This window comes from Streptomyces sp. MAI_2237 (assembly GCF_054189285.1).
This window is the reverse complement of record NZ_JAJPGQ010000003.1, coordinates 2,112,217-2,342,902: the sequence shown is the minus strand read 5'-3', so window position 1 is coordinate 2,342,902 and position 230,686 is coordinate 2,112,217. Positions and strand designations below refer to the sequence as shown.

Here is a 230,686-nt window from a genome sequence, read left to right as displayed (position 1 = left end):
GGAGGCCTGGCCGGTGGAGAGGGTGCGGCCGGTGCGGACCGTCTCGGTGCGCACGACCGCCGGGCCCGGCTGGGACGCGGTGAGGTAGTGCGCCGAGATCGTGAAGGGGTCCGCGTGCGGCAGCGTGTCCGCGAGGGCGCGGCCGAGGACGGCCAGGAGGTAGCCGCCGTTGACGGCGTTGATGATGGTCCAGCCGGCGGACAGGTCGATGTCGTAGACGCCGGGGGCGCGTGCGGTGAGCGCGGTGTCGCGGTCGAACTCGCTGTCGCCGATCGTGGCCCGCGTCGGGGTCGCGGCGGAGGCTGCTTCTGGCATGGATGAACCGTACAACAGGTAGTTACTAAGCGGTAGCTTTGAATGCGACGGTCATGTGACGGGTGAGCCCGGCACCGTCTCCTGGGTGAGATACCGGCAATTTCTTGGTAAGTGTCCGTACTCGTCCTCAACCCGGGGCTCTTCCCGGCCCTCTATGGGGACATGAGCCTCACCGGGACTCCGTTCCTCTACACCCTGATCGTGCTGTTCGCGGTCGCCCTGATACTGCCCCTCGTCCTGTGGTCGCGGGTGCGTGGGCCCAAGGCCCTGCGCGCGGTGGCCCGGATGTTCATGGTGCTGTTCGCCCAGGGCACCGCGGTCGCGCTGGTCTTCGTCCTCGTCAACAACGCCAACAGCCTGTACGACAACTGGGCCGACCTCCTCGGCACCGGCAACCACGTCCAGCAGGCCGCCAACCTCGGCGCCGACGGCACCGGCGGCATCGCGCTGAAACGGTTGCCCAAGGTGAAGCAGACCTTCACCGCGACGACCGGACCGGGCATGCGCGGAGTGCGCGTCACCCAGCTCAAGGGCCGCGTCTCCGGCGTCAACGCCGAGGTCTACGTCTGGCTGCCGCCCCAGTACGGCGAGCCGAAGTACGCCCACCACAAGTTCCCCGTCGTCGAGCTGCTGCCCGGCTACCCCGGCTCCGCGAAGGCATGGTTCGGCTCGCTGCACGCGACCGCGCAACTGGCGCCGCTGATGCGCCGCGGCGAGGTCTCGCCGTTCATCCTGGTCGCCCCGCGCACCAACCTGCTGGCCGGCGTCGACACGGGCTGCGCCAACATCCCCGGCACCGTCAACGCCGACAGCTGGCTGAGCATCGACGTGCCGAAGATGGTCACGGACAACTTCCGCGCGCAGCCCGCCCCCAGGGGCTGGGCGGTCGCCGGGTACTCGGCGGGCGCGCACTGCGCGGTGAAGCTGGCCGTCGCCCACCCGGACCGCTACATGGCCGCGGTCAGCATGTCCGGCTACAACGACCCGATCGGCGAACGCAACTCCCTCGCCGCACAGAACCTGCGCATCCGGGCGCAGAACAACCCCTATCTGCTGCTGAAGAAGGCGCTCACACCGCCTCGTATCGCGCTGTACATCTCCGGCCAGCCGCGCGACGGCTACGAGGCGGGGGTCGCCCTGGAACAGACCGCCAAGGCCCCGACGACGGTCCACGTGATCTTCATACCGAGAAGCGCGGGCGGCCACAACATGGCGCTGTGGCGGCCGCAGGTGGTCCCGGCGTTCCGCTGGCTGTCGGTGCAGATGGGCCAGCACCGGGCGCGCGGCACTACTCCTCCCGCACCGTCGAGCGGCGGTTCCACGCACGCGGCGCTCGCCAGTGGTACCGCATCGCGAGCAGGCGCAGGACGAAGGCCGTGACGACCGCGAGGCCGCTGGTGAACGGGGTGAGGGCGTCGTAGCGGATGCACAGCACGACCATGGTGGCGCCGACGATCGCGGGGACCGCGTAGAGGTCGCGGTCCCAGCGCAGCAGGGACGGCACCTCGTTGGCGAGGACGTCGCGCAGCACACCGCCGCCGACGGCGGTGGCGAGGCCGAGGGTGGCCGACGAGGTGAGGCTCAGCCCGTACTCGTACGCCTTCGTCGTGCCGGCGACGCAGAACAGGCCGAGGCCGGCCGCGTCGAAGACGTTCACCGCGACCTGGATGCGCTCCACCTGCGGATGCAGGAAGACGACCAGGAGCGCGGCGAGCAGCGGGGTGAGGAAGTAGCCGAGATCGGTGAAGGCGGCCGGCGGTACGGCGCCGATGACCAGGTCCCGGAACAGCCCTCCGCCCAGCGCGGTGACCTCGGCGAGGACGGCGATGCCGAAGACGTCGAAGTTCTTGCGGACGGCCAGCAGCGCGCCGGAGATGGCGAACACGAAGATGCCGATGAGATCGAGCGTGTGCTGGACGGAGGGGCTGAACAGTTGCTGGAGCACCCCACATTCTTACGCAGGGGTTTTCACAGGGCGGGCCTGCCCGTCGTGTAGAGCCACTTCTGGAAGAGGTCGTCCAGCTTCTGGCCGGAGACCTTCTCGGCGAGCGCGACGAACTGGGCGGTGTTCGCGTTGCCGTACCGGTGGAGCCTGGTCCAGGCCGGCAGCAGCCGGAAGAACGCCTTGTCGCCGATGCGCTCGCGCAGTGCCTGCAGGGTCATCGCGCCGCGCTGGTAGACCGCGGAGGCGAACATGGTGTCGCGCTGCGGGTCGGCGACGGTGATCTGCCAGAACGGGTTGTCGGCGGGACGGGCGTTGTAGGCGGCCAGGAAGGAGTCGTGGGCGCTGCGGGTGCCCTGGTGCTCGGCCCACAGCCACTGGGCGTAGGTGGCGAAGCCCTCGTTGAGCCAGATGTCCTTCCAGCGCTCCACCGACACCGAGTCGCCGAACCACTGGTGGGCCAGCTCGTGCACGATCGTCGTCTCGCTGCGCACGGCCGAGTAGGCCGGCTTGCTCTGCACCTCCAGGGAGAACCCGGCCGCGGGCATGTCGTCGACGATCGCGCCGGTCTCCTCGAAGGGGTAGGGGCCGAAGACCTGCGACCAGTAGTCGGTGGCGGCGGCTGTGACGGCGTACACGTCGACGGTGTTGCTGTTCGCGAGCACCGGGTCGATGGCGACGTAGATCGGGATGCCGGAGGGCGTCCGGCCCGTCCTGACGTCGAACTTGCCGATGGTGGCCGTCGCGAGATAGGTCGCCATGGGCCTGCTCTCGCGCCAGTGCGTGTACGTCGAGCCGCCCTTGTCGTACGTCGAGACCAGCCGGCCGTTGGAGACCCCGGTCAGGCCCTTGGGGGCCTTGATGCGGATGTCGTAGGTGGCCTTGTCGGAGGGGTGGTCGCTGGAGGGGAACCAGGTGGAGGCGGCGTTGGGTTCGCAGGCGACGAAGACGCCGTCGGGGGTCTTCATCCAGCCGTAGTCGGAGCCGAAGATAATGGGGCCGTTCAGGGGCTCGGGGACGCCGCCGTAGGTGACGGCCACCCGGAAGTCCTGCCCTTTGCGCACAACTGCCTTGGGCGTGATGTGCAGTTCGTCGCCGTCGCGGGTGAAGTCGGCGGGTCTGCCGTTCACCTCGACCCGGGTGACCTCCAGTTTCTGCAGGTCGAGATCGAAGGACGACAGGGTCTGGGTGGCGCGGGCGGTGAGGGTCGTACGGCCGTCGAGGCGGTCGGTGTCCGGGTTGTACGCCACGTCGAGGGCGTAGTGCCGGGCGTCGAAGCCGCCGTTGCCGAGCAGCGGGAAGTAGGAGTCGCCGATGCCGGGGGCGCCGGGAGTGGGGGCGGCGGAGGCGGCGACGACAAGGAAAGAGGCCGCCGCCGTCGCGAGGGCCCCTAAGCGTGCCGAACGGGAGAGTGCCATGGACGTCCCTTCGGTGCATGGTCCGATCAGACGGATACGGCGACTCTGCCCACCCCTCGCCCGTCATGTACACGACTTTGCCAACTTGTCATGCGCCATCCACCGGTTGACTCCTGTCCCGGGCCGGACCATTTTTTCTCCGGGGGATTGCTCATGCGCTGCCTCTCCGCCTCGCTGGAGGTCAGCGCGAGCTACCTGTTCGCCTCGGCCAAGGCCTCCGTGAGCGGCACCATCACCAAGTCCGTGGCGGTCACCACCGGCCACACCTACTCGCACGACATCAGCGCCCACAGGTACGGCTACCTGCAGTACGGCTCCAACGGCTACAGGGTCGGCCGGCAGTCGAACCGTACGACCTCCAACTGCTCCACCACGGTGCCGGCGACCGGCATGGCCAAGCTTCCGGCGACGTCGGTCGGCTGGCACTACTGGGAGACGGAGTCCTGACCTCAGAAAGCCGCACGGTGCGCGAAATGCCCCGGCAGTCCTTTCGGATTGCCGGGGCATTTCGTTCTGACGAATTCGCCGCCTACTTTTCGGCGTCGGTCTCCGGATTTTCGGAATCCGCGGCGGGCGCCTGCTCGCCCAGCTCCTCCGGGGTGGCCTCGGCATCGTGTTCCGCGACCTCCGCCGCCACCGCCGCCGACGTCTCCGCCGACTCCGCGAGGATCTCGTCGGAGACCAGCTCGGCGGCCTCCTTGGCCGCGGTCAGCAGGACGGTGTCCTGCGGCGCCTGGTCCGCGAAGTTCTCCGGGTGGTGGCAGGCGACCTGCTGGCCGGGCTTGAGCTCGACGAGCTTCGGCTCGGTCGTCCGGCAGATCTCCGTCGCCTTCCAGCACCGGGTGTGGAAGCGGCAGCCGCTCGGCGGGGAGATCGGGGAGGGCACGTCGCCCTTGAGCAGGATGCGCTCGCTCTTGGCGTTCCTGCGCCGCGGGTCCGGGATCGGCACCGCCGACATCAGGGCCTTGGTGTACGGGTGCATCGGCGCCCGGTACAGCGAGTCCCGGTCCGCCAGCTCGACGATCTTGCCCAGGTACATCACCGCGATGCGGTCCGAGACGTGCCGGACGACCGAGAGGTCGTGCGCGATGATCACGTACGTCAGGCCGAGCTCCTCCTGGAGGTCGTCCATGAGGTTCACGACCTGCGCCTGGATCGACACGTCCAGCGCGGAGACCGGCTCGTCCGCCACGACCAGCTTCGGCTTCAGGGCGAGCGCGCGGGCGATGCCGATGCGCTGGCGCTGACCGCCGGAGAACTCGTGCGGGTAGCGGTTGTAGTGCTCGGGGTTCAGACCGACCACCGACAGCAGCCGCTGGACCTCCTTCTTGACCCCGCCCTCCGGCTCGACGCCCTGGAGCCGGAACGGGGCTCCGATGATCGTGCCGATGGTGTGGCGCGGGTTCAGCGAGGAGTACGGGTCCTGGAAGATCATCTGCACGTCACGACGCATCGGGCGCATCCCGCCCACGCCGAGGTGCGTGATGTCCTTGCCCTCGAACTCGATGGAGCCGGCGGTCGGTTCGAGCAGCCGGGTGATCAGCCGGCCCATCGTCGACTTGCCGCAGCCCGACTCGCCCACGACACCGAGGGTCTCGCCGGAGCGGACCTCGAAGTCGATGCCGTCGACCGCGCGCACGGCGCCGACCTGCCGCTGCAGCAGGCCCTTCTTGATCGGGAAGTGCTTCTGGAGCCCGGTCACCTTCAGCAGGGTCTCGCCCGGCGCGACCCCGTCCTTGACGGCCGCCGCGCCCTCGCTCTTCGCGGGAGTGGTCACAGCTTTGTCCTCGCTCACAGCTTCGGCGCAATCTCTTCGGTCCAGATACGCTCCCGCTGCTCCTGCGTCAGATGACAGGCGGCCCAGTGCTGGCTGCCGACCTCGGTCAGCTCGGGGCGCACCGTGCGGGTGACGTTGTCCTTCGGGATGTCCGCGTAGGGGCAGCGCGGGTTGAAGGCGCAGCCGGACGGGATGTTGATCAGCGAGGGCGGGGAGCCCTTGACCGGGGTGAGCCGCTCCTGCTGCTCGCGGTCCAGGCGCGGCATCGAGCCGAGCAGGCCCCAGGTGTAGGGGTGGCGGGGCTCGTAGAACACCTTCTCCGCCGGGCCCCGCTCCACGCAGCGGCCGCCGTACATCACCAGGATGTCGTCGGCCAGCTCGGCGACGACGCCCAGGTCGTGGGTGATGATGATGACCGCGGAGCCGAACTCCTTCTGCAGGTCCCGGATCAGGTCCAGGATCTGCGCCTGGACGGTCACGTCCAGGGCGGTCGTCGGCTCGTCCGCGATGAGCAGCTCGGGGTTGTTCACCAGCGACATCGCGATCATCGCGCGCTGGCGCATACCGCCGGAGAACTCGTGCGGGTAGTTGTCCACCCGCTTGTCGGGCTGCGGGATCCCCACCCGGTCGAGCATCTCGACCGCGCGCCTCTTCGCGGTCTTCTTGTCGACGTCGTGGTGGATGCGGTACGCCTCCACGATCTGCTGACCGATCGTGTAGTACGGGTGCAGGGCCGACAGCGGGTCCTGGAAGATCATGGACATCTCGCGGCCGCGGAGCTTGCGCACCTCGTCCGGGTCGGCGGACAGCAGTTCGGTGCCGTCCAGCCAGATCTCGCCGGAGATCTGCGCCTTGCGCTTGCCGTACTGGCCGGCGGTGTGCAGGCCCATGATGCCGAGCGAGGTCACCGACTTGCCGGAGCCGGACTCGCCCACGATGCCGAGGGTCTTGCCCTTCTCCAGCTTGAAGGAGAGCCCGTCGACGGACTTCACCAGGCCGTCGTCGGTCGGGAAGTGCACCTTCAGGTCGCGCACTTCCAGGAAGGACGTCGGGGCGGGCGAGGTGCTCGTGGGCTCGCCCACGGCAGCTCCGCTCTTGCTCAGTTCCGTCATGCGAGCCTCACTCGGGGGTCGATCACGGCGTACAGGACGTCCACCACGAGGTTGGCGATCAGCACCGCGAGAGAAGTGATCAGGGTGACGCCCAGGATGATGGGCAGGTCCTGGGTCTTGATGGCGTTGAGCACCGCCTGGCCGAGGCCGGGCAGGCTGAACGTCGTCTCGGTCAGGATCGCGCCGCCGATGAGGGCGCCGAGGTCCATGCCGAGCATGGTGAGGATGGGCGTCATCGTGGAGCGCATGGCGTGCTTGCTGATGACGACCTGCTCCTTGAGGCCCTTCGCGCGCGCCGTGCGGATGTAGTCCTCACCGAGGATCTCCAGCATGGTGGCGCGGGTGATGCGGGCGTACATCGCCGCGTACAGGAACGCGAGGGTGACCCACGGCAGGATCATGCCGCCCAGCCAGCCGGTGAAGCTGTCGGTGATGGGCACGTACTTGCCGTCGATCCAGCCGAGGCCGTAGCTGAAGATCGCCAGCGACAGCAGACCGGTGAAGTAGATCGGCAGGGACACACCGCCGAGCGCGATGACCATCGCGCCGCGGTCCCACAGGCTGCCCCGCTTGAGCGCGGAGAGCACACCGGCCGCGACACCGAAGACCAGCCACAGCACGGCGGCACCGAGCGCCAGACCCAGGGTCACCGGGAAGCGGTCGGTGAGCACGGGCCAGACGTCCTGCTCGGTACGGAAGGAGTAGCCGAAGCAGGGCGCGGCGCAGTGGGTGATGTCGCCGCCGGCCGAGTAGGTGCGGCCGACGAAGATGCCCTTGAAGAAGTGCCAGACCTGAACGAAGATCGGGTCGCTCAGTCCCAGCTTCTCGCGCACCGCTGCCACCGACGCGGGGTCGGCCTGCTTGCCCACGAAACTTGAGGCGATGTCCACGCCCGCCCACTTGGGGACGAGGAAGAAGATGCAGAAGACCACCAGGATGATGACCACCAGCATCACTGCGGCGGCGAAGAGCCGCCTGATGAGGTAAGCGAGCACAGCTAACGGCCCGCCGCGGGACCGCGGGCCGCCGGAGGTCTTCCGGTGGCCCACGGTCCCGCCGCGCCGGCCTTCACCTGCCTTTCGTGCCGTTCGGCGGGTGTGCCGGGTTTACTTCGTGGACTTCAGACCGATGTTGACGAAGTCGTAGTAGCCGCTGAAGGCGTTCGACGTGTAGACGTTGCCGATCCGCGAGGAGCGGAAGTTCAGCAGGCGCTCGAAGGTGAAGGGCAGGTAGTACGCGCCCTCGCTCACCTTGTGGTTGATGTCCGTGGCGATCTGGGTCTTCTTCGCCTCGTCCTGCGTACCGATGTACTGGTCGAACAGGCCGTCGATCGTCTTGTCCTTGATCATGGCGAAGTTGTTGTTGCCGCTCTGCAGGATGTAGTGGCTGCTCCACAGCGGGATGCCGTAACCCTGGACGGTCGGGAAGTCAGGACCCCAACCCATGATGATGATGCCGAGCTTCTTCTTCGCCACGTTCGCCGGGGCGCCGATGATGCCGGAGCTCTGCGAACCGTCGTACTGGTAGATGTCGGCGTTGATGCCGACCTTCTTCAGCGACGCCTGCAGGGACGTGGCCGTGGCCACCTCCTGCGCCTTGTTGTTGCGGACGGCGATGGTGGTGCTGAAGCCGTTCGGCTTGCCGCAGGCCTTCAGTTCCTTCTTGGCCAGGTCGGCGTTGCCGTTCTTGTTGGCACCGGAGATGCCGTACGGGTCGTACTTCTGGCCCTCGGAGCCGGCGACCGACGGCGGGAGCATGTTGGTGCCGATGTCACCACCGGCGATCGGGCCACCGCGCGCGGTCTGGATCGAGACGTGGTCGGCGGCGTAGATCACGGCCTTGCGGCAGTGGATGTTGTCGAACGGCTTGACCGTCTGCGGGAAGACCGCGTAGCGGATGAAGCCGGAGACCGGGTTGTCCAGGTTGCCCTTGTGCTGCTTCAGGGCGATCTGGCGCGCCTGCGGGCCGAGACCCGTCTGGCTGGCGTCGATGTCGTAGTCGCCGTTGATCAGACGCTGGTCCGAGTCGTTCTGGTTCGACGAGATGTCCAGCGTGATCTTGTCCGGGTACGCCTTGCGGACCGGGTCCGAGGACGCCTTCCACTCGGTGTTGCGGACCAGCACGAGACCCTTGCCCGGGCTGTACGACTCGAACTTGTACGGGCCGGAGGAGAAGGGGTGCAGCGTGTACTTGGCCTTGGTGTCCTTGTCCTGGCGGATCGGGGACGCCGTGACCATGGCGAGGACCTCGGGGAAGTCCGAGTTCGCCTTGGGCAGGTGGAAGACGATCGTCTTGGCGTCGGGCGTGGAGATCGCCTTCAGGCCGAGCTTGTCCTTCGAGGTGTCCTTGTAGGGACCCTTGTAGGTGTTGTTCGGGTCCAGCATCTGCTGGAGGTAGATCGGACCGCCGGACAGCACGTCCTGCGCCCAGACGCGCTCGATGCCGTACTTGATGTCCTGCGAGGTGATGGGCTTGCCGTCCTCCCACGTGCTGCCGTCACGCAGGTGGAAGGTGTAGGTCTTGCCGTCGGAGGAGACCTGACCCATGTCGGTGGCGAGGTCCGGGGTGAGCTTCGCACCCTCGGCACCCGGCTGGGTCTTGTAGGTCAGCAGCTGACGGCTGTAGTAGCGCGCGAAGTCCCACATGAAGCCGTAGTAGCCACGCGTGGTGTCCCAGAAGTCGGCGTCCTGGGTGCTGACGTACTTGAGGGTGCCGCCCTTCTTGACCTGATCGGCCTGGGCGACCTTGTTGTTCGCGGCGTCGAAGCCGGCCGCGCCGGACGACGAGCCCCCCTTGTCGTTGCCGCCGCCGCACGCTGCCAAGGTCAGCAGCCCGGCGACCGCGGCAGCAGCGGCCAACGCCTGCTTGCGCCGCCCTGAGGTGCGTTGGGTAGTCACGATCTCGGATCCTCCGGTTTTGATGAGAGACCCCGTGCTGGTGCCACGGGACGCTTGCGGTGGGGCGGTCAACGGGAACCCTTCGGGTCCAGCGCGTCCCGCACGCCGTCACCGAAGAGGTTGAAGGCCAGAACGGTGATGAAGATCGCTACGCCCGGGACGATCATGTACATGGGGTCCGAGTCGTAGTAGTCGATCGCGGTCGACAGCATCTGCCCCCACGAGGAGGTGGGCGGCTTGACGCCCACACCCAGGAAGCTCAGTGCCGCCTCGGTGAGGATGTTGGTCGGGATCATCATCGTGGTGTAGACGATGATCGGCGCGACGAGGTTGGGCAGCAGTTCCTTGAACAGGATGTAGAACCGCCCGGCTCCCAGGGACCGTGCCGCCTCCACGTACTCCCGCTCACGCATCGACAGGGTCTGGCCACGCACCACGCGCCCGATGTAGGGCCAGCCGAAGAAACCGATGACCAGGATCATCACGAACACGCGGACGTTCGATCCGGTCAGCCCGAGCATGTCGTTGGGCATGACGGAGACCAGCGCGATGATGAAGAGCAGCTGGGGGAAGGCCAGGAGGCCGTCCATGACGCGGCTGATGACGGAGTCGACCCAGCCGCCGAAGAAACCGGCCAGGATGCCCAGGATCGTGCCGAGGACGACGGCGACGATCGCGGACAGGAAGCCGACGAGGAGCGAGATCCGGGCGCCGTAGAGGACGCGGGCGAAGATGTCGCGGCCGTTGACCGGCTCGACACCGAGCCAGTGCGTTCCGCTGATGCCGCCCAGCGACCCCTTGGGCGTGCTGAACAGGGGGTCGATCAGGCTCTCGTGGTAGGCGTCGGGGTCCTGGCCGTAGGCGCTGGCGATCAGGGGGGCGAACAGCGCGACCAGGATGAGGAGGAGCACGATGATGCCGCCCGACAGGGCGAGCTTGTCCCGCTTCAGGCGCTCCCAGGCGATCCGGCCCAGGGAACGACCCTGTACGGCCTTGGCGCCGGCTGTGGCAACCGCTGCTTCCTCGGCCGCGCTCGGGGCCGCTTCCGCAGTCGGCTCGTGCAATGGTGCCGTCATCTGGCAGGGACCCCTCTTCGATTCAACCGGCGGTGGCCGGCCCGCACTTGCCGCTGTGGCGGCGTGATCAGCCGTCGTACACGGGGACGAAGTCCCCTGGAGCGGGAGTCTTCAACGCTTTGGCGATCTGTTGCCAGACTTGGCGGTGAATGGATGCGTAAACGTGATGCGGGCTGGTGGGTTCCGTTATCCGGACAGTGGGTAACGGGGGCCGGACGAGACTTTTTTCGGACATTTGGTTTACAAGTGGATCAGTCGGCGGTATCTACGCGCGAAGAACGCGCCCTCCGGTCTGAACCAACAGCGGGTGTCTCAGTCTGTGTCGCCCTGGGCGGACGCTCAGTACCCACCCCGCACCGGGGGGTAGCCGTAGCCCGCCGCGGGCGCCTGGGCGGGGGCGGCCGCCGGGGCGTGGGCCTCGCGGTCGTAGAAGGGGCGGGCGCTCGCCCGCATCCATAGCGCGACCGGGTCGAAGTCGTCGGACATCGCCACCGTCGACACCGGCAGCCCGTCGGGTACGGCGCCCACGGACTGCTGCATCATCGCGCGCACCGAGTCGACGGCGCCGGGGCTGGTGTCGTACACGTCCAGGCCGATGGCGAGGTAGGGCGCGCCGAGCGCCGGCTGCACCCAGGCGCGGCGCAGGGAGCGGACTGCGGGGGTGCGGTGGGCGTTCTGCGCGAGGAGGGCGTAGAACTGCGGGATCTCGATGGCCGGCTCCGACAGCCGCAGCGGGCCGGCCGGCTGGCGCTCCAGGCCGGTGGCGATGCGGCGCAGGTCCAGCCAGGGGATGCCGACGCCGCCGCCGGGGGCGTGCGGGTTGAGCCAGAGGCCGAAGTGGTCGGGGTAGAGGGTGCGGGCCACGTCGAGGCCGTCCACCACCTCGTACGACCTGTTCCAGCCGCTGGCGCTCAGTTCCTGGGCGGAGGTCACGCAGGGGGCGTAGCCGTAGCCGTCGACCTCCATGTTCCCGTACTGGGCGTCCGGCGAACCGGCCTGGCCGTGCCACAGGAGCATCCAGACCTGGCCCGAGCCGGGCATCGCGAGGGCGCGGAGGAGTGCCTCGTAGGCGTCGTAGCGCCCGGGCGTCACCTGGCGCAGCATGTGCTCGACGCTGCCGCTGAGGCTCGCGCTCACCTGTCGTACCGCCCCTTCGAGAAGTTGCCCCGCATTGAGTGACAGCTTAAGCGCCCGGTGGCTCGGAACCGGTGGTGCGTACGGCGTCGCCGCCACGCCCGCTAGAGGTGGTCCCTGAGGAAGAAAGGCCGTACGTGGTCGCGCATCCACACCGCCACCGGGTCGTCCGTGACGTCCAGGAGGACCAGGTTGACCGGCCACTGGGTGGGGATCCGGGTCACCGCTCTCTCCAGCGCCTGCAGCGGCAGGGCCCTGAGGTCGCCCTCCCACTGGGAGAGCTCCACGCCGACGAACATGACCGGGTCGGCCGTCTCCACGGCCGCGAGGCAGCGGCGGGCCGTGACGACCACGCCCGTCTCCGCGAACTCCGCCGACGCCGCGGCCAGGAAGTCGACCGGGTCGTCCTGCCAGTCCGGCTCGTAGAGCTTGACCCGGCCGCCGGAGGCGGGGCCGTCGAGGGGGGTGCGGCCCACCCGGCACAGCTCGGCGACCCCGGCGGGCGGCAGCGGGATGCCGACCACGCCGTCGGGGTTCACGAAGAGGCCCACCTGCGGCGGCAGGCCGCGGGCGAAGTCGACCGCCGGGGCGACGGTGTACGCCATGTGGCTGCCGACGACCTGCCGGAACTGCTCCTCGGAGCTGAAGACCGGGACGAAGGCCTGGCCCTCGATCTCCATGGTGGGCAGGTCGACGGGGCCGGTCTGCGCCCCGCCGTTGGGCAGCGGGATCCACAGGTAGCTGCGGCCGAGCACCTCGATGATCCGGCCGCCGGCGGAGGGGACGCCGAGGGAGGCCGACAGCACCTCCTCCAGCTCGTTGCCGGGCCAGCCGCCGTGCGGATGGGGGTGCGCCTGCGTGGGAAAGTCCGCGGGGAGATCCGCTGGGAAGTCCATCTGTCTACGACCGCCTGCTGAGAACCACTGCTGAGGCTGGCAAGGCTAGCGGGTACCGCCGACAGCGGCCCCTTTCCGCGCACGGCCCGGCTCGCAGGGGCCGGGCCCCGGGTGAGGCACGGCCCGCGGTGCGTCGGGTCGCGAACCGGGCGCGGGCCAGGAACCGGGCCCGGGCCCCCACCGGGCGACGCGGGCTCAGGAACCGGGCGCGGGCCCCCGCCGGGCGACGCAGGCCACGAGCCGAGCCCGAGCCGCCGCGGGGCGAATCGCGCCGCAAACCGAGCCCAAGCCGCTGCCGGACGGAACGCACCCCAAGCCGGACCCGAGCCGCTGCCGGACGGAACGCGCCGCAAGCCAAGCCCAAGCAGCTGCCGGACGGAACGCACCCCAAGCCGAACCCGAGCCGCTGCCGGACGGAACGCGCCGCAAACCGAGCCCAAGCAGCTGCCGGACGGAACGCACCCCAAGCCGAACCCGAGCCGCCGCGGGACCACGCCGCAAGCCAAGCCCAAGCCGCCGCGGGACGTAACGCACCCCAAGCCGAACCCGAGCCGCCGCGGGACGGAACGCGCCGCAAACCGAGCCCGAGCCGCTGTGGGGCGGACCTCGCCGCGAGTTGGAGACAGTGTGGTGCGGGGCCGGCGCGTGCCATGAGTCGGGGCGGGGTCGGGGGCGGGTCAGGCCGTGAAGGTGATGGTGGTGAGGGCGTCCGCCGCCGGGCGGTCCACGAGGAGGGCCGAGGTGACGCCCGCGGGGAGGTCCCCGCGCTCGACGGAGCGGATGAGGCGGGCGGCCGCGGTGCGGTGGCGCAGGAAGGCGTAGCGGGAGACCCCCCGGCCGCGCTCGCGCTGGCCCTCCAGCGCGGTGCGCGGGGTGACGTCGAGCAGCAGCAGGTGCAGGGCGCCGCCCCGGCGGCGGGCCTCGCGGGCCAGCCAGTCGCGGACCCAGGCCTGGGTGCCGCAGTCGTGCACGACGACGCCTCCACCCCGGCGCAGGACCCGGCGCAGACCGGCGAAGTGGGCGAGGCGGACCAGGGGGCGGTAGACGCCGTACGGCAGCAGGCGCGGGGCGCGGGCCTCCCAGCGGTCCCGGGTGTCCTGGGAGTCGACGCGCGTCCCGCGCACCGCGCGGTGCATCAGCGTGGACTTGCCGCTGCCGGGCAGGCCGGTGACGACGACGACGTCGCGGGGGCCGAAGAGCAGGGTGTGCGGGCTGCGGCCCGAGCGGTCACGGAGGTCGCGGACGACCGGCGCCGGGACCCGGCCGCACCGCTCGCGAGCCGGGGCCGCGGACTGTTCGGGCAGTGCGAGGGCCGAGGTCGTGGCGTACACCGTGGTCCTGTTCACCGTGATCGTCCTTCCTGCGGGGTCAGGAAAGCTTCTCCCCACTGTTTGTAAAGAGAAGGTAATGCAGGATCTCTCGCGGTTCGGTTCGTTTCCCGCCACAGCCCTGTTACAGATGCGGCCTGCCACCGGCCGGGCGGGGCGTGCAATGATGTGCGCGCCAACTGCATACCGGCCGTTTGAATCCGCGCGGGAGAGTCCCCAGCACGTCTGCGTCGCTGGGGCGCCGAAGGAGCAAGTCCCTCCCTTGAATCTCTCAGGCCCCGTTACCGCGCGGGCGAGGCACATCTGAAAAGCGGGCCGCCGTCCTCGGCGGTCCCACCCACGGTGCAAGCCATGCCGTCCGCGGTCATGGCGAACCTCTCAGGTTCCGATGACAGATGGGGAGGAACGACCTCGCCCGTCATGACTCCGTCCGTCATGTCCGACGCCCTGGGAGACGACCGTCCGATGAGCAGTACCGAAATCCGCCGTACCGCGCTCGATGCCCTGCATCGCTCGCTGGGCGCGACGATGACCGACTTCGCCGGCTGGGACATGCCGCTGCGCTACGGCTCCGAGCGCGACGAGCACCTCGCCGTCCGCACGAAGGCCGGCCTCTTCGACCTCTCCCACATGGGGGAGATCACCGTGACCGGCCCGCAGGCCGCCGCCCTGCTGAACCACGCCCTGGTCGGCAACATCGCCTCGGTCGGCGTGGGCCGCGCCCGCTACACCATGATCTGCCGCGCCGACGGCGGCATCCTGGACGACCTGATCGTCTACCGGCTCGCCGAGACCGAGTACATGGTCGTCGCCAACGCCTCCAACGCCCAGGTGGTGCTGGACGCCCTCACCGAGCGGGCCGCCGGCTTCGACGCCGAGGTGCGCGACGACCGGGACGCCTACGCGCTGATCGCCGTGCAGGGCCCCGAGTCGCCCGGCATCCTCGCCTCCCTCACCGACGCCGACCTCGACGGCCTGAAGTACTACGCCGGCCTGCCGGGCACGGTCGCCGGCGTCCCCGCGCTCATCGCGCGCACCGGCTACACCGGCGAGGACGGCTTCGAGCTGTTCGTGCGGCCCGAACACGCCGTCGAGCTGTGGCAGGCGCTGACCAAGGCCGGCGAGGGCGCCGGGCTCGTCCCCTGCGGGCTGTCCTGCCGGGACACCCTGCGCCTGGAGGCGGGCATGCCGCTGTACGGGCACGAGCTGAACACCGAACTGACTCCCTTCGACGCCGGTCTCGGCCGGGTGGTGAAGTTCGACAAGGAGGGCGACTTCGTGGGCCGCGAGGCCCTGGAGGCGGCCGCCGCGCGGTCGCAGGAGAATCCCCCGCGCGTCCTGGTGGGCCTGGTCGCCGAGGGCCGCCGGGTGCCGCGCGCCGGGTACCCGGTCGTCGCCGGCGGCGAGGTGATCGGCGAGGTCACCTCCGGCGCCCCCTCCCCCACGCTGGGCAAGCCGATCGCCATGGCCTACGTCGACGCCGCGCACGCGGCGCCGGGCACGCCCGGGGTCGGCGTGGACATCCGGGGCACCCATGAGCCGTACGAGGTCGTGGCACTGCCCTTCTACAAGCGGCAGAAGTAGACACTGGAGCCGGGCGGTCTTCCGCACGGACGTGACGCCGAGCACATCCGCCCTGCTCACTCGCGTATCCAGCAGTCCCCCATTCACCAGCACTCCCGCGCGTACAGGAGAATTCAGGCCATGAGCAACCCCCAGCAGCTGCGCTACAGCAAGGAGCACGAGTGGCTGTCGGCCGCCGAGGACGGCGTCTCGACGGTCGGCATCACCGAGTTCGCGGCCAACGCCCTCGGCGACGTCGTCTACGCCCAGCTTCCCGAGGTGGGCTCCGGCGTGACCGCGGGCGAGACCTGCGGCGAGCTGGAGTCGACCAAGTCGGTCAGCGACCTGTACTCCCCCGTCACCGGTGAGGTCACCGAGATCAACGAGGACGTGGTGAACGACCCGTCCCTGGTCAACTCGGCCCCCTTCGAAGGCGGCTGGCTGTTCAAGGTCCGCGTCACCGAGGAGCCGGGCGACCTGCTCTCCGCCGACGAGTACACCGCCCAGAACGCCGGCTGAGGAGCCGTAGACGCATGTCTGTCCTGAACACGCCCCTGCACGAGCTCGACCCGGAGATCGCGGCCGCGGTCGACGCCGAGCTCGGGCGCCAGCAGTCCACCCTCGAGATGATCGCCTCGGAGAACTTCGCTCCGCTGGCCGTCATGGAGGCCCAGGGCTCGGTCCTGACCAACAAGTACGCCGAGGGCTACCCCGGCCGGCGCTACTACGGCGGCTGCGAGCACGTCGACGTCGCCGAGCAGATCGCCATCGACCGGGTGAAGGAGCTGTTCGGCGCCGCGTACGCCAACGTCCAGCCGCACTCCGGTGCCTCCGCCAACCAGGCGGCCCTGTTCGCGCTGGCCAAGCCCGGCGACACCATCCTGGGTCTGGACCTCGCCCACGGCGGGCACCTCACCCACGGGATGCGGCTCAACTTCTCCGGCAAGCAGTTCGACGTGGTCGCCTACCACGTCGACGACGCCGGCCTGGTGGACATGGCCGAGGTGGAGCGGCTCGCCAAGGAGCACCGCCCGAAGGTCATCATCGCGGGCTGGTCGGCGTACCCGCGGCAGCTGGACTTCGCCGAGTTCCGCCGGATCGCCGACGAGGTCGAGGCGTACCTGTGGGTCGACATGGCCCACTTCGCGGGCCTGGTCGCGGCGGGGCTGCACCCCAACCCGGTGCCGTACGCGGACGTGGTCACCTCCACCACGCACAAGACGCTCGGCGGCCCGCGCGGCGGCATCATCCTCGCGCGCAGCACCGACTTCGCGAAGAAGCTGAACTCCTCGGTCTTCCCCGGCTTCCAGGGCGGTCCGCTGGAGCACGTGATCGCGGCGAAGGCGGTGTCCTTCAAGGTCGCCGCGGGCGAGGAGTTCAAGGAGCGCCAGCGGCGTACGGTGGAGGGTGCCCGCATCCTCGCCGAGCGCCTGACGGCCCCCGACGCCCGCGAGGCCGGGGTGAACGTCCTGTCCGGCGGCACGGACGTGCACCTGCTCCTGGTCGACCTGCGCGAGTCCGAGCTGGACGGTCAGCAGGCCGAGGACCGGCTGCACGAGATCGGCATCACGGTCAACCGCAACGCGGTCCCGAACGACCCGCGCCCGCCGATGGTCACGTCGGGGCTGCGGATCGGTACACCGGCACTGGCGACCCGCGGCTTCACGGCCGAGGACTTCGCCGAGGTCGCGGACGTGATCGCCGAGGCGCTGAAGCCGTCGTACGACGCGGCCGGCCTGAAGGCCCGGGTCGAGACCCTGGCCGCCAAGCACCCGCTGTACGCCGGCCTGAACAAGTAAGTCCCCGGTGGGGCACCCGTGAGCCGGGTGCCCCACCACCCCCGCACTGAGGAGTACCCGTGGCCATCTCGGTCTTCGACCTGTTCTCGATCGGCATCGGCCCGTCCAGCTCCCACACGGTCGGCCCGATGCGGGCGGCGCGCATGTTCGCCCGCCGCCTGCGCAACGAGGGCCTGCTGCCCTCCGTCGCCTCGGTGCGCTGTGAGCTGTACGGCTCGCTCGGCGCGACCGGCCACGGGCACGGCACGCCCAAGGCGGTGCTGCTCGGCCTGGAGGGCGCCTCGCCGCGCACGGTGGACGTGGAGACGGCGGACGAGCGGGTGGAGTCGATCAAGGCCGCGGGGCTGCTGAACCTGCTCGGCGAGCACGAGATCCCCTTCTCCTTCGACGACGATCTCGTGCTGCACCGCCGCAAGGCGCTGCCGTACCACGCGAACGGCATGACGGTGTGGGCGTACGACGCCTCGGGCGCCGAAGTGCTGTCGAAGACCTACTACTCGGTGGGCGGCGGCTTCGTCGTCGACGAGGACGCGGTGGGCGCGGACCGCATCAAGCTCGACGACACCGTGCTGAAGTACCCCTTCCGCACCGGTGACGAGCTGCTGCGACTGACCGAGGAGACCGGGCTGTCGATCTCCGCGCTGATGCTGGAGAACGAGAAGGCCTGGCGCACCGAGGAGGAGATACGGGCCGGGCTGCTGGAGATCTGGCGGGTCATGCAGGCCTGCGTGTCCCGCGGCCTGTCCCGGGAGGGCATCCTGCCCGGCGGCCTGCGTGTCAGGCGCCGGGCGTCGATGTCGGCGCGTCAACTGCGCGCCGAGGGTGACGCCCTGGCGCACGCGATGGAGTGGATCACGCTCTACGCGATGGCGGTGAACGAGGAGAACGCGGCGGGCGGCCGCGTGGTCACCGCGCCCACGAACGGCGCGGCCGGCATCATCCCCGCCGTCCTGCACTACTACATCAACTTCGTGCCCGGCGCGGACGAGGACGGCGTGGTCCGCTTCCTGCTGGCCGCCGGCGCCATCGGCATGCTCTTCAAGGAGAACGCCTCCATCTCCGGCGCCGAGGTCGGCTGCCAGGGCGAGGTCGGCTCGGCCTGCTCGATGGCGGCGGGCGCCCTCGCCGAGGTCCTCGGCGGCTCCCCCGAGCAGGTCGAGAACGCGGCCGAGATCGGCATGGAGCACAACCTGGGCCTGACCTGCGACCCGGTCGGCGGCCTGGTCCAGATCCCGTGCATCGAGCGCAACGGCATGGCCGCGGTGAAGGCGGTCACGGCCGCGAAGATGGCCATGCGCGGCGACGGCTCCCACAAGGTCTCCCTCGACAAGGTCATCAAGACCATGAAGGACACCGGCGCCGACATGAGCGTCAAGTACAAGGAAACGGCCCGCGGCGGCCTCGCCGTGAACATCATCGAGTGCTGAACTCCCGCGTGCCGAAAGGCGAATGACGTTCCCCCCGGGTCTACCCATCAGTAACCGTCTGCCCCTACGCTGCCGCCAACTCGGTGATGGCGAAGGGGATTTGACGTATGCGCGTGGTGAGACGGCTGGCGGCGCTGGTGGGCGCGGCCGCGATGCTGATGGCGGTACCGGGCAACGCTCATGCGGCGTCGCCGAAGTTCTCGGAGACGACGGCGATCGGGACGCACAACGCGTACGAGAAGGCCAAGTACACCTACTGGGCACAGGCGTTGGACTCCGGTGCCTCGCTGCTGGAGCTGGACGTGTACGCGGACAGCCTGAGCAGGCGGTGGCGGGTGAGCCACAGCAATCCGCTCGGCAACGACAACAACTGCGAGAAGGCGGCCACGCCGGCCGATCTGTACAGCAAGAGCCGCAACCAGGACCTCGGCAGCTGCCTGGACAACATGGCGGCCTGGCAGCAGCTCCATCCCGACCACGCGCCGGTCGTCGTGAAGGTCGAGCTGAAGGTCGGCTTCAACAACAACGTCGGCCTCGGTCCTGACGAGTTCGACACCCTGGTCCGGAACAAGCTGGGCGGCAGCGTCTTCAAGCCGGCCGACCTGCTCGGTTCCTCCTACTCCACGCTCGACGCGGCGGCGAAGGCCAATGCGTGGCCGACGCGGGACGCGATGAGGGGCAAGTTCCTCTTCGAGCTCATCCCCGGCACGGTCGAGCAGCAGAACCCCTTCGACCACTACTGGACCGACGAGGAGTACGGCGACCATCTGCGCGACCTGTACGCGGCGGGGAACATCGCGGAGGCGCAGGCCTTCCCCGCGGTGCTCGGCGCGGAGAACGGCGACCCGCGCGTCAGCCGCTACGACAGCTCCATCCGGCCGTGGTTCGTCTTCTTCGACGGTGACGCGGCGTCGTACGTCGACAACGGCTACGACACGTCCTTCTACTCCACGAACCACTACATCCTGATCATGACGGACGCGGCCGGCGTCTCCCCGGCCATCTCCTCGACCGCCCCGACGGACGCCGAAGTGGCCGCCAGGCTGGCGCTGCTGGCCGGGGACCACGCGAGTCTCATCACCTCGGACTGGGCGGCGAAGCCGGCGTCCGTCCTGAGTTCGGTGGCCGCGAGAAGTTGACGTCCTAAAGTATGGGGTGCTGCAACTCCTCTCCCCACGACGGCACTTCAGGGAGTCCCCCATGCTGCACGGTATCGACGTCAGCGCGTTCCAGTCCGCCTCGTACGGCACGGACGGCCTCTCCTTCGCCTTCGTCAAGGCGACGGAGGGCCGTTCGTACGTCAACCCCAGACTCGCCGCGCAGACGAAGACCGCCCGCGACGCGGGCCTGGTCGTCGGCTTCTACCACTTCCTGTGGCCCGGCGACCTCCAGGCCCAGGCCGAGTACTTCGTCGGCCACGCCCCCGAGAGGGCGGGCGACATCCTCGCGGTGGACTGGGAGACGACGAGCTCCGGGACGCACGCGAGCAACGCGGAGAAGGACTCGTTCATCCGCAAGGTGAAGGCGCTCCGGCCGCACCTCCGGGTGATCCTGTACGCCAACCGCAACTTCTGGCTCGACATCGACCGCACCTCCTACGCCGGCGACGGCCTGTGGATCGCCGACTACGTCACGGCGGGCAAGCCCCGCATCACGGCCAGGTGGCGCTTCCACCAGTACTCCAGCGAGCCGCACGACAAGGACGTCGCGGACTTCGCGAGCAAGGCGGCACTGAAGGAGTGGGCCGCGGGCGCCTGAGTGAGAGATCATTCCCCGTAGGGACGAGGGGAGATTCTCATGTCGGGTGGGTCGGTCGCCGCGGTCAGCAGCAACGGCACGTATTCGTTCACCAAGCCGAACCGGGACAGCATCACGCTGCTCGAGGGGCTGGGCGTCGAGGGTGATGTGCACGCCGGGGTGACGGTGAAGCACCGGTCACGGGTGGCCCGGGACCCCTCGCAGCCGAACCTGCGGCAGGTGCACCTCATGCACGAGGAGCTGTTCGACGAGGTCCGGGAGGCCGGGTTCGAGGTCGCGGCCGGCCAGCTCGGGGAGAACGTCACCACACGCGGGATCGACCTGCTGGGCCTGCCGGTCGGCACGCTGCTGCGGCTCGGGGACGAGGCGGTCGTAAAGGTGACCGGGCTGCGCAATCCGTGTCTGCAGATCGACAACTTCCGCAGCGGGCTGCTGAAGCAGGTCGTCGGGCGGGACGCGGACGGCTCGGTCCGGCACCGGGCCGGGATCATGGGCGTCGTCGTCAACGGAGGCGTGGTGCGGCCCGGGGACCCGGTCAAGGTGGAGCTGCCGGAGGGGCCGCACCGGCCGTTGGAGATCGTCTGAGCCGGCCGGGTCAGGCCCGCCACTCCGCCGTGCGCTCGGGGCTCGCCGCGGCCAGCGCCTTGGTCACCCCGTCGACGCCCTCGCGCAGGCCGTACACCGGGGTGCCGGGCTGCTGGCGCCAGGAGTCGTCGAGGCCGCCCGCGTCCACGGTGTCGAAGCCGAGCTCGTCGATCAGCGCGCGGACCTTCCGCTTGGCCGCCTCGTCGTCGCCCGCCACCGGCAGCGCCTGCCGGTCGGGGGCGCCGGCCGGCCGCGCGCGCTCCAGGATGTCGATGGCGTACGTGCCGTTGAAGGCCTTGATCACGGGGTGCCCGATCTGCCGCTCGGCCCAGCGGCTCTCGGTGAGGCCCTCGTCCTCGATCCCGGCGATCTTCCCGTCGCGCTGCGGGTAGTAGTTGCCGGTGTCGATCACCGCGACGCCGTCGGCGGCCCCGTCGAGCAGGCCGGAGGGCAGGTCGGGGACGGCCTTCACGGGGACGGTGACGACGACGATGTCCGCGCCCCGCGCCGCCTCCTCCACCGGCACCGCGGTCGCGCCGGTCTCCTCGGCCAGCTCGGTGAGGGTGTGCGGGCCGCGTGAGTTGGCCACGGAGACGTCGTGCCCGAGGGCGGTCAGCCGCCGGGTGAGGTTGCCGCCGATGTTGCCCGCGCCGATGATGCCGATCTTCATGACTGGCCTTGCCTTTCAGTTCGATGCACACGCATACGTCTGGTCGGCGTCAACCCCGGGCCTGTCCGGGCTATTCCGGAACCCGTCCGGACGGGTGAGCCGGGTCCCGGGTACCCGTTCCGGGCGGGGTATCGGGCCGGACATGACGAAGGGGCGCCGGCGCGGAGTGCGCCGGCGCCCCTTCGGCGGGCGTCACTTGTTCAGGTACGCCCAGAACTCGTCGAACGACAGGACCTTGTCGCCGTTGAGGTCGCGGGACTTGATGATGACCTCGGCCACCGACTCGGTGACGTTCCAGTCGCCCCCCTGGGCCAGAGCGGTCTTGAACTCGGCGGCGGTGATGAACCCGTCGCCATCGGTGTCGATCCGCTGGAACTCCTTGCGTGCTGCTTCGATATCGGCCACCGATCCGCCCCTTTTATCCATGTTCCATTGCCGTGCTGGCGTACTGACGCAGGTCAGACTAACCGCCCGGATGTGCCTCCAGTGCGGCGACCACCCACCCGAACTCGTCCTCGAACGTCCGCACCGGTTCGCCCTTGAGCAGACCGAGCAGTTCGCGGTAGCGGGCGAGACGGAGGTTGTGGGTGGCCCGGACCCGTTCGAGGACGTCGGCCCGGTCGGCCCGGCCGAGCAGCTGCCGCAGGACCTCCTCGGCCTCGGGCGACTCGGGTGCGATGTCCTCCTCGCGCGCCCGGCCGACGAGTTGCACGAGCCGCTTGGCGAACCACATGGACGCCCCGGGAGGCGCCCCCTGCCCGCGGTCGGCGTGGTTGAACTCCGCCGCCCGGCGCATCTGCGCCCTGAACTCGGGGTCCTGCACCAGCTCCGCCAGCTCCACCCAGGCGTCGACCTGCTCGGGCGTCGGGTCGTCCGGCAGGTTCACCGCGGTGTTCCGCATCCGCTCGCGGACGTCCGGGTCCACGAGGTCGAGTCCGTGGAACATCTCCTCCACGAACTCCTCCATGATGCGCCGGCGCTCCGCCGCCGACAGCCGTGCCAGTCTGTTCATCAGGGTCATCTCCTCCGCGGTCGAACCGCGTCGCGCCACGGACGACAGCACCGCACGGGTCACCCTCAGCGTGGCGATCTGCGCGTCCAGCGCGACCACGTGGGCCGCCGCGACCTCCGCGACCGTCCGCTCCCCCGCGAGCACCCGGCGCACGTCCTCCAGGCCGAGGCCGAGCTCCCGCAGGGTGCGGATCAGCTCCAGGCGGGCGGCGGACCGGGCGTCGTAGAGCCGGTAGCCGCCCGGGGAGCGGGTCACCGGGGTCAGGACGCCCTCGTCGGACCAGTAGCGGATCGTGCGCACGGTCAGCCCGGTGGACCTGGCGAGCTCGCCGATGGTGAGAAGTCCGGTGCCGTCATCGATCATGTCTGCGAGTGTGGGCCTTGCAGTGGGTGGAGACTCAAGGAGCGCGGAGATGGAGACGTTGCGGGACATTCTCGACGCGGTGGCCCGCGGTGTCTTCCCGCCGGCGGACGGCGGCACGACCGTCGTACCGCAGGTCTGCGAGCGCGACGCCGGGGTCCTCGCCTTCACCGCGCACTCCGTCGTCTTCACCGACGAGGATCCGGGCTGGGTGTACGACACCCTGCGCGCCACGCACTGCGACGCGCTGGCCGCCTCCATGAACCCGCGCTTCCTGGCGGCGTTCATGGAGCGCACGGGCCGCAGGGCGGAGACGATCGACGCGCTGCTGGTCGCCGCCCCGCTGCCCGGCGACCCGCCCCTGGAGCTGCGGGAGATCGAGGACGCCGCCCACTCGCGGGTCGGCTACGCCCGCGGGCGGCGCGACGAGGTGCGGGCCCTGGACGGCGGACGGCGGAGTGCTGGTGACGGGGCGCGGCATCGGCGGCCGGCTGGAGGTGTCGGTGGAGGTCGACGCGGGGGTACGGCACCGGGGGCTGGGGCGGCTGCTGGTGAGCGCCGCCCGTCAGCTGGCCGCCGAGCCGCTGTGGGCGCAGGTCGCCCCGGGGAACGCCCGCAGCGTGCGGGCGTTCCAGGCCGCCGGCTACCGGGCCGTGGGCTCGGAGGCGCTGCTGCTGCCCGCGTAGGGCCAGGTCAGCGGAAGATGCCCGTGTGGCCGAGCGAGTAGCGGCCCGGCTGGGGGTAGACGGCGAGGCCGTGCGGGCCGCTGCCGACCTTGATGCGGGCCAGTTCGCGGCCGGAGGCGGTGTCGATGGCGTACACCTCGGCGTTGTAGCGGCCGGACAGCCACAGGACCTTGCCGTCGGCCGAGACGCCGCCCATGTCGGGGCTGCCGCCGCCGGGCAGGTGCCACTTCTTGGTGAGCTTGTTCTGCGTGAAGTCGAAGACGGAGATGCTGCCCTCGCCGCGGTTGGAGATGAACATCTCGCGTGAGTCGCGGCTGATGTAGAGCCCGTGGGCGCCCTTGCCGGTGGGCAGGAAGGACGGCTGGGCGAACGAGTCGCCGTCGAGGACCCACACGCCGTCGGCCATCATGTCGGCGATGTAGAACCGCTTGCCGTCGGGGGAGATCTTCACGTCCTGCGGCATCGAGCCGTGGAACGGCAGCTTCTGCTGTCCGACGACCTTCATTTGCTCGGTGTCGACCTTGAGCAGTTCGCCGCTGAACTCGCAGGAGACGATGAAGTACCGGCCGTCCAGGGAGAAGTCGGCGTGGTTGACGCCGTAGCAGCTGACCGGGACGGTCTTGACGCGCTTCATGGTGTGCGCGTCGCGGAAGACGAGTTCGCGGTCGAGGGAGGCCATGACGATCGCGTACTTGCCGTTCGGCGTGAAGTAGAGGTTGTAGGGGTCGTGGACGTCGACCGTCTTGCCCGCCTTGCCGGTCTTCGGGTCGATGGGGGTGAGGGTGTTGCCGCGGTCGTTGTTGACCCACAGCGTCTTCAGGTCCCAGGAGGGGACGACGTGCTGGGGCTGGGTGCCGACCGGGATGGTCTCGATCACCTTGTACGTGGCGGGGTCGATGACGGAGACGGTGTTGGAGTTGGTGTTGGGGACGTAGACGCGCGAGGGGAAGTCCTTCACGACCGGGGAGAGCTTGTTCGGGCGGTCGGCCGCGTACACGTCCTTGGGGTCGAGGACGGGCGGCATGCCGGGCAGTCCCTGGACGGCGGCCTGCTTTTGGGCGGGCGCGACGGCCGCCTTGCTGCCGAGGGCCTCGTCCTTGTGGTGGTCGGCGCCGGAGCTGCAGGCGGCCAGGGAGAGGAGGACGGCGCTCGCGAGGAGGGTGTGAGCGATTCGGGTGCGCTGCATCAGCTGAACAACTCCGTGGTGGTCACCGCGGACAGGCCGCGGTGGGCGAGTTCTTCCAGGACGGCGGGGAGCGCCTGGACGGTGTCCGGGTAGCCGAAGTGCAGGCTGACCACGGACCCGTCGCGCACCTCGGCGGCGACCTTGCGCGTGACGGCGTCGGCGCCGGGCCGGGTGTAGTCGAGGGAGTCGACGTCGTACGACAGGACGTGCGGGTATCCGGCGTCGCGGGCCAGGCGGGCGACGAGCGGGGAGGCCTGCGGGGCCCGGGAGGGGCGGAACCAGGTGCCGATCGAGCCGGTGAGGCGCCGGAGCCGGTCCGCGCAGGCGGTGATCTCGGAGCGGGCGTCGGCCTCGGACATGGCGTTGACCGCCAGGTGCCGTTGGGTGTGGTTGCCGAGGTCGTGGCCGCCGTCGAGGATCCGGCGGGCGATGTCCGGGTGTTCGTCGAGCCAGGTGCCGACGGCGAGGACGGTGAGGTGCGCGCCGTGCCTCTCTGCCTCGGTCAGCAGGGAGTGGGCGAGGACGGGGTCGCCCTGGCCGTGGAAGGTGAGGGCGACGCGGGGTCGGGTGCGGGGGCCGTGGGTGAGCTGTGCGGGGAGGCCCGGGTAGCGGCGGGGGGCTGGGGCCGCTCGCGGGGTGGCCGGCGAGGTGGCGGAGGGTTCGGTGGGCGTCGGAGGTGACGCGGAGGGCGCGGGATGTGCGACGGCGCCGTGCGTGGCACATCCGGCGGAGAGGGCGCCTGCGGCGAGGAGGCCGGCGCCCGTGCGTAGGGCCGTGCGGCGGTCGGTCGGGGTCACCCGCACCATTTAAGGGGGGCAGGGTAAGAAAACTGCCGATTGCCCCGATTGGGGAGCGTTTTCGGGTCGCGCCGATCGGCCGCGCAGGGCCGACGATCGGGGACGGCACGCGTGAAGCCAGGCCGACTCGCGCCACGGCGTGCTTGAAGCCAGGCGGACGCGCGCCACGGCGCGGGGGCGGGGGCCGAAAGGCCCTGGCGGTTCGCGCCGCCGGCCCGGAGCAACGCGGCCCGGCGTCACGGGGGCCCGAGGCCGAAAGGCTTCAGCCGGCGGCGACGGCTCGCCTGATGCCGGGTCGTCCCCCTGGCCGGACAGGCCCCTAGCGGTCGGCGACGCGCATCTCGAACCAGGTCGTCTTGCCGCGGGGCAGCAGGTCGACGCCCCAGCGGTCGGACAGCTTGTCGACCAGGAAGAGCCCGCGGCCGCTGATGTCGGTCTCCTGGACGGGCATCAGACAGGGCAGCCCCCGGGACGGGTCGCGGACCTCGATGCGGATCCAGCCCCTGCGGCGGCGCATCCGGAGGCCGAAGACCCGGGCGCCGGTGTGCCGGACGGCGTTGCCGACCAGTTCGGAGACCAGCAGGACGACGTCCTCGGTCATCTTCGGCGTCAGTCCCCACTGGCGCAGGACGACGACCTGGGCGAGACGGCGGGCGGTGGCCGCGGACTCGGGGCGGGAGGGGAGCGGGACCTCCGCCTCCGTCGGGTTGCCGAACAGTTCCAGCGCCTTCAGCGCCCGTTCGTCCTCCACCGCGGGCGACCAGCGCGCCGCCGTCGCACGGCCGTGTCCCCGCGGCTGTTCGATGCCCTCCAGCCCCGCCATGCCCCCATCATGGCCGCCGAAAGCTCACTCCGGGGCCGTTCCGGGGGAATACGCCCCCCGGAACGAACCGCTCCGGATGAGCCGTTCGGCATATGCCAAAGTCAATTCGGGGTCACTTGCAGCCCAGTTGAGCTGCGGCGCGGGCCGGGCGATCGGCAATCGACCGCGCCCCTCGACAAGCCAGACTTAAGGTTGCCTTAAGGCTCCCATAAACCGCCCCATCGAGGGATCACCGGATCGGACGGTGTGTCAATTGCAAGCGGTTCAGAGGAACTTCGCCTTGCCGGGCCCCTCCTCCACGAAGCTGCGCATCCCCCGCTCCCGGTCCTCGGTGGCGAACAGGCCCGCGAACCAGTTCCGTTCGACCGCGAGCCCCGTGTCGATGTCGGTCTCCAGGCCCGTGTCGACGGACTCCTTGGCCGCCCGCAGCGCGAGCGCCGGGCCCTGCGCGAGCTTCGCCGCCCACGCGTGCGCCGCGGTGTACACCTCGGCGGCCGGGACGACCCGGTCGACCAGGCCCAGCGTCAGCGCCTCGTCCGCCTTGACCATACGGCCGGTGAAGATCAGGTCCTTGGCCTTGGAGGGGCCGATCAGCCGGGACAGCCGCTGGGTGCCGCCGGCGCCCGGGATCAGGCCGAGGAGGATCTCCGGCTGGCCGAGCTTGGCGTTGTCCGCGGCGATGCGGAAGTCCGCGCACAGCGCGAGTTCGCAGCCGCCGCCGAGGGCGTAGCCGGTGATCGCCGCGACGACGGGCTTGGGGATGCGGGCGACCGCGGTGAACGAGTCCTGCAGGGCGCGGGCGCGCAGGACCATCGCCATGTGGTCCATGTTCTGCATCTCCTTGATGTCCGCGCCCGCCGCGAACACCTTCTCCCCGCCGTAGACGATCACGGCCCGCACGTCCTCGCGCCGGGTCGCCTCCTCGGCAAGCTCCTTGAGCCGGTCCTGGGTGGCGATGTCCAGCGCGTTCATTGGCGGACGGTCCAGACGGATGGTGCCGACGCCTTCGGCGACTTCGAGATTCACGGTCATGCAGGCAGGTTAACGGGCACTAACGGCAACGGCCCCGGTGCGGTACCTCACACCGGGGCCGTCGATCACCGTACTTCTACGACGTCCACTTCTCCCACGACATGTTCCAGCCGTTGAGCCCGTTGGCCGGGTCGACGGTGGCGTCGTGCGCGTTCTTCACCGTCACCACGTCGCCGACGATGGAGTGGTCGAAGAACCAGGCGCCCGACAGCGAGCGGTCGTAGCCGCCGCGCGTGTCGCGCAGGCCGATGCAGCCGTGGCTGGCGTTGTAGTTGCCGAAGGCGTCGCCGCCCCAGTAGTTGCCGTGGGCGAAGGTGCCCGAGTCGGTCAGCCGCATGGCGTCCGGGACGTCCTTGATGTCGTACTCGCCGCCGTAGCCGACCGTGTCGCCGTTCATCCGGGTCACCCGCAGCTTCTCGCTGATGACCATCTGGCCGTTCCAGGTGTCGTAGCCGGGCTTGCCGGTGGTGACGGGAAGGGTCTTGTACACCTTGCCGTCCCGCATGACCTTCATGGTGTGCTTCTTGGCGTCCACGATCGAGACCTGGTTGCGGCCGATGGTGAACTTCACGGTCTTGGCCTGCTTGCCGTAGACGCCGGGGCGGCCCTCGACGCCGTCCAGGTTCAGGCTGACGGTGACCTTGGTGCCGGACTTCCAGTAGTTCTCCGGGCGGAAGTCGAGGCGGTCGTTGCCGAACCAGTGGCCCTCGACGTCGACGGCCGGCTCGGTCTTGATGTTGATGGCCTTCTCGACGTCCGCGGGGTGCGTGATGCCCCGGGTGAAACGGATCGAGAACGGCATCCCGACGCCGACGGTGGAACCGGCCCTCGGGGGTGAAGCTGCCGACGAAGGTGTTCTTCGGGGTCAGCGTGGTGAAGCTGGAGTCCTCGGCCGCCTGGCGGCCCTCGGAGTCCTTGGCGACGGCGTGCACGGTGTACTTCGTGGACGCGGCCAGGTGGGTGGACGGCGTCCACGAGGCGCCGCCGTCGGTGATCTTCCCGGCTATCGTCCCCCCCTTGGCGGTCTTGACCTCGACCTGCGTCAACTTGCCCTTGGTGGCGCTGACCTTGAGCGCGCCGCTGGTGTCGACGGAGGTCGCGCCGTCCTTCGGGGCGATGGCGACGACCGCCACCGACTGCTTGCTCTGCGCGCTGTCCGCGCCCTTGCCCTTGGCATCCCCGGAACCGGACCCGGAGCCCGAGCCGCCCCCTCCGCACGCGGTGACGGTGAGGAGCAGGGCGCCGAGTATCAGCGCCGGCACCCCCTTGGCTCTCCGCCCGCGCGCGTCAACCGACGCCCCCGATATCGGCCGCACGTTCAAGTCGTTCTCCCCTCCCGGGCCTGGTCGGGCCCCACCCCAGTGCGCCAGCCCAGCGCATTCGCGCATATTAACCGGAGGGTTTTGAGAATCGTGTCAGCCGAAGGTCACCGTTTCGTCCCAACATCAACTGCCCGCTTTCCACTCCTTCCACCCCATGTTCCAGCCCCCGAGGCCGTTGTCGGGAGCGACCTTTTTGTCATTGCTGTGGACCACCTCGATCACGTCCCCGATCAGGCTGCGGTCGAAGAACCAGCCGGCGGGAGTGCCGGAGCCGCCGCCCTTGACGTCCCTGAGCCCCACGCACCCGTGGCTGACGTTGACCCGGCCCGGGGCGTCCGGCGCCCAGTAGTTGCCGTGCACGAAGGTGCCGGAGTCGGTCAGGCGCATGGCGTGCGGGACGTCCGGGATGTCGTACTCGCCGCCGAAGCCGACCGTGCGGCTGTTCATGCGGGTGACCTCGAGCATCTCCATCACCACCATCGTGCCGTTGTAGGTGGTGTGCTTGGGCGAGCCGGCCGTGACGGGCACGGTGGCCAGCAGCGCGCCGTCCCGCCGCACCTGCATGGTGTGCCGGGCCGCGTCGACCAGGGAGACCTGGCTGCGGCCGACGGTGAAGGAGAACGTCCTGTCCTGGATGCCGTAGACGCCGGGCGCCCCCTCGACGTCCCGCAGCCGCAGATCGACCGTGACCTGCGTGCCGGGCTTCCAGTAGTGCTCGGGACGGAAGTCCAGGCGCCCCCTGCCGAACCAGTGCGGGCGGATCTCCACGGCAGGGCGGGCGGTGACCCGGATCGCGCGCTCCACGGCCGCGCGGTTCTCGATCTCCCGGTTGAACTCCAGGGAGACGATCATGCCGGTGCCGACGGTGGCGCGGTTCTCGGGGGTGACGTAGCCGACGAACCGCTCGTCGGGGACGTAGGTGGTGAAGGTCGTGTGGCGGGCCGACCTGCGGCCGTGTCCGTCCAGGGCGACCGCGTCGACGGTGTACTTGGCGGCGAGCGCGAGCCGGCGCTCGTCCGGCTCCCAGCGCAGGCCGTCATCGGAGACGTGGCCGGGCACCTCGGTCTCCTGCGCGTCCTGCGCCTTGACGACCTTCACGGACTCCAGGCGCCCGCTGGGCACCCGCACCACCAGCCGCTGGTCGGGCCGGATGCTCTTGCTTCCGTCGTCCGGTGAGACCCGGATGACGTCCTCGGGGGCGGGAGGCTTGCCCAGGGCCTCGTCGATCCGGGGCGGGGAGGTACAGCCGGCGAGAAGCCCGGCCCATGTCAGTACGGCGGCCAGTGCGGCCCCCGCGCGCCGCGCGCGCCTGTGTGCGTCCTTCACATGGGGCCCAACGAGCGGCCCCGCCCTGGGGAAACGTGAGTGCGAGCCACGCTCTGGGCAGAACAGTGGGGAGGACGGCGTGAGGGACACCGCGGCCGGGACGCCGCACACCCTTTCCATTCCGTTCCACGAGCCGTGGGAGGCCGACAGGTGTCCAGCGCAGCCGAGCAGAAGGCGGTGGCCGAGGAGGGCGTGCGCCCCGCCGTCGTGGTCGACGGCGGGGTCCGCAGGGTGCCGGGCGTGCCCGTGCGGCCGGGTGCGCCGACGCCGCTGGGCGCCCGGTTCCGTACCGGGCCGGACGGGGTGGCGGGCACCAACTTCGCGCTGTGGGCGGGCGGCGCGGAGGCGGTGGAGCTGTGCCTGTTCGAGGAGCGGGGCAAGGAGACGCGGGTCCGCCTGACCGAGCTGACCCACGAGATCTGGCACGGCTTCGTGCCTGGGGTCGGGCCCGGGCAGCGGTACGGCTACCGGGTGCACGGCCGCTGGGACCCGTGGACGGGTGGCCGCTGGAACCCGGCCAAGCTGCTGCTCGACCCTTACGCGCGCGCGGTGGACGGCGACTTCGGCCTGCCGCCGGAGGTGTACGGCCATGTGCGCGACTGGCCGCAGCAGCACGTCGCGGACACCGTGCGCGACGAGCGGGACTCGGCGCCGTTCGTCCCCAAGGGCGTCGTCGTCCACGACGACGACGACTGGTCCGACGACCGCCGCCCGAAGACCCCGTGGGCGGACTCGGTCATCTACGAACTGCACGTGAAGGGCTTCACGCAGCTGCACCCGGGCATCCCGGAGGAGCTGCGCGGCACGTACGCGGGCCTCGCGCACCCGGCGGCGATCGAGCACCTGGTGAAGCTGGGCGTCACGGCCGTCGAACTGCTGCCCGTGCACCAGTTCGCCCACGAGGACCACCTGCTGCGCCGCGGCCTGAGGAACTACTGGGGCTACAACTCCATCGGCTACTTCGCCCCGCACGCCGGGTACGCCGCCTCCGGTACGACCGGACAGCAGGTCGGCGAGTTCAAGCGGATGGTACGGGCGCTGCACGCGGCCGGCATCGAGGTGATCCTGGACGTCGTCTACAACCACACGGCCGAGGCGGGTGAGCTGGGCCCCACTCTCTCTCTGAAGGGCATCGACAACCGCGGCTACTACCGGCTTCAGTCGGACGCGCGCCGCTACGCCGACTACACCGGCTGCGGCAACACCCTGCACGTGGTGCAGCCGCACGTGCTGCGCCTCATCACCGACTCGCTGCGCTACTGGGTGACGGAGATGGGCGTCGACGGCTTCCGCTTCGACCTGGCCGCCGCGCTGGCCCGTTCGATGCACGACGTCGACATGCTCTCGCCGTTCCTCGCGGTCATCGCCCAGGACCCGGTGCTCAGGCGCGTGAAGCTGATCGCCGAGCCGTGGGACGTGGGCTCCGGCGGCTACCAGGTGGGCGCCTTCCCGCCGCTGTGGACGGAGTGGAACGACCGGTACCGCAACGCCGTACGGGACTTCTGGCGCGGCGCGCTGCCCGATGTGCGCGACCTCGGCTACCGCCTGTCGGGCTCCAGCGACCTGTACGCCTGGGGCGGCCGGCGGCCCTACGCCTCCGTCAACTTCATCACCGCGCACGACGGTTTCACCCTGCGCGACCTGGTGTCGTACGAACGCAAGCACAACGAGGCCAACGGCGAGGGCAACCGCGACGGCACGGACGACAACCGGTCCTGGAACTGCGGGGCGGAGGGCGAGACCGACGACGAGCGCGTACGGGCCCTGCGGCGGCGGCAGCTGCGGAACCTGCTGACCACGCTGCTGCTGTCGACGGGCGTGCCGATGCTCGTCGCCGGTGACGAGCTGGGCCGCACCCAGCGCGGCAACAACAACGCCTACTGCCAGGACAACGAGATCGGCTGGCTGGACTGGGGACTGCTGGCGGAGCCCGGCTGGAAGGCGCTGTTCGACCTCACCTCCCGGCTGATCGCGCTGCGCCACCGCCACCCGGTGCTGCGCCGCCGCGCCTTCTTCTCGGGCCGCGCGCACTCGGCGGACGGCCTGCGCGACCTGGCCTGGTTCACCGCGCGCGGTGCGGAGATGACGGAACGGGACTGGTACGCGCCCGCCGCCACGCTCGGCATGTACCTCTCCGGACGGGACATCCCGGGCCGCGACGAGCGCGGCGAGGCGATCCTCGACGACAGCTTCCTCGCCGTCCTGCACGCCGGTGACCGCCCGTCGGGCTTCGTGCTGCCGGGGCCGCCCTGGGCCGAGCGGTACGAGGTGGTCGTCGACACCTCACGCGAGACACAGGCGGAGGAACCGGGGACGACGCACCGGGCAGGAGCGGCGATCACGGTCCCGGCCCGCTCGGTCCTGCTGCTGCGGGTGGCCGGATGAGCCAGGGCCTGTCGTTTGGATCGGGTCGGTTGCAGGGGACGGTGCGTCGTGGCCGAGCCGAGCGGGGTCTGGTGCGTGCGGCTGCAAGGCGGAGGAGGGAGTCGACGCGATGGGGGTCCCCCCGCTCGAGCGAAGCCGAGGGTGGGGGAGTCGGCGAGTGACGACAACGCGGTTGGGAGTGCCCCCTCCGGGGGAGTGCGTGGCAGGCTCCGCGACGCCGAGCTGATCCAAACGGCAGGCCCTAACCGAGGATGCCCCGCTGGTAGGCGGTGGCCACCGCGGCCGCGCGGTCGTTCACGCCCAGCTTGGCGTACAGGTGGGTGAGGTGGGTCTTCACCGTCGCCTCGCTGATGAACAGTTCGCGGGCGATCTCACGGTTGGAGGTGCCCCGGGCGACCAGGGCCAGCACCTCGCGCTCGCGGGCCGAGAGGGGCTCGTTGCCGGGGGCACGCACCGCGGAGACCAGGCGGGAGGCGACGGCCGGGGAGAGGACGGTGCGGCCCTCGGCGGCGGCGCGCACGGCGGTGAACAGCTCGTCGCGCGGGGCGTCCTTGAGGAGGTAGCCCGTGGCGCCGGCCTCGATCGCCGGAAGGGTGTCGGTGTCGGTGTCGTACGTCGTCAACACGAGCACCTTGGCGCGGGCGCCGCGCCGGGTGAGCTCGGCGATGGCGTCGACCCCGCCGCCGCCCGGCATGCGCAGGTCCATCAGCACCACGTCGGGATCGAGCGCGGCGGCCCGCTCGACCGCCTCGACGCCGTTCGCGGCCTCGCCGAGGACGCGGAAGCCGGGCGCGGACTCGAACATGCCGCGCAGACCGTCCCGTACGACGGGATGGTCGTCGACGATCAGCACGGAGATGTCAGCGGTCATGGCGGACCAACGGTACGCGAGCCGACAGCGCCGTGCCGTGCCCAGGCTCGGACTCGACGGTCAGGGAGCCGGCGATGCGCTCGGCGCGGGCCCGCATGCCGTCCAGGCCGAAGCCTCCGGAGGCGGTGCGGGCCGGTACGGCGGCCGGATCGAAGCCGGTGCCGTCGTCGCGGATGTCGAGGACGACCTCGTCGCCCATGAAGGACAGGGTGACCCCGACGCGGGTGGCCCGGGCGTGGCGGGCGGCGTTGGACAGGGCCTCCTGGACGATGCGCAGCAGGGTGGCCGCCACTTCGCCGTGCAGTTGCTCGGCGGTGCCGGTGACGGTGAAGTCGGCCCGTACGCCGGTGCGTTCGCCCCATGCGAAGACCGTCTTCTTCAACGCCTGGGGCAACCCGTCGTTGTCCAGGGCGGCCGGGGCGAGGTTGTGGACGGAGCGGCGGGCCTCCCCCAGGCTGTGGCGGGCCAGCTCCACGGCACGGCCCACGTGTTCGCGGGCCGCCGCCTCGTCGGGGGTGTTCGCCACGACCTGGAGCTGGGCGATGATGCCGGTCAGGCCCTGGGCGATGGTGTCGTGGATCTCGGCGGCCAGCCGCCGCCGCTCGTCGGCGACACCCGCCTCCCGTGCCTGGACCAGGAGTTGGGCGTGAAGGGCGGCGTTCTCGTCGAGCGCCTGCTGCAACGCGGCGTTGGTGCGCTCCAGTTCGGTGATGGTCTCGGTCCGCTCGCGGGCCCGCCGTGTCTCCTGCTCGGTGAGATGGGCGACCACCATCTGCAGACCGGAGTTGGCGGCCAGCAGCGCGAGGAAGACCAGCCACTGGACCGCGCCGTGGAACGGCATCCCGCCGGCCTGCGCGCCGGCCACGGTGACAGCACTCGCGAACAGCCCGAGCCGCTGCCACCGGCTGCCCGGGATCGTCTCGTCGGCGTCCATGTAGCCGGTCGCGGCGTAGAACGCGAAGAACGGGTTGAGCCAGGTGAGGGCAAAGGCCAGCGCCCAGCGGACGGCGTAGTACACGGTCCCGGCCCCGGAGGGGACGCGGCGGCGGTCGGGGCCCTGGGGGCGGGTGCTGTGCCACCACAGCTGCAGGACGACCGCCGCGCCGATCAGGGCCCAGCCGGTGTACCACTTGGCCGGGCCGGCGTGCGGGTCGGCGGTGGCGAGGGCGGGGACGAGACCGATGAACAGCAGCCCGTACGGCCCCCAGGTGTGGAACTGCTCCCAGCGCCGCTCGATCTGCGTGTCCACCCCGGTCATGTCCTCAGTCTGCACGGCCCCGTCCCTACTCCCAGCGGAACCAGCGCACGGCCGCGCCGGTCAGCAGCAGGATCCACACGGCCAGCACGCCGAGGTGGCCCCAGCCGGGCCAGTGCCCGGCCGCCGCCTGGTTCAGGGCCTGCGCGGCGGCGCCGAAGGGCGTGCAGTCGACGATCCTCGCCATCAGGTGCGGCATGGACTGCACCGGCAGCCACACGCCCGCGCAGAACATCGACGGGAAGAACACGGCCGATCCGATCGCGCCCGCGATCTTCGTCGTACGGGACAGCGCCGACACCACCGATCCGAGAGCGAGGGCGACCAGGACGGCCAGGAGCAGCGCGAGGAGGTAGCCGAGGGGCTGCTCGGGCAGCCGTACGCCGAAGGCCAGCCGCCCGGTCACGAGGGCGAGCAGCGCCGAGGCCAGGGCCGCGCCGCCGTACACCGCCATCTGCGCGGACAGCAGGGCGGAGGGGCGGACGGGTGTGGTGGCCATCCGGCGCAGGATGCCGCGCTCGCGGTAGCCGGTGAGGGTCTGCGGCATGGACTGCAGGCCGCCGACGATCAGGCCGAGCAGTACGGCGACCGGGACGTAGACGTCGATGGTGCGCAGTCCGCCGAGGTCGCTCTGGTGCTCCCGGAAGCCGGGGATCGAGCCGAGGATCACCAGCAGCAGGGTCGGGAAGAGCAGGATCCAGAAGATCGCGCCGGGTTCGCGGCGGAAGAGCCGGACCTCGGTCCGCAGGACGGCGGTGCTCATGACGCGGTCTCCTTCGTGTCGGCCGTGTCGGCCGTGTCGGCCTTCGTGTCGGCCTTCGTCAGGTCCAGGAAGGCGTCGTCGAGCGTGGCGTCCACGACGCGCAGCTGGTGGGCGGTGACGCGGTGGCGGGCGAGCAGGGTGATGACGGCGTTGACGGTCTCGTCGGTGCCGGCCAGCGTGATCCGGCCGTCCTTGCGGTCGACGGAGGCGAGCGCGGGCAGGGCGGCCAGGTCACCGTCGTCCAGCGGGGCGGACGGGGTGAAGCTGATGACCGTGGCGCCCGCCGAGCGCCGGATCAGGCCGGCCGGGGTGTCCAGGGCGGCCACCCGCCCCTTGTCGATGACGGCGATCCGATCGCACAGCCGCTGGGCCTCCTCCATGAAGTGGGTGACCAGCAGCACCGTCACCCCGCTCGCCCGGACGTCCTCGATGAGCTGCCAGGTGTCCCGGCGGGCCCGCGGGTCGAGGCCGGTGGTGAGTTCGTCGAGGACGACGACACGGGGGTTGCCGATCAACGCCAGGGCGATGAACAGGCGTTGCTTCTGACCGCCCGACAGCTTGGCGAACCGGGTGGTGAGCTGTGCGGTGAGGCCGAGGCGTTCGGCGAGCGGCGCCCAGTCGAGCGGGCTGGGGTAGAAGGAGGCGTACAGCTCCAGCGCCTCGCGGACGGTGAGCTTGGGCTGCAACTCGCTCTGCTGGAGCTGGGCGCCCAGGACGCGGGCCACGCGTGCGTGGTCGGCGACGGGGTCGAGGCCGGTGACGCGGACGCGGCCGGCGTCGGGGACGCGCAACCCCTCGACGCACTCGACGGTGGTGGTCTTGCCGGCGCCGTTCGGGCCGAGGATCCCGAAGATCTCGCCCTCCTCGACGGCGAGGGAGACCCCGTCGACGGCGGGCCGGCCGCCGTAACTCTTGCGCAGGTCGGTGACTTCGATGACGGACATGGCACCAGCGTCGCCAAAGGCGGGGTCCGGCCACATCGGCCGTCGCGCTCGAAGCCGCATCAGCCGATCGGTGGATGCGGCCCTACGACCCCGCCGCCGCTCCCGTGCGGCCGCTCGAACGCGCAGGTCGTAGGACCATGGGCCGATTCCGGTCCGGCCAAAACTCGGTGGGCGTTGTCAGTGCCGATCCGTAGGCTCACCCCTGATGCCCACGACACGTGCAACCACCAAGGACCGGTCGGCGGTACGCACCCTGCTCCGCCTGTGGCCCCATGTCCGGCCCGTGCGGGCGCGGCTGGTGACGGCCGCGTGCGTGGCGATCGTCGCCTCCTGCGCGGGTCTCGTCATCCCGCTGGTGCTGAAGTGGATGGTCGACGGCCCCGTGGCCGACCGCGACCCGGCGGGCGTGTGGCTCGGCGCGCTGTACCTGCTGCTCCTCGGGGTGGCCGAGGCGCTGCTGTTCGGGCTGCGGCGCTGGCTGGTGGCGCGGCCGCTGTCCGGCGTCGAGGCGGGCATGCGGGCCACGCTGTACGGGCACCTGCAGCGGCTGCCGGTCGCCTTCCACGACCGGTGGGCTTCGGGACAGTTGCTCTCGCGCGGCACGACGGACCTGATGCTGCTGCGCCAGTTCCTCGCCTTTCCGCTGACGTTCCTGCTGGTCAACGGCGTGACGATCCTGGTCGGTGTGACCATCATGCTGCTCCAGGACTGGACGCTGGGCCTGGTGATCCTGGTGCCGGCCGTGCCCGTCGTGGTCACCTGCGTGATCTTCGAGAAGCGGTACGCGCGCGTGGCACGGCTCGCGCAGGACCAGGTCGGCGATCTGACGACGGTCGTCGAGGAGAGCGTGCTCGGCATCCGCATCATCAAGGGCTTCGGGCGCCACCGCAGCCAGGAACGGGCCTTCCGGGAGCTGTCGCGGACGCTGCGCGGGACGGAGCTGCGCAAGGCGGGGCTGCTGGCCACGATCTTCGGCGTCATCGTGACGCTGCCGGAACTGGCCATCGGGGCGGCGCTGGTGCTGGGGACCGTGCGGGTGGCGGACGGTTCGCTGTCGGCGGGGACGCTGGTGGCGTTCTTGTCGACGGCGCTCGCGCTGCGGTGGCCGGTGGACTCCATCGGCTTCCTGCTGGCGATGAGCCAGGAGGCGGCGACGGCCACCGAACGGTACTTCGAGGTACTGGACGAGGAGCAGGAGGACTCCGGGCGATCCGCCGTGCGGCCGTCGCTGGACAGCGGCCTGCGCTTCCACGACGTCCGCTTCCGCTACCCCGACGCCCCGGACGGCTCACCCCCCGTCCTGGACCGGATCGACCTTCACATCCGTCCCGGCGAGTCCATGGCGCTGGTCGGTGCCACCGGAAGCGGCAAGACCACCCTCACCGCGCTCGTCCCGCGCCTGCACGAGATCACCTCGGGTCGCATCACCCTGGACGGCGAGGACATCACCGCCATGTCCCGCGAGGAGCTGCGCGCCAAGGTGGCCGTGGCCTTCGAGGAACCGACCCTGTTCTCCGCGAGCGTCGGGGAGAACGTGCTCATGGGCGCCGGCGACCGGGCCGGGGCCGCCGAGCTGAACCGCGCCCTGTCGGTGGCGCAGGCCGAGTTCGCGCACGCGCTGCCACAGGGCACGGACACGCAGGTCGGCGAGCAGGGCCTGAGCCTGTCCGGCGGCCAGCGCCAACGCCTCGCGCTCGCCCGGGCCGTCGTCGGCCGGCCCCGGTTCCTCGTCCTGGACGACCCCCTGTCGGCGCTGGACGTGCACACGGAGGCCGCCGTGGAGGCCGCCCTGCGGGACGTGCTGGCCGAGACCACGGCGCTCATCGTGGCGCACCGCCCGTCCACCGTGCTGCTCGCCGACCGGGTCGCCCTGCTGTCCGGGGGCCGTATCGCGGCCGTGGGCACCCACCACGAACTGCTGCGCGGCAACGCCGAGTACGCCCACCTGATGTCGGGCGCCCAGGAAGCGGAGGACGAGCGATGACGGCACCCTCGACGTCCGTGTCCACGGCCGACGACGAACCGGACCTCCCGCGCCCCGCGGGCCCCTCCGACCCCTTCGACCGGGACGTGCTGCCCACTCCCGCGGGCGCCACCGCCGGGCTGCTGCGCTCACTGCTCGCCCCGCGCAGGTCAGGTGTCGCCCTGGCCGGGTTCCTGCTGCTGCTCCAGCAGGCGGCGGTGCAGGCGGGCCCGCTGCTGGTGGCGTACGCGATCGACAACGCCGTACCGGCGTTCCGGCGCGACGACCACGGGCCGCTGGTGCTGGTGGCCGTCGCCTATCTGCTGTGCGCGCTGGCCTCGGGGGTGCTGCAGTCGGCGTTCATCCTGACCTCGGCCCGGGTCAGCCAGGACGTGCTGCTGGACCTGCGGGGCCGGATCTTCCGGCACGCGCAGGCGTTGAGCATCGACTTCCACGAGCGGTACACGAGCGGCCGACTGATCTCGCGCTCCACCACGGACGTGGAGTCGCTGCGCGAGCTGCTGAACGAGGGCCTGCAGGAGCTCGTGACGGTCGTCCTGTCCTTCGTGTCCATCTCGGCGATGCTGCTGTGGCTGGATCCGGGCATCGGGGCACTGGCGGTGGCGTCGTTCGTGCCGCTGTATCTGCTGGTTCGGCTCTACCAGCGGCGTGCGGGACGGGTGTACCGGGTGCGGTCGACGGCCATCGCGGCCGTGATCGTGAAGTTCGTCGAGACGATGAACGGCATCCGCCCGGTGCGTGCCTTTCGCCGGGAGGCCGCCAACGACGCCGAGTTCGGGGTGCTCAACCGGCGCCACGAGCGGACCAACGGCGACGCGATGCTGGAGATGGCCCGCTATGTCGTGGGCTCCCGGCTGGTCGCCAACACCGCCGTCGCGGCGATCGTGCTGTGGGGCGCCTACCGGGTGGCGGACGGCTCACTGGAGCTCGGCGTGCTGGCGGCCGCGGTGCTGTACCTGCGCCGGCTGTACGACCCCATCGACCGGCTCGGCATGTTCCTGAACGCCTACCAGTCGGCGGCGGCCTCGCTGGAGAAGATCGCCGGCCTGCTCGCGCAGACGCCCTCCGTCCCGGAGCCCTCGGCGCCCGTGCGGCTTCCCGCCCTCGCCGACGGCCGGGGCCCGGGCCGCGAGGTCGTCTTCGACGGCGTGCGCTTCGGCTACCGCACCGGCGGCGAGGTCCTGCCCCGCTTCGACCTCACGCTGCCGGCCGGGCAGACGGTCGCGGTCGTCGGCACCACCGGCGCGGGCAAGTCGACGCTGGCGAAGCTGCTCGCCCGCTTCTACGACCCGTCCGAGGGGCGGGTCCTGCTCGACGGCGTCGACCTGCGCGAGCTGTCCGTGCCCGAACTGCGGCGCGGGGTGGTGATGGTGACGCAGGAGGCGTTCCTGTTCTCCGGCACGGTCGCCGAGAACATCGCCGTCGGGCGGCCGGAGGCGAGCCGTGAGGAGATCGAGCGGGCCGCGAAGGCGATCGGCGCGCACGACTTCATCGAGGCGCTGCCCGACGGGTACGACACCGACGTACGCAAGCGGGGCGGCCGCATCTCCGCCGGTCAGCGTCAACTCGTGGCGTTCGCGAGGGCGTTGCTGGCGGACCCGGCCGTGCTGATCCTCGACGAGGCGACCAGCTCGCTGGACGTCCCCGGTGAGCGGGCCGTGCAGCGCGCCATGTCGACGGTCCTGCGCGGCCGTACGGCGGTCGTCATCGCCCACCGGCTGTCGACGGTGGAGATCGCCGACCGGGTCCTGGTGATGGAGCACGGCCGGATCGTCGAGGACGGCACACCGGCCGAACTCGTCGCGGGCACCGGCCGGTTCGCGGATCTGCACCGGGCGTGGCGGGACAGTCTGGCGTGACCTCGCGCCGGGACGAGTGATCTGTGGTGCGACCTTCCAGGGGGACAGGTGATCGACGCGTACGAGGAGCCCGGGGAGCCCGACCGTCGTGGCGGCGCCCGCTATCTGCTGTGGCTGGTGCGCTGCCAGCCCGGCAGATGCGCCACCGGGGCGGTGCTGGGCAGCGTGTGGATGGTCCTGCTGGCGGCGACCCCCTATCTGCTGTCCCGGGCGATCGACGACGGGCTGGTGCCGGGTAACTTCCCGGCGCTGGCGGGCTGGACGGCGGTGCTGTTCGCGGTCGGGGCGTTCAACGCCTGGCTGAGCATCATGCGGCACCGCACCATGACCCGGGTGCGCATGGACGCCAACTTCCGCACGGTGAAGGTGGTCGTGGACCAGGCGGTGCGGCTGGGGGCCGCGCTGCGGGGCCGGGTGGGGGCCGGGGAGGTCGTCACGATCGGCGTGGGCGACGTGCAGACGATCAGCCAGTCGCTGACGGTGGTGGGGCCCGGCGTCGGGGCGGTGGTCGCCTACCTCGTGGTCGCCGGTCTGCTGCTGTCCGTCTCTGCGCTGGTGGCGGCCGTGGTCCTGCTCGGCATGCCCGTGATCGTCGTCCTCGTGGGCCCGCTGCTGGCCCGGCTGCAGGGCGCGGAGAGCGAGTACCGGGAGCGGCAGGGCGTGCTGACCGCCCGGATCGCCGACCTCGCGGGCGGGCTGCGGGTCCTCAACGGCCTCGGCGGCAAGGGGCTGTTCGCGCAGGCATTCCGGCGCGACTCGCAGCGCCTGCGCCGGCAGGGCTACCGGGTCGGCGCGGTCACCAGCTGGGTCCAGGCGCTCGGGGTGGGCCTGCCGACGCTGTTCCTGGCCCTGGTGACCTGGCTGGCGGCCCGGCTGGCCGCCCAAGGACTCATCACCGTCGGCCAGTTGGTGTCCGTCTACGGCTATGTGGCGGTGCTGGTGGGCCCGGTCGCCTTCTGGGTGGAGTGCGGCTACCAGATCAGCCGGGGGCTGGTGGCGGCCCGCCGTGTCGTGCGGTTCCTGCGGCTCGAGCCCCTCGCCGACACCGGCACCCGTGACGCGCCGGAGGGGCCCGCGGAACTGTGCGACCCCGAGTCGGGGGTGCGGGTCCGGCCGGGCGGGCTGACCGCGCTGGCCGCCGCCCGCCCGTCCGACGCGGCGGCCGTCGTCGACCGGCTGGGGGGATACACGCCCTCGGCGGCGACCTGGGGCGAGGTTCCGCTGGCCGACATCCCGGTGGCGCGGATCAGGGAGCGCGTCCTGGTCGCCGACCACGAGGCGGACCTGTTCGCGCAGACGCTGCGCTCCCTGGTCTGCGGGCGGCGGGAGCGGGCGCGGGAGGACATCGAGCGGGCGTTGCGCACGGCGGTCGCCGAGGACGTCGTGCACGGGCTGCCGGACGGGCTCGACTCGGTGATCGAGGCCCAGGGCCGCAACCTCTCCGGCGGCCAGCGCCAGCGGGTGCGGCTGGTGCGCGCCCTGCTCGCCGACCCCGAGGTGCTGCTCGCCGTGGAGCCGACGTCGGCCCTGGACGCCCACACCGAGGCGCGGGTCGCCGAGCGGCTGCGCGCGGCGCGGCAGGGCCGTACGACGCTGGTCACGACGACGTCCCCGCTCGTGCTGGACCGGGCGGACACCGTGTACTTCCTGGTGGACGGAGCGGCCGTGGCGGCCGGGAGCCACCGCGAACTGCTCGACACGGAACCCGCCTACCGGGCGCTGGTGGCCCGGGACGTGGACGCCGAGGAGGTCGTCCGGTGACATCGCCTTCCCCTCGTACGGTGACACCGGACCCCACCGGGCGCCTTCCCGTCGCCGAACGCGCCGACGTGCGGCGCGCGATGGTGCGGCTCGTGCGCGCCGACGTCCGGGCCTTCGCCGCCGTACTGGCGCTCAACGCGTGCGCCGCCGGCGCCGGGCTGGCCGGGCCCTGGCTGGTGGGGCGGATCGTGGACGAGGTGCGGGCCGGCGGGGGCGTGGGCGCCGTCGACCGGCTGGCCCTGTGGATCCTGCTCTGCTCGCTCGCGCAGCTGCTGCTGGCCCGCTGGGCGCGCTATGTCGGCCATCGCTTCGGCGAGCGGACGCTGGCCCGGGTGCGGGAGGAGTTCGTCGACCGCGCGCTCGCGCTGCCCGCGTCGGTCGTGGAGCGGGCCGGCACCGGTGATCTGACCGCGCGCGGCACGGGAGACGTGGCGCTGGTCGGCACCACCCTGCGCGACGCGGGCCCGGACCTGCTCATCAACGGCGTGCAGGCGCTGTTCCTGCTCGCCGCCGTGTTCGCGCTGCACCCGCTGCTGGGCGCGTGCGGTCTGCTCGGTCTGGTGCCCATCGGGTGGGGCGTGCGCTGGTATCTGCGGCGCGCCCGGGACGGCTATCTCGCCGAGGGAGCCGCCACCTCGGAGGTGGCGGAGATCGTCGCGGCGACGGCGGCCGGTGCCCGCACGGTCGAGGCGCTGCGACTTCAGGAGCGGCGTGTGAGGGCGGCCCGGGACGCGCTGGAGACGTCCCGGCGCACCCGGCTGTACACGCTGTTCCTGCGGAGCGTGTTCTTCCCCGTGGTGGAGGTGTCCTACCTCCTCCCGGTGGCCGCGGTCCTGCTGACCGGCGGGCTGCTGCACGGACGGGGCACGCTGAGCCTGGGCGCGGTGGTGGCGGCCGCCCTTTATCTGCAGCGGCTGAGCGGGCCACTCGACGAGATCCTGATGCGGATCGAGCAACTGCAGAACAGCGGGGCCTCGTTCGCCCGCGTCGAGGGCCTGGCCCGGGCGCCGCGGGCGGTGCGGGACGGCTCGCCGACACCGGCCGGCGACCGGATCGACGTGTCGGGGGTCCGGTACGCCTACGACCGCGGCGGCGAGGTGCTGCACGGGGTCGACCTGACCGTACGGCCCGGGGAACGGCTGGCGGTCGTGGGCCCCTCGGGGGCCGGGAAGACGACCCTGAGCCGGCTCCTGGCGGGGGTCGAGGCGCCGACCGAGGGATCGGTGACCGTCGGCGGTGTGCCCGTCGTCGACCTCGGTCCCGAGCAGCTGCGCCGGCAGGTCGTCCTGGTCACCCAGGAGCACCACGTGTTCCTCGGCACGGTCCGCGACAACCTGCTCGTGGCCGAACCGGACGCCACGGACGAGGAGTTGTGGGCGGCGCTCGCTGCGGTGGGCGCCGGGGAGTGGGTGCGCGAGCTGCCGGACGGCCTGGACACCCCGCTCGGCGACGGGGGCCGGCACACCGACGGTTCGCAGGCGCAGCAACTGGCCCTGGCGCGCGTGGTGCTGGCCGACCCGCACACCCTGATCCTCGACGAGGCGACGGCGCTGCTGGACCCGGCGACCGCCCGTCACACCGAGCGCGCCCTGGCCGCCGTGCTGGAGGGCCGCACGGTCATCGCGATCGCGCACCGGCTGCACACCGCGCACGACGCGGACCGCGTGGCCGTGATGGAGAACGGCCGGCTCACCGAACTGGGCACCCATGAGCAGCTGGTGGCGGCGGGCGGCGCGTACGCGGCGCTGTGGGGGACGTGGCACGGGGAGGGATCGCACCCCGCGTGATCGCGTCACGGGCCGGGTGATCGGCTCATAGGCCAGCGGCATGTTCGTATAGCGAACACGGATATCCGGTCAACGAACTATTTCTGGCCAAGTTCCTGACGCGCTCCTGACAGGCGGTCAATCTCCTGCCACCCTTCCCACAGCTTCAACACAGCAACCCCACAGCTCCACCCCAGTTCTGCCCGGGCGGTCGACCCACCGTCCGGATCTCCCCTGGTCGCGCGATCCGCGACCACGCAGAAGGAGTCAGTGTTGAGAAGCAGTTCCTCTCGCAGACGCACCTCCCACACCCTCGCCATAGCCGGCGTCACCGCCCTGCTCGCCGCGGCCGTCCAGTCGGGCGCCGCCTCCGCCGCCCCGGCGCAGGCCTCCGCCGCCAAGGGCAACCCGGCCCACGCGGCCGTCAAGCTCTCCCCCTCGCAGCGCGCCGAGTTGCTGCGCGACGCCGACACGGCCCGCGGCCAGACGGCTCGTGACATCGGCCTCGGGGCGAAGGAGAAGCTCGTCGCCCGCGACGTCGTCAAGGACGCCGACGGCACCCTGCACACCCGCTACGAGCGCACCTACGCGGGCCTGCCGGTCCTCGGCGGCGACCTCGTCGTCGACACCGCCAAGTCGGGCGCCACCGAGCGCGTCATCAAGGCGACGAACGCGGCCATCAAGGTCTCCGACGTCACCCCGGACATCACGAAGGCGGCCGCCAAGAAGCAGGCGGTGAGCCGCGCGAAGGCCCTGGGCGGGACCAAGGCCACCGCGGACAGCGCCCGCAAGGTGATCTGGGCGGCGAGCGGCAAGCCGGTCCTCGCCTACGAGACCGTCATCGGCGGCTTCCAGGACGACGGCACGCCGAACCAGCTGCACGTCATCACCGACGCCGCCACCGGCAAGAAGCTCTTCGAGTACCAGGGCATCGAGAACGCCACCGGCACCGGCAACACGCAGTACAGCGGCACGGTCTCGCTGACCACGACGCAGTCGGGCTCGAACTACAACCTGACCGACGGCGACCGCGGCAACCACAAGACGTACAACCTCAACCACGGCACCTCGGGCACTGGCACGCTGTTCTCGCAGACCAGCAACACCTGGGGCAACGGCACCACGTCGAACGCGGCCACCGCCGGCGCGGACGCCCACTACGGCGCCGCGGTCACCTGGGACTTCTACAAGAACACGTTCGGCCGCTCCGGCATCAAGAACAACGGCGTCGGCGCCTACTCCCGCGTCCACTACGGCAACTCGTACGTGAACGCGTTCTGGGACGACAGCTGCTTCTGCATGACCTACGGCGACGGCTCCGGCAACGCGGACCCGCTGACCTCGCTCGACGTCGCCGGGCACGAGATGAGCCACGGCGTCACGTCGAACACGGCCGGGCTCAACTACAGCGGCGAGTCGGGCGGCCTGAACGAGGCGACCTCCGACATCTTCGGCACCGGCGTGGAGTTCTACGCCGCGAACTCCTCCGACGTCGGCGACTACCTCATCGGCGAGAAGATCGACATCAACGGCGACGGCACCCCGCTGCGCTACATGGACAAGCCCAGCAAGGACGGCGCGTCCAAGGACAGCTGGTACTCGGGCCTCGGCGGTCTGGACGTGCACTACTCGTCCGGCCCCGCCAACCACTTCTTCTACCTGCTGAGCGAGGGCAGCGGCGCCAAGGTGATCAACGGCGTCAGCTACAACTCGCCCACCGCCGACGGCCTGCCGGTCACCGGGATCGGCCGCGCCAAGGCACTGCAGATCTGGTACCGGGCGCTGACCACCAAGTTCACGTCCACCACCAACTACGCCTCGGCGCGCACCGGCACCCTCGCGGCGGCCGGCGAGCTCTACGGCACCACCTCCGCCGAGTACAAGGCGGTGCAGGACGCCTGGGCGGGCGTGGCGGTCGGCTCGCGCTCCGGCGGCGGGGGCGGCACCGGGACGTCGTACGAGAGCACGACCGCGGTGTCGATTCCGGACAACGGCCCCGCCGTCACCTCGTCGATCACGGTCTCCGGGCGGACCGGAAACGCACCGTCCAACTTGCAGGTCACGCCGAACATCACTCACACCTGGCGCGGCGACCTGGTGATCGATCTGATCGGCCCGTCGGGCACCGCCTACCGGCTGAAGAACTTCAGCTCCTCCGACTCTGCGGACAACGTGACGGACACCTACACGGTGAACGCCTCCACCGAATCAGCCAATGGCACCTGGAAGTTGAGGGTCCAGGACCAGGCCGCGCAGGACGTCGGCACGATCAACAGCTGGAAGCTCACCTTCCCGTAGGCCGCGGGCCCCTAAGGCCTCAAGCCCCGAATTCAGGGCGCCGCCCCGGTGGTTCGACTCCCCGGGGCGGCGCCCCTTTTTGCCGTCGCCTTACGTCCCGAAGGTTGGCCCTTTACCGGCGCCAACTCGGTTTACACGCCTGCAATGTTCACCTGGACGACGTTTTTCGGCCAACATCACTTGAGGGGACTGACATGTACGCGCCTGGATGTCACTCTTCCTCACAACCGCCGCACAACCTCAAGCAACCCGCGACCCGGCATCCCCACGCCGGGCGAGGACTCCCCCACCACAAGGAGCTTGTGTGACCCCCCTCTACGCGCGTCACAAGCGCTCGACTCTGGCCATCGCCACCGCCGTCGCGGCCGGAGCCCTGCTCACCACCGGTCTGACCACCGGTACCGCGGCCGCCGCCCCCACCAGGGCGGACGCCGCGACCGCGGCCCGCCCGGCGGCCGCCCCCACCGCGCTCTCGGCCGCCACCCGCGTCTCCCTGATCAAGAAGGCGCAGGCGGACGTCGCCGAGACGGCGCAGAAGATAGGCCTGGGCGCCAAGGAGAAGCTGGTCGTCAAGGACGTCGTCAAGGACGCCGACGGCACCACGCACACCCGCTACGAGCGCACCTACGCGGGCCTGCCGGTCCTCGGCGGCGACCTCGTCGTCCACACCTCCAAGGCCGGCAGGACCGAGGGCGTGACCAGAGCCGTCAAGGCGGCCATCAAGGTCGCCTCCCTCAAGGCGCAGCTCACCCCGGCCAAGGCCGAGAAGCAGGCGGTCAGCGCCGCCAAGACGCTGGGCTCCACCAAGTCCGCGGCCGACGGCGCCCGCAAGGTGATCTGGGCCGGCTCGGGCAAGCCCGTCCTCGCCTACGAGACGGTCGTCGGCGGCCTGCAGGACGACGGCACCCCGAACCAGCTGCACGTCATCACCGACGCCGCCACCGGCAAGAAGCTCTTCGAGTACCAGGGCGTCGAGAACGCCACCGGCACCGGCAAGACGCTGTACTCGGGCAGCGTCAGCCTGACCACGAACCTGTCGGGCTCGACGTACCAGCTGTACGACACCTCGCGCGGCGGCCACAAGACGTACAACCTGGCCCACAAGACCTCGGGCACCGGCACGCTGTTCACCGACGCGGACAACGTGTGGGGCACCGGCGCCGCCTCCAGCTCCACCACCGACCAGACGGCTGCCGCGGACGCCGCCTACGGCGCGCAGGAGACCTGGGACTTCTACAAGTCCACGTTCGGCCGCTCCGGCATCAAGAACAACGGCGTCGGCGCCTACTCCCGCGTCCACTACGGCAACTCGTACGTGAACGCGTTCTGGGACGACAGCTGCTTCTGCATGACCTACGGCGACGGCTCCGGCAACACCCACCCGCTGACGTCCCTGGACGTCGCCGGGCACGAGATGAGCCACGGCGTCACCTCCAACACCGCGGGCCTGAACTACTCGGGCGAGTCCGGCGGCCTGAACGAGGCGACCTCCGACATCTTCGGCACCGGCGTGGAGTTCTACGCCGCGAACTCCTCCGACGTCGGCGACTACCTCATCGGCGAGAAGATCGACATCAACGGCGACGGCACCCCGCTGCGCTACATGGACAAGCCCAGCAAGGACGGCGGCTCGGCGGACTACTGGTCCTCCTCCGTCGGCAACCTGGACGTCCACTACTCCTCGGGTGTGGCGAACCACTTCTTCTACCTGCTCTCCGAGGGCAGCGGCAGCAAGACGATCAACGGCGTCAGCTACAACTCGCCGACGTCCAACGGCTCCACGGTCACCGGCATCGGCCGCGCCAAGGCGCTGCAGATCTGGTACAAGGCGCTGACGACGTACTTCACGTCGACGACGAACTACAAGTCGGCCCGCACCGGCACGCTGAGCGCGGCGGCGGCGCTCTACGGCTCCGGCAGCACGGAGTACAACGCGGTGGCGGCGGCCTGGTCCGCGGTCAACGTCAGCTGACCCGAGGGGGGTTGGCGGGCGGCACCCGGGGAGAGGGTTTCCCCGGGTGCCGCCCTACTCTTGTGTCCCATGCCCCCGAGCGACTTCACGTACGACGACATCGGCGCGACCCGGCGCGGCGGGTTCTGCCCGCCGGGCTTTCACCAGATGCAGGTGCGTACGCGCATCGGCGAGGGCGAGAAGGTCTTCCGCCGGGCCTCCGAGGCGGTGCTGACCTGGGAGATGCACCGCGAGATGGGCGTCGGCATCGAGGCGGGCGCGGACCGCGCCGCCGCCGACGTCGACGTCACGGTCACCCTCGCCGGGATGATCAAGGCGCCCTGCCGGATCGTCTACACGGTCGAGGAACCGCGCCGCGCCGGCTGGGCGTACGGCACGCTGGCCGGGCATCCGGAGTGCGGCGAGGAGGCGTTCGTCGTGGAGCGGACCGGCGACGGCACGGTGTGGCTGACGGTGTCGGCGTTCAGCCGCCCGGCCAAGTGGTACGCGCGAGCGGGCGGGGCGGCCACCCGGGGCCTGCAGAACGCCTACGCGCGGCGCTGCGGGAAGGTGCTGCGCCGGATGTGCGCCGACCTCGCGGAGTGGTGAGGGCCCCCGCGGCCGGAGCCGGGCGGGGCGGCCGCAGGACCGCCCCGCCCGGCAGGCCGGAGCGCTAGCGCATCAGCACGCCCGCCCCCTCGCCGGTCTCCTCGCTCGGCACGGCCAACAGTCCCAACTCCGCGCCGGATGCCAGCAGTCGGTGCGCGGGCAGGATACGGACGGTGTAGCCGTAGGGGCCGGTGCGGTCCAGGGAGAGGGGGCCCTCGTAGACCCAGCGGCCGTCGGAGTCCGGGGCGCCCGCCGGTTTCAGCGGGACCGCGGCGGCGTCCGCGATGCGGTCCTGGGTGTCGACCCGGCCGGAGACGGCCTGCACCTCCACGTCGTCCGGGCCGAGGTCGCCCAGGGCGACCCGGACCCGCAGCGCGAGCGTCGTGCCCAGTTCCGCGGTCGCCGTGGTCGCCGAGGTCTCCACGTGGTCGACCTTCACCTCGTGCCAGGCGGCCCGCACCCGCCCCTTCCAGGCGGCGAGTTCGCGCGCGGAGTCGGGGTCCATCGCGCGGTGCGCCTGCGCGGCCGGGGCGTAGAGGCGCTCCACGTACTCGCGCACCATGCGGCCGGCCAGCACCTTCGGACCGAGCAGGGTCAGGGTCTGGCGGACCATCTCGATCCAGCGGTCGGGCAGGCCGTGCTGCCCGCGTTCGTAGAAGCGGGGGGCCACCCGCTGCTCCAGCAGGTCGTACAGCGCCTCCGCCTCTATGTCGTCGCGCCGGTCCGGGTCCGTTCCCACCCCGTCCGCCGTCGGGATCGCCCAGCCGAAGTCGGGCTGGAACCACTCGTCCCACCAGCCGTCCAGGACGGAGAGGTTGAGGCAGCCGTTGAGGGCCGCCTTCATGCCGGACGTGCCGCAGGCCTCCAGCGGGCGCAGCGGGTTGTTCAGCCAGATGTCGCAGCCCGGGTAGAGCTTCTGCGCCATCGCCATGCCGTAGTCGGGGAGGAAGACGATGCGGTGCCGGACCCGGGGGTCGTCGGCGAACCGGACCAGTTCCTGGACCAGGCGCTTGCCGCCGTCGTCCGCCGGGTGCGCCTTGCCCGCCACCACGATCTGCACGGGCCGCTCCGGGTGGAGCAGCAGGTCCATCAGGCGGTCGCGGTCGCGGAGCATCAGGGTCAGGCGCTTGTACGAGGGGACCCGGCGGGCGAAGCCGATGGTGAGGACGTCGGGGTCCAGGACCCCGTCGATCCAGCCCAGCTCGGCCGTACCGGCGCCGCGCTGCCGCCACGACGCGCGCAGCCGCGCGCGCACCTCGTCGACCAGCTGCTCGCGCAGGTTGCGGCGCAGCTCCCAGATGTCCTGGTCGGGGATGTCGGCGACGGCGTCCCAGCGCTCGGAGGCGCCGACGGTCAGCGCGTCCTCGGTGCGCTGGGCGCCGATCTGCCGGGCGCCGAGCCGGAACACCTCGGGGGCGACCCAGGTGGGGGCGTGGACGCCGTTGGTGACGGAGGTGATCGGCACCTCGTCGGGGTCGAATCCCGGCCACAGTCCGGAGAACATCTCCCGGCTGACGTGGCCGTGCAGCAGCGAGACGCCGTTGGCGCGCTGGCCCAGGCGCAGGCCCATCACGGCCATGTTGAACAGGTTGGGCTCGCCGCCGGGGTAGGTCTCCATGCCGAGCCGCAGGACGCGCTCGACGTCGATGCTCGGCAGCTCGGCGTCGGGGCCGAAGTGGTGGGCGACGAGCTCGCGGTCGAAGCGGTCGATGCCGGCCGGGACAGGGGTGTGGGTGGTGAAGACGGTCCCGGCGCGCACCGCCTCCAGCGCGGAGTCGAAGTCCAGCCCCCGGGCGCACAGTTCGGCGATGCGCTCCAGGCCGAGGAAGCCCGCGTGCCCCTCGTTGGTGTGGAACACCTCCGGCTCCGGGTGCCCGGTCAGCCGGCAGTACGCCCGCACCGCCCGCACTCCTCCTATGCCCAGCAGCATCTCCTGCAGCAGCCGGTGCTCGCTGCCGCCGCCGTAGAGCCGGTCGGTCACCCCGCGCTCGCCGAGGTCGTTCTCCTCGACGTCCGAGTCGAGCATGAGCAGCGGGACGCGGCCGACCTGGGCGAGCCAGATCCGGGCGTGCAGCCGCCGGCCGCCGGGCAGGGCCAGGGAGACCTGGGCGGGGCTGCCGTCGGGCTCGTTCAGCAGGGCCACCGGCAGCTCGTTGGGGTCGAGGACGGGGTAGTGCTCCTGCTGCCAGCCGTCACGGGACAGGGACTGCCGGAAGTAGCCGTGTCGGTAGAGCAGGCCCACGCCGATCAGCGGGACACCGAGGTCGCTGGCGGCCTTGAGGTGGTCGCCGGCCAGGATGCCGAGCCCACCCGAGTACTGGGGCAGGGCGGCCGTGATGCCGAACTCGGGCGAGAAGTAGGCGACGGCGGCCGGGAGATCGCCGGACTGCGCCTGGTACCAGCGCTCGCCCGACACGTAGTCGTTGAGGTCGTCCACGACCGCCGTCAGCCGGCGCAGGAACCGGCGGTCCTCGGCCAGTTCCGCGAGCCGCGCCGGCGACACGCTGCCGAGCAGCCGTACGGGATCGCCCTCGGAGGCGGCCCAGCGTTCGGGGTCGACGGACTGGAAGAGGTCGCGGGTCTCCGCATGCCAGGACCAGCGCAGATTGCGCGCGAGATCGCTGAGCGGCCGCAGGGGGTCGGGGAGAACGGGCCGGACGGTGAAACGACGGATAGCCTTCACTTTCCCACCTCGACGCGTGTGCTGTGCGGACGCACAACACTGTGCGCCTCGTCGTCAATGACGACGTTATCGGTGCCGGGGCCCTGAGAACCACGGCGCGTCCAAGAGGGCGGCACTCTCGTACACAGTCCGAAAACCACCGCAACCTTCGCTCGTCCCCCATGGCCGACATGGCCGATTCACCCCCTGGGCCCTCTTGTGGGGCCTCACACCGCACGAGAGGCTGCCGAGGGGGAGACACAGGGAGGGGAGTACGACCATGGCACGGACGCGAAGCAGACGTCTGCGCCGGGCAGCGGGCCTGACCGCGGTGGCCTGTGCCGCCGCGCTCTCGGCCGCCACCCTGCCCGCGCAGGCGGCACCCGAGGGACGGATACTCGGCGCCGGCCGGCCCGGCTCCGTCAGCGGCAGTTACCTGGTGACGCTCGGGGGAGGGACGAGGGCCACGACGCCGGCCGGCAAGGGCATCGCCGAGACGTACGGGGCCCGTATCAGCCAGACCTACGGCTCCGTCCTCAACGGTTACGCGATCAGGGCCGACGCGCGACAGGCCGCCCGCCTCGCGGCCGACCCGCGCGTCGCCTCGGTGGCCCAGGACACCCGCGTCGCCCTCGACCGCACCCAGCGCAACCCGCCGTCCTGGGGCCTGGACCGGATCGACCAGCCGGTCAGGCCGCTGGACAGGCACTACACCTGGCCCTCCGCCGGCGGCGCGGGGGTGACCGCCTACGTGATCGACACCGGTGTCCGGATCACCCACAAGGACTTCGGCGGGCGCGCGAGCTACGGCTGGGACTTCGTCGGCGACGACGGGACCGCCTCGGACGGCAACGGCCACGGTACGCATGTCGCCGGGATCATCGCCGGCACGACGTACGGCGTGGCCAAGAAGGCGAAGGTGGTCGCCGTACGCGTGCTCGACAACTCGGGCTCCGGTACGACGTCGCAGGTCATCGCCGGTATCGACTGGGTGACCCGGCACGCCAGGAAGCCGGCGGTGGCCAACCTGAGCCTGGGCGGCCGGCACAGCGCCCAGCTGGACGCGGCCGTCCGCAACTCCATCGCCTCCGGTGTCACCTACGCCGTCGCGGCCGGGAACGACGGCCTGCCGGCCGCCCTGTACTCCCCCGCGGACGTCAGGCAGGCCATCACGGTCGGCGCGACCGACCGGACGGACGCCCGGGCGGCCTTCTCCGGCTACGGCTCCGCCGTGGATCTCTTCGCTCCCGGGGTGTCGATCACCTCGGACTGGGGTACCAGCGACACCGCGAAGGCGACCATCTCGGGCACGTCGACGGCGACACCGCACGCGACGGGCGCCGCCGCGCTGTACCTGGCCGGCCGTCCGAGGGCCACGCCGGCACAGGTCGCCCGCGCCCTGTTCCGACTGGCGGTCTCCGGGGTAGGCGGACGGGGACCCGGTTCGCCGGACGAACTGCTGCAGGTGCCGTCTTCTTAGGAACTACGTAGGAAATTCGTGGGAACTTGGCCCAGAGACGGCCCCGTTCGTTCACGAACGGGGCCAGTCTTGTGTGAAGACAAACGCGTGAGTAGTTAACAAAGTGCCGGAATGCTCACCCGAACAGGGTGGGAAGGCTCCTCCGGTACCTTTCACGACAGAAGCCACGCAGGACCCCCTCCCCACAGCCAACCGGCCACCCACGTTGACGCGGACAGGAGCGGTCATGCCCGCCACGCACCACTCGTCGGCACCCCCGACGCCCAGCGCCGAGCCGGCCACCGCCGGCGTCGGACGCATCCCCGTCCTCGACGTCCGCCCGGTCGTCCAGCACGGCCGCCTCCCCGCGAAGGCGGTCGCCGGAGAGTCGTTCGAGATCTCGGCCACCGTTTTCCGCGAGGGCCACGACGCCGTCGCCGCCAATGTCGTCCTCACCGACCCCGAGGGCCGACCGGGCCCGTGGACGCCGATGCGCGAGCTGGCGCCCGGCACCGACCGCTGGGGCGCCACCGTCACCGCCGGAGAACCCGGTCACTGGACGTACACGGTGGAGGCGTGGGGCGACCCGATCACCACCTGGCGCCACCACGCGCAGATCAAGATCCCGGCCGGCCTGGACACGGAGCTGGTCCTGGAGGAAGGGGCACGGCTGTACGAACGGGCGGCCGACGACGCGCCCGAAGAGAAACGCGAAACCGTGCTGGCCGCGGCCGCCGCCCTGCGTGACGAGTCCCGCCCGGCCGCCTCCCGTCTGGCGGCGGCGTTGACGCCGGAGGTGGACGCGGTGCTGGCGGCGCATCCGTTGCGGGAGCTGGTGACGGCTTCGGAGACGCTGCCGTTGCTGGTGGAGCGGGAGCGGGCGCTGTACGGCGCCTGGTACGAGTTCTTTCCGCGTTCGGAGGGCACCGCGGAGGAGCCGCACGGCAGTTTCCGCACTGCGGCGCGGCGGTTGCCGGCGATCGCGGCGATGGGTTTCGACGTGGTGTATCTGCCGCCGATCCATCCGATCGGCACCACGTTCCGCAAGGGCCGCAACAACACCCTGACGCCGGGGCCGGCGGATGTGGGGGTGCCGTGGGCGATCGGTTCGCCGGAGGGCGGGCACGACAGTGTGCATCCGCGGCTGGGCACGATGGAGGACTTCACCTGGTTCGTGGAGCAGGCCCCGGGCCCAGGGGCTGGAGATCGCCCTGGACTTCGCCCTGCAGTGCTCTCCGGATCATCCGTGGGTGCACAAGCACCCGGAGTGGTTCCATCACCGCAGCGACGGCACCATCGCCTACGCCGAGAACCCGCCGAAGAAGTACCAGGACATCTACCCCATCGCCTTCGACGCCGACATGGACGGTCTGGTCGCCGAGACGCTGCGGGTGCTGCGGGTGTGGATGGCGGCCGGGGTGCGGATCTTCCGGGTCGACAACCCGCACACCAAGCCGGTGGTGTTCTGGCAGCGGGTGATCGCCGAGATCAACGCCGCCGACCCGGACGTGATCTTCCTGGCCGAGGCGTTCACCCGGCCGGCGATGATGCGCACCCTGGCCCAGGTCGGCTTCCAGCAGTCGTACACGTATTTCACCTGGCGCACCTCCAAGCAGGAGCTGACCGACTACCTCACCGAGCTGTCCAAGGAGACGGCCGCCTATATGCGGCCGAACTTCTTCGTGAACACCCCCGACATCCTGCACGAGTACCTGCAGCGCGGCGGCCGGCCCGCCTTCGAGGTCCGCGCCGTCCTGGCCGCGACCCTCTCGCCGACCTGGGGGGTGTACTCCGGCTACGAACTGTGCGAGAACGTCCCGCTGCGCGAGGGCAGCGAGGAGTACCTCGACTCGGAGAAGTACCAGCTCAAACCCCGCGACTGGGAAGCCGCCGAACGCCAGGGCCGCACCATCACCCCCCTGATCACAAAACTCAACACCGTCCGGCGGGCCAACCCCGCCCTCCACCAGTTGCGCGACCTCCACTTCCACCACGCGGACCAGGACGCGGTCATCGCGTACTCGAAGCGGAGCGGGTCGAACACCGTTCTGGTGGTCGCCAACCTCGACCCCCACCACACCCAGGAGGCCACGGTCTCGTTGGACATGCCGCAACTCGGCCTGGACTGGCACGAGTCGGTGCCGGTGCGCGACGAGCTCACCGGCGAGACCTATCACTGGGGCAGGGCGAATTACGTACGCCTCGAACCGGGCACTCGTCCCGCGCACGTGTTCACCGTCCTGCGACCGTCCACCCCGCAGATCGGAGGGTCACCCACCATATGATCGTCAACGAGCCCGTTCAGGACACCTTCGAGGACACCCCCGCCAAGGACAGAGACCCGGAGTGGTTCAAGCGCGCGGTCTTCTACGAGGTCCTCGTCCGCTCCTTCCAGGACAGCGACGGCGACGGCGTCGGCGACCTCAAGGGCCTCACGGCCAAACTCGACTACCTTCAGTGGCTGGGCGTCGACTGTCTGTGGCTGCCGCCCTTCTTCCAGTCCCCACTGCGTGACGGCGGATACGACGTCTCGGACTACACGGCCGTCCTGCCGGAGTTCGGCGACCTCGCCGACTTCGTCGAGTTCGTCGACGCCGCCCACCAGCGCGGCATGCGGGTCATCATCGACTTCGTCATGAACCACACCAGCGACCAGCACCCGTGGTTCCAGGAGTCGCGCCGGGATCCCGACGGCCCCTACGGCGACTACTACATGTGGGCCGACGACGACAAGCAGTACGGGGACGCCCGGATCATCTTCGTCGACACCGAGGCGTCCAACTGGACCTTCGACCCGGTGCGCAAGCAGTACTTCTTCCACCGGTTCTTCTCCCACCAGCCGGACCTCAACTACGAGAACCCGGCCGTGCAGGAGGAGATGATCTCGGCGCTGCGGTTCTGGCTGGACCTGGGCATCGACGGCTTCCGCCTCGACGCCGTGCCCTACCTCTACGCCGAGGAGGGCACGAACTGCGAGAACCTTCCGGCGACCCATGACTTCCTCAAACGGGTCCGCAAGGAGATCGACGCCCAGTATCCGGACACGGTGATCCTCGCGGAGGCCAACCAGTGGCCCGAGGACGTCGTCGACTACTTCGGCGACTACGAGTCCGGCGGCGACGAGTGCCACATGGCGTTCCACTTCCCCGTCATGCCGCGCATCTTCATGGCCGTGCGGCGGGAGTCGCGCTACCCGGTCTCGGAGATCCTCGCCAAGACGCCCGCGATCCCCTCCGGCTGCCAGTGGGGCATCTTCCTGCGCAACCACGACGAGCTGACCCTGGAGATGGTCACCGACGAGGAACGCGACTACATGTGGGCCGAGTACGCCAAGGACCCGCGGATGCGCGCCAACATCGGCATCCGCCGCCGCCTCGCCCCGCTGCTGGACAACGACCGCAACCAGATCGAGCTGTTCACCGCCCTGCTGCTGTCCCTGCCCGGCTCGCCGATCCTGTACTACGGTGACGAGATCGGCATGGGCGACAACATCTGGCTCGGCGACCGCGACGCCGTCCGCACCCCGATGCAGTGGACACCGGACCGTAACGCGGGTTTTTCCTCCAGTGACCCCGGGCGGCTGTTCCTGCCGACCATCATGGACCCGGTCTACGGCTACCAGGTCACCAACGTCGAGGCGTCGATGTCGTCGCCCTCCTCGCTGCTGCACTGGACCCGCCGCATGATCGAGATCCGCAAGCAGAACCTGGCCTTCGGCCTCGGGTCCTACACGGAGCTGCAGTCGTCCAACCCGGCCGTGCTGGCGTTCCTGCGGGAGTACGAGGACGATCTGGTGCTGTGCGTGCACAACTTCTCACGGTTCGCGCAGCCCACCGAGCTCGATCTGCGGATCTTCAACGGCCGGCATCCGGTGGAGCTGTTCGGCGGGGTGCGTTTTCCCGCCATCGGTGATCTGCCGTACTTGCTGACCCTGGCAGGCCACGGCTTCTACTGGTTCCGGCTGCGCAAGGAGCCGTCGTAGGGCCACGCAGAACCCCGGGTGGAGCGTTTCCTCTGCCCCACCCGGGGCACGCATACGTAACACCCCGCCCACCCCGGGGAAAGGAATGTGACGTTATGGCGGAAACGGTCACACTTTCCGGCAAGACCAGCCCTGGCCTGCTGGAATCCCTGGACCCATTGCTCAGGGAGTGGCTGCCACGGCAGCGCTGGTTCGCGGGCAAGGGACGCCCGGTCACCGGATTCACGCTGGTCGAGGCCACCGAGCTGTTGCCGACCGGCGGCAAGCTGGGCCTGTACCACCTGCTGGTACGCGCCCATCAGCCGCTCACCCTGGGCGCCGAGACGCACCCCGGTGACTGCTACCAGCTCCTGATAGGCGTGCGCGAGGCGCTGCCACCCCGGCTGGCGCCCGCGCTGATCGGACATGTGGAGGACGGCCCGCTCGCCGGCCGGACGGTCTACGAGGCCCTGTACGACGGCCGGGCCGCCGAGGTGCTCCTGGAGGCCCTGCGCTCCGGGGCCCGGATCGGCGGGCTGCGCTTCGAGCGGGAGAGCGGCCGCGAGATCCGCTCCGGGCTCGTCCCGCGCGTGGTGACCGCCGAACAGTCGAACTCCTCCGTCATCTATGGAGATACGTTCATTCTGAAGTTGTTGCGCCGGGTGCTGCCCGGCGTGAACCCCGATCTGGAGCTCCCGCTGGCGCTGGCCCGGGAGGGCTGCCCGCGGGTACCGGCGCCGACGGCGTGGGTGCGGGCGGACCTGGGCGGCGAGCCGTACGTGCTCGGCGTGCTGCAGCCCTTCCTGCAGGGCGCCTCGGACGGCTGGGAGCTGGCCCTGCGGCAGCTCGCCAAGGGCGAGGACTTCGGCAGCGAGGCCCGCGAGCTGGGCCGCGCCACCGCCGAGGTGCACACGGCACTGGCCCGCGCGCTGCCGACGGTCACCCTCGGGCACCAGCAGATGCGCCTGCTGGCCGACGGCATGATCGAACGCCTCGACGCGGCCGCGCAGGCGGTGCCCGCGCTGCGGCCGTACGCGCCCGCCCTGAACACGGCGTTCACCGCGCTGGCCGACCTGGCCGCCGAGGGCCGCACCTGGACCGCGCAGCGCATCCACGGGGACCTGCACCTCGGGCAGTGCCTGCGCTCGCCGGGCGGTCAGTGGTGGCTGATCGACTTCGAGGGCGAGCCGTCGAAACCGCTGGCCGAGCGGCGGATGCCGCAGCCGACGGAGCGGGACGTGGCGGGCATGCTGCGGTCCTTCGACTACGCCGCCCATTCCGCCGAACGGCCCGACGAGGACTGGGCCGAGACCTGCCGTGCCGCCTTCTGCACCGGATACGCGGAGGTCAGCGGCCAGGATCCACGCACCGACCCGGTGCTGCTGCGAGCTTACGAGACGGACAAGGCGATATACGAGGTGCTCTACGAGGCCCGCCACCGCCCCGAGTGGCTGTCCGTCCCGATGGCGGCGATCGAGCATTACGCCACGTCCGACCTGTACTGAACGACCGACCCTCGCCGAGGAGGCGCCGCCCGTGACCCCCCGCCCCACGTCCAGCGGTTCGGATCCGAAGACTCCGAAGAAGACGGCCGAGGAGATGGCCGAGAAGGCCGCGAAAACTGTGAAGAAGGTGGCGGAGAAGGCCGTCGCGCCGAAGAAGGCGCCGGCCGCCAGGAAGACGGCCGAGAAGGCCACGCCCGAGAAGGCGGCAGCCGGGAAGGCGGTCACCGAGAAGGCCGTGGCCGAGAAGGCGGTCGCCAAGAAGGCCGCCACGAAGAAGGCGACGCCCGTTGAGGCGGCGGCGCGTCAGACCGCGGCGGGCGAGGGCACGGCGGCGAAGAAGGCCGCCGCGAAGAAGAGCCCGGCGAAGAAGGCCGTCGCGGCCAAGACCCCGGCCGAGAAGGCCCTCGCGAAGAAGGCGGTGGCGAAGAAGGCCGCCGCGAAGAAGGCGGTGGCCGAGGAGACGGTCGCCGAGCAGGCCGTCGCCGCGAAGGCCGTCACGACGAAGGCGGCCGCCAAGAAGGCGACCACCGCGGGGAAGACCACGGCGGCACCGGCCGCCGTGAAGAAGGCGGCCACGAAGAAGGCCGCCCCGGCGAAGACGGCCGCCAAGAAGGCCCCGGCCAGGAAGGCCGCGACGAAGAAGGTCGCGTCTGGGGCGACCACCGTCGGTACCACGGCCGGTTCGTCCACCCCCGCTCCCGTGCCGGAGGCCTCCGCCGCCCTGGACGCCGGGGACCGCGAGCGGCTGCTTGCCGGGACGCATCACGACCCGCACACCGTCCTCGGCGCCCACCTGGTCCCCGGCGGCGTCGCCCTGCGCGTCTTCCGGCCGTACGCCCTGGCCGTGACCGTCGTCGCCGGGGAGGAGCGGACGGAGCTGCGCGACGACGGGGACGGGTTCTTCTCCGGGCTGCTGCCGCTGGCCGAGGTGCCGCCCTACCGGCTCCTGGTGACGTACGAGGGGACCGTCCAGGACACCGAGGACGCCTACGCGTTCCTGCCGACGCTGGGCGAGCTGGACCTGCACCTGATCGGGGAGGGCCGGCACGAGCAGCTGTGGACCGTGCTGGGCGCTCACCCGATGACCCACCAGGGCGTGGCCGGCACCCGCTTCTCGGTGTGGGCGCCGAACGCGCGCGGGGTGCACGTGGCCGGCACCTTCAACTTCTGGGACGGCACCGGCCATCCGATGCGCTCGCTGGGTTCCTCCGGTGTCTGGGAGCTGTTCCTGCCCGGGGTCGGCGAGGGCGAGCTGTACAAGTTCCAGATCACCCGTCCCGACGGCTCGAAGACGCTGCGCGCCGACCCGCTGGCCCGCCGCACCGAGACCCCGCCGAACACGTCGTCGGTGGTGACCGCCTCCCACCACGAGTGGCGGGACGAGGAGTGGATCTCGCGGCGCGCGGAACTGACCGCCCACCAGGCGCCCTTCTCGGTCTACGAGGTCCATCTGCCGTCCTGGCGACCCGGCCTGACCTACCGTCAGCTGGCCGAGCAGCTGCCCGAGTACGTCAAGGACCTCGGCTTCACACACGTGGAGCTGATGCCGATCGCCGAGCACCCCTTCGGCGGCTCCTGGGGCTACCAGGTCACCGGCTTCTACGCGCCCACGGCCCGGCTCGGCACCCCGGACGACTTCCGGTACCTGGTCGACGCCCTGCACCGGGCCGGCATCGGCGTGCTGATGGACTGGGTCCCGGCGCACTTCCCGCGCGACGACTGGGCGCTGGCCGAGTTCGACGGGCGGCCGCTGTACGAGCACGAGGACCCGTTGCGGTCCGCGCACCCCGACTGGGGCACCCTGGAGTTCGACTACGGCCGCCGCGAGGTGCGCAACTTCCTGGTGGCGAACGCCGTCTACTGGTGCGAGGAGTTCCACATCGACGGCCTGCGGGTCGACGCGGTGGCCTCCATGCTGTACCTGGACTACTCGCGCGAGCCGGGGCAGTGGGTGCCGAACGAGCACGGCGGCCGAGAGAACCTGGACGCGGTGGCGTTCCTGCAGGAGATGAACGCGACCGTGTACCGGCGGGTGCCGGGCGTGGTGACCATCGCCGAGGAGTCCACCGCCTGGGACGGCGTCACGCGGGCCACGCACCACCGCGGCCCGGGCGGCTTCGGGGGCCTCGGCTTCGGCCTGAAGTGGAACATGGGCTGGATGCACGACTCGCTCGACTACATGAGCCACGAGCCGGTCTACCGCAAGTACCACCACAACGAGATGACGTTCTCGATGGTGTACGCCTACAGCGAGAACTACGTGCTGCCGATCTCGCACGACGAGGTCGTCCACGGCAAGGGGTCGCTGGTGTCGAAGATGCCCGGCGACTGGTGGCAGCAGCGCGCCAACCTGCGTGCCTACCTGGCCTTCATGTGGGCCCACCCGGGCAAGCAACTCCTCTTCATGGGGCAGGAGTTCGCGCAGGGAGCGGAGTGGTCCGAGACGCGCGGGCCCGACTGGTGGCTGCTCGACGCCGGCTACGGCGCCGCGGCCGACCACCGCGGGGTGCAGGACCTGGTCCGTGACCTGAACATCGTCTACCGGCACACGCCGGCGCTGTGGCGGCAGGACACCGACCCGGCGGGGTTCGAGTGGATCGTGGGCGACGCGGCCGAGGACAACGTCTTCGCGTTCCTGCGGTTCGACGCCGACGGCAGCCCCCTGCTGGCCGTCTCCAACCTCTCCCCCGTCGTGCGGCAGGACTACCGGCTGGGCGCCCCCGACGACGTCCCGGCCTGGCACGAGACCCTCAACACGGACATCGGCAAGTACGGCGGCGGCGACGTCACCAACCCGGACGTCATCAAGCCGGAGCCGCAGGGCTGGCACGGCCGCCCGGCGAGCATCCGGCTGACCCTCCCGCCGCTCGCCACGATCTGGCTGCGGCCGGCCTGATCGAAGGACATCGGCGCCCCGCGCCCGGGTGGGCGTACGCGCACCCGGGCGCGGGGCGTCGCTCACGCCGTGCGCAGCGCCCCGGGCAGGCGTCCGGTGTGCAGGACGCCCAGGCGCTGGGTGGCCCGGGTCAGCGCCACGTACAGGTCGCTCGTGCCGTACAGGCCCGGCTCCACCACCAGTACGGAGTCGAACTCCAGCCCCTTGGCCTGCCGCGGGTCGAGAAGGACGACGCTCCGCGTCAGGTCGGGCTCGGCGCCGGCGGTCACCCCGTCGAGCCGGGCGGCGAGCCTGCGGTGCAGGTGGCGCGGGGCGATGACGGCGAGCCGGCCCTCCTCGGGGGTCAGCTCCTTCACCGCCTCCGCGACCGCGGTGGGCAGGTCGTCGGTGGCGCGGACCCAGGGCCGTACACCGGTGGAGCGGATCGAGCTGGGCGGCTCGAAGCCGGGGTTCTCGGCGCGCACCACGGCCGCCGCGAGCTCCATGATCTCGGCGGGGGTGCGGTAGTTGACGCCCAGGCGGGTGTGTTCCCAGCGGTCCTCCACGTACGGCTGGAGGATCTGCCGCCAGGAGCCGACGCCCGCCGCCTCCGCGGTCTGCGCGGGGTCGCCGACCAGGGTCATCGAGCGGGTGGGGTTGCGGCGCATCAGCAGCCGCCAGGCCATCGGGGACAGCTCCTGCGCCTCGTCGACGATGATGTGCCCGAACGCCCAGGTCCGGTCGGCGGCCGCGCGTTCGGCGGCGCTGCGGTGGTCGTCCTCCTCCTGGCGCTCGGCGAACCGCTCGGCGTCGATGATGTCGTGCGCGGACAGGACCTCGGAGTCCTCCGCGTCCTTGTCCTCGAACTCGTAGGTGCGGGAGGCGTAGGAGACGTCCAGCACGCCCTGGGCGTAGGCGACCTGGGTCTCGCGTTCGCGTTCCGCGCGCGCCCGCGCGAGCCGTTCGTCCACGCCGAGCAGTTCGGCGGCCTCGTCCAGCAGCGGCACGTCCGCGACGGTCCACTCGCGGGTCACCGGACGGCGGACGGCGGCGGCGTCCTCGTCGGGGAGGTAGCCGACCGGGTCGGCGAGGAAGTCGGCGACCAGGCGCTGCGGGGTCAGCCGCGGCCAGAGCTGGTCGACGGCGGCCCAGACCTCGGGGTTCTCGGCGAGTTCGTCGCGGATCTGGGTGATGTCGGCCTCGTCCAGGAGGCTGCCGCCGTCATAGGGGTCGGTGCCGACGCGTTCGGCGTACAGCTCGGTGAGGGTGTTGAGGATGTGGCCCTCGAAGTGCTCGCGGGCCACGTTGTGCGGCAGCCGCGCGGCCCGGGTCTTCTCCCGGGCGACCTTCACCAGGCCGTCGTCGAGCATCAGCACCTCCCGGTCGTGCTCGATGGCGATCACCGGGTCGGGCAGCGACTGCCAGTCGCGTACGACCTCGGCGAGGACGTCCGCCATGTCGGCGCGGCCCTTCACCGCGGCCGCCTCGCGGGAGTCGGCGGCCGTCGCCTTCACCCCGGGGAACAGCTCCCCGACCGTGGCGAGCAGCACGCCCGTCTCGCCGAGGGAGGGCAGCACCTCGCCGATGTAGCCGAGGAAGGCGGGGTTGGGGCCGACGATGAGGACGGCCCGCTTGGCGAGGAGTTCCCGGTGCTCGTAGAGGAGGTAGGCGGCCCGGTGCAGGGCGACGGCCGTCTTGCCGGTGCCGGGGCCGCCCTCGACCACCAGCACTCCGCGGTGCGGCGCCCGGATGATCTCGTCCTGCTCGGCCTGGATGGTCTGCACGATGTCGTGCATGCGGCCGGTGCGGGCGGCGTCGAGGGCGGCCAGCAGTACGGCGTCGCCGGTCGGGTCCTCGTGGCCGGTGCGCTCCCGGTCGCCGAGGTCGAGGATCTCGTCGTGCAGGGCGGTGACCGTGCGGCCGTCGGTGGTGATGTGCCGGCGTCGGCGCAGGCCCATCGGGGTGTGGCCGGTGGCCAGGTAGAAGGGGCGGGCGACCTCGGCCCGCCAGTCGATGAGGATCGGGGTGCGCTCGGCGTCGTCGGTGCGCAGGCCGATCCGGCCGATGTGGTGTTTCGTGCCCGAGGTGAGGTCGATCCGGCCGAAGCAGAGCGAGCCGTCGACGGCGTTCAGCGCGGCGAGCAGCCCCGACCGCTCGGCGACCAGGATGTCCCGCTCGAGCCGGGCCTGCATGGGCGTGTTGCCCTGCGCGAGCGCGTCGGTGACACCGGCCTCGGTGCCTGCGCGCAGGGCGTCCACGCGGGCGTACAGGGTGTCGATGAATTCCTGCTCACCGCGAATTTCATCGCTGTTTGACAATTCCACTCCCGCGCCGATATACTGTGCCTACTGAACTCCTTCGCGACCGAAATCCCAGGAAGTCGCGAACCATTGAATATACGCAAAGAAATCCCCCGGGCGCAATTGCCCGGGGGATTTCTTCTTATGTCCTTCGCGTGTCCCTCGCGTCAGAGGGCTTCCTCGATCTCCGCCAGGAGCCGCCGCTTGGGCCGCGCTCCCACCATCGACCGCACCGGCTCACCGTCCCGGAACACCATGAAGGTCGGCATGGACAGCACCTTGTAGGCGTTCGTCGTCTCCGGGTTGGTGTCGACGTCCAGCTGGACCACCTTCAGCCGCTCGCCCTCCTCCGCGGCGAGGGCGCTGAGCACCGGCCCCATCTGCCGGCACGGCGGGCACCAGTCGGCGGTGAACTCCACCAGTACCGGCAATGACGAACCGATGACCTCCGTCGTGAAATCCGCGTCGGTCACCTCGGAAACACCCGCAGCCCTGATCACAATCCCTGCCCTCCCAGTTCGCACAACGGTGGCTCTTCGTCGAACGAGGCCAGCCGCACCCCGATCTGCGCCCGGACCGCCTGCAGCTCGCCGATCAGCTCGTCGAGTTCGGCCAGCTTGCGCCGGTAGACCGCGAGCGAGGCCGGGCAGGAGTCGCCCTCGGGGTGCCCCGCGCGCAGGCACTCCACGAAGGGCCGGGTCTCCTCCAGGTCGAAGCCGAAGTCCTGGAGCGTCCTGATCTGCCGCAGCAGCCTCAGGTCGTTCTCGTCGTACGTCCGGTGTCCCAGCTCGTCACGCCGCGCGGACAGCAGCCCGCGCGACTCGTAGTACCTGAGCGCTCGCGTCGTGGTCCCGGCCCGTGCGGCCAGCTCGCCGATTCGCATGAGGACGACGGTATGCGTTGACCCCGACGTCAAGGCAAGGTCGGACCGGGCGGCGGCGGCAGGACGAGGCCGGGCGTCGGCCCGAAGGGCGCCGGCGCCGGTCCGCTCCGTGCGCCCGTCCCCCGTGGGCGGCCCTCCCCCGCCCCTTCCTCGTCGCCGGCGTCCTCGCCGTCGGGTACGCCGAGCAGCCTGCGGGTCAGCCGGTCGCGGTCCGAGAGCAGTTCGTCCAGGGCCTCGCGGACGTCCGCCGCCTCCGTGCGCGGCGCCTCCCGCTCGGCCGCCACGAGCACCGAGCGCCGCACCAGCTCCTTGGTGAAGGACGCCGTCGTGCCCTCCGTGCGGGCCACCACCTCGTCCGCGACGTCCTGGCCGAGGCCGAGCGCGCCGCCGTAGAGCGCGAGCAGGGCGGCACGGCCCTCCGCGTCCGGGAGGGGGATCTCCACGGCGAGGTCGACACGCCCCGGGCGCTGGACGAGGGCCGGCTCCAGGAGGTCGGCGCGGTTGGTGGTGAGCAGGAAGGCGACGTCGGCGTCGTCGCCGAGGCCGTCCATCTCGTTCAGCACCTGGAAGAGCAGGGGCTGCTCGCCGCCGCCGTGGTCGCGGGCCTCGGCGATCAGGTCGCAGTCCTCCAGGACGACGAGGGCGGGCTGCAGCATCCGGGCGAGCGCGCAGGCGGGGCCGATCGCCTGGATGCTCTCGCCGGAGAGGACGACGACCGTGAAGTCGGGCAGGTGGGACAGCAGATAGCGGATCGTGTGGGTCTTGCCGGTACCGGGAGGGCCGTAGAGGAGCAGGCCGCGGCGCAGGTGCTGGCCGGCCGCGCGGAGCTGCTCGCGGCGCCGGGCCACCCCGACGACCTGCCGCTCCACCCGCTCCAGGAGGCCGGCCGGCAGCACGATGTCCGCGCGGGTCAGTTCGGGGCGGCGGTGGAAGCGGAACGGGCCGAGGCCGTGGCCGAACTGCGAGCCCTCGAAGGACAGGACCTGGCCGCGGAAGATGTTGTGCTCGCGCACGAGGGCGTCGATCTCGGCGAGCAGCCGGTCCGCGAACTCCTTGTGTTCGGCGAGGACTTCGAGCTCCACCTTGTCGCGGCCGTACTCGTCCTGCGGGCCGCGCAGCAGGACGGCGAAGCGCTCCTCGCCCTCGGAGCCGAGGTAGAAGCCGCAGGAGACGCAGGCCAGCTCCTCGTCCGGGGAGACCGGCAGGTGCGCGTAGTCCACCGCGCCGACCACGAAGCGGTCGTAGCGGTCGGCGGCCTCGATGATGTCGCCGAGGGTGAGTTCGCCGTGGTGCTGGGCGCCGCGCATGCCGATCAGCTCGTGCGCGCGTCCCTCGGCGGCGAACCAGCGCTCCAGGGCGAGGTGGACGTTGGGCAGGTCGTACGGCGCGTACGCGGTCTTGACCACGGGCCTGTCGGTCGGTGCCGAGCCGAGGTGGTCGCGCAGCCGCGCGGCGAGGTCCCGGCGGCCGTCGGGGTCCTTGCGCCGGGGGTGGGCGACGGCCGAGAGGAACTCCCAGAACAGTTCGCCGACCCGGTCCAGCGGGAGCGGTGAGGGCTCGCGCTCCGGCCCGTACTTCGCCGCGTACTCGTCCGTGCCGAGGATCTCCACGTTGCCCGGTTCCCCCATGTGGTCCGCCTCCGTGCGTCGGTCGCCAGCCCCCGAGGCTCTCCACCCTGGGGGCGCCGGACCCCGCGGGTCAAAGGGTTTGCGGCGGCGCCTCCTCCACGGCGGGGACGGCTAGACCGGGACCCCGGCCGCCTCCTCGACCTCCAGCAGGGAGGCGCTGCGCCGCTCCTCGTCGAAGGCCCTGCGGCCGCCCCGCAGCCCGAACAGCCGCTTGGCGAGGGCGATGTAGAGCACAGCGAGGATGTTGAGGACGAGGGTGGTGATCTTCAGCCAGCTGACGTGCTCGGTGAGCTCGTAGATCTCCAGCGGCAGGAAGGCGGCGGTCGCGACGACCGTCAGGTACTCCGCCCAGCGCTTGGCGTACCAGAGGCCGACCGCCTCGACCAGCTCGACGAGCGCGTACGCCAGCAGCAGACCGGCCACCAGCAGCAGCGTGGAGTGCTTGTAGCCGAACGTCTTCTGGATGGTGCCGACGACCGGCGAGTGGTCGAGGTCGTAGTGGAAGTGCCTGAAGACGGGCCGGAAGACGTTCAGGTACTCGTCGAAGAGCCGGCGCACCGCGTCCTGGCTGTTGCTGAACCTCCACACCGCCGTGGCCACCAGGACGATGAACACCCCGCGCACCGCCCGCTCGATCGCCAGGAAGCGCAGGATGAACAGATCGCGCAGCACCTTGCCGCGCGGCACGAGCGGCGCCTCGGACGCCGGACCCGAGCCGTGCGGCTCACCGAGCACGAAGTCGCCGCAGCGCAGACAGCGCCAGACCTCGCCGAGCGCGGTGTCGGCGTGCAGCCGGATGCGCAGGCGGGGGTCGTCCGGCGCGTAGGTGACGTGCCCCTTGCGCGCGCAGGTCCGCCGATCCCAGTCGATCTTCATCCCCCGTGCCTCCAGACGTGCATACGGCCGTGCCGTACCGGACGGTCCGGCACGGCACGGTAGTGCATCGACGTAAGAGACGACGGTCCGGGCGGGTCAGTTCGCCGCGCTGCCGACGAGTTCCGCTTGCTCCCGCTCCCGGACCTCTTCGGCGGCGCCCTTCCCCCTGCCGGGCAGCAGCAGGGCGACCGCGACGGTGCCGATCGCCAGGACCACCGCTCCGATCAGGCTGGTGTGGGCGACCGCGGAGGAGAAGGACGAGCCGACCGCGTCGGCCATCTGCCGGGCACCCGCGGCCAGTTCCCGCGCCTGTCCCTTGAGCTGCGCCGCCTGCTGCGGGTCGGTCGCCCGCGCGGCCTGCGCGGCCGCCTGCCGGGCCTTGTCGGAGATGCCCTGCGCGACGGCGTATCCGGAGCCGACCGAGTCCTGGGCGGTGGCGAGCGTGCCGGCGGGGAGCCTGCTGCCGGCGGTGGCGTCCCCGAGGTGGCCGGAGTACGAGGTCGCCAGCAGCGAGCCGAGGATCGCGATGCCGAGCGAGCCGCCGAGCTCGATCGAGGTGTCGTTCACCGCACCGCCGACGCCCAGCTGGGACTCGGGGAAGACGCCCATGATCGCGTCCGTGCAGGGCGAGAGGGCCAGGCCGATGGCGAGGCCCAGGATGATCAGCGGGGCGAGGAAGTCGCCGTAGGAGGACGTCGCGTCGATCCGGGTGAGCAGGGCGAGGGCGGTGGTGCCGCCGACCATGCCCGCGGTGACCGTCCACTTCATGCCGACCCGCGGGGTCAGCCGGCCGGTCAGGGCCGAGCCGACGAAGACGGCACCGGCGAGCGGCAGCATGCGCAGGCCGGTCTGCAGGGCGTCGTAGCCGAGGACGAACTGCAGGTGCTGGGTGAGGTAGTAGAAGGCGCCGAAGACGGCGAGGAAGAACAGGGCGACGGCGAGGTTGGCGCCGGCGAAGCCGCGGTGGGCGAACCGGCGGACGTCGAGGACCGGGCGCGGGTGGCGCAGCTCCCAGGCGACGAAGGCCAGCAGGCCGGCGCCCGCGACCACCGCGGCGGTGACCGCCTTGACGCCCCAGCCGAAGTGCGGGCCCTCGATGATCATGTAGACCAGCGAGCCGATCCAGACCACCGACAGCAGCCCGCCGACGTGGTCGACGCGGTCGCTGTGGCCGGCCTTGGACGGCGGGACGAGGAAGAGGGAGGCGACCAGGGCGACGGCGGCGACGGGCACGTTGATCAGGAACGTCGAGGCCCAGCCGTGGTTCTTCAGCAGCGCGCCGGCGACGACGGGACCGGCGGCGATGGCGAGGCCCGCCGTGGCGGTCCACAGGGTGATCGCCCTGGCGCGTTCGGCCCGCGGGAAGGTCGCCGCGAGCAGGGAGAGCGTGGCGGGCATGATCAGCGCGGCCCCGGTGCCCATCACGGCGCGGGCCGCGACGACCGTCGCGGCGCTGTCGGCGAGGGAGCCGAAGACCGCGCCGCCGGCGAAGACCGCGAGGCCCAGCAGGAGGGCGCCGCGGCGGCTGTACTTGTCGCCGATCGCGCCGAACAGCAGCATCAGCGCGGCGTAGGGGACGGTGTACCCGTCGATGACCCACTGCAGGTCGGCGCTGGACAGACCCAGGTCGCGGGTCATGTCGGGGGCCGCGACCGTGAGGGCGGTGTTCGCCATCACGATGATCAGCAGGCTCAGGCAGAGGACCAGGAGCGCCCACCAACGCCGGGCGTAGGGGCGCTCCGTCTGGTCGACCGGTTCGGTCAGGAAGAGTCGCATGGCAGGGGTGGCCTTCCTCGGCAACAGCGTGTCTGCACGGTGGTCTGGCACTGCGGGTTGCACAGCACTGTGCACTTGCACAACGATGTGTAATGTACGCCGATTGCACAGCACTGTGCAAGTCACTGGAGGAGGAGTGGGGAGAGGCACAATGTCAGCCATGACCACGGGTAGCAGCAGCCGCGCCGACGCCAACCGCCGCCGCATCCTGGACGTCGCGCTCGCCGAGCTGCTGCGCGACCCGGACGCGTCCATGGACCAGATCGCGCGCGCGGCAGGTGTCGTACGACGGACGGTCTACGGCCATTTCCCCAACCGCGACGCGCTGATCGGCACGCTCGTCGACGGGGCCGTGCAGGCGGTGGCGGCCGCGCACTCGGTGGGGCGCGAGGGGGCCGGGGATCCGGCACAGGCCCTGGCGGGCTCGGTGCTCGCGGTCTGGGAGGTCGCCGACCGCTACCGCATCCTGGTGTCCCTGGCCCAGCGCAGTGTCACCATGCAGGGCATCCGCGAGCGGCTCGCCCCGGTGCGCGAGGCCTCCGTCGCGCTGCTGCGGGAGGGCCTGGACCGGGGCGTCTTCAGCTCCCCGCTGCCGGCGCCGGCGCTGGCGTACGTGCACGAGCAGCTGCTGTTCGCGCTCATGGAGGCCGTGAACGACGGCCTGCTGCCGCCCGAGGAGGCGGGCCGCTCGGCCGCGGTCACCGCGCTGACGGCCGCGGGGGTACCGGCGTCACTGGCCGCCTCCCTGGTGACGAAGCTGGCCGACGCCTGACAGCGCGCTCAGAGGGTCGGACGCGCGGAAGCCGAGCGGCCGGTCCACGGGGGTGGGACTCGGCCGCTCGGCTTCCGCCGTCGGGCGACTGATCGACGGGGAGTGTTCAGTCGCCCCGGGGGGAGGAGGAGCTGCTCGGGGTCAGGCCTTCGCCAGCTCCTTCTCGCCGCCCTGCTCGGGGATCTCGGCGTGCGGCTGGACGCCCTCGTCCAGCAAGGTCGTCTCGTCGAAGGGCAGCTCGCCGGCGAGCACCTGGCGGACCCGCACCTTGTCGATCTCCTTGGTCCAGGTGCCGATCAGCACGGTGGCGACGGCGTTGCCCGCGAAGTTGGTCAGGGCGCGGGCCTCGCTCATGAAGCGGTCGATGCCGACGATCAGGCCGACGCCGTCCACCAGGGCGGGCTTGTGCGACTGCAGGCCACCGGCCAGCGTGGCGAGACCGGCGCCGCTGACGCCCGCCGCGCCCTTGGAGGCCAGCAGCAGGAAGAGCAGCAGCGGGATCTGCTCGCCGATCGACATCGGGGTGCCCAGGGCGTCGGCGATGTAGAGGGACGCCATGGTCATGTAGATCATGGTGCCGTCGAGGTTGAAGGAGTAGCCGGTCGGCACGGTGATGCCGACGACGGGCTTGCTGACACCCAGGTGCTCCATCTTCGCGATGAGCCGCGGCAGCGCGGACTCGGAGGAGGAGGTGGACAGGATCAGCAGGAACTCGCGGGCCAGGTACTTGAACAGGGTGAAGATGTTCAGCCCCGCGACGGCCCGCAGCATGACGCCGAGCACGATGAACACGAACAGCACGCAGGTGACGTAGAAACCGAGCATCAGCACGGCGAGGCTCTTCAGCGCGTCGACACCGGCGGAGCCGACCACCGCGGCGATGGCGCCGAAGGCGCCGATCGGGGCGGCCCACATGACCATGGCGAGGATGCGGAAGACGAGCCGCTGGATGTGCTCGATGCCGCGCAGGATCGGCCGGCCCGTCGAGCCCATCGCCTGCAGCGCGAAGCCGGCGAGCAGCGCGATCAGCAGGGTCTGCAGCACCTGGCCCTCGGTGAAGGCCGAGACGAAGGTGAGCGGGATGATCGACAGGACGAAGTCGACCGGCGGCAGCGCGTCGGCGGACACCTGGTCGTGCCCGGAGGCCTTGATGGCGTTGGTGATGTGCAGCCCGTCGCCCGGGTGCAGGATGTTGCCGACGACGAGGCCGATGGTCAGCGCGACCAGGGACATCACCAGGAAGTAGCCGAGCGCGATGCCGCCGACGGCACCGACCTTCGCGGCCTTGCGGACCGAACCGATGCCGAGCACGATCGTGCAGAAGATGATCGGCGAGATCATCATCTTGATCAGGTTCACGAAGCCGGTGCCGAGCGGCTTGAGCTCCACACCGGCGTCCGGCCAGATGAGTCCCACGGCGATGCCGAGTGCCACCGCCACGATGACGGCGATGTACAGGTAATGGGTGCGGTCCCGCTTGCGTGCGGGTGCGGCAGGTGCCGTATCGGGGGTGCTGGCGGCCACGGCTGCCCTCCTTGACGTCTTCGTCGGCATCACCGGCGTGCGGCTCACGTCCGGGGGATGGGGATGGGGGTGCGGTTCTCGACGGCGGCCGCGATGGCCGGATCCGGATGTCCCGTCTCCGCTCGCTTCCGCATTGCGGTGACTATCCCGTGCGGCTGTGAGGGCGGTCACCCTTCCGTTCATTTAGTTCACCATCGGCCCGCGAGGCACACTGACGGCATGCGCATCCCCCTCCCCCACCCCCGCAGCCTGGCCGGCCAGCTGTTCGCCATGCAGGCCGTGCTGATAGCGGTGGTGGTGGCCGGATACGCACTGTTCACGTACGTCACCGACCAGCGGCAGGCGCAGGACGCGGCCGCCCGCGAGGCCATGGCGGTCTCCCGCTCCATCGCCGACGCCCCGTCCGTGGTGGCCGCGATCCACACCCCGAACCCGACGGCCGAGCTCCAGCCGTACGCGCTGCGGGTGATGCGCGGCACCGACATCGACTTCGTGACGATCATGGATACGCGGGGCATCCGCTGGACCCACCCCAGCGAGAAGCAGATCGGCCGGCACTTCCGCGGCACCATCGAACCCGCCCTGCACGGCACGTCCTTCACCGAGACCTACACCGGTACGCTCGGCGCCTCGGTCCGCGCGGTCACCCCCATCTACGACCACGGGCGGATCATCGGGCTGGTCAGCGCGGGCATCGAGGTGAAGGTGATCAGCAAGCAGGTGCGGGCCCAGGTCTGGGCCCTGCTCGGGGTCGCGGCCGGCGCCCTCGCCCTCGGCGCCGTCGGCACGTACGTCGTCAACGCCCGCCTGCGCCGGCACACCCACGGCATGAACGCGGCCGAGCTCAGCCGGATGCACGACTACCACGAGGCCGCGCTGCACGCGGTGCGGGAGGGGCTGCTGATGCTGGACGGACAGTACCGGGTGGCGCTGATCAATGACGGCGGCCGGGAGCTGCTGGGCCTGCCGCCGGACGAGTCCGAGGAGGACGTGGTCGGCAGGTCGGTCGCGGACCTCGGGCTGCCGGCGCCGCTGACCGGCGCGCTCCTCGCCTCCGAGCCGCGTGTGGACGAGGTACACCTGACCAGCGACCGGGTGCTGGTGGTGAACACCTCACCGGTGTCGGGCGGCGAGCGCCGGGGCACCGTCGTCACCCTGCGCGACGTGACCGAACTGCAGTCACTGATGGGCGAGTTGGACTCCGAGCGGGGCTTCACGCAGGCGCTGCGCTCGCAGGCGCACGAGGCGGCGAACCGGCTCCACACCGTCGTGTCCCTGATCGAACTGGGCCGCGCGGAGGAGGCCGTGGACTTCGCCACGGCCGAACTGGAACTGGCCCAGGCGCTCACCGACCAGGTGGTCGCGGCGGTGAGCGAGCCGGTCCTGGCGGCGCTGCTGCTGGGCAAGACGGCACAGGCGAACGAGCGGGGCGTGGAACTGGTGGTGTCGCAGGACAGCCGCCTCGACGACGGGCTGCTGCCGCCTTCGCTGCCGGCGCGGGACCTGGTGACGATCCTCGGCAACCTGATCGACAACGCGGTCGACGCGGCGCAGGGCAGCCTCAGGGCGCGGGTGACGGTGACGGCGTACGCGGAGGACGCCGAACTCGTCCTGTGCGTCGCGGACACGGGCGACGGGGTGGACCCCGCCCACGCGGACCTGGTCTTCCAGCGGGGCTTCACGACGAAGCCCGCCGGGCCGGGGGGCCGCGGCCTGGGGCTGGCCCTGGTCCGGCAGGCCGTGCAGCGGCACGAGGGCTCGCTGTCCGTGGCGGAGGCGGACGGCGGCGGAGCGGAGTTCGTGGTGCGGTTGCCGTTGGCCCAGGAGGGCGCCGTGGTCCCGGGGGGTGGCATATGACGGGCGAAGAACGGCCCATCCGGGTGCTGGTGGTCGAGGACGACCCGGTGGCCGCGGACGCGCATGTGATGTACGTCGGCCGGGTGCCGGGGTTCGTGGCGGTCGGCAAGGCGCACAGCGGGGTGGAGGCGCGGCGGCTGCTCGACCGTACGGCGGTGGACCTGCTGTTGCTCGACCTGCATCTGCCGGACGTGCACGGGCTGCAGTTCGCCCGGTCGTTGCGGGCGGCGGGGCATCACGCGGACGTGATCGCGGTGACCTCGGCGCGGGATCTGACCGTGGTGCGGGAGGGGGTCTCGCTGGGGGTCGTGCAGTACGTGCTGAAGCCGTTCACCTTCGCGACCCTGCGCGACCGGCTCGTGCGCTACGCCGAGTTCCGGGGGGCCGCGGGCGAGGCCAGCGGCCAGGACGAGGTGGACCGTGCCCTGGCCGCACTGCGGGCACCCGGCCCGGCGGCACTGCCGAAGGGGCTCAGCGGGCCGACGCTGGAGCGGGTGACGGTCGCGCTGCGCGACAGCGGCGAGGGCATGACCGCGGCCGGGGTGGCGGAGGCGGTGGGGATCTCCCGGATCACCGCGAGACGGTACCTGGAGCATCTGGTGGAGGCGGGAAGGGCGGCCAGGGCCCCGCAGTACGGGACCGTAGGGCGGCCGGAGTTGCAGTACCGGTGGGTGAGCGGCCCGTAGCGCTCCTGCCGAAAGACCGGGCGGTGAAAGGGAGTTCGGGACGGCGAGCGGCAGGATGCGCCGGTCGCGGCGTTCTCGCGCACACGCATTGACCTGACTAGACCACTCCACTTACGTTCACCGGGCAGTCATCCCGCGCCACGACGCAGTGCAGCCGCAGGAGGTCATGCCCGTGCGCCCCACCGCCGCCCTCCCCCTCCTCCCCGTCCTCCTCACCACCGCCCTCGCCGCGACCGCCCTCACGGCCTGCGGCAGCGGCTCCGGCAGCAGCCCGGACACCGTGAAGGTCTCCTTCAAGCAGTCCACCGACAACTCCATCAAGGTGATGGACGGCTATCTCGCCGACATCAAGCAGCAGTTCGAGAAGAAGTACCCGGGCAAGAAGGTCGAGCTCATCCCGATCAAGGCCCCGGACTCGGAGTACTACACCAAGGTCCAGCAGATGCTCCGCTCCCCCAAGACCGCCCCGGACCTGGTCTACGAGGACACCTTCCTCATCAACTCCGACATCACCAGCGGGTACTTGAAGCCGCTCGACCCCTATCTCGCCAAGTGGCCCGACTGGCGGCAGTTCATCGACACCGCGAAGAACGCCGCCAGGGGCGAGGACGGCAAGACGTACGGCGTCCCGGACGGCACCGACACCCGCGGTCTGTGGTTCGACAAGGCGATCTTCAAGAAGGCGGGGCTGCCGGCCGCCTGGCAGCCGAAGAACTGGGACGACGTCCTGTCCGCCGCCCGCGCCATCAAGAAGAACGTCCCCGGTGTCACCCCGATCAACGTCTACACCGGCAAGCCCGCCGGTGAGGCGGCGACGATGCAGACCTTCGAGATGCTGCTCTACGGCACCGGCGACGGCACGTCCGACCCGCTGTACGACCGGACGTCGAAGAAGTGGATCGCCGGGAGCCAGGGGTTCAAGGACGCGCTGTCGTTCGTGCACACCGTGTACCGGGAGAAGCTCGGGCCCGACGTCTCCACCGCCCTCGACCCCAACATCCAGACCATCGTGGCCGGGGACCTGCTGCCCAAGGGCAAGCTGGGCATCGCTCTCGACGGATCGTGGCTGCCGCAGGCCTGGCTGAAGGGCAGCGGGCACGAATGGCCCCAGTGGTCCCGCGAGTTGGGCCTGGCGCCGATGCCGACCCAGCACGGCCAGGCACCCGGCAAGGTGAGCATGTCCGGCGGCTGGACCTGGGCGGTCCCCGCCAAGGCCGGCAACCCCGACCTGGCCTTCGACTTCATCAGGACGATGCAGACCAAGGCGAACGCCGAGAAGTGGTACGTCGCCAACTCCGGCATCGCGGTCCGCAAGGACGTCGCGAGCGACCCCGCCTACGCCGCGGCGCAGCCCGGCATCAAGTTCTTCACCGACCTGGTGGCCAGCACCCACTACCGGCCCGCCTACCCGGCGTATCCGAAGGTCTCCACCGCCGTCCAGGAGGCGATGGAGGGCGTCACGACGGGCGACATGTCCGTGGACAAGGCGGCGAGCGGCTACGACGACGCGCTCAAGGACGCCACGGACGACCAGGTCGTGCGGAAGTGAACGGCGGCACCCGCCGATGACCTCCGCCCTCCCGCACACGAAGACGGCCGGCGGCGGCCCGGGGACCACCGGGCCCGTCCCGGCGGGTCCGCCGCCCGGCCGCCGCACGCCCGGCGCGAGCGTCCGCCGCGCCCTGGTCCGGGCCCTGCCCGTCTCCCCCGCGCTGGTCCTGCTGCTGCTCTTCCTCGCCGGGCCGATCGCCTACTGCGCCTGGATCGCCTTCACCGACCTCCAGCTCACCGGCCAGGCCCACTCCTCCTTCGTGGGCCTGGCGAACTTCCGCAAGGCCTTCGCCGACGAGGAGTTCCTCAACGCCGTATGGCTGACCCTCGTCTTCACCGTCGTGTCGTCCCTGCTCGGCCAGAACACGCTGGGCCTGGCCCTGGCCGCCCTGATGCAGCGCGCGTCGAAACCGGTCCGCACGCTCACCGGCGGCGTCGTCATCACGGCGTGGGTTCTGCCGGAGGTGGTGGCGGGGTTCCTGCTGTACGCGTTCTTCCGCCGCGAGGGGACCCTGGACGCCATCCTGCGCTGGCTCCATCTGCCCACCCAGAACTGGCTGTTCACGCTGCCGATCCTGGCGGTGTCGTTCGCGAACGTCTGGCGGGGCACCGCCTTCTCGATGCTGGTCTACTCGGGCCGCGCTGAACGAGATCCCCAGCGAGATCACGGAGGCGGCGCAGGTCGACGGGGCGGGCGGCTGGCGCCGGATGTGGCACATCACGCTGCCCATGATCCGCCGCTCCATCGGCACGAACCTCATGCTCAACACCCTGCAGACACTGTCGGTCTTCGGGCTGATCTGGGTGATGACGCGCGGCGGGCCCGGCAACAAGAGCCAGACCCTCCCCCTGTACATGTACGAACAGGCCTTCCAGAACAGCATGATCGGCTACGCCACCGCGGTCGCCCTGCTCCTGCTCGTGGTCGGCTCCCTCTTCTCCCTGGTCTACCTGCGCCTGCTGCGAACGGAGGTCTGACCCATGGCCCCCACCGTCACCCTCGCCGCCCGCCGCCGCAGCCGCCGGCTGGCCGCCGACGCGGGCCTGCTGGCGGTCGCCGCCGCCTTCTCGCTCCCGCTGGCCTGGGTCCTGCTGTCCTCGGTGGACCCGCACGCGGACCTCAGGGTGAAGGCACCCGACGGTCTCACCCTCGCCCACTTCGACGCGATCCTGAAGCAGGACATCACCTTCACCCCGCTGCTCAACAGCCTGATCCTGTGCGGCGGGGGGACCCTGCTGACGGTGGTGTGCGCGGCGCTCGCCGCCTACCCGCTGTCGCGCTTCCGCTCCCGCCTGAACCGGCCCTTCATGCTGACCATCCTGTTCGCGACGAGCCTGCCGATCACCGCGGTCATGGTCCCCGTCTACGCCCTGTTCGTGCAGGTGAACCTGATCGACACCATGCAGGGCACGATCCTTTTCTTCGCCGCCTCCCAACTCCCGTTCGCCATCTGGCTGATGAAGAACTTCATGGACGGGGTGCCGAAGGAGCTGGAGGAGGCGGCGTGGACGGACGGGGCGTCGTCGCTGCAGTCCCTCGTCCGCATCGTCCTGCCGCTGATGGGGCCCGGAGTGGCGGTGGTGACGGTGTTCTCCTTCGTGATGATGTGGGGCAACTTCTTCGTCCCGTTCATGCTGCTGCTGACCCCCGATCAGATCCCGGCGAGCGTGAGCATCAACGAGTTCTTCGGCAACCGCGGGATGGTGGCGTACGGGCAGCTCGCGGCGTTCTCGATCGTCTACTCGACACCGGTGATCCTGCTGTACGTGCTCATCGCCCGGCGGCTGGGCGGGGGGTTCGCGCTGGGCGGGGCGGTGAAGGGGTGACTTCGCGCCACCCGCCGACGGGGCTACCGTGCGAACCCCTCTTCGAGGCCCGCCCGCACGGACGGCACCCGGGGGATGCCGTCCGTGCGGGCCGTCGCGTCGCGCTCGGGACCCGGCGCGCGCGGTCTTGCGCGAATATGCCCCTCTACCTTGCCATTCGCCTCGTGCGCGAAGATCGATCTCACCGTCCGTGACCCGCACCGCCGGGCCGCCGTCCTCGCCGCCGCGTCCCGTCCGGTGCCGGATGATCTCCGGAACACTCCCGGACGCCCCCGAGCCGTACGTTCCTACAATCCGTGATCCTGGCCGAACAGACCGTAGTCAGTGCACTCCGGCAGCCCTACGTTGTGCCCGTGCGCCATCCCTCACACCACCCGGACCCCCACCCCAACCGCCCGATCCACCCCACCCGGCCGCCCCAGCCGGCCCCGCCCTTCGACTCCGCCGCCGCCCGCCGGCTGCGCACGGCGCTCAACATGGGCCCCGAGCACGTCGCCTACGGACTGTGCTCCTCGTACGGACTCCCCTACGTCACCCCGGACCTCGTGATCGCCTGGGAGCGCGGCGTCGTCTCCCCCACCAGCCCCGAACTGGCCGCGCTCGCAGGCGTGCTGTGGTGCTCCCCCGCCGAACTCATCGGCAGACCGCGGACCCTGCGCGAGCACCGGCTCGCCCGCGGGCCTCGCCCCCGAGGACGTCGCCCGCGGCGTCGGTCTGGAACTCCTCGCCTATCTGCACATGGAGGAACACAACACCTGGCGCGGCAGCGACCGGCAGTCGGCCGTCCTCGCCGACCTGCTCGACCTGTCGCTGCCGGACTTCGTCACCGTCACGGGACGCGAGCCGAAGCTCGCCGACGCCCTGCGCGGTGCCGTGACCACGCGCTGGCAGGCCTACGTCCGTCCGGTCGCCAGGATGGTGCCGCTGGACCGGCGGCTCCTGGAGGACACCCTCCAGGAGCTGCACCAGGACTACCAGGGACAGATGGTCGCCTCACTGAGCTGGGGCGACGGAAGAGCGGCGAGCGACGCAGGCGAGGCGGGCCGGGACTTCCTGGACCGCATCGTCGACCACTTCTGGGCCGCCGTGCAGGACAACACCCGCTGAGCGCTCCGCTGGATGAGCGGGACCGGGCCGTCCGGCGGCCGCGGGTCCGTCGTGGCTGGTCGCGCAGTTCCCCGCGCCCCTTCAGGGCGCGAACGAACCGCAGCGGACCGCACCAAGTCCGCCGGCGGGACCTAGAAGACCGACTCCGCCTCGTCCATGCGGTCCTTCGGCACCGTCTTCAGCTCGGTGACCGCCTGCGCCAGCGGCACCATCACGATGTCCGTGCCCTTCAGCGAGGTCATGTTGCCGAACTCGCCCCGGTGCGCGGCCTCCACCGCGTGCCAGCCGAAGCGCGTGGCGAGGACGCGGTCGTACGCCGTCGGCACACCGCCGCGCTGGACGTGGCCCAGGATGACCGGCTTGGCCTCCTTGCCGAGGCGGCGCTCCAGGTCGTACGCGAGCGCCGTACCGATGCCCTGGAAGCGCTCGTGGCCGAACTTGTCGATCTCGCCCTTGCCGTAGTCCATGCTGCCCTCGACGGGGTGGGCGCCCTCGGCCACGCACACGACGGCGAACTTCTTGCCGCGCGAGAAGCGCTCCTCGACCATCTCGGCCAGGTCCGCCGGGTCGAAGGCGCGCTCGGGCAGGCAGATGCCGTGGGCGCCGGCGGCCATGCCGGACTCCAGGGCGATCCAGCCCGCGTGGCGGCCCATGACCTCGACGACCATCACGCGCTGGTGCGACTCGGCGGTGGTCTTCAGCCGGTCCATGGCCTCGGTGGCGACGCCGACCGCGGTGTCGAAGCCGAAGGTGCGGTCCGTGGAGGAGATGTCGTTGTCGATGGTCTTCGGTACGCCGACCACCGGCAGACCCGCGTCGGACAGCATCCGGGCCGCCGTCAGCGTGCCCTCGCCGCCGATCGGGACGAGCGCGTCGATGCCGAAGTCCTCGACCATGTCACCGGCCCGCTCGCAGGCCTCGCGCAGCCGGTCGCGCTCCAGCCGCGACGAGCCCAGGATGGTGCCGCCGCGGGCCAGGATGCCGCTGACGGCGTTGAGGTCGAGTCTGCGGTAGCGGCCGTCGAGGAGACCGGCGTAGCCGTCCTCGAACCCGATGACCTCGTCGCCGTAGTGGTCGACCGCTCGGTGCACGACCGACCGGATCACGGCGTTCAGGCCTGGGCAGTCGCCGCCTGCGGTGAGAACCCCGATGCGCATCGTGCTGTGTCTCCTGCTCGCTGTTGATACCGGTGAGCCAGTCCGATTGTTTCATGTCCGGAGAGGGTCACCGATCCCCCCGTGTCCGGCACAGGGCCATCGGTCCCGGTCCGACCCCCGCCACAGGTCCTGACATGGGGGACGAATGCTGACGGGCGCCTTATCCAGCGCCGGGGGTATTGTCAAGTAGGTTCCGCTCACCTCGGTGGGCGATTTTCACGAGCCCTCGTACGGGCCGTGGGGACCCGTGCCGACCCCGACGGACGAGCGACGAAACGGAGAGCACGCGTGACGCGCAGCGTGTACGTGACCGGTATCGACCGCGGCGACGGCCGCCAGGTCGTCGAGCTGGGGGTCATGGAGCTCCTGACCCGGCAGGTCGACCGGGTGGGGGTGTTCCGGCCCCTGGTCCACCACAGCCCCGACCGGCTGTTCGAGCTGCTGCGCGCCCGCTACCGGCTCTCCCAGGACCCGGCCACCGTCTACGGCATGGACTACCACGAGGCGTCCGCGCTCCAGGCCGAGCGGGGCGCGGACGAGCTGGTGTCCGTCCTCGTCGACCGGTTCCACGCCGTGGCCCGCGACTTCGACGTCGTCCTGGTCCTCGGCACCGACTTCGCCGACACCCAGCTGCCCGACGAGCTGTCCCTCAACGCCCGTCTCGCCAACGAGTTCGGCGCCTCGGTGATCCCGGTGGTGGGCGGCCGCAAGCAGACCTGCGAGTCCGTGCTCGCCGAGACCCGCAACGCCTACCGGGCCTACGACGGCCTGGGCTGCGACGTGCTGGCCATGGTGACCAACCGGGTGGCCCGGGAGGACCGGGACGAGATCGCGGGGAAGCTGGACTCCCGGCTTCCGGTGCCCTGTTACGTCCTGCCCGACGAGCCCGCCCTGTCCGCGCCGACCGTCGCCCAGATCGCCCAGGCGCTGGGCGCGAAGGTCGTGCTGGGCGACGACTCGGGGCTGGCCCGGGACGCGCTCGACTTCGTCTTCGGCGGCGCGATGCTGCCGAAGTTCCTCAGCGCCCTGACCCCGGGCTGCCTGGTCGTCACCCCGGGCGACCGCGCCGACCTGGTCGTCGGCTCGCTGGCCGCGCACAGCTCCGGCACCCCGCCGATAGCCGGCGTGCTGCTCACCCTGGGCGAGGCGCCCGACGACAACGTCCTCACCCTGGCCGCCCGGCTGGCGCCCGGCACCCCGGTGCTGTCCGTGCCCGGCATGAGCTTCCCGACGGCCGAGCAGCTCTTCGCGCTGGAGGGCAAGCTGAACGCGGCCACGCCGCGCAAGGCGGAGACCGCGCTCGGGCTCTTCGAGCGGCACGTGGACACCGCCGACCTCATCCGGCGCGTCTCCGCCCCCAGCAGCGACCGCCTCACCCCGATGATGTTCGAGCACAAGCTGCTCGAACAGGCCCGCACCGACAAGCGCCGCGTCGTGCTGCCCGAGGGCACCGAGGAGCGCATCCTGCACGCCGCCGAGGTGCTGCTGCGCCGCGGCATCTGCGACCTCACCCTGCTCGGCCCGGTCGACCAGATCCGCAAGAAGGCCGCCGACCTCGGCATCGACCTGGGCGACTCCCAGCTGATCGACCCGGCCCGCAGCGAGCTGCGGGACGCCTTCGCCGAGAAGTACGCCGGCTTCCGCGCGCACAAGGGCGTCACGGTCGAGCTGGCCTACGACGTGGTCAGCGACGCGAACTACTTCGGCACGCTGATGGTTCAGGAGGGGCTGGCGGACGGGATGGTCTCCGGGTCCGTGCACTCCACGGCGGCGACCATCCGCCCGGCCTTCGAGATCATCAAGACCAAGCCGGGCGCCGACATCGTCTCGTCGGTGTTCTTCATGTGCCTCGCCGACAAGGTCCTCGTCTACGGCGACTGCGCGGTCAACCCCGACCCGGACGCCCGGCAGCTCGCCGACATCGCCATCCAGTCGGCCACCACCGCCGAGCAGTTCGGGGTGGAGCCGCGGATCGCGATGCTGTCGTACTCGACCGGCACCTCCGGCTACGGGGCCGACGTCGACAAGGTGCGCGAGGCGACGGAGCTGGTGCGGCAGCGGCGGCCCGACCTGAGGATCGAGGGGCCGATCCAGTACGACGCCGCCGTGGAACCGACCGTCGCGGCGACCAAGCTGCCGGAGTCGGAGGTGGCCGGGCAGGCGACGGTGCTGATCTTCCCCGACCTCAACACGGGCAACAACACCTACAAGGCGGTGCAGCGTTCGGCCGGCGCGATCGCGGTCGGCCCGGTGCTGCAGGGACTGAACAAGCCGGTCAACGACCTGTCCCGGGGCGCGCTGGTCTCGGACATCGTCAACACCGTCGCCATCACCGCGATCCAGGCCCAGACCCCGACACAGAAGGCGACCGTCCAGTGAGCGCGTCCCGCGTCCTCGTCCTCAACTCCGGCTCCTCGTCGGTGAAGTACCAGCTCCTCGACATGCGGGACAGCACCCGGCTGGCCATGGGGCTCGTCGAGCGCATCGGCGAGCAGACCTCGCGGATCCGGCACACGCACGTCGGCGACGACGACACCCGTGAGCGGAGCGGTCCGATCGCCGACCACGACGCCGCCCTGAAGGCGGTGGCGGAGGAACTGGCCAAGGACGGGCTCGGGCTGGACTCCCCCGAACTCGCCGCCATCGGCCACCGGGTGGTGCACGGCGGGAAGACGTTCACGGAGCCGACGGTCATCGACGAGAGAGTGCTCGCCGAGATCGAGCGGCTGATCCCGGTGGCCCCGCTGCACAACCCGGCCAACCTCACCGGCATCCGCACCGCGCGGGCCATGCGGCCCGACCTGCCCCAGGTCGCCGTCTTCGACACCGCCTTCCACACGACGATGCCCGAGTCGGCCGCCCGCTACGCGATCGACCTGCGCACCGCCGACGAGCACCGCGTGCGCCGCTACGGCTTCCACGGCACCTCGCACGCGTACGTCTCGCGGGCGACGGCGAAGCTGCTGGGCAGGGCGCCCGAGGACGTGAACGTGATCGTGCTGCACCTGGGCAACGGCGCCTCCGCGTCCGCGGTGCGCGGCGGCCGGTGCGTGGACACCTCCATGGGGCTGACGCCTTTGGAGGGGCTCGTGATGGGTACGCGCTCGGGAGACATGGATCCGGCCGTCATCTTCCATTTGGCGCGTGTTGGCGGAATGTCCATCGACGAAATCGACACTCTTCTCAACAAGAAGAGCGGCCTGGTCGGCCTGTGCGGCGACAACGACATGCGGGAGATACGGCGCCGGGTCGACGAGGGCGACGAGGAGGCGAAGCTCGCCTTCGACATCTACATTCACCGCCTGAAGAAGTACATCGGCGCCTATTACGCCGTGCTGGGTACGGTGGACGCGATCGCGTTCACCGCCGGTGTCGGCGAGAACGCGGCAGCGGTGCGCGAGGCGGCCGTCGCGGGCCTGGAGACCCTGGGCCTGGCGGTGGACGGCACACTGAACGCCGTGCGCGGCGACGAGCCGCGGCTGATCTCGCCCGCCGGCGCGCGGGTGAAGGTCGCGGTGGTGCCCACCGACGAAGAACTGGAAATCGCGACGCAGACCTACGCCCTGGTCGGTCGGTATTGATATGCGCTCCGCCGTGTGAGAACTGAGCGGTAACAAAGCAACTGAGCGCCGGTCCGCCCATTTGTCTCTTCCGCCAGACGGAATATTCCGCGGCGAAACAAACCGATAGGATCCACCCCATGCGCCGTTCGAAAATCGTCTGTACTCTCGGCCCCGCGGTCGACTCCCACGAAATGCTGGTCTCGATGATCGAGGCCGGAATGAACGTGGCCCGGTTCAACTTCAGCCACGGCAGCCACGCCGAGCACCAGGCGCGGTACGACCGCGTCCGTGCCGCGTCGAAGGAGACCGGCCGGCCCGTCGGTGTCCTCGCCGACCTGCAGGGCCCGAAGATCCGCCTGGAGACCTTCGCCGAGGGTCCGGTCGAGCTGGAGCGGGGTGACGAGTTCGTCATCACCGTCGAGGACGTCCCGGGTGACAAGACCATCTGCGGGACGACCTACAAGGGCCTGCCCGGTGACGTCGACCGCGGCGACCAGATCCTGATCAACGACGGCAACGTCGAGCTGAAGGTCCTGGACGTCGACGGTCCGCGGGTGAAGACGATCGTCATCGAGGGCGGTGTCGTCTCCGACCACAAGGGCATCAACCTGCCCGGCACGGCCGTCAACGTGCCCGCGCTGTCCGAGAAGGACGTCGAGGACCTGCGCTTCGCGCTCCGCATGGGCTGCGACATGGTCGCGCTGTCCTTCGTCCGGGACGCCCGGGACGTGCACGACGTCCACAAGGTGATGGACGAGGAGGGCCGCCGGGTCCCGGTCATCGCCAAGGTGGAGAAGCCGCAGGCGGTGGACAACATGGAGGACGTCGTGATGGCGTTCGACGCCGTCATGGTGGCCCGTGGCGACCTGGCCGTCGAGTACCCGCTCGAGAAGGTCCCCATGGTGCAGAAGCGCCTCATCGAGCTGTGCCGCCGCAACGCCAAGCCGGTGATCGTGGCGACCCAGATGATGGAGTCGATGATCACCAACTCCCGTCCCACGCGCGCCGAGGCGTCCGACGTCGCCAACGCGATCCTGGACGGCGCGGACGCGGTCATGCTCTCCGCCGAGTCCTCCGTCGGCGCCTACCCGGTCGAGACCGTCAAGACGATGTCGAAGATCGTCACGGCGGCCGAGGAGGAGCTGCTGAGCAAGGGCCTGCAGCCGCTGGTGCCGGGCAAGAAGCCGCGTACGCAGGGCGGTTCGGTCGCGCGCGCCGCGTGCGAGATCGCCGACTTCCTCGGTGGCAAGGGCCTGGTGGCCTTCACCCAGTCCGGCGACACCGCCCGCCGTCTGTCGCGCTACCGCGCGCAGCAGCCGATCATCGCGTTCACCACGGACGAGGACACCCGCAACCAGCTCACGCTCAGCTGGGGCGTGGAGTCGCACGTGGTGCCGTTCGTGGGCACCACGGACGAGATGGTCGACATGGTGGATCAGGAGATCGCCAAGATCAACCGCTTCTCCGCGGGCGACACCGTCATCATCACCGCCGGCTCGCCCCCCGGCGTCCCCGGCACCACCAACATGCTCCGTGTCCACCACATCGGCAGCAACTGACAGCCCCGCAAGACCCGTTGTACGGCGCTGAGGGCGCCCCCCGTGATGGGGGGGCGCCCTCAGCCTTTGCGGCTCCCGAACGGGTCCGTGGCGGGCGTCAGCCGGTTCCGTCGGTCGTGTACACGTGCATGCCCGGTACGTGCAGGCTGCCGCCGAACTGGGCGGCCTGGACGACCTTGACGTTGGTGAAGTAGATCAGCGGGATGTTCAGCGGGGGCGGGTTGTCCGGGCTGAACGTGATCGGGATCAGGCCGAACAGGTTCCCGGAGATGGACTCCGTGTACATCGTGGTGTCGCCGTCACGGATCGTGGACGTCGTGCCCGAGCCGGCCTGCACGTGGTAGGTCTTGCCCTGCTGCTTGTCCTTGACCGTCTGGTGCAGGTCACCGATGTCGGTTCCGCCCGAGATGACGTACTTCAGCACCTTCTTGGTGGTGCCGCCCGCCGTCTTCACCTCGACCACACCCTGGTAGTCGGCGCCCTTCAGCAGCAGCGAGCTGGCGTTGAGGTACCAGGGGTCGTCCGCCACCGGCACCTTGTTGTCGACACCGCTGACGTCCTCCGTGGCGGCCGGGCAGTTCTGCGCGTCGGTGCTGGAGCTCGCCGAGGGGCTCGGCGAGGACGTGGCCGCGTCGGCGGCCTTCTCGACCGACTTGGTGACGTCCTTGGCCGCGTCGGTGGCCGTGTCGGTCGTCTTCTTGACCGTGTCGGTGACCTTCTTCGTCGTGTCCTTCACGGTGCCGGACGCGCTCGACGTCGAGGAGTCCTTCGTCGACGTGTCGCTCGACGAGGACGACGCGGAGGCGGACGGCGACGGGCTCGCGCTCGACGAGGAGCCGGAGTCGGAGCCGCTGCCGCCGGTGAAGATGCCGGTGATCGCGTCGCCGAGGTCCCCCAGCAGGCCGCCGCCGCTGCTCGCGGACGCCGAGGGGCTCGGCGTGGCCGTGTCGCCGGACGTGTCCTTGCTCGAACCGTCCGTCGCGGACGGGCTGGGCGTCGCCTTGTCGTCGGAACCTGAATCCGACGAAGAGGTCGTACCCGAGCCGGTGCCCGTGGCGGAGGAGTCCTTCGACGTGCCGGTGGAGGCCGACGGCGAGGGCGTGGCCTGGTCCGCGGAGGCGCTGGTGCTCGCCGAGGCGGACGGCGACGGCGAGGCCGAGGAACCGTCCAGCGCGGCAACGCAGTTCTTGTACTCGTCGGCGGTCAGGCTCTTCGCCGTCGGCGTCGAGCCACCGCTGTCGGCGAGGGCGAGCGAGGACGTGAAGCCCATGCCCATGAGGACGGCGGTCGGCATGGCCGCCATGGCTATCGCCTTGCCGGCCGGCATGTGGAACCGGGTGAACAGCGGCTTCTTGGGTGCCGCGTGACGCGGCCCGGTTCTCACACGGGACTCGTCCACATCAGCCCCGTGGGTCACCTCGTCAGCCGGCACTGTGCCTCCCGTTCGCCCCGTTGGCCGGGCTCGTTCCTGACAGATCGTTCGGCTCGCCCACCACGGGCTTGAGGATGGTGGTGTCGGAGTCGGTGGCCTGCGGCGCACCGCCCGTACCGGTGGTGTCCTCCTGGGCCGGCTGCTCACCGGGCTCCGCGCCCGGAGCCCAGGCGACGGCCATGGCCCCGCCCACCAGCGAGAGCAGGAATCCCATGAGGAACCCGCCGAGGTTGGACACCGGGATGGACACCAGGCCCAGCAGGATCGCGGCGACGCCGGCGAAGACCCGTACGTGCTTCTGGAACCAGAGACTGACGCCCAGGACGACGAGCAGCACGCCGATGATCAGGGAACCGGCTCCACCGGTGGTGGCCATCGCCAACGTCAGGTGACCGACCTGGAGATGCGCGTACGGGAAGTACATGATCGGAAAGCCGGCGAGCAGGACGAACAGTCCGGCCCAGAACGGCCGCGTACCCCGCCAGGCGCGGAACTGCAGCCTCCGGCGGCTGAACTGGCCGACGGGTGCGGCAGGAGTCTCGGCGCTCATGGAAAACAGCTCCCTGGTGCGGCGTTGCTGTGGTGATCGTGCTGTGTGGTGACGCTGTGGTGGTGAGTGTGGTGCGTGTGAAGAAGGTGCGGGAAGGTGGACGGGCGGGGGCGCCATCGGCTCCCCCGCCCGTCACCGAGTGCTCAGTAGCACTCGTGCGTACCCGCCTGCACGGACATCTTCAGGCCGCTGAGCTTGAAGGTTCCGGCGGTGGTCGCCCACGCCGTCTGCTTCACGCCGGTCAGCGAGGCGTGCTCGGCCTGCTGCGCGAAGCCGTACGGGTTCGCGCTGTCCCCGCTGTGGATGCCGGGGCCCTTGTTCGCGTCCTTGGCCGCAACACCGATGTCGATGTTGGTGAACGTCGCGTCGGCCGACAGGTCGTCGAGGTCGATGTAGAGGTTGTTGGCCTCGACCGGCTTGTCACCGCCGCCCGCCTTCAGGATGAGGCTGACGCTGCCGAGGATCGGCACGTCCGGGGTGACCACGGACTGGCACAGACCCTTGATGGACGCGGACTTGAACGCCGAGACCGCGACCGGGTGGAGGGTCTTCTTGCCGTCGAGGGTGTACCCCTGGTCGAGGGCTCCGTACTGCGAGAAGCCATCGCCTTCCAGCTGGTCTGCCGAGACCTTGAACTGCTGGCCGGAGACGCTGAACGACGCGGCGAGAGCGCCCTGCGCGAGGGCGACACCTATCGCGGCCGTAGCGGCGACGCTGGGCACCATGACCACAGCGAACCGCTTCCATCTGGTCCCGCCACGCACCTGGGACTCCATATTTCCTCCTTCTCGGACGTACATCTCCTGGTCCCGGCTGCCTCCAGTCGGCGGCTCGTCCGGGCAGGGATGGGAGAAGTGCTACGTCCTCGGGAAGGAGAGCGCCTGTCTCGGAGGCGCGAACCGCGCACCGATCACCGGCGATCACCCCCGAGCGACAACCACTGGTCGCGCCTGACACGCATCACGCACAACCTTGCTGGACAGGCTTCACCGACAGGTGAAGACCCCCCTGCCCAAGAGCCGGCGCCGTCGGGCGCTGACTCTGCTCGGTGGGGACCCAGGAACTCCCGCGACCCGACCGGCTGTCGGGGTACGGGAACGGACCGAGCGTGGCCGATCGTGGTGCATTCTCGCCGCCCGCACAAGGGCCTTCGTTACTCGGTAGTAACGGCCGGATAACCGAAGGACGACCCACAGGTCTCGGGCGGCGACGCAGGGTGCACTCGGGGGCGGGGACAAAGCTATTGATCGTTGGACAGAAACCGACAGATCAACGCCCGTAACTTACTCCCAGTAACAGCGGCCGCGATTACCAAGATTTGGTAAAGCGCGGCCGCAGTGGAGCTACGTCGGCAAATCTTTCACTCGGGCATCACATGCGGTGACGTTTAGCGACTGGTCAGAACAGCGCCCGCGCCAGCGCCCGCCGGGCCGTCGCCACACGGGGATCGTCCGCCCCTACGACCTCGAAGAGCTCCAGCAGTCGCAGGCGTACCGCGTCCCGGTCGTCACCGGCCGTGCGCCGCACGGTCTCGATGAGCCGCCCGAAGGCGTCCTCCACATGACCGCCGACGAGATCCAGGTCCGCCGCGGCGATCTGCGCCCGCACGTCGGCCGGCTTCTCGGCCGCGTCCCGGCGCACCGCCTGCGGGTCGAGCCCCTGCACCCGCTGCAGCAACTCCGCCTGCGCGAGGCCGAGTTTGGCCTCCGGGTTGGCCGGGTCGTCGCTCAGCACGTTCTTGTACGCCTGGACGGCACCGCTGAAGTCCCCCGAGTCCAGGGCCTGTACGGCGGCCTCGAGCAGGGCGTCGTAGGGCCCCGCCGGCATCTCCTCGGGCTCGGGACGGGCGCCGCCCGGCTCCGCGTCGGGGTCGACGACCAGACCGGTCAGGCCGAACCGCTGCTCGGCGACCTGCACCAACTGGTCGAGGGTCTGGCGGATCTGCGCCTCGCCGGCGGCCCCCTGGAAGAGCGGCAGGGCCTGCCCCGCGACGACCGCGAAGACGGCCGGAATCCCCTGGATGCCGAACTGCTGCATCAGCATCTGGTTGGCGTCGACGTCGATCTTGGCGAGCAGGAAACGGCCGTTGTACTCGACGGCGAGCCGTTCCAGGACCGGGCTCAGCTGCTTGCAGGGCTCGCACCACTCGGCCCAGAAGTCGATGACGACGGGCACCTCGGTGGAGCGCTGCAGGACATCGCGCTCGAAGCCGGCCTCGTCGACGTCGATCACCAGGTCCGCCGGGGAGACGGCTCCCGGGCCGCCACCCTGCCGGGCGGCCTCGGCCCGTGCCTGCTCCGCCTTCTCCTTGGCCTCTTGGGCCGCCTTCACCGCGGCGAGGTCGACGACTCCGCTCATGGACATGTTCCGTGGCTGCATGCGTCTATCCTCCCCCGTCCTGTGCGCGCGCGTGAAAAACGTCGTGAAAGCCGGTCATCATGCGTGGTCGTGGTGCGTGGTCGTCGCGTCGTTCGGCGCCGGGTCCCCACCCCACGCCAGTGGTCGTCACTCCTGAGCGTCACCCGCGCGAGCCGCGCGCGAGCTTTCGCTACGAGTCGTAGCGTAATGGCACTGGGTGCCTCCCGAACACCACCCCCCGGTGATCTCCCTCACTGCCTCACGGGACCCGGCGGTTATGGTCGTGGAATGCAGAGCCGCACCCGCGTCCCCCGCGCCACCGGGCGCCCGCGCAGCGCCGCCGCGGACGCCGCGATCCTGGCGGCCACGCGAGAGGCGCTGGTGGAGCTGGGCTGGTCCAAGCTCACCCTGGGAGACGTGGCGACGCGGGCCGGGGTTGCGAAGACGACCCTCTACCGGCGCTGGGCGGGCAAGAACGAACTGGTCGTCGACGCGGTGGCCGAGCTCTTCGACGAGCTGCGCCTGCCCGACCGCGGCAGCCTCGCCGCCGACATCGAGGGCGTGGTCCTGCAGTTCGCGGCGATCCTCGCCCGTCCGGAGGCGGCGTGCGGACTGATGGCGGTGGTCGCGGAGTCGACCCGCGACGACGCCCTGCGCGCCCGCATCCGCACGTCGATCGTGGAGCCGCAGAAGCGGCTGGTCCTGCAGGGCCGCGAGCGCGCCCAGCAGCGCGGCGAACTGCCGGCGGAGTCGGACCCCGCGGAGGCGGCCCGCACGGTCGACCTCATCTTCGACGTGGTGGCGGGCGCGGTGGTCCACCGGACGCTGGTGAGCGCCGAGGCGGCGGACGAGGAGTGGGTGCGCGGCTTCACCCGGATCCTGCTGCTGGGGCTGACCTCCACATGACGTCGCGGGTGCCGAGGGGCCGCGCTCCCGGGCACCCGCACGGCGGGGCCTAGAAGCCGGCCGGCTCGGTGTACACCCCCCACTCGTCCCGCAGCACCCCGCAGATCTCGCCCAGGGTCGCCTCGGCGCGTACGGCGTCCAGCATCGGCTCGATCATGTTGGCGCCGGAGCGGGCGGCGGCGAGCATGGCGTCCAGGGCCGCGCGGACGCCGGCCTCGTCCCGGGCGGCCTTGCGGTCGCCCAGCACCCGTACCTGCTCGCGCTCGACCTCGTGGCTGACCCGCAGGATCTCCAGGTCGCCGGTGACGGACCCGTGGTGGACGTTGACGCCGACGACCCTCTTGTCCCCCTTCTCCAGGGACTGTTGGTAGCGGAACGCGGACTCCGCGATCTCGCCCGTGAACCAGCCGTCCTCGATCCCGCGCAGGATGCCGGACGTGATGGGCCCGATGGGGTGCCGCCCGTCCGGATGGGCCCGCAGGCCCCGCTCCTTGATCTGCTCGAAGATCTTCTCCGCGTCCGCCTCGATCCGGTCCGTCAGCTGCTCCACGAACCACGAACCGCCCAGCGGGTCGGCCACGTTGGCGACGCCGGTCTCCTCCATGAGTACCTGCTGGGTGCGCAGCGCGATCTCCGCGGCCTGCTCGCTGGGCAGGGCGAGGGTCTCGTCGAGGGCGTTGGTGTGCAGCGAGTTGGTCCCGCCGAGCACCGCCGCGAGCGCCTCGACGGCCGTACGCACCACGTTGTTGTACGGCTGCTGGGCGGTGAGGGAGACGCCGGCGGTCTGGGTGTGGAAGCGCAGCCACTGGGCCTTCTCGGACCGGGCTCCGTACACGTCGCGCATCCAGCGGGCCCAGATCCTGCGGGCCGCGCGGAACTTGGCGATCTCCTCGAAGAAATCGACGTGCGCGTCGAAGAAAAAGGACAGGCCGGGCGCGAAGACGTCGACGTCCAGGCCGCGGGAGAGCCCCAGTTCGACGTAGCCGAAGCCGTCGGCGAGCGTGTAGGCCAGCTCCTGGGCGGCCGTGGAGCCCGCCTCACGGATGTGGTAGCCGGACACCGACAGCGGCTTGTAGGCGGGGATGCCGGCGGCGCAGTACTCCATCAGGTCGCCGATCAGGCGCAGATGCGGCTCGGGCTGGAAGAGCCACTCCTTCTGCGCGATGTACTCCTTGAAGATGTCCGTCTGCAGGGTGCCGTTGAGCACGGCGGGGTCGACGCCCTGCCGCTCGGCGGCGACGAGGTACATGCAGAAGACGGGCACGGCGGGCCCACTGATCGTCATGGACGTCGTGACGTCGCCGAGCGGGATGTCCTTGAAGAGGACCTCCATGTCGGCGGCCGAGTCGATGGCGACCCCGCAGTGGCCGACCTCGCCGAGCGAGCGCGGGTCGTCGGAGTCCCGTCCCATGAGGGTCGGCATGTCGAAGGCCACGGAGAGACCTCCGCCGCCGTTGGCGAGGATCATCTTGTAGCGCTCGTTGGTCTGCTCGGCGTTGCCGAAGCCCGCGAACTGGCGGATGGTCCAGGTCCGGCCGCGGTAGCCGGTCGGGTACAGCCCGCGCGTGAAGGGGTACTCCCCGGGCCACCCGATCCGCTCGAATCCCCCGTAGGTGTCCCCTGGGCGGGGCCCGTACACCGGCTCCACGGAGTCCCCGGAGAGCGTGGTGAAGTCGGCGTCCCGCTTGCGGGAGGCGTCGTAACGGGCCTGCCAGCGTCGGCGGCCTTCCTCGATGGCGTCAGCGTCCATACCCTCAAATTTACTAGGACGTCCAAGTAAATGTCGATGGCAGACCGCCGTACGAACCCGTACGGCGGTGTGGTCACACCTTCGCGGCGACCGGTGCCCCGTCCGTGACCTGGGACTCCAGCTCGTGGGTGACCTTGCGCTCGACGAAGAAGGCCGCCGTCGGGATGGTCCCGGCGAGCAGCACCCACAGCTGCTTGCCGACCGGCCACTTCGCCTTCGAGCCCAGGTCGAAGGCGAAGACCAGGTAGACGACGTACAGCCAGCCGTGAGCGATCCCCACGAAGGTGGTGAACTTGTCCGCCCCGTCGAGGTGGAGCCCGTACTTGGCGATCACGCCCAGGGTCAGCAGGACCAGCAGCACACCGGTGACGTAGGCCATGACGCGGTAGCGGGTCAGCACGCTCTTCTTCATGGCGTCGAGCGTAACCGCCCGTTCCGGGAGATCTTGGGCGGGGTCGGTGCCGGGTGGGTCCTCGTCGAAGCGCCGGGGCGGTCCCCGTCGAACTGCCGGGGCGGTCCCCGTCGAAGCGCCGGGTCAGTCCTCGTCGAAGTCGTGCGCCGCCACCCGCAGGGGCCGCAGCATCGCGAAGATCTCCGCGCACTCCTCGGCGTCGTAGACCCCGAGGCCGAAGTCCATGGCCATCAGGTCGCGGGTGGCCGCCTCGACGACCTCGCGGCCCTTGTCGGTGATGGTGGCCAGGGTGCCGCGGCCGTCGTTGGGATTGGGGCGCTTGGCCACCAGACCCGACCTGACCAGACGGTCGACCGTGTTGGTCACCGAGGTCGGGTGGACCATCAGGCGCTCACCGATCTTGGACATCGTCAGCTCGCCCTCCTTGGAGAAGGTGAGCAGCACCAGCGCCTCGTACCGCGCGAACGTGAGCCCGTACGGCTTCACCACCGCGTCGACCTCGGCGAGCAGGATCTGGTGCGCGCGCATGATCGACGTGATGGCCGCCATCGACGGCACATTGCCCCAGCGCTGCTTCCACAGTTCGTCGGCGCGGGCGATCGGATCGAAGGCAAGACTGAGCGGCTTCGGCACGCCCCTGACCTTACCGGCCGGTCACATGGTGGTCAGCCCCGTCTCGCCCATCGGTCGGGAGGGTTCGGGAGGGTTCGGGAGGGCACGGGCGCGAAGCGGGAGCGGCCTCCGAGCGCCGGGCCTCGCGGGCCAGCAGGGAGCAGACGAGCGCGCCCAGCACTCCCGCCCCCGCGACCGTCGCCCTGACCCCGGCGAACTCCGCGACCAACCCCGCCAGGGCCATCCCCACCCCCTGGATCGTCATCAGCCCCGCCTGCAGCAGCGTCATCGCCCGCCCCCGCAGCTCCTGCGGCACCGCCCGCACGAACCACTGGTCCAGGCCCAGCGTGTACGCCGACGTGGCGCCCGCGGCCAGCAGCAGGACCAGCGAGAGGGCGAGGCCCGGGTGCAGGACGTACCCGGCGTACGGCAGGACCGTCACGCAGACCAGGGGCAGCGCGATGCGTTCCCGGGTCGCGGGGCGCAGCCGGGAGCCCGCGTACAGCTCGCCCGCGATCGTGCCGACCGGCAGGGCGGACATCAGCAGGCCCAGGGCCGCCGAGCCCGCCGACAGCTCGTCGGCGTACGGGGCCGCCAGGGCCTCCGGCGCCACCGCGAACATCGACGGGATCCAGAACAGTAGCAGCAGCGCGCGGACCCGGCGGTCGGCGAGAACCTGGCGGGCGCCCTTGAGGGAGTCCCGCACCAGCGGCGCCGCCGTGCCCGTGCGGGCGGGCCTGCGCCGGGTGCCGAAGCGGAGCAGCAGCGCGGAGGCGCAGAAGGTGCCGACCGTGATCAGCAGCGCGTGCCGCGGCGAGACCACGATCAGCAGCAGGCCGCCCAGGCCGAACCCGACGAGCAGCGCGCTCTGCGAGACGATCCGCAGCAGCGAGCGGCCCAGGACGAACCGGTCGCCGTCGCCGAGGATGTCGGTGAGCGTGGCCAGGCGGGTCCCCTGGAACACCGGTGAGATCGCCGCGACGGCGCAGCGCATGGCCAGCAGGACGCCGAGGTGTGCGCCCGGCAGCGTCATCACCGCCACGCAGGCCGCGCACAGCAGGTCGCACGACACCAGCACCCGGCGGGCCGGGAAGCGGTCGGCGACGCCCGCGAGCAGGGTGCCGCCGATGACGTACGGCAGGAAGCCGAGCGCGAAGGTGAGGGCGCTCATCAGGGGGGAGCCGGTCAGGTCGTAGACGAGGACGGAGAGGGAGATCTCGCTGACGATCAGGCCGAGGAGGGAGAGGGCGTGGGCCGCGAAGACCGCTCGGAACTCGCGGACGGCGAAGACCGCTGTGTAGCGGGTGGGGGGCGGGGGTGTGGGTGCGGGGTTGGGTGTGGGGTTGGGTGTGGGTGTTGCTGCGGGCATGGCGAGCAGCCTGGCGGTGCGGGTTGCGGCATCCTAGAGATTCGGTCTCAGGCGAATGTTGGCGTCGACGGGAGGGTGGTGCGACGTGCCTTCGCGGTTGCGGTTCGGGGAGGACGACTTTCTGCGGTGCCGGTTCGCCGTCTCTCCGCTGTGGGAGACGCAGGAGCTGGTGCGCACGCTGAAGCGGCGCGAGCGGCACGGGTACCACGCGCGGTGGCTGCGGCGGGTCGGTGAGGTGGCCCAAGGGCTGGACCTCGGTGGTCTGTGGCTGCTGATGCCGCAGCCCGGTCACTGTCCCGACTGGCTGTGCCCGCCGCCGATCGGGCCCGCTGCCTCCTTCGAGGAGGAGATCGCGGCGGTGCGGGCGAGTGATCCGGAGGTCGCTCTCGCGGACACCTTGACGTCCCTCGCCGACACCCCGGGGGCTCTCGAGTCGCCTGCGGCCGCGCGGTGGATCGGCGATCCCGCGGGGATGGTCGAGGAGCTCTCGGACGCGATGGAGGGCGTCTGGCACGCCCTGATCGCTCCGGACTGGCCGCGGCTGCGCGCCCTGCTGGAGGCCGACATCGCCTTCCACTCGCGGCGGCTGGCCGAGGTGGGGCTCGGCGGGCTGCTGCCGGAGATCAACCGGCGGTTCGGCTGGGAGGCGGGGACGCTGACCGTCGAGTTCCGCGGTGAGCACGAGCGTGAACTGGCGGGGCAGGGGCTCGTACTGTTGCCGAGCGTCTTCATCTGGCCGGACGTGGTCAGCACCTTCGATCCGCCCTGGCAGCCGACCCTGGCCTATCCGGCGCGGGGGATCGGCGGGCTGTGGGCCGAGCCGGCGGAGCGCACTGCGGACGTTCTGGTACGGCTGCTGGGGCGGGGGCGGGCCGCCGTGCTCGACGCCCTCGACGAACCGGCCGGCACCGGGGTGCTCGCCCACCGCCTGGGGCTCGCGCCGTCCTCCGTCTCCGCGCACCTGACGCTGCTGCGGGACGCCGGGCTGCTGGTCGCGCGGCGGTACGGCCATCAAGTGCTGTACGAGCGGACGCCGTTGGGGATCGCGTTGGTGTCCGGGGACGGGTGAGGGGTCGGGGGCGGGGTGGGGGGTCGGGGGCGGGGTGGGGGGTCGGGGGCGGGGTGGGGGGTGTCCGTCCTCGGTCGGGCGGTGATGTCGGTTCGTTCGGGCTCGGCGTTGACGCCCGACACTGCGGGCGGGCACCCCCCACCCCGCCCCCTTCTCACCGTCGCCGCCTGCAGGCACCCAGGGGCGCGGGGAACTGCGCGAACGGCCACCCCCACCCCCCTCCCCTTCTCACCGTCGTCGGCGGCAGCTGTCTGGGGGCGCGGGGAACTGCGCGAACGGCCACCGCGGTGCCGCGGACGTTCTGCTGGGGGTCGTGGCACTTCCCTGGGCGGCTTCTCAGACCCTGCGACGCAGGTGGTGGCGGATCGCTCGTTGGGCCACCGGGCCCAGGTCCTCCAGCGCCGCCACCAGGACGCCCAGTTGTTCCAGGGCGTCCAGGGCCGCCTGGGCTCCCCGGCGGTCGGCGCCCTCGTAGAGCTCGATGCCCACGAAGGACGCCGCTATGGCGCGGGCCAGCCCCGTGGGGTCGGTGAACTCCCCGAAGGGGGTGTTCGGGAGGACGCGGGTGAGGGTTCTCTCGATTTCCGTGATCCAGAGGTCCAGGCCCGCGGCCGTGGCCGGGCCCAGGGTGGTGTGGGTCTGGGCACCTGCCAGGAGCTGGCCCAGGAGGGCCACGTGGCCTCCCTCGCGTTCCTCCTCGTGGATCCGGCGGCCCAGGGTGAGGAGTTCGGAGAGGGAGGTGACCGCGGCCAGGCGGGTGCGGTAGCGGGCGACCGCCTGTTCGGCGCCGTGCCGGCAGGCCGCGGCGAGGAGTTCGTCCACGGAGCCGAAGTGGTAGAAGACCAGGGCCTGGTTGACTCCGGCCGCCGAGGCGATCGTTCGGGCCGAGGTCTTCGCGATGCCCTGCTCCGTGAGGACGTTCAGGGCCCCTTCGAGCAGTTTGGTCTTCGTCTCCCGGGACTTGGCCGTCTCCGGGCTCATGCGCGGCGCTCCTCGCGGACCGGTCGCAGGCCCGGGCGGACGGCTCGGGCGTGGATGTCCGTGTACGACGCCTCGAAGGTGCCCTCGTAGCCGAAAAGGGGGCCGAAGTGTTTGTTCACCACTTCCACCTGGATGCGGAAGCGGTCTGTCGCGTCGTCGTAGGACTCGCGCACCTGTGCCGTGGCGCCGATCAGTTCGGGCACCTGGAAGTCCAACGCGCCCTCTCGGAAGCGGTGTTCGCCCGAGCGGATGAGGAGGGAGCCGTCCGGCTCGGCGTGCAGGTGGAGGTCGCTGGCCAGGTGCTGGTGGGTGCCGAGGTAGTCCAGGACGCGGTCCTTCTTGGGGCTCAGGACCATCTGGGCGTCGAAGCGGCGGGGGCGGCCGGGCAGGGCGAAGGTGCGCACGAAGCTCACCGTCTCACGGCCGAAGGTGTCCGTGTACGGGACATTCTCGATCACGAAGGGGACGTCGCGGCCGGGCCTCGGGACGAGGATGTTGCGGGTCGCGCCGAGGGCCAGGAAGGGCTTCACCCAGGCCCCGCCGTGCCAGATGCGGTGCATCACGCCGCGGCCCGTGCACGCCTCGCCGCTCGCCAGGCCGACCGAGAAGCGGCGCCGTAGCTGGGGGTGGAGCCGGTCGAAGTCGGCGCCCATGGCGGTGCGGAAGATCGACGGAGTCACCGGGGGCTCCCCAGGGTGCGCAGGAGGCGGGGAGCGCGCGTGGGGGTCGGCGGTGTGCGCAGACAGCGGCGGGACGCCGGGGTGCAGGGCAGGGGGGCCGCGAACAGGGCCAGGGAGACGGTCACGGCGAGGAGCAGGGGCCAGGCGTACGCCATCGGTGCCGCCAGGGGGCCCGACAGGCGCAGGAAGCGGTGCTCCAGGCCGAATCCGGCGCAGCCCGCGGTCACCAGGAGCGTGCGTACGAGCAGTTCGGCCAGCCAGTTGCGCAGCGCCCGCTCCGGGGTGATGCCCCGCTCCAGCCAGAGGCGGAGCCGGTCGAAGGACCAGGCCGTCGCCCAGCCCATCAGGGGGCGCAGCAGCAGGCGGTCTGCCGCCGCGCCGCAGACCCCCCAGCGCGGGCGGTAGTCGTAGCCGGTGAGGAAGCGGACCCCGTCGCCGTCGGGCACGTAGCGCCAGTAGCCGCTGCCCTCGGCCAGGAAGGAGAGGGGGTGCGGGGAGGAGAAGCGGAGGGCGGAGGTGCGGGTGCCGTCCGGGCGTTCCCGCTCCCCCGCCGAGACGCCGGTGCCGGCGACGGTGAGGAACGGCAGCACCCGGGTGGCGTACCGGAAGTGCTGCGGCTCCCCCTCGGTGCGGGGCAGGTGGGAGATCTCCGTGAAGCGCAGGTCCCAGCGCTGGTGGGCGGCCGGGTCCTGGGTGTGGGTCCAGAGGTCGTCGAGGTGGGTGCGGATGCGCGCCTCCACATAGAGCCCGGTCCGGGCCATGCGTTCCCCCAGTGTTTTCTCGTCTTTTGAGCGACTGCTCAAGGTGTGGTGGGGTGAGAGTACGCCTTTTTGAGCGAACGCTCAAAGGGGGAGATGGAAAAACCCCGGCCCTTGCGGGCCGGGGTCCGGAGGCTCTTGGGTCTACCGGGCCAGGTGCCGTTCCACCGTGTCCACCTTCGAGGTGAGGCCGTCGGTCACGCCGGGGCGGATGTCCGCCTTCAGGACCAGGGAGACGCGGGGTGCGCGCTGCTCGACCGCCGCCACGGCCCGCCTGACGACGTCCATCACCTCGTCCCACTCGCCCTCGACGCTGGTGAACATCGCGTCCGTCCGGTGGGGCAGCCCGGACTCGCGGACCACGCGGACGGCGTCGGCGACGTACTCCCCCACGTCCTCGCCGACTCCGAGCGGGGTGACGGAGAAGGCGACGATCATGCGTTCACGACCCCTTCCTGACGGGCGCGGGCCGCGATGACCGCGTCCTCGGACTCACGACGCAGGGCGCGCTCGATAATGAAGCCGCCGCCCGGGATGACCGAGTACGCGAAGTAGAGGGCCGCCTTGCCCTTGTTCCACTTGGTGCGGTTCCAGGCATCCGCCCAGAAGAGCACGTAGAGGACGAACAGGACGCCGTGGATCGGGCCGAGCACGGGGGCGACGTCGACGCCCGAGTCGACTGTGTACTTGATGACCGTGCAGGTCGCCAGGACGATCCAGGAGACGCCCTCCGGCACGGAGATCAGGCGGAGGCGGCGGATGGCGGAGGCTGTCTTGAGGTCCACGGATCACCTTCGGTGGGAGTTGCGGCGGCGGTCTGCCGGGTTGTGAACGTGCGCACAAGCGTTCCGCCATTCTGACAAACCGTGCACCTAGGGGTGCGCTCAGGGTCGGCCTCCACCCACCGGCCCTGTTCGGCGCAGCCACCCGGCGGCTACCTTCACAGCGTGGCGATGTTCCGACTTCAAGGCAGCAAGGTTCTCGCCGTCGACATGACCGGGGACGCCGTCAAGGCGAAGAACGGCTCGATGGTCGCGTACGACGGTCAGATGGCCTTCAAGAAGCTCAGTGGCGGTGGGGAGGGGCTGCGCGGCATGGTGACGCGGCGCCTCACCGGTGAGCAGATGACGGTGATGGAGGTGCGGGGGCAGGGGACGTGCTGGTTCGCCGACCGGGCGTCCGAGATCAACCTGGTCGGTCTCCAAGGGGACAAGCTGTTCGTGGAGTCGAGCAACCTGCTCGCCACGGACGCGGGCCTGCGCACCGGCACGACCTTCACCGGTCTGCGCGGGGCCTCCCAGGGCAACGGACTGTTCACGACCACCGTCGAGGGGCACGGACAGGCGGCGATCATGTCGGACGGGCCGGCGGTGGTGCTGCGGGTGAGCGCGCAGTACCCGCTGATCGTCGACCCCGGCGCGTACATCGCGCATCAGGGGAACCTGCGGCAGTCCTTCCAGTCCGGTGTGACCTTCCGCACCCTCCTCGGCGAGGGCGGCGGGGAGGCCTTCCAGATCCGGTTCGAGGGGGACGGTCTGGTGTACGTGCAGCCGAGCGAGCGGAACACGATCGCGGGTGATGTGTGAGATGGGCTTCCGCGAGATCAACTCCAAGATGATCGAGGCCACGGTGGTGCCGGGCCAGCGGCTGTTCAGTCAGCGGGGCGCGATGCTCGCCTACAAGGGCGAGGTGTCGTTCACGCCCAACGTGCAGGGCGGGCAGGGCGGGATCATGTCGATGATCGGGCGCCGGGTCGCCAACGAGGCGACGCCGCTGATGAGCGTCGAGGGCAGCGGGACCGTGCTGTTCGGGCACGGCGGCCACCACGTCCAGGTCATCGACCTCACCGGGGACACCCTGTACGTGGAGGCGGATCGGCTGCTCGCCTTCGAGGGCACGCTCCAGCAGGGCACGATGTTCATGGGCTCGCAGGGCGGCGTCATGGGCATGGTGCGCGGGCAGGTCACCGGGCAGGGGCTGTTCACCACCACCCTCAAGGGGCACGGGTCGGTGGCCGTCATGGCGCACGGCGGGGTCTTCGAGGTGCCGATCACCCCGGGGCGGGCCGTGCACGTCGACCCGCAGGCGTACGTCGCCCACTACGGGGACGTGCGCAACAAGCTGTCGACCGCCCTCGGCTGGCGCGACATGGTGGGCCGCGGCTCCGGCGAGGCCTTCCAGCTGGAGCTCAGCGGCAGCGGCACCGTCTACGTCCAGGCCTCGGAGGAGAAGCTGTGAGCATGTACGGGGCTCCGGGCGGCGGCCCGACGGTCTACGACCCCATGACCCTGCCGGTCGACGACAACGTCAACAAGTACACCTTCTGCGTGGAGCTCAAGGGGAGCCAGTGGTTCCTGCAGAAGGGGAAGATGATCGCCTACTACGGCTCGATGGAGTTCAACGGCATCGGGCACGGCCGACTCGACCGACTTGTCCGTACGTCGTTCCATTCGCCTCTGCACGCGAGCGACTGGGTCGTGGCGGAGGGCTCGGGCAAGATGCTCCTCGCCGACCGGGCCTTCGACGTGAATTCGTACGACCTCGACGACGGCAACCTGACCATTCGCTCCGGCAACTTGCTCGCTTTTCAGCCAAGTCTCGCCCTCAAGCAATCGATCGTGCCGGGTTTTCTGACACTCATCGGAACCGGAAAGTTCGTGGCCGCATCTAACGGTCCGGTGGTGTTCATGGAACCCCCGATCCGGGTGGACCCGCAGGCGCTCGTCGGCTGGGCCGACTGCCCCTCTCCGTGCCACCACTACGACCATGGCTACATGACCGGCGTCATGGGCGGTCTACGTGCGATGACGGGCCTCGGAGGGGCCTCCGGAGAGGAGCACCAGTTCGAGTTCGTCGGGGCGGGCACGGTCCTGCTCCAGTCGTCCGAGACCCTCATGGCCGAGCAGGCCACGGGGGCCGTTCCACAGGAGCCCGGAATCCCCGGTTCCGGGGGGCCTTTCACAGGGCCCTCACAGCCGGGAGGGGCACCGCGCCTTCCCGGACAGCTGGGAGACCTCCAGCGTCGCTTCGGGCTGTGAGCGGTAGTCTGCGGAGTGTGACGTCGAACGTGTGCGCACCGTCACGCGAAAACCCTCACTAGTTCGCTTTTCAACTTCTTAGGTAGACTTCATTCATGGAGACCGAGACGGCCACGCGCTGGCTGACCGATGCGGAGCAGTGCGCCTGGCGCACCCACCTGGAGGTCAACAGGCTGTTGACGTACCAGCTCGAACGGGATTTGCAGCCGTTCGGCCTGACGATGAACGACTACGAGATCCTGGTGAACCTCTCCGAGTCGGAGGACGTACGGATGCGGATGAGCGACCTCGCGTCCGCCACCCTGCAGTCCAAGAGCCGGCTCTCCCACCAGATCACCCGCATGGAGAACGCGAACCTCGTCCGCCGGGAGAACTGCGAGTCCGACCGGCGCGGCCTGTACGCGGTGCTGACCGAGCACGGCATGGAGACCATGCAGAAGGTCGCACCGCACCATGTGGCGTCCGTACGGCGCCACTTCATCGATCTGCTGTCCCCCGAGGCCCTGACGGAACTCGACAAGGCCCTCAAGCCCATCCAGGAACACCTGCGCGGGCAGCGGGGGCGTCCCTAGGCGGCCGAACGGCATGACGACGGGCGGGGTCCGAACCGGAACCCCGCCCGTCGTATTCCGGGGCCTCAGCCCTGCGTCAGGCCCGCCACCAACTCGTCCGCCGCGCGGTACGGGTCCAGGTCGCCAGCGACGATCCGCTCCGCCAGGGCGCTCAGGCGGCGGTCGCCGTGCAGGTCCCCGATGCGTTCGCGCAGGGCCGTGACGGCGATCGTCTCGACCTCGCGGGCCGCGCGGGCCAGGCGGCGCTCGGCGAGGACGCCGCGCTCCTCCATCCACGCGCGGTGCTTCTCCAGGGCCTCCACGACCTCGTCGACGCCCTCCGCGCGCGCAGCGACCGTCTTGACGATCGGGGGGCGCCAGTCGCCGGGGCCGCGGGACTCCCCGAGGCCCAGCATGTGGTTGAGCTCGCGGGCGGTGGCGTCGGCGCCGTCGCGGTCGGCCTTGTTGACGACGTAGACGTCGCCGATCTCCAGGATTCCGGCCTTGGCCGCCTGGATGCCGTCGCCCATGCCGGGCGCCAGCAGGACGACGCTGGTGTCGGCCTGGGAGGCGATCTCCACCTCCGACTGGCCGACGCCGACCGTCTCCACGAGGATCACCTCGCAGCCGGCCGCGTCCAGGACCCGGATGGCCTGCGGGGCCGCCCAGGCGAGCCCGCCGAGGTGGCCCCGGGTCGCCATCGAGCGGATGTAGACGCCCGGGTCGGACGCGTGCTCCGACATGCGCACGCGGTCGCCGAGCAGGGCGCCGCCGGAGAAGGGGGAGGACGGGTCGACGGCAAGGACGCCGACCCGTCTGCCCTGCTTGCGGTAGGCGGTCACCAGCGCCGACGTGGACGTGGACTTGCCGACGCCGGGCGAGCCCGTCAGACCGACCACGTAGGCGTTGCCCGTCAGCGGGGCGAGTGTCTCCATGACCTCCCTGAGCTGCGGGGACGCCCCCTCCACCAGGGAGATCAGCCGGGCCACGGCCCGTGGCCGGCCTTCCCTCGCCTGGGCGACGAGTGTGGAGACGTCCTGCATCACAGCTCCGTTCAGAGAGGTACGTACGACAGAGGGTTCAGGCCTTGGGTACCCGCACGATCAGCGCGTCACCCTGACCGCCGCCGCCGCACAGCGCGGCCGCGCCGACACCGCCGCCGCGGCGCTTGAGCTCCAGGGCCAGGTGCAGGACCAGACGGGCGCCGGACATGCCGATCGGGTGGCCCAGGGCGATCGCACCACCGTTGACGTTCACCTTTTCCGTGGACACGCCGAGGTCCTTCATTGACTGCACCGCGACGGCGGCGAAGGCCTCGTTGATCTCGATGAGGTCGAGGTCCTCGACGCCGAGGCCCTCCTTCTTCAGGGCGTGCAGGATCGCGTTCGACGGCTGCGACTGCAGCGAGTTGTCCGGGCCGGCCACGTTGCCGTGGGCGCCGATCTCGGCGATCCAGTCCAGGCCCAGCTCCAGCGCCTTGGCCTTGCTCATCACGACCACGGCCGCCGCACCGTCCGAGATCTGGGAGCTCGTGCCCGCGGTGATCGTGCCGTCCTTGGTGAAGGCCGGGCGCAGCTTGCCCAGGGACTCGGCGGTCGTGTCGCCGCGGATGCCCTCGTCCTTGCTGAAGACGACCGGCTCGCCCTTGCGCTGCGGGATCTCGACCGGGGTGATCTCGGCCTCGAAGATGCCGTTCTTCTGGGCGGCCGCCGCGCGCTGGTGAGACAGGGCGGCGATCTCGTCCTGTTCGGGACGCCGGATGCCGAGGCGCGTGTTGTGCTTCTCCGTGGACTCGCCCATGGCGATGTTCTCGAAGGCGTCGGTCAGGCCGTCGTACGCCATGGCGTCGAGCATCTCGATGGCCCCGTACTTGAAGCCCTCGCGGGACTTCGGCAGCAGGTGGGGGGCGTTGGTCATGGACTCCTGGCCGCCCGCGACGACCACGTCGAACTCGCCGGCGCGGATCAGCTGGTCGGCCAGCGCGATGGCGTCGAGGCCGGACAGGCAGACCTTGTTGATCGTGAGCGCCGGGACGCTCATCGGGATGCCCGCCTTGACGGCGGCCTGGCGGGCCGGGATCTGGCCCGCGCCGGCCTGGAGCACCTGGCCCATGATCACGTACTGCACCTGGTCGCCGCCGATCCCCGCACGGTCGAGGGCGGCCTTGATCGCGAAGCCGCCGAGGTCGGCTCCGGAGAAGGACTTGAGGGAGCCCAGCAGTCGTCCCATGGGCGTACGGGCCCCCGCGACGATCACCGAGGTGGTGCTGTTCGATCCAGTCATGAGCTGCGATCCCCTTCCGGCTGCACTGCCGAGGAGTGAACGAGGGTTTACTTCGAATGTACTGAGTGGCACTCCGTGCCGTCACCGGGCCGTCGGTGTGATCGCGCGCACGTTGCGTAACCATCCGAAGAGCGCTGCACTGACAAGCATGCTGACGCGAATCGACCACATCGGAATCGCCTGTTTCGATCTCGACAAGACCGTCGAGTTCTACCGGGCCACGTACGGCTTCGAGGTGTTCCACTCCGAGGTCAACGAGGAGCAGGGCGTCCGCGAGGCCATGCTGAAGATCAACGACACCTCGGACGGCGGTGCCTCCTACCTGCAGCTCCTGGAGCCGACGCGACCCGACTCGACGGTCGCCAAGTGGCTCGACAAGAACGGCGAGGGCGTCCACCACATCGCTTTCGGTACGGCGGATGTCGACGCCGACGCCGCCGACATCAAGGACAGGGGCGTACGCGTTCTGTACGAAGAGCCTCGACGCGGCTCCATGGGGTCACGGATCACGTTCCTGCACCCCAAGGATTGTCACGGCGTACTGACAGAACTGGTCACTTCGGCGCCTGTTGAGTCACCTGAGCACTGACCGCCGTACATAAGGGCCGGTAGGGTTGGGGGCGGTCGCTCCTCGAACCGGGGTGGCCGCACGCCGGGGTCCGGGTTTCGGGGGGCGAGCGCGGGGCAGCAGCCCATGCTCCGCCGTTGATCTGACACCATTCCCCGGGGGCTCCGTCCGTCCGACGGACGGAGCTCGTATGGCCAGACATGCGACCAGGGGACGGATGGGACCGCGCAGTGCGGGGCTACGAACGCCAGGAGCGAGAGCCGGCGGCTGACGTCGACCACCTCTCTCGGTTCGAGGCCGAGATGGATCGGCTGAAGACCGAGCGGGAGAAGGCGATCCAGCACGCCGAGGACCTCGGCTACCAGGTCGAGGTGCTGCGCGCCAAGCTGCACGAGGCGCGCCGCACCATCATGTCCCGGCCCGCCTTCGACGGCGGTGACCTCGGCTACCAGGCCGAGCAGCTGCTGCGCAACGCGCAGATGCAGGCCGACCAGCTGCGCCAGGACGCCGAGCGCGAGCTGAGCCAGGCCCGGGCCCAGACGCAGCGCATCCTGCAGGAGCACGCCGAGAACGCCGCCCGGCTGCAGGCCGAGCTGCACCAGGAGGCGGTCACCCGCCGCCAGCAGCTGGACCAGGAGCTCGCGGAGCGCCGGCAGACGGTCGAGTCGCACGTCAACGAGAACGTCGCCTGGGCGGAGCAGCTGCGCGCCCGTTCGGAGGCGCAGGCCCGCCGGCTGCTGGAGGAGTCCCGCGCCGAGGCCGAGCAGGCCATGGCGGCCGCCCGCGCCGAGGCCGAGCGGCTGACCGAGGAGGCCCGGCAGCGGCTGCAGAGCGAGGCCGAGTCGGCGCGCGCGGAGGCGGAGCAGCTGCTGCGCCGGGCCCGCACGGACGCCGAGCGCCTGCTGAACGCCGCGTCCACACAGGCCCAGGAGGCCACCGACCACGCCGAGCAGCTGCGCAGCTCCACGGCCACGGAGTCGGATTCGGCCCGTCGGCAGGCGCAGGAGCTCAGCCGCGCCGCCGAGCAGCGCATGACCGAGGCCGAGGAGGCGCTGCGCAAGGCGCAGGCGGAGGCCGACAAGCTCGTCACCGAGGCGACCGCGCGGGCCGAGAAGGCGCTCTCCAGCGCCGAGTCGGCGAACGAGCAGCGCACGCGCACGGCGAAGGAGCAGGTCGCCCGGCTGGTCCAGGAGGCCACCAAGGAGGCCGAGGCCACCAAGGCGGACGCCGAGCAGGCCGTGGCGGACGCCCGCGCCGAGGCCGAGCGGATCGTCGCCGAGGCCGCCGAGAAGGCCCGGACGATCACCGCCGAGGAGAGCGCCACCCAGCTGTCGAAGGCGGCCAAGACCGCCGAGGACGTCCTCAACAAGGCCTCGGAGGAGGCCCGTAGCACCACGAAGGCCGCCGCCGAGGAGGCCGAGCGGATCCGTTCCGAGGCCGAGGCCGAGGCGGACCGGCTGCGGGCCGAGGCGCACGACCTGGCCGAGCAGCTCAAGGGCGCGGCCAAGGACGACACCAAGGAGTACCGCGCCAAGACGGTCGAGCTGCAGGAGGAGGCCCGCCGGCTGCGCGGCGAGGCCGAGCAGCTGCGCTCCGATGCGGTCGCCGAGGGCGAGAAGATCCGCGCGGAGGCCCGCAAGGAGGCCGTCGCGCAGATCGAGGAGGCCGCCAAGACCGCCGAGGAGCTGCTGTCCAAGGCGAAGGCGGACGCGGACGAGCTGCGCCAGAGCGCCACCACGGACAGCGAGAAGGTCCGCACCGAGGCCATCGAGCGGGCGACCACGCTGCGCCGGCAGGCCGAGGAGACCCTCCAGCGCACCCGTCAGGAGGCCGAGCGGCACCGCGAGGAGGTCGCCGAGCAGGCCGAGGGCATCAGGGCGGAGGCCGAGCGGGCCGCGCGCGAGCTGCACGAGGAGACCGAGCGGGCCATAGAGTCCCGCCGCGCGGAGGCCGCCGCGGAGCTGACGCGGCTGCAGTCCGAGGCCGAGGAGCGGCTCGCCGCGGCCGAGCGGGCGCTGACCGAGGCCCGCGAGGAGGCTGGGCGGATCCGCCGCGAGGCCGCCGAGGAGTCCGACCGGCTGCGCGCCGAGGCCGCCGAGCGGATCCGCACGCTGCAGCAGCAGGCCGAGGCGGAGGCGCAGCGGCTGCGTGACGAGGCCGCGTCGGACGCGTCGGCCTCCCGCGCCGAGGGCGAGGCCGTCGCCGTACGCCTGCGGTCGGAGGCCGCGGCCGAGGCCGAGCGGCTGAAGTCGGAGGCGCAGGACACCGCCGACCGGGTGCGGGCCGAGGCGCAGGCCGCCGCCGAGCGGCTGGGCACCGAGGCGTCCGAGACGCTGGCCGCGGCTCAGGAGGAGGCCAACCGGCGCCGCCGCGAGGCCGAGGAACTCCTCGGTGCCGCGCGCACCGAGGCCGACCAGGAGCGCCGGCAGGCCCGGGAGCAGAGCGAGGAGCTGCTGGCCTCCGCCCGCAACCGGGTCGAGGAGGCGCAGGCCGAGGCGGTGCGGCTGGTCGAGGAGGCCGACCGGCGTGCCACGGAGATGGTGTCCGCGGCCGAGCTCCGCGCCCAGCAGGTGCGGGACTCCGTGGCCGGGCTGCACGAGCAGGCCCAGGAGGAGATCACCGGGCTGCGCAGCGCCGCCGAGCACGCGGCCGACCGCACCCGGCGCGAGGCCGAGGAGGAGGCGGACCGGGTCCGCGGCGACGCCTACGCGGAGCGCGAGCGGGCCACCGAGGACGCCAACCGCATCCGGCGCGAGGCAGCCGAGGAGACGGACGCCGCCAAGGCGCTCGCCGAGCGCACCGTCTCGGAGGCGATCGCCGAGGCCGAGCGGCTGCGTTCGGACGCGGCCGAGCACGCCCAGCGGGTGCGTACGGAGGTCTCGGACGCCCTCGCCGAGGCGGACCAGGCGGCCGCGCGCACCCGGGCGGACGCCCGTGACGACGCCAACCGCATCCGGTCGGACGCGGCGACGCAGGCCGACACGCTCATCACCGAGGCGCGCAACGAGGCCGAGCGGCTCACCACGGAGACCGTCCGGGACACCGACAAGCTGCGCACCGACACGGTCGCCGAGGCCGAGCGGACCCGGGCCGAGGCGGTCGCCAAGGCCGAGAAGCTCATCGCGGACGCCACCGGCGACGCCGAGCGGCTGCGCGCCGAGGCCGCCGAGACCGTGGGCTCCGCCCAGCAGCACGCCGAGCGGATCCGCAGCGAGTCCCAGCGCGTCAAGGCCGAGGCGGCGGCGGAGGCCGAGCGGCTGGTCAACCGTGCGCGCGAGGAGGCCGAGCGCACCCTGGACGAGGCCCGCAGGGACGCCAACAAGCGGCGTCAGGACGTGGCCGAGCAGGTCGACACGCTCATCACGGAGACCACGGCCGAGGCCGACAAGCTGCTCACCGAGGCGCAGCAGCAGGCGCACAAGACGACCGCCGAGGCGGAGGCGCGGGCCGACTCCATGGTGGGCGCGGCCCGCAAGGAGGCCGACCGGCTGGTGTCGGAGGCGACGGTCGACGGCAACTCGCTGGTGGAGAAGGCCCGTACGGACGCCGACGAGCTGCTGGTCGGCGCCCGGCGCGACGCCACGCAGATCCGGGAGCGCGCGGAGGAGCTGCGCGACCGCATCACCGGCGAGATCGAGGCCCTGCACGAGCGGGCCCGCCGCGAGGCCGCGGAGACGATGAAGTCCACCGGCGACCGCTGCGACGCGCTGATCAAGGCCGCCGAGGAGCAGCTCGCCAAGGCCCAGGCGAAGGCGAAGGAGTTGGTGTCGGAGGCCAACTCCGAGGCCGGCAAGGTCCGTATCGCCGCCGTGAAGAAGGCGGAGGGCCTGCTGAAGGAGGCCGAGCAGAAGAAGTCGACGCTCGTGCGGGAGGCCGAGGAGCTCAAGGCGGAGGCGATCCGCGAGGCCAAGGCCACGGTCGAGGAGGGCAAGCGCGAGCTGGAGATCCTGGTGCGCCGGCGCGAGGACATCCAGGCCGAGATCTCCCGGGTCCAGGACGTCCTGGAGGCGTTGGAGTCCTTCGAGGCCCCGTCGGGCAAGGACGCGGGGGTCAAGGCGGGCGCCGTGGTCGGAGCCCCTCGTTCGGGTGGCAAGCCTTCGGACAGCTGACCGACCGGTCGAAATGCGATGCGGTCAGGGGCCTTTGACCACATTTTTGGCAAGCCGTCCGGGGGTCAGCCACTCAAAAGGGGTGTCATTCTCCAGATCAAACACGTATCCGCTCGATGACACACCGCTTCGGCCCCTAGGATTCCCCCTATCACCTCACCGGTCTCATTTGACAGGAACCCCATGAGCGACACTTCCCCCTACGGCTTCGAGCTTGTGCGGCGTGGGTACGACCGCGCTCAGGTGGACGAACGCATCTCCAAGCTCGTCTCCGACCGTGACAGCGCTCTCGCCCGCATCACCGCTCTGGAAAAGCGCATCGAGGAGCTCCACCTCGAGACGCAGAACGCCCAGGCTCAGGTAAGCGACGCGGAGCCGTCGTACGCCGGTCTCGGCGCGCGTGTCGAGAAGATCCTGCGCCTCGCCGAGGAAGAGGCCAAGGATCTGCGCGAGGAGGCCCGGCGCGCGGCCGAGCAGCACCGCGAGCTGGCCGAGTCGGCGGCCCAGCAGGTCCGCAACGACGCGGAGTCGTTCGCGGCGGAGCGCAAGGCCAAGGCCGAGGACGAGGGCGTCCGGATCGTCGAGAAGGCCAAGAGCGACGCCTCCCAGCTGCGTTCCGAGGCCCAGAAGGACGCGCAGTCGAAGCGCGAGGAGGCGGACGCCCTCTTCGAGGAGACCCGTGCCAAGGCCGCCCAGGCCGCCGCGGACTTCGAGACGAACCTCGCCAAGCGCCGCGAGCAGTCGGAGCGCGACCTGGCCTCGCGCCAGGCCAAGGCGGAGAAGCGCCTCGCCGAGATCGAGCACCGCGCCGAGCAGCTGCGTCTGGAGGCGGAGAAGCTGCGCACCGACGCCGAGCGCCGCGCCCGCCAGACGGTGGAGACGGCCCAGCGTCAGGCCGAGGACATCGTGGCGGACGCCAACGCCAAGGCCGACCGGATCCGTTCGGAATCCGAGCGCGAGCTGGCCGCTCTCACCAACCGCCGCGACAGCATCAACGCCCAGCTGACGAACGTCCGCGAGATGCTCGCGACGCTCACGGGCGCCGCGGTGGCCGCCGCCGGCACGCCGGCCGACGACGAGCCGATCTCCCGTGGGGTCCCGGCTCAGCAGACCCGGTAACCAGCACTACGTCCGAAGGCCCGTACCGTCTCCCCCGGAGGTGCGGGCCTTCGCCGTGCCCGCGCGTCCTTCCGGTGGCACCGGCGCAGGAGGCGTCTTAGCGTGGCCGCATGATCGAGCTGGCGGGCCTGACGAAGCGTTACGGCGAGAAGGTGGCGGTCGACGACCTCACCTTCACCGTCAGACCGGGCATCGTCACCGGGTTCCTGGGCCCCAACGGCGCCGGCAAGTCGACGACGATGCGCATGATGCTCCGACTGGACCGGCCGACGGCGGGAGACGTCCGGATCGACGGCAAGCACTACGACCGTCTCAAGGACCCCCTGAAGTACATCGGCGCCCTGCTGGACGCGAAGGCGATGCACGGCGGGCGCAGCGCCTACAACCACCTGCTCTGCCTCGCGCAGAGCAACGGCATCCCGCGCGGCCGGGTGGCGGAGGTGCTGGACACCGTCGGCCTGACGGGCGTCGCGAGGAAGAAGGCCAAGGGGTTCTCCCTCGGTATGGGGCAGCGGCTCGGCATCGCGGGCGCGCTGCTCGGCGATCCGCGGATCCTGATGTTCGACGAGCCGGTCAACGGCCTGGACCCCGAGGGCATCCACTGGATCCGCACCCTGATGAAATCGCTGGCCGCGCAGGGACGGACGGTGTTCGTCTCCTCCCACCTGATGAGCGAGATGGCGCTCACCGCGGACCATCTGGTCGTCATCGGCCAGGGGCGGCTGCTCGCGGACACCTCCATGGCCGAGTTCATCGAGCAGAACTCGCGGTCCTACGTCCGGGTGCGCAGCCCGCAGCGCGAGCGCCTGCTCGACGTGCTGCACGAGGCCGGGGTCACCGTCGTGGAGTCCGGGAGCGGGGCGCTGGAGGTGGACGGCGGGAAGGCCGAGCACATCGGTGAGCTGGCGGCCCAGCACCAGATCGTGCTGCACGAGCTCAGCCCGCAGCAGGCTTCCCTGGAGGAGGCGTTCATGCGGCTGACCGCCGAGTCCGTGGAGTACCACGCGCACTCCGACGCGCCCGGCGAGCCGCGGCCGGCCTGGGGCGACGGCTGGGAGAGGAGCTGAGGATGGCGGCGATCCAGGTGGTGCGGTCCGAGTGGACCAAGATCCGGTCGGTGGCCTCGACCGTGTGGACCCTCTCCCTCGCGGTGGTGGTCACCATCGCCCTCGGCATGCTGATCTCGGCGCTGACGAAGAGCGAGTTCGACAACATGAGCGCGAAGGACCGGCTGTCCTTCGACCCCACCTACATCAGTTTCGCCGGCATGAGCCTCGGCCAGCTCGCGATGATCGTGTTCGGGGTGCTGGTGGTGTCCAACGAGTACAGCACCGGCATGATCCGCACCTCGCTGGCGGCCGTGCCGCAGCGCGGCACCTTCCTCGCCGGGAAGATCGGCGTGGCGACCGGCCTCGCGCTCGTCGTCTCCATGGCGACCAGCTTCGTCGCCTTCTTCCTCGGGCAGGCGATGCTCGGCTCGCACAGGACCGCCCTCGGCGACCCGCACGTGCTGCGCGCGGTCATCGGCGGCGGGCTCTACATGACCCTCATCGCCGTGTTCTCGATGGGGGTGGCCGCGATGCTGCGCTCGCCGATGCTGTCGCTGGGCATCCTGATGCCGTTCTTCTTCCTGATCTCCAACATCCTGGGGAACGTCTCCGCGACGAAGAAGATCGGCCGGTTCCTGCCGGACCAGGCGGGCAGCAGGATCATGCAGGTGGTGCCGAGGATCGACGACGACACCCCGTACGGTCCCTGGGGCGGTCTCGGGATCATGCTGCTGTGGGTGGTCGCGGCGCTGCTCGGCGGGTACGTGCTGCTGCGGAGGCGGGACGCGTGAGCAGCGGCTCAGGTTTTACCTCCTCTTGAGCGGAACCGTCAGCGCCTCGATATCCTCCTAACCCTTACGGGGGCGTGTGCCCCGCTGTCCTGAACCTTTTGATGGGTGCGGAGCATGATCGAGGCAGTCGGCCTGACCAAGCGCTACGGCGACAAGACCGCTGTGTACAACCTTTCGTTCCGGGTGCGGCCGGGGGCCGTCACCGGCTTCCTGGGTCCCAACGGCTCCGGCAAGTCGACGACGATGAGGATGATCCTCGGCCTGGACAACCCGTCCGCGGGGCAGGTGACGATCGGCGGCTACCCGTACGCGAAGCTGCCGAACGCGCCGCGGCAGGTGGGTGCGCTGCTCGACGCCAAGGCGGTGCACGGCGGCCGGTCCGCCCGCAACCACCTGCTGAGCCTCGCGCAGCTGTCCGGCATCCCCTCCCGCCGGGTCGACGAGGTGCTGGGCGTGGTGGGCCTGCAGGACGTGGCAAGGCGGCGCTCCAAGGGCTTCTCCCTCGGCATGGGGCAGCGGCTCGGCATCGCCGGCGCGCTGCTGGGCGATCCTCAGGTGCTGCTCTTCGACGAGCCGGTCAACGGCCTCGACCCCGAGGGCATCCTGTGGGTGCGCAACCTGATGAAGGCGCTCGCGGCGGAGGGGCGTACGGTCTTCGTCTCCTCGCACCTGATGAGCGAGATGGCGCTGACCGCCGACCACCTCATCGTGATCGGCCGCGGGCAACTGCTCGCCGACATGAGCGTGCCGGACTTCATCGCCGCCAACTCCGCCGGTTTCGCGCGCGTGCGCACCCCGGACACGGATCCGCAGCTGCGGGAGAAGCTGACGTCCGCGCTGACCGAGGCGGGCGGGCACGTGCTGCCCGAGCAGGACGGCGCCCTGCGGATCACCGGGCTGCCCCTCCCCCGCATCAGCGACATCGCGCACGACGCCGACGTACGCCTGTGGGAGCTGTCGCCGCATCAGGCCTCGCTGGAGGAGGCGTACATGCGGATGACCCAGGCCGCCGTCGACTACCGCTCCACGGCCGACCAGAAGGCGGGCCTGATGCAGCCGTTGCCGCCGGGTGCCCAGCCCCCGATGCCGGTGCCCGGCCAGGGCCAGCCCGGCTGGTACGCCCCGCCGCCGCCCGCACAGGGCGGCCAGCCGTTCGCGATGCCGCAGGGGCAGCCGGGACAGCCGGGCCCGTACGGCGGCGCCGGGCAGCCCCCGGCGAGCCCGTACGGCGCCCCCGCGGCGCCGTCCGCGGGTGAGGGCAACCCGTACGCCCAGCCGGCCCCCCAGGCGCCCCAGGCGCCCCTGCAGCCGCCCGTGCCCGCGGCACCGGCCGGCGAGGCCCCCGCGCCGCAGCCCGCCGCTCCGGCGCAGCCGCCGAGCCCCCCGCAGCCGGCGCCGGAAGGTTCCGCCCCCTTCGCCGCCCCCGCCGACCTGACCAAGCCCGAGGACGCCCGATGAGCACCCCGCAGCCCCCGATGCCGCAGGCCGCCGCACCCGACTGGCAGGCGCCGGCGCCCGGTTCGCCGTATCCCGGCTACACCTCGCCGATCCCCGTGGTGCGCACCCATCTCGGGCACGCGCTCGCCTCGGAGTGGACGAAGATCAGGTCCGTCCGGTCGACCATGTGGACGCTCGGCGTGTTCGTGCTGCTCGTGGTGGGCATCGGCCTGCTGGTCGCCGCGCTGGTGAGCGCCAACGAGTCGGACGGCAGCCTGTCGGGCGAGAACCCGCTGTCCTTCGGCGTCTTCGGCCTGCTGCTGGGCAGCATCTGCATCATCACGCTCGGCGTGCTGACCACGGCCTCCGAGTACGGCACCGGGATGATCCGCACCACGATGACCGCGTGCCCGTCCCGCGCCCGCGTGCTCGCGGCGAAGGCGATCGTGTTCTTCGCGGTCGCGTTCACCGTGACGTTCGTGTCGGTGCTGCTCGTCGCGCTCGCCGATGTGGCCATGCTGAGCTCGGCCAAGACCCCGTCCGGCGAGGAATGGCTGAAGGGCACCCTCGGCATCTCGTTCTACATCGCCCTGCTCGGACTGCTCTCGCTCGTCATCGGCTCGGTCATCCGGCATTCGGCGGGCGCCATCACGATCATGATCGGCGTGGTGCTGGCGCCGCTGGTGATCGCGCTGTTCATGTTCTCCCAGGCGCTGGAGGACCTCCGCCAGGCGCTGTTCGAGTACTCGATCCCGAACCAGCTGGCCGTCTTCTACTCCAACTCCCTCAGCGACACCGGCGGCCCGAGCGGCTGGGACCCGCTGTGGATCGCGCTCGGCGTCACGGCCGCCGCGTTCGCCGGCGCGGTCGCCCTGCTCAACAGCCGGGACGTGTGAGCCTCCAAGAGCCCCGTCAGAACTTCGGCGCGTTACGGGACCGCTGCACCCGCGTGGTGCGGCGGTCCTTCGCGTTCCAGCACGCCTTGTGCCAGTGCCGGCGCTCGTCGACGCCCGAGTGCTCCGGCCAGGCCACCACGTGCGGCACCCCGGAGGCGATCATCTGGTCGCAGCCGGGGCAGCGGTAGGTCTTGCCCTGCGCACTCGCGCCCGCCACGTGCCGCACGCTCCACTCCTCGCCCTGCCAGCTCTCCGTGGACTGCCAGCCGCCGTAGCGGCCGGGGCGGTCGTCCTCGGCGCTGCGGCCGGACGAGCCCGACGGATCGGAGCCCTTGGGTCGGTTGCGACGCGGGGACACGGAACACCTCACGGGGCTATACAGGAAGCACGGTTCGTGTCCAGCCTACGGTCCCGGAACCCGGGTACGCGGAGGGCACCGACCCCTCCGGGCCCCTTGGCGACGGCCCGTTCTGCAGACAATCCGCAAATCTCTTCGCCAGGCCGTGACCCCAGCACGTGTCACACGGTTATGCCGGGTGGGGGAGCTCCATGTCGGAGCCAAGGAAGCAGGAAAAGCAATGCGCGTTGGAAGTTTCGTGTTGTCCGCCCAGTTCCCGGGACAGGGTCATGGGGAGGCGCTGCACCGCGCGGTCCGGTCGGCGGAGGTCGCCGAGGAGGCCGGTCTGGACTCGGTCTGGCTGGCGGAACACCACTTCGTGCCGTACGGGACCTGCCCGTCGGCGATCACCCTGGCGGGGTTCCTGCTGGGCCGCACCCGCCGGCTGCGGGTGGGCACGGCGGTCAGTGTGCTGCCCACCGCCCACCCGGTGGCCCTCGGCGAGCAGGCCGCGCTGCTGCACCTCACCTCCGGCGGGCGGTTCTCGCTGGGCGTGGGGCGCGGCGGACCGTGGGTGGATCTGGAGGTGTTCGGTTCGGGTCTGGCCGCCTACGAGGAGGGGTTCCCGGAATCACTCGATCTGCTGGTGCGCTGGCTGCGTGAGCCGTCCGTCGGGGCGGCCGGGGACCGGTTCCGGTTCCGTGAGGTCCCCGTCGTGCCCAGGCCGTCGGAGTCGCTGTCGGGCCCGGACGGCCCCGAGGTCGTCGTCGCCTGCACCTCCGCCAAGAGCGTGCGGCTGGCCGCCGAGCGGGCGCTGCCGATGCTGCTCGGCATGCATGTGGGCGACGAGGAGAAGGCGGAAATGGTCGCCCTGTGGCGGCAGTTGGCGCGCGACGCCGGGCACCCCCCGGAGCGCGTCATGGGCGCCGGCCATGTCTCGGCAGGCGTCTGCCAGATCGCGGACCGGCGTACGGACGCGGTGGAGGCGCTGACGAAGGCGATGCCGGGCTGGCTCCGGCAGGGGCTGGACGCGCATGTCACGGTGGACGGCCGGCTCCGGCAGATGCGCGACCCGCTCGCGTACACCGAACTGCTCTGCGGACTGCACCCGGTGGGCACCCCGCGGCTGTGCGTCGACCGGCTCACGGCGACCAGCGAGCGGACGGGCATCTCCCGCTTCGCCCTGCTGGTCGAGGGCTCCGGCGACCTCGCGGCCACCGAGGAGAACGTACGGCGGCTGGGCGCCGAGGTCCTCCCCCACCTCGGCTGACCGCGTGGTCCGGCATGGGGCTTGCCGCTCCGGTACTTGATGCACCTCCCGCGTACGGAGCGGCAAGCGAGCGGCATGCCGCTCAGCAGTCCCTGAACTCCGGGGACTGGTTGAGCAGCTGACTGCGGACCGAGGTGAAGCGCGCCAGCGTCTCGTCGACGGACGAGTCCAACGGGAACACCGCCACCCGGTGGCAGTTCTGGAAAGCCAGCCGGACACCGAAGTGCCGCTGGAGCGCGCCGCGTATAGCGTCACTCGCGAGCGCACGCAGCAGCTGACCGCGTGCCCGCTCGTCCGGCGGAGGCGTCTGGTTGTCGGCGAACTGTCCGCCGTCGACCTTCAGCTGGGCCACCAGGGAGCTGATCATCTCCCACGCGTAGGGCAGGGAGGTCCGGACGCAGTCGACGAATTCTGCTTCGTCGACCTCGCCTCGCTCGGCCTTCTCGAGTAGGGCCGGTGAGACGTCGAGCGACATGGGTTCTCCTCTCGCACCCCTGTGATCGACAGGGGTTGCCGGACAGATGAGGGAGTTCGCGATACCGACACGCTGTGTACACGCCTCGCGACCTCCCGTTTATACGGTAGGCAACGGACCGTGACGGCACCAGGAGATTGCGTACATAGGGGGTCCCCTTTAGGCACACAATCGGCCACAACCGAACAGGTGCGGTCAGTCGTCTTCTGGGGCGAATCGCGTCGACACCTGCCCGTCGAGTAGCGTTGCCGACCATGCGTCTCGTCATCGCCCGATGCTCCGTCGACTACGCGGGCCGGCTCACCGCCCATCTCCCCTCCGCGCCCCGCCTGATCCTGGTGAAGGCGGACGGCAGTGTGTCGATCCACGCGGACGACCGTGCCTACAAGCCCCTGAACTGGATGTCCCCGCCCTGCACGCTGAAGGAGGGCGCGGGCGACGACGAGGGCGTCTGGACCGTCATCAACAAAACGGGCGAGAAACTCATCATCACGATGGAGGAGATCCTCCACGACTCCTCGCACGAACTCGGCGTAGACCCGGGCCTGATCAAGGACGGCGTGGAAGCACACCTTCAGGAGCTCCTCGCCGACCGCATAGAGACCCTCGGCGAGGGCTACTCCCTCATCCGGCGCGAGTACATGACCGCCATCGGGCCCGTCGACATCCTGTGCCGGGACGCCGAGGGGCAGACCGTGGCGGTGGAGATCAAGCGCCGCGGCGAGATCGACGGGGTCGAGCAACTCACCCGTTATCTGGAGCTGTTGAACCGCGACCCGCATCTGGCCCCGGTCCGTGGCATCTTCGCGGCACAGGAGATCAAGCCGCAGGCTCGGGTCCTCGCCACGGACCGCGGGATCGGCTGCGCGGTGCTGGACTACAACGCGCTGCGCGGCATCGAGGACGACAAACTGCGGCTGTTCTGAGCGGCGGCGGTACGGCGAAGGGGCCGCGTTCCACGGGGAACGCGGCCCCTTCGGTGTGCCCGGCTCAGATCACCCCGCCCGAGCCGTCGCTCGCGGGCGCGCTGACCGAAGCGGTCGTCTGGGCCGGGGCGGTGGACGTCATCGGGGCGCTGGCCGAGTCCGAGGTCGACGGGGACGTCGTCTCCGTGGGCGTCGGGGAGGTCGTCGTCGGCGGAGGACTCGAAGCCGGCGGGGTCGTCGGAGGCTTCGACGTCGGGGGTTTCGTCGTCGGAGGCTTCGTCGTCGGCGGTTTCGTGGTGGGCGACGTGGACGGCGAGCCGGACGAACCCTTCGTGCCGCTCGGCCTGTCCGACGGGGTGGCACCGTTGTCGGACGGCGGCGTCGGGTCGTCCGAGGTGCCGTAGGTGCCGTCCGGGCCCGGATCCGTCGGCCGGCTCGTGGCCGTTCCGGTGTCGCCGCCCTTGTCGGTCTTCGGCTTGTCCGCGCCGAGGGAGCCGTCGTCGAGGCCCTGGCTGGCGGACGGGTTCACCCCGACCTTGTCGGAGGGGTTGTTGGCGTCGTTGTCGGAGGTCGCGCCGAGGGTCACCACCGTGCCGAGCACGGCGACGAGCAGCGCGCCCGCGCCGGCCGCCACCAGGTTGCGGCGGGCGAGGCCGCGGATGCCCACACGGTGGGTCTTGGGCGGGTGCCCGGACGACGGGGACCGGTTGACGACGATCGTCGCGCCTTCGCCCGTGGAAGGGGCCGCAGGCCGCGCGGGCGGGAAGCCCGCGAGGACCGCCGGGACACCGCCCGGCGGCGACTGGGACTCCTCGTAGCGGGCGTCCGGCACCTCCTCGCCGGCCGTCGAGACGAGACCCGGTGCCGTGCCGGTGCGGTCGGCGACCAGGGCGAGGGCGCGCCGGGCGGCGACCGTGCCGCGCTTGTCGGATATCGCGCCGCGCAGAGCGAGGGAGGTCTCCAGCTCGGTGCGGGCCCGGTCGAACTGTCCGTCGCAAAGGGCGAGGACGCCCAGCTCGTGGTGGAAATAGGCCTGTTCGGACACCTCTTCCGCCAGCCGGGACGCCTCGGCGCCGGAGCGCAGGGCGCGTTCCCAGGCGCTGAAGTCCAGCCCCGCGGCGAAGGCGGGCGCGGCCGTGCGGGCCAGCTGGACGGTGACGGCCTCCTCGCCCTCCACGGGCGGGGTGGTGCCCGGCACCAGGGCGCCGAGGGCGGCGAGCAGGGCGTCGGCCTCGGCGCACACCCGCTCCGGGGTGACCGACGGATGCCCGGCCCACCAGGCGTAGTGCTGGGCGGCGGTCCGGGCACGGGCCTCGACGTCGTCGTTGTACCCGGCGGCCTCCAGCTGCTGGAGCACGCCGGCGGCGAGGCGGTAACGGGAGCCGACCGGGGAGACCAGCCCGCAGGAGGCCAGTTCGCCGAGGGCGGCGTCGGCGTGGGTGTCGCCGACGAGCGCCGGCAGGTGGGCCTGGTGAGGCACCTCGCCACCGAGGGCGACCGCGAAGCGCAGGGTCGCGCGGGCCGACGGGCTCAGCCGGGCGGCGAGCAGCGGGGCGGGCGCGGCGGCCTCGCCGAGCGAGGGCAGCGGTACGGCGTCGTCTTCGGCGTCGAAGGGGGCGTCGAAGGGCGCGTCCACGGGCAGGGATTCGGCGAAGACACCGAACTCGTCCACGGCGCCGGCTCCGGCCCGCTGCTGGTCCCGCTGGCGCAGCAGGGCGCCGGCCTGGACGAACCGCAGCGGCAGGCCCTCGGACTCGAACCAGAGGTCGCCGGCCCAGTTGGCCTCCTCCTCGGTGAGCACGCGGCCGACGACGCGCTCGATGATGTCGACGCCGCCGGCCCGCTCTAGGCCGCCGAGGAAGACCTCCTCGACGGCGGAGTCGGCGGAGGGCGCGGGCACGTCGGGCGTGGCGCCGATCAGGAAGGCGCACTCGGGCGTCGCGTCGAGCAGCTCGTCGAGGGCGGGGCCGCCGAACTCGATGTCGTCCAGGACGACGACCGCGCCGATCTCCCGGACCAGGGCGAGCAGTTCCTCCCGCTCCGGGCGGTACAGGGGCGCGGCGTAGACGGCGTAGAAGAGGTCGTGGAGCAGTTCCTCGGCGCTGCGGTGGAAGCCGCTGAGGCGGACGACGCCGTCGGGGGCGAGGTCCGCGCAGTCCTCCGCGACCAGGTCGAGCAGGGCGGTGCGGCCGGAGCCGGCGGGCCCGGTGAGGCGCACGGAGCGGCCGCGGGCGAGCAGGCGGACCAGTGTCTCGCGCTCGTCCTGGCGTTCCAGGAGCGGCAGGGCGGCCAGGGCCGGTCCCGGCGGGACGGGTGCCCGGGCGGCGCGGGCCGCCTCGGCGCGCTCGGCCGCGGTGAGCTTCTCGGGCCGGGCCGGTCGCTCGCCGGGCGGGCACGGCTCTATCTCGCTGCCGTCGACGGGATTGACGGTGAGCAGATGGTCGCCCGTGACGAGTTGCACCGTGCGGGCGAGCGCGGGCGTGTGCTGTCCGAAGTCGGGCGTGAGGGGGTCCCTGGGCGGGCGCTGGCGCGACGCGCCGGTGTCGCCGTCATGGCCGTAGCCCTCGGGTCCCCGGTTGTTCGGGTCCATAGGTCAAGCCCCCCAAAAGCGATCGTGTGCCGATACAGCCCCTCCCGGCCTTGTCGCACACTCCGCTGTCGCTTCTGGTCCGGTGCCCGCTCGAGGGTTTCGCTGGCGGCGGGCAGCCGAACCCTAAACCTTCGCTCAGTATCTACGACAGCCCGGGGTACGGCGCCGCCCGAGACGTCACAGTGTCGTGTGGATCGCGCTGACCTGGGCCTCCCGGCCGGAATGTCCGGCCCCGTGCGTCCCACGCGTGCCAGACGTCACACGCGGGGCAGCGACTCCGCCCCGATGCCCCCCTCGATCGCCAGGATCCGGTGCAGCCGGGTGGCCACCAGCAGGCGCTGCATCTGCGGCGGTACGTCGCGCAGCACCAGGCGCCGACCGCAACGGCCGGCCCGCCGGTGGACGCCCATGATCACCCCGAGTCCGGTGGCGTCCCAGGAGTCCAGTTCGGACAGGTCGAGCACGAGGTCGCCGACTCCGTCGTCGACGGCGGAGTGCAGGACCGTGCGGGCGTCCGCCGCGCTGCGGACGTCGAGGCGGCCCCCGACGACCAGCTCGGCGTGGTCGCCCCTGATGAACATAAGCGCTCCCCGTGAGTGCGTGGTCGTACTCCGTGACGGTGGCTGTGCATCGTCTGACTGCTCCAGCGGCGACGAGGTTGCCGTCTGTAAGCGAACCGATACCGAATTCACCCCCGCGAGTGATGCTCCCGGGGTTTGTGCGGTTTCAGTGGCTGGACGTACCGATGTGCTCAGTACGTGTAGAAGCCCTGCCCGCTCTTGCGCCCGATGTCACCGGCGTCAACCATCCGGCGCATCAGCTCCGGCGGCGCGAACTTCTCGTCCTGCGACTCGGTGTAGATGTTGCTGGTGGCGTGCAGCAGGATGTCGACGCCGGTCAGGTCCGCCGTCGCCAGCGGGCCCATCGCGTGGCCGAAGCCCAGCTTGCAGGCGAGGTCGATGTCCTCGGCGGTGGCGACGCCCGACTCGTAGAGCTTGGTGGCCTCCACGACGAGGGCGGAGATGAGCCGGGTGGTGACGAAGCCGGCCACGTCGCGGTTGACGACGATGCAGGTCTTGCCGACGGACTCGGCGAACTCCCGCGCGGTGGCGAGGGTTTCGTCGCTGGTCTTGTAGCCGCGGACCAGTTCGACGAGCTGCATCATCGGCACCGGCGAGAAGAAGTGGACGCCGACGACCCGCTCGGGGTGCTCGGTGGCCGCCGCGATCTTGGTGATCGGGATCGCGGAGGTGTTCGACGCCAGCACGGTGTCCTCGCGCACGATCTTGTCGAGGGTGCGGAAGATCTCGTGCTTGACCTCCAGCTTCTCGAACACGGCCTCGACGACGATGTCGGCGTCGGCGGCCGCGTCCAGATCGGTGGTCGCGGTGATGCGGGCGAGGGCGGCGTCGGCGTCGTGCGCCTCCATCTTCCCCTTGCTCACGAACTTGTCGTACGAGGCCTTGATGCCGTCGGTGCCGCGCTGGAGGGCCTCGTCCGTGACGTCCCGCAGGACGACGTCCCAGCCGGCCTGGGCCGAGACCTGGGCGATACCGGAACCCATCAGGCCGGCGCCGATGACGGCAAGCTTCCGTGCCACGTTTGCGACTCCCCTTTGAAACGCCTTGCACCACGTTGATGTATGTCTCTTCGGCGGACCTTAGCGTTCGTGAGGTGCCGTGTGTCCGGTAAGTAATGCGCGTCACGTCTCATCTGACGGACATCACACCGGCAGGGGTCATACGACGCCACGGACGGCGTAGTTGAGCACCTTCTCGCCCAACAGCTCCTCGATGTCGTCGAGCAGGCCCAGCACCTCTCGTGACACTTCGCGTGGATCGCGCCCCTTGACCATCTCGCGCCGAATGACCGCCATGACGGCACTGTGCGCCCAGCTCAGCTGACCGGCTATCAGCTGGGGCAGCGGGTCGTCGTCGTCCGCGCCGGCCTCCTCGCGCAGCGCCGCCTCCAGGTTGTCCTGGACCTCCTGGCCGATGGCCCACAGCCGGGAGCGCAGGGCGGGGGCCTCCTCGATGACGCGCATGAAGGTGGCGTAGCCCGGCATCAGGCCGAGCCGCGGCGAGACCGCCTCGGCCTCCTCGCGCAGTTCCCGCAGGACGGCGTCGGCGGCCGACTCCCCGTCGCGCCGGCCGCGCACCCACCGGGCCAGGCGGTCGCCGATGTCGCCGGAGCGGTCGAAGAAGAGGTCTTCCTTGGCGGGGAAGTAGTTGTAGACGGTGTTGACCGAGACGTCGGCGGCGTCGGCGATCTCGGCGACGGTCACGGCGTCGTAGCCGCGCTCGACGAACAGGCCCGTGGCGACGTCGGAGATGTACTGCCTGGTCTGCCGTTTCTTCCGCTCGCGGAGCCCCTCTGCCATGTCCGCATCCTAACCCCGCTGGGCTCACTTAAATTTTGGGGTCGTTGCAAATTTTCAGGGACTCTGTTTTTCTGTGGGGCATGGCAGAAGTCATCGGCGCCGCGGGACTGGCGCGCACCTTCCTCACCCGGCGCGGGCCCGTCGAAGCGGTCCGCGGCATCGACCTCACCGTCCACGAGGGCGAGATCCTCGGCTTCCTCGGCCCGAACGGCGCCGGCAAGACGACCACCCTGCGGATGCTCACGACCCTGCTCGCCCCGACGGGCGGCACGGCCACGGTCGCCGGCCACGACCTGGTGCGCGATCCGGCCGGGGTACGGCGGGTCTGCGGCTACGTCGCCCAGTCCGGCGGCGTCGACCCGCAGATCGGCGTGGGCGAGGAGCTGGTCACCCAGGGCCGCCTGTACCGGCTGACGCGCGGGCAGGCCGTCGACCGCGCCGCCGAGTTGGCGCGCGACCTCGGCCTCGACGGGCTGCTGGAGCGCAAGTGCGGCACGCTCTCCGGCGGCCAGCGCCGGCGCCTGGACATCGCGATGGCGCTCACCCACCGGCCGAAGGTGCTGTTCCTCGACGAACCGACGACCGGCCTGGACCCCGCCAGCCGCGCCGACCTGTGGGACCTGGTGCGCCGGCTCCGCGACGAGCACGGCACCACGGTGTTCCTGACGACCCACTACCTGGACGAGGCGGACGCCCTCGCCGACCGCCTGGTTGTCGTCGACCGGGGCGTGGTCGCCGCCGAGGGCACGCCGAGCGCCCTGAAGCTGCGCCACGCCGGCTCCATCGACGCGAGCCTGCAGGACACGTTCCTCGCCATCACCGGCCGGGGCCCGGCCAAGGCCGACCCCGCCCCCGTAGCTGTATAGGAATCCGGAAGAGATGCTGCTCCACGACACCGGCCTGATCTACGGCCGCTACCTGCGCCAGTCCCTGCGCTCCCGCTTCGCGCTGCTCTTCGGCGTGCTGATGCCGCTGCTGTACCTGCTGTTCTTCGGGCCGCTGCTGACCGGGCTGCCGCTGGCCTCCCGCGGCACCAGCTGGCAGGTCCTCGTCCCCGGGCTGCTGCTCCAACTGGGCCTGTTCGGGGCCGCGTTCGCCGGGTTCACGATCATCATGGAGAACGGCCAGGGCGTGGTGGAACGCATGCGCGTGACCCCGGTCAGCCGGCTCGCGCTGCTGCTGGGCCGCGTCCTGCGCGACGCGACCGTCTTCGTGTTCCAGGCGGTGCTGCTGGTGCTCGCCGCGGTGGTGATGGGCCTGCGCGCGCCGCTGGCCGGCGTCCTGATCGGCTTCGCCTTCGTGGCCCTGCTGACCGTCTCCCTGGGGTCGCTGTCGTACGCGCTGGCCTTCAAGGTCCGCACGCCCCAGGAGTTCGGCCCCATGGTCAACGCCCTGACCATGCCGTCCATGCTGCTGTCCGGCCTGATGCTCCCGATGAGCCTGGCACCGGGCTGGCTGGACGTGCTGTCCCACTTCGTGCCGTTCCGCTATCTGGTGGACGCGGTGCGGGACGCGTACGTCGGGTCGTATGTGACATGGCACATGGCGTACGGCGTCCTCGTGGCGCTCGGATTCGCCCTGCTCGCCGTGACAGTGGGCACACGCGTCTTCCGTACGGCCGGGGCGTAATTACGCTGGCCGCATGGTCAATCTGACACGTATCTACACCAGGACCGGCGACCAGGGCACGACCGCCCTCGGCGACATGAGCCGGGTCGCCAAGACCGACCTCAGGATCTCCGCGTACGCCGACGCCAACGAGGCGAACGCGGTGATCGGGACGGCGATCGCGCTGGGCGGTCTCGACGGGGAGGTCGTCGAGGTCCTCACCCGCGTGCAGAACGACCTGTTCGACGTGGGCGCGGACCTGTCGACACCGGTCGTGGAGAACCCGCAGTACCCGCCGCTCAGGGTCGAGCAGTTCTACGTCGACAAGCTGGAGGCGGACTGCGACCGCTTCAACGAGCGGCTGGAGAAGCTGCGCTCCTTCATCCTGCCGGGCGGCACCCCGGGCGCGGCCCTGCTGCACCAGGGCCTGCACGGTCGTACGCCGGGCCGAGCGCTCGACGTGGGCGGCGCTGGAGGTGCACGGCGAGGCGATGAACCCGCTCACCGCGACCTACCTCAACCGCCTGTCGGACCTGCTGTTCATCCTGGCCCGGACGGCCAACAAGGACGTCGGGGACGTGCTGTGGGTACCGGGCGGGGAGCGCTGAGGCCCCCCGCCGTCCTCCCCTCCTCTCAGTTGCCGTCCCGGGCCGCGTCCTCGTCCGCCTTGGCGAGCGCGGACTCGGCGTCGGCCACCTTCTTCTGCATCTCCGAGTAGCCGGACGGCGTGGCGGCGGCCTTGTCCGGCGTGGCCGCCGGACTGCCGTCGTGTGTGCAGGCCGTGGTCAGGGCGGCGAGCAGGACGACCGCGGCGGCCGCGAGTTTCGCTCGCATCAGCTCGCGCCCTCGTGGTGGTCCTTGCACCAGGTCCGGACGTCGGCCAGGTCCTTCTGCCGCTGTCCCAGCGTCGTCACCAGGGACTTGCGGAAGGTCAGCCGGTCCTGGAGGAACGTGGCGATCTCGGTGTGCCCGGCGGCCTTGGCGTTGTCCACGCGCTGCTGCAGGCGGGCGATGGAGCCGCGCTTGTCCGCGCCCGCGTTCAGGCGGGCGAGGGCGCGGTCGATACGGTGGTCGATCTTCGGCGCCCGCTTGCACAGCGCCTGCGCGCCGTCGCCCGTCGGGGCCGCCGCCGGTGACGGGCTGCTCTCGGCGACGGCCGCTCCGGTGGTGCCGGCCAGGACCGCCGCCACGGCCGCCCCCACCAGGAGGGCGCGCCGGGGTCGTCGTACGTTCATCTCTGCCTCCGTTTCCCGCGGACGGCCCCCTTCGTCCGTCCGCTCGCGAGGGAGGCTAGGAAGCGTCTTTGGGGAAACTCTGTGACCGTTTCGTCCCGGCTGTGTCGATCAGCCAGTCGCGGCGCGCGGGCAGCGGGCCGCCGGTCGACGGCAGCCGCACCTCGAAGCGGGCACCCGCCCCGGACGGGCCGTCGGTGACGGTGACGCTTCCCCGGTGCAGGGCCGCCTGCTGGGCCACCAGGGTCAGGCCGAGGCCGGAGCCGTTGCTCGCGGGCCCGCGGGCGAAGCGCGCGAAGATCCGGGCGCGGGCGTCGGCGGGCACCCCGGGCCCGGCGTCGTCGACGGTGACGACGACCTGCCCGCCCGTGCGCCGCACCCCGAGTGTCACCGTGGCCCGGCCGTCGGCGTCCCTGCCGTGCGTGAGGGCGTTGGCCATCAGGTTGTCCAGGAGCAGCCGCAGACCGGGCTCCCAGCCGGGCACCGTCGCGCCGGGCTCGGCACGCAGTGTGATCCGGGCGTCCGGCGCGCGCCGCCGGGCCTCGGCGACCGCCGCGTCCGCCGTCTCCGACACGTCCACGCTGCCCAGGGCCTCCGCCTCCACCAGGTCGCCGCGGCCCAGTTCGCGCAGCATCACCAGCAGGTTCAGCAGCCGGGCGTGTTCGGCGCGCAGGTCGGCCAGGACCTCCGTGCGATCCGGCTCGGGGAGGTCGGGGTGGGCGGCGAGGATGTCGAGGTTGGTGCCCATGCTCATCAGCGGGGTGCGCAGCTCGTGGGCGGCGGCGGAGGAGAAGGAGCGGGCGGTGTCCAGGGCCTCGGCGGTGCGGGCGGCCTGCTCGTCGTAGCGGGCGAGGACCGTGCGCAGGGTGGCCGCCAGTTCGTCGACCTCGGTGACCCCGCTGGGCTCGTCGGGCAGCCGGGTGCTGCTGGTGCGCGGGTCGAGTCCCGCGGTACGGCGGCCGAGCCGGCGCAGCGGGCCGGTGGCGCCGGTGGCCACGGCGAAGGCGAGCAGGCCGGACAGCGGCACCGCGGTCAGCGTCGTCACCGCCACCCGGCGTCTGACCAGCCGGAGTTGGGCCTGGTCGGCGGCGTTGGGCGAGAAGACCCAGAGGGTGCCGGAGCCGCGTGCGGTGGTGATCGTCCTCGACAGGGCACGCCAGCTGGTGCCGCCGTCGCGGACGGTGACCGGGGTGACCGCTTGGGCGGGCAGCGGGACGGAGGCGTCCGGCTGGGGGCCGCCGCTGAAGCCGGCGTCCGGGCCGACGACCCGGACGCCGACGTCGAGGGCCGCGCTGAAGAGACGGCGTTCACGGGTGTCGGCGGCCCTGGGGCGGTCGGCGGCGCTGGCCCGCAGCAGGGCGCGGGCGTCGGCGGTCAGGGCGGCGGCCCGGGTGCGGAGGTGGGCGTCCTCGGCGCTGTGCAGGTCGTGGTCGACGAGCCGGAGCAGCAGCCAGCCCGAGGCCAGGACGAGCAGCGGCACGGTGACGCCGACGGCGAGCCCGATCCGGGTGGAGAGCCTCACGGCTCCCGCCTCAGGACGAAGCCCACGCCGCGCACGGTGTGCACGAGCCGGGGCCGCCCGTCCGCCTCCAGCTTGCGCCGCAGATAGCTGACGAACGTGTCGACGGCGTCGGTGCGCACGTCGAAGTCGTAGCCCCACACCCGGTCGAGCAACTGGTCGCGGGTGAGCACGATCCCGGCGTTGCGGGCGAGCACCTGAAGCAGTTCGAACTCCCGCCGGGTCAGCTCCAGCGGGCGGCCGTCGCGCTCGGCGGTGCGGGCGGCGGGGTCGATGACCAGGCCCGCCACCCGCAGCACCTCGCCGGCGGGCGGGCGGCGGCGCAGCAGGGCCCGCAGCCGCAGCACCAGTTCCTGCAGGGCGAACGGCTTGACCAGGTAGTCGTCACCGCCCGCCTGGAGACCGGCGATGCGGTCGGCGGTCTCGTCCAGCGCGGAGAGCATGAGGACGGGCAGGTCCTGGCCGTCGCCGCGCAGCCGCTCGCAGACCTCGATGCCGCTCATGCCGGGCATCGACACGTCCAGGACGAGCACGTCCGGCGGGGCGTCCCGGACGGCGGCCAGCGCGTCGGACCCGCTGCCGGCCGTGCGCACCGCGAAGCCGCTCAGCCGCAGGCCGCGCTCCAGCGACCGGCGGATGGCCGCGTCGTCGTCCACGACCAGGACGGCCCCGGAACGTTCCGCCTCGCTCATGCACCCCTCCTCGCTCACCGCCCGGTCAGCGTACGGTCCTCGGTGGGGCGGGCGGCAGCGGTCGCCGGGGGCTTCTTGGGCCAGATCAGGGGAGCAGGCGGTGGCGCCGGCGCGCCGGGTGCGGCCGGACGCGATGCTGATGGACGTTCAGATGCCGCTGGTGGACGAGGTGTCGGCGACCCGGCGCATCACCGGGGAGCGGCTCGCCGACGTGCTGGTGCTGACCACGTTCGATCTGGACGAGTACGTGTTCGGGGCGCTGCGCGCGGGGGCGGCCGGGTTCCTGCTGAAGAACACGACGCGAAGGACCTGCTGGAGGCGGTGCGCACCGTCGCCCGCGGCGAGGGCCTGATCGCGCCGGCCGTCACCCGCCGCCTGATCGCCGAGTTCGCCGCCGGGCCGGTGCGGGAGCCGCGGGATCCGGCGATCCTGGACGCCCTCACCCGGCGCGAGCGGGAGCTGCTGTCCTGTCTGGGTGAGGGTCTGTCCGACGCCGGTATCGCCGACCGGCTCGACCTGGCCGAGGCGACGGTGAAGACGCACGTCAGCCGTCTGCTGGGGAAGCTGGAGCTGCGCAGCCGGGTACAAGCGGCGGTGCTCGCGCAGGAGTTGGGTGTCTGAGCGGGCCCCGAAGTCAAGTGGTCCAGACCTATTGACCCGTGGTCCAGACCTTTCTATTCTCGCGTCACCGTGGGCGTGAAGGCTCAGTCGCGCCCCCACCCCCTTGACGAAGAGGGAGGCGCAGCATGCGCTTCAGACACAGAGCCGCGGCAGGGTTCGCGACCCTGTTGCTCCCCCTGGCCGGACTGGTCGGCCTCGCGAGCCCCGCCCAGGCCGCGACGAACGCCACCGCCACGTACACCAAGACCCAGGACTGGGGAACCGGCTTCGGCGGTCAGTGGACCATCAAGAACACCGGCTCCAGCAGCATCAGTTCCTGGACCGTCGAGTGGGACTTCCCCTCCGGCACGTCCGTCACCTCCGCATGGGACGCGGACGTCACGAACTCCGGCACCCACTGGACCGCCAAGAACAAGTCGTACAACGGCACCCTGGCCCCCGGCGCCTCGGTCTCCTTCGGCTTCAACGGCGCCGGCTCCGGCTCGCCGTCCAACTGCAAGCTGAACGGCGACAGTTGCGACGGCACCACGGTTCCCGGCGACGCGGCGCCGTCCGCGCCGGGCACGCCCACCGCCTCCTCCGTCACCGACACCTCGGTGAAGCTGTCCTGGAGCGCCGCCACCGACGACAAGGGCGTCAAGAACTACGACGTCCTGCGCGACGGCAAGGTCGTCTCGACCGTCACCGGCACGAGCTACACGGACAGCGGCCTCACCGCCGGCACCGACTACTCCTACACCGTCCAGGCACGTGACACCGCCGACCAGACCGGTCCCGTCAGCGGAGCGGTGGCGGTGCACACCACCGGCGGCACCACCGACCCGCCGCCGACCACCGGCGACAAGGTCAAGCTCGGCTACTTCACCGAGTGGGGCATCTACGGCCGCAACTACAACGTCAAGAACCTGGTGACGTCCGGCTCGGCCGCGAAGATCACGCACATCAACTACGCCTTCGGCAACGTCACCAACGGCCAGTGCGCGATCGGCGACTCCTACGCCGACTACGACAAGGCGTTCACCGCCGACCAGTCGGTCAGCGGCGTAGCCGACACCTGGGACCAGCCGCTGCGCGGCAACTTCAACCAGCTGCGTGAGCTGAAGGCCAAGTACCCCAACATCAAGGTGCTGTGGTCCTTCGGCGGCTGGACCTGGTCCGGCGGCTTCGCCCAGGCCGCGGCCAACCCCGCGGCGTTCGCGCAGTCCTGCTACAACCTGGTCGAGGACCCGCGCTGGGCCGACGTGTTCGACGGCATCGACATCGACTGGGAGTACCCGAACGCCTGCGGCCTGAGCTGCGACACCAGCGGGGCGGCGGCCTTCAAGAACGTGATGTCCGCGCTGCGCGCCAAGTTCGGCTCCAGCAACCTGGTCACGGCGGCCACCACGGCCGACGGCTCGGCCGGCGGCAAGATCGAGGCCGCCGACTACGCGGGCGCCGCGCAGTACGTCAACTGGTACAACGTGATGACGTACGACTTCTTCGGCGCCTGGGACGCGAAGGGTCCCACCGCCCCGCACTCCCCGCTCACCTCGTACTCCGGCATCCCGAAGGCCGGCTTCACCACGGCCGACGCGATGGCCAAGTTCAAGGCGATCGGCGTGCCCGCGAAGAAGCTGCTCATCGGCATCGGCTTCTACGGCCGCGGCTGGACGGGCGTGACCCAGGACGCACCCGGCGGCACCGCCACGGGCCCGGCGGCCGGCACCTACGAGCAGGGCATCGAGGACTACAAGGTCCTCAAGACGTCCTGCCCGGCGACCGGCACGGTCGCGGGAACGGCGTACGCGCACTGCGGCAGCAACTGGTGGTCCTACGACACCCCGTCGACCATCGCCGGAAAGATGAGCTGGGCCAAGTCCCAGGGCCTCGGCGGCGCGTTCTTCTGGGAGTTCAGCGGCGACACGAGCAACGGAGAGCTGGTGAGCGCCATCAGCAGCGGAATGAGCTGACGGCCTGCATCCACCACCTGGGGCGCGCGGCACATGCCGCGCGCCCCAGGCGTGCGCGGCGTGGGGTCATCCGGCCCCTATGGCGGGAAGGTCGGCAGGTGCGCGGCGCCCCTGACCGGGCACATCCTGTATCTCAAGCACTAAGCGGAAGAACTCATTCATGGGGGAAGAATGAAACGCAGGTCCCACAAGTCGCATAGGAACGCACGGCCCACCGCCTCCCGGGCGGTGTCCTACGGGGGGTTCGCCGGGGCCGCGGCCGCGGCTCTGCTGGCCGCGTCGCCGGTGAACATAACGGTGACGTACGGCTCCGCGCAGCACACCGTCGTCGCCTCGCAGGCCGACGTACCGAACCGGGTATGTCAGGCCACGTTGACACGCTGACCGGGGGGCGCCGCCTCCAGCCAGGCAAGGAAACCGGTCAACGCGTCCTCGCTCATGGCGAGTTCGAGGCGCGTGCCGCGGTGCAGGCAGGTCAGGACGACGGCGTCGGAGAGGAGGGCCAGCTCCTCCTCCCCCTCGGGGAGGCGGCGGCCGGCCACCTCGATCGCGGCACGCTCCAGGACGCGGCGCGGCCGGTAGGCGTAGGAGAAGACGCGGTACCACTCGATGCGGTCGCCGTTGTAGCGGGCGACGCCATAGCTCCAGCCTTTTCCGCTGGTGTCGGCCTTCTCGGAGACGTCCCAGCGCAGGGAACAGTCGAAGGTGCCCCCGGAGCGCTGGATGAGTCTGCGGCGGAGACCGAAGACGAACAGCCCCAGCACCACGAGTGCCACGACGATTCCGCACACAGTCAGAGCGAGGACCATCGACACCGACCTCCTCGTCTCCTAGGTACCGATACAGGTAACGGAACGGAAAAAACATCCATATCTGCCTCAGCCGCGGTCGGCGCCGGATTGCTCCGGTGCCGACCGCGGCTGAGTGACGTCATGCGACTCCGCGCGGCCTCAGCGCGTGGCCGCCGCACGCAGTCGTACATCTGCGCGGCGCTCGGCGGCGGCGTCGCCCTCCGCCTTCGCCCGCTCCAGCTCGCGTTCCACGCGCTGGACGTCGATCTCGTCCGACAGCTCGGCGATCTCGGCCAGCAGCGACAGCTTGTCGTCCGCGAACGAGATGAAACCGCCGTGCACCGCGGCGACGACCGTCCCACCATCACTCGTACGGATGGTCACCGGGCCCGACTCCAGCACACCGAGCAGCGGCTGGTGACCGGGCATGACGCCGATGTCGCCGGACGTGGTGCGCGCGACGACCAGGGTGGCCTCGCCGGACCAGACCTCTCGGTCGGCCGCGACCAGCGCGACGTGCAGCTCAGCAGCCAAGGTGGCTCCTCGGGTCACCACCCGGCGGTTCGGCCGGGTGTTGGTTACAAGTCTAGTAGGCGTGAAAGAGGGGGCGGGACGCACCCGCCCCCTCAGTCGAACTCAGGGAGTTCAGGAGACGCCGAGCTCCTTGGCGTTGGCCTTGAGGTCCTCGAGGCCACCGCACATGAAGAACGCCTGCTCCGGGAAGTGGTCGTACTCGCCGTCGCAGATCGCGTTGAAGGCCGCGATCGACTCGTCCAGCGGGACGTCCGACCCGTCGACGCCGGTGAACTGCTTGGCGACGTGGGTGTTCTGGGACAGGAAGCGCTCCACGCGACGGGCACGGTGGACGACGAGCTTGTCCTCCTCGCCGAGCTCGTCGATACCGAGGATCGCGATGATGTCCTGGAGGTCCTTGTACTTCTGCAGGATCGTCTTGACGCGCATGGCGGCGTCGTAGTGGTCCTGCGCGATGTAGCGCGGGTCCAGGATGCGGGACGTGGAGTCCAGCGGGTCCACGGCCGGGTAGATGCCCTTCTCCGAGATCGGACGGGACAGCACCGTCGTCGCGTCGAGGTGGGCGAAGGTGGTGGCCGGGGCCGGGTCGGTCAGGTCGTCCGCGGGGACGTAGATCGCCTGCATCGAGGTGATCGAGTGACCACGGGTCGAGGTGATGCGCTCCTGGAGGAGACCCATCTCGTCGGCCAGGTTCGGCTGGTAACCCACCGCGGAGGGCATACGGCCGAGCAGCGTGGAGACCTCGGAACCGGCCTGCGTGAAGCGGAAGATGTTGTCGATGAAGAACAGCACGTCCTGCTTCTGGACGTCACGGAAGTACTCGGCCATGGTCAGGCCGGCCAGCGCGACGCGCAGACGGGTGCCCGGGGGCTCGTCCATCTGACCGAAGACCAGCGCGGTCTTGTCGATGACGCCCGAGTCCGACATCTCCTCGATGAGGTCGTTGCCCTCACGGGTGCGCTCACCGACACCGGCGAACACGGAGACACCGTCGTGGTTGTTGGCGACGCGGTAGATCATCTCCTGGATGAGCACCGTCTTGCCGACGCCGGCACCGCCGAACAGACCGATCTTGCCGCCCTTGACGTACGGGGTCAGCAGGTCGATGACCTTGACGCCGGTCTCGAACATCTCGGTCTTCGACTCGAGCTCGTCGAAGTTCGGCGCCTTGCGGTGGATGGACCAGCGCTCGCCGTCGTAGGACTCGTCGACGTTCAGCACCTCACCGAGGGTGTTGAACACCTTGCCCTTGGTGAAGTCGCCGACCGGGACGGTGATGCCCGTGCCCGTGTCGGTGACGGCGGCCTGGCGGACCAGACCGTCGGTCGGCTGCATGGAGATCGTGCGGACCAGGCCGTCACCCAGGTGCTGGGCGACCTCAAGGGTCAGGATCTTCTTCTCGCCGGCGTTGGCCGGGTCGGCCACCTCGACGTGCAGCGCGTTGTAGATCTCCGGCATCGCGTCGACGGGGAACTCCACGTCGACGACCGGGCCGATGACCCGGGCGACGCGGCCCGTGGCCGTCGCGGTCTCAACAGTGGTGGTCATTAGCGGTCACTCCCCGCGGTCGCGTCGGCCAGGGCGCTGGCGCCACCGACGATCTCGCTGATTTCCTGGGTGATTTCGGCCTGGCGGGCCGCGTTGGCAAGCCGGGAGAGCGTCTCGATGAGCTCACCCGCGTTGTCGGTCGCCGACTTCATCGCGCGCCGGGTGGCGGCGTGCTTGGAAGCGGCCGACTGGAGCAGCGCGTTGTAGATACGGCTCTCCACGTAGCGCGGCAGCAGGGCGTCGAGGACGTCCTCCGCCGAAGGCTCGAAGTCGTACAGAGGGAGGATCTCGCCCTTGGGCGCGGCCTCCTTGGCGACCTCTTCGAGGCTGAGCGGCAGCAGACGGTCGTCGAGGGCCGTCTGCGTCATCATCGAGACGAACTCGGTGAAGACGATGTGGAGCTCGTCCACGCCGCCCTCGGCCGTGTCCTTCTCGATGGCCTCGATCAGCGGAGCCGCGACCTTCTTGGCGTCCGCGTACGTGGGCTCGTCGGTGAAGCCGGTCCACGACTCCGCGACCGTGCGCTCACGGAAGTTGTAGTGGGCGACACCACGACGGCCGACGATGTAGGTCACGACCTCCTGGCCCTCGCGCTCCAGCCGCTCGGTGAGCTGCTCCGCCTTCTTGATGGCGTTGGAGTTGAAGGCACCGGCGAGGCCACGGTCGCTCGTCAGGAGCAGCACCGCGGACCGCGTGACCGTCTCGGCCTGCGTGGTCAGCGGGTGCTTGGTGTTCGAGCCGGTACCGACCGCCGTGACCGCGCGCGTCAGTTCCCGCGCGTACGGCGTGGAGGCCGCCACCTTGCGCTGCGCCTTGACGACGCGCGAGGCGGCGATCATCTCCATCGCCTTGGTGATCTTCTTGGTCGCGGTGACGGATCGGATGCGACGCTTGTAGACCCGGAGCTGGGCTCCCATGAGTCAGGTCCCTTCCTTACGTCACTTGGCGGCGGCCGGAGCGTCCTCGCCGAGAAGCTTTCCGTCCGAGGTCTCGAACTGCTTCTTGAACTCGGCGATCGCGTCGGCGACGGCGGTGAGGGTGTCGTCCGACATCTTGCCGCCCTCCTTGATGGAGGTCATGAGGCCCTGCTCCTTGCGGTGCAGGTACTCGAGGAGCTCGCGCTCGAAGCGGCGGATGTCGCCCACCGGGACGTCGTCCATCTTGCCGGTGGTGCCGGCCCACACCGAGACGACCTGGTCCTCGGTCGACATCGGCTGGTACTGGGCCTGCTTCAGCAGCTCGACCATGCGCTGGCCGCGCTCCAGCTGCGACTTCGACGCGGCGTCCAGGTCGGAACCGAAGGCGGCGAACGCCTCCAGCTCACGGAACTGGGCGAGGTCGACGCGCAGACGGCCGGAGACCTGCTTCATCGCCTTGTGCTGCGCGGAACCACCGACTCGGGAGACGGAGATACCGACGTTCAGCGCGGGGCGCTGACCGGCGTTGAACAGGTCCGACTCCAGGAAGCACTGGCCGTCGGTGATGGAGATGACGTTGGTCGGGATGAACGCCGAGACGTCGTTGGCCTTGGTCTCGACGATCGGCAGACCGGTCATCGAGCCGGCGCCCATGTCGTCGGAGAGCTTCGCGCAGCGCTCCAGCAGACGGGAGTGCAGGTAGAAGACGTCACCGGGGTAGGCCTCGCGGCCCGGCGGACGGCGCAGCAGCAGCGACACGGCGCGGTAGGCGTCGGCCTGCTTGGACAGGTCGTCGAAGATGATGAGGACGTGCTTGCCCTCGTACATCCACTGCTGGCCGATGGCCGAACCGGTGTACGGCGCCAGGTACTTGAAGCCGGCCGGGTCGGACGCCGGGGCGGCGACGATGGTCGTGTACTCCAGCGCGCCGTTCTCCTCCAGCGCGCGGCGGACCGACGCGATGGTGGAGCCCTTCTGGCCGATGGCGACGTAGATGCAGCGGACCTGCTTCTTCGGGTCGCCGGTGCGCCAGTTGTCACGCTGGTTGATGATCGTGTCGACGGCCAGGGCGGTCTTGCCGGTCTGGCGGTCGCCGATGATCAGCTGGCGCTGGCCGCGGCCGACCGGGGTCATGGCGTCGACGGCCTTGTAGCCGGTCTCCATCGGCTCGTGCACCGACTTGCGCTGCATGACCGTGGGGGCCTGCAGCTCGAGGGCGCGGCGACCGCTGGTCTCGATCTCGCCGAGACCGTCGATCGGGTTGCCGAGCGGGTCGACGACGCGGCCGAGGTAGCCCTCGCCGACGGCCACGGAGAGCACCTCGCCGGTACGGGTGACCGGCTGACCCTCCTCGATGCCGCTGAACTCACCGAGGACGACGCAGCCGATCTCGCGCTCCTCGAGGTTGAGGGCGAGGCCGAGGGTGCCGTCCTCGAACTTCAGCAGTTCGTTGGCCATGGCCGAGGGCAGGCCCTCGACCTTCGCGATGCCGTCGCCGGCAAGGGTGACCGTACCGACCTCCTCGCGCGAGGCCGCGTCCGGCTTGTACGACTGGACGAAGTTCTCCAGCGCGTCCCGGATCTCCTCCGGCCGGATCGTGAGCTCCGCCATCTGGGTTCCCTGCTCTCCTTGTTGGGCCCGAAGTTTCAACTTGGGGGTCTGGGGGCGACCCCCAGGAATCCTCTGCACGGCCCAACTCGGGCCGTCTTACTACGTCGTATTGAGTTGCTGCTAGCTCGCCAGTCGGCGGCCGGCGTCCTCGATGCGGTCCGCGATCGAGCCGTTGATGACCTCGTCGCCGACCTGCACCCGGATCCCGCCGAGGACCTCGGGGTCCACGTCGATGTTCAGGTGCATCTGGCGGCCGTAGAGCTTGGCCAGCGCGGCGCCCAGGCGCTGCTTCTGCCCGTCGCTCAGCGGCACCGCCGAGGTGACGACGGCGACCAGGCGCTCCCGGCGCTCGGCGGCGAGCTTGGACAGGGACTCCAGTCCCGACTCCAGGCTACGTCCCCGCGGCGCGGTCACAAGGCGCGTCACCAGACGCTCGGTCGTCGGGACGGATCGGCGGTCCAGCAGCCGGTGCAGCAGCTCGACCTTGGCCGAACCGGTGGCGGCACGGTCGGTCAGCGCGGCGCGCAGCTCGGTGTTGGAGGAGACGATCCGGCCGAACCGGAACAGCTCGTCCTCGACGTCGTCGAGCGCGCCCCTCTTCTGCGCGGCGGTGAGGTCGGCGATGTCCGCCAGTTCCTCCAGCGCGTCCACCAGGTCGCGCGACTGCGACCAGCGGGAACGCACCATGCCGGACACCAGGTCCACGGCCTGGCCACCGACCTGGCCACCGAGCAGACGCTCAGCGAGCCCGGCCTTGGCCTCACCGGCCTGCGCCGGGTCGGTCAGGACCCGACGCAAGCTGACCTCGCGGTCGAGCAGCGCGGTGACGGCGGCCAGCTCGTCGGCGAGCTTCGCCGCGTCGGCGGACGTGGAGTCCGTCAGCGCGTCGAGACGCTCGCGTGCGGCGGCCAGTGCCTCGCGGCTCGCTCCGTTCATCGGGTGGCCTCGGCCTTCTCCTCGAGCTCGTCGAGGAAGCGGTCGATGACGCGGCTCTGCCGGGCGTGGTCCTCGAGGGACTCGCCGACGAGCTTGCCTGCCAGCTCGGTCGCGAGGTGACCGACGTCCTGCCGCAGCGCGGACGCGGCGGCCTTGCGGTCGGCCTCGATCTGCGCGTGACCCGCGGCGACGATCTCCTCGCGCTGCCGCTGGCCCTCGGCGCGCATCTCGGCGATGAGCGCGGCACCCTGCTCCTGCGCCTCCTGGCGCAGACGCGCGGCCTCGTGCCGGGCCTCGGCGAGCTGGGCCTTGTACTGCTCGAGAACGCTCTGGGCCTCGACCTGAGCGGCCTCGGCCTTCTCGATGCCACCCTCGATCGCCTCGCGGCGCTCCTCCAGAACCTTGTTGATGTTCGGGAGCAGCTTCTTCCAGAAGAAGAAGAACACGATGGCGAAGGCGATGGTGCCGACGAGCAGTTCGGGGCCGGGCGGGACGAGGGGGTTCTGCTTCTCCTCGGCCGCCAGCTGAACCAGGTTGGCGATCACATCAGTGCCTTTCGTCGATACGTGTCGGTCAGTAGGTCTTACTGACCGAACACGAACGGCATAACGATGCCGATGAGGGCGAGCGCCTCACAGAACGCGAAGCCCAGGATCTGGTTGGCGCGGATCAGACCGGCCGCCTCGGGCTGACGGGCGAGGGCCTGGGTGCCGTTACCGAAGATGATGCCGATACCGATGCCGGGGCCGATGGCCGCGAGGCCGTAACCGATGGAACCGAGGGAACCCGAGACGCCGGCGGCGAGGTCGATGGCAGCGGACATGCCGTTTCTTCCTTCTCTTTTACGGACCGGTGGGGGTTGGCCACCGGACGACTGGTGGGGGTGGGGCGGACGGTGCTCAGTGGTGCTCGGCGAGAGCGCCCTGAACGTAGGAGCAGGCCAGGAGGACGAAGACGTACGCCTGAACGGCCTGCACGAAGAGCTCGAAGAGGATCATGATCACGGTCATGACGAACGAGACGCCCGCCGCCGGGATCATGTAGCTGTTCAGCAGGTACCAGCTGGCGACGGTGAACATCGCGAGCAGCAGGTGGCCGGCGAACATGTTGGCGAAGAGTCGGACCGCGTGCGTGAACGGGCGGACGAGGACGTTCGAGAAGAACTCGATGATCACGACGAGCGGGAGGACCGCGCCGAGCGACTTGTCGTAGCCGGTGAGGTTCTTGAAGCCGCCGACGAAACCGTGCTTCTTGAAGGTCAGCGACAGCCAGGTGATGTAGACGATCGCGGCGAGCACGGCCGGGAAGGCGATGATCGACGACACCGGGAACTGCGCCAGCGGGATCACGGACCAGACGTTCATGATCCAGATGAAGAAGAACAGCGAGACCATGAGCGGGACGTACTTCTCGCCCTCGCGCTTGCCCAGCGTCTCGTAGACGATGCCCCGGCGGACGAAGTCGTAGCCCGCCTCGCCGACCATCTGCAGCTTGCCCGGGACGACCTTGGCCTTGCCGAAGGCGGCCGAGAAGAAGACGGTGACGATCAGGGTGGTGATGAGCGCGAGCAGCATCACCTTGTTGAACTCGAACCCGCCGACGGTGACGATCGGCTTGAAGAGGAACGAGTGCAGGCCCGGAGCCGGGAAGCCACAGCCGTTGTCGGACAGGATGCGGCAATCCCACTCAAAGGCGAGCTGGGTCGGGTCAGCACTCACCGCGGGCTCCTTCGGCGTGACGCATGGGTTCGGCAACCTCGTTGTGTCGGCGCGGCGCACGGCCGCGGGTCGGCACCGGACTGGTGTTACGGATGTGAGAGCGGCTGGGGGGCTTCGAGCCTCGCGATCGAACAGGCGTCAGCTCAGATGCCCGCGCCCGCGATGCCGCAGTTGGCATCGGACGATAGCAGGAGATCTCGCACGCCCTTATCCCGCCCCTACCTCTCACGACGACGACCGTGTCTTCTCGGACTTGCCGCTCTTCTCGGAGTCCGGATCGACGTAGAAGATCTTGGACTTCATGTGTGCACGGGCCTGCGTGGCCATCCACACGACGGTCGCGATCACCAGGGAGAGCGCGAACGCCTTGCCGTTGAAGAGAGACGTGCCCTTGAAGACGGCCACGAAGATCATGAGCAGCAGGAGTTGGGCGACGTAGAGCATCAGCCCCATGGCCTGGAACAACTGCGGGAGCGTTTTTGCCGTCCACTGCAGGACGTAGAGACCAAGGCCCATGAACAGCATCGCCAGTACGACACCGACAGCCGCCCCGATCGCGCCCTTGCCGCCGGCGACCGCAGCGCTGACGGCGACGGCGACCACGCCGGCAGCCGCTGTGGGCACAGCGATCGGCAGTAGGTTCCGGACGTCGTTGGACGGCATGGCGGCAGCTCCGCTTTCGCAGGGGGGGCAGGGTGTCGTCATGGACGAGCGTAGTCCCGGGGTGAGAGGGGAACTCACGGCCAATGGACCGTCGCACTGCGGTCCTTCGGCTCTGTCCTGGGTTCTCGTGAACCGTATCACAAACTATTTGATGCGGTCTTTACCAAGAAGGTGTGCTCGCAGTCACACATGAGAGTGACAGCGCCCGTCTGTGCAAAAACAGGGCCAGGTTGTCTGGTATTGGGTCGCTTTGCAACCCCACGACTTGGCAATGCTCTAGTCAGATTCTTACCTTGTGAACGTCAGCGGGACGTTCCGGCCTTTCCCTTGTCCAAGAAGCGCGAACGGGCGCTGAGAGCGGTCGCTCCGTTGACTCCCGCCACACCGGCCACGACCGGGGTGCGCTCCTCCGCATCGCCCGGCTCCTCCTCCGAAGCCTCAACTGCCGCCTGTGCCAAGGCCGCTGAGGCGGCACGACGGCGGCGGTAGCGCGGCGGCACGAAGCCCTCGGCCCAGCGCGGGGTACGCGGCGTGAAGCGCGGCAGCAGGAGCAGGACGAGGCCGATCGCGCTGAGGATCACGATGCCGAGCACGATCCACATCGACGCGGAGTTGACCGAGTAGGCGAGCGCGCCGAAGGCGATCAGCGCCGACCAGAAGTACATGATCAGCACGGCCCGGCTGTGCGAGTGGCCGATCTCCAGCAGCCGGTGGTGCAGGTGGCCGCGGTCCGCGGCGAACGGCGACTGGCCGCGCCAGGTGCGGCGCACGATGGCCAGCACCAGGTCGGCGGCCGGGATCGCAATGATCGTCAGCGGCAGCAGCAACGGGATGTACACCGGCACCATCTGGTGCACCGCCTGCCGCTCGGACCCGCCGAACAGGCTGTCCGGGTCGACCTGCCCGGTGATGGAGATCGCGCCCGCGGCCAGCACCAGCCCGATCAGCATCGAGCCCGAGTCGCCCATGAAGATCCGCGCCGGGTGCATGTTGTGCGGCAGGAAGCCCAGGCACATGCCCATCAGCACGGCCGCGAACAGCGTCGCGGGGGCGGCCGACTCGATGCCGTACGAGTACCAGATGCGGTACGAGTACATGAAGAACGCGGCGGCCGCGATGCACACCATGCCGGAGGCCAGGCCGTCGAGGCCGTCCACGAAGTTCACCGCGTTGATGGTGATGACGACGAGCGCCACCGTCAGCAGCGTGCCCTGCCACTGGGTCAGCGCCACCGTGCCGACCTTGGGGATGGGCAGCCACAGGATCGTCAGACCCTGCATGACCATCACGCCGGCCGCGATCATCTGGCCGCCGAGCTTGATCAGGGCGTCGATCTCGAACTTGTCGTCCAGCACGCCGATCAGCCAGATCAGCGCAGCCCCGGACAGCAGCGCCCGCGGCTCGTTGGACTTGGTGAACACCTCGTTGAGGTTGGTCAGATGGTCCGCGACCAGCAGACCGGCGCACAGACCGAAGAACATCGCGATACCGCCGAGGCGCGGAGTGGGCTCCCGGTGCACGTCACGGGCCCTGATCTCCGGCATGGCTCCGGCCACGATCGCGAACTTCCGTACCGGCCCTGTCAGCAGATACGTCACCGCGGCCGTGATGCAGAGCGTCAGCAGGTATTCACGCACGGGCTTCCCCACAGGTCTCGCTGGCCATCTCAGCCCCACACCCTAGCGACGGACGCATATCAGTGGGGACTTCCGGGTAGCGACGATGGTTGCACGCGTGGCTGTGCGTGCCGGTGCACGCACGTCGACGCAGGTGCGCCTACCCCCGCTCAGCCGGGATACGGCTGAAATCTACCGGCCAGCTCACGGACTTGATCACGCGCCTTCTGACTCTCCACCTCACCGCGCAGCACGTGTCCGAACAATGCGGCGATGTGAGACATCTCCTTCTCCCCCATCCCCTGCGTGGTCACCGCGGCGGTACCGAGCCGCAGCCCGCGCGCGTCCGCGTGCGGCAGGGCGCAGCAGTCCAGCACCATCCCGGCCGCCGCGAGCCGCCCGCGCGCGGTGCGTCCGTCGACGCCGAGGGGCGCGGGGTCGGCGGTGATGAGGTGCGTGTCGGTGCCGCCCGTCGTCACGACCAGCCCCTCCGCGGCCAGCCGGGCCGCCAGGACCTTCGCGTTGGCGACCACCTGATGGGCGTAGGCGGCGAACGCCGGTGTTGCCGCCTCCCCGAACGCGACGGCCTTGGCGGCGATGGTGTGCATCTGCGCCCCGCCCTGGGTGAACGGGAAGACCGCCCGGTCGACCCGCTCGGCCAGCTCGCTCGCGCACAGCAGCATGCCGCCGCGCGGCCCGCGCAGTACCTTGTGGGTGGTCGCGCAGACGATGTCGGCGTACGACACCGGGCTGGGCGCCGCTCCCCCGGCCACGAGCCCGATGGGATGGGCGGCGTCGGCGATCAGATAGGCGCCCACCTCGTCGGCGACCTCGCGGAAGAGGGCGTAGTCGATGTGCCGGGGGTAGGCGATGGAGCCGCACACGATCGCCTTCGGACGGTGACTGCGGGCCAGGGTCCTGACCTGGTCGTAGTCGATGAGCCCGGTCTCCGCGTCCACCCCGTAGCCGACGAAGTCGAACCAGCGGCCGGAGAAGTTGGCGGGCGAGCCGTGGGTGAGGTGGCCGCCGTAGGGCAGGCCGAGGGCGAGGACGGTGTCGCCGGGCCGCAGCAGGGCCGCGTAGGCGGCGAGGACGGCGGAGGACCCCGAGTGCGACTGGACATTGGCGTGCTCGGCGCCGAACAGCGCCTTGGCGCGCTCTACGGCCAGCCGCTCGGCGACGTCGACGATCTCGCAGCCGCCGTGGTGCCGGGCGCCCGGATAGCCCTCCGCGTACTTGTTGGCCAGCACCGATCCGAGGGCGGCCAGCACGGCCGGCGAGGTGAAGTTCTCGGCGGCGATCAGCTGGAGCGTCGTCGACTGCCGGTCCAGCTCCCCGAGCAGGATGTCGGCCAGCTCGGGGTCCTGCCGCCGCAGGACGTCGGCGGGTGCGGGGGCATGGGTGACCGGCATGGTGGGCTCCGTACGTCGACGGTGACGTACGACCAATGTAGGCCCGGTACTGCTGGGACGCCCGGACGTGAGGTCTCTTCCGGTGACCCGGTGAGCCCCTTGACGGCCCGTCCGTCACCGCGGTCACCTGCGCGCGGGCACTCCGGTCAGCGCAGTCACCACCGGATCGAGCGCCTGGTGTATCTCGTCGCCGATGGACCGGAAGAAGGTCAGCGGTGCCCCGTACGGGTCGTACACCTCGTCCGCCTCCAGGGTGGGCGCCAGCAGCCACCCGCGTAGAGCCGCCGCCGCGCGCACCAGGGCCCGCGCGCGGACGACTATGCCCTCCTCCAGCGGGGGCAGGGTCGCCGGGTCGATCGCGCGGACCAGTCGGGTGAACTCCTTCAGCGTGAAGGTGCGCAGGCCCGCCGAGTGGCCCATGGAGATGACCTGGGCGCGGTGGTCGCGGGTGGCCGTCAGGACGAGGTCGGCCATGATGACGTGCTCGTCCAGCAGCTCCCGCCCGGTGAACCCGGAGGCGTCGGCGCCGAAGTCGGCCAGCACGGTCTCCGCGTTGGCCTCCATGGGCGCGCCCTCGTGGCCCCAGGTGCCCGCGCTCTCCACGATCAGCGCGGCGCCCAGGACGCCGAGCCGCTGTTTCACGTAATGCCGGGTCAGCCGCTCGGTGATGGGCGAGCGGCAGACGTTGCCGGTGCTGACGTGGAGGATGCGGAAGCAGTCGCGCGGAAGCCCCACGAACGTCGTCGTGATCTCCGCCATGCCTTCCCCGTTGCCTATGCCACGCCCCGCGTCAGGGGCCGTCAATTGGCCACCTCGAGGTCCGGCACGACCTTGCGCAGCTCCTCCGGCGACAGCGCGCCCTCCCGCAGCAGCACCGGCACCGGTCCGCTGACGTCGACGATGGAGGACGGCACGTTGCCGGGGGTGGGGCCGCCGTCGAGGTAGACGGACACGGAGTCGCCGAGCATCTCCTGGGCCGCGTCGCAGTCCTCCGGCGCCGGGTGGCCGCTGATGTTGGCGGAGGAGACCGCCATGGGACCGACCTCGGTCAGCAGCTCGATGGCGACGGGGTGCAGCGGCATGCGGACGGCCACCGTGCCGCGGGTGTCCCCCAGGTCCCACTGCAGGGACGGCTGGTGCTTGGCGATCAGCGTCAGCGCGCCGGGCCAGAAGGCGTCGACCAGCTCCCAGGCCATCTCGGAGAAGTCCGTGACCAGGCCGTGCAGGGTGTTCGGGGAGCCGATGAGGACGGGCGTGGGCATGGCGCGGCCCCGGCCCTTGGCCGCCAGCAGGTCGGTGACGGCCTCCGAGGAGAACGCGTCCGCGCCGATGCCGTACACCGTGTCGGTCGGCAGGACGACCAGCTCGCCACGGCGGACGGCGGACGCGGCCTCGCGCAGACCGGTGATGCGGTCGGTCGCGTCGTTGGTGTCGTATCGCCGTGCCATCTCTAGCGGGCCTCCTCGTACACGTGCTTCGGGCAAAGGATCCGTGCGGTGCTCACGGCAGCGCCTTGCGGGCCGTGGCGAACCGGGGGCGGTTGTTGAGGTCGGGGTGGTCGGCCGCGTCCGCCCAGCCGCGCTCCTCGGTGAAGATCCACGGCACCTGGCCGCCCTGGGTGTCGGCGTGCTCGATGACGACGACGCCGCCCGGCCGCAGCAGCCGGTGCGCGGTCCGCTCCAGACCGCGGATCAGGGTGAGGCCGTCCTCCCCGGAGAACAGGGCGAGTTCGGGATCGTAGTCCCGCGCCTCGGGGGCGACGTACTCCCACTCGGTGAGCGGGATGTAGGGCGGGTTGGAGATGACGAGGTCGACCTGGCCGTCGAGGTCGGGGAAGGCGTCCAGGGCGTTGCCCTGCCGCAGGTCGACCCGTGAGCCCTCGACGTTCTTACGGGTCCACACCAGGGCGTCCTCCGACAGCTCCACGGCGTGCACCTTGGAGCGCGGGACCTCCTGGGCCAGGGCGAGCGCGATGGCACCGGAGCCGGTGCACAGGTCGACGATGGTCGGCTCGACCACGTCCATGGCGCGCACGGCGTCTATGGCCCACCCGACGACGGACTCGGTCTCCGGCCGCGGCACGAACACGCCCGGCCCGACGTGGAGTTCGAGGTAGCGGAAGTAGGCGCGCCCGGTGATGTGCTGGAGCGGCTCGCGCTGTTCGCGCCGGGCGATGACCTCCCAGTAGCGGGCGTCGAAGTCCGCGTCCTTCACGGAGTGCAGCTCGCCCCGCTTCACGCCGTGCACGAACGCGGCGAGCTCCTCCGCGTCGTTGCGCGGCGAGGGCACGCCGGCGTCGGCCAGCCGCTGGGTGGCCTGTGCCACCTCTGCGAGCAGCAGGTTCACGCAAGTCCTCCGTGTCGTACTGGGTCGTGCGTACGTGCCTCTTACGCGGCCGCCAGCTTCGCCGCCGAGTCGGCGTCGACGCAGGCCTGGATCACCGCGTCGAGGTCGCCGTCCAGGACCTGGTCCAGGTTGTAGGCCTTGAAGCCGACGCGGTGGTCCGAGAGGCGGTTCTCCGGGAAGTTGTACGTGCGGATCTTCTCGGAGCGGTCGACGGTGCGGACCTGGCTGCGGCGGGCGTCGGCGGCCTCCTTCTCGGCCTCCTCCTGCGCTGCGGCGAGCAGCCTGGAGCGCAGGATACGCATCGCCTGCTCCTTGTTCTGCAGCTGGCTCTTCTCGTTCTGGCAGGAGGCGACGACTCCGGTCGGCAGGTGCGTGATGCGCACGGCGGAGTCGGTGGTGTTGACCGACTGGCCGCCCGGCCCGGAGGAGCGGTAGACGTCGATGCGCAGGTCGTTGGGGTTGATCTCGACGTCGACCTCCTCGGCCTCGGGGGTGACGAGGACACCGGCCGCGGAGGTGTGGATGCGGCCCTGGGACTCGGTCGCCGGCACGCGCTGCACGCGGTGCACGCCGCCCTCGTACTTCAGCCGCGCCCAGACGCCCTGGCCCGGTTCGGTGGCGCCCTGGCCGCCCTTGGTCTTCACGGCGACCTGGACGTCCTTGTAGCCGCCCAGCTCCGACTCGGTGGCGTCGATGATCTCGGTCTTCCAGCCGACGCGCTCGGCGTAGCGCAGGTACATGCGCAGCAGGTCGCCGGCGAAGAGGGCCGACTCGTCGCCGCCGGCGCCCGCCTTGATCTCCAGGATGACGTCCTTGTCGTCGCTGGGGTCGCGCGGGACGAGCAGCAGGCGCAGCTTCTCGGTGAGTTCCTCGCGCTGCTTCTCCAGCTCCTTGACCTCGGCCGCGAAGTCCGGGTCGGCGGCGGCGAATTCCTTCGCCGTCTCGATGTCGTCGCCGGTCTGCTTCCAGGAGCGGTACGTGGCGACGATGGGAGTCAGCTCGGCGTAGCGCTTGTTGAGCTTGCGCGCGTTGGCCTGGTCGGAGTGGACCGACGGGTCGGCGAGCTTCTTCTCCAGGTCGGCGTGCTCACCGACGAGTTCCTCGACGGCCTCGAACATCTTGGGCTCCTGTACTGCGATGCGGAAGGGAAGGCGGGCGACCAAAAACGCCGGTCCCGGCACGCCTGTGAAGGGGCGCGGCCGTGGACCGGCGGATTGGAGCTCGCTACTTCTTGGAGCCGGCCGCAGCCTTGCCGAAGCGGGCCTCGAAGCGGGCCACACGGCCACCGGTGTCGAGGATCTTCTGCTTGCCCGTGTAGAACGGGTGGCACTCGGAGCAGACCTCGGCGCGGATGGTGCCGCTGGAGATCGTGCTGCGGGTGGTGAACGACGCGCCACAGGTGCAGCTGACCTGCGTCTCGACGTACTCGGGGTGGATGTCGCGCTTCAAGGTGTCTCCTAGTTTCGGGAGGGCGCCGGGTCGCCGCCGCGGGATGCGACAGGCGTGAACCGGAGCCGACGTACCAGTCTGCCAGGACTGGGGCCATCCCCCAAAACCGGGGGCCCGGGCGATCTATTCCACGACGCCCTTGGCGTTGCCCGAGGCGGTGTCCTTGACGGCGCTCGCGGGGATGGGCCGGTCGTCCTTCAGGGCGTCCCAGACCTGCCGGGCCTTGGCCTTTTCGACGATGACGCGGTTGGGGTCGGCGGGGTCGTAGCGGACCGGCATGGTCACCATGTGCAGGTCGCCGGAGCCGATGCCCTTCAGGCCGCGTGCGAACGACATGAGCGAGTTCACGGAGCCGAGGTCGGAGTCGGTGGTGACGGTGCTGGTGGCGGTGTCGGCGAGGTCGTAGAGCTTCTTCGGGCTGGTGAAGATGCCGACGTGCTTGACCTGGTCGACCAGGGCCTTGATGAATGCCTGCTGGAGCTGGATGCGGCCGAGGTCGGAGCCGTCGCCGACGCCGTGCCGGGTGCGGACCAGGCCGAGGGCCTGCTTGCCGTCGAGCCGGTGCGTGCCGGCCTTGAGGTCGAGGTGGCTCTGCTTGTCGTCGATGTTCTTGGTCGTGGTGACCGGGACACCGCCGAGTTCGTCGATGAGCTTCTGGAAGCCGCTGAAGTCGACCTCGAGGTAGTGGTCCATGCGCAGGCCGGTGAGCGACTCGACCGTCTTCACCGCGCAGGTCGCGCCGCCGGTGGAGTAGGCGCTGTTGAACATCACGCCGGAGGCGGCGTCGTGCTTGTCGCCCTTGGAGTCCGTGCACTCGGGCCGGTCGATGAGGGTGTCGCGCGGCATGGAGACCACGCTCGCCTTCTTGTGGCCCTTGTAGACGTGCACGATCATCGCCGTGTCCGAGCGGGCGCTGCCGTCGTCGGCGCCGCCGCCGAGCTTCTTGTTGCTGCCGGAGCGGCTGTCGGAACCGAGGACCAGGATGTTCTCGGAGCCGTTGTCGGCCTTCGCCGGCCGGTCGGTGCCGAGGGCGCCGTTGATGTCGATGCTCTTGATGTTGCCGTTGAGCTTGAAGTACAGGTACCCGGCGCCGGTGCCACCCAGCACGACGATCCCCGCGGCGGTCCAGGCCATCAGGATCAAGGCCTTGCGGTGTTCGCTGCGCGGCGCGCGGCGGCGGCCCTTGGCGCGGTCGCGCCGGCCCTCGGTGCCGGTTCCGCCCGGTATGCCGGGCTCCGGCGTGCTCTCGGCAGACATGTGCTCCTCGAATCTCGTCCGGTCGGATACCCCCTGCTTCCGGGGACAGGCCTCAAGAGGCGCGGCTGGTTACCGCTCCATCGTCGCCCCGTCGGGTCAGACGGCGAAACTCGAGAAAGGGTTGCACAACGCTCTGTGCCCAATCCGAGGAGGATTGGGCACAGAGCGTGAACACGAACGCCGGGGAACCCCGGCTCACCTGCCAGGTCAGCCGAAGATGTCGTACTGCTGGAAACCGGTACCGACCGACACTCTTGTGGCAAAGATCTCGCTCGTCGCCTTACCGGTGCCCTTGTACAGGTACAGGGTGCCGCCGGACGTACGGGCCAGGAAGTCCGCCTTGCCGTCGCCGTTCACGTCGCCGATCGCGTCGAAGGCGTTGTAGCCCGTCCAGGCGCTGCGCACCTTGATCCGGGACGAGAAGGCGCCCGTGCCGGACTTGCCGGTGCCCTTGTACAGGTACAGGTCGCCGGTGGACTTGTTGCGGGCGAGCAGGTCGGCCTTGCCGTCGCCGGTGAAGTCGCCCTTGCCGCGCACCATGTTGTACTGGTTCCAGCCGGTGCCGACCTGGACGCGGGCGGCGAAGGTGCCGTTGCCCTTGCCGGGGTAGATCCACAGGGTGCCGCCGGAGTCGACCGACAGCAGGTCGGGCAGGTAGTCGCCGGTGACGTCGCCGGGGGCGATGATCCGGGTGCGGGTGGTCCAGCCGCCGAAGATCTTCGTCCTGGACCAGGAGTCACTGGACGGCACGTAGTGCAGCCAGTACATGTCGCCGGTGGAGCTCTGGCGCAGCACGAGGTCCTGGTAGCCGTCCCGGTTCAGGTCGGTCTGCAGGACCAGGTTCACTCCGCTGTACGACCCCAGCGACTGCCGGGCGGCGAACGACGAACCCGTGGAGTCCTTCTCGTACGCCTCCTTCGTCGAGGAGTTGCGCACGAACAGGTCGGCCTTGCCGTCCGTGTAGCTCAGGTTGGTGTCGTCGACGTTCGCGTAGGCGGCGCCGATGTAGGTGCTGACCTTCGAGAAGACGCTGTAGTAGCCCTTCGCGACGCAGTCCGTCACGCCCCAGGAGACGACGCCGACGATCCGGTTGTTCACGACGAGCGGTCCGCCGGAGTCGCCGTTGCAGGCGGCCTTCGTGCCGGTGTCGCTGCCGCTCTGCACGCCGGCGCAGATCATGTGCCCGGCGACGTAGTCGGAGCCGTAGACGTTCGAGCACGTCGAGTCGGCGTGGATGGTCAGCGGCGCCGACTTCAGCGTGTCGGAGATGTCCTGGCTGGTGGAGCTGGTGCGCCCCCAGCCGTAGACGGTGGCGCTGGTGCCGCCGGCGTACGAGGCGGTGTCACCGGACGTCGTCATGCGGATCGGCGTCGCCTTGACCGGGGAGGCCAGGGTGAGGACGGCGATGTCGTTGTTGATCGTCGTCGGGCTGTACGACGGGTGGTTCCACTGCCGCAGGGGCAGCGAGACGGTGCCGCCGTGCAGGTCGGTGTTGCCGTAGCTGTCGGTGGTCGGCAGCTGGCTGGTGCCGGTCAGGACGGCGCCGTAGGCCTTCCAGTTGTAGCTCTTGCCGTTCTCGTCCTTGACGCAGTGCGCGGCGGTGAGGATCTTCGTCGGCGACACGACCGTGCCGCCGCAGAAGAAGCCGATGTCGTCGCTGGTGTCGGAGGACGTGCCGTTGTCGTCGTAGTACCACAGCTGCGCCATCCAGGGCGCCGAGGTGATGGCGGTGTCGGTGCCGCCGATGACGTACGGGCTGACCGTGGAGCCGGAGGTGGTGGTGCTCGCGCTGTACGACGACTTGCTGGGAGCGGCCTCCCCGGCGGTGCCGCCGGTCGCGAGGGCGCCCGCGATCCGCTCGGTGAGCGCGGCCGTCGAGACCGAGACGGTGTCGGGCTTGCCGGTCGGCGTCGGCACGGAGGTCGCGGCGCTGGCCGAGGAGGTCAGCACGGCGGCGCCGACGGCGGCGGCGACACCGGCGGCGGCGAGGGGCAGCACGAGACGCATCCGGCGTCTGTGACGACCGCTGCCGGACAGGGATGTGGACAAGGGTGTTTCCCCCCGGGGGCACAGGTGATGGGAGGGGCGGGATAGCACGCCCGTTCCTATCAGCGCCAAAAAGGCGCCCTCCGTCACACAGGTGACGGAGGGCGCCTTTCGAGGCGGATGAGGTCAGTCGCCGTTGCCGGGGGTCGGCGTCGTCTTCTGGATCTGCATCAGGAACTCGATGTTCGACTTCGTCTGCTTCATCTTGTCCAGGAGCAGCTCGATCGCCTGCTGCTGGTCGAGCGCGTGCAGCACCCGGCGCAGCTTCCAGACGACGGACAGCTCCTCGTTGCCGAGCAGGATCTCTTCCTTACGGGTGCCGGACGCGTCGACGTCCACCGCGGGGAAGATGCGCTTGTCGGCGAGCTTCCGGTCGAGCTTGAGCTCCATGTTGCCGGTGCCCTTGAACTCCTCGAAGATCACCTCGTCCATGCGGGACCCGGTGTCCACCAGCGCGGTGGCGAGGATGGTCAGCGAGCCGCCGTCCTCGATGTTGCGGGCCGCACCGAAGAAGCGCTTCGGCGGGTACAGGGCGGTCGAGTCGACACCACCGGACAGGATGCGGCCGGAGGCCGGGGCGGCGAGGTTGTACGCACGGCCCAGACGCGTGATCGAGTCGAGCAGGACGACGACGTCGTGACCCAGCTCCACCAGACGCTTGGCGCGCTCGATGGCGAGCTCGGCGACCGTGGTGTGGTCCTCGGCCGGACGGTCGAAGGTCGAGGAGATGACCTCGCCCTTGACCGACCGCTGCATGTCGGTGACCTCTTCCGGACGCTCGTCGACCAGGACGACCATCAGGTGGCACTCGGGGTTGTTGTGCGTGATCGCGTTGGCGATCGCCTGCATGATCATGGTCTTGCCGGTCTTCGGCGGGGCCACGATCAGACCGCGCTGGCCCTTACCGATCGGCGACACGAGGTCGATGATGCGGGTGGTGAGCACGCCCGGGTCCGTCTCCAGACGGAGGCGGTCCTGCGGGTACAGCGGGGTGAGCTTGTTGAACTCCGGGCGGCCGCGGCCGTGTTCGGGCGCCATGCCGTTGACGGAGTCCAGCCGCACCAGCGCGTTGAACTTCTCGCGCCGCTCGCCTTCCTTGGGCTGACGGACCGCGCCGGTGACGTGGTCGCCCTTGCGCAGGCCGTTCTTGCGAACCTGGGCGAGGGAGACGTACACGTCGTTCGGCCCGGGGAGGTAGCCCGAGGTACGGATGAAGGCGTAGTTGTCGAGGATGTCGAGGATGCCCGCGACCGGAATCAGGACGTCGTCCTCGGCGATCTGCGGCTCGGTGGCCATCTCGTCGCGGCCGCGCCGGCCACGGCGGTCGCGGTAGCGCCCGCGACGGCCCCGGCGGCCGCCGTCGAAGTCGTCGTCGTCCTGCTGCTGGCGGTTGTCCTGACGGCCGCCGCCCTGCTGGTTCTGCTGCTGGCCACGCTGGCCGCCCTGGCCCTGCTGGTCGTCGCCCTTGCGGCGGTCCCCGCGGTCCTGACGGTCTCCGCGGTCCTGACGCTCGCCACGGTCCTGACGGTCCCCGCGGTCCTGACGCTCGCCGCGGTCACGGCCGCGGTCGCGGCGGTCGCGGCGGCCTCGGCCCTCGCCGTCACCGGCGTCGCCCCGGGCCTCGTTCTGCGCCTGCGGGGTGGAGTTGTCGTTCTTTGCCTCGCCCTTGGCCTCGGCGACGATCGTCTCGGCGCCGGAACCCGTCGGGGCACCGGCCTCGGCGGTGGCGCGGCGACGGCGGCGCTCGGTGGGGGCGTCGTCACCGGCGGCGGGCTGGCCGGGGATCTCGATCTGCTGCTGGGCCACGGCCTTGTCGGCGGGGGCCTCGGTCGCCTTCTTCTCGGCGACGGCAGCGCCGTCCTCGCCGGTACGGGACTTGGAGGTGGCCCGGCGCTTCGGCTTGGTCTCGGCGGCGGCGTCGGCCTTGGGGGCCGCTCCACCGCCACCGGCCTGCGCCTCCTTGATGACCTCGATCAGCTGGCTCTTGCGCATCCGCGCCGTGCCCCTGATACCGAGGCCCGAGGCGACCTGCTGCAGCTCGGCCAGCACCATGCCGTCGAGGCCGGTACCGCGGCGCCGCCGGGAGCCTGCACCGGTGGCAGGCGCGGAGGCGTCCGTGGCGGGCGCGGCAGCGGTCTCCTCGACACGTGCGCCCATCAGATCGGTGGTGTCGCTCACGAAGGGTCCTTCCCTGGAGCGGACGTCGGCCTTCTGGCTCGGCGACCGGTTGTGCTGTCCGGCAGTGGTCCTTGCTGTGTGGACCGTGCCGGGGCGGTGGTCCGCCAATGCAGGCGGAGGGAATTTCTGGGATGGCGCTGCCCGGAGCCTGGCCGTGACACCTGGTGTCAGTGTCACGTGGCTCGGTAGCACCGATTCCGGAGCGTGCCCGGCGAGTCGCTCAGTGCTCGTGTACGAGGTACTGCCCGCGTACGTCGTACGGAACACCGTGCGGCTTGGGAGGCTCCCGGAAGAATGTCTGTCCCGGACGGGGACACGAAGCACCTCGCCATGGTGGGGTCGGGTGCAGACTTGAGATTAACACTACCGGATCCAACAAACATTCCCCCTCTCGAAATCCGGCAACCGCGTGTCAGGGCGCAAGCGGCAACACGCTCGCTCCCTGCGCGTCGAGGTCGAGCCGGTTCGCGGCCCAGCCCTCGCCTGCCAGATGGGCCACCTTGTCGGCGCTGTCGGCGTCGACCAGCGCCAGCACGGTGGGTCCCGCTCCTGAGATGACCGCGGGCACCCCGTCGGCCCGCAGCCGCTCCACCAGCGCGGCGCTCTCCGGCATGGCCGGCGCGCGGTACTCCTGGTGGAGACGGTCCTCGGTGGCGGGCAGCAGCAGCTCGGGGCGCCTGGTCAGCGCCTCGACGAGCAGGGCCGCCCGGCCCGCGTTGGCGGCGGCGTCGACGTGCGGCACGGTGCGCGGGAGCAGTCCGCGCGCGGTCTCGGTGAGGACCGGCTTACCGGGCACGAAAACCACCGGAACGATGGAATCGGCGGGATCCAGCCGGATCGCGCGGGCGGCGCCGGCCTCCATCCAGGCGATGGTGAATCCGCCGAGCAGACACGGGGCCACGTTGTCGGGGTGGCCCTCGATCTCGGTCGCGAGCTCCAGCAGCGCCGTGTCGTCCAGGCGGGCCTCGCCGCCTATCGTCACGGCGCGCGCGGCGACGATGCCGGCGCAGATGGCGGCCGAGGAGGAGCCGAGGCCGCGGCCGTGCGGGATGCGGTTGGCGCACACGATCTCCAGGCCCCGCGGCTGTCCGCCGAGCAGGTCGAAGGCGGTGCGCAGGGACCGTACGAGAAGGTGGCTCTCGTCGCGCGGCAGCGTCTCGCCGCCCTCGCCGGCGATGTCGATGTGCAGCCCGGAGTCGGCGACCCGGACGACCACGTCGTCGTAGAGCCCCAGCGACAGGCCGAGGGCGTCGAAGCCCGGGCCGAGGTTGGCGCTGGTGGCGGGAACGCGCACCCTTACGGCGGCGGCGCGGAAGGCTGGACCGGCCATCGCTCGACGACTCTCCTTGAGCTGCGTGATTGTCGAAAACCTTCGAGGACTTTCGCTACGTGCGTGAGGACCCTGGAGGTCCTGGGAACCGCTTCCGGGCCGCGGAGACGGCGCGGCACCCGGCTGGATGCGGGGCATATGCAGCGGGCGGGTTCGGTACAGCCTATCGAAGGAAGGTTCTGTGGCGACATAGGGCGCACAGGAGGCGCACGATGCGTGTCGTAAGCCCCCTGTGCACCCCCGCCGGGGATGCCCCCGGCGTGGTGTTACGCCAGGCCGAGGCGCTCGGCCGCCGTCGCCGCGTCGACCGGGACGGTGACCGGCTGCGGGGCGCCGGCGACAGCCCAGTCCGGGTCCTTCAGGCCGTTTCCGGTGACCGTGCAGACGATGGTCTGCCCCGGGTCGACCTTGCCCTGTTCGGCGGCCTTCAGCAGACCGGCCACGGACGCGGCCGAGGCGGGCTCCACGAAGACGCCCTCCTGCGCGGCCAACAGCCGGTAGGCGCGCAGGATCTCACGGTCCGTCACCTCGTCGATGAGGCCGCCGGATTCGTCCCGGGCCGCCAGCGCATACTGCCAGGAGGCCGGGTTGCCGATGCGGATGGCCGTGGCGATGGTCGAGGGGTCCTTGACGATCTCGCCGCGCACGATGGGGGCCGAACCGGAGGCCTGGAAGCCCCACATGCGGGGAGTGCCGGTGGAGACGCCGTCGGCGGCGTACTCCTTGTAGCCCTTCCAGTAGGCCGTGATGTTGCCCGCGTTGCCCACCGGCAGGACGTGGATGTCGGGGGCGTCGCCCAGCATGTCCACGATCTCGAAGGCGGCCGTCTTCTGCCCCTCGATACGCACCGGATTGACCGAATTGACCAGCGCGACCGGGTAGTTGTCGCTCAGCGCGCGGGCCAGGGTGAGGCAGTCGTCGAAGTTGCCGTCGACCTGGAGGATCTTGGCGCCGTGCACGAGCGCCTGGCCCATCTTGCCCAGCGCGATCTTGCCCTGCGGCACGAGGACGGCCGACACCATGCCCGCGCGGACGGCGTAGGCGGCGGCCGAGGCGGAGGTGTTGCCGGTGGAGGCGCAGATGACGGCCTTCGCGCCCTCCTCCTTGGCCTTGCTGATGGCCATGGTCATGCCGCGGTCCTTGAAGGACCCGGTGGGGTTCGCGCCCTCCACCTTCAGGTGGACCTCGCAGCCCGTGCGCTCGGAGAGCACCTGCGCGGGCACGAGGGGCGTGCCGCCCTCGCGGAGCGTCACGACCGGCGTGCTGTCGGAGACGGGCAGCCGGTCCCGGTACTCCTCGATGATTCCGCGCCACTGGTGGGTCATTGCTGGTTACTCTCCTTCAACCCGCATGATGCTGGCGACACCCCGCACGGTGTCGAGCTTGCGCAGCGACTCGACGGTCCCGGACAGGGACGCGTCGGACGCGCGGTGGGTGACGACGACGAGAGAGGCCTCGCCGTCCTTGCCCTGCTGCCGAACGGTATCGATGGACACGCCGTGCTCGGCGAACACGGTGGCCACCTGGGCGAGAACGCCCGGTTTGTCCGCGACGTCGAGGCTGATGTGATAGCGGGTGACGACCTCACCCATCCCCGACACCGGCAGCGCGGCGTACGCCGACTCGCCGGGCCCCGTCGCCCCGCTGAGCCGGTTGCGGCAGACGGCGACGAGGTCGCCGAGAACGGCCGAGGCGGTCGGCGAACCGCCCGCCCCGGGGCCGTAGAACATCAACTGTCCGCTCGCGTCGGACTCGACGAACACGGCGTTGTACGCGCCGCGCACGGAGGCGAGCGGATGGGTCAGCGGGATCATCGCGGGGTGCACGCGCGCGGTGATCGAGCCGCCGTCCCCGGCCCGCTCGCAGATGGCGAGCAGCTTGATGGTGCAGCCCATCTCCTTCGCCGAACGGAAGTCGGCGGCGGTGACCTCGGTCATGCCCTCGCGGTAGACGTCGTCGAGGCGCACGCGGGAGTGGAAGGCGATGCCGGCGAGGATGGCGGCCTTGGCGGCGGCGTCGAAGCCCTCGACGTCGGCGGTGGGGTCGGCCTCGGCGTATCCCAGGGCGGTGGCCTCGTCGAGGGCCTCCTGGTAGCCGGCGCCCGTGGAGTCCATCTTGTCGAGGATGAAGTTGGTCGTGCCGTTGACGATCCCGAGCACGCGGTTGACCTTGTCGCCGGCGAGGGACTCGCGCAGGGGCCGGATCAGCGGGATGGCACCGGCCACGGCGGCCTCGTAGTACAGGTCCCGGCCGTGCTCCTCGGCGGCCGCGTGCAGGGCGGCCCCGTCCTGGGCGAGCAGCGCCTTGTTGGCGGAGACGACGGACGCGCCGTGCTCGAAGGCGGCGGCGATGAGGGACCGCGCGGGCTCGATCCCGCCGATCACCTCCACCACCACGTCGATGTCGCCGCGTTTGACCAGGGCGGTGGCGTCGGTGGTGACCAGGCTCGGGTCGATGCCCTCGCGCACCTTGCTCGGACGCCGGACGGCGACGCCCGCGAGTTCGACGGGGGCGCCGATCCTCGCGGCGAGGTCGTCGGCGTGCGTCGTCATGATGCGCGCCACCTCTGAGCCGACGACCCCACAGCCCAGCAGCGCCACCTTCAGCGGACGCGTACGCATCATCCGACCTCGTTTCCTCATACCGTCTACGGTGGGTCCAGTCTCACTCACCGGACGGGACTTTCTGTCGATTGTCCGGATCGTGAGACATCTATTTCATTTGTCGGAGGGTGGAGAACCGCAGATCTTCCACCCCGCCGCACGGGGCACGGGGCTCACCCGACGTCGAGACGCAGGAGGTCCTCCTCCGTCTCGCGCCGGACGACGACCCGCGCCTCGCCGTCGCTCACGGCGACCACGGGCGGCCGCAGCACATGGTTGTAGTTGCTGGCCATGGACCGGCAGTAGGCACCCGTCGCCGGTACGGCGATCAGGTCTCCCGGCGCCAGATCGCCCGGCAGGAACGCGTCCTTGACCACGATGTCCCCACTCTCGCAGTGCTTGCCGACGACACGGGCGAGCATGGGCTCGGCATCGGAGGTGCGGGAGACGAGAGACACGCTGTACTCGGCGTCGTAGAGCGCGGTGCGGATGTTGTCGGACATGCCACCGTCGACGGAGACGTAGGTGCGGAGGTTGTCGAGGGGCTTGATCGTCCCGACCTCGTACAGCGTGAACGCGGTCGGCCCGACGATGGCGCGCCCGGGCTCGACGGAGATGCGGGGCGTGCGCAGCCGGGCGCCCTCGCACTCGCGCGTCACGATCTCGGTGAGGGCCTTGGCGATCTCGTGCGGCTCACGGGGGTCGTCGTCACTGGTGTACGCGATCCCGAGCCCGCCGCCGAGGTCGATCTCCGGCAGCTCGATGCCGTGCTCGTCCCGGATGTCCCTGAGCAGCCCGACCACCCGGTGCGCGGCGACCTCGAACCCGGACATGTCGAAGATCTGCGACCCGATGTGGCTGTGGATCCCGATGAGCTCCAGCCCGTCCAGCTGCAGCGCCCGCCGCACCGCCTCCGCGGCCTGCCCGCCGGCCAGCGGGATGCCGAACTTCTGGTCCTCGTGCGCGGTGGCGATGAACTCGTGCGTGTGCGCCTCGACGCCGACGGTGATACGGATCTGCACGCGCTGCCGCTTGCCCAGCGACTGCGCGATGTGGGCGACCCGCACGATCTCCTGGAAGGAGTCGAGCACGATCCGCCCGACACCGGCCTCGACGGCCCGGTGGATCTCCTGCGCGGACTTGTTGTTGCCGTGGAAGGCGATGCGGTCGGCGGGCATGCCCGCGGAGAGGGCGGTGGCCAGCTCGCCGCCGGAGCAGACGTCGAGGTTCAGCCCCTCCTCGTGCAGCCACCGCACGACGGCACGGGACAGGAACGCCTTGCCAGCGTAGAAGACGTCGGCGTCCTGCCCGAAGGCGGTGCGCCAGGCGCGCGCCCGGGCCCGGAAGTCGGTCTCGTCGAGGACGTAGGCGGGGGTGCCGAACTCCTCGGCGATCCGCTTGACGTCGATACCGCCGACGGTCACGACACCGTCCTCGCCCCGGCCGACCGTCTGAGCCCACACCTTCGGGTCGAGGGCGTTGAGGTCGGTGGGCGGCGCGGAGTAGTGCCCCTCGGGAAGGACATCGGCGTGACGGGGCCCGGCGGGGTGTGCGGAACGGCTCATCTCAGTGGCTTTCTGGGGTGTCTCTGGGGCGGGTGGGGGGTCGCGGGGCGGAGGTCGCAGGGCCTCGGAGCGGGATCCGCGGACCGTGCAGGCCGGTGGCTGGTCCGGCCCGACGGCTGTCGAGCTGACCTGCTCGGCGGTGCGGCGGTCCGGCGGGGCTGGTCCGGTCCGACGGCTGTCGAGCTGACCTGCTCGGCGGTGCGGCGGTCCGGCGATGTGGCGGTCTGCGACTCCAGGCGACTCCTCCGGCTGCCTCTAGAGGTGATCGGGGGCGTCGATGCCGAGCAGGGACAGGCCGCCGGCCAGCACCGTCCCGGCGGCTTCGGCAAGGGCGAGCCGGGCACGGTGGGCGGCCGAGGGTTTCTCCTCGCCGAGCGGAAGCACGGCGGGAAGAAAGGGCAGCACGGCATCGGCGACGGTGACGAGGTGCCGGGCGAGACGGTCGGGTGCGCGGTCGGCTGCCGCCCGGGCCAGGACACGGGGGTGATCGGCGAGGGCGGTGAGGAGGGGGCCGAGGTGTACGGCGGCGGGATGGGGGCGGGCGCCGAGGGCGCGGTCGCTGAGGGCGGGGTCGCCGAGGGCGGGATCGCCGGGCTCGGCGGCGGGATGGGGACGGACGCCCAGGGCACGGTCCCCGAGGGCCGGGTCTCCGGGCTCGGCGGCAAAGCCCAGGGAGGCGGCATTACGCGGGCGGACGCCCAGGGCACGGTCCCCGAGGGCCGGGTCTCCGGGCTCGGCGGCAAAGCCCAGGGAGGCGGCGTTGCGGCCGAGGGCCCGGGTGCGGGCGTGGGCGTAACGGACGCGGAAGAGAGGGTTGCTCTCGCGCTGGATCAGATGATCGGCGGTGATCCGGGGCCGGTCGTGGGCGGCGGGGTACAGCAGCGCCCAGCGGGCGGCGTCGGGACCGAGCGGCGCGGGGTCCTCCGGCGCCGGGACGGGCCGGAGATTGACGGGTTCACGGTGGTCGACCTCGGCACGGCCACCCTGGGCGGCGACGAGCCGGGTGAGCGCGTCGGCGACGACCTCGGCACGGACGTCGTACGGGATGCGCAGCTCGACGATCCGGCCGGCGAGCGCGTCGCCATGGCCGTACTCCACGCCCTCGTCGAGGATCTGCCGGGCGAGGGCGAGGGCGGTCGGTGCGGCGTCGCTCAGGCTGATGTTGAGGAAGCCGGGCTCGGTGACGGTGACGTCGGCGACGCCGGCGGTGCCGGCCAGATGCTGCCGGAGGATCTCGGCGACGCGGAGGGGCGGCTGGCCGGCAGGGCGGGCGAGCTGGAGGGCGATGTTGGTGGCGTAGTCGCCGCAGCCGCCGGGACCGGGGGCGTGACGACGGCCCGGGCCGGCACGGCGACGCGGAGCTCCCCCTCGTCGACAGCACGACGCACCGCGCGCAGCACGGTACGGGAGAGCTCGACGGGGGTCACGGGACCAGCGTAGGGGAGGAGGGGGGTGGGTAGGCGAGCCGGTTTGGGCAGGGTTCCGGGATGTGGGACGGAGGGGCGCTGCGCGGGCTCGGTTCGCCTGTGCCGGCGAGGTCCACGAGACGCACACGGACGCGCTCGGGCATCCGGCGGGCGCGACGCTCCTCAGGCGCCCGCGGCCCGCCCGGCACGCTCGCCACGCTCGGCGTCGCCGAGGACGCTCCCAAGCGCTCCCAAGGAGCTCTGATCTCCCAGGCCCTCTCGGGATCGGAGGGAGGAGTCGTCTCCTCCCGCGCCACCCCCGGTTCGCCTCTGCTCGATCAACTGCTGCACGAGGCGGACGAGTTCGGCGGGCTCGAAGGGCTTGGCGAGGAACGCGTCGACACCGACGTCGAGGCCGGTCTCGACCTCGTAGGAGGTGCAGGCGCTGACGATGGCGAGGGGAAGGTCACGGGTACGCGGGTCGGAACGCAGCCGGGCGGCGGTGCGCAGCCCGTCCAGGCGAGGCATGACCACGTCGAGGGTCACGACATCCGGCCGCACCTGATGAACGACATCCAGACACTCGGCACCATCGGCCGCGGTCACGACCTCGAGCCCCTCCAGCTCGAGATTGACCCTGATCAACTGCCGGATGACCTTGTTGTCGTCCACAACAAGAACCCGGCCCGAAGTGCCTGGCACAACTCGAGAGTAGGTCGAGACAGGCCACCGCGTCCGGGTTTTCCACACTTCCGCCCCGCGCGGGGAACGGGGCGGCGGACCGCCGAACTCACACGAGAAGCCCCCTCCAGGACACCGCCACGCGCCCGCGTGCGCCGCAATCGCACACTGTCGACACCGACACCGGCCGCCCAGGGCCCCAGGCCCACACCCTGAACTCGAAACCCGTAACTCGTACAGGACCGACGCCCGGCCGGACCTCAACAAACCTGTTCATGAACACCCCGAGGGAGCTGGTAGGGTTCTACCCGTCGCCGCCAAGCAGGCGCCGATACGCCCCCGTAGCTCAGGGGATAGAGCAACGGCCTCCGGAGCCGTGTGCGCAGGTTCGAATCCTGCCGGGGGCACCCAGCATGAGGTGCCCAAAGACCCCGTCACCAGCGGAAACGCTGAGGCCGGGGTCTTCGCGTATGTGCAGGCGTATGCGGCCCGAAGCGGCTCTATGTCGGGGTCTGTGGACGAGGCGTGGACGGGATCTTGGACCATTCCCGCAGGTGAACTGCCCCATCGCGGCCCAACAGCCGCCGTCCCCCGTTATCGTCTTGCCGATGTTGGACGGCTGCTCAGCTGGGGAGCCACGCCCTGCGCCGTCCGCAGGCTTCGTACGGACGAGTTGGGGGATCTCGTGGACGTGACCACGCTAGCCGTCGCGCTTATCGGTGTCGGAGGGACGTTGAGCGGGACTCTCGGCGGGGCGGTGCTCAGCCAGCGCGTCACCCGCGAGCAGAACCAGCGGGCCGATCGTGAACGGGCCGAGGACCGCCAGGACCGGGCGCAGGAAGCCAGGCGAGATCTCTACGCCCGCCTGAACACCACGGCCCGTGCCTATCGCGTCGCGGCCCGGGACGCGGTCCGGGCGGCGGAGCGCGGTGAGACCGTCGAGCTGGCAGTCCTCGACGCCGCCAAGGACGCTTGGGCGGAGAACTACTCCGTGGCACAGATGGCTCTACCGAAAGACGTCCATGAGATCGCCTCGACCCTCAACCGAGCACTCGGAGTCGGGTACACCGTCGTGAAGCAGCTGTCGATCAGTCCCGACCCAGCTGGGGCCTACGCCCGCGCCGGAGCTTGGTTTAGCGGTCCACTGTCCGACGGCGTGTACCTCCTGCGGGTGGCCCTACGCCATGACCTCGGCGTCGAGGTTGAGCCCGGCTTCGAGCAAGCTCGCTCGCGAATGCTTGCTGCGCTCGACAGTGAGCGGAGGGCCCTTGAGCGCCTACTGTCGTCTGAGCAAGCGCAGGCCACTCGGCCCATCTGACCGGCCAGGCACACGAGAGGCCCCTGGCATCACGCCAGGGGCCTCCGACATGCCGCATGCCGTCATTCGTACTCGCGGAGCAGATCCTCAATACGCCGGTTGGCGACGTCCTGACGGCCGTCGAGGCACTTCGCATAGCGACTCAGCAGGACCTCAACGCTGTTGCCAGCACGCTCAGCCACCTCAGTGGGGTCGACCCCCGCGTTGAGCCACGTGGAGAGCGCCGAGTGCCGCAGATCGTAGGGCCGACTTGCGAGTGGCGAGGCCGCGACGGCCTGCGGGAGCGCGAAAATCCGTGCCTCCTGCCATACGCGGTAGTACGTCGAAGACGGGACGACCGAACCCTTCTCGCTGAAGAAGAGCCGCCCATCGTCCGCCGTGCCGAAAGTGGCCAGGTGCTCCCGGAGCACTGCAACGAGGTGAGGGGGAATCGGCACCCGCCTCACGTCCTCGGTCGGCCGATTCTTGAGCCCGCGGTCGTCGTGGGTCTCCCCCGAGTCGGTCCACCGCTTGCCGACCGACGGGCGAGTCCGGTGGAGCAGCGCCGATCCCCAGCCTTGCTCGGGGAGGAGCAGATCAGTCTCGACCAGGCCGACCGCCTCAGCAGGACGCAGGCCGCCGAAGTACATCGCCGCGAACAACCCGACGAGGCGCCGGCCGCGAGCACGCCGGTAGCCGCCGATGTAAGACACCGCCGCCAGAAGGTTGCGGGCCTGTTCGGGGTTGGCGACCACGCGCGGGTCCACCTGGTTCGAGACCTTCGGTTTCTGCCAGCGAACCGCCGTGATCGGGTTCTCACGCAGCTCCCCCAGGTCGACCGCATAGTTCGCAGCGTTCACCAGGGTTCGCCGCTTACGTCGCACGGTCTCAGCAGCTGCCGCGGTCCCGTCAAGCTTGAGCTTCAGGCCGTCGAGCACTGCTCGGGCTGTCGCCGGTTCCGCGAGATCCGCAAGCGGTCGGGACGCTTTCGACACCCAGTGCAGAACGTTTTGGACGTTGTCCGGGACTTCACGGTTGTTCGGCCCGGGCAGCACGAAGGCCCAACTGCGCAATGCCTTGCGGATCTCCTCATCGGACGGCCGTCCTGCTCGCTCTTCTAGGAGTTCCATGGTCACGCTGGTCAAGGATTCGTTGATGCCGTCTCGCGTATTGGGTGCAGCATGGGGCCACTTCATGGCGAGGTACTTGAGCGCGAAGTCGTACCAACTCAATGGGGACTTCTTCTGCTCCATCGAGGCCGGGAGACCAGTCTCGGTGTCAAACTCCTCGCCACCGCGCATTGCAGCCATGAGCTTCGCTCGGTAGTGATCCGCAAGCGCCTTGGTTCGGAATGAGTCCGAGAAGACGTTGCCGGCGACGGACCAGCGAACGCCATAGGAGGGCGTCTTAGTGTCCCGCTTGCGCACGCCCCAGACTCTGACGTCGAGAGACTTCACGCTGCCGCCTCCAACTGTCGCAGCCACGTGGCGAAGTCACTTCGCCACACCCGAAGTTCGCCGTTGGGCAGCTTGAAGGCAGCAGGTCCCTGGCCCAGTTCGCGCCACCGGTAGAAAGTGCGTCGGGACACACCACCCAGCTCAGCGAGGATCTGCGGAACGGTCATGAGTTCATCGCGTCGGCGGTCCACGCCGGAGCTCCTTCCGTGTCATCGTTCGTCGAGTTGGCAGGTGACGGGGTGCCGTGGGTAAGCAGGCGTTCCGCGGCCGTCAGCCCTGTGCCGGCGAAAACCCAGTGCGAGAGGACGAGGACGGTGCCCGGGTCGGGCAGCGGGTGGCCGGCTTCTGCCGCGCGTTCGCGGGCCAGGGCTTCGTTGTGGTCGGCGCGTTCCTGGCGGAGGGCGCCGAGGGTGACGGAGTAGGCGCGGGACTTGGTGGAGAAGTGGCCGCGGAAGCCGAGCATGTGGGCCCACTTGCGCAGGCGCAGGTCTTCGAGTTCGGGCAGGGCTCCGAGCTTCCAGCAGGTGAGGATCATGCGCCGGGCGTGGTCGGTGACTCCGGAGCCGATCAGGTCGGTGATCGGGTTGCGGATGGGTCGGTCGAGGGTGCCGGCGGTTTCGGCGCCTTTGGTGGCGTACTTGGCGATGTATGCGGCCACGGCCCGGCTGGAGAGCTCCGAGGTACCGGCGAAGTCGGCGGAGCGGATGGGGCGGATGTCGAGCTGCTCGCCGAAGCGGAAGGCGTACGCGTGGCCGTCGAGGACGGGGCCGGGGGTCTCGGCGAGGCGGGCCGCGGAGCGGATCGCGTCGGTGAGGAGTTCGGTGGTGGCCCAGGCGGGCGGGGTGTCCTCGGCCCCGTCCGGGCCGTCGAGGCGGATCACGGCATGGAAGTGGACGGCGCCGCGCCGCTGGTACTCGGCAACCTTGGCGTAGGAGACCTTGAGGCAGTGGCGCAGCGCCGAGCGGGTGAGGCCCGCGCGGGAGGCGAGGTGTTGGCGCAGATAGGTGGTGAACCGGGCCCAGAGGGCGCCTGCGTGCGCGTTCCACAGGACGGCCGCGCGGTAGTCGTACCGGTCCGGGTCGAGGGGTGTACCGAGAGCGGGGTCGTCGTCGGAGTGCAGGCGTCCACAGCGGCACCGGGCGCCGCCGGGGCGGTTGTGGACGGGGCCAAAGGATGGGGCAGTGAACGTGGCGAAGACGCGCGGGTGTTGGGCGACCGACGGACCGACACCCTTGCCGCCGCTCAGGCCAGCGGTGACCAGGTGGAAGGTGTCTTTGCAGTAGATCTCGGCGCAGGCGGCGCACCGGGTGGCGCGCCGGTTGTTGCAGCGGATCAGAAGCTGCCCGGCCGGAAGGTCTCGGTCGGCGATCTCGCGGACGATCTCCCCGGTGGCGGCGTGGACGTCGAGCCGGTGGCCCTCCATTCGTACGGGCCGCTCGCAGCCGCCAAGACGCTGGATCTGGTGTGCGTAGGCGCTGAGGTCGCCGTGCCGGGCGAGTGCGGCCAGCTGGCGGATTGCTGCGGTCGGAGCCGCAGGGCGCATGTGCGGGTTCCTCCTCGTAAGAGATGGACGTGGGGTGCGAGCGCCCGGCCTGTCGAGGGGACTAGACAGTGTGAGCAGGCCGGGCGAGCGGAGAAGTGTGGGATCAGCGGCGGCTGAGGATCGAGCGAACGACAACGGCGCACACGGCCACGGACGCGGCGGTGACGGCGACAGCGAGGAGCATGGAGACCAGGACGGCGCCGACGACCAGGACCACGGCGGTGCCGCCGCTGGCGAGGGCGAGCACGGTTCCAGGTGTGAAGCGGGCGGCCGTGCGAGGCGGGGCCGGAGCGACGGAGGCCGATGACTGAGCTGGAACGCCCGGCGTGATGGCGGTCGGCTCGACGACGGTGGCCGGGGCAGCCGGGCCGGTGGGCTGCGGCATGGTCGGGACTTTCGGTCGAAACACGAACGATCCCCTTTCGTGGGTCACTTGAGGAAGCTGTCGATGACGGGAGCCAGCAGGCTGTCGGCGAGCAGGTAGCCGCCCACGAGCAGAACGGCGATGAGCCACAGGGGCGGTCGGACGAGCTTGACGCCGAGGACTCCGACGACGAGCAGGGCGAGCCAGAGCGGTACTTCCACTTCGGTGGTCTCCTGTTCAGGCCGGGCAACGGTGGGTGCGGGCGGCGAGTTCGGCAGCGGCGCGGCTGTCGTACTCGGTGGAGAAGTCGCAGCGGGGCGCGGTGCAGGCGGCGAGGTGTCGGTTACGGCCGCGGTCGACGAACGAGGCGACATTGACGGGGCCGATGCGGCGGACGTCGCGGAAGCGCCGGTTCATGGCGTTGCTCCTCTCAGAGGTGTGCGGCGACGGACGGGGTCATGGACGGAGGCAGGCCGAGCCGGACTCGAACGGCGTCGGGGTCGGCGGGGTGACCGGTAAGGGTGCGGTACTCCTCGGCCAGCGCCCGGGCCCGGTCGACGAGAGCGGGCGGCAGATTGACCGTGGAAGCGGTCAGCGGGGCCGAAGTTGCGGCCGGTTCGGTGGTGGGTTTTAGGTCCGGTTCGGGGTTGTTGGAGGGCGCCGGCTGCGCGTCACGGTCAGGCCGGTCGATGACAGCCGCAGCCGGTCGTTGAGTTGGGTCGGCGTCCGTCGCCGGGGAGGCAGAGACCCTCGGCGTTTCCGGGGTGTGAGCCAGCAAGGTGCCCCCGAAGAAGGCGACGGCGGGCCAGCCCGCGACCGTCACGCGGAGCCAAGCCGGTACGTCGTCCAGGTCGAGGAGCCCGGCCGTGGCGACGTTGGCGCCGAGTGATGCGGCGAGGGCCACCAGGAACCACAGCCGCGGGCCACCGGCCGCCACTCCCCCTAGCTGCTGCTGACGCATCCGGCGCCAAGCCGCGACCAGGAGCAGGTCGACGCTCACGGGATAGGCCCACGCCTTCCAGCCGTCTTGTCCGGCAGCCGCAGCAAGGTCGTGCAGGTGAGAGAAGGACAGGGCACCGGCGATGACGGCCTGAACGACCACGGCGTCTACGCGGGCCGAGTGGGCACGCATCGGCTCGGTCTCCTTCCGGTCTTGGGCATGGGAGGGGTAGGGACATGGCGCGAGGCGGTCACGCCGGCCGAGGGAGAGGAAGTGCGGTTACTCGGTCACCGGGCGGGCCGTGGGCACGGCAGAAGTGGTGGAGGAAGGCCCGGCGGGCTGCACGGCGATGGGCCGGAAGGCGTCGAGTCGAGGCAGTTCGGGGACCAGGCCCGAGGTTTCGTTGCAGACCTCTGCCGCGTCGTCGAGGGTGAGGTGAGGGGAGCGGACGCGGGACCAGCCACCAGAGGAGTCGCCGACGACCGCGACGCCGGGACGTTCGGCCGGGATGGAGGTTGCGGCCAGTGCCGCTTCCTGCGCGATGTCGCCGAGCGCCATGTTCGCGGACGTCTCGTCGTTGACGCGGTGGCACACACGGCCGGTGAGCTGCGCACGGAGCATGGTGGCTCCCTTGCCGAGTTCGGCGCCGAAGCGCTGTCCGCAGACCTCCAGGTAGATGCCGGCCGCGCGGCCGAGTTGGGCAAGGCGGATGAGCTTGGTGACCATGGCGTCGCGCCGCTTCTCGTCGTCCTTGCCGGCGGCCAGGAAGAGTTCGGCGACCTCATCGACGACGACCACAACCGGCACCGGCCGCACCTTCTCCGGCAAACCCCAGACGTCCGAAGTCAGCCCAGTGTCCGGAGTGGCCCCGCTGCTCAGGCCGATGAGGCGGAACCGGGCCTCCATCTCCTCCACCAAAGCGTCCAGTAGTTCGTTCGCTCGGTCCGGCGTATCCGCCAGAGCTGACAACCGCGGGGCGAAGGGCGCCAGTTCGACACCCCACTTGCAGTCGATACCGGCGAGCGCGACCGGTTGCCGGGCCAGCCCGCACAGCAGATTGCGCAGGTACACGGACTTGCCTGACTGGGTGGCGCCAAGGATCAGTTCGTGCGGCACGGTGCGGAAGTCCCGGATGTGCCAGTGCCCGTCTTCACGCAGCGCCAGCGGCAGGGACAGCGGTTCGGTGCGCAGCCTTCGCCAAGGAGGCCGGACGTCAGCGAGGACATCCCAGCCCACCAGCCGCAGCTCCAACCGTCCTGGTTTGGTAGGCCGTACGTGCACAGCGTGTGCGCCCCAGGCGTGCCGCAGTCGATCGGCCGCAGCGTTGAAATCCTCGGGTGCCTGTCCTGCTGCCATGCGCAGCCGCATCACGAGTCCGGACCCGGTCGGCAGCGGCAGTGACCGGCGAGGCGGTACGGGGGCAGCCTGCCGCCCCATCATGCGGGCGGTGGCCCGGCGCATGGCCGACGCGGGCACTGTGAGACCGCAGGCATCCATGGTGGCCCGGTACGTGGTGAGCACCCGAAGCGTGACGGTCGGATACCCGACCAGCCACCAGAACAGGACTGGCAGCCGACGGCGCACCGCGACCAGCGCGGCCACCGCCAGCAAGCCCAGCAACAGAATCCGCAGGGCATCGGTCATCGCGCTCAGCCCTGTGCCGCCGCCGGGGTGCCGACCATCACAGCGTCGGCCCTGTATGCGATGCCGTGCCGGGCGCGGCCGCCGAACTCGCTCTCCCAGGGCCGGGCAACCAGCCCGGACAGGAAGACCGGAGCCCCCATGACCAGGCCCTCACCGACACCCTTCTCAGGGACGGTGACCTTGATCATGTCGGAACCGCCCTCGGCAATGAACACCAGCTCCAGGACCATGAGCCGGTCGTTGGTCACCGGATCGACGGCCACCTCACCGGTCTGCCGGTCCCTCACCTTGACCTCGGGCAGCTTCGTGACCAGCAGAGTGGCGGACGAGGTGTCCACGGGGATGAATCGCATTCTGTGAACCTCACTTGGGTGGGGCGCCCATCGCGGACGCCGGATCGGGTTGGATACCCCCCTAGACAGCAAGGGAGTGGTCCCGCCCTAACTGTCTAGGGGGGTTGACGCCTACCGTAACCGGACGACCCGTCAACTGTCTAGGGGGGTATACGAGATGCCTCGAAGGCCGCGGAGTCCGCTACGGCATGACCCAATGCAGCGCGGTCGCATCATCGCTGGTCTTCCCTCGCGGCCAGCGCCGACCGTCGGGGTCGCCCGCTTCGGCTGCGCGTACGCGGCGGATCAGCTCATCCGGGCCCGACGAATTGAGGAGGCCCAACACTTCTTTCCAGTCCGCGAGTTGGAAGCTGTCAACGAGTCGCGTTGCCCCGTCGCTGAGCAGCGTCACGGAGGCCAGGGAATCCAGCGGCACGGTTCCCGTCAGTGCATGCTCGGCTGCCTGTGTGTCGGGGCCGGCGATCCAGAAGCCGCCCGGTCGATTGCGGAGGCCGGTCAGAGCGTCCCTGTATTCCGCAAGGGCAGCGGCGTGTTCGGGCGAACCGGTGGGCAGTACGTCGACCGGTTGGCGCAGCCGTTCGCCGACCTCGTCCAGGCGCTGGTCGGTGACGGCAGCAGTACTCCCGTCCGTCTCGGCGAGGAGGAGGGTCGAGTCGCCGAGGACGAGGTACTCCAGAGCTCCCGACTGGACCCGGACGGCGACGACCGTACTGCTCGGACTGGCCCGGTACGCAAGGTCGCATGTGTCCTCGTGCAGGGACCGGACAGCCCGGATCGAGTCGGCGAGACAGTCGGCGAGCGGTCGGGCAGGCCGCGCCGCGATATTGGCCAGCAGCAGCCCGCCCAACGTCGAGGAGAACCAGGCGATGCCGTGAACGCATCCGGTCTCCGCCCCGGCGACGCCAGCGCCGTCGAGGAGGACGGCTGCACCGAGACCGGCTGCGGCGAAGTCCTCGTTCTCCCGTCCTGGGTCGGCCGGCTGCGAGCCGAGGGCGACGTTCACGCCGTGGCCTCCTCGTCGTGCAGGTAGAGGGGGCAGACGAGTTCGACGGATTGCGGCTCGTCGGTCTCGGGGTCGTAGTCGACGCTCACCAGCGTGGAGAAGTGACGCTCGCCCACCTGCCCCCAGAGCGAGTTGAGGTCTGACGTGAGCAGATGGACCACGCCGAGGGAGCCTGCCGTGTGGATTCCGGCGATGGCGAGTACCGAGCCGTTGCCGTCCGGTCGGGGCAGCCTGCCGAGGTATCCGACGTCGTGCGGGCGGCGGGGCTCAATGTCCGCGCCGGCATTGTGCTTCGCGCCGGTACGCCGGTCCACCAGCGCCCACGGTTCGCCTTCCGGATGTTCCCAGCCGAGTACCGGGTCCTGGGCGTACAAATCCTTCATGGCCCCGGACATACCCGGTCCGCAGACGACGATCAGGCCGTCACGGTTCAGGTCGATCTCACCGCTCACCTGCACGTGACCGGAGCTGACGGCAAGCCCATAGGACTTGGCCAGCTCCTCCAGCCGCTTCCCGGAGTTCATGTCGGCCATGGCGACGACTGGGCGCTTCTTCTCGGCGTCCCACCTCAGGGGTGTCACCACGGTGACGGCACCCATCCCCAGGAAAGCCCCCTCGGGTGCCGGGCCGGTGTGCCGGATCTGGTGAATCCGCCCACGGCTCAGGCCGGCCTTTTCAGCGATCTGCGCGTAGGACAGCCCTTGAGCGTGGAGGTCCTGGACCACGCGGCGGCGGAGCCGGGCAAGCTCGGTCACCTCTTGCTGCGCGTCGGCCAGCCTTTTGGTGACCTCGCGCAGGAGCAGATACGGATCATCGATAGCCGTGATCCGCTGCAGCTCGTCCGACATGACCGCACCTCCTAGAAGTAACCAGGAGTCTAGGGCCCTAGACGGAATGGGCGGGAGGCGCCGCCCTGTACGAACATCGACCACGAAGAACCGGGACCGCCGCCGAGGCACACCCCGAGGCGTCACCCGCCACCGCCAGCCGGATGATCGCCGAGCGCCCACGAACCGGGCGTGATCACACCCTCTCCATTTCCAGCTCGGCCCAGACGGTGCGCCCGTCGGGCCAGTTCTTCACACCCCAGTCCTTGGCGCAGGCCGCGATCAGCAACAGCCCGCGTCCACTTTCTTCCTGGCCGGTCACGTCACACAGGTGCGGCACGTCTTCGCCGCCCTGGTCGACGACCTCGATGCGCACGCGGCCATCACCGAAGCAGACGACCACGAGGAACCATCCGCCGGCCGCACCGCTCAGCGAGTGCCGCACGGCATTGGTGGCGAGTTCGCTCACGATCAGCACGGCGTCGTCGACGGGGTCATACCCGTCGAGCAGTGCAGCGACGAAGTGACGGGCATGCGCCACCTCATCGGCCACGCCGGGAAAGGCACGGCACCACTTGGACCGCATGGGAAGCTCCTCACTATCGTCTAGGGGGCTAGACAGCCAGCGGCAGCGTATTCCCAATGGCACCCAACAGGCCAGGCATACAGAGGAATTATTCCTCTATGGAGTGAGGCTGTCTCCCAAGGCGTGAAACTCCTGCATCACCCGTAGCAGGAGCTTCCGCACGTCCTCCCCAAAGATGGCAGCCCGTTCGAAGCGGCCGAACGTGTCCTCGTACGCGGCCACCTCGGTGGAGTCGGTCGACACCAACTCGGCGCCGAACGTCTCGACCACAACCGCTCGCCGATCGCACAAGGTGAATCCGTGGCGAGGCAGGACCGGAACCGGGCGACGCCAAGGGACGACCCCGAGCCGCACGGTGCTCAGACTCTCGACCGCGAGCAACCGATCCAGCTGGGCGAGCATCAGTGCCGGTGTGCCCGGCCAGGTGCGCAGCACGGCTTCGGTCAGCACGAACACCGACTCGCGCCCAGGTTCGTACAGCACGCTCTGTCGATCCACACGGGCAGCGACAGCCCGGCCCACGGACTTAGGCGTCGCGTCCGGCGCACTCTCGAAGACGTGCCGGGCGTACTCCGCACTCTGGAGCATGGCCGGCAGAACGACGCACTGGAACGAGCGCACCAGCTGAGCGGAACGAACTTCCTCGTCAACAGCCGCCCCGGTTGAGGGCTCGCTGTCTTCCGGTCGATCGGAGACGGCAGCCGCCTCTACTGCGGCCAGGAGTTCACGCACCTCAAGAGCCGCCGCCTCATCGAGGCCGAGGGCACGCGAGAGCCGATCCAACACATCCAGGCTCGGAACCATGCGCCCGTTCTCCACCTTGGACACCGTCGGCTGTCCCACACGGGCACGCTGCGCCAACACAGCACCCGTCAGGCCGGCTTCTCTACGGAGCGCACGAAGACGCATCCCAAGCGCCCGCATCCGCTCTCGCCGTTCACTCCCCATGACCAGGGTTCTACACCACGAGCCAACAGCCACCGGGCGGGAGAGCAGTGCCAGCCCCCAGCAGAGCCGTGATTCAAACTCTCCCTACTGGTTCAAGGCGGCTCGCTCCGCTCCCCGCGCGCGGCCCGGCCCCCGGCCGGGCCTGCGCTCCTGCCTCCGTCCCGCTCCAGCCCGGCCGGCGCCCGCGCCGCGCAATGCGATCAGCCACCGGATGTGAAAGAAGGGGGACGCCGCCGCACAGATTGCCGCCGCTCTGGCTACCCAGTTCCGCTGGCCCAAGTGCGAGGACCAGCAGATCTGAGAATTGCGCAGGCCACCGCGCGTCAGCAGCCGGACCCTCAAGCGATACCCCAGCACCCCTCAGCCATCAAGCAGCCGCCCTGACTCAGCTCAAGGCCACAAAGCCTGTTACGTGGTTGAGGCCAGTGGAGGTGCAGCGAGACACACGCGCGCGTGATCGGTCGGCCTACCCGCCGTCGTGGCTGGCTTTCGTCAGCTTAGGCACAGACGATCTCTCGGACGAGAGCCACCCCCGCTCCTGGGGCCCCGCAGCCTAGCTCAGGCATGGAGCGCTTTTCAGCATGGTGGGCTCCAGGCGGGGCCCTCATCCGCAATTGACGTAAGGCTGTTGGGTGCAGCGGGTTCTGCGAAAGTGCGCCAGGACTTCAGCCACGCAACGCTTGGTTCATCTGATGCTCACGCTACAGAAGGGGGTTTTCCTGACCTCGCGCTTCTACGGAGTAGGGAGGCGTTGGTTCCGACTTGGCGATCTCACCACCAGGGCCCGCACGATAGCCAGCCGACACAAACATGCTTCGCCGCTTTCCCTACCCGACTAACGCACTATCACACCACTGCCTTGAGGGCTCGCACCGGCCAATCACTCGATAATCATATTAAGCAGACCTAGTAGTGGATCTTGGACCTGTGAGCCGTCTCCAACTTCTCTCTCTGCACACTCGACTGTGTCAATAGCCGTCATGACAAGGTCGCGGATGCTGCTTTCGTCCTGCGAGTGCTTTCGCAGCCAGTCGAACCCTGCATGCGCGTAGCGATCGAGCAGTGCCAGCTGTTCCGCCATGTTCTCACTGGCTAGCAGATCCATTTGTGATCTCAGAGAATCATCGATGGTTTGGTCAGGGGCGGCGCTTGTCAGAACCACCGCAGCGGTGATCTCGGTAGCGCCATCTGCACCGAAAAACACTCGGTCCTGGATAGGAAGCACCCCTCTCTTAGAGGTCGGCATTTCCTCCGCGAGCGTAGGCTGATTTAGCGCCATCGCCAGCGTTGCAGCAAATACGTACGCGTCCCGCATTTCCTTGAATGGGCCAGTCTTAGTGCCTGCCGCGGCGGATTTCGCTTTGCCCGACGTGACAAGCGAATCAAGGATATCCCTGTGATCCGGATAGATGTTGACGTTCGCCATAGCTCGTCCTTCAACTGATATTGGTCATCCGTGTTCTAGCATGTGCCACACCTTCGTCTTGAGCGCTGTAGATGTGGTCCTTCCCATTCCATCGGACTGTTCGGTTACTAGAGCTACGCGAAGTCAATTCCATAATGTTGGCGCTTCCCACGCTACTAGCGATCCCCTCCCATACAGCAACGGATTTCGCTGAAACCAACACGACGACTTGAGGCAGCAACCTGGGCAGCGCATTCACCACGTCGGGCCTCGTACTCATCATCCAATGGACTTGTCGGCGAGTCGAGGACGACTGGGAAGCCATGACTCCGCGATGTATCGACGCTCCCCGTACGCTTGAGTTGTTGCTGATTCCGGGCGATCTCTTCGTAAATCGGAGCCAACCTTGCGATGGCACCCAGGAAAGCAATCAGAACCAACACCTTCTCCGACTGAGAAAGCGGAATCTCCTCATCTTTTCCTGGAAAACGCACTGTAATGCCGAAATCCTCGCCGACGTGGATTTGATACGGCTTGGCAATCAGATCCGAGTAGGTTGCATTGATTGCCTTCTCGAAATCTTCTCGACCAAATCGGTTCAGACCCTTACGGGCTGTATCGAAGAATTTCTTGACCTCGCGAAGGATCTCAATGGCGGCTGTCTTGCGCTTGTGCCCCTCAGATTTCGAAGACTTCTTAGTGTAGTCCGACAGCAACTCTCCGACTTTGGCTGATAGCGCCTCGATTTCGGCTTCAATGCCCTTGGACTCGGCAGCGAGTACATCTACGCTCTTCTGCCTCACCATGGCGATCTCAACTGGGCTCTGGCCTGCTGGGGGTCGTTCCACATCCTGGGCTTCGGTGAATTCCATGAGTTCACGTGTCGCATTGCCAAGCAGCCGTTCAGCCATATCTAGGCACGTCCGCAGCACTGCCTGGAGCATTCTCATGTCGGCACCCTGCTGCGGGCCGGCAACTCCAAGATCTGACGCGAGAGAGGCAATCTCGTCGCGAAGGTTCGCGACCGCCATGTCTTTTTGGGTGGCATGCCGCACAAGCAGAGAGCGAGTCTCCATGCCGCGGACAGCAATCCGCGCGTCGCCGACGTGTGCCCGCAGCCTCTTGATGCGCTCGTTCGCTTCCTTCGAGAGTGGCTCGCCACACAGCGTGCAGCGGCAGTCGTTCAACGTCTTGTCGAGCACCGACTCGTGAATACGCGGAGGCATCAAGCCAGCCTTTTCAGCTAGGTCAAGTTGCGAGATCGCGGAGTACACTGCGCTCTGAGCAAAATGGAGATGCGCCTTGCGGGCTAGGTCGAGGTAGAGCTCGTACGCTCGTTGGGTTGCCAATTCCGCTTGCCGCACGCGCCCCGTTCGCTGTTCGTACTCACGCTCCCATTTCTTGATCTCCTCCGGGTTGTACCTCTCAGCGTCCTTTTTCGCTTTACTCGCTTTGTCCCGGGCATCCGCTAGCAGCCCTGGAAGGGCATCACGACGCTCCTCAGCAGAATTGAGCTCCTCCTGAGCCTGCGCGTACTTACGCCGAGCTTCCTCGACGGTGTTGTCACTATAGTTTTTAGGCGGTTTGAGCGCCTCACTCTCTATCGCCTTACGCAGATCCTCGATCGCCCGGTCGTAGATGTCGCCAGCCAGCAGAGATCTGATCGCCTGGCCGATGTTTAGAGAGGATCCCTCGCCAGGCCCTGCTCCCCTCCAATACGTTCGCTGTACTGAACGTCTCGGCAGGAAAGAAGAACAGGTCCTTGAGTGCTTTAGGGAGAATCCGATAAATGTCGTCTTCAACCGCACGCTCACCGTTCTTGGTAACTGTCAGGTCATATTCGCCAGCGGACTGCCTGTGCGCATCGGTTACCCTGCGGATACGGAACTCATCTTTCTCGTGGATCAGAGTAAGTTCTACCGAGGTCTCGGCAGATGGATCCATCTCTACAGCGTCGACGTTGACCAATTGACTTGGACTCGCGAACCCGTCAGTGAACTCGCCATACAGAGCCCAGGTGAACGCATTGAGAAGGGCTGTCTTGCCAGCACCATTAGGCCCTAGAATTAGAGTTACAGGCTTACGCGGGTCGATAGAGAACTCGACTCGGTGGTCGCCGTGGAAGGACCGCCAATTACGCATTGCCAAGGTCACGAACTTCACTTACGGCCCTCCTTAGCCTTCGCCATCTGAAGAGCACGGTTGGCAAATTCGTCGGGCAGGTCACTACGGTCATCAGAGAACCTCCGTCTATGTTCCGCAGTAACAACGTAATTGACGACCTCCTTAGCCTCAGAGCTCAACTCGCTCGCCATTTTCTGCATTTGCTCTTCAAATGGGTTCATCAGGCCCATTCCTCCATTTCGTCGTCCTCAGTCATACTCATCCAGGGCTGATCAACGGGACGTAGACCGCATTCGTATGCCCACTCGATAATTGTCAGAAGCGCCTCGCGGTTTCGTGCCGCCTCGGCAAGTTCAGCGGCTCGAGACAACTCCCCCGCAATGAGGCGCTTCTCTGAATCAGATGGCTCGCCGGCAGGACGAGGCGGCATTACGATGAAGTCATAGATAACAGCATGCGACTTCGGGTTGTTCGGGTCACGCCGCAAAAGTCGCCCACGACGCTGCACGAATTGCCGAGGGTTTTGGGTCGACGCGGTGATGACACCAATACGCGCGGATGGGATGTCAACTCCTTCGTCTAGGCATTTCATAGCCAATAGAGCCTGAATGTCCCCACTAGCCAGGCGCCCCTGAAGGACCTCACGACGATTCCTGTCTGTCTCACCGTAATAGCATTCGATCCGCATCCCGAATTCCTCGCGGAGCATCTTCTCGGTCTTCTTGAGCGCAGGGAAGTCAGTCTCGGGATTCTTCCCTTCGGCGACATAGATAATCTGGTGCGTCTGGTCTTTCAAGCCGCTCGCCATCAACTGACGAAGTCGGTCGTGCTTTCCAGTAGCATGCTGAGTTAGCCTGGTGCGCGCTCGGATTTGAGCCTCTGCCGCTAGCTCATCCCCCTTGGCGAATGCAGCCGCGATCCGTTGCGAAATCTGCCGATAGCGCTTGGCCTCGTCATCGGTCAGCTCGATCCGATAGGGCAAGTAGTCATAAGGTACGAGTGCGTTGTACTGATAGATTGCCTGCTTGATACTGATCGAAACCACGGGATCGCCGAAGTAGCTTAGGAGAGCCTGCGTACCCTCGTCGTCGCCGTGCCGCTTGGGCGTCGCAGAGAGCCCCAGGGTAAACGTGGGATTTGGGGGCAACGCGTTTAGACGCGCTGGTGTGCCCAGCGAGTGCATTTCATCCCCGATGACCATTATCCGGCCACGATGACGGGCCAATTGTCGCTGCACAAAATGTTCGTCATCAGCGACGTCCTCCCCACGCGGCGCGAGGCTGCCCGCTGTGGTGATTACCATCTCAGCTCGGCGCCCTTGACTTGATCGGGCAGCTGAGAATACAGATTTCAGATGCTCTCGCTGTCTACTGGTGAGGGTGCCGTGACAGACAGCGGGACGAAAGCCGAACCGCTCGGCCTCCTGACGCCATTGCTCCACTAGATCGATCAGTGGCACGATCACCAGCACAAGCAGTGGCTTGTTGGCGTTGGAGGAGGATACGGAGGCTTGCGTCGCGGCGGTCAGGGCGGTGATGGTCTTACCAGTGCCTGTTGCCATAGCGAAAGTGCCGCGTCCACCAGCCCGGAGCCAGTCGTTCACCGCAGCTTGTTGAAACTCGCGCAGTGTGAGGTCGTCAGGTAGCGACGGGACAAGCGACACTCCTTCCAAAGAAGGGGCGATCGATGAGACTGGTTGGTCAGTTTCGGTTATTGTCCGCCCTGCAGACGGCTCGCGGATGCCGAAGTTGGACCGCATAGGATTCTCAATCCAGTCGTTTACCCGCCACAAAGCTACGCCATCAACGCGCTCGCCCCATAGCTGCTCGAACCGGTCTCGTTCTTCGCAGGCATACGCGCGCTGCTCCTCGTTCACCCAACTACGATGCAGCGGAAACGACTCTGAATGAAGCCTAGCCCCGCCGATGGTTTCATTCGGACTGCCGGTGAACGTCATCCAGTTACCGGCCTGGTCAGAGAAGACTCCGATCTTCTCATGGAATAGTGCGTAACTGTGCGTATGCTCTCGCAGTGCGATACGGACATCCAGCCGGCCAGAGGCGACCATCCATGTCAGCAGCTTCAGCCGGTCAGCTAGTACAAGGCTAGGAATCGGCTGCAAGATGGCGCTTCGAAGCCCCTCCTTGAGGTAGCTCTTGAGTTCCTCGCCCTTACCCATTGCTGCCAGCTCGTCGTCGCTTAGGTGGGCAGGAGACGTAATGAGCCGCATCATGCCGCCGTTGAGAACGAACCTGTCAAGTGAGGGCGCAATTGCCGCCAGAATACCCGCAGAGAAAAACCCAACGGCCCGATCGTAATTTCGCGACCGGGCGAAGGCAGGGACATAGAAATCTTTGATTAGGTCATCTGGCGGCGAGTTGTACCGGCGCTTCCACCTCGGTTCCCAAGAGGGCAAGTCGTCGGTCATCACGCGCCTTTCAGGAGGTCAAGCAAAGGATCCTTCACAGGATCGTGGTCTCTGCCGTCGCCGTCAGACCTCTGAGACTTGGGAGAATCCAAATGAGCGTCCATCCCCGGCAACGGAACGTCGGACCTTTGGGGCTGCATGCCTGAATCGCCAACTAGTGTCAGCAACAAAGCGGTCAAGATATCTACGGCGCTCTCTCTGCCGCACTGTCGTATATTACGCAAATCAGCGATGGTGATCCCCAGCAACTGATCGAGGCGCCTAAGATGATTCTTGCGTAGCAGGTTTCGTGCTCGCTGGGTATGGCAACGGGCGTCGACCTCGTCGCCATCGGTCGTCGAGCGCCCCAACAACGTGCCTAGGTCGTTGGGGGAGTCGACGTCCACGAGGATCCGAGCCCACGCCTGTGCTGTCGCCACGCGCATCGTGCCGGCAGGAGCCGCGTCCACGTCGACGACCGCCTGCTCATACTCCACGTTCTCGCCCCACTCCCCGCGATCCCTGAACCCACCATTGTTCTCAGCCTGTCGCCACGTCACCAACACCCTGGCGAGTGATACCTCGATCCTCTTCCCCGGCCACGACAACCGCGTCCACGGGTTGCGCCAGTCGTGTGTGAAAAAATTAGCGTAGCGATCACTGTGACACGCAGACTCCCCGGAAGGTTGCCCTTCAGTGCTGGTCTGTGAACCAGCCTGCCTGGCGTCCTCACGCGGCCCAAACAACACCCATCGCCGCCGGGACAACACCAGCACCCTCCATCCCAGTCAGGGCACACTGCAAGATGGCGGTCATCGGTCACCAGACGTTTAGAGTGCCAGCCGCCCAGCCCGGCTCAACAGGATTCCTATTGTGTAGCCATGAAGCTCGCACGTTGGCCGCCCTCCGCAAGGAGTTGACGGCACCGAGACCTGCCACAACACGCGGTGAAAGCGACATAGTGGGCGAATCATGATGACTTGTGGGCGCGAGATAGTAGCGCCGGCCAACCGCCTGGTACCCACAGGCGAAACTGTCCGCGACTGGCTCACCCGTAGGGCTAGGCAGCCCTACAAGGCAACCCTCTGGTCCTCCGCGAGGCTCGGATACACCGATCCCCCAGGGAGGCCTGCCTGGGGGATCAGTAGGGTCGCGTCAGAGGGTGACGACGGCGCCAACTAGCCCTTCGATGGTGGCCATTTGCTTGTCCGCGCCCAGATATCCGATGCCGCGGTGCAGGTGCACGGTCAGCATGCGAGCGACGTTCTCATCGGACACTTCCTGCCCGACCGCCACGCAGCGCTGCTTGAGCAGGGCCAGATAGACATCACCGTGCTGGCCGGCGAAGGTCTTCCAGGTCATCTCCACATTGGAGTCGGTGACGATGTCCTTGACCAGCGGAGTCGAGGGGTCTTTGAGGGACAGCAACAGCGCCCAGCGGCAGAGCACGTTCCACTGGGTGATGCCGGTGGTGCGCTTGAGGTAGATCAGCCGGTCCTTGGCTGGCTGAGACAGGCGGACGTTGTCAACCGGCATGCTGTGCTCCTGCGTTCCACCAGTAGCCTTCGACCACAGCGGTGGTGAACTCGGTGTCGTCGTGGACGAGGGTGTAGGTCTGGGCGACGGACTTCTTCATGCGGCCCAGCAGGTACTCGTCGATCTCCTCGTCAGTGGACAGCAGGAGGACCTGATCGCTGGCGTTGGGGAAGTAGCGGTCGACGAGGTGCTCGCGATGACGGCTGTCGAGGCGGCCCAGCGGGGTGTCGATAACGCTGGGCAGGCGGTTGCCGGCGACCCGCATCAGGCCCCACAGCAGGGAGACGGCCAGGAGCTGACGCTCGCCGGCGCTCAGGCGCGCGGGGTCGATAGGCTCCCCGTCGGCATCGGCGAGAGTGAGGGTGAACTTATCGGTGTCGATGCGCAGGTCGTGCACGAGTCCTTGCTTGCGCATGAGGACCTTGAAGCTCTGCAGGACGGCCACTTCGAGTCGGCTGATGTGCCGCTTGAGGAGGGCGGAGCCGAAGCGTTCGAGAGTGTCGCGGGCCTTTTCAGAGTATTTGATGATCCGCTCGACCTCCTCTGCTTTGACCTTGGTGCGGACGAACTCCTTGTGGGCTCGTTCGAGCAGGGTGGTGACGTGCTCGCGGCGTCGCTTGAGGTCCTCCAGCTTGGCCGTGGCGCGGTCGCACGCGGCTTGGCTGCGGGCGACTTCCACGATCTGCTCGTCCCGGGCGACTTGCAGGGCTTCGACCTTGTCCTGGGCGGGCACGCCGGCGAGCTGCCGGTCCAGTTGGTCGAGTTGTTCTGTCAGTTCTGCGGCGCTGCGCAGTAGCTGCTGGGAGCGCTCCTCGTCCCGATGGAGAAGTTCATTCAAGACGGTGAGCTGAGCCAGTGCGTCGTGCGGCAAGCGTAGGTCCACTGGCAGTTGCGTCTTGTCGGCACGCTCGGCGCGGTCGGCGTCCAGTTGCTTAAGCACATCGGCGCGGACGGTGTCGGGCACCAGATCCAGCAACCACTGGTCACGCGCTTCGAGTACCTCCAGAACCTGTGCCGACTGCTGGGCTTCCTGCTCCCTTTCGGCCTGCCGGCGCACGTCCTGCAGGAGTGGTTGGGCCATCAGCAGGGGCAGCGGGCCCGCGGCGAGCTGGATCAGCTCGCCGCGCACTTGGGCCAGGCGGGCGGCGGTCTGCTTTTTGTCGTTCTCCAACTCGATGCGCCTAGTGAACAGATCGCCGCCCTCGTCGGCGAACGCCTTCTCCAGGCTGTCCAGCTTGCGCTGCGCCTTACCGAGCTCGGTGCGGGAGTGGGCGAGTTCCTGATGGGCGATGTCGTACTGGGAGAGCACCGCTTCGCGTTCGGCTTCCTGGGCGCGGATATTGTCCAGCAGGTGCTGTTCTTCGTCGGACAGCTTCTGGCGACGCTGCAGGGCCAGCAAGTCGTTGCGCAGCTGCTGGACGGTGCTCACACCCAGGAGGGAGTGGACGGCGGACTCGATGACGGAGGCGGCCCGTTCGGGGTCGGCCAGTGATTCGATCTTCTCACCGTCGAAGAAGGCCAGGGAGGCGATCTCCAGGGGGAGGAGGGATTCGACGTGGTCGGCCCAGCCCTCGCTCAACAGCCGATTGAACTTGCCCTCGGGCGTCACGTTGCGTTGCGTCTTTGCGCGTACGCCGTAGGTGTCGTCGACGTAGACGTTGAGGAATTCCTTGAGGGTTTTACCGCTGATGTGCCAGCTGCGGACGACGCGGTAGTAGTGCTCGTGCCCGCCGGTCATGACGGTGAACTCGAGAGTGATGGCAGAGCCGCGGGTGGGGTCGGCCTTGCGGTTGATGCTCTCACGCAGGTAGGCATCGTAAGCCTTGGTGCCGCGGCCGCTGCAGCGGGCGCGGTTGCCGTAGAGCGCCAGCTGGATGGCATCGAGCAGGGTCGTCTTGCCGCACCCGTTCAACCCGCCGATCAGGATGATCGGCTTGTTCTTCTTGGGGGTGAGATCAAGAGACTGCTTGCCGCGGTAGGCCCCGAATTCTTCGAGGGTGATCTTACGCAGGAGCATCGAGTTCGTTTTCGTCGTCGAAGGTCAGGTTCTCGGCGATGTCGTCACGCCACTTTTTCTTGCGTGTAGCGAATTCCACGGCGTCTTCGTGGTTGTCGTAGTAGCCCTTTTGCACGGCTTGCTCGAGGGCCTGGAAGAGGCCGGACCGGCGAGCCATGGTGCGGTACTTCCGCTCGACGGCGAGGAGTTCGCGGACCATGTTGTAGTGCAGGTCGTCGCCGTCGCAGACCTGCTTGAGGACATCCATCTCGTCGGAGCCCATGACAAGCTGCTCATCCAGCGGGCCACCCGGGAACGGCTCGCCGGTGGCGTCCTGGTAGATCTGCGGCAGGCTGTCCTCGACCTCATGCTTGTCGAACACCCAAATCCGGCGGATCTCATGGAGTTCGTCGAGCGTGATGAGTTCGATGTTCTGCACGTGCTCGGGGGCGTGGGCACGGATCCACGTTTGCGCCTGGAGCAGATCCTTGAGCCATTCTTCGCGGTAGGACTGCAGATAAGGGCCGTGGATGGCGCCGTCGTTGAACAGCATGACCTTGCCGTTCATCCGGCGGAAGTCACGGGCCGGCTTGTCGGGGCGCGGGAACGGTGCCTTGCGACCGGGTGGGAGGTCGGGGTCGCCCTCCTGGTAGTGACCGAAGGGGGCATCGAGCTTGTTGCGCAGATCCAGCAGGGGGAGCATCCACTCCTTTTCCTCGTCGTTCTGGATCATGGCGGACATGGACTTGTCCTGCTCGACGAGGGTGCAGGTCCAGCAGCCGAAGCGGCTGGAGCCACAGGATGGGGTGGTGGAGTCGACCACGAGGGGGCATTCGCCGTCCCCGGAGGCGCCCTGGTACATGGTGAGTAGGTCCTGATTGTTGTAGCCCCAAGGGTTGGGCTTCTGCATCAGGAACTCCCACACATCGTCGTTAGTCCAGTCCTCAACGGGGCTGTAGACGAGAGAGTTAGGCAGGTTGGCGTTAGGTGAGAGGCGGTCGCGCACGCGTCGCTTCTCGTGCTTTTCCATGGCGCGGGCGCGGGCTTGGCTTTCTGCCTTGCGGATGCCCAGCACCATGATCGCTTCGCCGTGGGCAGCGACCACGCTGCGGATGAAGCTGTTCGACGGCTTGATCTTCAGTCGCTCGGTGCACCAGCGAAACTTCGGGCGCGGGGCGGGATAGCCGCGGCCGATGAGGTTCACCCAGAAGGTGTCCTTTATCTCCGGCGTGAGGCGGTGTGGTTCGATCGGCAGACTCTGTGCCTGTGCCGCGTCCTGCATGGTGCCCAGGGAGGCTGAGACCCAGGCGGCGACAACTGGGTTCTCCACCAGGGTGTCGGTGGAAATGACGTGCACGGCCTTGGTGCGCTGCTCGGCGGGCAGGTCTGCGAGGGCCATCCACACCAACTGCAGGACCGCGGTGGAGTCCTTGCCTCCGCTGTAGCCGATGACCCAGGGCACTTGGTCGGCAGTGTAGAGCTCGCGGATCTCCTCGGTGAGCTCGGTGACAACCTCGTCCAGCGAACGCCCGTTGAAGGGCTTGCGGCGTACGGGGGTGAGCCCAAGATTGAGGGGGATGGTGGTCATGCCTCGCCTCGCAAGTATGCGTCTTCCACGCGTTGTTCTTCCGGGCTCAGCTCCAGGCCCAGATGCTTACGCAAGTAATTAACAGTAAGTGTCACGTTTTGATGGCTTTTGGAGACGCGGCCGCCAACGATGGCACGCCCCTCCCAGTCGGCGTTGGCCCGGCTCCAGTCCACCTGCTTCAACGGAACCAGACGCTTCTTCCACACAGTCACCTTGAGGGACTCGCGCAGCAGCGAGTTGCCGATACGGCCCAGCGCATGCAGGGCGATGCCGTGACTGTGAATGAAGTCCCGGCGCATCTCTTGCGCGGACAGCTGCTTGTCACGCACCATCGCCCACTCGGGCAGCGCCGCGTCCATGGCCTCCCAGAACGACTGCGCCAGCCCAGTCGCCTCGTCCTGCTGCAGTTCGAGGCCTTGGAGCAGGGACTGGTTGCCGAAGTACAAGGCGCTGAGGGTGAACAGCTTGCGGGAGCGGGCGGACAGGGTGCTCTTCTCCATCTCCACAAAGCCCTTGAAGATGGCCGAGCGTTCAGTGAGGGTCCGGGTGATTTGTGCGTTGGCGTCCCGGTGGTCGTACAGGACGCCGATCGAGCGCGCCGGACGAACGGCGTGCCGGTTGAGGTCGGCGAACATCTGCTGCGAGCGGGCGAGTCCCGTGTCGTGGAAGAAGACCACAGCGATGGTCTCGTCCCCCAGGTCGGGGTTTTCCTTCAACGCCAGCTCGATGGCGGCGCGGCGGTGCTGCCCGTCGTTGATGAGGAAGCGTGCATCCATGGGGATGCGCAGCTGCCCAGTACGGTGCGCGGCTCCTTCGACTCCCTGGCTATCGAAGACCATGTCTCCGTCCACGGAGGCGGTCAGGGCACTGAAGACGTAGTCCTCGGGGTTGTCCAGGATGTAGCGGGCGAGCGCCGGCAGGCGTCCCTTGTTCAAGACCCGCTGGGCTCTCAGCTCGGCGGAGAGATCATCTTCGTCGAAGAGGAAGATCTTCGGGATGAGCCGCAACGGGCACATCGACGCATAAAACTCCCGCCCCGCCTGCACCCCGCGGATCGCAGGGAACGTGTACTCAAAGCCAGTAGACACCCGCGAGACAGCCCGCCCCGCAGCTTTGCTCGCCACTTCAGTCTGCACCCATGCACTCTAGCGTGCGCGTACGTGTCCAGAGAAACGTACGTCGCTCCTGTTTCAACGTATTCAGATGCACAGAATGACGTAACACGCCTTCGACCAGGCGTCTGCAGTCGGCGAAGCGACAGAGAAACAAGCACCCCGAGGACGGTGTTGACGTACTGGCGGTAGTTGCTTCGTGCGCTGCGGTCTCAGCGTGTACGTTAACCACTTGACGTACGACCGTTATGTGAGTGTCCAAAGAGGCGGGTGAGCGCCGTGGTGGCGTATCTGGATGTGGCGGCGACGACACGGGTGGACCCGCGGGTTGCCGAGGTGGTGCTGCACTGGATGACTGAAGACTTCGGCAACGCCGGCAGCCGCACCCACGAATACGGTGCACGTGCCAAGAAGGCGGTGCAGCAGGCGCGTTCCTTCATCGCCGGCACCGTGGGCGCCAAGACGGAAGAAGTGATCTTCACCAGCGGGGCGACGGAGTCCAACAACATCGCTCTGCTCGGGTTGGCGCCGCACGGCGAGCTCACGGGCCGCAAGCACATCATCACCTCCGCCATCGAGCACAAGGCGGTACTGGAGCCGCTGACGCACCTACGCGACAACCGCGGCTTCGAGGTCGACTTCCTCTCCCCCGGTCCCAGCGGCCGCATCACCGCCGACGCCGTGCTGGAGCGGCTGCGTCCGGATACCCTGGCGGTGTCGCTGATGCACGTCAACAACGAAACCGGCGTCATCCAACCGGTCGCCGAACTCGCCGAGAAGCTGCGCGTCACACCCACCTATCTGCATGTCGACGCTGCTCAGGGCTACGGCAAGGTTCCCGCCGACCTGATGGCGCCCATCGACCTGATCAGCATCTCCGGCCACAAGATTGGCGCCCCGAAGGGCGTCGGCGCTCTTATCACCCGCCGACGGGGATGGGACAAGGTGCCGCTTGAACCGATCATGTTCGGCGGCGGGCAGGAGCGCAAACTGCGTCCCGGCACCCTCGCAGTGCCATTGATCATGGGCCTGTACGAGGCCGCGAAGATTTTCACCGAGAGGCGGGAAACGTGGGAGCGGGAGGCGAAGGCGATGCGCGAACGCATCCTTGCTGCGCTCAGCACGACACGCTTTCACCTCAACGGAGACCCCGACCACAGCGTCCCCCACATCCTCAACGTCAGCTTCGATGAGCTGAGTGCCGAAGCACTCATCGTCCGCCTCAAAGACCAGGTCGCTATCGCCACCGGCTCGGCCTGCACCAGCGCCTCCTACACGCCCAGCCACGTCCTTCAGGCGATGGGCCTGGACGACGTGGTGGCTGCCAACGGACTGCGTCTTTCCTGGTTCCCTTCCCAGGCCGCCGACTTCGATCCCCTCCCGCTCGCCGAGACCATCGCCAGCATGCAGCCTCAGGGAGGCTGACCAGCCCTACGCGTCGGAGCGACGCACCAGCCGATGCCCGCGCAGCTGCCGGCCGCACCTGACAAGCTCGGCCTCCCAGCCGTTCTCGGTCCCGATCAGGTGCGGCCGTTCGTACAACCCCGCCCGCATCTCAGACTCGGTCAAACGCCGGTACCGCGGCACGTCCGGATCATCCGGTGCCAGAAACTCGTGCTTGCGGTGCAGCAAGGGGCGGTTAGCCGAGCTCTCATAGGAGAGATGGGATGCCCGAAGCGTCTGCAGGTCCACCATGTAGGAGGATCGGATCCGCGGATGCGGGTCTGCGTCAAAGTCTGGGTAGTCCAGCCACGACACCGCTCGCCCCTGATGTTTGAGCTTTGCCACTGTCCACTGTTCCGGGCGACCGGCAGCGATCGATGCGCAGTGCTCGTACAAGCGCAACACTGTCGGGATCCGCTCCAGCGTCCGTCGATGCACATACAGCGCCGTCGGGGTCACCTTGCCTGCGACGGAGGCATTCATGGCGTTGCGCACGTAACCGTCGTCGCGGAGCTTCAACAGCAGTCGATCAGCCCGCTGACAGGCCTCCTTATAGGAGCTGAAGAACGTACGTACGTCATCCTGCAGCCCCACTGGCAAACTGCCAAACGGTCCGCGGCCATTGAAGAGCTCCACCGCCAGGTAGAGCAACGTGTTCAGTGTCGATCGCTTAGCCCCCGCAGTGGCTCGCTCAGGATCAGCACCATCCCGCACGAGACGCTTGACCTCGCCGGGCCGCAGATGAGCCAACAGCTCCGCGACGGTCCGCGGCATCTCTTCAATGCGCGGCGGACGTCCCTTTCGCTCGAAGAAGTCCACCACCGCACTCACCGCTGATGCAGTGTCCTCGGAAGCGAGCCACTCGGCATCTGGGATCACACGCTGCGCCAGATAGCTCAGACGGGCGCCCTCGTCCCGGAACGCGTAGATGACCCCTGGCGCAGCCGCCACCACCCGTGCGCCGGTCACCTGCTCCACGTACTCCCGCAGCTCACTCGCGGCATATAGATGCTGGAAAGTTTGTCGGCTCGTGAGCAGGCCGTCACCGAACGCCTGGCCGTGGACCTTTGACTTCTCCCATGTCAGCCGGGCTGAGACAACCAGCAGCGTCGAGGTTAGATCCCACGCCTGCTGCAAGGTCTGCCGACGTTCCGCTGGGTTCTCGATCACGTTGAGGACGTATGTCAGCAACACCACGTCGCTGGCAACCAGTTGCGTATCGGAGCGGTAATACGGGTCCCACCCAGCCACCTGGCAGTCCAGTTGCTGCAGAGCTCTGACATCGTCACCACGGCCACAGCCATAGTCGAGGATCGTCCGCTCGGGTACCAACTGGCGGTCCGCCAGAGCCTGACGCGCGGGCACCGACAGCGTCATCCGCCCAATGGCCGTCCGTCGACGCTCACTACCCCACATTTGCTGCATCACATACACCTGCATCCAGGCGACAACACCATCAGCAGGGTAGAAGACACTCGCCCTACACGTGCTCGCAACGTTGAAGACGATCGAGAGTCAGCAGCCGGCAGGCCCGGGCAGACCCAGCCACCAATATCGAGGGGGCGGCGCTGCGCCGTTTGATGTGGGCAACAGCTTCCCAAGCTGAAAACTTCCCAACGCGACGTCTGGTGCCTGGCCAACCATGTCGTCGGCTGAGGATCACGCCACGACCGCGCTACAGAGAGAGGCAAAGGCGTCGGAGCCGAAGGTCACGGGAAGCACCCCGATCAGGAGCCCTGCAATTATTCTTCATCTTCCTTGGGACGGTGCTCTTGTTTATTCCAGACGCGTCCTGCGAAGAACTCGATAAAAGAATCCGTATAGGGCTCGTAGGAAGAATTGCCGTCGGGCGGACGAAGTGACATCAAATCGTGCGCTACGATAATCAGCGACAACAAGAGCCGGTTTACGTCGGCGGATGACACATTGGAGTGAAGCCCTTTGTTGCTGAGGCTGTCAAGTCTATCGATCCGATTACCCAGGTCTTCAACGTTCGCAATGATAAGCGCTCGGGTGGTATCAGAAGTAACGTTATCTGCAACGTATGCCCATAGCCGGTTCCTGTACTCTGCTTGGCCTACCTTACGCCCATTGACCTTTCCATCGCGGGGAGGGTAAAGGCAATCGGCAAGCCTCTCCGTAAACCGCCGACAGGATAGCGCCGCATGCGCCAAACCCTCTCCTGTTTCATGACCCTCGAATGCCTTAATGGCGGCATGAAGCCGCTGGGTGAGGTTCGGGTCCAGATCCGAACACCGCATCAGGGTTTCGCCGAGTGCGGAGGAGAACTGACCGTGTAGAAGTTCATCTGCCTCGCCGATCCTGCGAAAATGTTCCCAGTTCTCGTATGGGTCAAAGATGGTTTCCCGCACACCCAAGTCTTCCCAACAAACGGAAGAAAAGATGCCAGATTCCTCCCAAGCGCGGAAGTCCACGCGATCCCGAGTATCCTCGACTTCCAACTCATATCCCACGTAAAACAGATATAGGCTTTCTTGAAAGATCCGAAACTTGCTTGGAATACCCTTCAGGAAGGTAGCCCAGTGTGATGGAATCTCTGGACGAATTTGCACTGCCCCGAGGTACCACTGCGTCTCCAGCAATCGGACATGCATGGCGCGTACGTCCGAAGGTGACATAGATTCCACGCCCACACCAGCAATATCGAATGATTCCACGCATTCGACAAGATCCGGCCCGAGGAAAGTGCTCCAGACGGCCCAGTGCTCGCCAAGCACACTATTTACGGCCTCCTCTATACTGCCCAAATCCTCGGCAAGCTGCCGCAAGGGAAGAGTACCGGCAGAAAAGCGAGCATGCCGCCTATGGCGCGGGACCGCTTCCATATATGCTCGCACCAGGGATTCCCTCATGGTGAGCCAACCGTGTGTTCCGACGGCTCCCCAATCTTCATTAATTAGAAAACAGACTCTCACATATCCCCCCACAACTAGTCCCGCTTAAACACTCCGACTACTTGCTAGCCAACCGAGCACTCGTCCAGCCATGTCTGGGACACTGCCCCCCGACTGGATTGACTTGATCGCGCCGACCACGCCTCTGTGAGGTTGACTTGTTCAGGTCTGTCGCTGTGCTACATCGCGTCCGAACTGCCACCGGTAGCGCTTCACCTGGAGAAATCCCGAGCCTCCCCGCAGCACAGCCCGCACATCCTGAATGCTAACGATCGACTGCTTGGGAAGGTACTGAACGAGTAGATCGTGTATCGCGGCCGTTAGCAACGGCTCCGCCTGCCGCGCCAAGCTCATAGCTAACTGCTGCCGGATCGTCGCCCGCGTCGGCGCAGGGAGAACCACCTTACGCCGTTCGTCGAGACCGCGCGCCGTTCCATAGCAGCAGCTTCGGCGAGCTGAGTGCCAATAACTTCCGCAACTTGCCCGCCGAACTGGGTGGCAGCCTTCCGTCGTTCCGGCTTGCGCAGCAAGAACACGCTCGCCCCAAGGACCCACGGCGAGACGCCGGCCCTACGCCCGGAGTACGTGAGTAACCAAGCCAAGCCCCGGAACGGCAGCGCAGCAGCACAAGCGATGCGGGCCCGGCCATGGTGGCCATCGGTAATCTCGACCGTCGACCGGACAACGTCGAGCCACCTCGTGAAAGCGAAGCCCGGTCGCTTGAGGTACCGGTCCTCGGAGCACTGTTCCGGCAGAGGGCCGTGGACCATCCGTGGACGAGCCCCACTCAGTCGGACGCAGACGTGGCCCTGACCAGCGACGTCACTCAAAGGCTGCGGGGCCTCCGGAGCCGTGTGCGCAGGTTCGAATCCTGCCGGGGAAACCTCGAAGGACGTACCCAAGGGCCCTTCACCAGTGAGAACGCTGAGCTCGGGGTCATCGCGTATGTGCAGTGGTACGCGGTCCGGAGCGGCCGTATGGCGACGTCTGGGACGGGATCCCCAGCGGTCCTCGGGGCTGGCTGGGCAGTCGCCCGGTTAGGCAGGAAGCTGGGGTGTCAGACGTGTGCTGTTGGATGATGGGGTGACCATTCAAGATGTTGCTCGGCTGTTGCCTGAGATAGTCGTCGTTCGTGAGCACTCCCGGTCCCTGGCCTGCGGTTCCGGCGGAGCGAGGTGCCTAGCGGTGCGTAGCGGTGCAGTGCGTTGCGGTGCGGTGCGTTGTGTCCACGTGCGTGGCCCTCGGGCGGGGGCGAGCCTTCGCGTCGGGCCCGGTCTCTCGTTCACGCCGAGCGTTTGCGGGGCGTTGTCTTTTTCGCTGCCGTCTTCTTCTCCGTCGAGGAACTCGCCGTCTTCTTGGCGGCTGCCGTCTTCTTCGTCCCCTGTGCCGACTTGGACGTCGACTTCCGGGTGGAGGCCGTGGCCTTCTTGGCTGGTGCCGCCGTCTTCTTCGCCGTCGACGTCGACTTCTTCCCGTCGGTCTGCTTGGGGGTCGAGCGGGAGCTCTTGCGGGCCGAGAGGCGCGTGACCTCCGCCTTCTCCTCCTCCGCCTTCTCCTCCGCCCCTTCCTCCGCCGCGCCCTCGCCCCGCGACTCCCGCGCCGCCTTCACGCTCTTCTCCAGGGCCGCCATCAGGTCCAGCACCTTGCCGCCCCTCGCCGGTTCCGGGGTCTCCGGTGGGGCTTCGCCGGCCGCCTTCGCGGCGACCACCTCCTCCAGTGCCTCGCGGTACTCGTCGTGCAGTTCGGTCAGGTCGATTTCGCCCAGCGTGTCCATCAGGGCGTCCGCGAGGTCGAGCTCCTTGTCGTTGACCGTGACCTTGGTGTCGGGGGCGACGCCTTCGGGGGCCCGTACCTCGTCCGGCCAGAGCAGGCCGTGCATCGCGATCGCGTCGCCGACCACCCGGAGCATGCCCAGCCGTTCCTTGCCGCGCAGCGCGAACTTGGCGATCGCCACCTTGTTGCTGCGCTTGAGCGCCTCACGCAGGAGCGTGTACGGCTTGGCGGCCGGGGCGCCGCCCGCCGCCAGGTAGTACGCGGCGTCCATCTGCAGCGGGTCGATCCGGTCCCCCGGCACGAACGCCACGATCTCGATCGTCTTCGCCGTCGGGAGCGGCAGGTGGGCCAGGTCCTCGTCCGTGATCGGGATGATCGACCCGTCCGCGTCCTCGTAGGCCTTGCCGATCTCCGCCCCGCTGACCTCCTTGTCCTCCGCCTCGCAGAACTTGCGGTAGCGGATGCGGGCCGCCGTCCTCGGTGTGGATCTGGCGGAAGGAGATGGAGTGGCTCTCGGTGGCGTTGACCAGCTTGATCGGGATGCTGACCAGGCCGAAGGAGATGGCGCCGTTCCAAATGGATCTCACCTGCGGCACCCTTTCGGTCGCTTTGTGGGCTTCTGTCACACTTTGCGTGAGATTCTCATCGTATGACGCCCATCACGGAGGTGGAGGGGAGACGGCTCGCCCTCAGCAACCTGGAGAAAGTGCTGTATCCGCAGTCCGGGTTCACCAAGGCCGAGGTGCTGCACTACTACGCGGGCAACGCCGAGGCGCTGCTGCCTCACCTGCGGGATCGGCCGGTCTCCTTCCTGCGCTACCCCGACGGGCCGAACGGTCAGGTCTTCTTCACCAAGAACGTGCCGCCCGGTACGCCCGACTGGGTCACCACCACCGAGGTGCCCCGCTCGGAGGGGCCCGCGCGGATGGTGCTCGTGCAGGACCTGGCGTCCCTGATGTGGGCCGCCAATCTCGTCACCGAGTTCCACACGCACCAGTGGGTGATCCAGGACCCGGGCGTCGCCGACCGGATCGTCTTCGACCTCGATCCCGGCGCGCCCGCCACCGTGGTCGACTGCTGCGAGGTCGCCCTGTGGCTGCGCGAGCGGCTGGCCGCCGACGGGATCGACACCTGCGTCAAGACCTCCGGCTCCAAGGGGCTGCACCTGCTGGCCGCCGTACGGCCGACGCCCTCCGAGCAGGTCAGCGACTACGCCAAGCGGCTCGCCGTCGAGGCGGAGCGGGCCATGCCCCGGCTCGCCCTGCACCGGATGACCCGCAGCCTGCGGCCCGGCAAGGTCTTCGTCGACTGGAGCCAGAACGCGGCACGCAAGACCACCGCCACGCCCTACACCCTGCGCGCCCGCCCCGAGCCCACGGTCTCCGCGCCGGTGACCTGGACCGAGATCGAGGAGTGCGAGGCGCCGGGGCAGCTCACCTTCCTCGCGCCGGACATCGCCCCGCGCGTCCAGGACTACGGCGACCTGCTGGTGCCGCTCCTCGACCGAGCGAACGCCGGCTCACTTCCCTGAGCGGCCCCACCGGCCCCACCGGCCCCTCACACCCTCCCCCACGTCCCCCGATCCCTCGCCATCGCGTGCAGCGCCTCCACGTCGGCCGGCTTCAGGACGCCGCCCGTGCGGGACAGGCCCTCGACCTCCGTGTCGCGCAGGACGCGGACCTCGCGGGGTGGGGCGGGGACCGAGACGTCCGCCGGGGCGACCAGCACCAGGACCGGGTGGACCTCGGCGGTCAGGGCGTAGGACGCGCGGTCGGCGTCGGCGCGGACGCGGCGCAGCAGGGGCTGGGGGTCGCGCCGGCCCAGGGTGACTATGGGGTCCGCGATCGTCACCCGCTGCTTGCGGGCGGGCAGGGTGTGCAGGGCGAACAGTCCGCCGGGGCCGATCGCCAGGTGGTGGATGCGGTCGCCGCCCGGGAGCGGGACGGAGTGCAGGGCGTGCCAGCCCGCGCCGTCGAGGCGGTCGAGGGCGTCGCCGACCGTCTGTTCCGCCGCCAGGGCCCGGCGCCGTGGGTCCGGGCGCAGGCGGTGGGGCGGGCCGGGGTCGCGGTCCAGGGAGACGATCAGGGCCTCGCCGGGCCGGTTGGGGGCCAGGTCGTCGTCCGGGTGGAGGGAGAGCCTGGCCAGTTCGGCCGGCGTGGGCACCGGGGGCGGGCCCACCGCCACCGGGCCCGTGAGGAAGGGGCCGAGCACTTCCAGTACCTCGTCCCTCTCCTCCTCGCTGAGCAGGTTGACCCTGGCCGCCTCACGGTCGTACCAGGCGATGTTCCGGCCGTCCGTACGGCTCACGTAGAGCCGCTCCTGACCATGTCGCCAGGTCGGTATGACGCGCAGTCCGTTCATGCACCATCACCCCTCGACCATGGGAACAGGCGGGGTGCTCCATCGGCAAGAACCCGGTTACCTTTGAGAGCAGTTGGGCCCCGCTGAAGGGGAGTTGGGGAGGCGTGATTGCGTACCCGCAGAAAACAACCCGACGTACCGGCTCCGGAGAGCGCCTGGAACGAGATCGTGCCCGGTCTGTGGATGGGCGGGCACGAGTTCCGGAGCCGGACCGGACTACTGGAGACCGCCGTCGTACGGGATGAGTTCGATCTCGTGCAGACCCTGTTGCGACTGCCCGGATACGGTCCCGGTCAGGGCGTCGAGCACCATGTGTGGCCCATTCCGGACGGGCCGCTGGACGGGACGCAGCTCGCGGGGGTGATCCGCCTGGCGCGGGCCGCGAGCGAGGCGCTGGAGGAGGGCCGCACGGTCCTCGTCCGCTGTTACCACGGGTACAACCGCTCGGGTCTGGTGGTCGCGCACGCGCTGGTGCGGCGCGGGCACACGACGGAGGAGGCGATCCGGCTGATCCGGGCCCGGCGCTCGCCCTGGGCGCTGCACAACGACCTGTTCGTCGACTACCTGCGGGCCGGGCTGCCGACGGCCCGGCTGCTGGAGGAGCTGGCCGAGTAGCGAGGTAATCGTTTCTCCGGCGCCATAGGGTGTACTGGGCCACCGATCGTTCTCAGCCACAGGATCAGTCACAGGAGTCCCGTGCCCCGCCCTCTGCGCACCGTCCTCGCCGCGGTCGCCGTCACGCTGCTGGCGGTGACCGCGGCCGGCTGCGGTGACGCGGGCGGGCTGGAGGGGGCCGGGTCGACGCCGACCGCGACCAGCCCGGCGAAGCTGTGGCCGAACCTCGCCCCCGCCTCCAGTCCGGCCTGGGACTACGACAACGGCGAGGCCGAGGCCATGCACCTCACCGCACCCGACGGCGACATCCGTCAGGTGCCGCCGGTGGATCTCGTACGGCGGGAGATCGCCCAGCATCCGGGCGACTACGCCGGGTCGAAGGCGCCGTACCGCGTGACGGCCCGCCGGATGGCCGACTGCGGCAGGAAGCCCGCCGGCAGCGGGTGCCCGCTGCTCAAGGCCTACTACCGGGACCTGACGGGGGACGGGAAGCCGGAGCTGACGCTGGGCTTCCGGCTGCTGCCCGGCAACCAGACGGCCGTACGCGTGTACACGGTCGAGGCCGGCCGGGTGGTGCAGGTGATGTCCAACAACGACGCCGTCAGCGGGGTCGAGCTGGCCGGGCGGTCGGTGATCATCCACGCGCCGTCCGACCTCGCGGACTACGAGTACCGCTTCCAGTGGACCTGGGACCCCGAGCAGAAGGTGATGCTGCTCACCCACGACGAGATGCTGCACATCGGCAGGAGAGAGCACGACCGCGGGCACACCGGACAGCCGACCCCCTCGGTGACCCCGTGAGCAGGCTCGCACTGCCCCAGTGGGCCGGCACGCTCGCCGTGAAGGCCGCGGTGTTCATCGCGGTGATGTGCTGTGCGCTGGCCGCGCTGCTGGGCGTCCTCGTGCACGTCTCGGTGACGAACCAGACCGTCGGCCAGGCCCGCGACCTGGCGCTGTCGCGCCTGACGGACGCGACGCGGGCCTACCAGGCCGGGGACACGCTGCTGCCGGGCGCGGGCGTCGATCCGCCGGGGCTGCCGCCGAAGCTGCGCGAGCTGGCGGTGGACGGCGAGCGCGGCACGATGGTCTCCCGGCACCAGGGACATCCCACGATGTGGGCGGCCGGTCCCGCCGACCGGAACCGGGCGCTGGCCGTCGAGGTCGACTACGCGCAGCAGTCGCGCACGATCGCGGGGCTGGACCGGGCGATCCTGTGGTCCTCGGGGCTGGCGATCGGAGTGACGCTGCTGGTGGGGGCGTTCGCGGTGACGCGGGTGACGCGGCGGCTGCACGCGACGGCGACGGTGGCGCGCCGGATCAGCGCCGGTGACCTGGACGCGCGGGTCGGCGATCCGCGGACGAAGGACGGGACGCGGCCGCAGGACGAGGTGGGCGCGGTGGCCGCCGCGCTGGACTCGATGGCGGCCTCGCTGCAGGGGAAGCTGCTGAGCGAGCAGCGGTTCACCGCGGACGTGGCGCACGAGCTGCGCACCCCGCTGACCGGGCTGCACGCGGCGGCCGAGCTGCTGCCGCCCGGGCGGCCCACGGAATTGGTGCGGGACCGGGTGGCGGCGCTGCGGACGCTGACCGAGGACCTGCTGGAGATCTCCCGGCTGGACGCCGGCCGGGAGAAGCTCGAGGTGGACACCGAGGAGCTGGGTGCGCTCGCGGTCCGGGTGGTGCGGGCCTCGGGTACGGACACCGAGATCGCCGTCGTCCGGGACGTGCGGGTGGAGACCGACCGGCGGCGGCTGGAGCGGGTGCTGGGCAACCTGGTCGCCAACGCGCACCGGCACGGGCGGGGGCCGGTGTCGGTGACGGTGGACGGGCCCGTGGTGACCGTGCGGGACCACGGGGACGGGTTCCCGGAGTACCTCGTGGAGCACGGCCCGCAGCGGTTCCGGACGGAGGGCGGGGCCACGGGGCACGGGCTGGGGCTGACCATCGCGGTGGGGCAGGCGGAGGTGCTCGGCGCGCGGCTGGAGTTCGCCAACGCGCCGGACGGCGGCGCGGTGGCGGTCCTGACGCTCCCTCACGACCCGGCCGTCCCCGACGGCCCAACGTGACGGGCGGCCCCGCGGCATTCCTCCTAACGTGGCGGATAGTCAGGTTCGCCCCTTTCGTGGAGGTATCCATGTCCCTGCGCTCCCCCCGCGGCGCCCTCACCCGCCTCGCCATAGCGACCGCCACCGCCGCCCTCCTCGCCTCCGCCGCCACCCCCGCGCTCGCCGACGACGGGGGCGGCACGGGCGACGGCCAGACGGCCGGCCGAGACGACGGCTGGAGCGGAGGAGGAGGCGGCGACCAGACGTCGAGCGGCACCCAGAGCTGGAACGGCGGCGGCGACCAGACGTCGGGCGGCACCGAGAGCTGGAACGGCGGCGGCGATCAGGACGGCCGGCACGACGAGCGGCTGTACCGGGGCGTCGTCACCGCGAGCGAACTGCTCCTGCGCAGCGCGCCCAACCGCGGCAGCCAGGTGATCCGCGTGGCCCACCGCGGCGAGCACGTCTCGATCTTCTGCAAGACCAACGGCCAGAGCGTCCAGGGCAACCACCTCTGGTACCTCCTCACGGACGGCACCTGGGCCTGGGGGTCGGCCCGTTACATCGCCACCATCGGGGCCACGCCACGCTGGTGCTGAACCCCTGAGGTCACGAGATGCACTATTTGGGTAGGTTCCGGACATGACCACCCATGCCGGAACCGCCGTGGCCGAGGCGGACGCCCCCGCTCGCGCCGTCCGCCTCCCCCGGCGCCGCGGCATCGAGCTGTCCCTGCTCGTCCTCGCCGTCCTGCTCTGCGTGTACGGCTACTGCGACGTCGGCCTCGCCCGCAACGGCACCGTCCCGCCCGGCGCCGCCGGTTACGGCGCCGGGCTCGGCGTGCTCGCGCTGGTCGCCCACTGGGCGGTGCGGCTGCGGGCCCCGTACGCCGATCCGCTGCTGCTGCCGATCGGCGTGCTGCTCAACGGCCTCGGCCTGGTCCTGATCTACCGCCTCGACCTGGAGACGCCCGGCGACCGCGCGGCCCCCACCCAACTGGTGTGGTCCACGCTGGGGGTGGCCCTGTTCATCGTGGTCGTGCTGATGCTGCGCGACCACCGGTGGCTGCAGCGCTACTCCTACGTGTGCGTCGCCGCCACCCTCGTCCTGCTGGCGCTGCCGATCCTCTTCCCGGCCGTCAACGGCGCCCGCATCTGGATCCGGATCGCCGGATTCTCCATCCAGCCGGGCGAGTTCGCGAAGGTGCTGCTGGCGGTCTTCTTCGCCGCCTACCTGGCCGCGAACCGCAGCGCGCTCGCGTACACGGGCCGGCGCGTGTGGTTCGTGCAGTTGCCCACCGGCCGCGTCCTCGGCCCGATCCTCGCGATCTGGCTGCTGAGCGTCGGCGTCCTGGTCCTGGAACGCGACCTGGGCACCTCCCTGCTCTTCTTCGGCCTGTTCGTCGTGCTGTTGTACGTCGCCACCGGCCGCACCGGCTGGGTCGCCGTCGGCCTGTTGCTGGCGTCCCTGGGGGCGGTGGCCGTCGGCTGGCTGGAGCCGCACGTGCACGGCCGCGTGGAGGACTGGCTGCACCCGCTCGGCACGATCGAGGCGGGACTGGGACCGAACCAGCTCGCCCAGTCCCTGTTCGCCTTCGCGGCGGGCGGTGTCCTGGGCACGGGTCTGGGCCTCGGCCACTCGGTCCTCATCGGCTTCGCGGCCAAGTCGGACTTCATCCTCGCCACCGCGGGCGAGGAGCTGGGCCTGACGGGCCTGTGCGCCGTCTTCCTTCTCTACGGGCTGCTGGTGGAGCGCGGCTACCGGGCCGGGCTCGCCCTGCGCGACCCGTTCGGCCGTCTCCTGGCGGTCGGGCTGGCGTCGATCGTCGCGCTGCAGGTCTTCGTGATCGCGGGCGGCGTCACCGGCCTCATCCCGCTCACCGGCATGGCGATGCCCTTCCTGGCGCAGGGAGGCTCCTCGGTCGTCACCAACTGGGCGATCGTCGCCCTGCTGATCCGGATCAGCGACCGCGCCCGCAGGCAGTACGACGGCGAGAGCGCCCCATGACCCGCTACATCCGGCACGCGGCCGTCTTCTGCGCCCTCCTGCTGGTCGCGCTCCTCGTCAACGCGGCCCGCATCCAGATCGTCCTGGCCGGCCCCTACGACCGCGATCCGGCCAACCGCCGTGTCGCGATCGCCCGTTACGACCGGCCGCGCGGCGACATCCTGGTCGACGGACGGTCCGTCACCGGCTCCCGGGACTCCCGCGAGCAGCTCCGCTACGAACGGACGTATGCGGACGGGCCGTTGTACGCGCCCGTCACCGGCTTCGCCTCGCAGCTCTACGGCACCACGCTGCTGGAGCACACGCACGACGCGATCCTCTCCGGCGCCGACCCGGTCCTCACCCCGCTGCCGCTGTGGAACGACCTCACGCGCGCCCACACCCCGGGCGGGCACGTCGTCACCACGCTCAACGGGGCGGCGCAGGAGGCGGCTTACGCGGGTCTGGACGGGCGCAAGGGCGCGGTGGCGGCCATCGACCCGGCCACCGGGAAGGTGCTGGCGCTGGTGTCGTCGCCGTCGTACGACCCGAGCGTGCTGTCGGGAAACTCCGCGGCCACCGAGCGGTCCTGGGCGCGGCTGAACGCCGATCCGGACAAGCCGATGCTGAACCGGGCGGTGCGGCAGACGTATCCGCCGGGCTCGACGTTCAAGGTGGTCACCGCGGCGGCGGCGCTGGACGCGGGGGTCGTCACGGACGTCGACCGGCCGACAGACTCGCCCGACCCCTACCGGCTGCCGGGGACCCGGACGCTGCTGGCGAACGAGGGCGACGGCTGCGAGGACGCCCCGCTGCGGGACGCGTTCGAGTGGTCGTGCAACACGGTCTTCGCGAAGCTCGGGGTGGATGTCGGGGTGGCCGACCTGGCGGCCACGGCACGGGCGTTCGGCTTCAACGACCCCGGCCTGCGCGTGCCGTTCTCGGTGGCGCCGAGCACCTTCGACACGACGGTGGACCGGGCGCAGCTGGCGCTGTCCTCGATCGGCCAGTACAACACGCGGGCCACGCCGCTGCAGATGGCGATGGTCGCGGCGGCCGTGGCGAACGACGGGGAGCTGCGGCAGCCGTACCTGGTGGAGCGGACCACGACGGACGGCGGCAGCGCGCTGACCGCGCCGGGCCCGCGTCCGGTCCGCCAGGTGCTGCGCCGCACGACGGCGCAGACGATGAAGGAGCTGATGGAGGGCGTGGTCACGGACGGCACCGGCACCAACGCGGCCATCCCCGGCGCGACGGTCGGCGGCAAGACCGGCACGGCCCAGCACGGCGTCGGCAACTCCGGTACGCCGTACGCCTGGTTCGTGTCCTGGGCGCAGGGCGACCGCGATCCCGAGCCCCGGGTGGCGGTGGCCGTGGTGGTGGAGGACGGGTCGGCGGACCGGGGGGAGATCACCGGCGGCGGGGTGGCCGCGCCGATCGCGCGGGCGGTGATGGAGGCGGTCCTGAACTCCTGAGCGGTCGTCCTCGACTCCTGGGCGGGGCTTCTCGGTCGATGAGACGGGGGTACCGGAGGCAGCGGCTCCCTACCTACCGTTCGGTCCATGGATTCCGCCGCGTACGAACTCGCCCAGGTCAACATCGGCCGTCTCAAAGCCCCGCTGGACTCACCGCAGTTGAAGGACTTCGTCGACAATCTCGACCCCGTGAACGCCGACGCGGACGCCGCCGACGGGTTCGTGTGGCGGCTGCAGAGCGACGGCGGCGACGCGACGGACATCGCGGTGTTCGGCGACGAGTGGCTGATCGTCAACATGTCCGTGTGGCGGGACACGACCGCCCTGACGGCCTACATGTACCAGGGCCGGCACCGCGAGATGCTGGCGCGGCGCCGGGAGTGGTTCGAGCGGGTCGCGGAGGCGATGGTCGCCTTGTGGTGGGTCCCGGCGGGCCACCGCCCCACGGTCGCGGAGGCGGAGGAACGCGTGCTGCGTCTGCGGGCCGACGGCCCGACGCCGTACGCGTTCACCCTGCGCACCTCGTTCCCGCCGGACGCGGCGGCCCCGGTGCTCGCGGATCTCCCCGAGGACCTGGGCTGCCCCGTCTGACGTGCTGTCACCCGATCGGCTTGCGCATGTCCGAGCGGATCTGCGCCGTCGTCGCCGCCGCCTTGTCCAGGTCCACCGCGGAGGGGTCCTGGCTCATGGTGGCGGTGGTGACCTCGGCGACGGAGGCGCCCGTGTTGCCGTCGGCCCAGCCGCAGACCGGCACGGTCACCTGGGTGCCGAGCTGGGTCTGGGTGAGCACCTCGCAGCTGACGGTGATGCCCTGGGCGCCCTCGGGGTGGAAGTCCTGCGCGGGTACGGCCACCTTGGCGCCGGCGCCCTCGGCGGCGCCGCGCATCATGTTCTTCCGGGTCAGCTCGGTGTGGTTGAACCGCCCGTACATGCCGGACACCACGAGCGTGCCCTTCGTCTGGTCGCCGCCGAGGCTGTACTGGCCGACCACGGCCCGCACGTCCTTGGCGTCCCAGGCGCCCTCCGCCTCGTTCTCGACCTTCTGGCCCTCCGTGTCGGAGAGGTCCTTGGCGAGTTCGTAGCGGCCGTCCACCAGGGTCCGGGGCAGTGCCAGCGTGTACTCGGCCTTGGGGAAGCTGCCGCCGGTCACCTTCTCCCCGACCATCGCGAGCCCCACGACGACCGCCACGACCAGCGCGACGACTCCGCCGACGATGCCGAGCACGAGGCCGGTCCGGCGCCTGCGCGGGGGCGGGGCCATCGGGGGCGCGCCCCAGCCGTAGGGCTGCTGCTGCGGGTAGGGCGTTCCGTACGGCTGCTGCGGCGGCGGCTGTTGCGGGTACGGACCGGAGGCGAACGGGCCCTGCGGGGGCTGCTGCCCTCCGTAGGGGTTCGGCGGCCCGTAGGGGCCCTGCGGCGGTGGAGGCGTGGACACGTCCGCACGTTACTGCATACGGGCGTATCGGCGGCCCGCGACGGGGGGGTCAGCCCTCCCCGGCGCCCGCCTCGATGGCCTCCGTCACCTCGGCGACCCGCTCGTGCTCCTCGGCCGCGAACCGCTCCGCGTCCAGCTTCTCGGCGATCTCCTCGTCCTGCGCCATCAGCAGGTCCAGGTTGGAGTCGCCCATCTCGAAGACGCCCATGTCGACGTAGGCCTGCTGCAGCCGCTTGCCCCACAGGCCGATGTCCTTGACGCACGGCACGATGCGGGAGAACAGCAACTGCCGGAACAGCGCGAGGAATTCGGACTGCTCGCTGTACTCCTCGGCCTGCGCGGTGGGGATGCCGAAGTTCTCCAGGACCTCCACGCCCCGCAGCCGGTCGCGCATCAGGTAGCAGCCCTCGATGACGAACTCCTCGCGCTCGCGCAGTTCGGCGTCGGTGAGCTGCTTGTAGTAGTCGCGCAGCGCCATGCGCCCGAAGGCGACGTGCCGGGCCTCGTCCTGCATGACGTAGGCGAGGATCTGCTTGGGCAGCGGCTTGGTCGTGGTGTCGCGGATCATGCCGAAGGCCGCCAGCGCCAGTCCCTCGATCAGCACCTGCATGCCGAGGTAGGGCATGTCCCAGCGGCTGTCGCGCAGGGTGTCGCCCAGCAGGGACTGCAGGTTGTCGTTGATCGGGTAGACCATCCCGACCTTCTCGTGCAGGAAGCGGCCGTAGATCTCGGCGTGCCGGGCCTCGTCCACGGTCTGCGTCGCCGAGTAGAACTTGGCGTCCAGGTCGGGCACCGACTCCACGATCCGCGCCGCGCAGATCATCGCGCCCTGCTCGCCGTGCAGGAACTGGCTGAACTGCCAGGACGCGTAGTGCCGGCGCAGCTCACCCTTCTCCCGGTCGTTCATCTTCTGCCAGTACGGCGTCCCGTACAGCGAGATGGCCTCGTCCGGTGTGCCGAGCACGTCGTGCGGGTCGACCTCCAGGTCCCAGTCGATGCGCCGCTGCCCGTCCCACTGCTTGTCCTTGCCCTTCTGGTACAGGGCGAGCAGCCGGTCCCGTCCGTCGTCGTACTCCCAGCTGAAACGGGCCGCACCGGAGGCGGGAACCTGCCAGAGATAGTCACCGGGGTCGTTGGTGTACAGCTCATGGGTCGGCATACCCCGCAGGCTCACACGTAGACGCCGAGTCAACAAGTCCCGTGCAGGGGATTGACCACCTTGCTGACAAGTAGTCTCATAAGAGCCATGACGACTCTCACGGAAGCCGACGCGCTCGACGGCCTGCGCGACGCTCTCGGGCTGCTCAAGGACCGCGAGCAGGTCGCCGAGCGACTCCTCGCGTCCTCCGCCAAACACAGCTTCGACCCCGACAAGGAGCTGGACTGGGACGCCCCCTTCGAGGAGGGCAAGTGGTTCTGGCCGCCGGAGCTGGTGTCCCTCTACGACACCCCGATGTGGCGGCGGATGAGCGAGGAGCAGCGGATCCTGCTCTCCCAGCACGAGGCCGCCGCCCTCGCCTCACTGGGCATCTGGTTCGAGATCATCCTGATGCAGCTGCTCGTGCGGCACATCTACGACAAGGCGGCGACGAGCGCGCACGTGCGCTACGCGCTCACCGAGATCGAGGACGAGTGCCGGCACTCGAAGATGTTCGCCCGGCTGATCTCGCACGGCGGCACGCCCTGGTACCCGGTGGCCCGGGCGCACCAGCACCTCGGACGGCTGTTCAAGACGATCTCGACCACCCCGGGGTCGTTCACGGCCACGCTGCTCGGCGAGGAGGTCCTCGACTGGATGCAGCGGCTGACCTTCCCGGACGAGCGGGTGCAGCCGCTGATCCGGGGCGTCACGCGCATCCACGTCGTGGAGGAGGCCCGCCACGTGCGCTACGCGCGTGAGGAGCTGCGACGGCAGATGGTGACCGCGCCGAGGTGGTCGCAGGAGTTCACCCGGGTCACCTCCGGCGAGTTCGCGCGGGTGTTCTCGGTGGCCTTCGTCAACCCCGAGGTCTACACGAACGTCGGCCTGGACAAGCGGGAGGCGCTGGCGCAGATGAAGGCCAGCGGGCACCGGCGCGAGATCATGCAGACGGGCGCCAAACGGCTGACCGACTTCCTGGACGACATCGGCGTGCTGCGGGGCGTCGGCAGGCGGCTGTGGAAGAGCTCGGGACTGCTGGCCTGATGCAGGCCGCGGGCCGGTGGGGGGCTCACCTGTGCACGCCCGGCTACGCTGCACCCATGACCCCTGCCGCGCCCGCCTATCGCCGTCTGAGCGTCGAGGAGCGCCGGAGCCAGCTCCTCGAAGCCGCCCTCGGCCTGTTCGCGCACCGCGCGCCAGAAGAGGTCTCCCTCGACGACGTGGCCGAGGCGGCCGGAGTCTCCCGCCCCCTGGTGTACCGGTACTTCCCGGGCGGCAAGCAGCAGCTGTACGAGGCCGCGCTGCGGTCGGCCGCCGACGAGCTGCGGCTGTGCTTCGACGAACCCCGGGAAGGACCGCTGCTGCCCCGCCTCGCCCGCGCCCTGGACCGCTACCTGGCCTTCGTCGACCAGCACGACGCCGGGTTCAGCGCGCTGCTCCAGGGCGGCAGCGTGGTGGAGACGTCCCGGACGACCGCCATCGTGGACGGTGTGCGCCGGGCCGCCGCCCAGCACATCCTCAACCACCTCGGAGTGAGCGACCCCGGTCTGCAACTGCGCATGACCGTGCGCATGTGGATCACCGCCGTGGAGGCGGCCTCGCTCATCTGGCTGGACGAGGACAAGCAGCCGCCGCTCGACGAACTGCGGGACTGGCTGGTGGAGCAGTTCCTGGCCGTGCTGACCGTGACCGCGAACCGGGACCCGCAGACCGCGGCACTGGTGCGGACCATGGCCGGGGATGTCTGAGACTGGTGCCGTGAAGAGCGAACCGACCCCCTTCGAGGGCGGACCCATGGACGGCCGGGTGCTGCCGGTGCTGGTCGGCGCCACCGGCCACCCGCCCAAGATCTACCGCATCCCGGTCCCCGACCCGGCCGGCGGACCGGACACCGTGCTCCTCTACCGGCGGGTGCCCCGCGGGCACAGCAAGCGGCTCGGGATCCCGCAGGGCTGGAAGTACGCCTACGACCCGGACGGCAGGGACACCGGCCGGCCGAAGTGGCCCTGGTCCCGGCCGGCCGCCACGCCGGGCGGCAAGCCGGAGGACACCGACGGGTGACGAGGTTGCGCCGAACCGCGCACACTCGGCGCGCGAAGCTCCGCGGTCCGTCGCAGGCTCGCGGTGCGGGGCGGAGGGGCTGCCCCGCACCGGAGGTGATGACATGTCAGGAAGGCTGGTGCGCCTGGTGTGTACGGCCGCGGTGGCGGCCGGCGCCGTCCTCGTACCGCCGCCCGCCGCGGCCGCGCCCGGTCCCGGGACCGGCGGGCGTCCCGTCTCCGCACTGCTGACGGACCTTCAGCGGCTGTACCGGGAGGCCGAGAAGGCCACCGAGACGTACGACGCCACCGAGGAGAAGCTGACCAGGCAGCGGGCCGAGGTGGCACGCCTGGACACCGAGCTGACCCGCACCCGGCTCGCCCTGCGCGACAGCCGGGGCGCGGCGGGACGGCTGGCCCGCGAGCAGTACCAGAACAGCAGCGCCCTCTCCCCCTACGTCCGCCTGCTCCTCGCCCGCGACCCCCAGCAGGCTCTCGACGAGGGCCATGTCATCGGCCAGTTGGCCCGGAAACGCGCCGAGACCGTCGGCCGCCTCACCGGCGACGAGAAGAAGGCCGACGACCTCGCCCGCCGGGCGCGCAAGGCGCTGGACGACCAACTCGCCCTGGTCGCCCGGCAGAAGAAGAACCACGACGACGTGCAGCAGCGGCTCAAGGACGTCGAGGAGCTCCTCGTCTCGCTCACCCCGCAACAGATCGCCGCCGTCGGCGAGTTGGAGAAGAGCGGTGTCGACACCGCGCAGCGCGCGCTCGTGACCTCGGGGGCGCTCGGCGACGAGCGCGAGCCGTCGCGGGCGGGCGACCGGGCGGTGCGCTACGCCGTGCAGCAGCTCGGGAAGCCGTACCGGTGGGGGGCGGCGGGCCCGGAGTCGTACGACTGCTCGGGACTGACGTCCCGGGCCTGGGGCCACGCCGGGACGCCGGTCCCCCGCACCAGCCAGGAGCAGTGGGCGCGGCTGCCGAAGGTCCCCCTCGACCGGCTGCGCCCCGGTGACCTGGTGGTGTACTTCCCCGAGGCGACGCATGTGGCGATGTACCTGGGCGCGGGAAAGGTGATCCAGGCCCCCAGGACGGGCGAGCAGATCAAGGTGTCCCCGATCGCCTCGTTTCCCATCCTCGGGGCCGTGCGGCCGGACGGCGATCAGGCTCCGGTGACCGAGGCCAGGTAGGCCTCCGTCTTCTGGGGCTCGTAGAAGAAGTTCTCGAAGTCGGCCGGGTTGTTGAAGCCGTTGGCGAACCGGTCGGCGACCGGCTGCAGCTGTCCGGCGGCGCCGATCAGGTTGAGGATGTGCTCCGGCGGCGGCGCGAGCATGGCGTTGGTCCACTTGGTGACGTGCTGGGCCGTCTCCCAGTAGCGGTCGAACGTCGCCTGCATCCAGCTCTCGTCGAACTCCTTCTCGCCGTTCTCCAGGATCGACGCGAGGTAGGCGGCGGCGCACTTGGAGGCGGAGTTGGAGCCCTGCCCGGTGATCGGGTCGTTGGCGACGACGACGTCGGCGACACCGAGGACCAGGCCGCCGCCGGGGAGACGGCCGATGGGGTTGCGGACGGTCGGGGCGTAGCGGCCGGACAACGTGCCGCCCGCGTCGGTCAGTTCGACCTTGGTGGCCCGCGCGTACTCCCAGGGCGTGTACCGCTCCATGAGTTCCAGGGTCAGGGAGAGGTGCTCCGCCGGGTCCTTGACGCCGTTGAAGACGTCGAGCGGGCCGCCGGGTATGCCCTCCCAGAACAGGATGTCGGCGCGGCCGGAGGTGGTGAGCGTCGGCATGACGAACAGCTCGCCCACGCCCGGGACCAGGTTGCAGCGGACCGCCTCACGGTCCGGGTGCTCGGGACGCGGGCCGAGTCCGTGCACGTAGGAGACGGCGAGGGCGCGCTGCGGCTCGCTGTAGGGGGAGCGCGAGGCGTCCCGGCCGAACATCGAGACCAGCTCGCCCTTGCCCGCCGACACCAGCACCAGGTCGTAGGCGCGGGAGAAGTAGTCGAGGTCGGACACGGCCGCGCCGTGGATGACCAGCTGGCCGCCGCGCTGGGCGAAGGTCTCCATCCAGCCGGCCATCTTCACCCGCTGGTCGACCGACTGCGCGAACCCGTCGAGGTCGCCCACCCAGTCGATCGCACGGGCGGCCGGACCCTCGCTCCAGGAGCCGGGGGCCGCCACCGAGACGCCGAGTCCTTCGATCTTCGGGGCCTGGGACTCCCAGAAGTTCAGCTGGAGATCGCGCTCGTGCTGCAGTGCCGTGTGGAACATGCACTGCGTCGACATGACCCGGCCGGAGCGGATCTCGTCCGCCGTCCGGTTGGACATCAGGGTGACCTCGTACCCGTGCGACTGGAGGCCGAGGGCGAGCTGGAGTCCGGACTGGCCGGCTCCTACGACGAGTATCTTCCGCATGCGGGTGACTGCTCCTAAGAGGGCGACTACTCGGGGGTCTCGTCGAGCGCGTGGCCGACGAGGGACAGGAGAGTCTCGATCACCGAGATCCTCCGCCGCGCATCCATGATCATTACAGGTATGTGCGCGGGGATCGTCAACGCCTCCCGCACGTCCTCCGGTTCGAACACCTCGCTGCCGTCGAAGTGGTTGACCGCGACGACGTACGGCAGTCCGCAGCTCTCGAAGTAGTCGAGCGCGGGGAAGCAGTCCTTCAGCCTTCGGGTGTCGGCCATGACGACGGCGCCGATCGCGCCGCGCACGAGGTCGTCCCACATGAACCAGAACCGCTGCTGGCCCGGCGTGCCGAACAGGTAGAGCACCAGGTCGTCGACGAGCGTGAGGCGGCCGAAGTCCATGGCCACGGTGGTGGTCAGCTTCTCCGGGGTGGCGGAGAGGTCGTCGGTCTCCTCGCTGGCCTCCGTCATCAGCGCCTCGGTCTGCAGGGGCGTTATCTCCGAGACGGCGGTGACGAGGGTCGTCTTGCCGACGCCGAACCCGCCCGCCACGACTATCTTCGTGGCGATCGGGGCGCGGGTGCGGTCCGTCTGCCAGGACTGCAGGTTCTCGTCGGGGTCGACGAAGGCGGCGACGCCAGCGGCGTCAGAGACGGCGGAGTCCACTCAGCACCCTTTCCAGCAGAGCGCGGTCCGGACGGCCCGTGCCGTGGCCGGTCCCGGTGCCGTATACACGGATCTTTCCCTGGTCCGCGAGATCGCTGAGCAGCACGCGGACCACGCCGAGCGGCATCTTCAGCAGCGCGGCGATCTCGGCCACCGTGCGCATACGGCGGCACAGTTCGACGATGGCCCGCATCTCGGGCATGACCCGGGTGCTGAGGGAACCATTCGTCAGTTCCTTGCGCTCCTGGGGGGCCTCGAGCGCCGCGACGAACGTCTCCACGAGGAGGACGTGTCCGAAGCGGGTACGGCCGCCGGTGAGCGAGTAGGGGCGGACGCGGGCCGGCTTGCGGTCGCCGCCGCGCACGGGCAGCGACTGCCTCTTGTGCTGGTCACCGGTCATCGGGCACTCCCCGTGGACTCGTGCTCCAGGGATTTGCGCAGCTCGCTGCGGAGCTCGGGGGTCAGGACGTGGCCGGCGCGGCCGACGAACAGCGCCATGTGGTACGCCACCACGCTCATGTCGCAGTCCGCGGAGCCGTGCACGCCGAGCAGTGAGCCGTCGCTGATGGACATCACGAACAGGCTGCCCTCGTCCATCGCGACCATCGTGTGCTTCACGGGGCCGGAGTCCATCAGCCGGGCGGCGCCGATGGTGAGGCTGCCGATGCCGGAGACGATGGTGGCGAGGTCGGCGGCGGAGCCACGGGGGCCCTTCGCCGCCGTGCGGGTCTGCGCCTGTCGGGCCTCGTCGTTGCGCGACTGGTCGGAGGAGAGCAGGAGCAGGCCGTCGGAGGAGACGACCGCCACCGACTGGATGCCCGGCACCTCCTCGACCAGGTTCGTCAGCAGCCAGTGCAGGTTGCGGGCTTCACTGCTCAGTCCGAAGGTACTGGGCGCGGTCAACTGCTTGCCTCCTCGACTGTGCCCCCCGTGGCTTCTTCGGATGTGGCTGATTCTGTGCCGGGTGCCTGGGTCTGACCTGTTTGTTCGGCGATCTCCGCCTGTACGTCGCGGAAGCCGGCCTCCGCCCCCCGGCGGAAGCCGCCCAGCCTGCGGCGCAGAGCATCGGCGTCGACGGATCCGCTGCGCGGGCGGGGTGCCTGGTTGGGGGCGGTGATCTTCGGGGTGCGCTTGGGAAGGCCCTTCGCGGTGACGGGCTCCTCCTCGTCCGGGGTACGGGGGTGTTCGCCGGCGGCCTCGGGCTCCGGGGCGGTCCGGGAGTGAGCGGACCCCTGCTCGGCCGTCGCCTCCGCCGGACGGCCGTGCGCCTCCGGCAGGTCGGCCGCCGGGTGGGCGGTGGGCTCCGGCACGTCGGCCGGCGCGAGGGCCGGTTCCTCCGTCGCCGGGCCCGGGATCAGGAGCTCCATGGTGGTCTCGGCCGGGCGCTCCGGGGCGGGCGCCGCTTCCGCGGGCGCCGCGGGGGCGCCGGACGCCTCGGCGGCGGCGAAGTCGTCCGCGGACTCGGCGGCCGGGCGCGGGGCGGGAAGGTCCGCCACCGGCTGCGCGGCCCCGGTCGGCTCCGTCACGGCGTCCTGGGCCTGAGGGCTCTGCTGTACCGCCTTCTCCGCCAGGGCCACCAAGGGGTCGGTGGTGCGGGCGGGCAGGAGGTTGGAGTTGGCCTCGGCGTCGGCGCCGGGGAGGGAGAAGGTGTGCTGGGTGTGCGGCAGCGAGGACGCCGAGGCCGGCACCGCGGACGACGGGGCGGCCGCCAGCAGGGGTCCGGGAACGACGACGACCGCGGCCACCCCGCCCTGCTTCTGCTCGCGCAGCTGGACGCGGACGCCGTGCCGGTGGGCGAGGCGGGCGACGACGTACAGGCCGAGGCCGAGGCCCTCCTCGCCCTCCTGGTCATAGGGCGACTCGGGGTCGAACTCGGCCAGCCGGGCGTTCAGGCGGGTCATCCGGTCGGCCGTCATGCCGATGCCCTCGTCCTGGACGGAGAGCATGACCTCGCCGTTCTCCAGCAGCCAGCCGGAGATCTCGACGGGCATGTCCGGCGGGGAGAACGAGGTCGCGTTCTCCAGCAGCTCGGCCAGCAGGTGCGAGAGGTCGTCCGCGGCGAAGCCCGCCACGTGCGCGTGCGGGGGAAGCGCGGAGATGCGCACCCGCTCGTAGCGCTCGATCTCGCTGACCGCGGCCCGCACCACGTCGACCAGCGGGACCGGGCCGGCGTGCTGCTGGACGTGCTCCGTGCCGGCGAGGACCAGGAGGTTCTCGCTGTGGCGGCGCATGACCGTGGCGAAGTGGTCGAGCTTGAACAGGGTCGCGAGGCGCTCGGGGTCCTGCTCGCGCTCCTCCAGGCCCTCGATGACCGTCAGCTGGCGCTCGACCAGGCCGAGCGTGCGCAGCGCCAGGTTCACGAAGGTGCCGCCGATGCTGTCCCGCAGGCGCTCCAACTGGGCCGCGGAGTCGGTCAGTTCGGCGCGCAGTTCCTCGCGGGCGTCGGCCATCTTCTGCCGTTGCCCGACGAGGTGCTTGCGGTCGGACTCCAGCGTGGTGACGCGTTCGTGCAGCGCGGCTGCGTGCGCGTGCAGGGCGTTGACGGACCGCACGACCTGGGCGAACTCGTCGTTGCGGCCGGTGAAGGTGACCGGTTCCTCGGCGGCGGGGTCGGCCGACTCGGCGAGCCGGGCGGAGCCGCGGCGCAGGACCGACAGCGGGCGGGTGAGGCTGCGGGCCATCCCCGTGGCGACGCCGACGGCGAGGAGCATCAGCGCGCCCAGGAGGGCGATGCGGATCTCCAGCGCGGTGACGTCGTCGTCGCGCAGCTTCGCGAGGTCCTTGGTGCGGTGGTCGTAGAGGGCGGACTCGACGCCGCGCATCATGTCGACGCGGGCGGAGAGCGCGGCGTCGACCTTGGAGGCGGAGGTGCCGAGTTCGGAGTCGCTCAGGGTCGGCTGGTCGGTGAGGGAGGCCAGGTACTTCTCGGCCTGGTTGACCTCGGAGCCGGTGACCGTGGAGTCGTACGACGCGAGGGCCGCCTTGGGCGCCGTCTCGCGGAAGCCGGCGAGGGCGGCGTCGGAACGCAGCCGGGCCTGCTGGGCGGCGGCGGTCAGGGCGTCGCGCGTCTTGGTGTCGGCCGCGGAGGAGGTGGCGGTCGTCGTCGGCAGGCCGGTGGTGGGGCTGATGACGGTCTGCGTGGAGCGGGGCACGCCGAGGGCCGCCAGCAGCAGCCCACGGGCCGCGGCCGACTGCTGTACGGCGGTGTCGAGCTGGGCGAGCGCGTGGGCGCCGCCGCCGGCCCCGGGCGGCATCTTCTCGGCGAGCTGCTCGGCGAGCCGGTGGAGTCCGGCGATGGCCGCGGAGTAGGCGTCGTGCGTCTGCAGCGCGCTGCTCTTGCCGGTGAGCGCGGAGCGGCGCAGGCTCGCGATGCCGTCGAGATCGCCGCGGAGCGAGGCGGGGATGTCGGGGTCGGCGCGCAGCTCCTCGATCTGCCGGTCGACGCGGGCGCTGCGCTGCTCGGAGGGCGCCTTCGCCTTGGACCGGCCGGCCGCGATGTACGACGTGACGTCGTCCCGCTCGTCGGCCAGGGAGTGCGCGAGGACCAGGGCGTCCTGGGTCTGCCCGGCCAGCGTCACCAGGTCCTGGGAGTCCTTGAGCTGCCCGGAGGCGGCCAGGACGGACGGGGCTCCCGCGCCGGCTATGGCGGCGGCCACGACGGCCACGGCGACGATGAGCCGATTGCGTACGTGGGTGGGCCGGCCCTTGCCGGTGACGGTGCCCGAGGGCTGCTCCGAACTCCCTTGGGAGGCCGTCTGCTTGCCTGTGCGACGAGGCCGCGTCTTCTGCACCGGTGCTCGCATTCCTGACTCGTGATACTCGTGGGCCCGGGTGACGTTGCGTCAACTGGCGCCGACCGCGCACCCGGGTACGGGTCCCGACCCTCCCAACTTCGTTGGGCAGCGGTCGCGCATCACCTGACCCGCCACCCGAAGGAGTGAACCCCGGAGAGGAGTTGGCGGGCAAGTTCCTCCGGCGCTTGCGGACGCCCTGCCGGGTGCGCCGGTTGGACGTCTGCCACGGGCGGTGGCAGTATTCGCCGCCGCGCTTTCCCGGAACAACGGATTACCTCCCAAATCAGACGCCTGACCTGCGCGAGTGCGCCAATTCGGCGACTGGTGGCAGCCTTTGGTGAACGCTGTGAAGACGTCGTGGAGACTGGCCGGATGCGTACGGAACTTGTTTCGGAACCCGGTGATCCCGGCCGGCCCAACGAGGACTTCGCCGCGGTGGCGCTGCCCGCTTCCGGCCAGGGCGGCGCGGTGGTCGTCCTGGACGGCGTGACGCCGCCGCGCGGCGGCACCGGCTGTCTGCATTCGGTCCCCTGGTACACGGCCCGCCTGGGCGGCGCGCTGACCGAACTGACCGTTTCCCTCCCGGATGTGCCGCTGACCGAGGTGCTGTCCCGGGCCATCACCCGTACCGCCGCGGCACATGCGCGGACCTGTGACCTTTCTCACCCGCGCACACCGCAGGCGACCGTGGTCGTGGCCCGGTGGGACGCGGAGACGGTCGCGTACCTGGTGCTGTCCGACTCGGCCCTGCTGCTGCGGTCCCCGGACGGCGCGGTGACGGCCGTGCTGGACGACCGTCTCTCCCGCCTGCCGGCGGCCTCGCTGGCCACGGACGCGATCGTGGACGCGACGGTCCGCAACAAGGAGGGCGGCTTCTTCACGGCGGCGGCCGATCCGGCCGTGGCGGCGCGGGCGGTGACCGGCGCGGTGCCGCGGGGCCGGGTGCGGGCGCTGGCCGCGCTGACGGACGGGGCCGCGCGGTGGGTGGACCGGTTCGGGGAGGGCGGCTGGGACGACTGCCTGCGGTTCGTGCGCAAGGAGGGGGCGCAGGCGCTGGTGAACCGGGTCCGGGAGCTGGAACGGGCCGACGAGCGGGAGCGTCCGCGGCGCGGCAAGGCGCACGACGACGCGACGGTCGTGTACGTCGAACTTCCCTGAGGCGCGCGGCGGCACAGGCTCAGCCGGTCGGGGTGACGGCGTGCCACTGCCCGTCCTTGCCCTGGCCGTTGGTCTGCCCGGCCGCGGTGTCGCCGACGTAGCGGTACAGGGGCCAGCCGGCCAGGGTGAGCTGCGTCCTGCCGTCGCGGTGGACCGTGCCGAGCAGGGCCTTGTCCACCCCGGAGGTCCGCACCGCGCCCTGCACGATCACCGGGATCCACGTCTTCACGCAGGCCCCGGAACACGTCCACCGGGACGGGTTCGGCCGGTCCCGGCCGTAGCGGTAGAGGGTCATCCCGTTGCCGTCGGCGACCGTGCCGCCGGCGCCGCGCACGGCGGTCGTGACCGTCTGTCCGCCCGCGGCCGCGGTGGGGGTGGCCGGTGCGGAGGCGGCGGGGGCGGACGAGGCCACGGCCGCCGGGGTGACGGTGCCGGAGCCCGTGCGGGAGGCGTCGGTGCCGGCGGAGCTGCACGCCGCCAGCGCGAACGCTGCGATGAGGCCGGTGGCCGAGGCGAGCACGATGCGGTGCGGGATCACGGGGTTGCCCTTCTGCGGGAGTCGCCGTCCTGTCGCCCCTAGGTACGGTCGCCGGTCGCCGTGCTCTCAGCGTCCGGCACCACATGACGCACTCTTGACGTACGGCCGCAACCCCGCGGGCCCGCTCTGCTACCGCTCCATACCGCGATTCAACTGGCCCAGCAGGTAGGCGAGTTGGGCCACCTCCCCGCGGTCCCAGTGGGAGAGCTGGCTGACGTACCGGGCCCGTCGGGCGTCGCGCACCCTGGCGACCCGCGCGTGCCCCTCCCGGGTCAGGTGCACCAGCCAGGCGCGTCCGTCGGCCGGGTCGGGCTCGCGGGCGACCAGGCCGAGCTCCTCCAGGGCCCGGAGCTGACGGGACATGGTGGCCTTGCCGACGCCGATGTAGGCGGCGAGTTCGGTCGCGCGCTGGCGTCCGCACTCGTCGAGCCGGATCAGCAGGCCGTAGGCGGCCGACTCCAGGTCGGGGTGGACCTCGCGGGCCATCTCGCCCTGGTTGGCGCGGGCGCGCCGGAACAGGATCGTCAGTTCGCGTTCCAGGGACAGGTACTCCTGGTCTGCACCACTCGCCGGCGGCTCCGCTGAGAGCCGGCGTCCGTCGCCGTTCGCGCCTTCGTGCACGTCAGTCCCTGCCTCGGTTTTCCCCGTACTGAAAGTTTCCGCCAGACCCCGTCATCGCCGCAGCTCCGCCAGTATTTCGCAGGGCTAGACCAACGGCACCGTCCGGCCCCTCTTCCCAGCCGCTCGTCTACGTGCGTAGCTTCGTTGACGAGCCGGGGCCGAGCCGCTCGCGACGGCCGGCCACCGGCGCCCAGGGTTCCCCCCACCGAGCATCACCGAGCCTTCGGAGGCACGCCATGCCCGTGCACAGACCGAACCCGCTCCGCCCCCGGCGCCTCTTCCTCGCCGGCCTCCTGCTCACCGCCCTCACCCTCGCCCTCGCCGCTCCGGCCGACGCGGCGACCACCCCGGCCCGCGGCTCCGCCCGCATGGGCATGGGCGTCCTCGCGCACGACGGGCAGCACGGCTCCCCCGCCCCCACCGCCGTCACCCAGACCGAGGGCGTCGACGTCTCCGGCCACCAGGGCAACGTCGCCTGGTCGACCCTGTGGAGCAGCGGGGTCCGGTGGGCCTACACCAAGGCGACCGAGGGGACGTACTACACCAACCCCTATTTCGCCCAGCAGTACAACGGCTCCTACGACGTCGGCATGATCCGCGGCGCCTACCACTTCGCGACCCCCGACACCACCAGCGGAGCGACCCAGGCCAACTACTTCGTGGCCAACGGCGGCGGCTGGTCCCGCGACGGCAAGACCCTCCCCGGCGTCCTCGACATCGAGTGGAATCCGTACGGCGCCGCGTGCTACGGCAAGTCGCAGAGCGCCATGGTGAGCTGGATCGCCGACTTCCTGAACACCTACCGGTCGCGCACCGGCCGGGACGCCGTGATCTACACGGCCACCAGCTGGTGGACCGACTGCACCGGCAACTACGGCGGCTTCGCGGCGAACAACCCTCTGTGGATCGCGCGGTACGCCTCGGACCCGGGGACGCTGCCGGCCGGCTGGGGCTACTACACGATGTGGCAGTACACCTCCTCCGGTCCGACCGTCGGCGACCACGACAAGTTCAACGGCGCCCTGGACCGCGTCCAGGCGCTCGCGAACGGCTGAGACGCTTGCGTACGGCGAGGGCCCGGGCCTCCCTCACGGGACCCGGGCCCTGCCTGTCCGGCGGCGTCCGTCACGCCGCCACCGGAACCTCCGGCTCGGCGCCGCTCGTCGCGGGCGCGAGCGCCAGTTCCAGGACCTGGCGGACGTCGGTCACGGCGTGGACGTCGAGCTTGTCCAGCACCTCGGCCGGGACGTCGTCCAGGTCGGGTTCGTTGCGCTTGGGGATGATCACCGTGGTGACCCCCGCCCGCTGCGCGGCCAGCAGCTTCTGCTTCACCCCGCCGATCGGCAGGACCCGGCCGGTCAGCGAGACCTCACCGGTCATCGCCACGTCCGTGCGGACCAGGCGGCCCGACAGCAGGGACGCCAGGGCCGTCGTCATCGTGACGCCGGCGCTGGGGCCGTCCTTCGGCACCGCGCCCGCCGGGAAGTGGATGTGCACACCCCGGTCCTTGAGGTCCGCGACCGGCAGCTCCAGTTCCGCGCCGTGCGAGCGCAGGAAGGACAGGGCGATCTGCGCGCTCTCCTTCATGACGTCGCCGAGCTGGCCGGTGAGCGTCAGGCCCGCCGCGCCCGTCTCGGGGTCCGCGAGGGACGCCTCGACGAACAGGACGTCGCCGCCCGCGCCGGTGACCGCCAGGCCCGTCGCCACACCGGGCACGGACGTACGGCGCTCCGCCGGGTCCTGGGCCGACTCCGGGACGTGGTGCGGACGGCCGATCAGGCCGCGCAGGTCACCGTCCGTGATGGTGAACGGCAGCTCCCGCTCGCCCAGTTCGTGCTGGGCCGCGACCTTCCGCAGCAGCCGCGCGATCGAGCGCTCCAGGGTGCGCACGCCCGCCTCGCGGGTGTACTCGCCGGCCAGCTTGCGCAGGGCGCTCTCGTCGAGGGTGACCTCGTCCTTGTCCAGGCCCGCCCGCTCCAGCTGGCGCGGGAGCAGGTGGTCGCGGGCGATGACGACCTTCTCGTCCTCGGTGTAGCCGTCCAGGCGGACCAGCTCCATCCGGTCGAGGAGGGCCTCCGGGATGGCCTCCAGGACGTTGGCGGTGGCGAGGAACACCACGTCGCTGAGGTCGAGTTCGACCTCCAGGTAGTGGTCGCGGAAGGTGTGGTTCTGCGCCGGGTCCAGTACCTCCAGGAGGGCCGCCGCGGGGTCGCCCCGGAAGTCCGAGCCGACCTTGTCGATCTCGTCGAGCAGGACGACCGGGTTCATCGAACCGGCCTCCTTGATCGCGCGCACGATCCGGCCGGGCAGCGCGCCGACGTACGTACGGCGGTGGCCGCGGATCTCCGCCTCGTCGCGGACGCCGCCGAGGGCGACGCGGACGAACTTGCGGCCCATGGCGTGCGCGACGGACTCGCCGAGCGAGGTCTTGCCGACGCCGGGCGGGCCGACGAGGGCCAGGACGGCACCGCCGCGCCGGCCGCCGATGACGCCGAGGCCGCGGTCGGTGCGGCGCTTGCGGACCGCCAGGTACTCGGTGATGCGTTCCTTCACGTCCTCCAGGCCCGCGTGCTCGGCGTCGAGGACGGCCTTGGCGCCCTGGATGTCGTAGGCGTCCTCGGTCCGGTCGTTCCACGGCAGTTCGAGGATCGTGTCCAGCCAGGTACGGATCCAGGAGCCCTCGGGCGACTGGTCGCTGGACCGCTCCAGCTTGTCGACCTCCTTGAGGGCGGCCTCGCGGACCTTCTCCGGCAGGTCGGCGGCCTCCACGCGGGCGCGGTAGTCGTCGGACTCCTCGCCGTCCGCCTCGCCGTTGAGTTCGCGCAGCTCCTTGCGCACGGCCTCCAGCTGGCGGCGCAGCAGGAACTCGCGCTGCTGCTTGTCGACGCCCTCCTGGACGTCCTTGGCGATGGTCTCGGCGACGTCCTGCTCGGCGAGGTGGTCGCGCAGGTGCTGGGTGGCGAGCTTGAGACGGGCAACCGGGTCGGTGGTCTCCAGCAGTTCGATCTTCTGCTCGGTCGTCAGGAAGGGCGAGTAGCCGGAGTTGTCGGCGAGCTGGGAGACGTCGTCGATGGCCTGCACCCGGTCCACGACCTGCCAGGCGCCGCGCTTGCGCAGCCAGGCGGTGGCGAGGGCCTTGTACTCCTTGACCAGTTCGGCGACGTGACCGGGCAGCGGCTCGGGAACGGTCTCGTCGATCCGCGTGCCCTCGACCCACAGCGCCGCACCCGGCCCGGTGGTGCCGGCGCCGATCTTCACGCGGCCGCGGCCGCGGATCAGCGCGCCCGGGTCACCGTCGGCCAGCCGGCCGACCTGCTCGACGGTGCCGAGGACACCGGTGCTCGCGTACGTCCCGTCGATGCGTGGAACCAGGAGGACCTTGGGCTTCCCGGGCTCGGACCGGGCGGCGGCCTGGGCGGCCTCCACCGCGGCGCGTACGTCGGCGTCGTTGAGGTCCAGCGGAACCACCATGCCGGGCAGCACGACCTCGTCGTCGAGCGGCAGCACAGGCAGAGTGAGCGGTGTGGACGTCGAAGCCATGATCTCCCCTTCGGCAGTCAAGTTGAGCTATGCCGACTCAATGCGCGGGACTCCGCGGATGTTCCCGAGGTTTCGGGACGTTCGCTGAAAGCGATCAGAAGCGGTCTGACACCGCGTAGGTTGGATCTTGTTCCGAACGAACGCAGCGAGGGGTGGACATGTCCGGTCACGTGGTCAACGGCCTGTACGAGGTTCTGGACGACCGCTTCCTCACGGGGCGCTGTGCCAACGGCGACGGGCGGCTGGAGGTGCTCCACGACGACTGCCGCTGGGCGGAGGGGCCGCTGTACCTGCCCGCGTGGCGGCAGCTGGTCTGGAGCGACATCCCGAACGACCGGCTGCTGCGCTGGGACGAGGCCACCGGCGCGGTGAGCGTCTTCCGTCACCCCGCCGGTCACGTCAACGGCAACACCCTGGACCGGCAGGGGCGGCTGGTCAGCTGCGAGCAGGGCAACCGGCGGGTGACCCGCACGGAGCCCGACGGCACGCTCACCGTCCTCGCCGACCGCTACGACGGCAAGCGCCTCAACAGCCCGAACGACGCGGTCGTGCGCTCCGACGGCACGGTCTTCTTCTCCGACCCGGACTTCGGCATCCTCAGCGACTACGAGGGCCACCGCGCCGAGTCCGAGATCGGCGCGTGCCACCTCTACCGGATCGACCCGGCGAGCGGGCGGGTGCACCTGGCCGCCGACGGGTTCGAGGGGCCCAACGGCGTGATCCTCTCGGCGGACGAGCGGCGGCTGTACGTCTCCGACTCGCGGGCCGCCCGCATCCGCGTCTTCGACGTCGCCGAGGACGGCACGCTGTCCGGCGGGGAGGTCTTCGCCGCGGCCGAAGAGGGCGTGCACTACGACAACATCCGCCTCGACGACCAGGGCCGGCTGTGGGCCGCGGCCCTGGAGGACGGGGTGCACTGCTACGACCCGGACGGCACCCTCATCGGCCGGCTCCAGGTGCCCGGGACGGTGGCCAACGTGACGTTCGGCGGCCCGAAGAACAACCGCCTGTTCATCGCGGCCGCGACCACGCTGTACTCCCTGGTGATGTCGGTGACGGGCGCACCGCGCGTCTAGCTAGGGCCTGTCGTTTGGATCGGGTCGGCTGCAGGGGACGGTGCGTCATGGCCGACCCGATCGGGGTCTCGTGCGTGCGGCTGCAAGGCGGAGGAGGGAAGTCGACGCGATGGGGGTCCCCCCGCTCGAGCGAAGCCGAGAGTGGGGGAGTCGGCGAGTGACGACAACGCGGCTGGGGGTGCCCCCTCTGGGGGAGTGCGTGCCAGGCCCCGCGACGCCGAGCTGATCCAAACGACAGGCCCTAAGCGCGGGCCGCGAGGGCCTCGTGTCGCCAGCGGCGCACCAGCGGCCAGGTCGCCACGCCTAGCGCGAGGGAGATCAGATGGCCCCAGTTGGTCATCGGGTCCGTGAACTCGATCAGGTCCTCCACCAGCATGCCGCCGAACAGGATCAGCAGGGGCCAGCGCAGCCAGGGCCGGAGCAGGCCGGCGAGGGAGCCGACGGCGGCGGCCACGCCGAAGCTGATGCCGTAGTCGAGGCGGTGCAGGGAACTGTCCGGGAGGTGCCCGGCCAGGACGGCCAGCCCCACGGAGCCCTCGGTCGCGAGGGTGGCCAGGACGTGGCCGAGGAGGAAGACGACGACCGCGCGGGCGCCGCCTATGCGCCGCTCCAGGGCGGTCAGCACGAGCAGGAAGCACAGGACGTACGGCGAGACGAGCCCGCCCGCCACCCACAGCGCGCTGGCCAGCAGGACCAGCGCGGGGGTGCGGACGAGGTGGGCCACGTCCGTGCTGGAGCCCTGCTGCAGGGCGCCGACGAGGGCCGGGGGGGCGTAGGCCGCGACGAGAGAGGTGACGGCGAGGACGGCGGCGTAGCCGAAGGTGACCGGGGTGCCGGCGGGGGTCGGCAGGAGACGCCAGGGCCGAAGACGCCGGAGGCCGGCCGTGCGGCGTGCGCCGGTCGCTGCCGGTGACGCGGCCGGGCCCCGCTGCCGTGGCAGGCCGTCCAGCAGGTCGGAGACCTCGGGGAGGGGCGCGGCCGAGGAGAGGGTGTCGGCCGTCGCGGCGGGTTCCACGGTGAGGTGCTCCTTCCGTTCCACCCCACCTTTCGGGGCCCCACGGGCCACTGTCTATGACCGACGCCACGTGGGAGCCGATTCTCAGGAACCTCTAAGGCGTTTCCTACGTCCGCCCCCTTCCGCGTTCTCGTCTAGGGCCTGAGCAGGACCACCTCCCGGGCGTGCGCGTCCCGGGTCGCCTGGTCCCAGTCGCCGGTGCAGTACACGGCGGCCTCGGCGATACGGCCGTCCCGGACGTCCGCGCGCATCAACTCACGGCAGTACCAGGTGCCTTGTGCGTCCTCCCAGGTCTCCTCGAACTCGAGGACGAAGCCGGTGGGGGTGGCGTCGAGGCGGTGGCGGGGCACCGTGCCGGGGGCGGGGTGGCCGCGGCGGCGCAGCGCGACGGCCTCCTCGCGTCCGCGGGCCTGCAACCGCCACTGCGGCAGCGTCAGGTCGAGGAACACGTCGTCCGTGAACAGCCCCTCGGGGGCCGTGCCGGTCCGCAGGAACCGCACGAAGAGGTCGGCGAGTTCCCGCACGCGGGTGTCGGTCGCGGTGCTCATGACCGGCCCTCGGCCTCGGCGAGGTTGCGGCCGATGACCTCCATGGTGGCGTTCAGCTCGGCGGTGGGGCTGAACTCGACGATCTCGGTGCCGGCGAAGACGAGGGGGAGGTGGCCGGGGGCGCCGTAGTAGGCGTCGCCGGCGTGGAAGACCTCGTCGTGGTCGGCGTAGCGCAGGACGAGCCTGCCGCTGACGACCTGGCCCCAGTGCGGGCACTGGCAGCGGTCGTCGGGCAGGCCCCGGAACAGCGGCGCGGGGTCCATGTCGGCCTTCATGGTCTCGTAGCCGACGGTGTACGGGCCGACCTGCGCGTAGCGGCCTTCCATGACCGGCTCGTCCACCTGGAGTCCGGCCTCGGCCTTGGATGTACGGGGCATGGTGTCCTGCCTTCCCTCGGGCGTCTCTTGTCGCAGGAGGAGGCGTCAGATCGGGCGGCACGATGTGAGGCTGCGTCTCACAGGCGCCACGCCGGGGGCTGTTCCGGCTCGTAGACGCAGAGGGTGCCGGTGCGCACGGCCGAGCGCAGATGGCGGCCGAGCTCGGGATGGACGGCGGCGACGCGCTCCACGGCGGCCCGGACCCGGGCGGTGACGGCCGTGCGGGCGCGTTCGGCGGGGGACCCGGTACGGCGGACCCGGCCCCCGATCCCGTACGCCGCGGCGAGCTGCCCGACGAGGGCGTCCCGCTCGACGGCGATCCGCTCCGAGCGCCCCGCGTCCCCCGCGGCGTCGGCGTCCCGCGCCTCCTCCTCCAGCTCCCGCAGCCGACGGCGGTACGCGGCCCGGGCGACGGCGTCGACGGCCTCACCGGTGTCGCCCTGGGGGTGAAGGCCCCTGCCGTCGCCGTCGAGGGTCCCCGCGGGCCCGGGCGACGCAAGCTCGACGGCGGGCACGGGGGTGCCGGGGCGGGAGAGGAGGACGGCGAGGTCGCGCAGGCCCTTGCTGTCGGGCACCCGTACCTCGCGACCGGCGTAGCGCAGGTGCCAGAGGGGGCCTTCGCGCCGGAAGAGGGCGGTGTCGGGCGCGGCGGGCGCGGCGGGCGCCGGGGAGTGTGCCGTCTCGTGCGCGATCCGGTCGGCCAGGGCGACCGCGCCCGCCGCCTCGGCCGCCCGCAGGGCCTCGGTCCGGTGCGCGCGGGCGCGTTCCGGCTCGCCCAGGGCCGCGGCCAGCAGGGCGAGGTGCCGGTCGACGGGACCCCGTACCGCCGCGCCGATGCCCTCCACCACGAACAGGCCGGTGTAGGGGGCGAGCAGCTCGTACAGGACGGGAGCGGCGGGGTGGGAGCCCACGGCGGCCACGGTCTCCGCGGCCTGCGCGAGCATCGGCAGCCACTCGCTGTCCCGGGGCGCTCGGCGCAGCCGGGGCGACACGGCCGACAGGCGGCGCGCCGCCTCTTCCGGGCGCCCGGACTGGGCGGCCAGGAGGGCCAGCGTGACACGCGGCCACAGCAGCGGGAAGCGTTCCAGCACGGCCGCCTCGGCCATGATGCCCTGAAGCCCGGCGCGGTCGCCCGTCTCCGTGTACAGGCACCAGCGCTGGGTCACGGCGAGGAGGCCGGCGTTCGCGCTGCCCGCTCTGCGGCCCAGCCGCTCGACCTCGTCGAGTTCGGCCGCGCAGTCTTCGTACCGGCCCTCCATCAGCGCCCGCGTGCCGCGCCACAGCGGCACGTACCAGGCGTACAGGGGGCGCCGCAGCGGTCGTACGACCGCCTCGTACGCCGCGGCCTCCGCGTCCGCCTCGGCGAACGCGCCCGTCTCCATCAGCGCGACCGACCGCAGACGCCGGCCGAGGAGTTCGAGGACCGGGTCGCGCAGTTCGCGGGCGGTCTCCACGATCCGGGCGGACCAGCCGAGCCGGTCACGGCAGTGGTCGGGGCCGGGCCGGGCGTCGCACAGCGCGGCCAGGGCCACGGCGAGGGTCACCGGATCACCGGCCTCGCGAGCCGTCTCGACGGCCTCCTCGGCCAGCGCCAGCCGCCGCCCCACCGGCTCGACGAGCCCTGCGGCCAGCGACAGCCGGGCGGTGACGGCGGCGCGCAGGGCCGGGCTGCCGGCGCCGAGGGCGGCCCTCGCCTCCGTCAGCAGGTCGGCCTGCTGACGGTCGTCCAGGTCGACCTCGAACCCGACGGGCCCGGTACCGAGCCCGAGCGCCGCCCGCGCCAGCAGATCCGGCCGCCCGAGCTCCCGCGCCAGCACGGCGGCCTCCAGCAGCGTCTCCCGAGCGGCTTCCCGCTCCCCCGCGCCGAGCCGAGCGGCCCCGAGCCCGAGCAGCGTCTCGACCAGCTCGGCACGATCGGGGGACCCCGCGGCCGCGTGCCCGGCACGACCACCCGGCACAGGGTCGGCGCCGGCGGTCCAGGCGTCCACCGCGCGCTCGTACCAGCGGGCCGCGTCCTCGAAGGCGGACAGTGCCTCCGCCCGGGCTGCCGCCTCGCGGGCGCAGCGGGCCGCGGCCGTCGCGTGTTCGGGGCCGGCGAGGAACAGGTGGTGGGCTACCTCCGCGGGGCCGGTGTCGCGGCCGCGGCGGGCGTAACCGGCCAGGACCTCCGCCGCGGCGTGGTGGAGCGCGGCGCGGTCGCCGGGGGTGAGGGCGTCGTACACGGCGTCCCGGAGCAGGTCGTGGCGGAACGCGGCCCGGTGGGCGCCCACTTCCGCCAGCAGCCCGGCCCCGGCGGCCTCGCCGAGCAGCGCCCGCACCTCCGCCAACGGCACCTCCGCGGTCTCCGCCAGCACGTCCAGCCGGAATCGGGTGCCGAGCACGGCGGCCACGTCCAGCAGGCGCGCGGCCCGCGGGGTCAGATCGGCCGACCGCTCCCGTACGGCGGCCCGTACGGCACCCGGGAAGACTCCGGCGTCCTCCCCGTCCGCCGCCCCGCCGCCCCGACTCCCGTTCCGCAGCAGCTCGGTGACGAAGAACGCCTCGCCGCCGGTGCGCCGTACCAGAGTCCGCACCGCCTCCGCCTCCGGTACCGCCCCGGTCACCGCCTCCACGAGCGCCGCCACGTCGCTCTCCGGAAGCGGTCCGAGCTCCAAAACACGCCCCCGCCGCAGCAGTTGCGCCCGCACCCGGTCCCGGCCGTGCCAGGCCGCCTCCTCGTCACGGGCCGTGGCCAGCAGCAGGAGCGGCATCGTGCGGGCGGTGTCGGCCGTCTCCAGGAGGAGGCGCAGGGAGGAGGCGTCGGCGGCGTGGGCGTCGTCCAGGACGATCAGCAGAGGACGGCGCCGCGCGGCCGTGGCGAGCAGTTCGGCCACGTCGGCGGTCAGGCGCAGCCGGGCAGTCTCCGGGTCCGCGCCGCGCAGGACGGCGGGCCCGGCCCCGGACACCAGCGCCCGCAGCGGCGGGGACGCGGCGACCAGCCGCCCGCAGGCCACATCGTCGGCGGCCAGCTCGCGCAGCAGCCGCGACCAGGGCCGGAACGCCCGCCCGGCGGTCTGCGGCGGGCACCACGTCCACAGCGTGCGCAGACCCTCGGCGTGCCCGGCGGCCTCCTCGGCCGTACGCGTCTTGCCGACGCCGGCGGGCCCGGCCAGCGTCACCAGTCCGCCCCGGCCGGCCGCGGCGCCCTCCAGAGCGGCGCGCAGCTCGCCCAGCACGCCCTCGCGCCCCACGAACGGGTATTCCGCGGCCATGCAGCCACCACGCACTTCCGCCAGTCGCCCGCCGGTCCCCCACCGGCCTCACGCCAGATCCCACGCTGTCTCGAGCGTAGGCACCCGCGGCGGCACGCGCGAGGCGTGCGTGAGGGGCGTGCGGGTGGCGGGGCGGCCGGGGGGCGCGGCGGCCGTCGTGCCGGTCACGGCCGTAATTCCCCGCACCCACTTTGCGGGTCGTGCAGGATGGGACCATGACCGCCGCCTACGACACGCCAGTTGTGCTGGACCGTCGCGAGGGTCCCTACGGGGAGGTCGCGCTGCGCCGGCACGGGGAGTTGCTGCAGATCATCGCCAACGGGTGCTTCCTGATGGACACCTCGGACGGGCGCTCGGAGCGCCTGCTCGTCGACGTGGCGCTCGCCGAACTGGACGACCGGGCGGACCCCGACGTGCTGATCGGCGGCCTGGGCGTCGGCTTCTCGCTCGCACACGCCGCGGCGAACGACCGCTGGGGCGCGATCACCGTCGTGGAACGGGAACCCGCCGTCGTGGACTGGCACCGCGACGGACCCCTTTCGCACATGTCCGGCCGGGCGCTCGCCGATCCCCGCACCACCGTCGTGGAGGCGGATCTCGTCGCCCACCTCCGTGAGACATCCGCCACTTACGACGCCCTCTGCCTGGACATCGACAACGGTCCGGACTGGACTGTCACCGACGGCAACGACGGGCTGTACTCGCCGGCCGGACTCGCAAGCTGCGCAAGGGTGTTGAAACCCGGCGGCGTACTCGCGGTGTGGTCCGCGCGGCCCTCTCCGGAATTTGAAGGAACACTGCGGAATGCCGGGTTCCAGCGGGTGCGTACCGAAGAGATCCCGGTTGCCCGGGGCGTTCCGGACGCCGTGCACCTCGCCGTCCGACCTGGATAGCCGAAGCGCGGTTACTCCCCGTACGCTGCTTCCCTGACGCGGATCATTCAAGCGTCAATCGCAAGCATGCGCAGGCATGAGCCAGTCAGAAGGAATGACCCCACGCATTCCGGAAAGCAACTCAGGGGCGGGCGATGGAGCAGACCCACACATCCCACAACGGCACGACGGCGACCCCGGGCGCACAGCGCCGGGTGCTGGTGGTCGAGGACGACCCGACCATCGTCGACGCCATCGCGGCCCGCCTGCGTGCCGAGGGTTTCCTCGTGCAGACCGCGGGTGACGGCCCGGCCGCCGTCGACACCGCCGAGGCCTGGCAGCCCGATCTGCTGATCCTCGACATCATGCTGCCCGGCTTCGACGGCCTGGAGGTCTGCCGCCGGGTGCAGGCCGCCCGTCCGGTGCCGGTGCTGATGCTCACCGCGCGCGACGACGAGACCGACATGCTGGTCGGACTCGGCGTCGGCGCCGACGACTACATGACCAAGCCGTTCTCGATGCGGGAGCTGGCCGCGCGGGTGCACGTCCTGCTGCGCCGCGTGGAGCGGGCCGCGCTGGCCGCCGCGACGCCGAGAAGCGGCATCCTGCGCCTGGGCGAGCTGGAGATCGACCACGCGCAGCGCCGGGTGCGGGTCAGGAGTGAGGACGTCCACCTCACGCCGACCGAGTTCGACCTGCTGGTGTGCCTGGCCAACACCCCGCGCGCGGTGCTCTCCCGGGAGCAGCTGCTGGCCGAGGTGTGGGACTGGGCGGACGCGTCCGGCACGCGCACCGTCGACAGCCACATCAAGGCGCTGCGCCGGAAGATCGGCGCCGAGCGGATCCGCACCGTGCACGGTGTGGGCTACGCACTGGAGACCCCGACGCCATGAGCGGCGGTCCGGCCGCACGGAGAGGCCCCGGCGAGCAGCCTCAGCCCTGGGGCGGGCTGCGCCCGTTCTCGATCAAGACGAAGCTGGGCGCGCTCGTCGTCATCGCGGTGCTCATCACCACCGGCCTGATGATGATCGCGATGCGCACGGCCACGGAGCTGCGCTTCATCACGGTCTTCTCGATGATCGCCACCCTGCTGATCACGCAGTTCGTGGCGCATTCGCTGACCGCGCCACTGGACGACATGAACGCGGTGGCCGGCGCCATCTCGCACGGCGACTACACGCGCCGGGTGCGGGAGAACCGGCGCGACGAGCTGGGCGACCTGGCGCAGACGATCAACCGCATGGCGGACGACCTGGAGGCCCAGGACCGTCAGCGCAAGGAGCTGGTGGCGAACGTCTCGCACGAGCTGCGCACACCGATCGCGGGGCTGCGCGCCGTGCTGGAGAACATCGTGGACGGCGTCACGACCGCCGACCCCGAGACCATGCGCACGGCCCTGAAGCAGACCGAGCGGCTGGGCCGGCTCGTGGAGACGCTGCTGGACCTGTCCCGCCTCGACAACGGCGTCGTACCGCTCAAACAGCGGCGCTTCGAGGTGTGGCCCTATCTGTCGGGCGTGCTGAAGGAGGCCAACATGGCCGTTCCGGCGCGCGCGGGCATCGCCTCGGGCTCCGGCAGCAGCACCCGCACGGACGTCCATCTGCACCTCGACGTCTCCCCGCCGGAGCTGACCGCGCACGCGGACCCCGAGCGCATCCACCAGGTCGTGGCGAACCTCATCGACAACGCGGTCAAGCACAGCCCCGCGCACGGACGGGTGACGGTGAAGGCCCGGCGCGGCGCGCTGCCGGAGTCGCTGGAGCTGGAGGTGCTCGACGAGGGCCCCGGCATTCCCCGCTCGGAGTGGCACCGCGTCTTCGAGCGCTTCAACCGCGGTGGCGCGGGCCCGTCCAACGGCCACAACGGCGACGGCGGTACGGGCCTCGGGCTCGCGATCGCCCGCTGGGCCGTCGATCTCCACGGAGGCCGGATCGGAGTGGCCGAATCCGAGCGTGGTTGCCGGATTCTCGTCACCCTTCCGGGAGAGACATCGGTTCAAAGTTGACGTAAAGTCCGAACCGGAGCCTCAAGATCCATCCGTGTCGCCGGGCCGGGCCCGCCGACTGACACGTGTGATCAGGAACACGCCCGCAGACGGCGTCTGCAGGGCTTGATCGGCGCACCCGCGGGAACTCGCAGCAGAAGCGGAACCACGCTTGTTTCCCGCCATTTCCACGCCCGAAACACGGTTTCCGATGTGACTTACGCGACGATGACCTTGCTCGGCCTGACCTACCCGCCCGAGGGGGCGTAGCCTTTATTCCCGCTGTCCATCACCTTGTGAAGCGGAAGAGGGCGGTTGCCGCCGTGTCGCCACAGTCCCCCAGTAACTCGAGCATCTCGACCGACGACCAAGCCGGGAAGAACCCCGCTGCTGCGTTCGGTCCCAACGAGTGGCTCGTCGACGAGATCTATCAGCAGTACCTCCAGGACCCGAACTCGGTAGACCGAGCCTGGTGGGACTTCTTCGCCGACTACAAGCCGGGAGCCGCCGCCTCGGCGCCGGCTGCCGCGGAGACCACCACAGCGGCCCCCGCGGCGCCCGCCGCGGCTCCGGCGGCCCCTGCCGCCGCCTCCGTACCCGCGCCGGCCCAGGCCGCCCCCGCGCAGCCCCGGCCCGCTGCCGCCGCCCCGGCCCCGGCGGCCAAGCCGGCCGCCGCCGCCCCGGCGCCCGCCGCGGCCAAGCCCGCGGCCGCCAAGCCGGCGGCGAAGGCCGAGCCCGCCGCCCAGGCCCCCGACGGCCCGGAGCTGGTGACGCTGCGCGGCCCCGCCGCCGCCGTCGTGAAGAACATGAACGCCTCGCTGGAGCTGCCGACCGCCACCTCGGTCCGCGCGGTCCCGGTGAAGCTGCTGTTCGACAACCGCATCGTCATCAACAACCACCTCAAGCGGGCCCGGGGCGGGAAGATCTCCTTCACGCACCTGATCGGCTACGCGATGGTGCAGGCCATCAAGGCCATGCCGTCGATGAACCACGCGTTCGGCGAGAAGGACGGCAAGCCGACGCTGATCAAGCCGGCGCACGTCAACCTGGGCCTCGCCATCGACCTGGTGAAGCCCAACGGCGACCGCCAGCTCGTCGTCGCGGCCATCAAGAAGGCCGAGACGCTGAACTTCTTCGAGTTCTGGCAGGCCTACGAGGACATCGTCCGCCGCGCCCGCGACGGCAAGCTGACGATGGACGACTTCACCGGCGTCACGGTCTCCCTGACCAACCCCGGCGGCCTCGGCACCGTGCACTCCGTGCCGCGGCTGATGCCCGGCCAGTCGGTGATCATGGGCGTCGGCTCCATGGACTACCCGGCGGAGTTCCAGGGCACCAGCCAGGACACCCTGAACAAGCTCGGCATCTCGAAGGTCATGACGCTCACGTCGACCTACGACCACCGGGTGATCCAGGGCGCCGCCTCGGGCGAGTTCCTGCGCCAGGTCGCCAACCTGCTGCTCGGCGAGAACGGCTTCTACGACGAGATCTTCGAGGCGCTGCGCATCCCCTACGAGCCGGTCCGCTGGCTCAAGGACATCGACGCCAGCCACGACGACGACGTCACCAAGGCCGCCCGCGTCTTCGAGCTGATCCACTCCTACCGGGTCCGCGGCCACGTCATGGCCGACACCGACCCGCTGGAGTACCGCCAGCGCAAGCACCCCGACCTGGACATCACCGAGCACGGCCTCACCCTGTGGGACCTGGAGCGCGAGTTCGCCGTCGGCGGCTTCGCCGGCAAGTCGATGATGAAGCTGCGCGACATCCTCGGCGTGCTGCGCGACTCGTACTGCCGCACCACCGGCATCGAGTTCATGCACATCCAGGACCCCAAGCAGCGCAAGTGGATCCAGGACCGCGTCGAGCGCGCGCACGCCAAGCCGGAGCGCGAGGAGCAGCTGCGCATCCTGCGCCGGCTGAACGCGGCGGAGGCCTTCGAGACCTTCCTGCAGACGAAGTACGTCGGCCAGAAGCGCTTCTCCCTGGAGGGCGGCGAGTCGGTCATCCCGCTGCTGGACGCGGTCCTCGACTCCGCCGCCGAGTCCCGCCTGGACGAGGTCGTCATCGGCATGGCCCACCGCGGCCGGCTGAACGTCCTGGCGAACATCGTCGGCAAGTCGTACGCGCAGATCTTCCGTGAGTTCGAGGGCAACCTCGACCCGAAGTCGATGCACGGCTCCGGCGACGTGAAGTACCACCTGGGCGCCCAGGGCACCTTCACCGGCCTGGACGGCGAGCAGATCAAGGTCTCGCTGGCCGCGAACCCCTCCCACCTGGAGACGGTCGACCCGGTCATCGAGGGCATCGTCCGCGCCAAGCAGGACATCATCAACAAGGGCGGCACGGACTTCACCGTCCTGCCGATCGCGCTGCACGGCGACGCGGCCTTCGCGGGCCAGGGCGTGGTGGCCGAGACCCTGAACATGTCGCAGCTGCGCGGCTACCGCACCGGCGGCACGGTCCACATCGTCATCAACAACCAGGTCGGCTTCACCGCGGCCCCCGAGTCCTCGCGCTCCTCCATGTACGCCACGGACGTGGCCCGCATGATCGAGGCCCCGATCTTCCACGTGAACGGCGACGACCCGGAGGCCGTGGTCCGCGTCGCGCGGCTGGCCTTCGAGTTCCGTCAGGCGTTCAACAAGGACGTGGTGATCGACCTCATCTGCTACCGCCGCCGCGGTCACAACGAGTCGGACAACCCGGCCTTCACCCAGCCGCTGATGTACGACCTGATCGACAAGAAGCGCTCGGTGCGCAAGCTGTACACCGAGTCCCTGATCGGTCGTGGCGACATCACCCTGGAAGAGGCCGAGCAGGCCCTGCAGGACTACCAGGGCCAGCTGGAGAAGGTCTTCACCGAGGTCCGCGAGGCCATCACCGCCCAGCCCGCCTCGGGCCCGGTGTCGGACCCGCAGGCGGAGTTCCCGGTCGCCGTGAACACCGCGATCTCCACCGAGACCGTGAAGCGGATCGCCGAGTCCCAGGTCAACATCCCGGACACCTTCCACGTGCACCCGCGTCTGCTGCCGCAGCTGCAGCGCCGGGCGTCCATGGTCGAGGACGGCACGATCGACTGGGGCATGGGCGAGACCCTCGCCGTCGGCTCCCTGCTGCTGGAGGGCACCCCGGTGCGCCTGTCCGGCCAGGACTCCCAGCGCGGCACCTTCGGCCAGCGCCACGCGGTCCTCATCGACCGCGAGACCGGCGAGGAGCACACCCCGCTGCAGTACCTCGCCGAGGAGCAGGCCCGCTACAACGTCTACAACTCCCTGCTGTCCGAGTACGCGGTCATGGGCTTCGAGTACGGCTACTCGCTCGCCCGTCCCGACGCGCTCGTGATGTGGGAGGCGCAGTTCGGCGACTTCGTCAACGGCGCGCAGACGGTGGTCGACGAGTACATCTCGGCGGCCGAGCAGAAGTGGGGCCAGACCTCCGGCGTCACCCTGCTCCTCCCGCACGGCTACGAGGGCCAGGGCCCGGACCACTCCTCGGCCCGCGTCGAGCGCTTCCTCCAGCTGTGCGCGCAGAACAACATGACGGTGGCCATGCCCACGCTCCCGTCGAACTACTTCCACCTCCTGCGGTGGCAGGTGCACAACCCGCACCACAAGCCGCTGGTGGTCTTCACCCCGAAGTCGATGCTGCGTCTGAAGGCCGCAGCGTCGAAGACGGAGGAGTTCACCTCGGGTCAGTTCCGCCCGGTCATCGGCGACACCTCGGTCGACGCCGCCGCGGTCCGCAAGGTCGTGTTCGTCGCGGGCAAGCTGTACTACGACCTGGAGGCCGAGCGGCAGAAGCGCGGCATCACGGACACCGCGATCATCCGCATCGAGCGCCTGTACCCGCTGCCGGGTGCCGAGCTCCAGGCGGAGATCGCCAAGTACCCGAACGCCGAGAAGTACCTGTGGGCGCAGGAGGAACCGGCGAACCAGGGTGCCTGGCCGTTCATCGCGCTCAACCTGATCGACCACCTGGACCTGGCGGTCGGCGCGGACGTCCCGCACGGCGAGCGCCTGCGGCGCATCTCGCGCCCGCACTCCTCGTCCCCGGCGGTGGGCTCCGCGAAGCGCCACCAGGCGGAGCAGGAGCAGCTGGTGCGGGAGGTGTACGAGGCGTGAGCCTCTGACACCGCACACCGCACACCGCACACGGTGAAGGGCCCGCCCCCGGTTTCCGGGGGCGGGCCCTCGCGCACGGTCGGACCGGCCGTGTGAGGTCAGATGAGGAGCGGTTCGAAGTCCCAGTACGGCCGGACCCGGGAGCGGGCCGAGATGGTGTGCGGGTGCTGCTTGCCGAGAGTGGACTCCAGGTCGGAGAGAGCTTCCTGTTCCGCCTTCTCGGCGTCTCGGCGCTCGCTCAGGCCGCGCAGGTCGGCGGCGTGGGCGATTCGGGCGGACAGGGTCAGCGGATGGGTGCGTCCCAGCATCTCCATGGCCAGGACCACGGTGTTCCGGCTGAGTGCCTCGGCCGCTTCCGCGTCGCCGACGAGGTTGCGGAGGGCGGAGGCGTTGAGGGCGCATCCCAGGGTCCAGGGGTGGCGCTCCCCGACGGCCTGCGTCATGCCGGCCAGCCCCTGCTCGACGAGCATGTGGGCATGCTCGCGTTCGCCGACGTTGCGCAGGATGAGGGCCTGGTTGGAGCGGGCGCCGGCGATGAAGGGGTGGCCGTCGGCGAGCATGGCCTCGTAGCGGGCGACGATGGCCTCGCTGAGTGCGCGGGCCTGGTCGATGTCCCCGTTCTCCCGGGTGAAGCAGCTCTGGGCGGTGGCAAAGATCAGGGTGGCCGGGTCGGACTCGCCCAGCACGCGCTCGCCGCGCTCCAGGATGCTGCCGAACAGCAGGCCCGCCCCCTCCCGGTTGCCGCCGCGGTACTGACAGAGGGCGAGGTTGTGCTGGGCGTAGAGGGTCTGCGGGTTGTCGTCGCTCATCACGAGCCGGTGCTCCTCGACGTTGCGCACCTGGATCGACTCGGCCTCGCCGTAGCGGCCGAGCAGGCGCAGGTCGAGAGCGAAGGAGCACTCGGACATCAGGGTCCAGGGATGGCGGGCGCGCAGCAGACCGCGCCGCGCCTCCCAGGCGCGCCGGTCGGTCTCCAGGGCATCCTCGTAGCGGCCGAGCAGGCGCAGGGAGACGGCCATGTTGTTGAGGGCGTTGAGGGTGCGTGAGTCCTGTTCGCCGAGCAGGTCACGGTAGGCGCCCAGCACCCACTCGGAGAGCTCCAGCGCCTCGTCGTACTGGCCCAGCCCCCGGAAGTCGGCGCCGAGACCGTTGGCGGCGCGCAGATGCTCCAGGTCCTGCGGCCCGCGCTCGGCGCGCAGATGGTCGGAGGCGGCGCGGTTGAGGGCCTCACTGGCGGCGTAGTCGCCGACGGAGCGCAGGAGATTGGAGTAGTGGTAGCTCAGGTCCCAGATGCGGGGATGGGTCTCGCCGAGCAGCGCCCGCCACGCCTGCAGGGCACGGCCGCCGAGTTTGATGCCGGCGGAGTACTCACCGGAGAAGTACATGTAGCGCAGGCAGTTGAAGACCAGCCGCTGGACTTCCGGGGACTTGGTCTGCAGGACGTCCGCGTATTTCAGGTGGGGCACGATCTCGGCGTACGCCGGCCACATTCGGGTGTCGGTGGGGCGCCGCGGGTCGGCGGCGGCCAGGGCTCGCCGTACGACGTCGATGAACTCCTCGCGGTCCTCCTCCGGCATGTCCTTGCGGACGATCTGGTGGACCATCCGGTGCAGATAGAGGGAGTCGCCCGCGGAGTTGGTCTCGTCGAGGGATGCCTCATGGGACTCCAGCCGGACGACGGAGTACTGGCGGAGCTGGTTGATCGCCTTGTTCCACAGCAGTGGATCGTTGACCAACCCGGCCAGCTGTTCCGGGAGTTCGTCGCCGGGCATCTCGCGCAGCAGGCGCACGGGGATGAAGCCGGGCGCGAAGAAGGTGCACAGCCGGAGCAGGTCCACGGATTCCGGCACCGTCTCCCGGAGCTTGTTCAGCAGTATCGACCACGCCGTCTGGAAGGCGAGCGGGAAGTCGGCCGACACCTTCACCACGTCGGAGTCGATGCCGCCCTCCAGCAGGTCGATGTACTCCCGCACGGAGAGTTCGGAGTCGTTGAGCCAGCCCGCCGTCTGGTCCAGCAGCAGCGGCAGGTCCTCCAGGGCCTCGGCCAGCTGGTCCGCCTCGCTCTCGTTGAGCCGGGGTGCCCGGCGGCGGATGAAGGCGACCGACTCGTCACGGTCGTAGACCGGGACCTCCAGCAACTGGCTGTTGTGCTCGCCCCATTCGGGGTTGCGGGAGGTGATGACGACATGCCCGGGGCCGGTCGGGACGAGGTCCCAGATCTGCTCGGGCTCGTCGGCGCCGTCGAGGATCAGCAGCCAGCGTGAGTAGGGCTCACCGCGGCGCAGCGAGTCGCGGACGGCGCGCAGCCGCTCGCCGTACTCCTGGCCGGTCTGGAGGCCCAGCTTGGGGGCGAGCTCGGCCAGCAGACGCCGATAGGTCACCCGTCCCTCGGCGTTGACCCACCACACGACGTCGTACTCGGAGCCGAAGCGGTAGACGTACTCGGCGGCCAGCTGCGTCTTGCCCACGCCCGACATGCCGTGCAGGGTGATGACGCCCGCGCCCGGCTCGGCGGACTGCAGCAGGTTGTAGGCGTTGTTGAGCAGGGGCTCACGGCCGGTGAAGCGGGTGTTGCGCCGGGGCACGCCACCCCAGACCTCTGGCATCGCCGCCGGGAAGCGCGGCCCGCGCCGGCTGCCTTCCTCACCCTCGTCGAGGGGTTCGTACGGCAGGTCCAGCCGGTCGAGGAGGCGGCGCTCGGCCTCGTCGGCGCCGACGTTGGTCAGGCTCGTCGGCGCGAGTACGGCGCTGGCCTGCGGGATCGAGGCGGTGGTGACGGACACGGCGGCGAACCGGGAGGGGTCGGGAGCCACGACCTCGCGCAGAGCGGCGTTCCACTCCTCGTGGGTGCGCGGCCCCAGCTGGAAGTACCACTCACTGACCAGGATGAGGATGCGCCCTTCGGCGAGTTGCAGGTCGCGCAGCAGTTCCACGAGCGGCACCTCGGCGGGGGAGTCCCAGCGCAGATACACCACACGGACGCCGCGCCGCTCCAGACAGCCGCCGATCCAGGCGGCCCAGGCGCGGTTGAATCCCGCGAAGCTGATCGTGACCGTTTCCCGTGCGGCCCCCCTCTCGGTGGGCCTGACCGATGTGCGGGCTCCAGACAAAACGGCCTCCAGCGCGTCGTCCCAGAAAATCGTAGAACCTCGGCGCTCCGCCCGTAAGGTCCCCGGACCCGGCGAGCGCGCTCGCCGAGCCACCAAGATCTTCGCGCAACCCGCCCTGGCGGTGGGGGCGTTTGCCCAGTCGTCTCCGCACCCTCACTCGTTCGGGCGCCGGAGCGCGGAGGCGTGCCGCTGACTCCACAGCATCCGGGCGGCCCGTACGTACGCCTCGGCGCGCGCCCGGTGACCGCGCGGCGCCGGGTGCTCCGTCATCCGCTCGTACGTGCTCACCATCGCGTCGACGAACAGTCGCCCCCGGGCGGTGAGGTCGGGCGATCCGACCAGGGCCGGCAGGACCGCGCCGACCATGGCGTGGCAGCGGGCGTGCTGGGTCCACGCGGCGTCGCCGTGAAGCGGGTCGGCAAGAGCGCGGCGCTGTTGGTAGTCGGCGATCGCCAGGTGGGCGTAGGCGCCCTGCAGCAGGCCGTCGTAGGGGCGCGGGTCGGGTCGCCAGGGTGCGAAGTAGCGTTCCTGATCCGAAGCATGATGGAGCGCCACCATGTCGCTCAGGACGGACAGTTTGGAGTGGTGCAGCTCGTGCACGAGCGTGGTGGCGAAGGCCGCCGGATCCGGCGGGACACTGCTCAGCAGGGCGCCGAACGCCTCGCGCAGGGAGGCGCTGCAGCTGCCGTGCGCGGCCGAGCCGGGTGGCAGCGCCAGGGGCACCAGGCAGCGCAGCAGCGCCAGCGCCTCCGCGACGCGGTGTTCACCGCCCCATCGCAGCGCTGTGGCCGTGCCGGACCAGACCTGCGCCCACTGCTTGCGTCCCGAGTCGTCCAGGGTGACCGGCTCGCCCAGGGAGCTGCCGCGGCGCGGCGGCCCTGCCGTGCGGTGGGGGTCCAGATCGTCCAGGGGTACGGGCGGGGCGTCGGGCAGCAGGCCGGGCAGGGCATGGGCCGGGGTCCAGGCGAGTGCGCCGGACCAGGCGCCGAAGTCGGCCTGCGGATACACCGTGACGTCGACGGCGCCGGGTTGACGGAGCCTCAAGCCTTGGCGGTGGACGAGCTCTACGTCCACGTCACCGGCGTCCACGGTGCTCAGGGCGCCGAGCGAGGGCAGCGTGAGGACACCGTCGTACGCGGTGAGACGTACGGCGAACGGGAGGCCGGCGCGGACGGCGGCCGCTGCGGCGAGCGCGCCGAAGTGGGCCAGGTCCCTGCCCAGCCGGCGTCTGCGTTGCTCGGTCACCGGCCGCCTGTCGCTCAGGGTGCGCAGGCAGTGCCAGGCCCAGGCGCCGGTGAGGGGGTAGAGAAGGCGGGCACGGGCCGGGGAGGGGGCCGCCGCCCGGTCCGCCTCGGCCAGCAGCGCCCAGTCCGCGCGCAGTCCGGCCTTCCAGCCGGGGGGACACAGTGCGGGGTCAGCGGCCTCCGCCGCGTCCAGTACGGCACGCAGCGCCAGCATCTGCCGGGTGTCCTGGTGGCGGACGAGGAGGTCCAGGGTCTCGGGGGCGCCACCGGTACAGCCGAGTTCGACGAGGAGCCCATCGGGGATCGCGGGAAAGGTCACCGGGTGCCCCCTTCGCCGTGCACGCAGGTGACCACCGTCGCCTCGGCGAGCCTCCGGGCCACGTGCCGGATGAAAAGCTGAAGGTCTGCGCAGTACACCGAGGGATTGCGGAAGCCGTGGCCCGCACGGTAACGGTGGGCGTAGTGACCGCCCCCGCAGACCTTCAGCAGAGGGCAGGCCAGGCACTGGTCTGCCAGGGTACGGACCCCCGCCTGGCGAGCGATCACCGCGGGATGCCGCAGAGCCTCGCCGAAGGTGTGACGGAAGACGTCGAGCCCGGTGTGCGCCGCTCCGTCGTACGCGGATTTCAGGGCGTCCACCTGCTCGATGGACCCGTCGGTCTCGACCACCACGGCGTCGAACGGCCACAGACCGAGCGACTCCGTCCTGGCAGGCCGTCCCAGCAGCAGCGCCACGCACGCCTCGAACAGGCGCACCCGGGTCTGCCGGCGCCCCGCCGACCACCACCGGTCGAAGATCGTGCACAGCCACTCGCCGTACCCGCCGTCGGCGAGCCGCGGCGGCGGAGCCGACCAG

The 230,686-nt window shown here is 70.3% G+C and carries 192 protein-coding genes, 1 tRNA gene, 9 pseudogenes and 2 riboswitches (2 of these 204 running past the window's edge); of the genes and pseudogenes, 75 read left to right on the top strand and 127 right to left on the bottom strand.

The window, feature by feature from the left end:
- Positions 1 to 315: the start of a thioesterase family protein gene (locus tag LN251_RS21285; protein ID WP_458245777.1), read on the bottom strand. Its footprint begins 549 nt before the window's first position; only the first 315 of its 864 coding nucleotides appear in the window; the start codon lies at positions 313 to 315; its stop codon lies beyond the left edge, outside the window.
- A gap of 162 nt (positions 316 to 477) precedes the next feature.
- On the opposite strand from LN251_RS21285, the gene LN251_RS21280 reads away from it, so the two are divergent.
- Positions 478 to 1,695, top strand: coding sequence for an alpha/beta hydrolase (locus LN251_RS21280; RefSeq protein ID WP_458246767.1), 1,218 nt, complete (start codon positions 478 to 480; stop codon positions 1,693 to 1,695).
- Here the strand turns inward: LN251_RS21280 and LN251_RS21275 are convergent.
- Positions 1,604 to 2,260, bottom strand: a complete 657-nt coding sequence (locus tag LN251_RS21275) for a trimeric intracellular cation channel family protein (RefSeq protein WP_058923045.1) — start codon at positions 2,258 to 2,260, stop codon at positions 1,604 to 1,606. The two genes, LN251_RS21280 and LN251_RS21275, sit on opposite strands and share 92 nt — an antisense overlap.
- Positions 2,261 to 2,283: 23 nt before the next feature.
- Positions 2,284 to 3,675 carry a M1 family metallopeptidase gene (locus tag LN251_RS21270; protein ID WP_458245776.1) on the bottom strand — a complete coding sequence of 464 codons (1,392 nt, stop codon included), beginning with the start codon at positions 3,673 to 3,675 and terminating at the stop codon, positions 2,284 to 2,286.
- Positions 3,676 to 3,828: 153 nt separating this feature from the next.
- On the opposite strand from LN251_RS21270, the gene LN251_RS21265 reads away from it, so the two are divergent.
- On the top strand, positions 3,829 to 4,122 hold the full coding sequence (locus tag LN251_RS21265; RefSeq protein ID WP_458245775.1) for a hypothetical protein: 294 nt from the start codon (positions 3,829 to 3,831) through the stop codon (positions 4,120 to 4,122).
- Between the two features lie 82 nt (positions 4,123 to 4,204).
- Here LN251_RS21265 and LN251_RS21260 read toward each other — a convergent pair whose 3' ends face one another.
- The 8 genes from LN251_RS21260 to LN251_RS21225 form a co-directional block, all read right to left on the bottom strand.
- Positions 4,205 to 5,452, bottom strand: coding sequence for an ABC transporter ATP-binding protein (locus LN251_RS21260; RefSeq protein WP_458245774.1), 1,248 nt, complete (start codon positions 5,450 to 5,452; stop codon positions 4,205 to 4,207).
- A gap of 14 nt (positions 5,453 to 5,466) precedes the next feature.
- Positions 5,467 to 6,564 carry an ABC transporter ATP-binding protein gene (locus LN251_RS21255; RefSeq protein WP_458245773.1) on the bottom strand — a complete coding sequence of 366 codons (1,098 nt, stop codon included), beginning with the start codon at positions 6,562 to 6,564 and terminating at the stop codon, positions 5,467 to 5,469.
- Positions 6,561 to 7,559, bottom strand: a complete 999-nt coding sequence (locus tag LN251_RS21250) for an ABC transporter permease (protein WP_058923049.1) — start codon at positions 7,557 to 7,559, stop codon at positions 6,561 to 6,563. The genes LN251_RS21255 and LN251_RS21250 overlap by 4 nt, the downstream gene beginning before the upstream one ends.
- 111 nt (positions 7,560 to 7,670) lie before the next feature.
- Positions 7,671 to 9,461, bottom strand: a complete 1,791-nt coding sequence (locus tag LN251_RS21245) for an ABC transporter substrate-binding protein (RefSeq protein WP_458245772.1) — start codon at positions 9,459 to 9,461, stop codon at positions 7,671 to 7,673.
- Positions 9,462 to 9,529: 68 nt separating this feature from the next.
- Positions 9,530 to 10,537, bottom strand: coding sequence for an ABC transporter permease (locus tag LN251_RS21240; protein ID WP_362987878.1), 1,008 nt, complete (start codon positions 10,535 to 10,537; stop codon positions 9,530 to 9,532).
- 339 nt (positions 10,538 to 10,876) lie between these two features.
- Entirely contained in the window at positions 10,877 to 11,641 is a 765-nt protein-coding gene (locus tag LN251_RS21235; protein WP_458246766.1) for an enhanced serine sensitivity protein SseB C-terminal domain-containing protein, read from the bottom strand.
- Between the two features lie 134 nt (positions 11,642 to 11,775).
- On the bottom strand, positions 11,776 to 12,567 hold the full coding sequence (locus tag LN251_RS21230) for an enhanced serine sensitivity protein SseB (RefSeq protein ID WP_458245771.1): 792 nt from the start codon (positions 12,565 to 12,567) through the stop codon (positions 11,776 to 11,778).
- Positions 12,568 to 13,244: 677 nt separating this feature from the next.
- Positions 13,245 to 13,913, bottom strand: coding sequence for an AAA family ATPase (locus LN251_RS21225; protein WP_458245770.1), 669 nt, complete (start codon positions 13,911 to 13,913; stop codon positions 13,245 to 13,247).
- A gap of 177 nt (positions 13,914 to 14,090) precedes the next feature.
- Positions 14,091 to 14,192: riboswitch (glycine riboswitch) on the top strand.
- Positions 14,193 to 14,300, top strand: a riboswitch (glycine riboswitch).
- Positions 14,301 to 14,360: 60 nt separating this feature from the next.
- Between LN251_RS21225 and gcvT the strand changes: the two genes are divergently transcribed.
- From gcvT to LN251_RS21190, 7 genes are all read left to right on the top strand, one after another.
- On the top strand, positions 14,361 to 15,479 hold the full coding sequence (gene gcvT, locus LN251_RS21220; RefSeq protein ID WP_458245769.1) for a glycine cleavage system aminomethyltransferase GcvT: 1,119 nt from the start codon (positions 14,361 to 14,363) through the stop codon (positions 15,477 to 15,479).
- A gap of 120 nt (positions 15,480 to 15,599) precedes the next feature.
- A complete protein-coding gene (gcvH, locus tag LN251_RS21215; RefSeq protein ID WP_458245768.1) occupies positions 15,600 to 15,977 on the top strand; it encodes a glycine cleavage system protein GcvH in 378 nt (125 codons plus the stop codon).
- A gap of 14 nt (positions 15,978 to 15,991) precedes the next feature.
- Positions 15,992 to 17,257 (top strand): serine hydroxymethyltransferase, encoded by a 1,266-nt coding sequence (gene glyA, locus LN251_RS21210; RefSeq protein WP_458245767.1) that lies wholly within the window; start codon positions 15,992 to 15,994, stop codon positions 17,255 to 17,257.
- Positions 17,258 to 17,316: 59 nt separating this feature from the next.
- Complete coding sequence (locus tag LN251_RS21205; protein ID WP_458245766.1) at positions 17,317 to 18,684, top strand: L-serine ammonia-lyase; 1,368 nt, start codon at positions 17,317 to 17,319, stop codon at positions 18,682 to 18,684.
- Positions 18,685 to 18,791: 107 nt separating this feature from the next.
- On the top strand, positions 18,792 to 19,823 hold the full coding sequence (locus LN251_RS21200; RefSeq protein ID WP_458245765.1) for a phosphatidylinositol-specific phospholipase C domain-containing protein: 1,032 nt from the start codon (positions 18,792 to 18,794) through the stop codon (positions 19,821 to 19,823).
- 61 nt (positions 19,824 to 19,884) lie between these two features.
- A complete protein-coding gene (locus LN251_RS21195; protein ID WP_458245764.1) occupies positions 19,885 to 20,442 on the top strand; it encodes a GH25 family lysozyme in 558 nt (185 codons plus the stop codon).
- A gap of 39 nt (positions 20,443 to 20,481) precedes the next feature.
- Positions 20,482 to 21,027, top strand: coding sequence for an MOSC domain-containing protein (locus LN251_RS21190; RefSeq protein WP_458245763.1), 546 nt, complete (start codon positions 20,482 to 20,484; stop codon positions 21,025 to 21,027).
- A gap of 10 nt (positions 21,028 to 21,037) precedes the next feature.
- Here the strand turns inward: LN251_RS21190 and LN251_RS21185 are convergent, their stop codons facing one another.
- The 3 genes from LN251_RS21185 to LN251_RS21175 all read right to left on the bottom strand — a co-directional run bounded on the left by LN251_RS21185 (position 21,038) and on the right by LN251_RS21175 (position 23,072).
- On the bottom strand, positions 21,038 to 21,697 hold the full coding sequence (locus LN251_RS21185) for an NADPH-dependent F420 reductase (RefSeq protein WP_458245762.1): 660 nt from the start codon (positions 21,695 to 21,697) through the stop codon (positions 21,038 to 21,040).
- 192 nt (positions 21,698 to 21,889) lie between these two features.
- Complete coding sequence (locus LN251_RS21180) at positions 21,890 to 22,102, bottom strand: EF-hand domain-containing protein (RefSeq protein ID WP_450970742.1); 213 nt, start codon at positions 22,100 to 22,102, stop codon at positions 21,890 to 21,892.
- 58 nt (positions 22,103 to 22,160) lie between these two features.
- Positions 22,161 to 23,072, bottom strand: coding sequence for a MerR family transcriptional regulator (locus LN251_RS21175; protein WP_458245761.1), 912 nt, complete (start codon positions 23,070 to 23,072; stop codon positions 22,161 to 22,163).
- A gap of 49 nt (positions 23,073 to 23,121) precedes the next feature.
- Here LN251_RS21175 and LN251_RS21170 point away from each other — a divergent pair.
- Positions 23,122 to 23,755, top strand: a pseudogene (locus tag LN251_RS21170) (N-acetyltransferase family protein).
- A gap of 7 nt (positions 23,756 to 23,762) precedes the next feature.
- Here the strand turns inward: LN251_RS21170 and LN251_RS21165 are convergent.
- The 6 genes and pseudogenes from LN251_RS21165 to LN251_RS21140 all read right to left on the bottom strand — a co-directional run bounded on the left by LN251_RS21165 (position 23,763) and on the right by LN251_RS21140 (position 30,199).
- A complete protein-coding gene (locus LN251_RS21165) occupies positions 23,763 to 24,941 on the bottom strand; it encodes a YVTN family beta-propeller repeat protein (RefSeq protein WP_458245760.1) in 1,179 nt (392 codons plus the stop codon).
- A complete protein-coding gene (locus tag LN251_RS21160) occupies positions 24,941 to 25,747 on the bottom strand; it encodes a polysaccharide deacetylase family protein (protein ID WP_458245759.1) in 807 nt (268 codons plus the stop codon). The genes LN251_RS21165 and LN251_RS21160 overlap by 1 nt, the downstream gene beginning before the upstream one ends.
- A 310-nt stretch (positions 25,748 to 26,057) precedes the next feature.
- Positions 26,058 to 26,561 carry an ATP-binding protein gene (locus tag LN251_RS21155; RefSeq protein WP_142142597.1) on the bottom strand — a complete coding sequence of 168 codons (504 nt, stop codon included), beginning with the start codon at positions 26,559 to 26,561 and terminating at the stop codon, positions 26,058 to 26,060.
- Positions 26,562 to 26,825: 264 nt separating this feature from the next.
- Entirely contained in the window at positions 26,826 to 27,593 is a 768-nt protein-coding gene (locus tag LN251_RS21150; RefSeq protein WP_458245758.1) for an enoyl-CoA hydratase/isomerase family protein, read from the bottom strand.
- A gap of 76 nt (positions 27,594 to 27,669) precedes the next feature.
- A pseudogene (locus LN251_RS21145) lies at positions 27,670 to 28,915 on the bottom strand (L,D-transpeptidase).
- A gap of 123 nt (positions 28,916 to 29,038) precedes the next feature.
- Positions 29,039 to 30,199 (bottom strand): Ig-like domain-containing protein, encoded by a 1,161-nt coding sequence (locus tag LN251_RS21140; protein ID WP_458246765.1) that lies wholly within the window; start codon positions 30,197 to 30,199, stop codon positions 29,039 to 29,041.
- 192 nt (positions 30,200 to 30,391) lie between these two features.
- Between LN251_RS21140 and glgX the strand changes: the two genes are divergently transcribed.
- Positions 30,392 to 32,626, top strand: coding sequence for a glycogen debranching protein GlgX (glgX, locus tag LN251_RS21135; protein WP_458245757.1), 2,235 nt, complete (start codon positions 30,392 to 30,394; stop codon positions 32,624 to 32,626).
- Positions 32,627 to 32,867: 241 nt separating this feature from the next.
- On the opposite strand, the gene LN251_RS21130 is transcribed toward glgX, so the two are convergent.
- Genes LN251_RS21130 through LN251_RS21115 form a run of 4 tightly spaced genes read right to left on the bottom strand, consistent with a single transcriptional unit; the run spans position 32,868 to position 36,459 of the window.
- Positions 32,868 to 33,497 carry a response regulator gene (locus tag LN251_RS21130; protein WP_458245756.1) on the bottom strand — a complete coding sequence of 210 codons (630 nt, stop codon included), beginning with the start codon at positions 33,495 to 33,497 and terminating at the stop codon, positions 32,868 to 32,870.
- Positions 33,487 to 34,755: a sensor histidine kinase gene (locus LN251_RS21125; RefSeq protein WP_458245755.1), complete on the bottom strand. Its 1,269-nt coding sequence runs from the start codon at positions 34,753 to 34,755 to the stop codon at positions 33,487 to 33,489. Before LN251_RS21125 ends, LN251_RS21130 begins: the two co-directional genes overlap by 11 nt.
- Before the next feature lie 25 nt (positions 34,756 to 34,780).
- A complete protein-coding gene (locus LN251_RS21120; protein WP_458245754.1) occupies positions 34,781 to 35,515 on the bottom strand; it encodes an ABC transporter permease in 735 nt (244 codons plus the stop codon).
- On the bottom strand, positions 35,512 to 36,459 hold the full coding sequence (locus LN251_RS21115; RefSeq protein ID WP_458245753.1) for an ATP-binding cassette domain-containing protein: 948 nt from the start codon (positions 36,457 to 36,459) through the stop codon (positions 35,512 to 35,514). Before LN251_RS21115 ends, LN251_RS21120 begins: the two co-directional genes overlap by 4 nt.
- 205 nt (positions 36,460 to 36,664) lie before the next feature.
- On the opposite strand from LN251_RS21115, the gene LN251_RS21110 reads away from it, so the two are divergent.
- The 7 genes from LN251_RS21110 to LN251_RS21080 all read left to right on the top strand — a co-directional run bounded on the left by LN251_RS21110 (position 36,665) and on the right by LN251_RS21080 (position 48,687).
- Positions 36,665 to 38,443 carry an ABC transporter ATP-binding protein gene (locus tag LN251_RS21110; protein WP_458245752.1) on the top strand — a complete coding sequence of 593 codons (1,779 nt, stop codon included), beginning with the start codon at positions 36,665 to 36,667 and terminating at the stop codon, positions 38,441 to 38,443.
- Entirely contained in the window at positions 38,440 to 40,302 is a 1,863-nt protein-coding gene (locus LN251_RS21105) for an ABC transporter ATP-binding protein (RefSeq protein WP_458245751.1), read from the top strand. Before LN251_RS21110 ends, LN251_RS21105 begins: the two co-directional genes overlap by 4 nt.
- A 48-nt stretch (positions 40,303 to 40,350) precedes the next feature.
- On the top strand, positions 40,351 to 42,063 hold the full coding sequence (locus LN251_RS21100) for an ABC transporter ATP-binding protein (RefSeq protein ID WP_458245750.1): 1,713 nt from the start codon (positions 40,351 to 40,353) through the stop codon (positions 42,061 to 42,063).
- Positions 42,064 to 42,143: 80 nt separating this feature from the next.
- Positions 42,144 to 43,850: an ABC transporter ATP-binding protein gene (locus tag LN251_RS21095; protein WP_458246764.1), complete on the top strand. Its 1,707-nt coding sequence runs from the start codon at positions 42,144 to 42,146 to the stop codon at positions 43,848 to 43,850.
- A 252-nt stretch (positions 43,851 to 44,102) separates the two neighbouring features.
- Positions 44,103 to 46,127: a M4 family metallopeptidase gene (locus LN251_RS21090; RefSeq protein WP_458245749.1), complete on the top strand. Its 2,025-nt coding sequence runs from the start codon at positions 44,103 to 44,105 to the stop codon at positions 46,125 to 46,127.
- Between the two features lie 304 nt (positions 46,128 to 46,431).
- A complete protein-coding gene (locus LN251_RS21085) occupies positions 46,432 to 48,099 on the top strand; it encodes a M4 family metallopeptidase (RefSeq protein ID WP_458245748.1) in 1,668 nt (555 codons plus the stop codon).
- A 69-nt stretch (positions 48,100 to 48,168) separates the two neighbouring features.
- Positions 48,169 to 48,687, top strand: coding sequence for a DUF1990 domain-containing protein (locus LN251_RS21080; protein ID WP_458245747.1), 519 nt, complete (start codon positions 48,169 to 48,171; stop codon positions 48,685 to 48,687).
- Positions 48,688 to 48,751: 64 nt separating this feature from the next.
- On the opposite strand, the gene LN251_RS21075 is transcribed toward LN251_RS21080, so the two are convergent.
- Positions 48,752 to 51,370, bottom strand: a complete 2,619-nt coding sequence (locus tag LN251_RS21075; protein WP_458245746.1) for a glycosyltransferase family 1 protein — start codon at positions 51,368 to 51,370, stop codon at positions 48,752 to 48,754.
- Between the two features lie 259 nt (positions 51,371 to 51,629).
- Between LN251_RS21075 and LN251_RS21070 the strand changes: the two genes are divergently transcribed.
- The 5 genes and pseudogenes from LN251_RS21070 to glgB all read left to right on the top strand — a co-directional run bounded on the left by LN251_RS21070 (position 51,630) and on the right by glgB (position 61,170).
- The gene (locus LN251_RS21070) at positions 51,630 to 52,829 is read left to right on the top strand and encodes a S8 family peptidase (protein ID WP_458245745.1); all 1,200 of its coding nucleotides are present in this window, start codon (positions 51,630 to 51,632) and stop codon (positions 52,827 to 52,829) included.
- A gap of 226 nt (positions 52,830 to 53,055) precedes the next feature.
- Positions 53,056 to 55,093 (top strand): annotated as a pseudogene (locus LN251_RS21065) (alpha-1,4-glucan--maltose-1-phosphate maltosyltransferase).
- Entirely contained in the window at positions 55,090 to 56,790 is a 1,701-nt protein-coding gene (gene treS / locus LN251_RS21060) for a maltose alpha-D-glucosyltransferase (RefSeq protein WP_458245744.1), read from the top strand. The pseudogene LN251_RS21065 and the gene treS overlap by 4 nt, the downstream one beginning before the upstream one ends.
- 95 nt (positions 56,791 to 56,885) lie before the next feature.
- Entirely contained in the window at positions 56,886 to 58,274 is a 1,389-nt protein-coding gene (locus LN251_RS21055; RefSeq protein ID WP_458245743.1) for a maltokinase N-terminal cap-like domain-containing protein, read from the top strand.
- A gap of 31 nt (positions 58,275 to 58,305) precedes the next feature.
- A complete protein-coding gene (glgB, locus tag LN251_RS21050) occupies positions 58,306 to 61,170 on the top strand; it encodes a 1,4-alpha-glucan branching enzyme (protein ID WP_458245742.1) in 2,865 nt (954 codons plus the stop codon).
- A gap of 62 nt (positions 61,171 to 61,232) precedes the next feature.
- Here the strand turns inward: glgB and LN251_RS21045 are convergent, their stop codons facing one another.
- The 6 genes from LN251_RS21045 to LN251_RS21020 form a co-directional block, all read right to left on the bottom strand.
- Positions 61,233 to 63,449 carry a HelD family protein gene (locus LN251_RS21045; RefSeq protein ID WP_458246763.1) on the bottom strand — a complete coding sequence of 739 codons (2,217 nt, stop codon included), beginning with the start codon at positions 63,447 to 63,449 and terminating at the stop codon, positions 61,233 to 61,235.
- A gap of 167 nt (positions 63,450 to 63,616) precedes the next feature.
- The gene (locus LN251_RS21040; RefSeq protein ID WP_058923086.1) at positions 63,617 to 63,949 is read right to left on the bottom strand and encodes a thioredoxin family protein; all 333 of its coding nucleotides are present in this window, start codon (positions 63,947 to 63,949) and stop codon (positions 63,617 to 63,619) included.
- Positions 63,946 to 64,332 carry a MerR family transcriptional regulator gene (locus LN251_RS21035; RefSeq protein WP_058923087.1) on the bottom strand — a complete coding sequence of 129 codons (387 nt, stop codon included), beginning with the start codon at positions 64,330 to 64,332 and terminating at the stop codon, positions 63,946 to 63,948. Before LN251_RS21035 ends, LN251_RS21040 begins: the two co-directional genes overlap by 4 nt.
- Before the next feature lie 29 nt (positions 64,333 to 64,361).
- Positions 64,362 to 65,960, bottom strand: coding sequence for an AAA family ATPase (locus LN251_RS21030; RefSeq protein ID WP_458245741.1), 1,599 nt, complete (start codon positions 65,958 to 65,960; stop codon positions 64,362 to 64,364).
- Positions 65,961 to 66,071: 111 nt separating this feature from the next.
- Entirely contained in the window at positions 66,072 to 66,836 is a 765-nt protein-coding gene (locus LN251_RS21025) for a DUF2127 domain-containing protein (protein WP_458245740.1), read from the bottom strand.
- A gap of 96 nt (positions 66,837 to 66,932) precedes the next feature.
- The gene (locus LN251_RS21020) at positions 66,933 to 68,612 is read right to left on the bottom strand and encodes an MFS transporter (RefSeq protein WP_458245739.1); all 1,680 of its coding nucleotides are present in this window, start codon (positions 68,610 to 68,612) and stop codon (positions 66,933 to 66,935) included.
- A 160-nt stretch (positions 68,613 to 68,772) separates the two neighbouring features.
- Between LN251_RS21020 and LN251_RS21015 the strand changes: the two genes are divergently transcribed.
- Entirely contained in the window at positions 68,773 to 69,384 is a 612-nt protein-coding gene (locus LN251_RS21015) for a TetR/AcrR family transcriptional regulator (RefSeq protein WP_458245738.1), read from the top strand.
- Positions 69,385 to 69,525: 141 nt separating this feature from the next.
- Here LN251_RS21015 and LN251_RS21010 read toward each other — a convergent pair whose 3' ends face one another.
- Entirely contained in the window at positions 69,526 to 70,908 is a 1,383-nt protein-coding gene (locus tag LN251_RS21010) for a cation:dicarboxylate symporter family transporter (protein ID WP_458245737.1), read from the bottom strand.
- A 219-nt stretch (positions 70,909 to 71,127) separates the two neighbouring features.
- Between LN251_RS21010 and LN251_RS21005 the strand changes: the two genes are divergently transcribed.
- The 6 genes and pseudogenes from LN251_RS21005 (at position 71,128) to LN251_RS20980 (ending at position 77,936) form a co-directional block, all read left to right on the top strand.
- Positions 71,128 to 72,765, top strand: a complete 1,638-nt coding sequence (locus LN251_RS21005; RefSeq protein ID WP_458245736.1) for a sensor histidine kinase — start codon at positions 71,128 to 71,130, stop codon at positions 72,763 to 72,765.
- Positions 72,762 to 73,451, top strand: a complete 690-nt coding sequence (locus tag LN251_RS21000) for a response regulator (RefSeq protein ID WP_458245735.1) — start codon at positions 72,762 to 72,764, stop codon at positions 73,449 to 73,451. Before LN251_RS21005 ends, LN251_RS21000 begins: the two co-directional genes overlap by 4 nt.
- Positions 73,452 to 73,617: 166 nt before the next feature.
- On the top strand, positions 73,618 to 75,000 hold the full coding sequence (locus LN251_RS20995) for an extracellular solute-binding protein (protein ID WP_458245734.1): 1,383 nt from the start codon (positions 73,618 to 73,620) through the stop codon (positions 74,998 to 75,000).
- A 16-nt stretch (positions 75,001 to 75,016) separates the two neighbouring features.
- Positions 75,017 to 75,980, top strand: a pseudogene (locus LN251_RS20990) (carbohydrate ABC transporter permease).
- Between the two features lie 3 nt (positions 75,981 to 75,983).
- On the top strand, positions 75,984 to 76,829 hold the full coding sequence (locus tag LN251_RS20985) for a carbohydrate ABC transporter permease (protein ID WP_458245733.1): 846 nt from the start codon (positions 75,984 to 75,986) through the stop codon (positions 76,827 to 76,829).
- Positions 76,830 to 77,305: 476 nt separating this feature from the next.
- A pseudogene (locus LN251_RS20980) lies at positions 77,306 to 77,936 on the top strand (XRE family transcriptional regulator).
- A gap of 131 nt (positions 77,937 to 78,067) precedes the next feature.
- On the opposite strand, the gene LN251_RS20975 reads toward LN251_RS20980, so the two are convergent.
- Positions 78,068 to 79,093: an ATP-dependent 6-phosphofructokinase gene (locus LN251_RS20975; RefSeq protein WP_458245732.1), complete on the bottom strand. Its 1,026-nt coding sequence runs from the start codon at positions 79,091 to 79,093 to the stop codon at positions 78,068 to 78,070.
- Positions 79,094 to 79,381: 288 nt separating this feature from the next.
- On the opposite strand from LN251_RS20975, the gene pta reads away from it, so the two are divergent.
- The 3 genes from pta to pyk all read left to right on the top strand — a co-directional run bounded on the left by pta (position 79,382) and on the right by pyk (position 84,215).
- On the top strand, positions 79,382 to 81,472 hold the full coding sequence (pta, locus tag LN251_RS20970) for a phosphate acetyltransferase (RefSeq protein ID WP_383674337.1): 2,091 nt from the start codon (positions 79,382 to 79,384) through the stop codon (positions 81,470 to 81,472).
- Positions 81,469 to 82,674, top strand: a complete 1,206-nt coding sequence (locus LN251_RS20965; protein ID WP_458245731.1) for an acetate kinase — start codon at positions 81,469 to 81,471, stop codon at positions 82,672 to 82,674. Before pta ends, LN251_RS20965 begins: the two co-directional genes overlap by 4 nt.
- 119 nt (positions 82,675 to 82,793) lie before the next feature.
- Complete coding sequence (gene pyk / locus LN251_RS20960) at positions 82,794 to 84,215, top strand: pyruvate kinase (RefSeq protein WP_458245730.1); 1,422 nt, start codon at positions 82,794 to 82,796, stop codon at positions 84,213 to 84,215.
- 97 nt (positions 84,216 to 84,312) lie between these two features.
- Here the strand turns inward: pyk and LN251_RS20955 are convergent, their stop codons facing one another.
- From LN251_RS20955 to LN251_RS20940, 4 genes are all read right to left on the bottom strand, one after another.
- Positions 84,313 to 85,647 (bottom strand): hypothetical protein, encoded by a 1,335-nt coding sequence (locus LN251_RS20955; RefSeq protein WP_458245729.1) that lies wholly within the window; start codon positions 85,645 to 85,647, stop codon positions 84,313 to 84,315.
- A complete protein-coding gene (locus LN251_RS20950; RefSeq protein WP_362992217.1) occupies positions 85,637 to 86,197 on the bottom strand; it encodes a DUF6114 domain-containing protein in 561 nt (186 codons plus the stop codon). Before LN251_RS20950 ends, LN251_RS20955 begins: the two co-directional genes overlap by 11 nt.
- A 143-nt stretch (positions 86,198 to 86,340) precedes the next feature.
- A complete protein-coding gene (locus LN251_RS20945) occupies positions 86,341 to 86,973 on the bottom strand; it encodes a DUF6230 family protein (protein ID WP_249839942.1) in 633 nt (210 codons plus the stop codon).
- Between the two features lie 622 nt (positions 86,974 to 87,595).
- Entirely contained in the window at positions 87,596 to 88,576 is a 981-nt protein-coding gene (locus LN251_RS20940) for a tetratricopeptide repeat protein (RefSeq protein WP_362992215.1), read from the bottom strand.
- A 267-nt stretch (positions 88,577 to 88,843) separates the two neighbouring features.
- Here LN251_RS20940 and LN251_RS20935 point away from each other — a divergent pair, with 267 nt between their 5' ends.
- Positions 88,844 to 89,461 carry a TetR/AcrR family transcriptional regulator gene (locus LN251_RS20935; RefSeq protein WP_058923105.1) on the top strand — a complete coding sequence of 206 codons (618 nt, stop codon included), beginning with the start codon at positions 88,844 to 88,846 and terminating at the stop codon, positions 89,459 to 89,461.
- A 49-nt stretch (positions 89,462 to 89,510) separates the two neighbouring features.
- On the opposite strand, the gene LN251_RS20930 is transcribed toward LN251_RS20935, so the two are convergent.
- The 4 genes from LN251_RS20930 to LN251_RS20915 form a co-directional block, all read right to left on the bottom strand.
- Positions 89,511 to 91,211, bottom strand: a complete 1,701-nt coding sequence (locus LN251_RS20930) for an acyl-CoA mutase large subunit family protein (protein WP_458245728.1) — start codon at positions 91,209 to 91,211, stop codon at positions 89,511 to 89,513.
- A 73-nt stretch (positions 91,212 to 91,284) separates the two neighbouring features.
- Positions 91,285 to 91,623, bottom strand: coding sequence for a DUF3817 domain-containing protein (locus tag LN251_RS20925; RefSeq protein WP_458245727.1), 339 nt, complete (start codon positions 91,621 to 91,623; stop codon positions 91,285 to 91,287).
- Positions 91,624 to 91,746: 123 nt separating this feature from the next.
- Complete coding sequence (locus LN251_RS20920; protein WP_058923108.1) at positions 91,747 to 92,256, bottom strand: MarR family winged helix-turn-helix transcriptional regulator; 510 nt, start codon at positions 92,254 to 92,256, stop codon at positions 91,747 to 91,749.
- Between the two features lie 10 nt (positions 92,257 to 92,266).
- Positions 92,267 to 93,604, bottom strand: a complete 1,338-nt coding sequence (locus LN251_RS20915; RefSeq protein WP_458245726.1) for an MFS transporter — start codon at positions 93,602 to 93,604, stop codon at positions 92,267 to 92,269.
- Between the two features lie 85 nt (positions 93,605 to 93,689).
- Between LN251_RS20915 and LN251_RS20910 the strand changes: the two genes are divergently transcribed.
- The gene (locus LN251_RS20910) at positions 93,690 to 94,673 is read left to right on the top strand and encodes a DUF5937 family protein (RefSeq protein WP_458245725.1); all 984 of its coding nucleotides are present in this window, start codon (positions 93,690 to 93,692) and stop codon (positions 94,671 to 94,673) included.
- Positions 94,674 to 95,009: 336 nt separating this feature from the next.
- Here the strand turns inward: LN251_RS20910 and LN251_RS20905 are convergent, their stop codons facing one another.
- From LN251_RS20905 to LN251_RS20885, 5 genes are all read right to left on the bottom strand, one after another.
- The gene (locus LN251_RS20905; RefSeq protein ID WP_458245724.1) at positions 95,010 to 95,654 is read right to left on the bottom strand and encodes a TetR/AcrR family transcriptional regulator; all 645 of its coding nucleotides are present in this window, start codon (positions 95,652 to 95,654) and stop codon (positions 95,010 to 95,012) included.
- A complete protein-coding gene (locus tag LN251_RS20900) occupies positions 95,651 to 96,307 on the bottom strand; it encodes a DUF4166 domain-containing protein (RefSeq protein ID WP_458246762.1) in 657 nt (218 codons plus the stop codon). Before LN251_RS20900 ends, LN251_RS20905 begins: the two co-directional genes overlap by 4 nt.
- A gap of 23 nt (positions 96,308 to 96,330) precedes the next feature.
- Positions 96,331 to 97,095: a hypothetical protein gene (locus LN251_RS20895; RefSeq protein ID WP_458245723.1), complete on the bottom strand. Its 765-nt coding sequence runs from the start codon at positions 97,093 to 97,095 to the stop codon at positions 96,331 to 96,333.
- Between the two features lie 141 nt (positions 97,096 to 97,236).
- The gene (locus LN251_RS20890; RefSeq protein ID WP_458245722.1) at positions 97,237 to 97,530 is read right to left on the bottom strand and encodes an MTH1187 family thiamine-binding protein; all 294 of its coding nucleotides are present in this window, start codon (positions 97,528 to 97,530) and stop codon (positions 97,237 to 97,239) included.
- Positions 97,527 to 97,877, bottom strand: a complete 351-nt coding sequence (locus LN251_RS20885) for a DUF3817 domain-containing protein (RefSeq protein WP_458245721.1) — start codon at positions 97,875 to 97,877, stop codon at positions 97,527 to 97,529. Before LN251_RS20885 ends, LN251_RS20890 begins: the two co-directional genes overlap by 4 nt.
- A 168-nt stretch (positions 97,878 to 98,045) precedes the next feature.
- On the opposite strand from LN251_RS20885, the gene LN251_RS20880 reads away from it, so the two are divergent.
- The 4 genes from LN251_RS20880 (at position 98,046) to LN251_RS20865 (ending at position 100,702) form a co-directional block, all read left to right on the top strand.
- Positions 98,046 to 98,678: an AIM24 family protein gene (locus LN251_RS20880; protein ID WP_458246761.1), complete on the top strand. Its 633-nt coding sequence runs from the start codon at positions 98,046 to 98,048 to the stop codon at positions 98,676 to 98,678.
- A 1-nt stretch (position 98,679) separates the two neighbouring features.
- Complete coding sequence (locus LN251_RS20875; RefSeq protein ID WP_458246760.1) at positions 98,680 to 99,330, top strand: AIM24 family protein; 651 nt, start codon at positions 98,680 to 98,682, stop codon at positions 99,328 to 99,330.
- A gap of 2 nt (positions 99,331 to 99,332) precedes the next feature.
- Positions 99,333 to 100,130, top strand: coding sequence for an AIM24 family protein (locus LN251_RS20870; RefSeq protein ID WP_249839932.1), 798 nt, complete (start codon positions 99,333 to 99,335; stop codon positions 100,128 to 100,130).
- A 95-nt stretch (positions 100,131 to 100,225) separates the two neighbouring features.
- Positions 100,226 to 100,702: a MarR family winged helix-turn-helix transcriptional regulator gene (locus LN251_RS20865; RefSeq protein WP_058923117.1), complete on the top strand. Its 477-nt coding sequence runs from the start codon at positions 100,226 to 100,228 to the stop codon at positions 100,700 to 100,702.
- 65 nt (positions 100,703 to 100,767) lie between these two features.
- Here LN251_RS20865 and meaB read toward each other — a convergent pair whose 3' ends face one another.
- Together meaB and LN251_RS20855 are read right to left on the bottom strand one after the other, a co-directional pair.
- Positions 100,768 to 101,724, bottom strand: a complete 957-nt coding sequence (gene meaB / locus LN251_RS20860) for a methylmalonyl Co-A mutase-associated GTPase MeaB (RefSeq protein WP_458245720.1) — start codon at positions 101,722 to 101,724, stop codon at positions 100,768 to 100,770.
- A 37-nt stretch (positions 101,725 to 101,761) separates the two neighbouring features.
- The gene (locus tag LN251_RS20855; protein ID WP_458245719.1) at positions 101,762 to 102,964 is read right to left on the bottom strand and encodes an acetyl-CoA C-acetyltransferase; all 1,203 of its coding nucleotides are present in this window, start codon (positions 102,962 to 102,964) and stop codon (positions 101,762 to 101,764) included.
- Positions 102,965 to 103,112: 148 nt separating this feature from the next.
- On the opposite strand from LN251_RS20855, the gene mce reads away from it, so the two are divergent.
- The 7 genes from mce to LN251_RS20820 all read left to right on the top strand — a co-directional run bounded on the left by mce (position 103,113) and on the right by LN251_RS20820 (position 112,933).
- On the top strand, positions 103,113 to 103,553 hold the full coding sequence (gene mce / locus LN251_RS20850) for a methylmalonyl-CoA epimerase (RefSeq protein WP_458245718.1): 441 nt from the start codon (positions 103,113 to 103,115) through the stop codon (positions 103,551 to 103,553).
- A 209-nt stretch (positions 103,554 to 103,762) separates the two neighbouring features.
- Positions 103,763 to 107,641 carry a polarized growth protein Scy gene (gene scy / locus LN251_RS20845; protein ID WP_458245717.1) on the top strand — a complete coding sequence of 1,293 codons (3,879 nt, stop codon included), beginning with the start codon at positions 103,763 to 103,765 and terminating at the stop codon, positions 107,639 to 107,641.
- 183 nt (positions 107,642 to 107,824) lie between these two features.
- Entirely contained in the window at positions 107,825 to 108,760 is a 936-nt protein-coding gene (locus tag LN251_RS20840) for a cellulose-binding protein (protein WP_458245716.1), read from the top strand.
- Between the two features lie 110 nt (positions 108,761 to 108,870).
- Positions 108,871 to 109,827 carry an ABC transporter ATP-binding protein gene (locus LN251_RS20835; RefSeq protein WP_458245715.1) on the top strand — a complete coding sequence of 319 codons (957 nt, stop codon included), beginning with the start codon at positions 108,871 to 108,873 and terminating at the stop codon, positions 109,825 to 109,827.
- A 2-nt stretch (positions 109,828 to 109,829) separates the two neighbouring features.
- Complete coding sequence (locus LN251_RS20830) at positions 109,830 to 110,600, top strand: ABC transporter permease (protein WP_458245714.1); 771 nt, start codon at positions 109,830 to 109,832, stop codon at positions 110,598 to 110,600.
- 114 nt (positions 110,601 to 110,714) lie between these two features.
- Positions 110,715 to 112,058 carry an ABC transporter ATP-binding protein gene (locus LN251_RS20825; protein ID WP_458245713.1) on the top strand — a complete coding sequence of 448 codons (1,344 nt, stop codon included), beginning with the start codon at positions 110,715 to 110,717 and terminating at the stop codon, positions 112,056 to 112,058.
- On the top strand, positions 112,055 to 112,933 hold the full coding sequence (locus LN251_RS20820; RefSeq protein ID WP_458245712.1) for an ABC transporter permease: 879 nt from the start codon (positions 112,055 to 112,057) through the stop codon (positions 112,931 to 112,933). Before LN251_RS20825 ends, LN251_RS20820 begins: the two co-directional genes overlap by 4 nt.
- 16 nt (positions 112,934 to 112,949) lie before the next feature.
- On the opposite strand, the gene LN251_RS20815 is transcribed toward LN251_RS20820, so the two are convergent.
- Positions 112,950 to 113,291, bottom strand: a complete 342-nt coding sequence (locus tag LN251_RS20815; RefSeq protein WP_058923127.1) for a hypothetical protein — start codon at positions 113,289 to 113,291, stop codon at positions 112,950 to 112,952.
- 220 nt (positions 113,292 to 113,511) lie between these two features.
- Here LN251_RS20815 and LN251_RS20810 point away from each other — a divergent pair, with 220 nt between their 5' ends.
- Positions 113,512 to 114,540, top strand: coding sequence for an LLM class flavin-dependent oxidoreductase (locus LN251_RS20810; protein WP_458245711.1), 1,029 nt, complete (start codon positions 113,512 to 113,514; stop codon positions 114,538 to 114,540).
- An 82-nt stretch (positions 114,541 to 114,622) separates the two neighbouring features.
- On the opposite strand, the gene LN251_RS20805 is transcribed toward LN251_RS20810, so the two are convergent.
- Positions 114,623 to 115,015: an SCO5389 family protein gene (locus LN251_RS20805; protein WP_142142534.1), complete on the bottom strand. Its 393-nt coding sequence runs from the start codon at positions 115,013 to 115,015 to the stop codon at positions 114,623 to 114,625.
- Between the two features lie 254 nt (positions 115,016 to 115,269).
- Here LN251_RS20805 and nucS point away from each other — a divergent pair, with 254 nt between their 5' ends.
- Positions 115,270 to 115,941: an endonuclease NucS gene (gene nucS / locus LN251_RS20800; RefSeq protein ID WP_458245710.1), complete on the top strand. Its 672-nt coding sequence runs from the start codon at positions 115,270 to 115,272 to the stop codon at positions 115,939 to 115,941.
- Between the two features lie 64 nt (positions 115,942 to 116,005).
- On the opposite strand, the gene LN251_RS20795 is transcribed toward nucS, so the two are convergent.
- The 4 genes from LN251_RS20795 to LN251_RS20780 all read right to left on the bottom strand — a co-directional run bounded on the left by LN251_RS20795 (position 116,006) and on the right by LN251_RS20780 (position 120,911).
- A complete protein-coding gene (locus LN251_RS20795; protein ID WP_458245709.1) occupies positions 116,006 to 118,531 on the bottom strand; it encodes an ATP-binding protein in 2,526 nt (841 codons plus the stop codon).
- Positions 118,532 to 118,788: 257 nt separating this feature from the next.
- Positions 118,789 to 119,112, bottom strand: coding sequence for an STAS domain-containing protein (locus LN251_RS20790; protein WP_058923131.1), 324 nt, complete (start codon positions 119,110 to 119,112; stop codon positions 118,789 to 118,791).
- Positions 119,113 to 119,282: 170 nt separating this feature from the next.
- Positions 119,283 to 120,131 carry a 3-hydroxyacyl-CoA dehydrogenase family protein gene (locus LN251_RS20785; protein WP_058923132.1) on the bottom strand — a complete coding sequence of 283 codons (849 nt, stop codon included), beginning with the start codon at positions 120,129 to 120,131 and terminating at the stop codon, positions 119,283 to 119,285.
- Between the two features lie 138 nt (positions 120,132 to 120,269).
- Positions 120,270 to 120,911: a TetR/AcrR family transcriptional regulator gene (locus LN251_RS20780; protein WP_458245708.1), complete on the bottom strand. Its 642-nt coding sequence runs from the start codon at positions 120,909 to 120,911 to the stop codon at positions 120,270 to 120,272.
- Between the two features lie 80 nt (positions 120,912 to 120,991).
- Between LN251_RS20780 and LN251_RS20775 the strand changes: the two genes are divergently transcribed.
- From LN251_RS20775 to LN251_RS20765, 3 genes and pseudogenes are all read left to right on the top strand, one after another.
- A complete protein-coding gene (locus LN251_RS20775) occupies positions 120,992 to 121,777 on the top strand; it encodes an ABC transporter ATP-binding protein (RefSeq protein WP_458245707.1) in 786 nt (261 codons plus the stop codon).
- Between the two features lie 13 nt (positions 121,778 to 121,790).
- A complete protein-coding gene (locus LN251_RS20770) occupies positions 121,791 to 122,540 on the top strand; it encodes an ABC transporter permease (protein ID WP_458245706.1) in 750 nt (249 codons plus the stop codon).
- Positions 122,541 to 122,553: 13 nt separating this feature from the next.
- Positions 122,554 to 123,127, top strand: a pseudogene (locus LN251_RS20765) (cob(I)yrinic acid a,c-diamide adenosyltransferase).
- Between the two features lie 25 nt (positions 123,128 to 123,152).
- Here the strand turns inward: LN251_RS20765 and LN251_RS20760 are convergent.
- The 4 genes from LN251_RS20760 to LN251_RS20745 are packed head-to-tail and all read right to left on the bottom strand — an operon-like array spanning position 123,153 to position 125,962.
- Positions 123,153 to 123,353 (bottom strand): hypothetical protein, encoded by a 201-nt coding sequence (locus tag LN251_RS20760; protein WP_458245705.1) that lies wholly within the window; start codon positions 123,351 to 123,353, stop codon positions 123,153 to 123,155.
- Complete coding sequence (locus LN251_RS20755; RefSeq protein WP_458245704.1) at positions 123,353 to 123,754, bottom strand: hypothetical protein; 402 nt, start codon at positions 123,752 to 123,754, stop codon at positions 123,353 to 123,355. The genes LN251_RS20760 and LN251_RS20755 overlap by 1 nt, the downstream gene beginning before the upstream one ends.
- 55 nt (positions 123,755 to 123,809) lie before the next feature.
- A complete protein-coding gene (locus LN251_RS20750) occupies positions 123,810 to 125,273 on the bottom strand; it encodes a sensor histidine kinase (RefSeq protein ID WP_458245703.1) in 1,464 nt (487 codons plus the stop codon).
- Complete coding sequence (locus LN251_RS20745; RefSeq protein ID WP_458245702.1) at positions 125,270 to 125,962, bottom strand: response regulator transcription factor; 693 nt, start codon at positions 125,960 to 125,962, stop codon at positions 125,270 to 125,272. The genes LN251_RS20750 and LN251_RS20745 overlap by 4 nt, the downstream gene beginning before the upstream one ends.
- Positions 125,963 to 126,041: 79 nt before the next feature.
- Between LN251_RS20745 and LN251_RS20740 the strand changes: the two are divergent.
- Together LN251_RS20740 and LN251_RS20735 are read left to right on the top strand one after the other, a co-directional pair.
- A pseudogene (locus tag LN251_RS20740) lies at positions 126,042 to 126,583 on the top strand (LuxR C-terminal-related transcriptional regulator); the annotation flags it as partial.
- A 125-nt stretch (positions 126,584 to 126,708) separates the two neighbouring features.
- On the top strand, positions 126,709 to 128,535 hold the full coding sequence (locus LN251_RS20735) for a glycosyl hydrolase family 18 protein (RefSeq protein WP_458245701.1): 1,827 nt from the start codon (positions 126,709 to 126,711) through the stop codon (positions 128,533 to 128,535).
- Positions 128,536 to 128,897: 362 nt separating this feature from the next.
- On the opposite strand, the gene LN251_RS20730 is transcribed toward LN251_RS20735, so the two are convergent.
- The 26 genes from LN251_RS20730 to LN251_RS20605 form a co-directional block, all read right to left on the bottom strand.
- Positions 128,898 to 129,344 carry a DUF2550 domain-containing protein gene (locus LN251_RS20730; RefSeq protein ID WP_458245700.1) on the bottom strand — a complete coding sequence of 149 codons (447 nt, stop codon included), beginning with the start codon at positions 129,342 to 129,344 and terminating at the stop codon, positions 128,898 to 128,900.
- 141 nt (positions 129,345 to 129,485) lie between these two features.
- On the bottom strand, positions 129,486 to 129,860 hold the full coding sequence (locus LN251_RS20725) for a F0F1 ATP synthase subunit epsilon (protein WP_058923145.1): 375 nt from the start codon (positions 129,858 to 129,860) through the stop codon (positions 129,486 to 129,488).
- Between the two features lie 111 nt (positions 129,861 to 129,971).
- A complete protein-coding gene (atpD, locus tag LN251_RS20720) occupies positions 129,972 to 131,408 on the bottom strand; it encodes a F0F1 ATP synthase subunit beta (protein ID WP_058923146.1) in 1,437 nt (478 codons plus the stop codon).
- Positions 131,408 to 132,325 (bottom strand): F0F1 ATP synthase subunit gamma, encoded by a 918-nt coding sequence (locus LN251_RS20715; RefSeq protein ID WP_458245699.1) that lies wholly within the window; start codon positions 132,323 to 132,325, stop codon positions 131,408 to 131,410. Before LN251_RS20715 ends, atpD begins: the two co-directional genes overlap by 1 nt.
- Before the next feature lie 21 nt (positions 132,326 to 132,346).
- Complete coding sequence (atpA, locus tag LN251_RS20710; RefSeq protein WP_458245698.1) at positions 132,347 to 133,936, bottom strand: F0F1 ATP synthase subunit alpha; 1,590 nt, start codon at positions 133,934 to 133,936, stop codon at positions 132,347 to 132,349.
- A gap of 120 nt (positions 133,937 to 134,056) precedes the next feature.
- Entirely contained in the window at positions 134,057 to 134,872 is an 816-nt protein-coding gene (locus tag LN251_RS20705) for a F0F1 ATP synthase subunit delta (RefSeq protein WP_458245697.1), read from the bottom strand.
- Complete coding sequence (locus tag LN251_RS20700) at positions 134,869 to 135,417, bottom strand: F0F1 ATP synthase subunit B (RefSeq protein WP_058923150.1); 549 nt, start codon at positions 135,415 to 135,417, stop codon at positions 134,869 to 134,871. Before LN251_RS20700 ends, LN251_RS20705 begins: the two co-directional genes overlap by 4 nt.
- Before the next feature lie 38 nt (positions 135,418 to 135,455).
- Positions 135,456 to 135,695 (bottom strand): ATP synthase F0 subunit C, encoded by a 240-nt coding sequence (atpE, locus tag LN251_RS20695; protein ID WP_046591560.1) that lies wholly within the window; start codon positions 135,693 to 135,695, stop codon positions 135,456 to 135,458.
- Between the two features lie 76 nt (positions 135,696 to 135,771).
- Positions 135,772 to 136,542 carry a F0F1 ATP synthase subunit A gene (gene atpB / locus LN251_RS20690; protein ID WP_058928167.1) on the bottom strand — a complete coding sequence of 257 codons (771 nt, stop codon included), beginning with the start codon at positions 136,540 to 136,542 and terminating at the stop codon, positions 135,772 to 135,774.
- A 273-nt stretch (positions 136,543 to 136,815) separates the two neighbouring features.
- Entirely contained in the window at positions 136,816 to 137,253 is a 438-nt protein-coding gene (locus LN251_RS20685) for a hypothetical protein (protein ID WP_458245696.1), read from the bottom strand.
- A gap of 302 nt (positions 137,254 to 137,555) precedes the next feature.
- The gene (locus tag LN251_RS20680; RefSeq protein WP_458245695.1) at positions 137,556 to 138,890 is read right to left on the bottom strand and encodes an MraY family glycosyltransferase; all 1,335 of its coding nucleotides are present in this window, start codon (positions 138,888 to 138,890) and stop codon (positions 137,556 to 137,558) included.
- 149 nt (positions 138,891 to 139,039) lie between these two features.
- Positions 139,040 to 140,281, bottom strand: coding sequence for a serine hydroxymethyltransferase (locus LN251_RS20675; protein ID WP_458245694.1), 1,242 nt, complete (start codon positions 140,279 to 140,281; stop codon positions 139,040 to 139,042).
- 123 nt (positions 140,282 to 140,404) lie between these two features.
- The gene (locus tag LN251_RS20670; RefSeq protein ID WP_383676824.1) at positions 140,405 to 141,085 is read right to left on the bottom strand and encodes an arsenate reductase/protein-tyrosine-phosphatase family protein; all 681 of its coding nucleotides are present in this window, start codon (positions 141,083 to 141,085) and stop codon (positions 140,405 to 140,407) included.
- The gene (locus LN251_RS20665) at positions 141,082 to 141,729 is read right to left on the bottom strand and encodes an L-threonylcarbamoyladenylate synthase (RefSeq protein WP_058923155.1); all 648 of its coding nucleotides are present in this window, start codon (positions 141,727 to 141,729) and stop codon (positions 141,082 to 141,084) included. Before LN251_RS20665 ends, LN251_RS20670 begins: the two co-directional genes overlap by 4 nt.
- Before the next feature lie 52 nt (positions 141,730 to 141,781).
- Positions 141,782 to 142,627, bottom strand: a complete 846-nt coding sequence (gene prmC / locus LN251_RS20660) for a peptide chain release factor N(5)-glutamine methyltransferase (RefSeq protein ID WP_249838928.1) — start codon at positions 142,625 to 142,627, stop codon at positions 141,782 to 141,784.
- Between the two features lie 41 nt (positions 142,628 to 142,668).
- On the bottom strand, positions 142,669 to 143,745 hold the full coding sequence (gene prfA / locus LN251_RS20655) for a peptide chain release factor 1 (RefSeq protein WP_362992142.1): 1,077 nt from the start codon (positions 143,743 to 143,745) through the stop codon (positions 142,669 to 142,671).
- 106 nt (positions 143,746 to 143,851) lie between these two features.
- Positions 143,852 to 144,076, bottom strand: coding sequence for a 50S ribosomal protein L31 (gene rpmE, locus LN251_RS20650; protein WP_019753312.1), 225 nt, complete (start codon positions 144,074 to 144,076; stop codon positions 143,852 to 143,854).
- 123 nt (positions 144,077 to 144,199) lie between these two features.
- Positions 144,200 to 145,333, bottom strand: coding sequence for an LCP family protein (locus LN251_RS20645; RefSeq protein WP_458245693.1), 1,134 nt, complete (start codon positions 145,331 to 145,333; stop codon positions 144,200 to 144,202).
- A gap of 207 nt (positions 145,334 to 145,540) precedes the next feature.
- Positions 145,541 to 147,340 (bottom strand): trypsin-like serine protease, encoded by a 1,800-nt coding sequence (locus LN251_RS20640; RefSeq protein WP_458245692.1) that lies wholly within the window; start codon positions 147,338 to 147,340, stop codon positions 145,541 to 145,543.
- A 165-nt stretch (positions 147,341 to 147,505) separates the two neighbouring features.
- Entirely contained in the window at positions 147,506 to 149,557 is a 2,052-nt protein-coding gene (gene rho, locus LN251_RS20635) for a transcription termination factor Rho (RefSeq protein WP_458245691.1), read from the bottom strand.
- A 412-nt stretch (positions 149,558 to 149,969) separates the two neighbouring features.
- A complete protein-coding gene (gene thrB, locus LN251_RS20630) occupies positions 149,970 to 150,887 on the bottom strand; it encodes a homoserine kinase (RefSeq protein WP_458245690.1) in 918 nt (305 codons plus the stop codon).
- 266 nt (positions 150,888 to 151,153) lie between these two features.
- Entirely contained in the window at positions 151,154 to 152,212 is a 1,059-nt protein-coding gene (thrC, locus tag LN251_RS20625; RefSeq protein WP_458245689.1) for a threonine synthase, read from the bottom strand.
- 6 nt (positions 152,213 to 152,218) lie between these two features.
- The gene (locus LN251_RS20620) at positions 152,219 to 153,511 is read right to left on the bottom strand and encodes a homoserine dehydrogenase (protein ID WP_458245688.1); all 1,293 of its coding nucleotides are present in this window, start codon (positions 153,509 to 153,511) and stop codon (positions 152,219 to 152,221) included.
- Positions 153,512 to 153,663: 152 nt separating this feature from the next.
- Complete coding sequence (gene lysA / locus LN251_RS20615) at positions 153,664 to 155,055, bottom strand: diaminopimelate decarboxylase (protein WP_458245687.1); 1,392 nt, start codon at positions 155,053 to 155,055, stop codon at positions 153,664 to 153,666.
- Between the two features lie 255 nt (positions 155,056 to 155,310).
- Entirely contained in the window at positions 155,311 to 156,609 is a 1,299-nt protein-coding gene (nrtL, locus tag LN251_RS20610; RefSeq protein ID WP_458245686.1) for an ArgS-related anticodon-binding protein NrtL, read from the bottom strand.
- 35 nt (positions 156,610 to 156,644) lie between these two features.
- Positions 156,645 to 157,163, bottom strand: a complete 519-nt coding sequence (locus LN251_RS20605) for a response regulator (protein ID WP_458245685.1) — start codon at positions 157,161 to 157,163, stop codon at positions 156,645 to 156,647.
- 314 nt (positions 157,164 to 157,477) lie between these two features.
- On the opposite strand from LN251_RS20605, the gene LN251_RS20600 reads away from it, so the two are divergent.
- Together LN251_RS20600 and LN251_RS20595 are read left to right on the top strand one after the other, a co-directional pair.
- A tRNA-Arg gene (locus LN251_RS20600) sits at positions 157,478 to 157,549 on the top strand.
- Between the two features lie 278 nt (positions 157,550 to 157,827).
- The gene (locus LN251_RS20595) at positions 157,828 to 158,460 is read left to right on the top strand and encodes a hypothetical protein (RefSeq protein ID WP_458245684.1); all 633 of its coding nucleotides are present in this window, start codon (positions 157,828 to 157,830) and stop codon (positions 158,458 to 158,460) included.
- Between the two features lie 62 nt (positions 158,461 to 158,522).
- Here the strand turns inward: LN251_RS20595 and LN251_RS20590 are convergent, their stop codons facing one another.
- The 22 genes and pseudogenes from LN251_RS20590 to dndB all read right to left on the bottom strand — a co-directional run bounded on the left by LN251_RS20590 (position 158,523) and on the right by dndB (position 180,296).
- Complete coding sequence (locus LN251_RS20590; protein WP_458245683.1) at positions 158,523 to 159,896, bottom strand: tyrosine-type recombinase/integrase; 1,374 nt, start codon at positions 159,894 to 159,896, stop codon at positions 158,523 to 158,525.
- A complete protein-coding gene (locus LN251_RS20585) occupies positions 159,893 to 160,063 on the bottom strand; it encodes a helix-turn-helix transcriptional regulator (protein WP_145827468.1) in 171 nt (56 codons plus the stop codon). Before LN251_RS20585 ends, LN251_RS20590 begins: the two co-directional genes overlap by 4 nt.
- Complete coding sequence (locus LN251_RS20580; RefSeq protein WP_458245682.1) at positions 160,060 to 161,439, bottom strand: replication initiator; 1,380 nt, start codon at positions 161,437 to 161,439, stop codon at positions 160,060 to 160,062. Before LN251_RS20580 ends, LN251_RS20585 begins: the two co-directional genes overlap by 4 nt.
- Positions 161,440 to 161,542: 103 nt before the next feature.
- Entirely contained in the window at positions 161,543 to 161,848 is a 306-nt protein-coding gene (locus LN251_RS20575; protein WP_458245681.1) for a SpdD-like protein, read from the bottom strand.
- Between the two features lie 20 nt (positions 161,849 to 161,868).
- The gene (locus tag LN251_RS20570) at positions 161,869 to 162,024 is read right to left on the bottom strand and encodes a hypothetical protein (RefSeq protein WP_399893245.1); all 156 of its coding nucleotides are present in this window, start codon (positions 162,022 to 162,024) and stop codon (positions 161,869 to 161,871) included.
- Between the two features lie 16 nt (positions 162,025 to 162,040).
- Positions 162,041 to 162,220 (bottom strand): mobile element transfer protein, encoded by a 180-nt coding sequence (locus LN251_RS20565; RefSeq protein ID WP_086866375.1) that lies wholly within the window; start codon positions 162,218 to 162,220, stop codon positions 162,041 to 162,043.
- A 13-nt stretch (positions 162,221 to 162,233) separates the two neighbouring features.
- Entirely contained in the window at positions 162,234 to 162,935 is a 702-nt protein-coding gene (locus tag LN251_RS20560) for a DUF2637 domain-containing protein (protein WP_458245680.1), read from the bottom strand.
- Positions 162,936 to 163,022: 87 nt separating this feature from the next.
- Positions 163,023 to 164,387, bottom strand: a complete 1,365-nt coding sequence (locus LN251_RS20555) for an FtsK/SpoIIIE domain-containing protein (protein WP_458245679.1) — start codon at positions 164,385 to 164,387, stop codon at positions 163,023 to 163,025.
- A 5-nt stretch (positions 164,388 to 164,392) separates the two neighbouring features.
- Positions 164,393 to 164,740, bottom strand: a complete 348-nt coding sequence (locus LN251_RS20550) for an SCO3933 family regulatory protein (protein WP_351803626.1) — start codon at positions 164,738 to 164,740, stop codon at positions 164,393 to 164,395.
- 181 nt (positions 164,741 to 164,921) lie between these two features.
- On the bottom strand, positions 164,922 to 165,743 hold the full coding sequence (locus LN251_RS20545; protein ID WP_458245678.1) for an integrase: 822 nt from the start codon (positions 165,741 to 165,743) through the stop codon (positions 164,922 to 164,924).
- Positions 165,740 to 166,591 (bottom strand): sigma factor-like helix-turn-helix DNA-binding protein, encoded by an 852-nt coding sequence (locus LN251_RS20540; RefSeq protein ID WP_458245677.1) that lies wholly within the window; start codon positions 166,589 to 166,591, stop codon positions 165,740 to 165,742. Before LN251_RS20540 ends, LN251_RS20545 begins: the two co-directional genes overlap by 4 nt.
- Positions 166,592 to 166,766: 175 nt before the next feature.
- Positions 166,767 to 167,156, bottom strand: coding sequence for an ATP-binding protein (locus tag LN251_RS20535; RefSeq protein ID WP_458245676.1), 390 nt, complete (start codon positions 167,154 to 167,156; stop codon positions 166,767 to 166,769).
- Between the two features lie 96 nt (positions 167,157 to 167,252).
- Positions 167,253 to 168,104 carry a helix-turn-helix domain-containing protein gene (locus tag LN251_RS20530; protein WP_458245675.1) on the bottom strand — a complete coding sequence of 284 codons (852 nt, stop codon included), beginning with the start codon at positions 168,102 to 168,104 and terminating at the stop codon, positions 167,253 to 167,255.
- 880 nt (positions 168,105 to 168,984) lie between these two features.
- On the bottom strand, positions 168,985 to 169,530 hold the full coding sequence (locus LN251_RS20525) for a hypothetical protein (protein WP_458245674.1): 546 nt from the start codon (positions 169,528 to 169,530) through the stop codon (positions 168,985 to 168,987).
- Positions 169,531 to 169,685: 155 nt separating this feature from the next.
- Positions 169,686 to 171,317 (bottom strand): hypothetical protein, encoded by a 1,632-nt coding sequence (locus LN251_RS20520; RefSeq protein ID WP_458246815.1) that lies wholly within the window; start codon positions 171,315 to 171,317, stop codon positions 169,686 to 169,688.
- Between the two features lie 7 nt (positions 171,318 to 171,324).
- A pseudogene (locus tag LN251_RS20515) lies at positions 171,325 to 171,663 on the bottom strand (AAA family ATPase); the annotation flags it as partial.
- Positions 171,664 to 171,853: 190 nt separating this feature from the next.
- On the bottom strand, positions 171,854 to 174,061 hold the full coding sequence (locus LN251_RS20510; RefSeq protein ID WP_458245673.1) for a DEAD/DEAH box helicase family protein: 2,208 nt from the start codon (positions 174,059 to 174,061) through the stop codon (positions 171,854 to 171,856).
- The gene (locus LN251_RS20505; RefSeq protein WP_458245672.1) at positions 174,061 to 174,537 is read right to left on the bottom strand and encodes a hypothetical protein; all 477 of its coding nucleotides are present in this window, start codon (positions 174,535 to 174,537) and stop codon (positions 174,061 to 174,063) included. The genes LN251_RS20510 and LN251_RS20505 overlap by 1 nt, the downstream gene beginning before the upstream one ends.
- Before the next feature lie 658 nt (positions 174,538 to 175,195).
- On the bottom strand, positions 175,196 to 175,576 hold the full coding sequence (gene dndE / locus LN251_RS20500) for a DNA sulfur modification protein DndE (RefSeq protein WP_458245671.1): 381 nt from the start codon (positions 175,574 to 175,576) through the stop codon (positions 175,196 to 175,198).
- Positions 175,566 to 177,593, bottom strand: coding sequence for a DNA sulfur modification protein DndD (gene dndD, locus LN251_RS20495; RefSeq protein ID WP_458245670.1), 2,028 nt, complete (start codon positions 177,591 to 177,593; stop codon positions 175,566 to 175,568). The genes dndE and dndD overlap by 11 nt, the downstream gene beginning before the upstream one ends.
- Complete coding sequence (gene dndC, locus LN251_RS20490) at positions 177,580 to 179,160, bottom strand: DNA phosphorothioation system sulfurtransferase DndC (protein WP_185806362.1); 1,581 nt, start codon at positions 179,158 to 179,160, stop codon at positions 177,580 to 177,582. The genes dndD and dndC overlap by 14 nt, the downstream gene beginning before the upstream one ends.
- Positions 179,157 to 180,296 carry a DNA sulfur modification protein DndB gene (dndB, locus tag LN251_RS20485; RefSeq protein WP_458245669.1) on the bottom strand — a complete coding sequence of 380 codons (1,140 nt, stop codon included), beginning with the start codon at positions 180,294 to 180,296 and terminating at the stop codon, positions 179,157 to 179,159. Before dndB ends, dndC begins: the two co-directional genes overlap by 4 nt.
- A 246-nt stretch (positions 180,297 to 180,542) precedes the next feature.
- On the opposite strand from dndB, the gene dndA reads away from it, so the two are divergent.
- Positions 180,543 to 181,697, top strand: coding sequence for a cysteine desulfurase DndA (gene dndA, locus LN251_RS20480; RefSeq protein ID WP_458245668.1), 1,155 nt, complete (start codon positions 180,543 to 180,545; stop codon positions 181,695 to 181,697).
- Positions 181,698 to 181,703: 6 nt separating this feature from the next.
- On the opposite strand, the gene LN251_RS20475 is transcribed toward dndA, so the two are convergent.
- The 3 genes and pseudogenes from LN251_RS20475 to ku form a co-directional block, all read right to left on the bottom strand.
- Positions 181,704 to 183,140, bottom strand: a complete 1,437-nt coding sequence (locus LN251_RS20475; RefSeq protein WP_458246759.1) for a DNA phosphorothioation-associated putative methyltransferase — start codon at positions 183,138 to 183,140, stop codon at positions 181,704 to 181,706.
- A 317-nt stretch (positions 183,141 to 183,457) separates the two neighbouring features.
- A complete protein-coding gene (locus tag LN251_RS20470) occupies positions 183,458 to 184,588 on the bottom strand; it encodes a hypothetical protein (protein WP_458245667.1) in 1,131 nt (376 codons plus the stop codon).
- 1,324 nt (positions 184,589 to 185,912) lie between these two features.
- Positions 185,913 to 186,990, bottom strand: a pseudogene (gene ku / locus LN251_RS20465) (non-homologous end joining protein Ku).
- 62 nt (positions 186,991 to 187,052) lie between these two features.
- Between ku and ligD the strand changes: the two are divergent.
- Entirely contained in the window at positions 187,053 to 187,934 is an 882-nt protein-coding gene (gene ligD / locus LN251_RS20460; protein ID WP_458245666.1) for a non-homologous end-joining DNA ligase, read from the top strand.
- A gap of 26 nt (positions 187,935 to 187,960) precedes the next feature.
- On the opposite strand, the gene LN251_RS20455 is transcribed toward ligD, so the two are convergent.
- Complete coding sequence (locus LN251_RS20455; RefSeq protein ID WP_458245665.1) at positions 187,961 to 188,764, bottom strand: nuclease-related domain-containing protein; 804 nt, start codon at positions 188,762 to 188,764, stop codon at positions 187,961 to 187,963.
- Between the two features lie 108 nt (positions 188,765 to 188,872).
- Between LN251_RS20455 and LN251_RS20450 the strand changes: the two genes are divergently transcribed.
- From LN251_RS20450 to LN251_RS20420, 7 genes are all read left to right on the top strand, one after another.
- Positions 188,873 to 189,379, top strand: coding sequence for a protein-tyrosine phosphatase family protein (locus LN251_RS20450; RefSeq protein ID WP_458245664.1), 507 nt, complete (start codon positions 188,873 to 188,875; stop codon positions 189,377 to 189,379).
- 81 nt (positions 189,380 to 189,460) lie between these two features.
- Positions 189,461 to 190,180, top strand: a complete 720-nt coding sequence (locus tag LN251_RS20445) for a hypothetical protein (RefSeq protein ID WP_458245663.1) — start codon at positions 189,461 to 189,463, stop codon at positions 190,178 to 190,180.
- Positions 190,177 to 191,445, top strand: a complete 1,269-nt coding sequence (locus tag LN251_RS20440; RefSeq protein WP_458245662.1) for an ATP-binding protein — start codon at positions 190,177 to 190,179, stop codon at positions 191,443 to 191,445. Before LN251_RS20445 ends, LN251_RS20440 begins: the two co-directional genes overlap by 4 nt.
- 68 nt (positions 191,446 to 191,513) lie before the next feature.
- Positions 191,514 to 192,023 carry an SH3 domain-containing protein gene (locus tag LN251_RS20435; protein ID WP_458245661.1) on the top strand — a complete coding sequence of 170 codons (510 nt, stop codon included), beginning with the start codon at positions 191,514 to 191,516 and terminating at the stop codon, positions 192,021 to 192,023.
- A 43-nt stretch (positions 192,024 to 192,066) separates the two neighbouring features.
- Complete coding sequence (locus tag LN251_RS20430) at positions 192,067 to 193,431, top strand: FtsW/RodA/SpoVE family cell cycle protein (protein ID WP_458245660.1); 1,365 nt, start codon at positions 192,067 to 192,069, stop codon at positions 193,429 to 193,431.
- On the top strand, positions 193,428 to 194,885 hold the full coding sequence (locus LN251_RS20425) for a peptidoglycan D,D-transpeptidase FtsI family protein (protein WP_458245659.1): 1,458 nt from the start codon (positions 193,428 to 193,430) through the stop codon (positions 194,883 to 194,885). Before LN251_RS20430 ends, LN251_RS20425 begins: the two co-directional genes overlap by 4 nt.
- A gap of 87 nt (positions 194,886 to 194,972) precedes the next feature.
- A complete protein-coding gene (locus LN251_RS20420; protein ID WP_458245658.1) occupies positions 194,973 to 195,476 on the top strand; it encodes a DUF3291 domain-containing protein in 504 nt (167 codons plus the stop codon).
- Positions 195,477 to 195,483: 7 nt separating this feature from the next.
- On the opposite strand, the gene LN251_RS20415 is transcribed toward LN251_RS20420, so the two are convergent.
- Positions 195,484 to 196,320: a hypothetical protein gene (locus LN251_RS20415; protein WP_458245657.1), complete on the bottom strand. Its 837-nt coding sequence runs from the start codon at positions 196,318 to 196,320 to the stop codon at positions 195,484 to 195,486.
- 49 nt (positions 196,321 to 196,369) lie between these two features.
- The gene (locus LN251_RS20410; RefSeq protein WP_458245656.1) at positions 196,370 to 197,479 is read right to left on the bottom strand and encodes a ferritin-like domain-containing protein; all 1,110 of its coding nucleotides are present in this window, start codon (positions 197,477 to 197,479) and stop codon (positions 196,370 to 196,372) included.
- Between the two features lie 87 nt (positions 197,480 to 197,566).
- Here LN251_RS20410 and LN251_RS20405 point away from each other — a divergent pair, with 87 nt between their 5' ends.
- The 4 genes from LN251_RS20405 to LN251_RS20390 all read left to right on the top strand — a co-directional run bounded on the left by LN251_RS20405 (position 197,567) and on the right by LN251_RS20390 (position 200,690).
- Positions 197,567 to 198,505 (top strand): AurF N-oxygenase family protein, encoded by a 939-nt coding sequence (locus LN251_RS20405; RefSeq protein WP_458245655.1) that lies wholly within the window; start codon positions 197,567 to 197,569, stop codon positions 198,503 to 198,505.
- A gap of 56 nt (positions 198,506 to 198,561) precedes the next feature.
- Entirely contained in the window at positions 198,562 to 199,209 is a 648-nt protein-coding gene (locus LN251_RS20400; protein ID WP_458245654.1) for a TetR/AcrR family transcriptional regulator, read from the top strand.
- Positions 199,202 to 199,522 (top strand): hypothetical protein, encoded by a 321-nt coding sequence (locus LN251_RS20395; protein ID WP_458245653.1) that lies wholly within the window; start codon positions 199,202 to 199,204, stop codon positions 199,520 to 199,522. The genes LN251_RS20400 and LN251_RS20395 overlap by 8 nt, the downstream gene beginning before the upstream one ends.
- 103 nt (positions 199,523 to 199,625) lie before the next feature.
- Entirely contained in the window at positions 199,626 to 200,690 is a 1,065-nt protein-coding gene (locus tag LN251_RS20390; protein ID WP_458245652.1) for an NlpC/P60 family protein, read from the top strand.
- Here LN251_RS20390 and LN251_RS20385 read toward each other — a convergent pair.
- From LN251_RS20385 to LN251_RS20365, 5 genes are read right to left on the bottom strand one after another with little or no spacing between them, the layout of a single operon-like run.
- A complete protein-coding gene (locus LN251_RS20385; protein ID WP_458245651.1) occupies positions 200,663 to 201,916 on the bottom strand; it encodes a styrene monooxygenase/indole monooxygenase family protein in 1,254 nt (417 codons plus the stop codon). The two genes, LN251_RS20390 and LN251_RS20385, sit on opposite strands and share 28 nt — an antisense overlap.
- A gap of 26 nt (positions 201,917 to 201,942) precedes the next feature.
- The gene (locus LN251_RS20380) at positions 201,943 to 202,578 is read right to left on the bottom strand and encodes a GTP-binding protein (RefSeq protein WP_458245650.1); all 636 of its coding nucleotides are present in this window, start codon (positions 202,576 to 202,578) and stop codon (positions 201,943 to 201,945) included.
- Positions 202,559 to 202,978: a DUF742 domain-containing protein gene (locus LN251_RS20375; RefSeq protein WP_058923249.1), complete on the bottom strand. Its 420-nt coding sequence runs from the start codon at positions 202,976 to 202,978 to the stop codon at positions 202,559 to 202,561. The genes LN251_RS20380 and LN251_RS20375 overlap by 20 nt, the downstream gene beginning before the upstream one ends.
- On the bottom strand, positions 202,975 to 203,481 hold the full coding sequence (locus tag LN251_RS20370) for a roadblock/LC7 domain-containing protein (protein WP_458245649.1): 507 nt from the start codon (positions 203,479 to 203,481) through the stop codon (positions 202,975 to 202,977). The genes LN251_RS20375 and LN251_RS20370 overlap by 4 nt, the downstream gene beginning before the upstream one ends.
- Positions 203,478 to 206,369: a nitrate- and nitrite sensing domain-containing protein gene (locus LN251_RS20365; RefSeq protein WP_458245648.1), complete on the bottom strand. Its 2,892-nt coding sequence runs from the start codon at positions 206,367 to 206,369 to the stop codon at positions 203,478 to 203,480. Before LN251_RS20365 ends, LN251_RS20370 begins: the two co-directional genes overlap by 4 nt.
- 375 nt (positions 206,370 to 206,744) lie before the next feature.
- On the opposite strand from LN251_RS20365, the gene LN251_RS20360 reads away from it, so the two are divergent.
- The gene (locus LN251_RS20360; protein WP_458245647.1) at positions 206,745 to 207,530 is read left to right on the top strand and encodes a protein phosphatase 2C domain-containing protein; all 786 of its coding nucleotides are present in this window, start codon (positions 206,745 to 206,747) and stop codon (positions 207,528 to 207,530) included.
- Between the two features lie 19 nt (positions 207,531 to 207,549).
- Here the strand turns inward: LN251_RS20360 and LN251_RS20355 are convergent, their stop codons facing one another.
- A complete protein-coding gene (locus tag LN251_RS20355; protein WP_458245646.1) occupies positions 207,550 to 208,068 on the bottom strand; it encodes a COG4315 family predicted lipoprotein in 519 nt (172 codons plus the stop codon).
- A 129-nt stretch (positions 208,069 to 208,197) separates the two neighbouring features.
- A complete protein-coding gene (locus tag LN251_RS20350) occupies positions 208,198 to 208,689 on the bottom strand; it encodes a MarR family winged helix-turn-helix transcriptional regulator (RefSeq protein ID WP_458245645.1) in 492 nt (163 codons plus the stop codon).
- Positions 208,690 to 208,925: 236 nt separating this feature from the next.
- Between LN251_RS20350 and LN251_RS20345 the strand changes: the two genes are divergently transcribed.
- Positions 208,926 to 209,744: a lysozyme gene (locus LN251_RS20345; protein WP_458245644.1), complete on the top strand. Its 819-nt coding sequence runs from the start codon at positions 208,926 to 208,928 to the stop codon at positions 209,742 to 209,744.
- 70 nt (positions 209,745 to 209,814) lie between these two features.
- Here the strand turns inward: LN251_RS20345 and lon are convergent, their stop codons facing one another.
- Positions 209,815 to 212,229 (bottom strand): endopeptidase La, encoded by a 2,415-nt coding sequence (gene lon / locus LN251_RS20340; protein WP_458245643.1) that lies wholly within the window; start codon positions 212,227 to 212,229, stop codon positions 209,815 to 209,817.
- A 158-nt stretch (positions 212,230 to 212,387) separates the two neighbouring features.
- Between lon and LN251_RS20335 the strand changes: the two genes are divergently transcribed.
- Positions 212,388 to 213,305: an SMP-30/gluconolactonase/LRE family protein gene (locus LN251_RS20335; protein ID WP_458245642.1), complete on the top strand. Its 918-nt coding sequence runs from the start codon at positions 212,388 to 212,390 to the stop codon at positions 213,303 to 213,305.
- 241 nt (positions 213,306 to 213,546) lie between these two features.
- On the opposite strand, the gene LN251_RS20330 is transcribed toward LN251_RS20335, so the two are convergent.
- The 4 genes from LN251_RS20330 to LN251_RS20315 form a co-directional block, all read right to left on the bottom strand.
- Positions 213,547 to 214,344, bottom strand: coding sequence for a rhomboid-like protein (locus LN251_RS20330; RefSeq protein WP_458245641.1), 798 nt, complete (start codon positions 214,342 to 214,344; stop codon positions 213,547 to 213,549).
- A gap of 110 nt (positions 214,345 to 214,454) precedes the next feature.
- Entirely contained in the window at positions 214,455 to 214,868 is a 414-nt protein-coding gene (locus LN251_RS20325) for a hypothetical protein (RefSeq protein ID WP_458245640.1), read from the bottom strand.
- Complete coding sequence (locus tag LN251_RS20320; protein WP_458245639.1) at positions 214,865 to 215,245, bottom strand: hypothetical protein; 381 nt, start codon at positions 215,243 to 215,245, stop codon at positions 214,865 to 214,867. The genes LN251_RS20325 and LN251_RS20320 overlap by 4 nt, the downstream gene beginning before the upstream one ends.
- Before the next feature lie 77 nt (positions 215,246 to 215,322).
- On the bottom strand, positions 215,323 to 218,496 hold the full coding sequence (locus tag LN251_RS20315; protein ID WP_458245638.1) for an ATP-binding protein: 3,174 nt from the start codon (positions 218,494 to 218,496) through the stop codon (positions 215,323 to 215,325).
- A 215-nt stretch (positions 218,497 to 218,711) separates the two neighbouring features.
- On the opposite strand from LN251_RS20315, the gene LN251_RS20310 reads away from it, so the two are divergent.
- The 4 genes from LN251_RS20310 (at position 218,712) to LN251_RS20295 (ending at position 225,476) form a co-directional block, all read left to right on the top strand.
- Complete coding sequence (locus tag LN251_RS20310) at positions 218,712 to 219,389, top strand: spermine/spermidine synthase domain-containing protein (protein WP_458245637.1); 678 nt, start codon at positions 218,712 to 218,714, stop codon at positions 219,387 to 219,389.
- A gap of 134 nt (positions 219,390 to 219,523) precedes the next feature.
- Positions 219,524 to 220,261 (top strand): response regulator transcription factor, encoded by a 738-nt coding sequence (locus LN251_RS20305; RefSeq protein WP_058923261.1) that lies wholly within the window; start codon positions 219,524 to 219,526, stop codon positions 220,259 to 220,261.
- Positions 220,258 to 221,373, top strand: coding sequence for a HAMP domain-containing sensor histidine kinase (locus LN251_RS20300; RefSeq protein WP_458245636.1), 1,116 nt, complete (start codon positions 220,258 to 220,260; stop codon positions 221,371 to 221,373). Before LN251_RS20305 ends, LN251_RS20300 begins: the two co-directional genes overlap by 4 nt.
- 302 nt (positions 221,374 to 221,675) lie before the next feature.
- Positions 221,676 to 225,476: a multifunctional oxoglutarate decarboxylase/oxoglutarate dehydrogenase thiamine pyrophosphate-binding subunit/dihydrolipoyllysine-residue succinyltransferase subunit gene (locus LN251_RS20295; RefSeq protein ID WP_458245635.1), complete on the top strand. Its 3,801-nt coding sequence runs from the start codon at positions 221,676 to 221,678 to the stop codon at positions 225,474 to 225,476.
- 98 nt (positions 225,477 to 225,574) lie between these two features.
- On the opposite strand, the gene fxsT is transcribed toward LN251_RS20295, so the two are convergent.
- From fxsT to LN251_RS20280, 3 genes are all read right to left on the bottom strand, one after another.
- Positions 225,575 to 228,586, bottom strand: coding sequence for an FxSxx-COOH system tetratricopeptide repeat protein (gene fxsT / locus LN251_RS20290; protein ID WP_458245634.1), 3,012 nt, complete (start codon positions 228,584 to 228,586; stop codon positions 225,575 to 225,577).
- 153 nt (positions 228,587 to 228,739) lie between these two features.
- Positions 228,740 to 230,149, bottom strand: coding sequence for an aKG-HExxH-type peptide beta-hydroxylase (locus tag LN251_RS20285; protein WP_458245633.1), 1,410 nt, complete (start codon positions 230,147 to 230,149; stop codon positions 228,740 to 228,742).
- Positions 230,146 to 230,686 carry the end of an FxsB family cyclophane-forming radical SAM/SPASM peptide maturase gene (locus LN251_RS20280; protein WP_458245632.1) on the bottom strand. It continues 623 nt past the right edge of the window, so the window shows 541 of its 1,164 coding nt (coding positions 624–1,164); its start codon lies off the right edge, out of view; its stop codon occupies positions 230,146 to 230,148. Before LN251_RS20280 ends, LN251_RS20285 begins: the two co-directional genes overlap by 4 nt.

Coding starts and splice junctions, on each gene's coding strand:
- LN251_RS21280 (WP_458246767.1), top strand. CDS start 478: ATGAGCCTCACCGGGACTCCGTTCCTCTACACCCTGATCGTGCTGTTC.
- LN251_RS21270 (WP_458245776.1), bottom strand. CDS start 3,675: ATGGCACTCTCCCGTTCGGCACGCTTAGGGGCCCTCGCGACGGCGGCG.
- LN251_RS21265 (WP_458245775.1), top strand. CDS start 3,829: ATGCGCTGCCTCTCCGCCTCGCTGGAGGTCAGCGCGAGCTACCTGTTC.
- LN251_RS21255 (WP_458245773.1), bottom strand. CDS start 6,564: ATGACGGAACTGAGCAAGAGCGGAGCTGCCGTGGGCGAGCCCACGAGC.
- LN251_RS21240 (WP_362987878.1), bottom strand. CDS start 10,537: ATGACGGCACCATTGCACGAGCCGACTGCGGAAGCGGCCCCGAGCGCG.
- LN251_RS21235 (WP_458246766.1), bottom strand. CDS start 11,641: ATGCTGCGCCAGGTGACGCCCGGGCGCTACGACGCCTACGAGGCACTC.
- LN251_RS21230 (WP_458245771.1), bottom strand. CDS start 12,567: ATGGACTTCCCAGCGGATCTCCCCGCGGACTTTCCCACGCAGGCGCAC.
- gcvT (WP_458245769.1), top strand. CDS start 14,361: ATGAGCAGTACCGAAATCCGCCGTACCGCGCTCGATGCCCTGCATCGC.
- gcvH (WP_458245768.1), top strand. CDS start 15,600: ATGAGCAACCCCCAGCAGCTGCGCTACAGCAAGGAGCACGAGTGGCTG.
- glyA (WP_458245767.1), top strand. CDS start 15,992: ATGTCTGTCCTGAACACGCCCCTGCACGAGCTCGACCCGGAGATCGCG.
- LN251_RS21200 (WP_458245765.1), top strand. CDS start 18,792: ATGCGCGTGGTGAGACGGCTGGCGGCGCTGGTGGGCGCGGCCGCGATG.
- LN251_RS21195 (WP_458245764.1), top strand. CDS start 19,885: ATGCTGCACGGTATCGACGTCAGCGCGTTCCAGTCCGCCTCGTACGGC.
- LN251_RS21190 (WP_458245763.1), top strand. CDS start 20,482: ATGTCGGGTGGGTCGGTCGCCGCGGTCAGCAGCAACGGCACGTATTCG.
- LN251_RS21185 (WP_458245762.1), bottom strand. CDS start 21,697: ATGAAGATCGGCATCATCGGCGCGGGCAACATCGGCGGCAACCTCACC.
- LN251_RS21175 (WP_458245761.1), bottom strand. CDS start 23,072: ATGATCGATGACGGCACCGGACTTCTCACCATCGGCGAGCTCGCCAGG.
- LN251_RS21165 (WP_458245760.1), bottom strand. CDS start 24,941: ATGCAGCGCACCCGAATCGCTCACACCCTCCTCGCGAGCGCCGTCCTC.
- LN251_RS21160 (WP_458245759.1), bottom strand. CDS start 25,747: ATGGTGCGGGTGACCCCGACCGACCGCCGCACGGCCCTACGCACGGGC.
- LN251_RS21155 (WP_142142597.1), bottom strand. CDS start 26,561: ATGGCGGGGCTGGAGGGCATCGAACAGCCGCGGGGACACGGCCGTGCG.
- LN251_RS21150 (WP_458245758.1), bottom strand. CDS start 27,593: ATGACCGTGAATCTCGAAGTCGCCGAAGGCGTCGGCACCATCCGTCTG.
- LN251_RS21130 (WP_458245756.1), bottom strand. CDS start 33,497: ATGACCGCTGACATCTCCGTGCTGATCGTCGACGACCATCCCGTCGTA.
- LN251_RS21125 (WP_458245755.1), bottom strand. CDS start 34,755: ATGACCGGGGTGGACACGCAGATCGAGCGGCGCTGGGAGCAGTTCCAC.
- LN251_RS21120 (WP_458245754.1), bottom strand. CDS start 35,515: ATGAGCACCGCCGTCCTGCGGACCGAGGTCCGGCTCTTCCGCCGCGAA.
- LN251_RS21115 (WP_458245753.1), bottom strand. CDS start 36,459: ATGTCCGTCATCGAAGTCACCGACCTGCGCAAGAGTTACGGCGGCCGG.
- LN251_RS21110 (WP_458245752.1), top strand. CDS start 36,665: ATGCCCACGACACGTGCAACCACCAAGGACCGGTCGGCGGTACGCACC.
- LN251_RS21105 (WP_458245751.1), top strand. CDS start 38,440: ATGACGGCACCCTCGACGTCCGTGTCCACGGCCGACGACGAACCGGAC.
- LN251_RS21095 (WP_458246764.1), top strand. CDS start 42,144: ATGGTGCGGCTCGTGCGCGCCGACGTCCGGGCCTTCGCCGCCGTACTG.
- LN251_RS21080 (WP_458245747.1), top strand. CDS start 48,169: ATGCCCCCGAGCGACTTCACGTACGACGACATCGGCGCGACCCGGCGC.
- LN251_RS21070 (WP_458245745.1), top strand. CDS start 51,630: ATGGCACGGACGCGAAGCAGACGTCTGCGCCGGGCAGCGGGCCTGACC.
- treS (WP_458245744.1), top strand. CDS start 55,090: ATGATCGTCAACGAGCCCGTTCAGGACACCTTCGAGGACACCCCCGCC.
- LN251_RS21055 (WP_458245743.1), top strand. CDS start 56,886: ATGGCGGAAACGGTCACACTTTCCGGCAAGACCAGCCCTGGCCTGCTG.
- LN251_RS21035 (WP_058923087.1), bottom strand. CDS start 64,332: ATGCGAATCGGCGAGCTGGCCGCACGGGCCGGGACCACGACGCGAGCG.
- LN251_RS21030 (WP_458245741.1), bottom strand. CDS start 65,960: ATGGGGGAACCGGGCAACGTGGAGATCCTCGGCACGGACGAGTACGCG.
- LN251_RS21025 (WP_458245740.1), bottom strand. CDS start 66,836: ATGAAGATCGACTGGGATCGGCGGACCTGCGCGCGCAAGGGGCACGTC.
- LN251_RS21020 (WP_458245739.1), bottom strand. CDS start 68,612: ATGCGACTCTTCCTGACCGAACCGGTCGACCAGACGGAGCGCCCCTAC.
- LN251_RS21015 (WP_458245738.1), top strand. CDS start 68,773: ATGACCACGGGTAGCAGCAGCCGCGCCGACGCCAACCGCCGCCGCATC.
- LN251_RS21005 (WP_458245736.1), top strand. CDS start 71,128: ATGCGCATCCCCCTCCCCCACCCCCGCAGCCTGGCCGGCCAGCTGTTC.
- LN251_RS21000 (WP_458245735.1), top strand. CDS start 72,762: ATGACGGGCGAAGAACGGCCCATCCGGGTGCTGGTGGTCGAGGACGAC.
- LN251_RS20995 (WP_458245734.1), top strand. CDS start 73,618: ATGCCCGTGCGCCCCACCGCCGCCCTCCCCCTCCTCCCCGTCCTCCTC.
- LN251_RS20985 (WP_458245733.1), top strand. CDS start 75,984: ATGGCCCCCACCGTCACCCTCGCCGCCCGCCGCCGCAGCCGCCGGCTG.
- LN251_RS20975 (WP_458245732.1), bottom strand. CDS start 79,093: ATGCGCATCGGGGTTCTCACCGCAGGCGGCGACTGCCCAGGCCTGAAC.
- pyk (WP_458245730.1), top strand. CDS start 82,794: ATGCGCCGTTCGAAAATCGTCTGTACTCTCGGCCCCGCGGTCGACTCC.
- LN251_RS20950 (WP_362992217.1), bottom strand. CDS start 86,197: ATGAGCGCCGAGACTCCTGCCGCACCCGTCGGCCAGTTCAGCCGCCGG.
- LN251_RS20945 (WP_249839942.1), bottom strand. CDS start 86,973: ATGGAGTCCCAGGTGCGTGGCGGGACCAGATGGAAGCGGTTCGCTGTG.
- LN251_RS20940 (WP_362992215.1), bottom strand. CDS start 88,576: ATGCAGCCACGGAACATGTCCATGAGCGGAGTCGTCGACCTCGCCGCG.
- LN251_RS20935 (WP_058923105.1), top strand. CDS start 88,844: ATGCAGAGCCGCACCCGCGTCCCCCGCGCCACCGGGCGCCCGCGCAGC.
- LN251_RS20930 (WP_458245728.1), bottom strand. CDS start 91,211: ATGGACGCTGACGCCATCGAGGAAGGCCGCCGACGCTGGCAGGCCCGT.
- LN251_RS20925 (WP_458245727.1), bottom strand. CDS start 91,623: ATGAAGAAGAGCGTGCTGACCCGCTACCGCGTCATGGCCTACGTCACC.
- LN251_RS20915 (WP_458245726.1), bottom strand. CDS start 93,604: ATGCCCGCAGCAACACCCACACCCAACCCCACACCCAACCCCGCACCC.
- LN251_RS20905 (WP_458245724.1), bottom strand. CDS start 95,654: ATGAGCCCGGAGACGGCCAAGTCCCGGGAGACGAAGACCAAACTGCTC.
- LN251_RS20900 (WP_458246762.1), bottom strand. CDS start 96,307: ATGGGCGCCGACTTCGACCGGCTCCACCCCCAGCTACGGCGCCGCTTC.
- LN251_RS20895 (WP_458245723.1), bottom strand. CDS start 97,095: ATGGCCCGGACCGGGCTCTATGTGGAGGCGCGCATCCGCACCCACCTC.
- LN251_RS20890 (WP_458245722.1), bottom strand. CDS start 97,530: ATGATCGTCGCCTTCTCCGTCACCCCGCTCGGAGTCGGCGAGGACGTG.
- LN251_RS20880 (WP_458246761.1), top strand. CDS start 98,046: ATGTTCCGACTTCAAGGCAGCAAGGTTCTCGCCGTCGACATGACCGGG.
- LN251_RS20875 (WP_458246760.1), top strand. CDS start 98,680: ATGGGCTTCCGCGAGATCAACTCCAAGATGATCGAGGCCACGGTGGTG.
- LN251_RS20870 (WP_249839932.1), top strand. CDS start 99,333: ATGTACGGGGCTCCGGGCGGCGGCCCGACGGTCTACGACCCCATGACC.
- LN251_RS20865 (WP_058923117.1), top strand. CDS start 100,226: ATGGAGACCGAGACGGCCACGCGCTGGCTGACCGATGCGGAGCAGTGC.
- meaB (WP_458245720.1), bottom strand. CDS start 101,724: ATGCAGGACGTCTCCACACTCGTCGCCCAGGCGAGGGAAGGCCGGCCA.
- LN251_RS20855 (WP_458245719.1), bottom strand. CDS start 102,964: ATGACTGGATCGAACAGCACCACCTCGGTGATCGTCGCGGGGGCCCGT.
- mce (WP_458245718.1), top strand. CDS start 103,113: ATGCTGACGCGAATCGACCACATCGGAATCGCCTGTTTCGATCTCGAC.
- LN251_RS20840 (WP_458245716.1), top strand. CDS start 107,825: ATGAGCGACACTTCCCCCTACGGCTTCGAGCTTGTGCGGCGTGGGTAC.
- LN251_RS20835 (WP_458245715.1), top strand. CDS start 108,871: ATGATCGAGCTGGCGGGCCTGACGAAGCGTTACGGCGAGAAGGTGGCG.
- LN251_RS20830 (WP_458245714.1), top strand. CDS start 109,830: ATGGCGGCGATCCAGGTGGTGCGGTCCGAGTGGACCAAGATCCGGTCG.
- LN251_RS20825 (WP_458245713.1), top strand. CDS start 110,715: ATGATCGAGGCAGTCGGCCTGACCAAGCGCTACGGCGACAAGACCGCT.
- LN251_RS20820 (WP_458245712.1), top strand. CDS start 112,055: ATGAGCACCCCGCAGCCCCCGATGCCGCAGGCCGCCGCACCCGACTGG.
- LN251_RS20810 (WP_458245711.1), top strand. CDS start 113,512: ATGCGCGTTGGAAGTTTCGTGTTGTCCGCCCAGTTCCCGGGACAGGGT.
- LN251_RS20805 (WP_142142534.1), bottom strand. CDS start 115,015: ATGTCGCTCGACGTCTCACCGGCCCTACTCGAGAAGGCCGAGCGAGGC.
- nucS (WP_458245710.1), top strand. CDS start 115,270: ATGCGTCTCGTCATCGCCCGATGCTCCGTCGACTACGCGGGCCGGCTC.
- LN251_RS20795 (WP_458245709.1), bottom strand. CDS start 118,531: ATGGACCCGAACAACCGGGGACCCGAGGGCTACGGCCATGACGGCGAC.
- LN251_RS20790 (WP_058923131.1), bottom strand. CDS start 119,112: ATGTTCATCAGGGGCGACCACGCCGAGCTGGTCGTCGGGGGCCGCCTC.
- LN251_RS20780 (WP_458245708.1), bottom strand. CDS start 120,911: ATGGCAGAGGGGCTCCGCGAGCGGAAGAAACGGCAGACCAGGCAGTAC.
- LN251_RS20775 (WP_458245707.1), top strand. CDS start 120,992: ATGGCAGAAGTCATCGGCGCCGCGGGACTGGCGCGCACCTTCCTCACC.
- LN251_RS20770 (WP_458245706.1), top strand. CDS start 121,791: ATGCTGCTCCACGACACCGGCCTGATCTACGGCCGCTACCTGCGCCAG.
- LN251_RS20760 (WP_458245705.1), bottom strand. CDS start 123,353: ATGCGAGCGAAACTCGCGGCCGCCGCGGTCGTCCTGCTCGCCGCCCTG.
- LN251_RS20755 (WP_458245704.1), bottom strand. CDS start 123,754: ATGAACGTACGACGACCCCGGCGCGCCCTCCTGGTGGGGGCGGCCGTG.
- LN251_RS20745 (WP_458245702.1), bottom strand. CDS start 125,962: ATGAGCGAGGCGGAACGTTCCGGGGCCGTCCTGGTCGTGGACGACGAC.
- LN251_RS20735 (WP_458245701.1), top strand. CDS start 126,709: ATGCGCTTCAGACACAGAGCCGCGGCAGGGTTCGCGACCCTGTTGCTC.
- LN251_RS20730 (WP_458245700.1), bottom strand. CDS start 129,344: ATGGTCCTCGCTCTGACTGTGTGCGGAATCGTCGTGGCACTCGTGGTG.
- atpD (WP_058923146.1), bottom strand. CDS start 131,408: ATGACCACCACTGTTGAGACCGCGACGGCCACGGGCCGCGTCGCCCGG.
- LN251_RS20715 (WP_458245699.1), bottom strand. CDS start 132,325: ATGGGAGCCCAGCTCCGGGTCTACAAGCGTCGCATCCGATCCGTCACC.
- atpA (WP_458245698.1), bottom strand. CDS start 133,936: ATGGCGGAGCTCACGATCCGGCCGGAGGAGATCCGGGACGCGCTGGAG.
- LN251_RS20705 (WP_458245697.1), bottom strand. CDS start 134,872: ATGAACGGAGCGAGCCGCGAGGCACTGGCCGCCGCACGCGAGCGTCTC.
- atpE (WP_046591560.1), bottom strand. CDS start 135,695: ATGTCCGCTGCCATCGACCTCGCCGCCGGCGTCTCGGGTTCCCTCGGT.
- LN251_RS20685 (WP_458245696.1), bottom strand. CDS start 137,253: ATGCCGTCCAACGACGTCCGGAACCTACTGCCGATCGCTGTGCCCACA.
- LN251_RS20675 (WP_458245694.1), bottom strand. CDS start 140,281: ATGCCGGTCACCCATGCCCCCGCACCCGCCGACGTCCTGCGGCGGCAG.
- LN251_RS20665 (WP_058923155.1), bottom strand. CDS start 141,729: ATGGCACGGCGATACGACACCAACGACGCGACCGACCGCATCACCGGT.
- prfA (WP_362992142.1), bottom strand. CDS start 143,745: ATGTTCGAGGCCGTCGAGGAACTCGTCGGTGAGCACGCCGACCTGGAG.
- LN251_RS20645 (WP_458245693.1), bottom strand. CDS start 145,333: ATGTCTGCCGAGAGCACGCCGGAGCCCGGCATACCGGGCGGAACCGGC.
- LN251_RS20640 (WP_458245692.1), bottom strand. CDS start 147,340: ATGCGTCTCGTGCTGCCCCTCGCCGCCGCCGGTGTCGCCGCCGCCGTC.
- thrB (WP_458245690.1), bottom strand. CDS start 150,887: ATGGCCGGTCCAGCCTTCCGCGCCGCCGCCGTAAGGGTGCGCGTTCCC.
- thrC (WP_458245689.1), bottom strand. CDS start 152,212: ATGACCCACCAGTGGCGCGGAATCATCGAGGAGTACCGGGACCGGCTG.
- LN251_RS20620 (WP_458245688.1), bottom strand. CDS start 153,511: ATGATGCGTACGCGTCCGCTGAAGGTGGCGCTGCTGGGCTGTGGGGTC.
- lysA (WP_458245687.1), bottom strand. CDS start 155,055: ATGAGCCGTTCCGCACACCCCGCCGGGCCCCGTCACGCCGATGTCCTT.
- LN251_RS20585 (WP_145827468.1), bottom strand. CDS start 160,063: ATGACCGTTCCGCAGATCCTCGCTGAGCTGGGTGGTGTGTCCCGACGC.
- LN251_RS20580 (WP_458245682.1), bottom strand. CDS start 161,439: ATGCGCCCTGCGGCTCCGACCGCAGCAATCCGCCAGCTGGCCGCACTC.
- LN251_RS20565 (WP_086866375.1), bottom strand. CDS start 162,220: ATGAACCGGCGCTTCCGCGACGTCCGCCGCATCGGCCCCGTCAATGTC.
- LN251_RS20560 (WP_458245680.1), bottom strand. CDS start 162,935: ATGCGTGCCCACTCGGCCCGCGTAGACGCCGTGGTCGTTCAGGCCGTC.
- LN251_RS20555 (WP_458245679.1), bottom strand. CDS start 164,387: ATGACCGATGCCCTGCGGATTCTGTTGCTGGGCTTGCTGGCGGTGGCC.
- LN251_RS20550 (WP_351803626.1), bottom strand. CDS start 164,740: ATGCGATTCATCCCCGTGGACACCTCGTCCGCCACTCTGCTGGTCACG.
- LN251_RS20540 (WP_458245677.1), bottom strand. CDS start 166,591: ATGTCGGACGAGCTGCAGCGGATCACGGCTATCGATGATCCGTATCTG.
- LN251_RS20535 (WP_458245676.1), bottom strand. CDS start 167,156: ATGCGGTCCAAGTGGTGCCGTGCCTTTCCCGGCGTGGCCGATGAGGTG.
- LN251_RS20530 (WP_458245675.1), bottom strand. CDS start 168,104: ATGGGGAGTGAACGGCGAGAGCGGATGCGGGCGCTTGGGATGCGTCTT.
- LN251_RS20525 (WP_458245674.1), bottom strand. CDS start 169,530: ATGGCGAACGTCAACATCTATCCGGATCACAGGGATATCCTTGATTCG.
- LN251_RS20510 (WP_458245673.1), bottom strand. CDS start 174,061: ATGACCGACGACTTGCCCTCTTGGGAACCGAGGTGGAAGCGCCGGTAC.
- dndE (WP_458245671.1), bottom strand. CDS start 175,576: ATGCCGGTTGACAACGTCCGCCTGTCTCAGCCAGCCAAGGACCGGCTG.
- dndD (WP_458245670.1), bottom strand. CDS start 177,593: ATGCTCCTGCGTAAGATCACCCTCGAAGAATTCGGGGCCTACCGCGGC.
- dndC (WP_185806362.1), bottom strand. CDS start 179,160: ATGACCACCATCCCCCTCAATCTTGGGCTCACCCCCGTACGCCGCAAG.
- LN251_RS20475 (WP_458246759.1), bottom strand. CDS start 183,140: ATGCAGCAAATGTGGGGTAGTGAGCGTCGACGGACGGCCATTGGGCGG.
- LN251_RS20470 (WP_458245667.1), bottom strand. CDS start 184,588: ATGAGGGAATCCCTGGTGCGAGCATATATGGAAGCGGTCCCGCGCCAT.
- ligD (WP_458245666.1), top strand. CDS start 187,053: ATGACGCCCATCACGGAGGTGGAGGGGAGACGGCTCGCCCTCAGCAAC.
- LN251_RS20455 (WP_458245665.1), bottom strand. CDS start 188,764: ATGAACGGACTGCGCGTCATACCGACCTGGCGACATGGTCAGGAGCGG.
- LN251_RS20435 (WP_458245661.1), top strand. CDS start 191,514: ATGTCCCTGCGCTCCCCCCGCGGCGCCCTCACCCGCCTCGCCATAGCG.
- LN251_RS20430 (WP_458245660.1), top strand. CDS start 192,067: ATGACCACCCATGCCGGAACCGCCGTGGCCGAGGCGGACGCCCCCGCT.
- LN251_RS20425 (WP_458245659.1), top strand. CDS start 193,428: ATGACCCGCTACATCCGGCACGCGGCCGTCTTCTGCGCCCTCCTGCTG.
- LN251_RS20420 (WP_458245658.1), top strand. CDS start 194,973: ATGGATTCCGCCGCGTACGAACTCGCCCAGGTCAACATCGGCCGTCTC.
- LN251_RS20410 (WP_458245656.1), bottom strand. CDS start 197,479: ATGCCGACCCATGAGCTGTACACCAACGACCCCGGTGACTATCTCTGG.
- LN251_RS20405 (WP_458245655.1), top strand. CDS start 197,567: ATGACGACTCTCACGGAAGCCGACGCGCTCGACGGCCTGCGCGACGCT.
- LN251_RS20400 (WP_458245654.1), top strand. CDS start 198,562: ATGACCCCTGCCGCGCCCGCCTATCGCCGTCTGAGCGTCGAGGAGCGC.
- LN251_RS20395 (WP_458245653.1), top strand. CDS start 199,202: ATGTCTGAGACTGGTGCCGTGAAGAGCGAACCGACCCCCTTCGAGGGC.
- LN251_RS20390 (WP_458245652.1), top strand. CDS start 199,626: ATGTCAGGAAGGCTGGTGCGCCTGGTGTGTACGGCCGCGGTGGCGGCC.
- LN251_RS20385 (WP_458245651.1), bottom strand. CDS start 201,916: ATGCGGAAGATACTCGTCGTAGGAGCCGGCCAGTCCGGACTCCAGCTC.
- LN251_RS20375 (WP_058923249.1), bottom strand. CDS start 202,978: ATGACCGGTGACCAGCACAAGAGGCAGTCGCTGCCCGTGCGCGGCGGC.
- LN251_RS20360 (WP_458245647.1), top strand. CDS start 206,745: ATGCGTACGGAACTTGTTTCGGAACCCGGTGATCCCGGCCGGCCCAAC.
- LN251_RS20345 (WP_458245644.1), top strand. CDS start 208,926: ATGCCCGTGCACAGACCGAACCCGCTCCGCCCCCGGCGCCTCTTCCTC.
- lon (WP_458245643.1), bottom strand. CDS start 212,229: ATGGCTTCGACGTCCACACCGCTCACTCTGCCTGTGCTGCCGCTCGAC.
- LN251_RS20335 (WP_458245642.1), top strand. CDS start 212,388: ATGTCCGGTCACGTGGTCAACGGCCTGTACGAGGTTCTGGACGACCGC.
- LN251_RS20325 (WP_458245640.1), bottom strand. CDS start 214,868: ATGAGCACCGCGACCGACACCCGCGTGCGGGAACTCGCCGACCTCTTC.
- LN251_RS20320 (WP_458245639.1), bottom strand. CDS start 215,245: ATGCCCCGTACATCCAAGGCCGAGGCCGGACTCCAGGTGGACGAGCCG.
- LN251_RS20315 (WP_458245638.1), bottom strand. CDS start 218,496: ATGGCCGCGGAATACCCGTTCGTGGGGCGCGAGGGCGTGCTGGGCGAG.
- LN251_RS20310 (WP_458245637.1), top strand. CDS start 218,712: ATGACCGCCGCCTACGACACGCCAGTTGTGCTGGACCGTCGCGAGGGT.
- LN251_RS20305 (WP_058923261.1), top strand. CDS start 219,524: ATGGAGCAGACCCACACATCCCACAACGGCACGACGGCGACCCCGGGC.
- LN251_RS20300 (WP_458245636.1), top strand. CDS start 220,258: ATGAGCGGCGGTCCGGCCGCACGGAGAGGCCCCGGCGAGCAGCCTCAG.